This window comes from Saccharopolyspora sp. NPDC003752 (assembly GCF_053605825.1).
This window is the reverse complement of record NZ_JBSGJZ010000012.1, coordinates 1-230686: the sequence shown is the minus strand read 5'-3', so window position 1 is coordinate 230686 and position 230686 is coordinate 1. Positions and strand designations below refer to the sequence as shown.

Genomic DNA, 230686 nt, shown 5'->3' with positions numbered 1-230686 from the left:
CTGCTGCGGACCCTGCTGGATCCGGCCGCCCAGGAGCCGCGCAACGCGATGGCGCAGGGGTCGTTGGCGGCGGGGATGGCGTTCACCAATGCGATCCTCGGCGCCACCCACGCCATGAGCCACCAGGTCGGCGGGCTGCTCGACGCGCCGCACGGCGTGATCAACGGGGTCCTGCTGCCGCACGTGATCCGGTTCAACGCGGAACAGAGTCCGACTCGCTACGTGCCGCTGGCCGCCGCTGCGGGCATCGACACCGACCGCGTACCCGCGGCCGAGGTTGCCGAGGTGCTGGCCGATCGGGTCCGCGAGCTGGCCGACTCGGTGGGCGTTCCGCGGGGTTTGTCCTGCCTCGGGGTCGGCGAGCACAACGTCGCGCACCTGGCCAGGACGACGATGAAGGACGCGTGCCTGGCGACCAATCCCCGCCAGGTCACCCAGGAGGAGATCGAGTCGTTGTTCCGAAAGGCCATGTGAGGTCGAAGGTGTCCGGTGGTGGCCGCGTCCGCGCGGGGGAGACGACGCTCGGTGAGCTCACCGGGGTGCGATCGAGCAAGCGGTCGTTCTACCCCGAGTACCGGCGCTCGAACGAGCGGCTGGCCGTGGCCGTGCAGGCGCTCGACGAGATCTCCCGCGCCGTGGTGCGCTCGGCGGAGGGGCCGAGGGCGCTGGTGGAGGCGGTCGTCGTGGCCGCCGTTGAGCACTTGCAAGCCGAGTGGGTGCTGCTGGGCGTCGCCGATGGGGCGTTGCGGGGGATACGTCCGGGTTTCCTGTTCGCCCGTGACGGCGAGCTGATCGACCAGGAGCACGAGCTGCCCGCCGAGGTCCGCGAGCAGCTCGAAGTGATCCGCAAGCGGCCGTGGGAGCTCGAACCGGGTGAGGCCGGGCCGGGCTGGGTGCGCGCGCCGATGCTGCTCGACGAGGAGCCGGTCGGCGGCGTCGTGGGTCGGCCCGGTGCGGGAGTGGAAGTCACCGGGACCGACCTCGCGGTCCTGCGGGTGCTGGCCAATCAGGCCGCGGTGGCGCTGTACAACTCCTACCTGTTCCACACCGCGGCCCAGTTGAAGGGGCGCGCCGAGCAGTTGAACGAGGAAGCTTCCCGGCAGGCCAAGGACCTCGTCGAGCGCAACGCCGAACTGCAGGAGGTCCAGCGCAGGCTGACCGAGGCGATGCAGCGGCAGGTCATCGACGAGGAACGGCACCGCATAGCGCGGGAGCTGCACGACAGCGTGACCCAGGCCGTGCTCAGCGCCGGAATGACCGTGGAGGTGTGCCGGTCGGAGCTGGCGGCGATGGGCGCCGACGCGCGGCAGGTCGCCGAGCGGCTCATGGCGGCCAAGGACCTGACCCGGCAGGCGGTCTCCCAGCTGCGGTCGGCGATCTACGCGCTGCACCGGGGCGCCGACGAAGGCCCCGGCTCGCTGCCGGTGCTGCTGGAACGGCTGTCCAACGTGCACCTGCCGACCTCCGTCGACGTCGCGGTCCGGATCGAGGGCAAGCCGGTGCCGCTGCCCGGCGAGGCCGAGCACTCGCTGCTGCGGCTGACCGGCGAGGCCCTGTTCAACACCGCGACCCACTCGGGCGCGGACCGCGCATCAGTGCACCTGAAGTACGAGACGGACCGCATCGTGCTGTCGATCGCCGACGACGGCACCGGGGATCCTGCGCAGCTGCGGCGAACTCTGCGGGCGGCGCGCACCAATGACCTCAACGGGCACCACCGGGGGCTGGCGAACATGGCCGCAAGAGCCGAAGAACTCGGCGGTGAGCTCAACATCGGCAGGGCGAAGATGGGCGGGGTGCTCATCAGGCTGGAAGTGCCGATGCCGGTGGCGGAAGGGGACACCGATGTCTGAGGAAGCCAGGTGGGCGGCCGGGGGCGCGGTGAGCGCACCGCCGGGTCCGGTCCGGATCGTGATCGTCGACGACCACTCCATCGTCCGGCAGGGGCTGCGGTCGCTGCTCGAACGGGAACAGGACCTCGAAGTGGCCGGGGAGGCCTCCACCGCGGCGGAGGCGGTCGCGGTGGTCGGCCGGACGCGGCCCGCAGTGGTGCTGCTGGACCTAAAGCTGTCCTCGGGTGAGGACACCGAGGGCCTGGCCCTGTGCGAGCGGTTGACCGGGGAGCACGAGGGTCTCGGGGTCCTGGTGCTGACGACGTTCCTGGACGAGAAGCTCGTCGTCGACGCCGTGCACCGCGGTGCCCGTGGTTACGTGGTCAAGGACGTCGACACCACCGAGCTGGTCCGGGCGATCCGCGCGGTGGCCCGCAAGGAGAGCGCGTTCGACTCGCGCTCGGCCGCGGCGATGGTGCACTCGATGAACAACCGCTCCACCGCACCGGAACTGACCGAACGCGAGCTGGGTGTGCTCCGGCTGATGGCCACCGGGTCGAGCAACCGGCACGTCGGCGGCCAGCTCTACATCTCCGAGACGACGGTGAAGTTCCACGTGCGCAACATCATGCGCAAGCTCGATGTCTCCACCCGCGCGGAAGCCGTCTACGAAGCAAGCAAGCGCGGGCTCATCTGAGCGTGGATCTCGACCTGTTGCCGTGTCGATCACGATGTGGTGCCACGACCACCAGCAACGGCCCTTCCCCACAGTGCTCAAGGACCGACACGCCCATCAGGCGGAGTCGATGACGAGCCAGCCGCCGTGGTGCTCGTCGACCTCGTAGGGCAGTCCGGTGCCGGTCCCCAGCCGGTGCAGCTCGGCGATGTCGAAGGTGCGCAGGTGCCCGTAGGCGGCCGTCGGTTCGGCTTCGAATGGGACCGCGACGACGACTCGTCGCCGCGCCAACCGGATCGCCTCGGCGAGGACGGCCTCGCCGTGCTCGGGGTCGAGATGCTCCAGCAGGTGTATGACCGTCACCGTGTCGACGGCCTGGTCCGGCAGCGGCACTCGTGCGCCGTCGCAGACCAGCGCGCCCAGCGGTAGGCCCAGCTCGCGGGCGATGGTGCGCAGCAATGTGACGGTGCCGTTGGCGATGTCGGAGGCGACGACCGCGGTGCCGGGCCGCTCGGCCAGCAGCAGGGCCAGGAATCCGAAGCAGGAGCCCACGTCGAGGACCCGGCCCGGCGGTACCAGCTCCAGCACCCGCGAGTAGACCGGCACCATCGCCGAGATCGACGAGTGCGGCGCGCCGCCGGCGTCCCTGGGGAGCCGGATCCGGGCGAGGGTGTTGCGGTAGAAGGTGGACCAGGCGTCGACCGAATCATCCACAGTGGATCTGACGATGCCGGTGAAGACTCGTTCGAAGACCTCCGCCCCGGTCAGCCAGCCCGGCGCGAACAGCTCGTCGGCCAGCTTGCCCGCCACGTCGTTGTCCAGCTCGTGCGGCTCGAGGCGGTGGCTGACCAGCACCCGGTGGCCGTCGCGGTGCAGGCCGAAGTGCCGGGTGCGGGTGATCGGGATCCGGTCCGGCGTCGGGTCGTGCCGCTCGTGCACCACGACCACCGCCTCGTCGCGGTAGCAGCCGGGACTGCTGCGGGCCAGCGGATCGATCGTGGCGCTGCCGGAGAACTGCCCCGCGTCACTCATCGCCCCACCGCCTCCGAGGACATCGCATCCGATGTGCGGGCCAGGCCGGCCAGATCGCGCACCACTTCGACGCGGTCGCAGTGCTCGGCGTAGCGCGGTAGATCGCACCGGCCCAGCCCCCACGAGTAGCGGGGTTCCGGGGTGAGCCAAATGGTTTCCCGCACCCGCCGCGCCATCTCCGCGAAGGCCGCCACGTCGGGATCGTTGCCGTTGCCCCGGCCGTCGCCGAGCACCAGCAAGGTCGTCCGTCGGGTCAGGGATGAGCCGTGCTCGTCGAGGAACTCCCGCAGCGCGCCGCCGTAGTCGGAGTTGGCGTCGACGTCGAGGACCCCGCCCGCCGGCAGCCCGTCGAAGACCAGCCCGAGCGCCTTCTCCAGCGGATGTTGCTCGAACAGGTCGGTGATCTCGACTATGTCTGCGACGAAGGCGAACGTGCGCACCCGGCTGAACAGCGATTGGAGGCCGTGCACGAGATGCAGCGTGAAGCGGGCGGTGCTGCGCACCGACAGCGACACGTCGGCCAGCACCACCAGTCGCGGCTTGTCCTCGCCGCGCTTGGTGGTGACCGGCCGGAACGGAACGGCGTCGTAGCGCATGTTCCGGCGCATCGTCCGTCCGGAGTGGACCCTGCCGTGCGGGCTGGTTACCTGCTTGCTGGTGCGCGCCCCGCGCAGACTCCGGGCCAGCCTGCGCAGCGAGTCTTCCAGCTCCTGGCGCTCCCGCTCGTCGATCCGGTCGGTGACGCCTGCGGGCGAGACCGACTCGACCGACCGGTGTTCCATTTCGGTGAGCTTGCGCAGGTGTTCCTTCAGGAGCGCGGGCAGGTCCTCGAGCACCCCGGACAGCGGCTTGCGCGGCAGTTGTAGGTCGGAGTCGGCATCCGCCAGCCAGTCCAGCAGGAGCCGTTCCTCGGCGATGGTCAGATCGGTGTCGATCCGGTGCCCGGTCTGCTGGGACAACTGCCCGGGCGTGCCCGCGTTGTGCAGCCGGGTGGTCTCGAGCTGCACGCCGGCGCTGTCGCCGCGCCCCGGCGAGGACTGGTCGCGGGAGAGGACTATCTCGTCGGTGATCGACGCGAGATCGATCTTGTTGGCCTCTTGGTGCAGGTTGTACTGCTGGGCCAGGTCCTCCGGGTCGAAGAAGTCCCGCAGGTCCTTCGGGGCGTCGTGGCTGTGGCCCTCCTGCGGTGTGCTGGAGGGCTCCTCGGAGGCGGTGAAGCGTTCGAGTTCACCGGTGTCGGACAGGTCGTCGTGGGTGTGGTCAGGCCCGTCGCCGTCGGTGGATTCGACCACCCGCCGCAGGTGGAAGAAGGCGTCGAAGACGTCGTCGAACACCTCGTCGTCCCGGCGGTCCTTGATCAGCGCTATCCGCAGCGCGTCGCGCAGCACGGACCTGGACGACAGCACGCCGGGCTGCGACGCGCACCGCATGGCGTCGGTCGCCTCAGCCCCTGACACCCGCACCCCGTGCAGGCGCAGCAGGCGGACGAAGCGGTGCAAGCTCGTTTCCATACCGTCCCCTTGTGCCTCGTCAAGTAATGTTGATCTCGATATCGGCTCGTCGGATCGTTGCGTTGATCGCGGAGCCCCGGTTGGGGCGAGAGCGCCGGGCAGTCATCGAATGGTGGGGTTGTGTGTTATGCGTTTCGGGGGTTCTTTTTGCGGGCGTACATGTCTTGATCAGCTAGGTGCAGGAGTTCTTTTGGTTCAGCGGTGGGGTCTTGGGTTACGGCGATCCCGACGCTGGCCTTCAGGTTGACCTGGTGTCCGGCTGCGGTGGTCTTGGTGTTGAGGAGTTCTGCGATGCGGTCCCGTAGCGTTTCGGCTGTGGGGATGTCGTCGACGAGGCTGGCGACGACGAACTCGTCGCCGCCGAGTCGTGCCACCGTGGCACTGGGGTCCACGCCTCCCAGCAGTTGGTGGGCGGCTGCGGTCAGGAGATGGTCGCCGGCGAGGTGGCCGTAGCGGTCGTTGACTTGTTTGAGCTGGTCGAGGTCGGCGACGAGTACGGCCAGAACGCCGCTGCTACCGGCTAGTGCGGCGAGGTCGTGGTGTAGGCGGTCGGCGAGTAAGGCGCGGTTGGCCAGTCCGGTCAGCGGGTCGTGCAATGCGAGGTGGGCGAGGTGGGTATCGGTCATGCGTCCGTTGCCGATCGCCTCGTAGTGGCTGACGAGGAAGGACGGCCGGCCGTCCGGGCCGGTGACGACGCTGGATCGGATCAATACCGTGATTGGGTGTCCGTCCTTGTGCCGGTAGCGTTTTTCCGTGCTGACGGTCTTTGTGCGGCCCGCACGCAGATCGGCGAGGGCGGTGTCGCCCTGCTCTTCATCGCCAGGGTAGGTCAGGTCGGAAAAGTGCATTGCGAGAATTTCATCGCGACGGTAACCCAGCAGGTCGCATAATGTGTCGTTCACCGATGTCCAATACCCCTGCAGATCCAGCAGGGCCATCCCGATCGGCGCCGTGGCGAAGCACTGGTCCCACAGGGTTTCGCAGTTGTGGCGGGTGGTGACGTCCTCTGCCTGCAACAGGATGGAGCACGGGCGGCTGACGGTATCGTTGATGACCGAACCTGAGAGCCGCACCCAGATCGTCTGGCCGTCGGGCTTGTGGTACCACGTTTCCGCCACAGCGTGTCCGCGCGCGAGGGTGTCCCCGACAACGGCGTTCTGCAGGACCGCGTGGCCTGGACACAAGGTGTCGTGCGGGCGCGGCTGCAGTAGGTCTGCGGCTCCGCGGCCCAGTAGATTGCAGAGCGCCGGGTTGACGTACTGGGGGCTGCCCTGCACATCCAGCACCGCGGTGGGCACGGGCGCCTGATCGAAAACCGCATGCCACTCCACACCTCCCGCCCTGTCCGGCGTCGTCGGAACAGGTGCGCCTGCCCGGGCTGCCGGTAAATCGGGCAAGGTGGGGCCGTGCGCTGCGCATTGAGCCTGCGCGGTGTCATCCCAGCGGCTCTTTTCAAGCGCAAAATTCATCAAGTCTCCGGCAAGCCTGACGTGATAGTCGAACTCACGTGGCGAATGCATGGTCGGAAACTCCGTCGGGATATGAGGCGTATGACGAGGTCGGAGAATTCACGACGTTGTCCGAGGAATACCGCACCACTTCCTCCTCGATTACGGGTTTCTCGTAACGACTCGAAGGCTTCTCTCCGGAATCTCGATTACCCACGCGGGGACGCTGCCGCACACCCAAAACCGGAAACACCGCCACTTGACTTCGCCCCATAGGCTGCTCAGAAGGGAAGCTTGCGCGCGTCGGACGAACGGTTCGCACCGGAGCGCTGCAACGGGCCGCTGGTCCTCGCGCCGTAGTAGCCGTCGTCGTGCCTGCCCGGCTGGTCCATGGCGGCCCGGACCCGCTTGCCTTCGTCGTACTGGTCCACCTCCGCGCCGTCGTGCCCGTGCCCATGCCCATGCCCGTGGCCGTGCCCGTGGCCGTGCAGGCGCTCGGGCACATCGCGATTGGGGTCCCGCAGCTGGGGAATCAGTTCCCGCGCTCGGTCGAGATCCCGCTCGTACTTGAGGACGACGTTCGCCGTGTCCGCCAGCAGGGCGGGCCCCAGTTCGTCGACGCCGAGCACGGCCAGCGTGCGCGCCCAGTCGATCGTCTCCGAGATGCTGGGGGCCTTCCGCAGCGGCAGTCCGCGGATGTCGCGCACGATCTCGGCGAGTTGGGCGGCCAGGGCGTCGGGCAGCCCGGTGTTCTTGGAGCGGATGATCTCCAGCTCCCGCTGGACGTCCGGGTAGTCCAGGAAGAGGTGCAGGCACCTGCGTTTGAGTGCCGCCGACAGATCGCGGGTGTTGTTGGACGTCAGCACGACGTACGGGGGCGTCGCGGCGCGGTAGGTGCCGATCTCGGGAACCGAGACCTGGTACTCGCCGAGGCATTCCAGCAGAACGGCTTCGAGCGCCTCGTCGGCCCGGTCGACCTCGTCGATGAGCAGCACGGCGGGCTGCTCGCCGCGCACCGCGTCCAGCAGCGGCCGGCTGGCCAGGAACCGCTCGGAGAAGAAGGCGCTGTCCTGGTCGCCGATCGCGTCGACCGCGGTGTGCAGGTCGGGAGCCTCGGCGACGAGCTCACCGATCTTGTCCCGCAGCATCTGGGTGTAGAGCAGCTGCTTTCCGTAGTCCCATTCGTAGAGGGCCTTGGTCTCGTCCTGCCCCTCGTAGCACTGGAGCCGGAGCAGCCGCCTGCCGGTCGCGGTCGCCAGCGCCTTGGCCAGTTCGGTCTTGCCGACGCCGGCGGGTCCTTCGAGCAGCAGTGGTTTCTCCAGCCGGGTGCTGAGGAAAACGGTGGTCGCCAGGCGCTGGTCGGCGAGGTAGCCGCCCTCGGCGAACAGGTCCAGGACCTCCTGCACCGACTCGAACGGGGCTTCGGTGGTGTCGTGCACGGTTCCTCCGATTCTGGGTGGGGCGGCGGGCTCGCCCGCCACCCCACGCCGGGTCAGCTGAGCAGGTCGTCCAGGTCGCCGGTCATGCAGTGCTCGACGACCGGGCGGACCGTGTCGAACGTGCATTCCTTGGCGTTGCCCGGAGTGCAGGCGTCACCGAGCACGTGCCGGGTGATGGCGTCGACGTCTTCGGCGTCGCCCTTGATCTCCTTGCGTCGCTCGTAGTACTTCGTCGGCCCCTCGCCGAGCCGGTTCTTGGAGTAGGTGTCCTTCTTGACGTCGACGAAGCGCTCCGCGATGCCGACGTCGCGCAGCAGCCGGATCGCCGCAGCCAGCGCCGCGTCCGCGGCCTGCACATCGGTCATCCCATGGGTGTCGATGCCCATGGCCCTGGCGATGTCGGCGAAGCGTTTGTAGGCGACCGGCATGTTGAAGGCCCACACGCGCGGCAGCGCGATCGCGTTGTTGAGCCCGTGGTGGGTGTCGTAGAACGCGCTCACGGCGTGCGAGATCGAGTGGATGATCCCGAGACCACCGGAGTTGAACGCCTGCGCGGCGATGTACTGCGCGTACATCATGCCCTCGCGCCCGGCCAGGTCCTGGCCGTTCCACGTCGCCTCGCGCAGGTGCTGCGCGGTGAGCTTGATCGCGTGCAGCGCGTTGCCCAGCGATGGCTGGAAGTTCAGCCGCGAGACGTAGGGCTCCGAGGCGTGCGCGAGGACGTCGAAACCGCACTGCGCCGTGTAGTCGACGGGGCAGTCGTAGTACAGCACTGGATCGTCGATGGCGAGGCTCGTGACCGAGGCGTCGTCGAAGGCGACGTACTTGTGCGGGTTCTCCGGGTCGGTGGTGGTGTCGGTGATGACGTAGGCCCAGGATGTCTCCGAGCCGGTGCCCGCGGTCGTGGACACCGCGATGTGCGGCGGGTTGTTCGGGTTCTCCGACTTGTTGAAGCCCTCGAAGTCGTTGACGTTGCGGCCGTCGTGGGCCACTGACACCCGGGCTCCCTTGCAGGCGTCGTGCGAGGAACCGCCGCCGATGGAGATGAAGCTGTCGCAGCGGTTCTCCTGGTACAGCGTCACCGAGTCCATGACGTTGTAGTCCTTGGGGTTGGACTCGACCTGGTCGTAGAGCACCGGCTCCAGGCCGTGGTACTTCAGCGACTCGACGATGTTGTGCACGATGTCGGTGCCGCGCAGGCCGGAGGTCATCACCAGCGGCTTGGTGAAGCCGAGCTTGATCGCCTCCGGGCCGATCATCTCGTGCGCCCCGGGGCCCATCAGGGCCCGCGGGAACGGGTGGAACTCCTTGAGCGGGAACGGCTTGAGCAGCTCCTCGACCTTCATGCGGCGTCTCCTCTCCAGCTGACTTCCGCTCGTGACGTGGGTCACGGCGCGGATTGGTGGGGACGCTAGGCCGTCGCGCCGGCCGGCGGGTAGGCGCAGGACCGCAAACCCCCGATGTGGACACCCAAGACCGGCCGTCCAAGCAGTGCCGCACCTGTCCGATCGGACAGGTGCGGGTCAGGACAGGCGTTCGACGAAGTCGGTGGCCGCGCGTACCACCTCCGTCGGATCGCCGGTGCTACCACCGCGTCGCATTGCTCGGTGAAGTCCGCACATCGCGCACGACGCCCGCTGGCCGCTAGCGCCGCGGTTCCGGAGTGGTCCAGCCAATCTGGTGTACCCGGGCCGCCGAGGCTCCGCCAGCTTCTCTCTCCGCCCGGCGCCCGCCTGGTGCACCGAGCACAGCACCACCGTCCCGGAGTCCAGTCCGCACCTGTCCGACCGGACGGGCCGGGAAGGACCGTCAGCACGGCGAACCCGCTGGGAACCGGGGGCTAGCTTCGGTTCGACCACGGCGAGACCGCCTGGCAGAGAGGGGAAGTCGCCATGTCCGACCAGACCGCCGAGCTGCCCGAGCACGACCTCGACTCCGATGAGGTCGAGGAACTCCTCGTCGAAGAGGTGTCGATCGACGGGATGTGCGGTGTCTACTGAGCGCCGCGTCTCCGGGGGCCGATCACTGCCCCCGGAGGCGCGGGACCACCCCGCCTTCGAACCGGATGGCCCCTACGCGCTGAGCCCGAACGTGGCGCTACGCCCGGAGCCCTTCGGCGCGCTGGCCTACCACTTCGGCAACCGCCGGTTGTCGTTCCTCAAGACGCCGCTGCTGGTGACCGTGGTCCAAAGCCTGCACAAGCACCGGTCCGCGCGGGCGGCGCTGTCCGCCCACGGCGTCGCCCGGCACGAGGAGCGCGGATACCTCAGCGCGCTCGCGTCGCTGGCCCGCGCGGACATGATCGTCCGCGCCTGACCCGGGAGTTGCCCATGCCCACTGCCGCAGTCCCACCACTGGTCGAACAGTTCAAACACGGACTCGACTCGCCGATCTGCCTGACCTGGGAGTGGACCTACGCCTGCAACCTGTCCTGCGCGCACTGCTTGTCGTCATCGGGGCGCCGCGACCCCGACGAGCTGAGCACCGACGAGATCAAGCGCGTCATCGACGAGCTGGAGCGGATGCAGGTCTTCTACGTCAACGTCGGCGGCGGCGAACCGACCGTGCGCCCGGACTTCTGGGAACTGGTCGACTACGCCGTCGCCCACCACGTCGGGATCAAGTTCTCCACCAACGGTTTCCGGATCACCCTCGAGCGCGCGAGGCAGCTCGCCGCGACCGACTACGTCGACGTGCAGATCTCGCTGGACGGCGCCACCGCCGAGGTCAACGACGCGGTGCGCGGGCCAGGGTCCTACGACACCGCGATGCGGGCGATGCAGAACCTCGCCGCAGCCGGAATGCGCGGCTTCAAGATCTCCGTGGTGATGACGCGGCAGAATGTCGACCAGCTCGACGAGTTCGAGCGGATCGCCGACTTCTTCGACGCGCAGCTGCGGATCACCAGGCTGCGGCCGTCCGGGCGCGGGGCCGACGTGTGGGACGAACTGCACCCGACCGCCGAGCAGCAGATGCAGATCTACCGGTGGCTGCTCGACCACGGCGAGCGGGTGCTGACCGGGGACTCGTTCTTCCACCTCAACGCGCTGGGTTCGGATCCCCTGCCGGGCCTGAACCTGTGCGGAGCAGGCCGGGTGGTCTGCCTGATCGACCCGGTCGGCGACGTCTACGCCTGCCCTTTCGCCATCCACGACGCTTTTCTCGCCGGCAACATCCGCGAGGCCGGGTTCGGTGCGGTGTGGCGCGATTCCGCGTTGTTCCAGGATTTGCGCCGGCCGCAAACGGGCGGCGCGTGCACGTCATGTGCCGCGTACGACGCCTGCCAGGGCGGGTGCATGGCGGCGAAGTTCTTCACCGGGTTGCCGCTGGACGGCCCGGATCCGGAGTGCGTCAAGGGTCACGGCGAGGCTGCGCTGGCGGCGGTCGAGCCGGGCACCTCGCCGCGGCCGGCGCAGGACCACTCCCGGCCCAGCGCGCGCCAGCAGCAGGTCATGCTCGGGCTGCCGCCGGTCCGCCGACCGGACCGCGCCTGCGACGCGAGCCCGCTGGCGGGGCTGACATGAGCCGGTCGCTGGTCACGCCCGTCGAACTGGGCCGTCATCGGGCACCGAGCCGGGTCCTGTTCGGGCCGCACGAGACCAACCTCGGTCGCAAGCGGGCGATCTCGGACCGGCACGCGGCTTACTACGAGCGGCGTGCGCGCGGCGGCGCGGGTGTGATCGTCACCGAGATCGCCAGCGTGCACCCGTCCGATTGGCCCTACGAGCGCGCGCCGCTGGCCGCCGAGTGCGCCGAGGGGTGGGCGCGGGTGGCGCAATCCTGCCACCCGCACGGCTCGCTGGTCCTCGCCGGGCTCGGGCACGCGGGGCTACAGGGGTCGTCGGCGTTCTCCCAGGCGCCGCTGTGGGCCCCTTCCCGGTTCCCCGACCCGGCCAGCCGTGAGATGCCGATGGAGGTTGAAGAGCGCGAGATCGAAGCCCTCGTGGCCGGTTTCGGCGATGCCGCGGCGCTCGGGGTGCGCAGCGGCCTGGACGGGGTGGAGGTCAACGCCGGGCAGCATTCGCTGCTGCGGCAGTTCCACTCGGGCCTGACCAACCACCGGACCGACCGCTACGGCGAGGACGGGCTGCTGCTGACCGAAGAGGTGCTGCGCGCCGTTCGGGAACGGATCGGTGACGCGCTGCTCGGTCTCCGGTTGAGCTGCGACGAGCTGGCGCCCTGGGCGGGGGTGACACCCGAGACCGCCGCCGAGCAGGCGACGCGGTTGGCGCCGCTGGTGGACTACCTCGTCGTGGTGCGCGGATCTGTGTTCTCGGCGTCGGCGACCCGGCCCGACGGGCACACCGAACCGGGGTTCAACGTCGAACTCTGCCGCCAAGTCCGGCCGCACGGCACGCCAACGGTGCTGCAAGGCTCCGTTGTGGATCCGGATCGCGCCCAGCGGGCCCTCGACGACGGTGTGGCCGACCTGGTCGAGATGACGCGCGCGCAGATCGCCGATCCCGATCTGGTGCGCAAGGTTCGTGCGGGGGTGCCCGAGCGGGTGCGCCCGTGCGTGCTGTGCAACCAGGCGTGCATGGTGCGGGACAACCGGAATCCGGTGATCTCCTCGGTAGTCGAACCGGGGAGCGGGCACGAACCCGCCGACCTTCCACCGCTGGGCACCGATCCGGCGCCCAAGCGCGTGCTCGTCGTCGGCGGTGGGCCCGCCGGGATGGAGGCGGCGCGGATTCTGGCCGAGCGCGGCCACGCCGTGGAGTTGGCCGAGCGCCAGCAGCGCCTGGGTGGCGCCGCAAGGCTGGCGGCGATGCTTCCCGGCAGGCACCGGTTCACCGACGCGATCCGGTGGTGGGAAGGGGAACTCGACCGGCTCGGCATCGCGGTCCGCCTTGGCGCTGAGGTGGACCAGGCGCACCTCTGGAGTGCGCGGGCAGAGGGCATCGAGGTGGTGCTGACCACCGGATCGGTGCCAGGGCCGAGGAACTACGACATCCGGCCGGGCACCACCGTGCTCGACGCAGCCGATGCGCTGCTCCGCATCGACGACCTCCCGGCCGGACCCGTGTTGGTCTTGGACCCGATCGGCGACGCGGTAGGGGTGGGGCTGGCCGAGCTGCTCGCCGAACGCGGCCGGACGACCTCCCTGGTCACCCAGGACCAGGTTGCGGGCACGAAGCTGGCGATCACGGGGGACCTGGCCGACGCGAACGCGCGTCTCCAGCGCGTCGGCGTCCACCGGGAACTGCGCAGCCTGCTGCGGGAGGTCGGCGATGGTCGCGCCGTGCTGGAGGACTGCTGGACCGCCGAGCGACGCACCGTCGAGTGCGCCGTGATGATCCATTGTGGACATAGATTGCCAGAGGAGTCGCTGTACCGGCAGGGCACACCCCGGGCCGGCGACTGCGTTGCGCCGCGCACTGTCCTCGAAGCGGTGCTGGAAGGCCGTCGGACGGCCGTGCGCGTCGGCAGCATGCCCGTCATCACCGAAGCCGGTCCGCCGGCGCCCGCGAGGAGCGGCCCATGAGTGGTCAAGGACGCTACCGCTATCTGTTCTCGCCGCTGCGGATCGGTCCTGTGGTCGCGCGCAACCGCATCGTGTTCTCAGCGCACCTGACCAACTACGCCGAAGATGGGCATCCGACCGAGCAGCACGCTGCCTACTACGCGGCGCGGGCGGCGGGCGGCGCCGGGCTGGTGATCACCGAGGAGCACTCGACCCACCCGACGGACTGGCCGTACGAGAAGCTCATCCACGGTTTCCACCGGTCGGTCATCCCCGGCTACCGACGCATCACCGAGGCCGTGCACGCGCACGGGACGCCGATCTTCGCGCAAATCAACCACAACGGCGGTCAAGCCTCGTCGATGTACTCACGCCTGCCGGTGTGGGCGCCGTCGGCGGTCCCCGACCCGATGTTCCGCGAGGTGCCCAAGGCGCTGGAGAAGCACGAGATCAACGAGGTCGTCGCCGGGTACGGCACGGTCGCCGCGCACTGCGCTGAAGGCGGCTTCGACGGCGTCGAGCTCCAGTGCTCGCACTCGTCGATCGTGCGCGGATTCCTGTCCCCGGCGACGAACAAGCGCACCGACGCCTACGGCGGCAGCCTGCCCAACCGAATGAGGCTGCTGCGCGAGATCATCCACGCGGTACGCGAGTCGATCGGCCCCGACCGGGCGCTGGGGGTGCGCATCTGCGGGGACGAGCTGATCGAGGGCGGCACGACCATCGACGAAGCGGTGGAGATCGCCGCCGCAGTCGAGGCGACCGGGAAGGTCGACTACATCAACACCTCGATCGGCGTCGCCACCTCGACGCTGTACATGATCGAGGCATCGATGCACGTCCCGCCGGGATACGCGCTGTTCATCCCGAACGCGCTGCGCCGCAGGGTGAACCTGCCGGTGGTGGGCGTCGGGCGGTTCAAGGACCCGCAGCAGGCCGAGCGGGCGCTGGAGGAAGGTCACTGCGACCTCGTCGGCGTGGTGCGCGGGCAGATCGCTGACCCCGACTTCGCGGCCAAGGCGCGGGCCGGAGCGGCCACTGACATCCGCACCTGCCTGTCGTGCAACCAGGAGTGCGTGGGGCGGATGGGGTTGAACCGGTGGCTCGGCTGCATCGAGAACCCCCGTGCGGGCAAGGAATCGACCGCGTTGCCGACTCCGGCCGTCCGCGGCAGACGGGTGCTGGTGGTCGGCGGCGGTCCCGCCGGCCTGCAGGCCGCGGCCGTCGCCGCGCGGCGCGGACACCGGGTCACGGTGCTGGAGGAACAACCGCGCACCGGGGGCCAGGTATCGGTCGCGGCGAGCGTGCCGAGCCGGGCGGAATTCCTCGATGTGGTGCGGAACCTCGCTGCCGAGTGCGAGCGGCACGGGGTCGAGATCCGCACCGGGGTGCGCGCCGACGCGACGCTGATCCGGGCTGAGAGCCCCGACGTGGTCGTGCTGGCCACCGGTGCCCGTCCGCAGGCTCCGCACTGGGCTGGTGGTTGCGAACGGGTGGTGGACGTCCGCGACGTGCTGGAAGGACGGGCCGAACCCGATGGCGACGTGGTCGTCGTCGACGACCTCGGCTTCCACCAGTCGACCTCCACCGCGGAGCTGCTGGCCGAGCGCGGCTGTGCGGTCGAGCTGGTCACCGCGGGCATGGTCGTCGGGCAAGACCTGGGCATCACCCTTGACATGGAGTCGTTCAACGTCCGCGCCCACCGGCATGGGATCGCCCAGTCCACCGACCTGGTGGTGATGGGCTGCGGTCGGCAGGACGACGGGGGCGTTGTCCTGCAACTGCTGCACCACCCGACCGGCCAGATGCGCGAGCGCCGGTGCGACTGGGTCGTCTGCGCGACGCATCAGGCGCCGAACGACCAGCTGTGGCACGAACTCCGCGGCAGTCCGTTCGACGTGCACCGCGTCGGCGACTGCATCGCCCCCCGCCGAGCGCACGCCGCCGTGGTGGAGGGCCATCGAGTGGGGGTGGCGCTGTGAGCCAGCACAAGATCGCCGTGATCGTCGTGCGCGACGGCACGCTGCCGCTCGGGGCAGACGAAGCAGTGGCAGAAGCCGGAGGTACGGCCCTGGTGGTCGGCAGCGGCGCACGCGCAGCCGCCGAAGGGCTCAGCGCGGACCGCGTCGTGATCGCCGAGAGCAGCCCGGCCGAGATGGGCGGCCTCGCCGCGAGCATCGCGCCGGAGCTGGACGACCACGGGATCGTGGTGCTGCCGGCATCACCTGACGGCCGCGACCTTGCCCCGCGGCTGGCGGTGGAGCTGGACCGGCCGCTGCTGGCTTGGGCGACCCGATGCGGCGACGACGAAGTGGAACTGGCGCGCTTGGACGATCGCGTCGCACTGCGCGTCGCGGTGGACCGGCCCGTGGTCGTCACGCTCGCGCCGAATGCGCGGAGCGCCGAACCGCGACGGCAGCGTCCGCGCATCGAGCCGCGTGTCGTGCCGGAGCGGGTCCGGCACGACGCGCGGCTGGTCGAAACTCTCCCGCCCGATCCGTCCACGATGGATCTCGGTGAGGCGCCGCGGATCTTCGCCGGAGGTGCGGGATTGGTGCCACCGGGGGAGTCCGGAACCGAGGCGATGCGGCTGCTGGGCGAGGTGGCCCGAGTCCTGGGCGCCTCGGTCGGGGCGACCAGGGTCGTCACCGACGCGGGCTGGCTGGACTACTCCCGCCAGATCGGCACCACCGGGGTCGTCGTCGACCCGCGGCTCTACGTCGCGTTCGGAATTTCCGGGGCCACGCAGCACACCGGCGGGCTCGGCGACCCCGACTGCGTCGTGAGCATCAACACCGATCCGTCGTGCCCGATGACCGCCATGGCCGATCTGGGCATCGTCGCCGACGCGCCCGAGGTGCTGCGGGAACTGGCCCGCAGGCTCGGGGTGGCGGAGCAGTCGTTCGCGGGAGGGAGGCACCGTGCCGGTTGACGAGACGCAGTTCGACGCGGTGGTAGTGGGTGCGGGACCGGCTGGCTCCGCCGCGGCGCTGGAACTGGCCCGCGCGGGTCGCCGGGTCGCGCTGCTGGAACGCGGTCCGTTCCCCGGATCGAAGAACGTCTACGGCGGTGTGGTCTACGGCCGCATCCTCGACGAGGTCGCCGAGCAGTGGTGGAGCGAGGTGCCGGTGCAGCGGTGGATCACCCGCCGCAGCACGATGATGCTCACCCCGACGCAGTCGATATCGGTGGACTTCCGCAGCCAGGACTGGAGCGGGCCGCCGCACAACGGCATGACCACCTACCGCGCGGACTTCGATTCCTGGCTCGCGGGCAAGGCGGTGGGGGCGGGCGCCGAGCTGATCACCTCCACGGTGGCGACCGAACTGCTCCGCGAGGACACCGGGCGGATCGTCGGTGTCCGCACCGACCGGCCCGACGGCGATCTGCGTGCGCCGGTGGTGATCGCCTGCGATGGCGTGAACTCGTTCCTGGCCAAGAGCGCCGGCCTGCTGCCGGCGGCCGACGCCGAGCACCACACGCTCGGTGTGAAGGAGACCCTCGCGCTGCCGCGCGGCGTCCTCGAAGACCGGTTCGGCCTTGGCCCGGATGACGGACTGGACATCGAGATGGTCGGCTGCACCGGCCCGATCGCTGGCGGCGGTTTCCTCTATACCAACAAGGAAACCGTCAGCATCGGGCTCGTGCTTGCGCTGTCCGACCTGGCGAGGTCCGGCCGCAGGCCTGAGGAACTGCTCGCCGAGCTCAAGGCGCACCCATCGATAGCGCCGATGCTGCGGGGCAGTGAGCTGAAGGAGTACTCCGCGCACCTGATCCCCGAAGGTGGCTACGACCACATGCCCAGGCTGGTCACCGACGGGCTGCTGCTCGCCGGGGACGCGGCCGGGATGTGCCTGGCGGCGGGCATCTGGCTGGAGGGCGTCAACTTCGCGATCGGCTCCGGCCTGGTCGCCGGTCGAACGGCCGCACGTGCGCTCGATCGAGGGGACGTTACGGCGGCGGGGCTGGCGCAGTACCGCCAGCGGTTGGCCGACACCTTCGTCCTGGCCGACCACCGGCGCCTCCGGCGGGCGCCGGGGTTCGTGCTCTCGCCACGTGTTCAGCACGAATATCCGGGCTTGGTCTGCGACTTCCTGCAACAGCTGTTTACAGTGGACAACCCGGAACCGAAGCCCCGGCTGGGTGCATTGCTGCGCAGGACCGCGCGGCGACGGGGGATCAAGCTCACCGACCTCGCCCGCGACGCGCTGGCGGGTATGCGGGCCTTTCGATGAAGGGAAGTGACCGATGACGGGTACCGACCGCTACCCGCCGACGTCGTTCGAAGAGCGGATGGACGGCGTGGAGTTCCGGGTGTCCGAGCGGGCGCACATCACCGTCGACTCCGAGGTGTGCCGATCGTGCACGACGAAGGCGTGCGTGCACTCGTGCCCGGCCAAGCTGTTCGTGCCGACCGGCGACGGCGGAATCCTGTTCAACTACGAGCAGTGCTTCGAGTGCGGGACCTGCTACATGGTCTGCAATGAGTCGGGCGCGATCACCTGGACCTATCCCGACGGCGGTGACGGCGTCGTGTTCCGCAACGGCTGAGCGCATGCCTTCGAACTCCGCTCGCGGCGGCGGAACCTCGCGCGGCGGAAAGCGGCTTGGTCCGTTGGAAGAGTTTCTGTCGAAGACCAGCTCCGAGGAGCGACCTGATGGACATGGTTGGATCCGGCGGTCCGGTGATCGTCGCCGCGCTGAAGTGGTCTTGGCTGCGGGCGTCGGTCGACCCGCTCACCGGCTCGGTTCAGGTCGGGGTGCACGACACCGGAGTGTCGGCCGCCGACGAGGCCGCGCTGGAACACGCCTTGCGCCTGGCGGGCCGGTGGTCCGGCCGCGTCGTGGCGGTCACCTGCGGGCCACCAGAAGCCGACGCGGCGCTGCGAGCGGCACTGGCCGCCGGAGCAGCCGAGGCGCTGCGCGTCGACGCCGCGGCTCCGGATGCCTCGGCGCTGGTCGGCAACGGGCGGCAGGTGGCCAGGTCCCTGGCGGCGGCCGTGCGCCGGCGGTACGGCGTGCCTGCCCTCACGTTGTGCGGTGACCGCTCGGTCGATCGCGGAACCGGGACGGTGCCGGGGTTCCTGGCGGCGGAGTTCGGGGCGGCTCAGGCCCTGGGCGTGGTGCGCGTGGAACCCGGCGAGGTGGGCGACCTGCTGGTGCACCGCCGTCTCGACCACGGTCGGCGGGAGGTGTTGCAGGTGAACTGCCCAGCCGTGGTTTCAGTGGAAGCCGCGGGAGTTCGCTTGCGGCGGGCGTCGCTGCCGGCGGTGCTGTCGTCTCGATCCGGGGAAATCGCCGTGGTGAAGGAGTCGAGCGCCGCAACGGCGTCGCCGAGGGTGCTGGCGCAAGGTCCGCGCCGCCCGCGCACGCACGTGATCGAACCACCGGCCGGGAACCGGCCGCAGGAGCGGCTCGTCGAACTCACCGGCGCGTTCCAGGCGAGCACCTCCGCGCGCGTCGTGGGCCCGCTTCCCGCGTCAGAGGCCGTGGACGAACTGCTCGGCTACCTCCGCGAGCGCGGCTACCTGTCGGAGAGCGACGGGAGCCGGCCATGAGCCTCTTGCTCGCAGAGCAGTCGTGGCCGGACCTCAAGGGCCGCCGCCCGCTCGTCGTCGTTCCGCTCGGCTCGTGCGAGCAGCACGGGTTGCACCTCCCGGTGGACACCGACAGCTCCATCGCAACCGCGGTGGCGTGGCAGGCGGTGCGCGAACTCGGCGCGGACACCGACGTCCTGCTGGCCCCGACCCAGCCCTACACCGCAAGCGGTGAGCACGAGGGTTTCCCCGGCACCGTCTCGATCGGGTGCGAAGCAGTGCACCTGCTCCTGGTCGAACTCGGCCGCTCCCTCTCGCGGTGGTGCGGGCGGATGCTGATCGTCAACGGGCACGGCGGCAACAATGCGACGCTGGCCGAGGCCGTCGCGCAACTGCGTCGCGAGCGGCGCGACGTCGCCTGGTGGCCGTGCGCGGTCGGACGTGGAGACGCCCACGCGGGGCGGACCGAAACATCGATGCTCATGGCGCTTCGGCCGCTCGCCGTACGGGGCGACCGCGCTCGCGCGGGACGCACCGAGCCGGTCGAGGAGCTCATGGGCGAACTGGTGCGGACATCGGTTCGCGCCGTCAGTTCCAACGGCGTGCTGGGGGATCCCAGTGGGGCGTCGGCGGCCGAGGGCGAGAATCTGCTCAACGAGATGTCCACCCGGCTCAGCGCCGCCGTGCGGTCCTGGACCGTGCGGCGAGGACGCCTCGTCCGGGCACCGGCGGGGGTCATGTCATGACCGGCCGTCCGACCGCCGTGGTCACCGGCGCTGCACGTGGGATCGGCGCCGCCGTTGTGCGTCGGCTCAGCGACGACGGGTGGAACGTCTTCGCGGTCGATCTCTGCGAGGACGATCCGGCCGTGCCGTATCCGCTGGGTACCGCCGATCAGCTCCGGAGCCTGGAGAGCGGGACCGTGACGGCCGTGCCGGGCGACGTCCGCGAGCAGGGCGTCCTCGACGCCGCCGTGGAGCAAGCACTCCACCGGCACGGACGCCTGGACGCGGCGGTAGGCGCCGCAGCCGTGGTCCTGGGCGGCCAACCGCTGTGGGAGACCACCGACCAGCAGTGGAACGCGCTGTTTGCCACTGACGTGGTCGGTTTGCTGAACCTGGCCAGAGCCGCAGTTCCCGCGATGTTGGGCGCACCGGAGCCGCGTCGCGGCCGGTTCGTCGCGCTCGCCTCCGCTGCGGCGCACACCGGCTTGTGGCGCCTGGGAGCGTATTGCGCGGCCAAACACGCGGTCCTGGGACTGGTGCGAGGGCTGGCGGCCGATCTGCAGGGAACCGGGATCGGCGCGGTGGCGGTTTCCCCCGGATCCACTCGCACGGACATGCTTCGTGCCACCGCGGCTCTGTACGGACTGTCCAATATGGACGATCTGGCTAGGCATCAACTCGTCAATCGCTTGCTGGAACCGGAGGAGGTGGCGGCGGCGGTGGCGTGGGCATGTTCGCCGGAGGCGTGCGCGATCAACGGAACCGTTCTGCACGCCGACGGGGGGTTCATGGGATGAGCACCGCGCTGCCAACGGGCTTCGCCGTCGAGTTGGACAAGGCGACCAGGATCTCGCGAGACGGGAGGCTGGTGTTCGGGGGAAGCCCCGCCCGCCTGCTGCGGCTGAACCGCCGCGCGGCCGACCTGCTCGGGGGCGGGGCGTTCACCGTCCGGGACACCACCTCGGCCCGCCTCGCCCGCGTACTGCTCGACGCGGGCGTGGTCCATCCCCGCCCCGCGCGCCCACAACCGCGATCGGTCGCCATCGTGATCCCCGTGCGAGATCGGGTGGACATGCTGGCCAGGGTGTTGCGCGCGGTGCGGACCGACCCGGCGACCGCCGATGTGCCGGTGGTGGTCGTCGACGATGGGTCCCGCGATGGCGAGGCGGTGCGGGCGGTGGCGAGCGAGCACGACGCCGAGGTCGTCCGGCACGAGACCAGCCGTGGGCCGGCGGCGGCTCGCAACGCGGGCCTGCGCGCGACGGCGCAGGAATTCGTAACCTTCTGCGACTCCGACACCGTCCCGTTGTCTGGTTGGCTACCGCCGCTGCTCGCGCAGTTCGACGATCCCTGCGTCGGCCTCGTCGCGCCGAGGATCGTTGCCCTACCGGAAGAGCGGGAGACCCGTATCGGCGCATTCGAACGGACCTGCTCCCCCCTGGACCTGGGAGCCGCTGAAGCTCCTGTGATTCCGATGTCCAAAGTGGCGTACGTGCCGAGTGCGGCAATCGTCCTGCGGCGTTCGGCAGCTCCCGGTGGTTTCGCCGAAGAACTCCGGGTCGCCGAGGACGTCGACCTGTGCATGCGCCTGCACCGCGCGGGGTGGCGGCTCCGGTACGTGCCCGCCGCGCAAGTGGCCCACGACCACCGCACCGGCCTGGTGCGGTGGGTTGCTCGGCGCGCCTTCTACGGCTCGGGTGCGGCGTTGCTGGCCCGGAGGCATCCGGGCCAGGTGCCACCGATGCACGTGACGGGCTGGTCCCTGCTGGCCGTCGGATTGCTGCTGACCCGCAGGCCTGCCGCCGTCGCCGCTGCCCTGGGGCTGTCCACCGTGGCCGGAGTGCGCCTGGCCCGGCGGATGCCCGACGCCGACACCCCAGTGCGAACGGCAGGCCTGCTGACCCTGGCGGGGTTGTTCTCTACCGCGGTCCAGCTGCTGCGTGCCGGTGTCCGACATCACTGGCCCCTCGGGCTCGCGTTGGCGATCAGCAGTCGGCGGGCACGGCGATTGCTGATCCTCGGCTCTACTGTGGACGCACTGGTGGAGCGCAGCCGGAGGGGTTCGCGAGTGGACCCGGTCACCTTCGTCGCCTTGCGCAGGCTCGACGATCTCGCCTACGGGACCGGAGTCTGGTGGGGTGCGGTGAGGCAGCGCACGCCCACGCCGCTGGTCCCGAAGATCGCAGGATTCCGGTGTGGACGCTTTCGGCATCGATTCCGAGAACGATCCGAGTGTGGGCTGGCTCATTGCGGGCCCTAGGTGCGGCGGTTAGTTTCCCCGCAATACCCCAGCTCGCAGGCGATTTTTCCTGCTGTGCGAAGCGAAATCCGGGAGGTGTGCCATGCCATCGTGGCGGGTGCGCGATTTTCACGACGACGATCTGGACCAGGCGATCCACATCTGGGACCAGAGCAGGGGGGGTGGAGAGCCGGTGTTCTCCGCTGCCGAGGTGGTCTCGATCGCGCGGGCCGGTCATCCGGCGATGGTCGCAGTGGTGGAGCAGGATGTCGTGGGCATGGCAGCGGCGAAGGTGGAGGGCGAGCGGGCCTGGTTGGCGCTGTTCGCCCTCGACGCCCGGTGGCGCAACCGCGGCATCGGCAGCGCGCTGCTGACCGAGCTGGAGAAGAAGCTGCGCGGACAGGGGGTGCACCGCATCGCGAGCCTGGTCCCCGAGGGGGCCGCGGGGTTTCGGGCGATGGTCAACTCCGGCTACCGGCCGCGCACCGACCTGACCTACTTCGAGAAGGTCGAGGACCTCGACCCGGCCGACTTCGACGTGCTCGAGGAGCTCGGCGGCAGGCTGCTGCCGCCTGGGCAGTGGGACGCGCTGGCGGGCATGCAGCGTGAAAAGGACGTCATCGAACGACGGGTCGTGTTGCCGATCTCGCATTCCGCACAGGCCGAACGCCACGGCGTGCTGCCTCCGAAGGCGATCGTGCTGTTCGGGCCGCCGGGAACCGGCAAGACCAGCTTCGCCAAGGCGGTCGCCTCCCGCCTGAACTGGCCGTTCGTGGAGCTGTTCCCGTCGCGCCTGGCCGCGTCGTCCCCGGACGGGTTGGCGGCCTCGCTGCGGGCGGTGTTCGCCGAGCTGGAGGAGCTGGACGACCTGGTGCTGTTCATCGATGAGGTCGAAGAGATCGCCGGGATCCGCTCGACGCCCGCAGCCGGCCCTGCGCACGGGGTGACCAACGAACTGCTCAAGCTGATCCCTGGCTTCCGCGAACACGACCACCGCCTGCTGGTCTGCGCCACGAACTCGGTGAGCTCCCTGGACTCGGCGTTCCTGCGGCCGGGCCGGTTCGACTACATCATCCCGGTAGGCCCGCCGGACCCGCCCGCCAGGCGGGCGATCTGGTCGCGCTACCTCGGCCCGGCGCGCGACAACGTCGACCTGGACCTGCTGGTGGAGCACTCCGATCTGTTCACCCCGGCCGACATCGAGTTCGCCGCGCGCCAAGGCGCCCAGGCGGCCTTCGAGCGCGACGTGCTGCACGACGACGGCGGGCTGGCTACGACGAAGGACTACCTGCGGGCGATCTCCGACACCCGGCCGACGCTGACTGCCGGAGCCATCACCGAGTTCGAGCAGGACATCGAGGCCTACACCAGGTTGTGATCGATGTCTCTCCACAGGGGACGACGTTGTGTCGGCTTTGCTGAGCGCCGCACGAGGCTACGGGATCCCCTCCGGCCTCAAGGGTTGCTCCGCGATCGCTGCGCGGCGGGCCTACTAGCCCGTCCTTGCCCCGGAGCCCCTGCGGCCCGCTGCTATCCAGCGGCACGGGCTGGACCAGTGGCCTTGCCCGCAACCGGACACGGCGACCCGGTCCGAGTCGCAGGCTGTGGACACCTTCGGGAACACAGCCGGCGACGGCACGCAGGCTCCAGTGCCGTTACTCGGGAATGACAAACTCGAGGAGCTGCCGGCCCGGTCCGCAACGTGCGGATGTGCTGGACCAACACCTGGCGAACGACCGAGTCAGACGGATCTGGCCAGCGCGCGCCGGAACGCGGTGGCGACACTCGGCGCCAGAGTACGAACATTATCGACCGGCGACGCGGTGGCACCACGACCCGGCCGCAATCTGTTTGGGCGCGAACGCTCGGGGTGAGTCCTCGGACGCTATCATCGGCCTGTGGGCGACAAGGTGTCGAATGAGTCGACGGAGCTGCTGTCGGTGCGCGAGGAACAGCGGCGGATGACGCGTCAGCGGATCATCACCGCGGCGCGGCAGGTGTTCGAGGAGCGTGGCTACGGGCAGGCTTCGGTCGGGGATATCGCGAAGGCGGCGAAGGTCAACCGGGCGACTTTCTACCTGCACTTCACGAACAAGGCCGAGGTTTTCACCGAGGTTTACCGCACCGTTCGGGAAGAGCAGAGTGCGCAGTACTGGTCGCTGCTCGGGCGGGCGCTTGCCGAAGGTAAGGCGGCGAGTGTGCGCGAGTGGCTCGACAAGGCGCTGGTCTGGTGGGAGGACCAGGCGGCACTGCTTCCGGCCATCCACGAGGCGATGGCGAGCGACCTGGAGGTCGCGACCCGGTGGAAGGACCAGCTCGACCAGTTGGCCGGCGAGCTGGGCGAGTATCTCGCCACTATTCCCGAGGAGCGACGCGACCAGCAGCGACTGCGTGTCGAGCTGCTCATGGTGCAGCTCGACCAGCTGTGCTTCCGCGCGATCGTGCAGAAGGTCTTCGTGATCGAGAGGGAGGCGCTGCTGGATGTCGTGACCGGGCTGTGGGTCGACGCGCTCGGTCTGGCGGACTAGCACGAATGCAGTTTGATCAACACTCTGATGCTTGACTCGACATAGTGTCGTCTCTACTCTTCCCTTGAGACCTTCGCCACCCGTGCTTCGTCGCGAGTGCGCAGGTCAGGCGAGACGTACTGCAACCCTGTGCAGGACGGCTCGCTCAGTCGTCGGCGGTCGAGGTGTCACCAGGGAAGGTGCCTCAGCGCGCTGGCCTTCGCCTCCATGTCAACGACGACTCGGGAGCCCCGATGCCCTCCTCCAATCCCGGCGTGGTCCCCCCTCCTCCAGCGCTCATGCGACGCGTGACCTTGGCGGCCGCGATCGGCAACACCGTCGAGACCTACGACTACGCGGTCTACGGCTTCTTGACAGTGATGCTCTCGAAGCTGTTCTTCCCTGTCTCGCAGCCGGGGGTCGCCCTGCTCTCCGCGTTCGCGGTTTTCGGCGTCGCCTTCGTGGTACGACCGCTCGGTTCGCTGATGTTCGGCTCGATCGCGGACCGGGCCGGGCGGAAGCCCGCTCTGGTGGCGACATTGGTCCTGATGGCGGGCGCCACCGCGGCGATCGGTCTGCTGCCCTCGGCCGCTTCCATCGGAGTGTGGGCGCCGATCCTGCTCGTGGCGTGCCGGTTGCTGCAAGGGCTCGCCGCCGGTGGCGAGTACGGCACCGCGATGACGTACGCCGCCGAGTTCACGCCGCAGCGCCAACGAGGCGCGATGACGAGCCGAGTGCAGATCGGGAGTGTGGTCAGCCTGCTGCTGGCCGCGGGCATCGTTCTCCTGTTGAGCGCGACCCTTCCACCCGCGGCGATGGCGTCATGGGGCTGGCGGATCCCGTTCCTCCTGGCGCTGCCGCTCGGGCTCGTCGGCCTGTACATTCGCGCCCGGCTCGACGAGTCGCCCGAGTTCCGCGAGCTGGAGCAACGGGCTCAGGTCACGTCCTCGCCGGCCAAGGACTCGTTCACGAAACATTGGCGGCTCATCGTCCTCATCTTCGGAGTCGCCGCGTTCCAGCAAATCGGCTACTACGTCGCCTTCACCTACGCGCAGTCCTACATCATCCAGCTCGGTTTCACGCAGGCGCAGGCGACGCTGGCGACCGTCATCAGCATCGCCGTGGCGGTGGTGCTCGTCGCGATCGGAGGCCCGCTGTCGGACCGATGGGGACGGTGGCCCATGCTCCTCGGGGCTTCCGCCGGAACGTTGGTGCTCGCCTATCCGATCTTTATCGGCTTGTCCTCCGCGGCGAGCCTGGGCACGGTTATCCTGATGACCGTCTCGCTGGGCGTGCTTCCCGCGTTGTACACCTCGGTCGCACCGGCGACCTACGTCGAGGTCCTCCCGGCTCGGGTACGCGCCACGGTGTTCGCGGTTGGCTTCGCGTTGGCGGCGGCGCTGCTGGGCGGTCCTGCGCTGTACGTCAGCCAGACCCTCGTGCAGGTCACCGGTGACAGTCGAGCGCCCGCGTTGTTGCTGATGTTCGCAGCTCTGGTGAGTCTGGTTGCGGCTCTGGTCGTGCGTCGCAGGCAGCCACGGGTCCTCGCGCCGGACATCGCTGTGGCGACGGGCGAGCGGTCTCCCGAAGGCGTCTGACCTGTGTTCCTCGTCGACCTCTCCGAGGAACTCGGTGCCGTTGCGCCGCGCCTGACCTCCGAGGTGGTCGAGCAGGCTGGCACCTGCCTGCTCGATGCCCTCGCCTGTGCGTACGGCGGGCGCGACATGCCCTGGGTCACGCAGGCCAGGACGATCGCCGGCAGTGGTGACGACGTCGCGATCTGGGCGAGTGGCGGACAGCGGAGCGGTTTGGCGGATGCCGTGTTCGCCAATTCCGTTGCCTGTCACGCACTTCTGCACGAGGACACGCATGCCGAAAGCCGCGTGCATCCTGGCACCGTGGTGGTTCCGGCGGCTCTCGCGATCGGCGAGCGACTCCGGTCTCCCCTGCTCGATGTACTGCGTGCGATCGTCCTCGGCTACGAAGCGGTCGCGCAGGTCGCCGCCGCAGTGCTGACCGAGGACTTCGTGGCGCGCGGGTGGCGGGCCAGTAGCGTCTTCGGCCCATTCGGAGCCGCAGCGGCCGCTGCCCACCTGCTGGGCCTGGACGAGACGGTCACCGCGCATGCGCTCGGCATGGCGGCGAGCTCATCGGCCGGAGTGTGCCAGTGGGCGAGGGATGGGACCACGGAGGTCTTCTTCCAGAATGCGAGCGCTTGCCGCGCGGGGCTCGTTGCCGCTCTTCTGGCACGGGAAGGTGCGACGGGCTCCGCATCGGCGGTCGACGGAGTGATCGGCCTTCGTCAGGCATTCGGTGGCGTTCACGGCGGGGTCGGTGAGCCGGGGATCCGACTGGACCGGATGGCGGTCACGGCGACGTTCTTCAAGGCCCACCCTTCGTGCGCCCTCACGCAGGAAGCGATCGACGCCGCCCAGCAGCTTGCCTCCCAAGGCATCGAGCCGAACGCGGTCGTCGAGGCGACGGTGCACACCTCGGGTGCCGCGGCGCGATATCCCGGCTGCGACAACGGAAGCTCGCTGGTGACGCCGATCTCGCGCCAGATGAGCCTGCAGTTCGCGGTGGCGGCCGCTCTGGCCGATGGCGCTCTCCGGCCAGAGCGGTACTCCGGACCGCTCGATCCCGGGCTCGCGAGGCTGGCCGCGCGGACCTCCGTGGTCGTCGATCCGGTCGCCGACCGTGCCTTTCCCGCGCGCAGGGACGCGCGGGTGACGGTGCGATTCGCCGATGGCAGCACCTTCTCGGCCACCAGTCGCGACAACGTCAACCTGACCCCGGCGACGGTCGTTGAAAAGTTCCACACCTACGCGGATCCGGTGCTGGGCACCGGAGCTTCCGCCGTCGTCCGAACCGTTCGAGTGCCCGAATCCTGCCTCGACACTGCGGATTTCGTGGCCCGCCTGAGCTGAGCAAACAAGCGACATATTGTTGCTTGACTCAACACCATGCCGTATCTAATGTCGATTGCGGGCCGTGCGCCGCCCCAGGGAAGGACAATGACGTTGCGTTCCGAAGTCACGTTCCAGATCGGCTGCGACATCGGCGGAACTTTCACCGATGTAGTCGCACTGGCATCCACTGGGCAGTCCTATGTGGACAAGTCTGATACCGTCCCGGACGACCTCGCGGCCGGACTCCTTGCGGCACTGGAGAATCTCGCCGCCCGCGTGGGCATGCCGCTGGCCGACATGCTTGCGTCGACCACGCGCTTCGTCAACGGCACCACCGTGGTCACCAACGCGGTCGCTGAGCTGCGAGGCGCCACGGTCGGACTGATCACCACCCAGGGTTTCGGGGACAATCTGCTCATCGCGCGCTCGGCCCGCAATGCCCACCGGGACCACCACAAACAGCTCAATCTCCCGCAGATCGTCGCCCGGGAGCACGTGATCGAGGTATCGGAACGGATCGACTGCAAGGGACGGGTGATCGTCTCGCTGACCGAGCGACAAGCGCGCGACGCGGTCGAGGCGTTGGTGGCGGCGGGGGTGGATTCGATCGCCGTGTCCCTGTTGTGGGGCTTCGCGAATCCAGTGCACGAGGAGTTGCTCGCGTCCATCATCGAAGCCGACCACCCGGAGCTGTTCCTGAGCGTCGGGTCACGGCTGCACCCGGTGATCCGTGAGTACGAGCGGACGATGACCACGGTGCTCAACGCGTTCACCGGGATCCGGGTCGCCGAGTACACCGAACGGATCGAGCGCGAGCTCGCCGCGCGTGGGCTGCGTGAACCGGTCGCGTTCATGCAGGGCTTCGGAGGCACGCTGAGCGCGGCGGAAGCACGGCAGCGGCCGATCACGCTGATCGACTCCGGCCCGGCCGGTGGGGTGATCGGGGCGCGTGCCCTGGCCGATCGGCTCGGCCTCAAGGACATCGTGACCGCCGACATGGGCGGAACCTCGTTCGACGTCTCGGTGCTGCGCGACGCCACCCCGAACGTCACCCGGCGGGTGGTGCTGGGCGAGCGGTTCCTGACCGCGCTCTCCAAGATTGACGTGCTGCCGATCGGCACTGGCGGCGGCAGCATCGCGTGGCTGGACTCGCGCGGGGTTCCACAGGTCGGGCCGCACAGCGCGGGGGCTGAGCCAGGCCCGATCTGCTACGGCAAGGGAGGCACGCGGCCGACGGTGACCGATGCGTCCGCGGTGCTCGGGCTGTTGGACTCGGGGGCCTTCCTGGACGGTCGCCGGGCGCTCGATGTGGACAGTGCGCGCGAGACCATTGCGCGGGAGATCGGGAAACCGCTCGGGGTGGACGAGGTCCAGGCCGCCGCGGCCGTGCACCGGATGGTGGTCGCGGACATGGGCAACGCCGTTCGCGCGGTGACGGTGGAACGCGGGCATGATCCGCGCCGGTTCACGATGGTGGCCTTCGGTGGCGCACTCGGCCTGTTCGCCGCGGATATCGCCCGCTCGGTCGGTATCGGGCAGATCGTGATCCCGGCCGAGGCCGCCGCGTTCTCCGCTCGTGGCCTGCTCTCCAGTGACGATGTGCGTACCCGCGCGCGCTCGGCCATGTGGCAAGGCGGCGACGCGAGCGCGGTGCGCGCCGCACTCCAGGAGCTCGACGTGGAACTGGTCGAGGCGTTGCACGCCGCGGGCTATCCGGACGAGCGGATCGAGGTGCGTTGGGAGGGCGACTTCAAGTTCCTTGGGCAGCAATGGGAACTGCGGGTGCCGATTCCGCGGCGCGCCGACTTCGGCGAGGCGGACCTGTTCGCGATCCAGGAGGGATTTCCCGTGCGTTATGAGCAGGAGTACGGCGAAGGCACGGCCTGGGTGGGCAGTCCGGTGGTGCTGATGTCGGTGCGGGTCACCGCCACCGGCCGGGTCGACCTCATCGAGCCGACCAAACAGGAACCGGCGGCAGAGGGCGCGGTCGAGCCGGTCGGATGCCGGCGGATCCAACGCGCCGAGGGCGGGCAGACGGAGGTGGACGTCCACGACGCGCGACGGTTGACAGCCGGGGCGCGGGTAGCCGGCCCGGCGCTGCTCGAACATTCGCTGACCACCATCGCGCTGCCCGTGGGGTGGGACCTGTGCGTGGACGGCTGGGGCAACTACCTGCTGACCGACACCGAACGGGCAACTGCGGAGGAAACCGAATGACCGCCGTCAACGGGACCGGGCTCGATCCGGTGGACGTCGAAATTCTCGCCAAGGCATTGGACAACGTCGCCGCAGAGATGGGCGTGGTGATGATGCGCGCCTCGGGCAGCCCTGCCATCGCGGAGGCGGTCGACTTCTCCACCTTCATCGCGGACGCCGACGGTGACATCATCAGCTACGCCGGGTACATCACGATGTACCTGGGCGCCGCCCGCCAGGCCGTCCGCCACATCCTCGCCGCGTATCCGCGGTCGGAAATCCGGGCCGGGGACATGTTCCTCTGCAACGACCCGTTCACCACGGGTAACGCCCACGCCGTGGACGTGGGGGTGGTCCGGCCGATCTTCTTCGGCGAGCAGCTGGTGGCGTGGTGCTGGGCGGAAGCACACGTCAACGATTTCGGCGGAGCCGCTCCCGGCGGGATGGACCCCGTCGCAACCGAGGTCTACGGCGAGGCATTGCGGCTGCCCGGCGTGAAGATCATCGATCAGGGGCGTCCGGTCGACGATGTGTGGCGGATCATCGAGACGAACATCCGGGTGCCAGAGTTGGTGCTCAACGACATCCGCTGCTTCATCGCGGCCTGCCACCGCTGCGACGAGCGGCTGCAGGCGCTCATCGGGCAGTACGGCGTGGAAACCTTCCGCCGCTACGTCGAAGCCGCCAAGGATCTGGCTGAAAACGCGGTCCGGCGCAGGATCGCCGACCTTCCCAAGGGCACCTTCACCGCTGAGGAGTTCGCCGAACACAACGGTCACACCGACGAGCTGTACCCGATCCGCTGCACGCTGACGGTCAGCGAGGACGCACTGCGGTTCGACCTGACTGAGTCCGCACCACAGACCGACGGCTTCATCAACGTCAGTGCCGTGACCACATTGGGCGCGGTCGTGTCCCCGCTGCTGATCACCTTGCTGCCGGATCTGCCGATCAACCAGGGCACGCTGCGCCCGATCGAGGTCGTCACCGAACCCGGCACGATCTGCGACGCGCGGATGCCCGCACCGATGGGCGCCGGCCACATCGAGACCGGGTTCCGGATCGGGAAGGTGGTCACCAGGCTGCTCGCCGAGCTCCAAGCAGGAAGTGAGAACGCCTTCGTCCGCGAACATGTGATGGCTCCCTGGCAGGACTCGTGGAGCGCCAGCTTCTTCTACGCTCCCGACGAGAATGGCCGGCTGGTGCCGTTCCCGGACATGAACGGCGGCGGCAGCGGGGCCGGTGCGCAGGCGATCGCGGATGGCATGGACGTCAGCGGCGTTCTTGCCCAGCCGCAGAACAGCATTCCCGACATCGAGATCAACGAGCTCGTCTACCCGGTCCTGTATCTATGGCGCAAGCTCAATCCGAATTCCGGCGGGCCGGGACGCACCCGGGGCGGGGCGGGCATCGATCTGGCCTTCATGCCGTGGTACACGCCAGGCGGCCAGGAACATGTCATGGCGGCCTGTTGGCAGGTGCCGCCGTGCGGTGTCTTCGGCGGCTATCCCGGTTCTACGAGCGGTTCGGCGCTGGTGTCCGGGGCCCGGGCGGACGAGGTGCTTGACCGGGGCGAGGTCCCGCGCGGGGTGGAGGACCTCGCGGCGGAACCGGAACCCTTGCAGGGAAAGCAGTTCGGTCTTTCGGTGGGGGCTGGCGACGTGGTCGTGCTGAGAGTCGGCGGCGGCGGTGGATACGGCGACCCGCTGGAGCGTAGTCCGGAACTGGTCGCCGCGGATGTGCGTGCGGGCGTGGTCACGGCGCCGGCGGCGCTGGTTTCCTACGGCGTCGTGCTCGATTCTGCCTGCCGGCCCGACCTCGCTGCGACCGGTCAGGAGCGCGAACGCATCCGCGTGAGCCGGCGCGAGTGGCCTCGCGAAGACGGGTTGGCGGTGCGCCGTGGCTCCGCGCACGAACGGCTGACGGAACGCGGGCAGTGGTGCCAGCCGCGTGCGGGCGTCGAGCTCGCGGAGTTCGCCGACCCGGAAACAGGAACGCTGCTGCGCGCGGACGTGCTCGTGAATCCGGACTGCAACCAATGAGCCACAGCGAGAGGAATGACGTGTCTTCACCGACCGAAACCACCTTTCCGGCGGCGCTGGCAGCGCTGGCGCAGCGGTTCCCCGCTCAGGAGGCAGTGGTCGCGCCCGAGGGACGGATGACCTTCGCCGAGTTCGCGCAGCGGTGCGAGGAGCTGGCCGGCGCGTTCTCCGCCGCCGGACTGCGGTCGGGGGACCGGGTCGGGATCCTGTTGCCGAACGGGCTGCGCTGGCTGGTGACGATGATCGGCGTCCAGCGGGCCGGTCTGGTCGCGGTCCCGATCAACACCTGGTACCGCTCCGCGGAACTGGCCCATTTGGTGGGCAGCGCGCAGCTGCGTCTGGTGGTGACCGAGGAGCAGGTGTTCGGCAAGGACATGCTCGCCGAACTCTCCGCCGCTGGGCATGGCGAGGTTTTCGAGGCCGGTGCCTGCGCCGAAGGGTATCTGGGCGCGCTGTTCTGGCCGGCCACCGAGCAGTTCCCGCCCGGCATCGCGCCCGGCCCGGCCCCCGAACGGGGAGCAGGACCGGAGGACGTCGCGATGATCCTCTACACCAGCGGCAGCACGGCGCTGCCCAAGGCGGTGCCACTCGAACACGCCAAGCTGCTGCGCAATGGGCACGCGATGGGCGAGCGGATGCATATCCGGCCCGGCGACCGGCTGTGGTTCGCCATGCCGTTGTTCTTCGGGTACGGAGCCTGCAATGCACTTCCGGTGGCGCTGAGCCATGGGGTGACCTTGTGCATCGAGGAGAAGGTCGAGGGCGACGCGTCACTGGCGTTCATCGAGCGCGAGCGATGCACCGTCTCCTACGGGCTCGCCACGGCGGTACGCGCCCTGCTCGCCGCACCGAGTTTCGGCAGCAGGGACATCTCCTCGCTACGCACCGGACCGGTCGGGTTCAACGCCGAGGACAAGCGGCTGGCGATCGAAGGGCTGGGCATCACCGAGGCGTGTAGCGCCTACGGGCTCACCGAGTCGTACGGCTTCGTGACCATGACCGACGCCCACGACCCGCTGGAGGTCAAGCTGCACACCCAGGGCACCCTGCTGCCCACTCAGCACATTCGGATCGTGGACAAGGCCGGTGCCGTGTGTGCTGTCGGGGCCAGCGGCGAGATCGAGGTGCGTGGCTGCGTGATCGACGGCTACCTCGGTTCGGACGCCGTCGCCGGCACGCATTCGGCGGATGGCTGGTTCCGCACCGGTGATCTCGGTTCGATCGATTCGGACGGGCGGCTGACGTTCGGCGGCCGGTGGAAGGAAATGCTCAAGATCAAGGGCATCAACGTCGCGCCGCTGGAGATCGAGGGCATCCTCGGCGAGCACGCCGACGTCGATCAGGCCTATGTCCTCGGGCTGTCCACACCGGACGGGGATCAGGAGATGGCCTGCGTGGTGGTCCCGGACGAGCGCTGGAGCGCGGACGAAACCGAGCTGGCGCACCGGCTGCGGGATTACGTCCGGGGCCGCGCCGCCAGCTACAAGGTGCCGGCCCGGGTCGTGGTGATGTCCGCGCACGCGGTGCCGCAGACCCACACCGGCAAGGTCAGCAAGCTCAAGCTGCGCGAGATGCTGGAGGCAGCTGAATGACCCGCCCAGTGCAGGAGCGCCGCACCCCGGCGTTCGCGGAGCTGCCCACCCTTCCGGACCGGGACGAACACCATGCCTGGGACGTGTGGGGGCGGGCGGACGAGATCGGCACGCTCAACCTGATCGGACCGCCGCAGCGGCTCACCGCTGCACAGACAGTGCGCAGCGGCCAGATGATCTCGCTGACGTTGCCGTTGAACGAACCCGATCCCGGGCTGTTCGACGAGCGCGACCGCTTCCAGCACGTGGTAGAGGACACCGCAGCCGGGCACGACGACAAACTGGACGGCTTCTACCTGCAGGGTTCCTCGCAGTGGGACGGGCTGCGGCACATCAACGCCGGGCGACACGGCTATTGGGGCGGCCGGAACGAAACCGACCTCGCGACCAGCGACGTGCTGGGCGTAGACCGGTGGGCCGAGCACGGCTTCGGCGGCCGGGGCGTGCTCGTCGACGTCGCCGGTCACTTGAACGCCCAAGGCACGCCGCTCGCACCGGACGAGCCGGTGGAGATCACCGCGGCGATGCTTGAGGAGGTCGCCGCGGCGCAGGGAACCATCTTCCAGTCCGGAGACATCCTCGTGGTTCGCACTGGATGGACGGAGTGGTACCGGGAGCTGCCTGCGGCGGACCGGGCCCGGATGCGCGGGACCATTGGCAGCGGGTTCGCGTGCCCCGGTCTGGAGTCGGCGAAGGACATGGCTGGCTACCTCTGGGACCGCGAGTTCGCGGCGGTCGCGGTGGACAACGTGGGGGTCGAGGTCTTCCCGGTGAACCGCGCCAAGGGCTTCCTGCACCGGAGGCTGATCGCCTTGCAGGGCATGCCGTTGGGCGAGCTGTGGCATCTGGATCGGCTCGCACGGGCTTGTGCGGAACGCGGGAGTTACGAGTTCCTGCTCGTCTCCGGGGTGCTGCCGCTGCCGCGCGGGGTCGGCAGCCCCGCCAACGCCCACGCGATTCTCTGACGCATCGAGAAAGGACTTCCCAATCGTGATGTCAAGCCGCCGCGGTGATGGGAGGTGAACCTTGATAGCACTGTCCGTCGCGGATCATTGCCCACAGGACGTTGAGGCGTCGGCGGGCGAGCGCGAGCAGGGCTTGTTTGTGGCCCTTCCCTTCACTTCTCTTCCGCTGGTAGTACGTCTTCGAGGCAGGGCATGTCGTGATGCTGACCATGGCCGAGAGGTACATCGACCGCAGCAATCCACGGTGATAGCGGCGGGGTCTGCGCAGGTTGCCGCTGACGCGGCCGGAGTCACGGGGTTGCGGGGCCAGGCCGGCGAAGCCGGCCAGGCGGTCGGCGCTGCCGAAGGCCTCCATGTCGCCGCCGGTGGCGGCGAGGAACTCAGCGCCGAGATTGGTGCCCATACCGGGCAGGCTGCGGATCACCTCGGCGCTGGGATGCTCGCGAAACCTGGCCTCGATCAGGGCGTCGAGTTCGGCGATCTCCTCATCGAGGGCGATCACCCCCTTCGCGAGGCGGACCACCATGGTGGCGGCGAGCTTCTCGCCGGGCAGCGCGGTGTGCTGGGCGTGGGCAGCATCCACAGCTGTCTTGGCCAGGGCGGCAGCACCACGGACTTTGTGGTTGCGCAGCCAGGTTTCGATCCGTTTGGCGCCTGCGCGGCGGATCGCGGCAGGGGCCTGGTAACCGGTCAGCAGCACGATCGGGCCCTTGTTCGTCATCTGCAGCGCTCGTTCCAACGCGGGGAAGATCTCCAACAGCTGAGCCCGCAGCCGGTTGATCTGGCGAGTGCGGTCGAAGACCACGTCCACGCGCCGGGTGGTCAGGGTGCGCAGGTCGACGGCGATCTCGTCACCGGGCCGCAGCAGGCCGAGGTCGCGGCGGACGCGGGCCTGGTCGGCGATGACGAAGGCGTCCTTCGCGTCGGTCTTGCCCTCGCCTTTGTAGGTGGCCGAGGCACGGTGGACCGCGAGCCCGGTGAGGTAGGCCATCGGCTGGTCGTGGTTGAGCAGCAGGCCGATCAGCAGGGCGGCGCCTCCGCGGTTGAGGTCGACGGCCCACAGAACGTCGGTGGATATCTCCAGGACATCACCGATCAGCCCAAGCAACTCGGTCTCGTCGTTGCCGACCCGACGGGACAACAGACGCTCGCCGTCCGCGTTGATCACCACACAGTGGTGATGGGTCTTGCCGATGTCCACCCCGGCCCAGATCTCGGGCACGTTCCCTCCGCCAGCTCGTCGTCACATCGATCCCGCAGACGACCTCGCCGACGTTGTCCTACAACAGCGATCACATCGCGTATCCCAATTGGCGGTCGAGTCGTCGCTGGGGCCTGGGCGGCCAAGTCCTTTAAGCCATCCACCGGCTCCGACATGCCAGCCATACCCAGAACCCCCGGGCCCTCCGATCCTACGAATGACCAGATCAGACCCACGCCTGAAAGGTAGGACAGGACATGCCGCTAGGGCCTGTACGTCAGGTGGCGATCGTCGGGATCGGCATCACCGAGCTGTCCCGGATTTCCGAGCGCAGCGGGCTCGACCTGGCCGCAGAAGCGCTCCAATTAGGACTGGATGACTCCGGCCTCGCCGCCGGGGACGTGGACGGCCTGTTCACGAACGTCGGATACCCGCTGTCGATCGACTACGACCGGATGGCGGAAGCGTTCGGGCTGCAGGTGCGGGCGGCTGTCCAGACCTGGAGTCACGGCCGGTTCGTCGGCCCCGCGCTGCAAGCCGCGGCCCAGGCCGTGGCACTCGGCACCACGGAGGTGGCTGCCTGCCTGGCAGGCGTGTCCTTCTCCGGACTGGGAATGGTGGGCGGCGCCGGTGACGTGGAAGGGATGCGCCAGGGCGGCGGGTCGCACGGAGAGTTGCCGCACTACGGCATGACCGCTCCCGGAGCGGGTGCTGCGATGGCCTTCCGCCGGTACTGCGAACGCTATGGCGCCGACCCGGAACTGATCGCTGCGGTGCCGATGGCTATGCGCCGGCACGCCCGGCTCAACCCGAACGCGCAGATGACCAAACCACTGGAGATAGCGGACTACGAGGCCCAGCCCTACATCGTAGAACCCTTGCGCCGACCAGACTTCGCGCTGCTCAGCGATGGCGGCGCATGCCTGCTGGTGACCACTGCGGAGCGAGCGCGCGATCTGCGTCAGCCCGCAGTGATCATTTCCGGGATGCAAGGGCTCCGTGCCGGTCTGGACGAATTCATCTTCGCCCCTCCCGGACTGGGGGTGTTCACCCAGGGCGATGCACGCCGGGTCGAGAACCACCCGGTGTACGCGATGGCTGGGCTGGACGGGCCGGGCGATGTGGACTCGTTGCAGCTCTATGACGCGTTCTCGCCCAACGTGGTGTTCGTGCTGGAGCGCTTCGGCTTCACCGGCGAAGGGCAAGCCCTCGACTGGTTGCAGAACGGCCGGATCGAACTCGGTGGTGAGCTGCCGGTGAACACGGCGGGCGGTCTGCTGTCCGAGGCCCACATTTGCGGCTGGGGCCACATGGCCGAGGCTGCCCGGCAGATTCGCGGCCAGGCCGACGACCGGCAGGTACGCGGCTGCGAGGTCGTCCAGTGGGCGACTCCGTTCGGCGACTCGATTGTCTTCACGAAGGACCGGTGAGCACGATGACCACTGCCCGACCCCTTCCCGTCCGCTACCCCGAGGACGTCGAGCACCTCGACGGCGCGGCCCGCGGCGAGCTGCGCATTCCGGTGTGCGGTTCGTGCGGCCACCGGTTCTGGCCGCCGTCCCCGGTGTGTCCACGCGATTTCCGCAGGGACGTCGAGTGGGTGACCGATGCCGGGACCGGACGGGTGCACAGCTGGGTCCGGTTCCACAAGCAGTACTTCGCCGGCGACGAGGTGCCCTATGTCGTGGTGCAGGTCCGGCTGGACAGCGGCCCGAATCTGACCACCACCTGGACCGGTGCGGCCGATCCGGTGCTCGGGGAACCGGTGACGGTGTCGTTCCGCGAGGTCGGCGATTCCGTGTGGCTGCCTGAATTCCGACCGGGGGAACACGCATGACCGCCCGTGAACTGGCTGCGCGGATCGGACCGGTCGGCGTGTGGCTGTCCGTGCTGGCGGAGGTTCCCGCCGAGCAGGGCGCGAGCGCGGCCCGGGTCATCGAAGACCTCGGCTACGGTGCCTTGTGGGTCGGGGAATCCCCGGCGCACAAGGAAATCTTCACCAACGCCGCCCTGCTGCTCGGTGCTACCACGCGGCTGACCGTCGCTACCGGGGTCGCCACCATCTGGGCGCGGGACGCCATTGCCGCCGAGGCCGCGGCGCAGACCCTCGGCGAGGCCTTTCCCGGACGGTTCGTGCTCGGCCTCGGTGCCAGCCACGCCGAGGCCGGGCGCGGACACGGGCACGATCGGCCGCTGACGGCGCTGCGCGAATACCTCGACGTGCTCGATACCGACTCCTACCGGGGACCGCGGTCCGACCGGCCGGTGCCCCGGGTCCTGGCAGCGCTGCGGCTCCGGATGCAGGAACTGGCCCGCGACCGGAGCGCCGGGATGCACTCGTTCTTCGTGCCGCCCGCGCACACGGCGGCGGCCCGCGAACGTCTCGGCCCCGAGCCGTTGCTCGTTCCCGAGCAGGCCGTGATCGTCGACTCGGATGCCGGATGCGCCCGGGCGATCGCGCGTGAACACATCGCGACCCGGCTTGCGCTGCGCAACTACGTGAATCACGCGCGCGCACTGGGATTCGACGAGGACGACCTCGCTGGCGGCGGCAGCGACCGCCTGGTGGACGCGCTGGTCGCCTGGGGTGACGCGCAGCGGGTCGCGGCCCGGGTGCACGAACACCTGAACGCGGGAGCCGACCACGTCGCGATCCACCCGCTGACCCGGAGCCACGGCGTAGAACCCGTGCTGGACCAGCTCCGGACGCTTGCTCCCACGCTCGTGCCGCATGGAGGAACCACGCCGTGACCGATCGTCTTGCCGACCGCTACCGCGCGCTCGAGGGACAGTTCCAACTGACCGGCGTCCAGGCGCTGGCCCGGTTGCCGGTCGACGTCCGCCGCGCCGACCAGCGCGCGGGCTTGCGCACCGCTGCGTTCGTCTCCGGCTATGAAGGATCCCCGCTCGGTGGATACGACCTCGAGCTGGGCAAGCAAACCGAGTTGTTGGCCGAGCACGATGTGGTGTTCCGGCCAGGTGTCAACGAGGAACTGGCGGCCACCGCGGTGCAGGGCGCGCAGTTGGCTGCGGGCTCGGCGCATCGGCGCGTCGATGGGGTCACGGGCTACTGGTACGGCAAGTCGCCGGGGTTGGACCGCGCTTCAGATGCCTTGCGGCACAACAACCTGATGGGCACCCACGCGCTCGGCGGAGCACTGGCGCTGGTCGGCGACGACCCGGGTGCGAAGTCCTCGACGGTGCCCGGCAGCTCCGAGTTGCTGCTGGCCGATCTGGGCATGCCGACGCTGTACCCAGCGGATCCGCAGGAAGTGCTCGACCTCGGCCAGCATGCCGTGGCGATGTCTCGTGCGTGCGGGCTCTGGGTCGGCTTCAAGATCGCCACCAACGTCGCGGACGGCACCGGCACGGTGCGCGTGCATCCCGACCGGATCCGCCCGGTGGCACCGGATCCGGTAGTCGACGGGCGAACGTTCACCCACGAGATGACCGCGCGGATGCTGCAACCGGATCTCGGCAGGCTGGAGCGCACCCGAGACGGCGTACGCCTCGAACTCGCGCGTCGTTACGCCGCGGCCAACGGACTGAACACGATCGCCGGCGCCGAGGCCCAGATCGGGATCGTCGCTGCCGGCAGAACCTTTCACGACCTTCGCCAGGCGCTGGAGATCTTGGGCCTGGACGAGCCGGAACTGGGCCGCCGCGGAGTGCGGCTGCTGCGGCTGGCGATGGTGCATCCGCTCGACCCGGAGATCGTCACCCGGTTCGCCACTGGGCTGCGCGAAATCGTGGTGGTGGAGGAGAAACGTTCCTTCATCGAATCCGCCATCAAGGGTCTGCTTTACGGCCGTGCCGAGGCTCCGGTCGTCAGCGGCAAGCGCGGACCCGACGGCGCCGCCCTGGTACCGGCCGACGGCGAACTGGACCCGGACCGCATCGCTGAAGCGCTCGTGCCCCGGCTACGTGCGCACGGCGAGTTTCCCTCCGTCGAATCCTGGCGACCGCCGCGGCGCACCATCGCGCTCCCGCTGGCCGCCCGCACCCCGTACTTCTGCTCGGGCTGCCCGCACAACTCGTCCACGAAAACTCCGGCGGGATCGCTGGTCGGCGCCGGAATCGGATGCCACAGCCTGGTGCTGATGACGGACCAGGAACAGACCGGGGAGATCACCGGGCTGACCCAGATGGGCGGCGAGGGCACCCAGTGGGTGGGCATGTCTCCCTTCGTGCGCAAGGAACACCTCGTGCAGAACCTCGGTGACGGCACCTTCCACCACTCGGGCAGCCTGGCGGTGCGCGCGGCCGTCGCCTCCGGCGTGAACATCACCTACAAGCTGCTGTACAACTCGGCGGTCGCGATGACCGGCGGGCAGCAGCCGACCGGAGTCCTGACCATTCCCCGGGTGATCGACGCCATGCGGGCCGAGGGGGTGCGCCGGATCATCGTCACCACCGAGGACCCGGCCCGCTACCGCCGCGTCCGCCTGGGGCGCGGCGTCCGGGTGTGGCACCGCGACCGGTTGACCGAAGCGCAGGAGACGCTTGCCCGCATCCCGGGCGTGACGATGCTGATCCACGACCAGGAATGCGCGACGGAACTGCGGCGCAAACGCAAGCGCGGGCTCGCTCCGGAACCACCGCAACGGGTGGTCATCAACGAGCGGGTGTGCGAGGGCTGCGGCGACTGCGGAGAGAAGTCGAACTGCCTTTCGGTGCAGCCGGTTGACACCGAGTTCGGCCGCAAGACCCGCATCGACCAGTCCTCCTGCAACAAGGACTTTTCCTGCCTGGCAGGGGATTGCCCGTCGTTCCTCACTGTGCTGCCAGGCAAGGACGCCGGGTCCCGGCCGGTCGCCGACGCGCTCCAGGACACCCTGCCGGAGCCCGCCCGGATCGTCTCGGCCGAGCGGTTCACCGTGCGGGTGACCGGGGTCGGCGGTTCGGGAGTGGTCACGCTTTCGCAGATCCTCGCGACCGCGGCGAACATCGCCGGCCTGCCGGTTCGCTCGCTGGATCAAACCGGGCTCGCGCAGAAGGGCGGCGCGGTGGTCTCCGATGTCAAGATCGGCGCGGCGCACGCGAACAAGGCGAGCGAAGGCGAGTGCGATCTCTACCTCGGCGCCGATGTGCTCGTCGCCGCCGATCCCCGCTACCTTGCCGTCGCCGATCCGCGCCGCACCACCGCCGTGGTCTCCACGTCGAAGGTCCCGACCGGTGCGATGGTCACCGACACCAGCGTCACCTTCCCCGAGGAAGCGGCGCTGCTCGACCGGCTCCGCGAAGCGGCCGAGACCGTGACCGAGCTGGATGCCCGGGAACTGGCCGAGTTGCTGTTCGGCCAGGACCAGTACGCCAACCTCCTGCTGACCGGGGTGGCTTACCAGCGTGGTGCGCTGCCCCTTCCGGCGGAGACGATCGAGGAAGCCATCTCCCGCAACGGGGTCCACGTCGAGACCAATGTGCAGGCATTCCGCCGGGGCCGGCAGTGGGTGGCTGACCGTGCGGCGCTGGAGGCCGTGCTCAGCACGCTTCGTGGGGAACCCGAACACGAAGCTGCGCTCGAGCCGGCCACGCGCGAGCTGCTGGCCAAGGTCGGTGCTGACGACAACTCCGAACTCGCGAGGCTGCTGCGCATCCGCGTGCCCGAGTTGATCGCTTACCAGAACACCGCCTACGCGCGCCGCTACCTGGAGCACGTCGAGCGGGTGCGTCGCGCCGAGACCAGCGCGGTCCCGGGTGCAACGGTGCTGACCGAGGCCGTGGCACGGAACCTGCACAAGCTGATGGCTTACAAGGACGAGTACGAGGTCGCGCGTCTTTCCCTGGACCCGGTGCAGGAACGCCGCATCCGCGCGCGTTTCGGTGCGGACGCCCGCGTTGCGTACCGGCTGCATCCGCCGGTGCTCAAGGCGCTCGGCATGCGCGGCAAAGTCGAGCTGGGGCCCTGGTTCAAACCGGTCTTCCGCATCCTCGTCGCGGCGCGGCGGCTGCGCGGGACTCGGCTGGATCCATTCGGCCGCACCGCGATCCGCAAGCTGGAACGCGACCTGGTCGCTGAATACGAACGCGTCATCGGTGAACTGGCCGAGCGGCTAGGCCCGGAAACTCATGCGCTGGCCGTGGAAACGGCCCTCTTGCCCGACCTGGTGCGAGGCTACGAGGACGTCAAGGTCGGCACCGTCGTGGAATACCGGCGCGCACTCGCGCAGCGGCTGGCCGAGGTCCGCGCGGCGAAAGCCGGTGCGCCATGCTGAAAGAACTGCGCCGCACGCTGCCGGCCGACCGGGTGCTCACCGATCCCGATGTCCTTGCCGTGTATGCGCACGACGAGGCGGTGTGGGCGCCGCACGATATGCCGTTGGCCGTGGTGCGCGCCCACACCGCTGAGGAGATCCAGCAGACGGTGCGGGCGTGCCTGCGACACGGAATCCCGATTGTGCCGCGCGGTGCCGGCACCGGTCTCTCCGGCGGGGCGAACGCGGTGGCGGGCGGGATCGTGCTGTCCACCGAGCGGATGACTGCGATCCGCGAGATCAACACCGGCGAACGGATCGCCGTGGTCGAACCCGGCGTCGTGAACGAGACGCTGCGGGCGGCCTGTGCGGAACACGGCCTGTGGTATCCGCCGGATCCGGCGAGCGCGCCGTGGTCCACGATCGGCGGCAACGTCGCCACCAACGCCGGCGGGCTGTGCTGCGTCAAGTACGGGGTCACCCGGGACTACGTGCTCGGTCTGGAGGTCGTCACCGGCACCGGAGACCTGGTCCGGCTCGGTCGCCGAACGGCCAAGGGCGTCGCCGGATACGACCTCACCGGGCTGATGGTCGGCTCCGAGGGCACCCTCGGCGTGATCACGGAGATCACCGTGCGGCTGCGCGGGGCGCGGGCGAGCGAACGCACGGTCGCCGGTTACTTCACCAGCCTGTCCGAAGCCGGAGACGCCGTCGCGGCCATCGGTGCGTCCGGCATCGTGCCGTCGGTGTTGGAACTGATCGACCGGCACACCCTCGCCGCGGTGGACGCCTGGAAGAACATGGGCCTGTCCGCCGAAGCCGAGGCGGTGCTGCTCGGCCGCACCGACGCGCCCGGCGAGGCTGGCAAGTACGAAGCCGAGATCATGGCGGACTGCTTCGCCGTGGCGGGTGCCACGTGGACCGCTGCATCGTCCGATGCATCGGAATCCGAGGCCTTGTTCGCCGCGCGGCGGCTCGCTTATCCCGCGCTCGAACGGCTCGGCCCGGTGCTCACCGAGGACGTGTGCGTGCCGATCGCCGCGGTGCCGGAGATGCTGCGGCGGATCGAGGGGATCGGGGTTCGCCACGAGGTGCGCATCGCGAACGTCGCGCACGCCGGTGACGGGAACCTGCATCCGGTGCTGGTCGTGCCGGGTGGTGATCCGGTGGCGCGTGTGCGGGCACAGGCCGCGTTCGAAGAGATCCTGAGCGAGGCGATCGCGCTCGGCGGCACGGTGACCGGGGAACACGGCGTCGGGCTGCTCAAACGCGACGGGCTCAGCCGGGAGCTCTCGGCACCGGTGCTGGCCATGCAGGCGGCGGTCAAGCAGGCACTCGATCCGCAGGGAATCTTCAATCCAGGCAAGGTGATCGCATCATGCGCGCCGCGGTCTTGACCCGTCCGGGCGGTCCCGAGGCGGTGACGATCGCCGAGCTGGATCGCCCGGAGCCGGGCCCCGGCGAGGTGCTCGTCGAGGTCGCGGCCTGCGGGGTGTGCGGGCACGACCAGGCCGACCGTGCCGGGCTGCTGAGCATCCCGCTGCCCGCGGTGCTCGGACACGAGATCTCCGGAACTGTCGTGGCTGTCGGCCCTGACGTTGCCCGGTTCAGCGTGGGGAACCGGGTCGCCGCGAAGCAGTTCGGCACCTGCGGCCGATGCGAACCGTGCGCGAACGGTAAGGAACTGCGGTGTGCGCGACGAGCGTTTCTCTACGGCGGGTTCGCCGAATACGCCGTGCTCCCGCAGTCGGCTCTGTTGCGCGTGCCGCCTGGCGTGCACCTGGCCGAGGCCGCGGTCGTCGCCTGCGCCGTGGGCACTAGTTTGCAGGCGTTGCGCCGCATCGCGCGGGTCGAACCTGGCGAGACGGTGCTCGTCACCGGGGCCGGTGGCGGACTGGGGCTGCACGCCGTGCAGGTCGCCGCCGCGCTCGGGACCCGGGTGCTCGCGCTCACCGGTCGTCTGGACAAGACAGAGCAGCTGCAGCGATGCGGCGCCGCGTACGTGGTGACCGCGGGGGACACCGCTTGGCAGGACATCCTCGACGCGACCGAGGGGCGAGGCGCCGACGTCGTGCTGGACAACACCGGGCATCCGGCCGTGTTCAGGCAGGCTTTCCGCGGCCTCGCCCATGCGGGGCGGTATGTGCTGACCGGGCAGGTCGGCGGCGAGCCGATCCGGGTCCATCCGGCCTTCGTGTTCGCGAAGGAAGCCGTGCTGACCGGTTCTGGGTCCACGCTGCTGACCACCTTCGCCGACGCGCTGGACCTGGTTGCCGAGGGAAGGGTGCAGCCCCTGCTGACCACCTATCCCCTCGACGAGGTGGTCAGCGCCTTCACTGATCTCGACGAACGCCGGGTGACTGGGCGCGCCGTACTCGTCCCCGGTTCCCGACCTGGAGGGCACCGATGACCAGACCGTTGGCCGGCACGCACATCGTCGAATGCGCGAGTTTCGTCGCCGGCCCGACCGGCGGCATGACGCTGGCGCAGCTGGGCGCCGACGTGATCCGCATCGACCCGATCGGCGGCGGCAGCGACCACCTTCGCTGGCCAGTCGCGCCGACGGGGGAAAGCTACTACTGGGCCTCGCTGAACAAGGGCAAACGCTCGGTCGCGGTCGACCTGCGCAGCCCGGAAGGCCGCGAGCTCGTCCTCGCGCTGGCAACCGCTGCGGGACCCGATCGCGGGGTGCTGATCGACAATGTGGTCGGGCGGCCATGGCTGGCCCACGAACGGTTGGCAGCGCGCCGATCCGACGTGATCCACGTGCGCGTACAGGGTTATCCGGACGGGCGGCCCGCGGTGGACTACACCGTCAACGCCGAGGTCGGGATCCCGCAGATCACCGGCAGCGACGGCTGGGCGGCTCCGGTGAACCACGTGCTGCCGGCTTGGGACCTGGTCACCGGGCTCAGCGTCGCCACGGGGGTGCTCGCCGCGCTGAACCAGCGCGCTCGCACCGGAGCAGGTGCCTACGTCGAACTGGCCCTCTCCGATGTGGCGCTCGCCGGAGTCGCCAATCTCGGCTGGCTGTCCGAGGCCGCCGACCGGCACGGGGAACGGCCGCGGCACGGCAACCACGTCTACGGCAGTTTCGGTGTCGACTTCGCCTGCCGGGACGACGCGCGGGTGATGGTCGTGGCGCTCACTGACGGCCAGTGGCGGGCGCTGCAGTCCGCGACCGGCACTGCGGAGGTGTTCACCGCACTGGAACAGGCATTGCACGCGGATCTGCGCGATGAGGCCGAACGGTACCGCTTGCGCGAGACGATCGCGGCCGTTCTGCGGCCGTGGTTCGCCGCGCGGGCCCTCGACGAGGTGGGCAGGAAACTGGATGCCGCGCGGGTGCTCTGGGGCCGTTATCGCGGCATGGCCGCACTCGTGGCCGAGCACCGCCAACAGGTTCACGAGGTGCTCGCCGATCTGAGGCTGCCACGCGGCGGGTCCGCCATCACCGCACGTTCCCCGCTTCGGTTCTCCGGCGAGCGCGGTGCCGCTGGTGAGTGTCCGGAGCTCGGAGGGGACACCGATTCCGTACTGGCCGAGGTTCTCGGCCTCACGGCCGCCGAACTTGGCGGCCTGCACGACCGGCGGGTCATCGCCACGCCGGACAACGCGAAACACCAGTACAGGGAGCTACGTTGACTATCGCCGCAGGTTCGAGCACCGATCTGGACCGCACTCGGTTCTTCATCGACGGCGCGTGGGTGACGCCGAAGGGAGCCGAGACCCATGTGGCCCTGGAGGCGGCCACCGAGACCCCACTGGGCACTGCCGCCTTGGGTACCGACGCCGATATCGACGCTGCGGTCCGCGCTGCTCGCCGTGCCCTCGACGAGGGGTCGTGGGGCCGGACCACGGCAGCAGAACGTGCGGCGGTGATGCGCCGCTTCGCGGAGGCACTGGTCGCCCGCTCCACCGACACCGCCACACTGGTCAGCCGAGAGAACGGCATGCCGATCGCGCTGTCGAACGCCTTCAATGGGGACGCTCCGGCAGGTCTGCTGAACATGTACGCGGACCAGGTCGAGACGATGCCGCTGGAAGAGATCCGGCCGAGCCCGGCCGGATCCACGGTCGTGCGCCGTGCTCCGGTGGGCGTGGTCGGGGCGATCACGCCGTGGAACTACCCGCAGGTCCTCGCGATGATGAAGATCGCCCCGGCACTGGCCGCGGGCTGCACCGTGGTTCTCAAGCCCTCCCCGGAAACCGCGCTGGACGGCTATATCCTGGGCGATGCCGCCGCCGAGGCCGGGTTGCCGCCGGGCGTGCTCAACATCGTGCTTGCCGGGCGGGAAGCCGGCGCCGCGCTCGTCTCCCATCCGCTCGTGGACAAGATCGCGTTCACCGGGTCCACCGCGGCCGGCCGGATCATCGGCGCGGAATGCGGGCGCCTGGTCCGCCGGTGCACCCTGGAGCTGGGCGGAAAATCCGCGGCCATCGTGCTCGACGACGCAGATCTGGACACCTTCGTCGCCGGCCTGGACAACGCCTGCTTCCAGAACAATGGCCAGACCTGCACGGTCCAGTCGCGGATCCTCGCCCCGCGCTCGCGATATGCCGAGGTAGTCGAGGCGGTCGCGCAGTTCGCGCGCGAGATGGTCGTGGGCAATCCGCTCGACCCGGCCGTCACGTGCGGCCCGATGGCCAGCAAGGCGCAGCTCGACCGGGTCCTCGGCTACATCGAACTCGGGCGCGCTTCCGACGCTCGCCTGGTGACCGGGGGCGGCCGTCCCACGGACCTCTCCCGCGGCTGGTTCGTGGAGCCCACCGTGTTCGCCGACGTGGACAACCGCGAACGGATCGCGCAGGAGGAGATCTTCGGCCCCGTCGTCACCATCACTGCCTACGAGGACGACGACGAGGCGGTCGGCATCGCCAACGCCAGCGAGTACGGCCTCGGAGGTTCGGTCTGGACCACCGACGAGGATCGTGGCCTCGCGATCGCCCGCCGGGTGCGGACCGGAACGATCGGCCTCAACTACTACCTGCAGGACCTCGGCGCGCCCTTCGGTGGCATGAAAGGCAGCGGCATCGGTCGCGAACTCGGACCCGAGGCACTCGGCAACTACCTGGAGTTCCAGTCCATCTACGCCAGCGCCGACCTGCTCTGATCCGGAGCACCTCCGGGGCCGTCGCGCGCGGCCCCGGAGACCGACCGCGGAGGAGGAAACCCGTGTTCACCGCTCGCCGACTGCGCACTGCCGCACTCATCATCGCGCTGGTCCTGCCCATGGCAACCGTCACCGAAGCTGCTGCCACCACCGGATATCGGGTCCAGCGGCTGGTCGCCGGCACCACGTTGCACGCCCCGAACGGCATCACCCTCGCTCCCAACGGCGAGCTGCTCACCGCCAGCCTCGCCAGCGAAACCATCTCCGCGGTGGACCCCGGCACCGGAAAGATCCGCAGTCTGGTCGGTCCGCGTGAGGGCCGCTCCGACGATCTCGTCGTCGCCCCCTCCGGCGAGATCTTGTGGACGGACCCGCTCGCCGGCACCGTGAAGGGGCGCGCCCCCGACGGCCGGATCCGTACCGTCGCCCGCGACCTTCCCGGCGTCAACTCCATCGCGTTCGACCGGTCCGGCAAGCACTTGTACGTCGGGCAGTTGACCTTCGCCGATGCGCTCTGGGAAATCGACCCCGCGGGCCAGGCCGCGCCGCGACTCGTCGCGCGCGATCCAGGTGGGCTCAACGCCTTCGCGTTCGGGCTGGACGGGATGATCTACGCGCCTCGGGCCGAGCACGGGCAGGTGGCTCGGGTCGATCCGCGCACTGGGGCGATTTCGGTAGTCGCCACCGGATTCCGTCAGCCGGTGTCCGTCCGCTTCGATTCCCGCGACCGGCTCCATGCTCTCGACGGGGCGACTGGGCAGCTCGTCCGGATCGACCCGGCGACCGGTGCCAAGCACACCGTGGTGACGTTGCCCGCCGCTGACGACAACATGGTCATCGGCCCGGGAGATCGCGCCTATGTCAGCAATATGGCCGACAGCTCGGTCTCCGAGATCGATCTCGACACCGGAGCCGCCGCGGTGGTGACCTCGAGCCGGCTTGCTTTCCCCGCGGACGTCGCCTCCGACGGGCACACCCTCTACATCGCTGACGCAACAGCACTGCGCACCGTGGACACACACACCGGCGCGGTCGGTGAAATCCAGCGACGGCTGTCTTCCGCGTTGGAATTCCCGTCCGGCATCAGCGTCACCGCAGGATATTTCGTGCTCACGTCCGAACTGATCGGGTCCGTCCAGGTGGTCGACCGCAAGACCGGAAACGCCGTCCGCGAAGTCCACGGCCTCGACAATCCCGCGGACGCCGTGGAGCTGCCCGACGGCAGCCTCGTGATTTCCGAGCCCGCGAGGGGTCGGCTCCTCCACGTCGTCGGCGAGACAGTCCGGCCGCTCGCGGAAGACCTCGGTGCCCCAACGGGGCTCGCGGTGACCAAACGCGGGACGGTCCTGGTTGCCGACGCCGCCGGCGGTCGGCTGTTCGAGGTCGAGCCCGCATCGGGAACGGTCACCGAACGCGCCGCGGGACTCGGGGGACCGCGTGCGGTCGCGGTCCGCCCGGACGGATCGGCCATAGTGCTCGATGCCGCCGGCAGGCGCGTGCTTTCGGTGAACGGGCAGGGCACACATCAGGTGCTTGTGACCGGTCTCGATGTCGGATACCTGCGCCTGCCGCATGTCCGGTCCGGAGGGCTCGCGATCGGCCCCGACGGGACGGTCTACGTCGCCGCGGACCGGGACAACGCCGTCGATGCGATCCGGAAGACCCGCGGATGACCCGGCGCGGTTTCCGATTCGGCGTCAATCTGCTCACCCCGTCTTCGCGCGCTGAGTGGCAGGCGCGCTGCCGGGAAGCTGAGGATCTCGGCTACGACGTCATCGCGGTAGCAGATCACCTTGGCATGCCGGCGCCGTTGCCCGCCTCGTCTCGGCGGCCGAAGCCACCACACGTCCTCGTCTCGGGGTCTTCGTTCTCAACGCCGGGTTCTACAACCCGGCCTTGCTGGCCCGCGACCTCGCCGGCACGGACGCGTTGCTGGACGGACGCCTCGAGATCGCGCTCGGGACGGGTTATGTCAAAGCCGAGTTCGACACCGCCGGGATTCCCTGGCGCAGCGAGCCCGGAGCGGGTCGACCACCTCGAGCACACCGTGCTGGAGGTGCGTCGGCTGCTTGCCGATCCGTAGCACCGGCCACGACCGGTCCAACGGCCGATGCCGCCGGTGAGCGTCGCGGACAACGGAGACCGAGTATTCCGGAAAGCCGCCGCACACGCCGAGATCGTCGCCTTCAGCGGGGCCGCACCCGGGCAACGCCCCGGCATGCTCCGGTTCCTCGACCCGAAGGCGCTCACCCAACGTGTGGCACACGTGCGGCAAGCCGCGCCGCACCGGTTCGCCGAGCTGGAGCTCAACCGGCTCGTCCACGCGGTCGCGATCGACAGTGATCGCCGGGACGCAGTCAACAGGTTGTCCCGGTTCGAACACCACCTGTCCGACCGCGACCTGGCGCGGGTTCCCACCGTCCTTTCGGGACACCCCGCTGAGGTTGCGGAAAAACTTCATCAGCATCGCGAGGCAATCGGGTTCACTTACTTCACGGTGCCCGAGCCTGCGATGCGCGAATTCGCTCGTGTTATTGCCGCAGTGAGAGGTTGAGGCATGTCCCGTTTGGCGCAAACTGCCGGTTTGACCGATGTTCAGCAGGAGATCCTGTCGACGGTGCGGTCGTTCGTGGACAAGGAGATCATCCCGCACGCGCAAGCGCTGGAGCACGCGGACGAGTACCCGGCCGAGATCGTCGATGCGATGATGGAGATGGGCCTGTTCGGGCTCACCATCCCCGGGGAGTACGGCGGCCTGGGTGAGTCGCTGCTGACGTATGCGCTGGTCGTGGAGGAGATCGCGCGGGGCTGGATGAGCGTGTCCGGCGTGATCAACACGCACTTCATCGTGGCGCACATGATCTCCCGGCACGGGACGCCGGAGCAGAAGCAGCACTTCCTGCCCCGGATGGCGACCGGCGAGGTCCGCGGGTCGTTCTCGATGTCCGAGCCGGACCTGGGCTCGGACGTGGCGGCGATCAAGACCCGGGCCTGCCGGGACGGCGACGACTACGTGATCGACGGCGCGAAGACGTGGCTGACCAACGGCGGTTCCTCCAACCTGATCGCGCTGCTGGTCAGGACCGACGAAGAGCCTGCCAGCGGAGCCGACGACCAGAAATCAGGGAAAGCGCACGATCGACTCACGGCGTTCCTGGTGGAGAAGCCATCCGGGTTCGGCGAGGTCCTCCCGGGCCTCACCATTCCCGGCAAGATCGACAAGATGGGGTACAAGGGCGTGGACACCACCGAGGCGGTGTTCGACGGGTTCCGCATCGGCTCGGACAAGGTCCTCGGCGCCGCCCCGGGCAAGGGCTTCTCCTACATGATGGACGGGGTCGAGGTCGGCCGCGTCAACGTCGCCGCGCGCGCCTGCGGGATCGCGATCCGCGCGTTCGAGCTGGCGATCGACTACGCGCAGCAGCGCTCGACGTTCGGCAAGCCGATCGCGCGGCACCAGGCGATCGCGTTCAAGCTGGCGGAGATGGCGACGAAGGTCGAGGCCGCGCACCTGATGATGGTCAATGCCGCCCAGCTCAAGGACTCCGGGGCTCGCAACGACGTCGAGGCTGGCATGGCCAAGCTGATCGCGAGCGAGTACTGCGCCGAAGTCACCCAGGAAGCGTTCCGCATCCACGGCGGCTACGGCTACTCCAAGGAATACGAAATCGAACGCCTCATGCGCGAAGCACCCTTCCTCCTCATCGGTGAAGGCACCAGCGAAATCCAGAAGACCATCATCAGCCGCGGCCTCCTCCGCGAGTACGGAAGCAACCGCTGACTTGCCTGCCACGAGATCTTTTCGACCTGCGGAAGGGCATGCACGCGCGTAACAGAACCCGTGACGCGGACCGAACTGCTGCAACCGGAACCGGCGTAGGCGCTGGCCGCGCTACTCGACGTTCCGGTCCCCGATCTCGAACAGGGCCTGCCCCTGTCGTGGCACTGGATCTACCTGCTCGACCGGCCCACACAGGCGGATCTGGGGCCGGACGGGCACCCGGTCCGCAACACCGTTGTCGCGCCGCCCGGGCCGGGCCGCCGCCGGATGTGCGCCGGTGGCCGGGTGCGCACGCTCGGCCGTTGCGGTGCGGCGAACCGGCCGCCAGGCACAGCAAAGTCCGGTATCGGGAGTCCGGAACTCGTTCGGGCGCCGGGGCAGGATTTGCTTATGCTGGCTGATTTGCGGAGAGTGCATTGAGGTGATCTCAGTTGGAGGCTATGTGTAGCCGTGTTCGTGGTGGGTGAGGACGAGTGCGGCTTGGACGATGTGGCCGGGTTTGCGGGGGCTGGCGGTGATGTGCTGGAGCGTGCGCCAGCGTCCGATCAGGGAGGCGAATCCGCGTTCGCCTAGGGCGTGCAGGCTGCGGAGGAGCTGGTTGTAGGTGCGGTTGTCGGGGTCCAGTGGGCGGCCGCGTCCGGTTTTGGAGTGCTTGATGACGGTGTGGATGCCGGCGCCTTGGTAGCCGCCGTCGGCGAGGGTGGGCAGGTCGAGTTGGGGGGGCGGCCCAGTACAGCGCGCTGAGGACGTGGTGTTCGGCGGCGGTGATGTCGTGGACCGAGCCGGGTTCCACCGGTGAGACCCAGATCGGGAATCCTCGGGTGTGGTCAGTGCCTGGATGTTGCCGCCTTGGTCGCGGTGTTTGCCGGAGTACCACCGGTGGATCTCGGTGCCTGTGACGCTGGTGGTCTTCTCACCGAGCCGGTCGCAGGAGAACAGTTTCCCGTCCAGGATCACGAACATCGCGCCGTCGTTTCGGGCCTTGCGCAGGGCCTGATGCAGGTCCGGGGCCTGGTCGTCCAGGACCTCGATGACCTCGTCGATGTACCGGTAGCCGGTTGCACGGGAGATGTCGTTGTCCCGCGCCGAAGTGGGGATGGCGATGCGGTCACGGAACCACCGCAGCCCCATCACGCGCATCGTAGGTTCTCCATTTGTGTAGGTCAGGTCGATGCAGGGCGCTACCTTGACACGGTAGTTCTCAGATTCACTGTTTTGGCTGGTCAAGTGTGCGCCAACGGTGGGACGGTGCGGGTCGGGACAGGTTGCTGCACCGCCGGACGCGATGTCGCCAGTTTTGCCCGGCGTCGGTGTCTGAATGGGTGGAGCGGGAGGGAGCGGGAGGGAAATGGGAGGGTTGTAGGGGTTTGAACCGCGTTGTACTGCACTGAGCGGAAGTGAGCTGCACCGGTTTGTGCTGCGATTTCTCGTTTTCGCAGGTGAATGTCTCGTGTGGACATTTCTGGGGGTCAAGGGGTCGCAGGTTCAAATCCTGTCAGCCCGACCGCGGGAGAGCCCGCTGACACGGCACGAGAGTGCAGGTCAGCGGGCTTTTTTCGTGTCTCGATGTGGATCTTGGGTGATCGTCCTTAGGGGTGCCGTCTCGATCTTTCGGCATTTTTGGGAGGATCGGTTTAGCGGGTCTGAAATGGGGTCGCGTTCTGGGAGGCGCCGCTGTTCACCCGCGTGGGTGGTTTCGGTGTGCGCTGGACACCTGGCGCTGATCACGCGGAGATGTGGGTCTCGCCCTCGATGATCATCCACCGGGCGAGCTCGATCATCAGGTCGCTGGCCATCAGCACACTTGCCCATCGGGTGTGGTGAACGCCGGCCTTGGACAAGCTCCGCGGTTACAGGTGGGCGACCGACTGTGTCTGTGGACGGAGGTGCTCGCTAACTACACGGGTCCTGCTTCCCGATAGCGGGTGCGGCAAGGGCTTTTCGCTGTCCCGCCGGAACCCATACGGGACGCCTCGCCGGGACAGGCTGATTTGCTTTGTGAGCTTCGAGAATCTCGGCGGGTTTACGCTCGGAGCAGGTGCTATCGGATGTCCCGCCGTGTGCTCGAACAGCCTCCAGGGCACGTGTAGCGGGTGCTCGGTTTCGGGACGCGGTTACGTGCCCGCCGCCAGTCACGGTTACCTTCTGGGCCGACACCGACGTCATCCACCTGGTCGCCGGCCGCACCGTGCGGCGGATCAGCGCGGCGCGCTGATCCCAGTACAGCGCTGTCTGGAACGAGGTTGTACACCTACCGACCCAGTCGCAGACTGATGAGTTCGGCCGGGGCGGGAGTCCCGCGTGAGCGCTGATGCGTTGGGCTTCGCGGGCGAACTATTGTTGGCAAACGGGGGCTCGGCAGCAAAGAACCCAGGCCATCTGACCTGGGTTCTTGGTGGGGCTCCAGGGGTCGACCCTTAACCCGCGGATTCTGAGGCCACACTTCCGGTTGCTTACGGACGCCACCTAGTACCTACCACCACCTGCATAAATCACTATTGCAAATGATTGTTGCGATGCGTCACTTGCGGTCATATGGCGTTGTTTTGTGAGGGCAAGGTGTAGGCGCCGCATGCAAGCTAGCGACACCCACACCTGGAGGCGCTGGACGGCCTCGAATACCAAACCTTCTGATCTCGATTCCATGATCATCAGTGTTTGCCGTTGTCTGCCAACACCTTTGGTTACCTGCGCGACTCCGGCTACCGATTTCGCCTTGTCTGCCGTTATTTGCGGTCGCTTGCGGGTGATTTTTGGCAATTGGTTGGCAACTTCTCACCTGCACCCACCGGGACGACGCCAAAAGTGCACCGCACGAGGCGGTTCTCGGGGATTGCTTAACGTGGAGTGGTGACGGTGGCCGACACGAGCCGGGCCACCGAAAGGCTGGCACCGATCAAGGTCGGGAGGCATTGGGCGGGGGGTCTTCAGCGCCGCTAGAGTTGCGGGGCCTGTAACCGGATTCAAAGGACTCGGAGACCTCTCGCGGGGCGCCGAGCACTACCGCTTCCGGCGTCCTCCCACGCCATCGGTGCCGCTTCCGCAAATAGGCTGCTGCTTGCTCCTCGAACCCGCGAACCATAACGCCGACACGAAAGACGAGATCAAAGATATCGGCCTTGTCGCTTGCTTCGGCGATCGGCTCACGTACTCCCTGCCCGCACAACTCGTCAGCGATAATGTCGAAGAAGGTGACGGTATCGCCGCCTGCACGGTGCAGGTCGGTGTACAGCGAAAGGTCCACCCCCACACGAAGCAGCTCCCGCTCGGTTTGGCGCAGCCGCGCGTCGGCCTCGTTGAGCAGCTTGAAGTGGTAATCGAGACCGAATTGGCGCGCCGCTTCCGAGGCGTCCTCCGGGCCAGGTTCTGGTAGGTCGCTCAGGGTAACGAAGCTGATCCCGAATTCGAGGACGTCTTGCTGGAACTCCCGGGCAAGCGTTAACGCCCGGTGGACCGACTCGATCACCCTACGGCGTTGTGCTGCTCGCTCTTGGAGGCCATAGCCCAGCATGACACCGACGACAGTTCCGACTATGCCTAGGAGAGTTGCTACCAGCTTAGGATCCATGGCCGCCGCTCCAACGCCGACGAGCTGACACCAGCCCCAGCCGGTCTTTGGACGTCGCCTTGCTCCGGGACTGCCTCGACCCTTTCGAGGATAGGACCCCACACGCGGCGACGCTTTACGTCGGGCTACCCATGATCTGACGGGTCATGGATTCGATCAGGCGCGGCTTGTCAGCACCTTGCCCTTGCCGAAAACCGCATCCGTGCAGGTCATGCTGCGCGTCGGTACTCGTGGAGGATGCCACCGAGCCGGTCGTGTCGACGTATGTTGGGGGAATCGGGCTGCTGCGGATTGGCGACTGGCACGGGCAAGGGGCGTAGCGGGCGGGCGTTCGCGATGCCCTGGTGTGGGCGGTGGGAGTTGTAAAACTGTTCGAACTCGCGCAGGATCGCCGACTCCGGCCCGTGCCGACCGGCGGACGCGCCGCGTCTCGGGTGTGCGCTGCTCGACGAAGATACGGCGCCGACAAGCGCGCTCGCTTCGGCCCACATGGCGAACTGGCTGATGTGTGGCGATCAGCAAGAGGTGGAGTTCCTCGCCGAACGCCTCATGCACGGGCCAAGCCCGTACCCCGAACTCGACGTCCACGACGGCATGGCGGTGCTGCTCGGCAGTCCGCTGTTTGTCGCGCTGGCCGACTGACGCCGTGGAGTCCGAGCGAATCTGGCGCTGGGAGCCGGGCGAGGTCGTGCTCGGTCTGTACGAGGTGCGCGGCGTAGTGAACAGCGGCGGCATGGGCCTCGTGCACCGGGTTCGCCACCTCGGCTGGCAGACGGATCTGGCAGTGAAGACACCGCGCCCCGAGCTGGTACGCACGCCGAAAGAGCGCAGCAGCTTCGGCACATGGGTAGCGTTGGGGCTGCATCCGCACACGGTCAGCTGTGCGTACGTCCGCACGATCAACGAAATTCCCCGGGTGTTCGCGGAGTGGGTCGATGGCGGAAGCCTGGCGCAGGCTGTCAGCAGCGGAAGCCGCTAAACGTCGTAGTACAGCTCGAACTCGTACGGGTTCGGGCGCAGTCGCAGGGGGTCGATCTCGTGCTCCCGCTTGAAAGCGATCCAGGTCTCGATCACGTCCGGGGTGAAGACGTCGCCGCGCAGCAGGAAATCCTGGTCGGCCACGAGGCTTTCCAGCACCGCGTCCAGCGAGGACGGAACCTGGACGACATCGGCGGCCTCCTCCGGAGGTAGCTCGTAGAGGTCCTTGTCGATGGGTTCGGGCGGCTCGATCTTGTTCGCGACGCCGTCCAGGCCGGCGAGCATCATCGCCGCGAAGGCCAGGTACGGGTTTCCGGAGGAGTCCGGGCAGCGGAACTCGATGCGCTTGGCCTTCGGGCTGGCGCCCGTCACCGGGATGCGGATGCAGGCCGAGCGGTTGCGCTGGGAGTAGACCAGGTTCACCGGCGCCTCGAAGCCGGGCACCATGCGGTGGTACGAGTTCACCGTGGGGTTGGTGAACGCCAGCAGGCTCGGCGCGTGGTGCAGGATGCCGCCGATGTAGTGCCGTGCGAGATCGGAGAGCCCTGCGTAGCCCGTCTCGTCGTAGAACAACGGCTTTCCGTTCTTCCACAACGACTGGTGGGTGTGCATGCCGGAACCGTTGTCGCCGAACAGCGGCTTGGGCATGAACGTGGCCGTCTTGCCGTGCCGCCACGCGGTGTTCTTCACGGTGTACTTGTAGAGCTGCAGGTCGTCCGCGGCGTGCAGCAGCGTGTTGAACCTGTAGTTGATCTCGGCCTGGCCCGCGGTGCCGACCTCGTGGTGGGCCTTCTCCACGGTGAAACCCGCATCGATCAGGTTCAGCACGATCTCGTCGCGCAGGTCCGCCAGGTGGTCGGTGGGCGGGACCGGGAAGTAACCCGCCTTGTACTTGATCTTGTAACCCTGGTTGCCCCCGTCCTCGGCGCGGCCGGTGTTCCACCAGCCCTCGATGGCGTCGATCTCGTGGAACGAGGTGTTCTCCGCATTCGCGAACCGCACCGAGTCGAAGAGGTAGAACTCGGCTTCCGGCCCGAAGTAGGCCAGGTCGGCGATGCCGGAGTCGGCCAGGTACTGCTCTGCTTTGCGCGCGATGTTGCGCGGGTCGCGGCTGTAGGGCTGCAGCGTGAACGGATCGTGCACGAAGAAGTTGAGGCTCAACGTCTTCTTGGCGCGGAACGGGTCCAGTCGAGCGGTGTAGGTGTCGGGCAACAGGAGCATGTCGGACTCGTGGATCGCCTGGAATCCGCGCACCGACGACCCGTCGAAGGCGATGCCTTCGTCGAAGATCTCGGCGGCGAACGTCTTGGCGGGCACGGCGAAGTGCTGCATGATGCCGGGCAGATCGCAGAACCGGACATCGATGAACTTCACGCCCTCATCGGAGATGAACCGGAGGATCTCCTCCGGGCTGTTGAACATCGCTACCTCCGAATCTCTTGATCTGGCTTCAAGAAGCGAGCGCACGGCGCAGGAACTGCCCGGTGTAGCTGGTCTCGTCGTCGGCGACCGCTTCGGGAGTGCCCGTGGCGACCACACGACCGCCGGCCGATCCGGCCTCGGGTCCCAGGTCGATGATCCAGTCGGCGGTCTTGACCACCTCGATGTTGTGCTCGATGACGATCACCGTGTTGCCGACTTCCACCAGCCGTTGCAGCACGTCGAGCAGCTTGTGGACGTCATCGAAGTGCAGTCCCGTGGTGGGCTCGTCCAGGATGTACGCGGTGCCCCCGTTCGAACGCCGGGTGAGCTCCGTGGCCAGCTTCACCCGCTGCGCCTCGCCACCGGACAACGTCGGCGCGGGCTGCCCCAGTCGCACGTACCCCATGCCGACGTCGACCAGCGTGCGCAGGCGGCGGGCGATGCCCGGCAACGCCCCGAAGAACTCCATCGCCTGTTCGATGGGCATGTCCAGGACCTCCGCGATCGTCTTCCCCTTGTAGCGCACGTCCAGGGTTTCGCGGTTGTAGCGGGCCCCGCCGCACTGTTCGCACGGCACGTACACGTCGGGGAGGAACTGCATCTCGATCCGGATGGTTCCGGCGCCGGCACATGCTTCGCAGCGTCCGCCCCGCACGTTGAACGAGAACCGCCCCGGCCGGTAACCGCGGACCTTGGCCGTGGTGGTGGCGGCGAACAGGTTGCGGATGGGATCGAACGCCCCGGTGTAGGTGGCGGGGTTGGAACGCGGCGTGCGGCCGATCGGCGACTGGTCGACGTGGACGACCTTGTCGAGGTTGTCGATTCCGGTGATGGAGTCGTGCTTTCCCGGCACCGCGCGGGCGCCGTGCAGCTTCCGGGCCAGTCCGTTGTAGAGGATGTCGTTGACCAAAGTGGACTTCCCCGAGCCGGAAACCCCGGTCACGGCGATCATGCAGCCCAGCGGGAAGGACACGTCGATGCTGCGCAGGTTGTGCTCGCGCGCCGCGTGGACCGTCAGGACGCGCTTCAGGTCGACCGCACGTCGCACGGTCGGCACCGGGATCTTGCGGCGACCCGTCAGGTATTCGGCGGTCAGCGACTTCTGGTTGGCCAGCAAGGTGTCCAGCGGACCGCTGTGCACGATCGTCCCGCCGTGCTCACCCGCGCCGGGACCGATGTCCACGACCCAGTCGGCGGCGCGGATGGTGTCCTCGTCGTGTTCGACGACGATCAGCGTGTTTCCCAGATCCCGCAGCCGGGTCAGCGTCGCGAGCAGGCGGTGGTTGTCCCGCGGGTGCAGGCCGATCGAAGGTTCGTCCAGCACGTAGAGGACCCCGGCCAGCCCGGAGCCGATCTGCGTGGCCAAGCGGATCCGCTGGGCCTCTCCTCCGGCGAGCGTGCCCGCCGGGCGATCCAGCGACAGGTAGTCCAGCCCGACATCGAGCAGGAAACCCAGGCGCGCCTGGGTTTCCGAGAGCACCCGGCCTGCGATCGCGCGTTCGCGGCGGCCGAGGACCAGGCCGCGCAGGAATTCGGCGCAGCCCGCCACCGACAGCGCGGACACCTCGGCGATCGAGCGCTTCCCCAGCGTCTTGTGCTCCAGCGTGACGGCGAGGACTTCCGGTTTCAAGCGGGTGCCCGCGCACTCCGGGCAGGGCACTTCCCGCAGGTAACCCTCGTACCGCTGGCGCACGTAGTCCGACTCGGTCTGCTCCAAGCGGCGCTCCAGGAACGGAATCACTCCTTCGAAGCGGGCGTAGTAGGACCGCCGTCGGCCGTAGCGGTTGCGGTACTGCACGTGGATCTGGTCGTCGGAGCCGTAGAGCACCGCCTTCTGGACCCTCGCGGGCAGCCGCCGCCACGGGGTGTCCATCGAGAAGCCGCGGGCGTCGGCCAAGGAGCTCAGCAGGCGCTGGAAGTACTCGCTGGTCTGACCGCCCTGCCACGGCGCCACGACACCATCCGCCAGCGACAGCTCGGGATTCGCGATCACCAGTTCCGGGTCGATCTCGCGGTGCACCCCGATCCCGGTGCACTCCGGACATGCGCCGTACGGGGAGTTGAAGGAGAAGGACCGCGGCTCGAAGTCCTGCACGCCGATGGGGTGGCCGCGGGAACACGCGAGGTTCTGCGAGAACGACCACTGCCGGTCCCGCGACCGCGGCGGCTGGTCGACGAACTCCACGATCACGACTCCGTCCGCCAACCGCAGGGCTGCTTCCACCGACTCCGTCAAGCGCTGCCTCGCCCCCGGTTTGACCACGAGCCGGTCGATGACCACTTCGATGGAGTGCTTCTCCTGCTTCTTCAGCCTCGGCACGTCGTCGAGGTGGTGCACCTCGCCGTCCACCGACACACGCGCGTACCCCTGCGAATGCAAGCGGGCGAACAGTTCCGCGTACTCCCCTTTGCGCCCGCGCACCACCGGCGCCAGCACCTGGAACCGGGTGCGCTCGGGCAGGGCCAGCACCTGGTCGACGATCTGTTGCGGGGTCTGCCTGCTGATCCGCTCGCCGCAGACCGGGCAGTGCGGCTCGCCCACGCGGGCGTACAGCAGCCGCAGGTAGTCGTAGACCTCGGTGACGGTGCCCACCGTCGACCGCGGGTTGTGGCTGGTTGCTTTCTGATCGATCGACACCGCGGGTGAGAGGCCTTCTATGACTTCCACGTCCGGCTTGTCCATCTGGCCCAGGAACTGGCGCGCGTACGCCGACAGCGACTCCACGTATCGGCGCTGGCCTTCCGCGAAGATCGTGTCGAACGCCAGGGAGGACTTGCCGGAACCGGACAGACCCGTGAACAAGATCAAACTGTCCCGAGGCAGGTCGACACCCACGCCGCGCAAGTTGTGCTCACGCGCGCCACGCACGACCAAGCGGTCAGCCACGGCTCAAGATCCAGCCGACGTCAGGACAACACAACCAGTTTGGCATAGGACCGCGCCGTGGCGCACCGCAGCGGCAGGCCTCGGCCCTCCGGCAAAGCCCCTGGCCCACCCAGGCCTGAGTGTCCAGCTGGCTGCGCCAATCACCGTTGATCATCCTCGATGGGAAGGGTTGGCGCATACCTGATCTGCGAAGGCAGCTGGTGGCAGGTCGGGCAAGGAATTGTCGGAAGCGGCGCCAGTCGTGTGGCGACCTACCGACTCATTCACCTGCCACCGGTGTCCTGGAGATCTGCCAGTAGCCGGCGTAGCGGCCGCCGCGGCGCAGCAGTTCGTCGTGGCTGCCGTCCTCCAGGATCCGGCCGCCGTCGAGGAAGACGATGCGATCGGCGCGCTGGACGGTCCGCACCCGGTGCGCCACCATCACCACCGTCCGGCCTCGACGCCCTCGTGGACGGCCCTCTCGTTCACCGGGTCCAGCGCGGAGGTCACCTCGTCCAGCAGCACGATGGGCGCGTCCGTCAGCAGCGCTCGCGCGATCGAGATGCGCTGGCGCTCGCCACCCGACAGCAGTGCACCGCCCTCGCCGACGTTCGTCGCCCATCCGCTGGGCAGCCGCTCGATCACGTCGTCCAGTCGCGCCGCGGTCGCTGCCGCCCGAACGGCGGCGTCGTCGGCGTCGGGACGGCCGAGGCGCCCGTTCTCCTCGATGGTGCCGTCGAAGAGGTCGACGTCCTGGAAGACGATGGCGATCTGCGCGATCAACACCTCGGTGTCGGTCGCGCGCACATCGACACCGCCCACGCGCACCACGCCCGCGTCGAGGTCGTAGAACCGCGCGAGCAGCTGCAGCAATGTGCTCTTACCCGCACCCCACGGCCCGACCACGGCTAGCCGCTGCCCCGCAGGTACCGACAACGACAGGTCGTCGATCACGGTGCGGGTGCCGCGCCGGAAGGAGACGGACCCGAACTCCAGGTCGTGGTGCCAGCGGGCGCCGGTCCGCAGCACCGGTTGGGCCTGGAGTTACTCGATATCCATTCCGCTCACCGGATAGGTGCACTCTCCCACGAGATGATTCGGCTTCAGCAACCAACATCATCCCAGGTCAGAGGGCGCCTATCGCCATCTGGCCGCTCGCGGTGCCGAGACCGGGAAGGTCGTGCTCAGTCGCGGAGTTTTGCGACTACGTCGATTTCGACCAGGATGTTCATCAGGTCTGAGCCGACCGTTGTGCGCGCCGGGTACGGGGCGGTGAAGAACGACTCGTAGGCCGCGTTGAACTCGGCGAAGTCCGCCTTGAGGTTCTGCAGGTGCACCGTCGACTTCACCACGTCGTCCAGGGTGAGGCCCTGTTCGGCGAGCACAGCCTGGACGTTGCGCAGGACCTGGGCGGTCTGCTCGCCGACCGTCTCGGCCACCTCGCCCGTCTTCGGGTCCTTCGGGCCGAATCCGGCGGTGTGGAGGAAGCCGCCGGCCACGATGCCCTGGCTGTATGCACCTGCCGGTCGCGGCGCGGCGTCGGTGCGGATCTCCTGCTTGGTCATGCAGCGTTCCTTTTCTACCGATGGTCTGGAGCGAATTCTAGAAGGCGACTGCGGCGTCGTGGAACCGGCGGCGCACCGGCTCGATCCCCGCGTTCTCGCGCGAGGGGTGCACTCGGTTGGTCAGCAGCACGAAGTAGCGCCGCGTCGCCGGGTCCACCCAGATGCTCGTGCCGGTGAATCCGGTGTGCCCGAAGGAATCCGGCCCTGGCGCTTGACCGACGGGTGATACCGACGGGTCGAGCCCTTGCCAGGCCAGGCCGCGTCGAAGCGCCAGCCCGTCGGTGTGGCAAGCGGTCATGCGGGCGAAGGTGTCCGGCGACAGCAGGCCCGTCCCGTGGTCGGCGAGCGCTCGGCCCAGGCGTTCCAGATCCGACAGCGGAGCGAAAACACCGGCGTGGCCCCCGATTCCGCCGAGGACGACGGCATTCTCGTCGTGCACCTCGCCCCTGACGACCCGGCCTCGCCACGGGCACTCCTCGGTCGCGACGGCTGTTTCCCGTTGCGCGGCAGGAGGGTTGAACCCGGTTCGGGTCATGCCGATCGGGGTGCACACGAGCTCGTCCACCAGTGCGTCGAGCGGTTTGCCCGCCGCCGCTTCGGCGATCAGGCCGAGGATGATGAAACCCTGCGACGAGTACTCCACGCGCTCGCCCGGCGCAGCGCGCAGCGGCAGGTTCCGCACGGCGCGCAGCAGCGCCTCGCGGGTGGGGTTGTCCCGGTACAGCGGCACTTTTCCGGGCAGCCCGGAAGTGTGGGCGAGCAGCTGGCCGATCGTCACGGTCGCCTTGTCGCCGCCGCGGTATTCGGGGAGGTGGTCCGCGATCGTCTCCTCGATCCCGAGCGCGCCGCGCTCGGCGAGCGCCATGACCGCGAGGCCGACAACGGGCTTCGTCACCGAGGCCAGGTCCCACAGGTCCTCGCCGTTCAGTCCCGGACCGCCCCACCAGCGGGTCCCGATCCACCCCGAGTCCACCACACCGTCCGGGCTGCCGACCGACCACGCCGCCCCGGAGAACACCCGCCGGTCGCGGGCTTCCGCCAGGATCCGTGCCAGCTCGCTCAAACCCGCCCGCCCTTGATCACTCCGAGGCCAGGCGAATTTTCCGCGAGAGCAGCGGAAACCCGGCCCGCGGTGGCGCGCACGATCGGGCCGAACACCTCGATGCTGGCGTCGTCGAGCGTGAACGTCAGGCCCGACAGGCCGATCGCGCCGAACACCTGGCCATCGCGGTCCAGCACGGGCGCGGCGATGCTGCGCACGTCGAGCTCGTACTCCTCGTCCTCGACGAAGTAGCCGCTCGCGCTCGCCGATGCTTCGCGGATGGCCGCCGGATCGGTCAGGGTCCGGGGAGTGCGAGCAGGAAGAGGTTCGCCGCCGAGGATCTCCGCGACGTCGCCGTCCGGCAGCGCGGACAGGATGGCGCGTCCGACCGCCGTGCAGTACAGCGGCACCTCGCCGCCGACCCGTGAGGTCATCCGGTAGCCGTGCGCGGACTCGACCTTCTCGACGTACAGGGCCTCCGCGCCTTGGCGGACCGCGAAAAGCACGGTCTGGCCCGTCCGGCTCTGCAAATCGGCCAGGACCGGCCGGACGCACTGGATCTCCTCGCTGTCGGCGAGCGCCGCCGCGGCCATGGCGAGCAGCCGGGGGCCGACCCGGTAGGCGCCGCCTTCTGCTGCCGCGAAGCCGGCTTCGGCCATCGTCTGAAGCAGGCGGTGCACCGTCGGCTTGGTCAGGCCCGTCTGCCGCGCGATGTCGGCGAGCCGGTGCGGGCCGCCTGGTCGGACGAGCGCACCGAGCAGGTCCAGCGCCTTGTCCACGGGGCCCTTGGCGCGTTCGGGGCCGCTCGACTGAGGGTTGACCGCCTTCACCATGTCGCTTAGCTTAACACGCATTCCATCTGACGGAACGAAGGTTCGATTCAATGGAACGATTCCTTTCGGGGTGGCCCGTGCCCGGACGGCCTCTGTCGCGCCGCGACGCGTTGCGCCTCGGCGGCCGGGCCGCGTCGGCCCTGGCGGTCCCGGCGCTGCTCGCGGGGTGCGCAACCGCCACGGGCGGGGGCGGCAACGTCCTGCGCGTGGCGCAAGCGGAGGACACCACGACGCTGGACCCGCAAAAGCAGGGCGACATGGTGTCCATGAACATCCTGATCAACATGTTCGACACCCTCACGACCCGCGGGGCGGACAACCGGCTCGCACCCGGCCTCGCGCTGTCGTGGGCGGCGACGGACCACTTGACGTGGCGGTTCCACCTGCGCCCCGGCGTGACCTTCCAGAACGGCGAGCCGTGCGACGCCGCCGCCGTGAAGTACAGCATCGAGCGGGTGCTCGACCCGGGGACGCGCTCGCCGATCGTCGAATTGCGCTACGTGGAAGGGGCTTCGGTCGTCGACCCGCTGACCGTCGACCTCCACACCACCCAGCATGATCCGATCCTGCCCGCGAAGCTCTCGCTGTTCGGCGGCGTCGTCGTCCCGCCCGCCTACCTGAACCACGTCGGGGCCGAGGAGTTCGCCCGAGCGCCCATCGGCACCGGCCCCTTCCGCTTCGCCACCTGGCGGCGAGACCACGAGCTGCGCATGCGCGCCAACCCGAGCCATTGGAACGGCCCGCCGAGCCTGGCGGAGCTGGTCTTCCGGCCCGTCCCCAACCCGGCGTCGTCGTTGGCCGCGCTGCAGAGCAACGAGGTGGACCTGGTCGCCGGGCTCACCCCGGACGCCGCGCAGCAGTTGGCCGGCTACCCCGGGGTGGTGATCGACAGCAATCCGGGGATCCGCACGTCGTACCTGTCGCTCGACACCGAAGACGCGCAGTTGCGGGACCGCAGGGTCCGGCAGGCGCTCAACCACGCCATCGACGTGCCGCAGCTGATCGAAGCCGTCCTGGACGGCAAAGGCCGCGCGGTCCCGGCCATGATCCCCGATGGAGCCTTCGGGTTCGATGCGACCGTCGAGCCCTTCGCACGCGACGTCGGCCTGGCCCGCCGCCTGCTCGCCGATGCCGGGCACCCCGATGGCATCGACACGACGCTCGCCGCGTCCAACGCCGACGCCAACATCGCCGAGGCGATATCCGGGCTGCTGGCCCGAGCGGGCATCCGGGCCCGGGTGCAGCTGCACGACCCCGGCACCTACACCGCCCTGCGGACCTCGCAGAACCGGCGCGCCCTCGGCCCGATGTACCTGTCGGCGAGCACGGTCTGGACGATGGACGGCTCCAGCATGCTCCAGTCGATCGTGCGCAGCGACCGCCGGCAGAGCAGGTGGACCTCGGCCGAGGCCGACCGGCTGATCGACGCTGAGGAGTTGTCCGTGGATCCCGCCGATCGCCAGCGCGCCTTCAGCGAGCTGCAACGGCTGATCAAGCGCGAAGCGCCGTTCGTGCCCCTCTACCAGCTGGACAACATCTACGCGCGCAACAAGCGTCCACGATGGACACCGGGCACGGTCGGCTCGCTGCGCATGGATAGCGCGGAGGTCACCGATGTCTGAGCTCGCCATCAGGCGTCGCCACAGAAGTCCGCTGCGGGCGGCGGCGGCCCGCCTCGGCACCGCTTTGGGGGTACTGTGGGGCGCCGCGACCGTGTCGTTCTTCCTGGTCCGGCTCTCCGGCGACCCGGTCAAGACACTGCTGCCGCCGGACGCCACCGCCGAGCAGGAGGCCACGCTGCGCACCAGTCTCGGCCTGGACCGGCCGCTGCTGACGCAGTACCTCGACTTCCTGCGGGGGCTGCCGCGATTGGACTTCGGCACGTCGCTGTTCTACGACCAGCCGGTCCGCGAGGTGCTCTTCGAGCGGCTGCCCGCGACGCTGGAACTCGCCGCCGGAGCGCTCGCGGTGACACTGCTACTGGCCATTCCGGCCGGGATCATCGCCGCGCTGCGGCGCGGCAAGGCGAGCGACACGGGCGTCATGGCGAGTGTCCTGATCGGACAGTCGACGCCGCCGTTCTGGGTGGGCATCCTGCTGGTCCTGGTCTTCGCCGTCCAGCTGCAGGTGCTGCCGGCGTCGGGGTACGGCTCGTTCGCCCACCTGGTGCTGCCCGCGATCACGCTCGCGGTCTACTCGGTGGCGGTCGTCGCCCGGCTGCTGCGCTCCTCGCTGATCGAGGTGCTCGGCTCCGATTTCATCCGGACCGCGCGGGCCAAGGGGCTCGGGCCGGTGGGTGTGGTGTTCTCCCACGGGCTGCGCAACGCGTCCCTGCCGGTCGTGACGGTGATCGGCCTGGAAGTGGGCAGCCTGCTGGGCGGCGCGATCCTGACCGAGCAGGTGTTCTCCTGGCCCGGAATCGGGCGGCTCACGGTCGAGGCCATCGCCAACCGGGACTTCCCGCTGGTGCAGGCCACCGTGCTGTTCTTCGCCGCCACCTTCGTGCTGGTCAACCTCTTGGTCGACCTCTCATACAGCCTGCTGGACCCGAGAGTGCGGACAAGCCGATGACAGCTACCACCGTGCAAACGTCCAAGCGCGCCACGGGATTCGTGATGGCACGATCCCTGCTGCGCAACCGGCTCGCCGCCGCTGCGCTCGGCGTGCTGGCGCTCATCGTCGCCGCCGCGCTGCTGGCGCCGCTGATCGCCCCGCACGATCCCAACGCACAAGACCTGCTGGTCCGCCTCCGGCCGCCGGCGTGGCTGACCGGAGGAGACGGCGCGCACCTGCTCGGCACCGATCAGCTCGGCCGCGACGTGCTGTCGCGGGTGATCTACGGCTCGCGCGTCTCGCTGCTGGTCGGCGCGAGCGCCGCGCTGCTGGCCGGGGTAATCGGGGCGGCGGCCGGGCTCGTCGCCGGCTTCCGCGGCGGGTGGCTGGACCGGGTGCTGATGCGGGTGGCCGACGTCCAGTTGGCGTTCCCGTCGATCCTGCTGGCGCTGGCCATCGTCGGGTTCCTCGGTTCCGGGCTGTGGTACGTGATCCTCGTTCTCGGCTTCACCGGCTGGGTCGCCTACGCCCGCGTCGTCCGGTCGGAGGTGCTTTCGCTGCGGACGCGCGAATTCATCACAGAGGCGCGCGCCATCGGCGTCCGCGATCTCACGATCATGCGAAGGCACTTGCTGCCCAACGTGATGGCGCCGCTGGCCACGATCGGCACCTTGCACGTCGCCGCAGCGGTGGTCGCCGAGTCGTCGCTGAGCTACCTCGGGCTCGGCGTGCCGAAGGAGATCGTCACCTGGGGCGCGATGCTCTCCGACGGTCAGCTGTACCTGGGCACGTCCTGGTGGGTCGCGGTTTTCCCCGGGCTCGCCCTGATGCTCACCTCCCTTTCCATCAACGTCACCGGCGACGCCCTGCGCGACGTCGCGGATCCGAAGGCGTACCGCCGATGAACGCTCTCCTGGAGATCAACAACCTCTGCGTCGACTTCGCGCTGGCGAGCGAGACGGTCGCCGCCGTCCGCGACGTGAGCCTGCGGCTGGACGCGGGCGAAACCCTCGCCATGGTCGGGGAATCCGGCAGCGGCAAGAGCGTGACCGCCTCGTCGGTGCTGCGCCTCAACCCGGTTCCGCCGTGCGTCTACACCGGCGGCGAGGTCCTGCTCGACGGCCGCGACGTGCTCGCGCTGTCCGAACGCGACATGCGGCGCATCCGGGGCAACGACGTCGCCATGGTGTTCCAGGACCCGATGACCAGCCTCAACCCGCTCAAGCGGGTCGGTGAGCAGGTCGCCGAGGTCCTCCGGCGGCACCAGGGCACCGCGCGCGGCGAGTCCCGGCGGGCGGCCATCCGCGCACTGGAAGAGGTCGGCATCCCGGACCCGGAACGCCGTGCGCGGCAGTACCCGCATGAGCTCTCCGGCGGCCTCCGGCAGCGCGTGGTGATCGCGATGGCGCTGGTGGGCCGTCCGCGGCTGCTCATCGCCGACGAGCCGACGACGGCGCTGGACGTCACCGTGCAGCGTCAGATCCTCGACCTCCTGCTCGACCTGCAGGAGCGCCACGGCATGGCCGTCCTGATGATCACCCACGACCTCGGGGTGGTCGCCGAGGTCGCCGACCGCGTCGTGGTGATGAACCGCGGCGCCGTGGTGGAGACCGGGGACGTGGAGGACGTCTTCGACAACCCGGCGGAGGATTACACGCGGCAGCTGCTGCGGGCCACCCCGCGATTGGAGCTGGCATGACATTGCTGGAATTGGAGGGGATCCGCAAGGAGTTCGCCGGTGGCGTCGTCGCCGTCGACGGCGTCTCGCTGTCGGTGGCCGAAGGCGAAACCTTCGCGCTGGTCGGCGAATCCGGGTCGGGCAAGACCACGCTCATCCGCCTGCTGCTGCGCCTGGCCGAACCGACCGCGGGCAGCGTGCACTTCGACGGGCAGGACCTCGCCGAGCTGACCCCCGCGCGACTGCGCGACGTCCGACGGCAGATGCAGGTGGTCTTGCAGGACCCGTACTCGAGCATGAACCCGCGCATGCGGGTGACCGAGATCGTGGCCGAGCCGCTGGTCACCCACGATCCCGAGGCCCGCGGGCGGAAGGGGTGGGCGCGGCGGCGGGAACGCGTCGGCGACCTGCTCGAAGCGGTCGGCCTGGCCCGGGACGTCCAGGACCGGTACCCGCACGAGTTCTCCGGCGGCCAGCGGCAACGGATCTCCATTGCCCGCGCTCTCGCGTTGGAGCCGCGCGTGGTGGTGCTCGACGAACCGACGAGCGCGCTCGACGTGTCGGTGCAGGCCCAGGTCCTCGACCTGCTCGCGGACCTGCAGGATCGGCTGCACCTGACCTACGTGTTCGTGTCGCACAACCTCGCCGTGGTCCGCCAGGTCGCCGACCGGGTGGCGGTGATGCGCCACGGCCGGATCGTCGAGGTGGGCGAGGCGGAGTCGCTGTTCCGGTCGCCGCAGCACTCCTACACCCGCGAACTGCTCGACGCCGTGCCGCATCCGGATCCGCGGCTGGCCCGGCGCAGGCGTGCGACGCGCCGAGCGGAGGAGACCAGCGCTTGAACCTCGACCGCGATACCGAATCTCCGGGAGGTGGGCGATTTCGCGCGAAACCGCCGTTCTCTACGCGTGCCGAGCGGCGATTTCGCGCGAAGCCGCCGGAAAACCAGTCCGCGACCCGCGGTGCGGCGCTAGCCGTGCGACAGCACCAGGCCCGCGCCGCCGAGCAGGGCGACCTCGTCGTCGGAGGTCTCGCTCACGAGGACCTGCGGGCGTTCCCCGGTCGTCCACGTCGAGTCCACCCGCAGGCGCTGCTCGATCCGCTCCCGGAACCGCTCGCCGCCCTGCCGCGCTTCGCCGTGCAGGACGAACAGGCCCGGGGCGAACAGCTGCTGGATGTTGACCAACCCGAGCGCGAGGTTCGCCGCGTACTCGTCGATCAGAGCGGTGGCCGTCGGATCCGCGCTCTGCGCCAACGAATGCAGCGTCCCGGCGTCCCCGAGCCCGGCGGAGGCCGCTCGGGCGCGCAGCCACCGCGTGGTGGCCACGGTCTTCCAGCAGCCGTGCGCGCCGCAGGTGCACTGCTCGCCGCTCGCGGCGACCGTCATGTGCGCCCCGCTGCGACCACCGGACGGGGCGACCACCTGGCCGTCGTACAACAATCCGACGCCGAGCACGTCCCCGGTCGACACCGACGCGAACGCCTTCCTGCCCCGGCCCGGGCCGAACCACCGGTCACCGAGCACCTGCAGGCGGGCGCGGTGCTCGACGTGCACGGGAACACCGACGAGGCCGCCCACGACATCGGTGACCGGATAGCCGTGGAGCGCGGGCACGTCGTTGACCTCGATGATCGTTCCGCGGTCCGGGTCGACGAGCCCGGCCGCGGCCACGCCCACGCCCAGCGGCCGGGTGCCGCGGAAGCAGGCCTCGACGGCGCTTCCGAGCGCGGCGTCGATCTCGCCCCGGTCGGCCGTCGGGGAGTACGGCGCTTCCGCGCGCTGAAGCACGGTGCCGGAGACGTCCAGCAGCGCCGCGCGCACCCGGCCGGGCACGAGCTCCACGGCGCCCAGCGTCCGGGGTGCCGATGCCGCCGACGGTTCGGTCACCAGCCGCAATGCGGGACGGGCGTTTTCCATGACCAGACTCTGCCACGGCATTGATCCGGAGGGATAGCAGTGTTGGAACTGACGGAGTTGACCTGGCGCGAGGTGCGCGAAGCGGGCGCGACGGGGATCGCCCTGCTGCCCATCGGCTCGCAAGAGCAGCATGCCGAACACCTGCCAATGGGCACGGACACGATGCTCGTCAACGCAGCGATCGACGGCGCGGCTGAGCTGCTCGGCGACGACGGGCCGACGGTGGTGCGACTGCCGCACCTGCCGTTCGGGCACAGCCCGCACCACCTCTTCGCCGCCGCCGTCTCGCTGTCCGCGCAAACCCTCGGCGCGGTGCTGGCCGACGTGCTGGATTCGTTGGTCACCAGCGGATTCCGCCGGATCATGATCGTCAACGGGCACGGCGGCAACGAGGAGGTGATGCGGCTCGCGGTCAAGCAGTTCGCGCTGCGGGCCGATGTGTCGCTGGCCGCCTGCTCCTACTGGTCCGTGACCCCCGGCGACGACGACGGACCTGAGGCGTCGCCCGGCCACGCGGGCTGGTTCGAGACCTCCCTGATGCTGGCGGCCCGGTCGGAGCTGGTCCGCACCCCGATCCCGGCGCGGGAACGGGTCGATCCACCGCCGCTGTTCCACCGGCCGCCGCACCCGGGCCTGACCGTCGAGCGGCACGGGGAGTGGGCCAGGGTCGGCGGATCCACCGACGACGCATCTGGGGCCGACGCCGACCGCGGCCGGCAGCTGATGACCAACCGGGCCAGGGGACTGGCCGAGGCGATCCGCGCGTTCGACGCGGCGACGAGCTGAGCGAGGCAGCACCTTGAAGATCACCGATGTCGACGTGTGGGTCGTGAACCTCCCGTTGACCAGCCCGTTCACCAGTTCCTTCGAGACCAAGACGGGCGAGACCCGCACGGTGGTGCGCATACGCACCGACTCCGGGATCGAAGGCTGGGGCGAGACCATGTGGGGCCGCCCGGTCGCGGCGATCATCGCGACGATGGCCGACGGGCTCATCGGCACCAGCCCGTTCGCGCTGGAGGCCTTCCACCGCAAGCAGCACATGGTGCCGTTCTTCCACGGCTACCTGGGGTACGCGGCGATCGCCGCGATCGACGTCGCCTGCTGGGACGCGATGGGCAAGGCCACCGGTCAAGCGGTCACCGACCTGCTCGGTGGCGCGGTGCGCGAGGAGGTCCCCATCACGGCGCTGATCACCCGGGCCGATGCCGGTGGGGCGCAGGACCTCCCGCGCGCGCTCGCGGAGCACGCGGCGAAGATCGTGGCCGAGGGCGGTTTCAGCGCCGTCAAGCTCAAGGGCACCACCGATGTAGAGGGCGACGTGGCGATCATGCGCGCCCTGCGCGCGGCCCTGCCGGGGGTGAACCTGCGGGTGGACCCGAACGCGGCCTGGTCCGTGCCGGACTCGATCCGCGCCGGGATCGCACTCGAAGAGCTCGACCTGGAATACCTCGAAGACCCCTGCACGGGCATCGAGGGCATGAGCCAGGTGCGCGCGAAGGTGCGAATCCCGTTGTGCACCAACATGTGCGTCGTCCGGTTCGAGGAATTCGCCCCCGCCGTGCGGCTGAACGCGGTGGACGTCATCCACGGCGACGTCTACAAGTGGGGCGGCATCTCGGCGACCAAGGCGCTCGCCGCGCACTGCGAAACGTTCGGCCTCGGCATGAACCTGCACTCCGGCGGTGAACTCGGCATCGCCACGGCGGCGCATCTCGCCGTGGTGGCCAGCACGCCGGTCCTGTCCCGAGCGATCGACAGCATGTACTACCTGCACGCCGACGACATCGTCCAGCCCCTCAACCTGACCGAAGGGAGCCTCCGCCTCCCGGAGGGCCCGGGCCTCGGTGTCACGGTGGACATGGACAAGCTCAGCCACTACGCGGCGGTCAACGAGAGGGACGGAGACCTGACGGGCTGACCTGCGGCGCGACGCCCCGCTGATTCATCAGCGGAATCGGCAGGCGACGACTCGGCGATGATCGACGGCAGGGTGGTGCTCTCGCCGCGGTAAGGGCACGATCATCAGCCTGGCCGCGGCTGAAACGGCGTCATTGGTCGGATCGGGTGAGCTTCGTGCGCTTTCGGCCGTGTTTGCACCCCTGGGCTCGCCGCTGCCGGGCTGTGATGGCTGGTCCGACCCGCCCGGCGGCAGGATGCCCGTTCTGTCCGGCGGTGCCTGTTAGCCGACGGTGCCTGGTAATGGCCTCGGAAGGTCATCCCGTGCAAGTCGCTAGCCGAGTCCTAGGCGTATCTGAGTGGAGAGTGTTGAACCCGGTGAACGCCGTAGATGCCGCTGCCGGTGCGCTCGCCGACGCCGGCTATGAGGTCGCCGAGGTCGATGTTCCCGTGCTCGATGACGCCCTAGCGGTGTACACGGGCATGGTTCTCACCGAGTTCGCCGGGAACTGGCCCGCGATCAGCGCACTTGTCGTTCCCGACGCGTCCCGCTACATCAACTTCGACCTCGACGAACACCCTCCACTAGACCTTGAGCATCGAAGCGATGACGGGAGCCATCTACTCGAAGACCCCGATCGCCTAGTCCCCGGAAAGGAATTCGTTCACCAGCGCTCGAAGCACATGCCGCGTATGAGCTACCACCTGCCAGGAACAGCACTGCAGGCTCGGGTGAACCAGCTTCCGGTCGGGCCGGAAGCTGTCGGGGGCGTGTGCACCCTCTCCTGGGGTGCGTGCGCGAGGTGACGACGGTGTGGAGTTGAACGCCGAATTCGACGTGGAAACCGAGGTGTGACGGCTGTCGCCTGTGCATCATCCCGCGGAAACAAGGCGTGCCCTGCTGCCAACCGCTCGAAGCCGACGACCCCGGCTGTCCGTGTACCGAACGGGAAATCCAGCGGTACTACGGGGACCGGCTGACTGGCCGGTGAAGGGCTCCTGCTGCACTCGACGAGCGATTCGGCTTGGTAGCAAAAGGCTCCGCTCAGCCCGGCCACGGGACTACCCGAATGGCCAACGAGTCTGATCACCGCAGTTCAGCGGCATATTCGCCCGATCTTCCCCAGTGCTACGGCGACCCCATGTAAGCGCGGACGTCCCTGGAATTGCTTCGACACCCACAGCGCCGAGCAGCCGATGGTGGTTCGGATCGAGGACGATGAGTTGGCGGTCCTCGGTTCGGCCCGCCTTGCTGAGTGGGCGACGCTTCGGCATGGCGATAACGAGCGGTCCAAGTGCCGGCGTGAGCGTTTGACCAGGACTTGGCCGCGCGGTTTTTGGCTGACCATGGGGCCAATACCTTCGTGACAGTACGCCGCGGCTCGTTGGTTCGGCGAGTCACGAGTAGTGGTGTCGATCACGGCGCTAATGGCCGATGGCGTCGTCGCCATGTTCGTGGGTAGGGTCCCGTGCGTGGTACTTGCTGTGGGGGATGGGGAACCAGATTTGGCGGTTGTCGCACGAGCAGTCTGTGCAGATCAGCGCCCTCTCAAGGCGTTCTATGCGGCGTTCGCGCAGGCGGTGGTTTTCGCTCAGCGTCCGGAGAAGCCCGGTGTGTTCGTGACTGATGTGGGGCGCCGGGGCCGGTGGACGTTGGCGTTTTCAAGTTCGGAGCGGCTTGCTGCTCGTGCAGGTGAGTGCGACTACATGGCGATGCCGGGTGCGGACTTCTTGGAGTTGGTGCCGGCCGGTGTGGGCGTGATGGTGGATCCGGATGATGAGCATCGGTTGCCGTTGCTGCCGCGGGTTGACGATTTTTACGCGCTTGAGCGGGAGTGGAAGCGTACGGCGTCGGCGCGGCAGGCAGCCTCTCACAGGAAATGAACGACTCCTCAGGGGCGGGGTGCGGTGAGCTTGGACGGCAACGGCTTTCACGTCGAAATCGAGTTGTTGGAAACAGCGGCGAAGAACATGGATGAACTCGTTGCTGGGCAAGACAACTCGGAGTTGAGTGAGTTACCGGGCGATAGCGAGTCGTACGGACACGCTGGTCTGCAAGCGGCTTTGGCGGAGTTCTGCGACCGTTGGTCGGTCGGTTTGGACGCGTTGTGCGACCGCGCTACCCGGATGAGTTATTCGCTCGGTGAAGCCGCCAAGGCGTATCGGGAAGCTGATCAGGCTGGTGCGGATGCGCTGTCGGTTGATCCGGGGATCGATGTGGTGCAGCCGACGACGATCCCGGGGATGTCCCGATGACTTTAGAGTTGGGGCAGACCACTGAGCCAACGCTGCTGGTGCCCGGAGACCCGGCCGGGATCGAGTCGAACGCGCAGTTTATCCGGGAGCGAGCGAGCAAGGCGTCTGAGACCGGACGAGCGCTGCAACGAATCGATGCTGGCGGATGGAGCGGTGAAGCCGCTGACCTCTGGCACGAGCAGCACCAGACGGATGTTCCCCGCTGGTTCGATGGTGAGGATTCACTGAAAGCTGGGGCTACCGCACTCGAGGAGTACGCGCGCGTACTGCGGTGGGCCCAAGGCGAGGCTGCCGAGGCCGTTCGCTTGTGGGAAGAAGGGGAAGCTGCCACCCGTCAGGCGAAAGCGGACCACGAGCGAGCCGTCGCGGACGCCCAAGGTGGTGAGGTACCGCCTTTCGCCGATCCTGGCGAGGAAAGGCGGCAGGCCGCCCGGGACATGCTGCGGTTGGCTCGGCAGGAGTTGATCGGAGCGGGCGATCGTGCCGCTTCGGCGCTGAGGGAAGAGGCGGCGGTAGCTCCCCAGGATTCCCAGGCGCAGATCGATGCGAACTTCTACGGGGCTATCTGGGAAGGTTTCGCTGGCACATTCACGGGAATCGCCGACGCGTTCGCCGACCCTGCGGCGACGGTGGCGGCGATGGCGCACGCCGTCACCCATCCTGTCGAAACGCTCAAGGCGATGGTCTCGTGGGACGATTTCGCCAACGGGCGCGGTGAAGTGGGGCTGGGCAGGCTCACCGGCGAGTTCTTGGGGGGCATCGTCACCGGTGGGGTCGGCAAGGTCCTCAAGACCTTCACGAAACATCCAGATGCCCCAGAACACCGGGTTCCGGCTTCCGAGAGAACAACGACCGGCGATCCGATCGACGTCGCCACCGGTGGCATGGTGCTCGCACAGACCGATGTCGAACTCGCGGGCGTGCTGCCCTTGGTGCTGAAGCGGCTGCACATCTCGTCTTTCCGGGCAGGACAGCACTTTGGTCCAACGTGGACTTCGACGTTGGATCAGCGGTTGGAGGTGGACGAGACGAACGTGTGCTTCGTCGCCGACGACGGCACACTGTCTCTCTTTCCTCAACCGGTGCCGGGCTTGTCTGCCGTCGCGGTGACCGGACCGCAACGGAGATTGGCGAGATCCGAAGACGGCAGTTACACGATCACCGACACGGTGCAAGACAGAACGCTGCACTTCGGTTCTGCAGGCGAAATCCTGCCGTTGATCGCGATCACGGATCGCAACGGTCACCGCATTGACGTCGAGCGCGATGCCGACCGAACGCCCGTCGAGGTGCGGCATTCCGGCGGTTACCGCATCCGTGTCGAATCCGGCGACGGCCTGGTGACCGCGTTGTACCTCTGCGCAGCGGACAACGGCGACGACGTGCAGTTGATGCGTTACGTGTACGAGGATCAACGGCTCACCGAGGTGATCAACACCTCCGGTCTGCCGCTGCGCTTCACCTATGACCAGGCGGGGCGCATCACGAGTTGGACCGACCGCAACGACAAGTGGTACCGCTACACCTACGACGGCCATGGTCGGGCCGTGGCGGTGGAGGGGTCCGGTGGTTTCTTCAGCGGCACGCTGGAGTACGACCGCGAGAACCGGATCACCTACTGGACCAACTCCCAAGGCGCCCGCACCACCTACCACCTCAACGAAGCTGGTCAGACGGTCCGCGAGGTCAATGCGCAGGGCGGCGAAACTTTGTCCGAGTGGGACGAGTTCGACCGCTTGCTCTCCCGGACTGATCCGCTTGGCCGCGCGGTTCGCTACGAGTACGACGATGACCGCAACCTGGTCGCGATCACGCGCCCGGACGGCAGCCAAGCCCGGTTCGAATACAACGACCTCCGGCTTCCCACCACGATCATCGCCCCGGATGGAGCGGTGTCGCGGCGCGAGTACGACGAGCGCGGGAACCTCACCCGGGCGGTCGACCCGCTCGGAGCGGTCACCCGCTACGCCCATGACGAGCACGGCCACCTGACGAGCTTCATGGATGCGTTGGGCAGCGTGCGTCGGGTCGAGACCGATGCGGCGGGTTTGCCGGTCGTCCTGATTGATGCGATGGGCAATACCACCCGTTACGTGCGGGATGGGTTCGGCCGCGTCGTGGAGGTGGTCGATCCGCTGGGCGGCACCACGCGGTTCGGCTGGACCGTCGAGGGCAAACCGGCGTGGCGAGCCCTGCCTGACGGGGCAACGGTGCGTTGGTTGTACGACGGCGAGGGCAACCTCCGGACGTTCGTCGACGCCCTGGGGCAGGAGACCCGCACCGAGGTCACGCACTTCGACCTACCGTCGGCGGAGATCCGACCGGACGGGACGCGTCTGCAGTTCGACTACGACACCGAACTCCGCCTGACCAGCGTCACCAACGAACAAGGCCTGGTGTGGCGCTACGACTACGACGTCGTGGGCAACCTGGCGCGCGAGATCGACTTCAACGGCCGTGCGGTCACCTACCGGCACGACGCGGCCGGGCAGCTGATCGAGCGCACCAACGGCGCCGGCGAAACCACGTCGTTCGCCCGCGACGTGCTGGGCAACGTGATCGAACGTCGCAACGGATCGATGACGTCGACCTTCACCTACGACCCGCTGGGCCGCCTGGTCGAAGCGATGGACAGCGACACCCAGGTCACCTTCCACCGCGACCCGGCCGGGCGGGTCCTCGCAGAAACCATCAACGGCCGCACTGTCGCCTCGGTGTACGACCCGCTGGGCCGCAGGATCCGACGCCGCACACCCTCCGGCGCGGAAAGCGTGTGGGACTACGACCCGAACGGTCGGCCGACCGCGCTGCACACCGCCGGACGCACCCTGCGCTTCGGCTACGACCGCGCAGGTCACGAGGTTCAGCGAGAACTGGGACCCGATGTTGTCCTGGCCCAAGCCTGGAACGCCAACCACCAGCTGCTCTCTCAAACCCTCACCGGCCCATCCGACCAGCAGATCCAGAGGCGCTCGTACACCTACCGCGCCGACGGATACCTGACTGGGCTCGACGACAAGCTCGCCGGCCCGCGCACGTTCGACCTCGACCGCGCAGGCCGCGTCACCGCGGTCACCGGACCTGGCTGGACGGAACGCTACGCCTACGACACGGCAGGCAACCTCGCCCACGCCTCTTGGCCCACCAATGACGCCGAGGAACTCGGCGACCGCGAGTACAGCGGTACCCTGATCCGCCGAGCGGGCAAGGTCCGCTACGAGCACGACGCCCAAGGCCGCGTGGTGCTCCGCCAGCGAAAGCGCTTGTCCCACAAGCCGGAAACCTGGCGCTACGTCTGGGACGCCGACGACCGCCTGGTCCAAGTCCTCACCCCGGACGGCGCCCGCTGGCACTACCGCTACGACCCGCTGGGCCGCCGCGTCGCCAAACAGCGCCTCACGCCCGACGGTTCCCGCGTCCTGGAGCAGATCGAGTTCATCTGGGACGGAACGGTCCTAGCGGAACAAGCCCACACCGACGGTCTCCCCAACGGCCCCAGCCTGGCGGACGCCCGAGTCACGGTCTGGAACTACGAACCCGGAAGCTTCCGCCCCGTCACACAAGCCGAACGCTCAGCCCTCCGCAACGCTCCCCAACGCTGGATCGACGAACAGTTTCACTCGATCGTCACCGACCTCGTCGGAACCCCAACAGAACTGATCAACGACCAAGGCGCCGTAACCTGGCGCCAACGAACAACGTTGTGGGGCGCGACCACAGACCAACCCCGCACGGCGGCTTACACCCCGCTTCGCTTCCCAGGGCAGTACGCAGACCCAGAAACAGGATTCAACTACAACTTCCACCGCCACTACGACCCTGTCACAGGGCGGTATGCGACCACCGATCCGCTCGGGCTGCGTGGTGGTCTCAGGCCTCACAACTATGTGCCTAACCCGAATTATTGGTTAGACCCATTGGGGTTGAAATGCGAAGATGGAATTGGTCAAGGTGAGCCCTATCTTTATCGTGGAGTCCCGTATGGTCATCCCGGTTATGAGGATGCGCTGAACGGAAGAGCTTTGCCTTGGGGTGGGCATGCTGATCCAGGTCTTCATAATGGTGGAGATACCAGAAGTGAATTCACATCATGGACCACCGATCTGGACGGGGTCGCTCGGGATGCCGCTGGTGACGGCAATGGGCCGGGGGTTGTACTGCGCATTCCAAATGCTGATGCGCCAGGCTATACTCGTGTAGAGAGTCAGGATATCTACGGCGAGAGTGAGGTTCTTGTTCAGGGGCCCGTCAGTGGGGCGGAAGTCAGCGTCAACGGTGGCCCGTGGCGGCCTGTATATTGAGGGGGATGTTTGCCGGTAGAAGAAATAACAAGGACACGCCTGGTGGCTGCGATCGATGCGGCGATGAGGTCCGACGAGGCTGTTCGGTTGCTGCAGGATGAACTTTTGCGGCCCGGCGCCCCTGATGTATTCGCGATGTCCGTCGTTTCGAAGGCGAGCGTCCAGGAAATCTACAAGAAGCGATTCAGGCGCCCGGGATTTCGCCCGGAAAAGGTGATCGGGTGGGATCGATTGCTTTGCGATGTGGATAAATGCCGGGGTGAAACCCTGCGTTTAATCGCATTTTCTGGCCGGTATCACATGTTCAATATTTGGCTCGATGGTGACGCCAGTTCATTGGTTGCTGTTACGGTTGGGCTTCACAAAGGCAGTATGGCGAGTGAATAGTTGTGCCCGCCTGGCCAGTGCCTTGCTCTGGGTGTCCGTCCATGCCTGGCGCGTCGTAGTTGTCGAAGTCTTGCGGTCTCAGCCACTTCAGCAACCCACGCGGCACTGATCTGCTGGCGGATCTCGGCCACCTTGACACCGGTCCGGTAAACCGGCACCAGGCCTCCACCAACAAACTCCGTCCTCGGCTCATCTCCAGGTCATGGCACACCCTAGGCACGTCGAGAACGGGGGCACGGCCGGTTGGTGATCATTCGCACGAACGGCGGAGTGCTGGGCTCGTAAAACATGCGCTGGCTGAGGTGTGCGCCGGGGATGTGACGACGTTGATGATCCGGGGCGACGCGACCAACCACAGGGACACCACTACAGGGCACCCAGGCACGCGACACTGAGCGCTCCTTCGCTGAGGTCGCAGGGACAGCATGGAGGTTCGTCTCGTCGGCATCTGCTCTTTGGAACGGATTGAAGCGGACGCCGAACGCGATCACTGCACCGTCATGGAAGCACTGTCGGTCTACCGTTGGGAACGCGTGCCAGCAGCGTCACGCTGCTCAGAGCTCGATTCGTGTCTGGCAAGATCCGGCTCCGGAATCGTGGTGTGGGGAGAGGGATGTTCGAACGGTTCACTGACCGTGCGAGGCGTGCGATCCTGCTCGCGCAGGAAGACGCCAGGGCGCTGGGGCACACCTGCATCGGCACCGAGCACCTGCTGCTGGGGCTGCTCCACGAGGGGGAGGGCGTGGCGGTACAGGTGCTGCGTTCGTCGGGGATCGAGTACGAGCGCGTGCAGGGGCTGGTCCGCGAGATCTTGGGCGAGGGGGAGGAAGCACCCGGCGGGCACCTTCCTTTCGCGGATCGGGCGAAGCGGGTGATGGAGATGTCGCTTCGCGAGGCGGTGCGCTTGCGGAACAACTACATCGGCACGAAGCACCTCCTGCTCGGCCTGCTCCGGGAGGGTGAAGGCTTCGCCGCCCAGCTGCTGGTCCGGCTGGGCTTCGACCGCCAACAGGCGCTCCAGCGGATCGCAGAGGCCCTCGGTCGACCCGAAGATCCTCACATCGGGTGACTGTCCCGGGTCGGTGCGACCGGGAATTCGCTGAAACCGATCACGGATCTTCGCCGCGTTCGAGATGATGTCCGACATGGCTCGGATGACCGGATGGCAACGTGGCGCGGCGTGGACGGGCGGGGTGCTGCTCGTGGCTGGGCTGGGGGTGTTCCTGTCGTTGCTGGGGCTGGATCGGGCGAACCAGACGGCGGGCGTGCTGAGCCTATTCGTCAGCCTGGCGGGTCTTGGCGTGGCGGCTGCGGCCTACGTCGGGGACCGGAGAGTCGAGAAGCGCGCGGCGAAAGGCAACGAGGGCGGCGGGTCCGTGCGCAACGAGATCAGCGGCGGGAGCTTCCACGGCACCGTGCTCCAGGTCGGTCGGATCTCCGGGCAGGTCAAGCTTCCCGGTTCCGAGCGGGACGGACACGATCCGCCGACAGAGTCCGGGGACAGCGAATCGGAACCGCGGCGATGATGCCGGGATCACGGCGGAAGGCGGCGTTCGAGAACAAGATCACTGGGGGCGTGTTCTTCGGCACCGTGATCATGGGCGAGGAAGTCTCCCTCATGCTGCCGCCGGAGGTGCCGACCGCGCTCAGTGGTCTCCCTCCGGCCCGCGCCGGGTTCACTGGGCGGGATGCCGAGCTGGACGAGCTGGTGGCTGCGTTGACCGTCGGGAACAGACCGGCGGTGCCGGCGCAGATCACCGGGCTGCCGGGGGCGGGCAAGACCGAGCTCGCGATCCAGGCCGCGCACCGCGCTCGGGCGGAGGGCACGTTCCCGGGCGGGGTGCTCTTCGTCGACCTGCACGGTTACGACGAACACCAGCGCGTCGCCCCTGCGAGCGCGTTGGAGTCGTTGTTGCGCGCCGTCGGCATCCGGACGGAACACATTCCCCCTGCCGTCGAGGACCGAACGCGGTTGTTCCGCGACGTGCTCAGAGCTTTCGCAGAACAAGGGCACCGGCTCCTAGTCGTCGCGGACAACGCGTCGTCGGCAAAGCAGGTCGAGCCGTTGGTGCCCGGCGACGGCAGCACAGGGATGGTCGTCACGTCCCGGCACACGCTGGACGGGGCGAGACCTGGCCCGCGCATGGCGCTGTGGGAGATCGCCGAACTGCCCGAACAGTCCTGCGTCGAGTTGCTGGCAGGCGAGCTGGCCACGGCACGACGTAACGAGGACACGCGGGTGCGGGATCATCCGCGGGATGCGAGGCGGATTGCCGAGCTGTGCGGCCGGTTGCCGCTCGCCCTGCAGATCATCGCTTCACTGCTGGCCGCCGACCCGAGGCGCCCGCTGGCCGCCGTGGCAGCCGACCTGGCCGACGAGCGAAGCCGGCTGGACGAACTGCGTTACGACGACAACGCCGTGCGAGCCGCCTTCGAACTCTCGTACCGGCAACTCGACACTGACCATGCGGCGTTGTTCTCGGCGCTACCGCTGATCCCAGGACCGCATTTCTCGACGGAGGCCGCCGCCGCGCTGGCGGAGCAGCCGATCCGGGTCGCACGGCAGCGGTTGGATTCGCTGGCCCGCGCGCACCTGGTTGAGCGCGCCGAACTGTACGGCCGGTGGCGGATGCACGACCTCCTGCGCCTGTACGCGGAAGAACTCGCCGCCCAGGCGGTGGAGGACGACGTCACCGCGCGCACCCGGCAAATTGTTGCGGTCGGCCGCGTGCTGGAGTACTACCAGCGCGCGGCCGAGGACGCCAAGCAGGCCACGGAGGACTCCGAGGAGCCAGACGACGCGGTAGCGTGGTTCGGGCTGGAACGGCCGAACCTGACCGCAGCGGTCGTATCGGCACGAGAGACCGACCGCCCCGACCTCGCGAGCAAGCTCGCCGCCGCATTACGCCAATACCTCTACGAGCAGCGGTATTTCGACGATCTCGCGCAGACTTCCAGAATCGGGGCGGAGGCCGCCCGGCGCCTCGGGCAGACGACGTTGGCGGGAAACCTGCTCAGCAGTGTGGGCGTCGCGCTTCGGGAGCTGAACCGGATCGACGAAGCCGTGGCGGTAGGGGAGGAGTCTGTCCTGCTGCTCCAACGGGTCTGCGACGGCGACGACCTGGGACAGGCATACAACAGTCTCGGCGCTGCCCTGACCATGGCCGACCGAAGCCGGGAAGCCCTCGACGTGTTGCAACAAGCCTGGCACATCCATGAACGAACCGGGAACAAAGGCGCCGAAGGCCAAGCCGTCGCGAACCTGGGCAATGTGCTGTCCGGCATGCGCGAGTTCGAACTCGCGCACGAGGCGTACCTGGAAGCTAGTTCACTGCTGGCGGAAGCCGGAGATTCCCGTGGCCAAGCCACCGTGCTGGCCAACATCTGCCAATGCCTCTGGCAGCTCGACCGGCTAGACGAGGCCGCAGAGGCCGGCCGGCTCGGCGCCGACCTGCACGAGGAGCTCGGCAACGAGCACGGAGCGGGCCTCGCCCTGGCCAGCCTGGCAGACGTCCTCGGCGAAAAGGGAGAAACGCTGGAGGCAGTCGATCTGTACCGGCGAGCCATCGATCTGTTGCAGCGCACCGGTGACCAGCGACGTCTGGGCGTCGTGTGGGGCAAGCTCGGTGGACTGCTCATAGCGGAAGACAGCGACGCGGCGATCGAGCCGTGTCGGACGGCAGTCCGCATTCTCAGCGAAATCGCCGACGAGGTCGAGACGGCAGAGGTGCGGCTGTACCTTGGGCGAGCGCTTGTCCAGTCCGGTCGTTTGCCGGAAGGCGTGGAACAACTCGAACTCGCCGCTCGTGTCATTCATGAATCCGGCAATGTCCAGCTCTGCATGGCCGCGGAATTGTCGCTGGCGCAGGCATACGCATCCGCCGACCGCGCCGATGAGGCGGCAGCTGCGGCCACTCAAGCCGCGCGGCATGCGCAAGGCCTCGGCGACGAAGCCGCCGAGGCCGACGCCTGGCGGATGGTCGCGCGTACCACGCACCAAACCTCGGCCGAGGTTGCTGCAGAGGCATACGACAAGGCTGCGCCCGTGCTGGAGAAGCTCGGTCACGACCGCGAAGTGGCAGAAGACTATTACCTGTGGGGCAGTGCCCTGCACAAGCTGAACCGAACGGCGGACGCCGTGGAGAAATTCCGGCACGCTCAGCGTCTGTTGCCGGACGCCGAAGACCCGGAACTCGCCGCGCCCCTGGCGTTCAGGCTCGCCGTGGCCTTGTCTGCCGAGCAACGCCACGAGGAAGAAGTGGAGGCTTTGGAACAAGCACGGACGCTGTTCCAGACTGCGGGCGATGTCATAGCCGAGCGCGATGCTTGCGGGTGCCTGCTGATCGCGCTGTGGAAGGTGGGGCGGACCGAACAATCACGCCACCTCCACGCCGAACACCTCGAACTGTGCCGTAGAACGGACGACCTCCTTCAGGAAGCGGGATCGTGGCTCTGCATGGGGAACCTCATGTCCGGTGCAGAGATGCACGAGGAAGCGATCAACAGCTACCGGGAGGCGCAACCGCTGTCGGAGGAAGCAGATTCCTCCTGGTTGCAGGGCCTGGCGTTCCTCGGGATAGCGACGGCCTGTAACAACCTGGGAGATCACGACGGTGCGGTGGAAGCCGGAAGCCGGTCGGTTGAGCTGCTCCGGCTGGCGGAGACCCGGGAGGACGAAAGCCGCGCATGGTGGATGTTAGCAGCGGCATACGTTGCCACCGGTCAGCATTCGGCGGCGACCGAGGCACTGGAGAACGCGATCGCCGCCGGGCGGGATGCTGGATTTGCCGATGAGCGGCTGACCGAGATGCGCGAAATACTGCACGAGCTGACTGCGGAACCCGAACAGCACGACCAATGACGCCGTCCTCGTGGAGCGCCTGTCGCTGACGGGTGAATCCTGGCTCTGGCACGGTTTCCGTGATGGACCCGGGTGCCGTCCGCTCGCCACGTAGTTGATCAGGTGCTCGGTGTGCTGATCTTGGAGTGCTCGAAACCCTGTTCCCGCATCTTGCCCAGTTACGAGTAGACGGTGTGCGTGCTGCGGGACCGGTGGTGCGGATCGAGGCGAGCACGCTGGCCGGGCGCGTGGCGTGTCCTGGCTGCGGAACGCTGTCCGATCGGGTGCACAGCCGCTACCAACGGCGGTTGTCCGACACCGCGATCTCCAGCCGCGAGGTGTTGATTCGGCTGCGAGTTCGTCGGTTTTTCTGCGATAACACCGAGTGCGCCAAGAAGACCTTCGCCGAGGCCGTGCCTGAGTTGGCGGCGCGCTATGGCCGGCGCACTACGCTGCTGGAGCGGGTGTTGTGCGCGGTCGCGCTGGCGCTGGGGGTCGCCCCGGCGCCTGTCGGGTTCCAAAACTGGGCTAGTGGGGCTGATCTGCGGTTTCATGCTGCGGGTTCGTATTCGTTGATCAAACCTCCTAGGACTGATGTGCGCCTGATCCGTTCGTGGTTGAGGTTGGGGACGGGGTGGTCTGCTCGTGGAGGTTGGAGCTGGTGACCTCGGTGGGGGCGCCGACCGTTGTAATGCCGTACGTAGTGGGCCAGCACGGTGCGCAAGTGCCGTTCACCGAAGATCAGGATGCGATCGGTGACTTCGGTTCGCACGGTGAGCACGAATCGTTCGGCGAAACAGTTCGCCCGGGGAGCCCCAGGTGGAATCTTCACAACACGGATGCCGACGTCAGCCAGGACCGTATCGAACGATGCCGTGAACTGACCGGCTCGATCGCGGACCAGGAACGCGAACTCGGCGGTGCGGTCGGCGGGGTCTATCAGGAGATTCCGGGCCTGGTGCGTGGTCCAGGGTCCGTCCGGATTCGTGGTCGTGCCGAGGATGTGCACGAAGCGGTTGTTTACTTCCAGCGCGAACAGGACGTAGATCCGTTTCAGTGTGACTGCGCAGTCGACGTGAAAGAAGTCCACGGCCAGCATGGTTGAGGCTTGCGTACGGAGGAACTGCCGCCACGCTGTCTCGGAGTGCCGCGAGGGTGCTGGCGGTATCTGTCGTTGCTTGAGGATTCTGCGGGTCGTCGAAGCGCCGACGCGGTGGCCGAGTTTGAGGAGTTCGCCCTGGATTCGCTGGTAAACCAAGATGTTGTTCTCTGTGGCCATCCGGACCATCAGTGCGGCGATGTTGTCGTCGATGGGTGGGCGCCCGGACCGGTGCGGGAAGGTCCACTTCTTTGCGACCAGTCGACGGTGCCAGCGCAGGACCGTGCCTGGGGTGACCAGCCGGTGCCGGCGCAGTGCCGTCGGTAACAGCCGGATGAGAGCGGAAAAGAACGCGCGGTCGGCCCAGTCCAGGCGCGGTTTGGGGGTCGTTCTGCGCAGCACGGCGACCTCGTGGAGCAGGACCAGCAACTCCACGTCTTTCACTGCGGACGATCGGCCGAGCAACACCAGCCGGCCCACAAGCCGGATGAAGATCAGGTGGAGCAGGCGCAACGACACGGCACACGATCATTCCTCACGAGGTGAGAAGAGTCGATCACCGCAGGTCACGAGCGCGGCCGACTCCTGGAACCCGACAGGATGTCTCCGACCAGTCCGTGTAGGTGATGAGGCGAGGTGGGAGCGGCGCGATGGGCGGGTATGGCCGTGGGGCGGTAGTGCTTCGGTTCACCCCACGGCCTGCTCACGTGACCCGCCTACCGAGAGATGTGCAGGCTCTCGGCGACGCGCCGATATCCGATCCGCTGGTAGATGCGTTCTTCTGCGCTGCCAGCTGCCATCAGGAACGGCGTGTTGATGCCGACCGTTGGACAGGCGCGGGTAAGCAGGCTGGTGAGCGCGGCGGCGATCCCACGTCGGCGGTACGCGGCACGCACCCCGACCGCAGCGAGTTCGCTGACCCCGCGGTGCGGTGGCGTGCACAGGCCGGCGCCAACCCCGATCCCGGTGGCGGTGTCCACAGCGAGGGCGACGAAGCCGCCCCGGTCGAGCGTGCGACGCAGCCTGGCCGCATCGTGGTCTGTGGCGTCCGGCGCACCGTATGCCTCGTTCTGCGCTTCGGCGACCAACCGCAGTTCGTCATCGGTGCTGGCCAGCACCAACTCGATCGGACTGTCTACAGTGGCCACCACGACGTCATCGGGTGCGCAGGTTAGCACCGGAAGCCGGGCCTCCACGCCGAACCCGGCGTCGAGCAAGGCGGGTTCGACCCGCGGGCACACCGTAGCGAGGTATTCCAGCCTCGGCTTGCGTCCGCGCTCGGCAAAGGCCGCGATCAGCGCGTTGATGTCGGCTGGCGTTGGTTCGGCGCCGTCATCGGGAACAGCGTAGTTGCGATAGGGACCGGCGTCGGTGGCGTCGAGGAGCAGCACGAACTGGCCGACTCGAGGCGCGCGATCACCCGCGAGCGCGCGCAGGTACGCGTGTACGTCGGAATCAAAGGATTCGAACACGGAAAAGAGACCCTTCATTGGTTGGGCAATGAAACCGCGGTGCTGGCAAACTGGCCGCTCCGCAACCCGAACCGATCAGCGGGACACGAGTGCCCAGCTGGCAGTGCGCAGCGGCCTGTCCGAGGTCGCTGGCATTGGCCTCATTCCTCCTGAGTTCGACATGACGACGGACCCGAAGGCTAATCAACCACATGAGCGCCGGTCAACCGAAATTCGATCAAAGACGTCCGCGGTGGAGTTCGCGCTGACGCGGGATCGCCGGCCTTCTGAAGTCGTTGGTCGCCGACGCGTCACAGCGACACGGGCGGCGTCACGATGCACCGACACCAGCGGCCTCGAATGCCGATAGAGCGCCGGAACGAGCTCCACCGGCAGTGACTGATTGCTGGACGAACGAATGGGGGAATCCCGTTTTCGATGTCGAGCCATCAGTGTTTGACGACCTGGTAGGTGCTATGGGTCATACCGGACTCGGATGTGGAGGTGCCGCGGTGGCGTAGCAATACGTCGCGGGGCAGCGTGCCGAAGAGTGGTTTGCCTGCTCCGAGCAGCACGGGAGCGCGGGTGATGGTGAGTTCGTCGATCAGGTCGTGCCGGAAGAACTCTTGGACGACTTGCCCGCCATCGATGTACGCGGCCTTTGCGTTGTTTTCGTTGAGCGTTTGGATCGTCTCCGCGACCGTGCGGACCAGGGAGATCCGGTCGTCGCCGGTGGTCAGGGTCTTGCTGAGTACGAGGACGTGATGGTCCGGGTAGGGCCAGAAGCCGAAGGTGAGGACCTTCTCGTAGGTTCCTCTGCCCATGACGATGTGATCCACCGAGGCCATGAATGCGTCGTACCCGGGAGGTGCGTCCGGGCCAGTGATTGCGTCGGCGTGATCAATGCCTTCGGGAGGGTTGGTCAACCATTCGATGTCCCCGTCGTGGCGGGCGATGTAGCCGTCCAGGCTGGTGGCGATGAAGACCTTGCCGTGCCAGGTTCGTGACTTGGTCATGTCCAGCTTTCCAGAAGTGTTGTGAGGGTGTGGGTGGGGTCGAAGGCGGATTCGGGGCTGGGGTATGCCGCGGCCCGCAGGAAGCCGCCGTTGAGGATGTCGATCAGCAGACTGGCAGCGATGTCGGGATCAGGGGAAGCCGGTAGATGTCCTGCGGTTTTGATGCCGTCTATCAGGCTTGAGACGTAAGCCAGTTGGCGTTCCCATCCCAACCGCAGCACGGCGCTGAGGTCGTCGTCCGCCAGGTCGCTCATGAGCATTGCCATGTGTGCAACCGCCCGGTTCCGGGTCTCGTCCGGCGAGTAGGACCGGCATGCCCAGGCGAGCAGTTCAGCCTGCGGATCATCCCCGGTCTGGACTGTGGGGGTGCTCTGAGCCCATCGGCGGCCCAGGGCGAGCATCAGGCCCTTCTTCGATCCGAAGCGCTTGATGAGGGTCGGGGGACGAACACCGGCTTGAACTGCGACATCGGCCAGGGTCCAGTGCGCTTCGCCGCGCGCGTTCAAGGCGCGCGCCACCCTGTCCAGGAGTTCGTCGTCGGTATGTTCGCGAGGCCGGGCCATGCCAGTTAGTAAACCATGGTTTCCTAACTGGCTCGCGGCCCCCCGGACTCAGGGATGCCGTGTCTCGGGACCCTCCGTCTCCTCGGCGGGGCCATCACCGGCCAACTCGCCCTGTGCAAGGACGAGATCAAAAGCACGGGCACGGCAGAAGCTGCGCAGCCGGTACCGGGCGTGGTCAAGAGAGGAAGACGGTGGCCATCCTTCTTGAGTTCTCTCCCCCGGCCCGCGCCGCTCGTGCGAAGGCGGGTGAGCCGCGGACGGGCCTAGGCCAGCACGCGGTGAATAGCGGGTGGTTGTGCCACGCTCCGCATTCCACCTGGCATTTCCCTGAAATGGCAACGAAAGTTGCCCCGTGCTCCGCGAACTCTGCAGTCTTGGACGCGACCGTCGGTGGTCGGTGGGACCAGCCGTTGCGATGCGAGGAGAACGGAACTCTTGATGACCAACACCGTGAAAGTCACTGACGCCACCTTGGACGCGGAGTTGGCGGGGGACAAGCCGACCGTGGTCAACTTCTGGGCGACCTGGTGCGGCCCGTGCCGGATGCTCGCGCCGATCCTGGAGGAGATCGCCGGGGAGAACGCGGAGAAGTTCAAGGTCGGCAAGGTGAACATCGACGAGAACCCGCGGCTGGCGATGCGCTACCAGGTCATGGGCGTGCCCACGACGATTGTGTTCCGCAACGGCGTGGAGGTCACCCGCGTGATGGGTGCCAAGCCGAAGGCGGCGTTGCTCGCCGATCTCACCCCGCACATCGGCTGACCCGAACTGCGAGCAGCGGCGCGCGAACGAACGCCGGCGCCTCCTGTCCGGGGCCGCTCCGTGGGGAGCCAGAGCTGATCGACGAGGGGGTGAGGTATGTCCTGGAGAGCTCGCAACGGGGAGGAAACGAACATAGGTATGCCGTTGCGCGGTGCCGAGTACGACCGCCCGTGCCGCGAATCATGCTGCGCCGCATGCGGGATCACGAAGGAACTCAAGGCGCGACTGGCTCGCGCATGTGGTGTGGAGCGGGCTCCTGTCTCGTTGCGCGCGCAGTTGCAGGAGAAGATCCGTGCGGCCTACCGAAGCGCTGGAGCTCTCGCTGACTGCGGGTCGCGTCGAGAAGGTCCTGCCGAGAAGTCGAGGATCGAAGGCGAGGAGTAGATCGGGCGGGTCTTGCGCCCGGCGCTACTGGCGGGTCGTGGTTCGGGGCGAAAGGCGGTGGAGTTCGACGTCGCGGAGGCGGCCGGCTGACCTACCCGGACACCGCTTCGCACCAGGGCGGATGAGGCTATCGGCAAGGACAAGGTCGAGCTACTGCGCCAGGGCGAGCTCGGGTTCGGCCTGGTACGTCGGCCGATCGAGGAAGAAGCCCTGCAAACGCGCTGCGGTCGAAGGATGCAGTTGTCGGCATGCCCGAACTCGCGTGGTTACCGTTCGCGACCAACCCGCCGCGCGAACAACTCGCACTCGCGACGACAGCGGTCGGCACCTGGCCAGCGCTGCTGGAGGCTGCGGCCGAGCTCGCCAGCCGGCCCCTCGCGGCATGACCGGCCGAAGGCCCGCCGGCGTCGGTCAGGGCCGACGTCGGCGGGTGTGCGGATGACGGGTATCGGCGCATCACGCCCTTGGGTTGAACGGGTCGGTGATGGTGTTGCCGGTGTCGATCCAGACGGTCTTGACCTCGGTGTACTCCTCGATGGCGTGGAAGCCGTTCTCCCTGCCGATCCCGCTCTCCTTGAATCCGCCGAAGGGCGCGACGTAGTTCGTCTTGCGATAGTTGTTCACCCAGACGCTCCCGGCTCGCAGCCGCCGGACCATGCGGTGGGCGCGGGCGACGTCGCGGGTCCACACGCCAGCGGCGAGCCCGAACGACGTATCGTTGGCGATCCGGACGGCATCGTCCTCGTCGCGGAACCTGATCACCACGGCCACCGGCCCGAACACCTCCTCGCGGGCGATGCGCATGTCGTTGGTGACATCAGTGAAGACGGTGGGCCGGACGAAGAGCCCCTTGCTCAGCGAGGGATCGTCGGGACGCCCGCCACCGGTGACCAAGCGCGCGCCGTCGGCCTTGGCGACCTCGATGTAGTTCAGCACCTTGTCGTACTGGGCCTGGCAGGCGACTGTACCCATCTCGGTCTCCGGATCGAGCGGGTCACCGAGCTTGATCTGCACGGTCTTCTCGACCAGCGCTGTGGTGAACTCGTCGTAGATGTCGTCATGGACGAGGACGCGCGACCCCGCCATGCAGGTCTGCCCGGTCGCGGCGAAGATCCCAGCGATCACGCCGTTGACGGCGCCTGCGAGGTCGGCGTCGGGGAAGACGATGTTGGGGGACTTGCCGCCCAGTTCCAGCGACACGCGAGCGAGCCGCTCGGCGGCGGAAACCGCGATCCTCTTGCCGACGGCGGTCGAACCGGTGAAGGCGATCTTGTCGATGCCGCGGTGCTCGGCCAGGGCCGCACCCGTCAGGCCGGCGCCGGTCACCACGTTGACCACGCCGTCCGGGAAGCCGGCTTCCTGGACGAGGCGGGCGAGGACCAAAGTGGACACCGGGGTGATCTCCGACGGCTTGATCACGATGGTGTTCCCGGCGGCCAGCGCGGGGCAGAGCTTCCACAGCAGCAACGCCAGCGGGCTGTTCCACGGGGTGATCGCCGCGACCACGCCGATCGGTTCGCGCACCGTGAAGACCTGCATGTTGGGCACGCTGCTGGCGAGGGTCTCGCCGAGGGGGCTTTCGGCGACCCCGGCGAAGAAGTAGCAGTGGTTGGCCAGCGCCTTCGTCTGGCCCGCTACCTCCCGGATGAGCTTGCCGTTCTCCAGCACCTGGATGCGGGCGAGCTCGTCGGCGTTCTCCTTGATGAGGTCGCCGAACTTGCGCAGCAGCGTCGCGCGCTGCAGTGGTGTCGCCCGGGACCACGGTCCTTCTTCGAAGGCGCGCCGGGCGGCGGTCACGGCGTCGTCGACGTCCTCGGCGGTGGCTGCCGGAACCTGCGCCCAAGCGTTGCCGTCGAAGGGGTTGACCGATGCGAACGTGGCGCAGTCAGAGGCTTCGCGCCACTTCCCGTCGATCAACATCGAGTAGTTCTCGGTGGCCATGTTGGTGTTTCTCCCAAATTTTCTCGTCAGGCGGAAGTGGGCAGAGCGGGTTCGGCGGCGGGTTCCGCCGCAGGTTTCCGTTGCGAGGTGCCGACAACGGCGAGGGCCGAGATGATGGCGGACGCGATGGTCAGCAGCGCGAGCGGCCACCAGCGGGTGCCGTCGCCCACCACGGCTTCGGCGATGAACGGCGTCGGAGCGCTGAAGATCAAAGCCGCCAGGGCATTGCTCAGCGCGGTGCCGCTGTAGCGGACGCGGGTGTCGAATTGGTCGGCGATGACGCTCGACACCACGGAGTAGATCGTGGCGTGGGCGCCGAGCATCATCGCGGTGATCACGACGCCGGTCGCGAAGGCGTGGCCGCCATCCATGAGCCAGAAGAACGGGAACGCCGCTGCGGCGGTGAACGCGACGCCCCCGAACAGGACGGCGCGAGCCCCGATCCGGTCGCTCAGCGCCGCCACCGCGGGCAGCATCAGGAGGTCGACGACCGCGGCGATCATGACGAGCAGCAGTGCGGTGTTGCGCGACATCCCGAGCGCGGTCGTCGCGTAGGTCAGGAAGTACACCGAGATGATGTAGAAGACGACGTTCACCGACGCTTGCAGGCCGATGCTGACCGCGAGGCCCCGCAGGGCGTGGGCGAAGACCTCGCCGATGGGCAGCCGCGCCGTTTCCCCGGCCGACTTCAGCTCCTTGAACTGCTCGGGTTCAGTGACGCCGAGCCGGATCACGAGCCCGACGGCGACGAGGACGAAACCCGCGAGGAACGGGATGCGCCAGCCCCAGCTGAGCAGCTGGTCGTCGGGAAGTGCCGAGACGGCTGACATCACAGCGGTGGCGAGGACCAGGCCGAGCGGGCTGCCCATCTGCGGAGCGGAGCCGTAGAGGCGTCGGCGGGACGTGGGCGCGTGCTCGACCGACATCAGGACCGCGCCGCCCCATTCGCCGCCCACGGCCAGCCCCTGCAGCAGGCGCAGCACGACGAGCAGGACGGGCGCCCAGACACCGATCGTGTTGTAGCCGGGCAGCACGCCGATCATCCCGGTCGATGCGCCCATGATGCCGAGGGTGGCGATCAGGGTGGTCTTCCGGCCGAGTTTGTCGCCGAGGTGCCCGAACACCGCCGCGCCGACGGGCCGGGCGATGAACGCGACGCCGAGGGTGGCGAACGAGGCCAGCCGACCGCTGTGCGCATCGACCGACGGGAAGAACAGGTCGCCGAACACGAGTGCCGCGGCGAGCCCGTAGATGAAGAAGTCGAACCATTCAATCGTGGTGCCGACGAGGCTGGCGGTGGCAGCGCGCCGGGACATCCGTCCGGCGGCCCGCGCTGGTCGTGTCATGGCCGGCTTCCCTCCGGGCAGGCCGTCGCGATCGGGGCGGAGGAGCGCGACGCAGCGGCGTTGCCGGCGATGCGGCCGAACACGAGGGCGCGCAGGACGGAGGTAGCTCCGGGGTACTTGCCGTGGTAGATGCCGGCGACCTCGCCGACGGCGTACAGGCCGGGAATCGGTTCGCCGCCGCGGCCGATCACTTGGGCGTGCTCGTCGGTCTTCAAGCCACCGAAGGTGAAGGTGATGGCGCAGGTGACGGGCCAGGCCACGTATGGCGGTTCGTCGATCGGGCGTGCCCAGTTGGACTTCGGCGGTTCGAGATCGGTCGTCGAAACCCGGTCGAGGGTGGTGACATCGAGCGGGCCCGGCCGGGCAGCGGCGTTGTACTCGTCGACCGTGGCGACGAACTGCGCGGCGTCGATGCCGAGACGGTCGGCCAGTTCCGGCAGCGTCTGCGCGGTCTCCGGTTCACGGTCGGTGAGTACCGCGCGGGCGATGTCCTGGCGCACGAGCTTCTGGTCGGCAATGAGGTAGGCGAACTGGTCGGCGTCGCTCCAGATCCGGTATGCGACGGATTCGAACGTGTTGTCCGGTGTGTCGGCGCCTTCGTCGACGAACCGTTTCCCGCGGTGGTCGACCAGGATTCCGTACGGGTAGACCATGACCAGTGCTTCGGCCGAGCGGGTGCGCGGGTCGACCGGCTCGCCGTGGAACCGGTCGAACTGGCCGTCGGTCGCGGCACCGGCGCGGATGCCCATCTCGATGCCTTCGCCCCGGTTGGCGCGCCCGCCGGGTGCGATGGGGGAGAGCTCGTGGCCGCGCTCGCCGAGATACCGGTCGAGGAGTTCGGCGCTGCCTTCGAAACCGCCGCAGGCGAGGACGACCGTGGTCGCTTCCCAGCGCGTCCCGTCCGTCGCGATGACGCCGACGACGGCGCCGCTGTTGTCCTGGACGAGGTCCTGGGCGGTCGCCTCGTACTCGATGGTGCCGCCGAGGGCTTCGACGCGTGCGGCGAGGGTTTCCACGATCGCCGCGCCACCTCCGGCGGGCATCAGCCGCGGGCCTTTCGAGGTCAGGAAGTAGGTGATGTCTGACTTGGTGGCGACCCCGTTCTCGTTGAGCCACGTCATGGTCGGCCGCGCGAGTTCGGCGAGCCGGCCGATGATGGCGGAGTCGGTCCTGCCGTCGCTCAGTTCGAGCATCCGGGAGGAGAAGTCCGCCGCCGGGGTGCCGTCCTCTTCGAGCCGGAAGAACGAGCCGGTCCATGCCGTGTTGCCGCCACGTTGGGCCTTCGACGTGCGTTCGAGCACGACTACCCGGCCGCCAGGGAAGGACTGCAGGAACTGGACCGCGGTGGCGAGCCCACCGGCCCCGCACCCGACCACGACCAGGTCTGCCTGTTGTCGATCCACGAAACTCCCTTTCTCCATCGCACCATTGAGCGGTTAACGAGTTCCGCTGAGCAGTCCGATCGGCTGCACAAAGAGCGAAACATGGGACAACGCCTGCGTCAACCCATCATGTGGTTTACATAAACCGCATAATGGTCTAGCTTGACGGCATGGTTGAGACTGGCACCGCTTCCACGCGGGTCGACGGAGGCGTGCGGAGCATCGCGCGGGCCGTCGAGGTGTTGGAGCTTTTCGACGTGGCACATCCGATCCGGCAGCTGCGCGAGCTGGTCGCGCTGACCGGGTTGCCGAAGACGACGGTGGTGCGGCTGCTGGCGACGCTCGAATCGCTCGGGCTGATCGTCGACCGGGGCGATTCCTCCTACGGGCCCGGGCCGGGTTTCCTGCGCTGGGTCAAGCTCGCGGACTCCCTCTGGGAGGTTGGTGCCGAGGCGCGGCAGATCATGTCCGGCCTGATCGACGACTGCGGGGAGACTGTCAACGTCTACATCCGGCAGGGCCTGAACCGGATCGCGATCGCCCAGGTAGAAGGAACGGCCACGGTCCGCAGCGTCGTCGAGGTAGGAGTGCCCTACCCGCTGGCCACGGGGGCCGCGGCCAAGATCCTGCTCGGCGGGGTGCCGGAGGAGGTGTTGCGCGATCTCGTCGCCCAGCGTTCCGACCTGCAGCTGAAGCCGCTGCGCCGCGAGGTCGCAAGCATCCGGGAAGCGGGCTACGCGGTGACCCACGGCGAACGCGAACTGGGTGCGTCCGCTGTAGCGGCACCGATCGTCGCCGCGGACGGCCGGGTGATCGCGGCGTTGTCCATGAGCGGGCCGACCTCGCGGTTCACCGCGGACCGGGTCGGTCGCTACGTCGACGCCGTGACCGCCGCAGCCCGCGAGATCAGCAACGCCGGCCTCGGCCCCGTGGAGGTGTTCCTATGACCACCGACCTGCTCGAAGGCGTGCGTGTGCTCGACCTCACCAACGTGCTGGCTGGGCCGTTCGCCGGTTACCAGCTTGCGTTGATGGGCGCCGATGTGATCAAGGTCGAGACCCCGGGAACGGGGGACCTCGCCCGGCAGCTCGGCGCGGACCCGGAGCTGTCCGCCGAGCACATCGGGGTGTCCTTCCTGGCGCAGAACTCAGGAAAGCGCTCCATCACCGTGAATCTCAAGACAGCGGGCGGTAAGGAGGTGTTCGCCAAACTCGTGGCGAACGCGGACGTGCTGCTGGAAAACTTCCGGCCCGGCGTCCTGGAGCGGCTCGGGTTCGGCTGGAACAGGTTGCGCGAGATCAACCGCAGGCTGGTCTACTGCGCCGTTTCCGGATTCGGGTCGACGGGACCGATGCGCGACAGGCCCGCGTACGACCAGGTCATCCAGGGACTTGCCGGCATCATGAGCGTGACCGGGACGAAGGAGACCGCGCCGCTGCGCGTCGGCTTCCCGGTGTGCGACAGCTTCGGCGGGCTGGCCGCGGCGTTCGCCGTCTCATCGGCCCTGATCCGCCAACGCCGCACGGGTGAAGGCGCCTTCCTCGACACCTCGATGCTCGACGCCGCGCTCACGTCGATGGGATGGGTGGTCTCCGACCACCTGATCGCCGGGCGGGAACCGGCGCCGATGGCCAACGAGAACATCACCGCCGCACCGTCCGGGACGTTCGACACCGCTGACGGCGCGCTCAACATCGCGGCGAACAAGCAGGAGCAGTACGAAACCCTTTGCCGGGTCCTGGATCGCGATGAGTTGATCTCCGATCCGCGCTTCGTCACCCGCGAGGACCGCAAGCGCAACCGAGACGTCCTGCGCACGGAGCTGGAGACGTCGCTGAAGTTGCGAACAGCGGTGGAGTGGAACGAGATCCTGCTCGGGACCGGAGTCCCCGCCGCGCCGGTGTTTTCCGTGCCGGAGGCGTTGGCCTGCGACCAGGTTTCGCACCGCGAGCTCGTCACCGCGATCGCCTCCCCAGCGGCCAGCGGCGGTGAGGTGCGGGTGCTCGGCTCACCGACCTGGGTGGATGGTTCCCGGGTCTCCCCGGGCTCGCGGCCGCCGAAGCTGGGCGAGCACACCGACGAGATCCTGGGTGAACTCGGCTTCGGGGACGTCGAGGTCACCCGACTGCGGGAGGAGAAGGCGGTATGAGTTCCGCGCGAGAGGCGGCCATCCGCACGACCTCGACCCGCGACGTCACCGACTGGTGGTCCACGGCCGTCTCCGACATCGAACCCGGGGTCATCCGGCTGCGTGGCTACCCAGTTCAGGACCTGATCGGCACCACCGGATTCGCGGCGATGATCTGGCTGATGGTCCGCGGTGAACTCCCCAGCGAGGCGCAAGCCGCCCTCCTGGAGAAGGCGCTCGTCGCCGCGGTGGACCACGGCCCCCAGGCGCCGTCGATCGCCGCGGCCCGGATGGCCGCCACCTGCGGCGTCGGGTTGCACGGTGCGATGTCGACCGGCGTCGGGCTGCTCGGCGACGTGCACGGGGGAGCAGGACAGCAGTGCATGGAGGTGCTCGCGGAGATCCGCGAGATGTCGGAACAGGACGGTCTCGAATCCGCGGTCACCCGGAAGCTGGCGCAGTTCCGGGCGCAACGTCGGCACGTGCCCGGCTTCGGCCACCGGTTCCACCCCCGGGACCCGCGGCGCGACCCGCTCCTGCGAGCGGTCGCGGAGCAGGTCACCGCCGGCACCGTCGAGGGACGCCACCTGGCGATCGCAGAGGAACTGGAACGGCAGTTGGCAGTGGGCCGCGCCAAGCCGGTGCCGATGAACATCGATGGCGTGACGGCGGTCGTCTACGTCGAGCTCGGATTCTCACCAGAGCTGGGGCGTGGCCTGTTCATCCTGTCCCGGTCGGTCGGGATCCTGGCCCACGCCTGGGAGGAGACCATGTCCGGGCGCCGGATCAAGGGGCCGATCCCGCCCCCGCTGCTGCCGACATATGTCGGCGCTGACGAGCGCCCGGTGCGACGGCCATGAAACTCGATTCGTTCCACGCGGTGCGCTCGTTGCAGGGCGCAACCGGCTTCGTCAGCTTGCAAGCGGCGGAGGAAGCGGGGGCGGGGCCGCTCGGCCGCCTCCCCTACGCCAGCCGTGTCCTGGTGGAGAACGTGCTGCGGCACGAGAACGGCCGAACCGTGACGGCCGATCACGTGCGCGCACTGGCCAACCGCGACACATCAGCGTCGATTCCCTTCCTACCGGAACGGGTTCTGCTGCAGGACGCGTCGGGCATCCCCGTGCTGGCGGACATGATCACGCTGCAGGAACGCGCCGCCGAACTGGGCCTGGATCCGGCTCTCGTCGCACCCCGCCGTCGCATGGATCTCGTCGTGGACCACGCGTTGGAGCTCGACGTCGCCGGCACGGTGGAGGCGGCCGAGCTGAACCTCAACCACGAGTACGACCGCCACGCGGACCGATACCGGTTCCTGCGCTGGGCGCAGACGCGGTTCCCGAACCTGCGGGTCGTTCCGCCCGGCATCGGAATCTGCCACCAACTCAACCTGGAAGTGCTGGCGGACGTGGTCACCGGCCGCGGCTCGCTGGCCCGGTTCGATTCCGTCGTCGGCACCGACAGCCACACGACGATGATCAACGCGTTGTCAGTGCCCGGCTGGGGTGTCGGGGGAATCGAGGCCACCGCGGTCGCGCTCGGCGAGCCGATCCTGATCCGGGTGCCCGCGGTCGTCGGGGTGCGGCTGACCGGTGCGCTGCGGCCGGGAGTCCTGGCGACGGACCTGGCCCTCACGCTCGCCGCCACGTTGCGGGCGCACGGGGTGGTTCAGCGGATCATCGAGTTCCACGGCCCGGGCTTGGCCGGGCTACCGGTGCCCGACCGCGCCACCGTGGCGAACATGGCGCCCGAGTACGGCGCGACTATGGCGTACTTTCCCGCCGACGCCCGCACCCTGGCGTACCTCGCCCGCACCGGGCGTCCGGTCGATCCGGTTCGCGACTACCTCGCAGCGCAAGGCATGTTGTACGACTCCGAGCCGGACTACGACGACGTGCTGGAGCTGGACCTGAGCGAGGTGGAACGGACGATGGCGGGCCCTTCGCGTCCACATCAGACACTCCGTCCCGCTGACCTCTCGTCGGGCTCTTCCCGCGAGGAGGGGCTCTCCGATGGGGCCGTGGTGATCGCAGCCATCACCAGCTGCACCAACACCTCGAATCCGCGTGCAATGGCGGCCGGCGGACTGCTGGCCCGAAATGCCGTAGCACGCGGACTCGCCACTGCCCCGTGGACGAAGACTTCGCTGACACCCGGCTCGCAGGCGACCGCCGAACTGTTGCGAACCAGCGGTTTGCAGTCCGCACTCGACGAACTCGGCTTTCAGGTAGCGGGTTTCGGTTGCGGGACCTGCATGGGCAATTCCGGTCCGCTGCCCGGCGAGGTGGCGCGGCAGATCCGCCACCGCGGCCTGAGCGTTTCCGCCGTGCTGTCGGGCAACCGGAACTTCCCGGGCCGCATCCACCCCGACGTCACCGACGCGTACCTCGCCTCGCCGCCCCTCGTCGTCGCCTACGCCATCGCCGGGCGAACCACGATCGACCTCGACCGCGAATCGCTCGGGACCGACAATGCGGGTGAACCCGTTCTGCTGCAGGACATCTGGCCCACCGACGAGGAGATCGACGCTGTCGTCGGCGCTGCCGGAGAGCCAGCGCTGGGCGCATCGCTGCCCGTGACCACCGGGCGGTGGGAACAACTGCCGCACCCCTGCAGTGAAAGCTACGCCTGGGAAGCCGAAACCGGCATGATCCGCCGGCCCCCGTTCGCCGACGCCGACGTGAGTGGGCCGATGCGAGAGGGGAACATCGTCGGTGCCCGGCCGCTGCTCGTCCTCGGCGACGACATCACCACCGACCACATCTCCCCGGTGTCGCGCATCCTGCCCGATTCGGCTGCGGGGAAGTGGCTCACCGAACGCGGTGTGCCGCCGGGTGCACTTGGCAGCTTCAGCGCCAGGCGGCTCAACCACGACGTGATGCTCCGCGGCGGTTTCGCGAACCCCCGGCTCCGCAACAAGCTGGTGGAGGGCCGCGGCGGTGGCTGGACCCGTCTGCTACCCGACGGCGAGGTGATGCCCGTCCACGTGGCGGCCGCTGCCTACGAGCGGCGCGGCACTCCCGTGGTCGTAGTCGCCGGCCGGTCCTACGGTGCCGGTTCAGCCCGCGACTGGGCCGCGAAGGTGACCCGGCTGCTCGGGGTTCAAGCGGTGCTCGCGGCCAGCTTCGAACGCATTCATCGCACGAACCTCGTCGCGCTGGGCGTGCTTCCTGTCGAATGCCCGTCGCTGAGCGGATTCGAAGTGGACGGCGCCGAGGAGTTCGACGTCCTCGGCCTGGAACCCGGTCCGCTCGTCAATGCGGCGCTGACCGTGGTCATCCGGCGGGGCGGGCGGAGAGTGTTCGAGGAGGCCGCGCTCGCTCGTGTCGACACCGAGACCGAAGAGGAGTGGATGCGCGCCGGCGGCGTGCTGTCCCGGCTGCTCACGGCCCCCGGCGGGTAGTAGCTGACCAGTCGGCATGACGGCGCTGTTGGCCTATTCCAGGGCGCTCAGGGGCGCACGCGAATGACGGTCTTGCCCTTGCGCCGCTCGGTCGGGTTGAGCGCAGGGACGGCGTCGTCGAGGGTCGCGACGGTTCCGATGTGCGTGCGAAGGCGCCCGTCCCGAACCCGGTCGACGATCTCCACCAGCTGACTCGGAACGGACTCGACGACGAAGTCGACCGCGAGGCCGTCGACAGGGCGAGCCTCAGCAGGCCCGACCACCGACACCAGCGTCCCGCCAGGCCGGATGATGCTCGCCGAGCGCCTTTGGATGTCACCGCCGATGACATCGAAGACCAGGTCGACCCCGCCGATGCCTTCGAGATCGTCGTCGTCGAGGTCGAGGAACTCGTTCGCGCCGAAGTCGAGCGCCGCCTGGCGGTCCGCCGCCCGGCCGGTACCGATGACGTAGGCGCCGAACTCCCGGGCGAGCTGCGTCACCACAGATCCGACCGCGCCGGCGGCGCCGTGTGCGAGGACGCTCTGCCCCGCCTGAAGACGACCGTGCTGGAACAGGCCTTGCCATGCGGTCAGGCCGGAGATCGGCAGGCTCGCACCCACCGTGAAGTCGACGTTTCCCGGCAGCGGCGCAAGGTTGCGCGCCTCCACGGCCGTGTACTCGGCCAGGGTTCCATCGCGGTGCCAGTCCGTGATCCCGAACACCCGCTGTCCCAGCGAGAGTCCCGTCGTGCCGTAGCCGAGGGAGGTGACCACTCCGGCGAACTCGTGGCCGATGATCGCCTGGGCTCGATCGTGACCGGAGCGATCGACCCACGTCGAGGGCCACTCCCACTCTGCGGGGACGAAGCCCGACGCTTGGACTTCAACGACGACGTCGTTGATCGCCGGCGTCGGCTCAGGCCGCTCCGCGAGTGTGATCCCGGCTGCTTCCGCGGCCTGATCCGTCGCGACGATTGCCTTCATCGGTACCTCCGGGTGTCTACCAGCCGCTCCATCTTCTGATCTTTCGCCACGAGCGGCGACTTCCGCCGTCGGCCCTGGGACAAGTTCAGAATCATGCCTTCGACATCGGCACCGACCGTGGCTGGCTGAAGCTCGCCAGGTAGAGGGACCGCCGGGGTACAGGAGAAACCTGTGAAGTGGCCGGGTAGTGCCTGGTCAGGCGTCGTTGGGGTGTTGGTAAGGAAGCTGTCACCAGCCGCAAACGAGTACGGCTCCTTGGCCGCGGTACGCCGTGCGAGCAGGCCCAGCCAGACCACCATTTCCATCGTGACGCCGCGAGGACTCTGCGAGCCCGGGGTCGCCCTCGTTCCGGCAGGCGAAGGCGTCCACATTGGCCCCGCTTCGGCGACGTGCTCGGCGCCGGTCAGCTCGAAGATCTGCTCCTTCGTGAGACCGGAGTAGGCGGGGTCCTCCGCGATCAGGTACTCGGCCGTGAACCCGTCCTCTCAGGGCCGGACCCTGCATCTCGCTCGGCATGGCCTGCCACGCCTCGTCGTCGCTGAAGTCGCTGCGGACCATTCGGGGCGGATGAGCGATTCGTTGCCGGTGGCGGCGATGCGCGATGATGCCGTGAGCCGCGTACGAGGCGGGTGCTGATCACGATCGCAGGCGAGTCACTCCGCCGTCACGTACTCGGTGAACATGTCGCGGATCAGCCGGACCGACGCGGGCCCACCGGGGTTGAAAAGCACGTCCACCTGGTACTCCTGGAGCAGATCGCTCAGCTCCACCGCGGTGACCTCGGCACGCCAGCCGTCGGCGTGCACCCGGAACCGCTGCGCGGGCGCGGTGGACACCAGCAGCGACGGCACGTCATCCGGGGACGGCGCGATGACGGGGCGCCCATCGGCGTCGAGGGCCACGTCGAACACGCTCTCCTTCAGCACAGCGAACAACCCATCCGAGTCCACCTCGCCGCGCGCCAGGAGCTGGAGCGTCGCGTCCACTGGGTCGGTCGGCGACCCCGGCAGTGACGGCCGGTAGTCGGGGTTCGCGCGGAACCTCCCGACCGTGCCGTCCGCAGCCACCAGCCAACCACCGACGACCACCTGGAGCGGCGGGGCCTGGACCGCCCGCTCGGCCGCGCCGGTGGGCGTCTCGCCCTCCGCATCGCCGGCGACGTCTTCCCGCGCACTCGCCGCGTTCTCGGAGCCATCCGCGGGCTGCGCCTGCCAGGCAGGGTCGATCAGGAACACCAACCGATCCTCGCCGGCGGGCTGGTCATCAGGCCGGTCATTTCCTGGCGCCGTCATGTCGAATCCTTCCCGTCGAAAACCCTCGTCGAAACACTCTTCCACGACACCGCCCGTGAGGTCCACAAGAGACATTGACCAGCGAAAGCCGGTAAATCACAGGGCAAACCGGTTCGACGTGCTGGACAGTACGGGTCACGCCCTCACGCGCCCCCAGTGCCGATCTGACTCTGATCGCCACGACCAAGCCTCACCCGCGGTACAGGCACCTCCGCGACCGGATCCCGGAAACCAGGGTTCCCGACGCACCGCTAGTTCGGGCGCCCCGGTCAACTGAGCACGTGGACCGCCGCCCCACGGTGAATAACAACGTCCGCGACTTCCTCGATGGCGAGGAGGCGCACTGCGCGCTGACCGAACAGCAGCGGTCTAACTACTGCCCCGAAGCCCGACAGAGACCCAGCTGCAGGAATGATCCGGACGCCCTGGCGCAGCCTGCAGAGATCAGAACCCTCTGCCCCGCCCACGGTAGCGGACACCCGCGCACGATCGCCGACCCGGGTTCCTGGTCTGTCAGATCGGGAATGAATTCCCGCACTCCGAGGGCAATCCGGACCACCAGCTGTGGAGAGGGTGGCTCAGTCGACCTACCCTGGACGCCTACACGGCGTTCACCCACTCGCAGCGTTCCAACGGTCTCAACCGGCGCGATGCCGAAGCAGTAATTGATCAACTATTCCCTCGGGCATGCCGATCATTCAAGGAGGCAGACATGACTGTCATCGGCCATGGAATTATCGCCCCCGACCACCCACATCGTTTCACCGACGCCCTTGACCGGGTGTTCTTCCACATGGGTTCGGCCCTCGACGACGTTCAGGCGCGCAAGATCGCCGCCTACCTGGCTGACGGAAGACACTTGCCCGCGGCGGAAGCAATGGCCTCCATCGCAGCAGCCAAGCAGCGAACAATGTCAAGCGAAGACTGCAGCATCCTCCGCACGGTGGTTGAAGCATACAACGGCGATCTAACCCAAATCAGACGCATGGAATCACAGGTCGCCACCGGCACCCCGCCATCACGGTCAAAGCCCCATCTCCTCCGCCTGGCTTGACTCCTAGCCAGGCACGATGCAACGGAACCCCAGCCACAACACTTCAAAAACAGCTTTAGTGGTACAAAAGGCTCACGCCGGGAGTGACCAGTGAAATATCGCTCCGGGAAGCTACGGGGCGGGTGGCATTCCAATATCGGTTACCTGCCCGTCCGATCTCGGAAAGTCTCGGCGGGGCAACGTGGTTCTTCGGCAGAAGGTGCGGGATGGGTGAGCAGGACCAGGCGCGGCACGAGCTGTTGCTCCGGTGCGCGCCGGTGCTTCCCGACGACGTGGTGTGGCAGACGCGGCGCTGGCTGGCCGCCGGGCAGTGGTCGCACGCGGCGCGGTTGATCGCCCAAGTCTCCCTGGAACGAAACGAGCCGTTGCCGGCGGATTCCCGCGAGGTCCTGCTCCGCGGCGTGGACCCGGCCACCGCCGAGCTGGTCGCCTCGCTCGAAGACGCCGTGGACATGCCGGTGCTGCTGTGGGAGTTCCGCGCCGACGCAGACGACTTCTCGGTGGCGTGCGCGGACATCGTCGGCAAGTACCTGGATTCGCAGCCAGGGAAGCACACCGCGTGGCAGGCATGGCGCCTCCCCGAAAGCGGGGAGATGCGCGCCGCCCGGCTGGTGCACCTGGTGGAAACCCAAGCGGGGGCGGAGCCGCACGTACTGGCGGCGGAACTCGCGGACCGGCTGTGGGACGCGGGGCTGGCCAGCCCGCAGGTCGAGGTGTTCCGGCCGGAGAGCCGGCTGGACTTCCACTACCACGCGACGGCGTTGGTGGAGGGCCGGGAGATCCACTCGTTCGGCCCGCCGCCAACGATCGAGCTGGCCCGCTTCGACGAGGAGAGCGTGGAGCGCGAACCGGCCGGCCCGGACCGCGACGCGCAGATCGCCTACCTCAACTCGGGCGAACCGCTGACGGACGACGACACCCTGGTGCCGGATCTGCTGGCGGACGACGAAGAACCGGTCGTCCCGATCACGCTGCGCACCGACGGCGCCTGGATCTGGTCCGACCTGACGACGTTCTACCTGGAGAAGCACGGCATCGCGCTACCACCGGACCTGCGCACCCACATCGCGGAAGAGGGCCCGACGGCCCGCATCCCGACCCGCAGGGAATGGGTGGCGATGGTCGAGCTCGAAAACGCCACGCAGCCCGACCCGGGGGCATCCCGAGCGCGTAGCGCAGCGCGTGCCTGAGCTGGGGCGATTCGAAGGTGAGCGTGGTGCGGATCCGCCTGCGGGCCACCGCGGCCCGGATTCGGCTGGGCAGACCGACCGGGGTCCGATCGCCGTCGCGCATCGACGATCGCACGTCGTCAATTGCGTCCCACAGCCGGTGGCCGACTCCGCGACGGCGCCGTCCACGGAGACTACGCGCGAGGTTCACCAGATCCGTCCATTCTGGACGAGTCTGGTGAACCTCGGCGGCCATTGCGCTTGTTCGTGCGCGGCAGGCAGAAGGTCTCCGGTCGCGAGATGACCGTGCAGTGCGTCCGCGGGCGGTCAGGTATCGCAGCACGGCCGAAGGAACCCCTAGCCGCATGGTATTTCGTGGCGGGGCGCGCCGTCACGAGGCGATCGGCCTCGCGTCGAGTGGGCTCAGGAATGCGTTGCCGGCAACCCGTTCTGTCCGCTGGTGTTCCATCGCGCGCTTGAGGTTGCGCAGCGCGTGGTGCAGGCGCGACTTGACGGTGCCGACCGGAATGCCGAGCGTACCCGCCGCGCCCGAGGCCGTGCGGTCGGCGAAGTAAACCGCGTAGAGCACCGACCGGTGCGCGGGAACCAGCTTGTTCACCATGCCCGCGACGAACATCGCGTCGATCACGTCGTCGGAGTGATCGGTGTTGTGGTCGTACGACGTTTCCGCGGCCGCCTCGTCCACCTCAGCGGGGCGCGCACGCCGGGCCCGGATCCGGTCGATCGCGATGTTGTGGGCGACCCGGGTCAGCCAGCCCCACACCGTGCCGCGTTCGGGCGTGAACTGGTCGGCGTACTGCCAGGCGCGCAGCATCGTTTCCTGCACGACGTCTTCGGCGTGGTGCTGGTCGGAGAGGATTTGCGTGACGTACGACAACAGTCTCGGGTAGTAGTCGTCGTACAGATTCTTCAGCGTGGTCTCCGCATCGTCGGCGGTCGCGCGGCGCGGGGCGGTTTCGTCGCTCGCCCGGTCGCACGCGATTTCGTTCGGAACAGCTCGGAGTCTGGTCATGAGTCCGTCTTCATTCGATCTTCTGCCCCTGATCCGGCTGGAAAGTCCTGGTGAAGGAGTGGCGCGGAGCTAATGCGGGGACTGCTGGATTTGGGAACGATCCTGCTGGATTCGCGCGTACGTGAAATCGGGGAGATCACGTATATTTTCGGTTTTCCGCGCGATTTTCGATGTCGAACAGGCGGCGTTGCCGTGCCGGTGGCCGCCAATCCGTCCGAAAAATGTTCTTGTTCAACATTCGCGAGCCCGGCGGCCGGGTCGTCGGCGGCGGGTTGATTTCGGTGAATTCCGGGTAAATATCCTGCCAAGATATGAAACCGGATCCCGGTGATTCATTTGGATGCCAATTCGTTGCCGTCGAGGGAAGCGTTCGTGGCATTGCGCATGGCGATGACGGCGACCTCGACCCGCGAGCGGACGCCGAGCTTGGCCAGGATGTGGGAGACGTGCACCTCGATGGTCCGGCGGGAGGAGAACAACGTCGCCGCGATGTCGGGATTGGCCAGCCCATCGGCGACGAGCCGGGCGACCTTCCGCTCGGTCGGGGTGAGCGAATCCCAGCCGGTGGTAGCGCGTGGCCGACGGCCGCGCGCCCGGCGCACGCCGTGCGGACGCAGGCGGGCATCTGCGCGGCGGAGGTCCCAGCTCGCGCCCAGTTCGGTGTAGATCTCGACGGCCCGCGCGTACTCGGCTCGGGCGGCCGATATCTGGCCACGTTCTGCCAGCAACACGGCAAGGTCTTCCAACGCCTGGGCGTGCCTGGGCGGCTGGTTGATCGTGCGGTAGAGCTCGGCCGCGGCCCGCACTGCCGCCGGTTCCCGGTCGAGCAGGCCCCGGCAGTGCTGTGCGGCAGCCACGATGTTCGGCACCGCCCCGACCGCGGCGTCGTCTTCGCACGCCTGCGCGGCGCGGGTTCCGGCGGCGGTGTCGCCCGTGCTCATCGCGAGCCGCACCAGCAGCGGCAGCCAGAGGTAGCGGGTGCCGAACCGCTCGCCGCGCAACAGCACCTCGGTCAGCAGCGCCACCGCCCGTTGCGGGGCGTTCTCCATCTCGGCCTGCATTCCTCTGCCGAGCAACAGGAATTCGGCGCCCTCCAGGGATTCCGGTCCGGGGTCGTCGACGCCGGCGAGCTTGCGCCCTAAGGTCTCCGCATCCTCGCGGTGCCCGGCGATGAGCGCGGAAAGGCCGTGCAGCCATCGGCGGTTCTGCCGGGGCATCCGGTCGGCCAGCTCCACGACGGCGTCCAGCTCGGCGACGGCGTCGTCCCAGCGGCCGGTGGTGTAGTAGTGGTTGGCCGCCGACAGCCGGACCGAAGCCAACTGCGTCGGTGTCGCGGCGCGTTCGGCGATGGCCAGCATTTCGTGCAGTGCGATCTCGGCCTCCTCGGCCCGGCCCAGCCCGAACAGCAGGACCATCCGGTTTCCCAGCACCAGCAGCCGCAGATCGGTGTTCTCGGGCGCATCGCCGAGCTCGGCGCGGGCCTGGTCGTAGCAGTCCACGGCGCCGGCGAGGTCGCACTGCCGGGCCAGAGCCGCGGCCCGGACGTGCAGGGCGAGCCCGAGCGCGAAGCCGTCGTGGATCGGGCGAGCTTCCGAAAGAGCCTGCTCCACGGCGGAATTCGCGCTCTCGAACTCGCCGCGTACGAGCATCACCTGGCCGAGCATGGCGTGCATGCGGGCGAGCCACGGCCGCTCGAACCCGGGGGTGCGCAGCGCGCGCTCCACCACCTCCGCAGCCTGTTCGTCGAGGCCGCGAACGGCCAGCGACCACGCGAGGTACCAGCTCATCTCCGAAGCCAGGCACCGGTCGCGGGTTTCGGACAGCACCCGTTCGCACAGGGCCTGCGCCTGTTCGGGCCGGCCGAGTACGACCAGGGTGCGAGCCTTGGCCGCTTGCAGCGCTCCGCGCCGGGCGTCGCCGGTCGGCAACAGGCTGAGCGCGGTGCTCAAGAGCTCGGTTGCGCTCTCCGGGGCCCGGTAGGCCAGCATCCGGCCGTTGTGCGCCAGCCAGTCCAGGAACCCGTCGTCGAGTTCGGTGTCGTCGATCGCCAGCGAGGCACGCAGCTGCTCGCCGACGCGTTCGATCGGTGCGCCCGACTCGGCCAGGGCGCGCGCGGCCTGGTTGTGCAGAGCGATCCGGAGGGCGGTCGGTGTCGTCTCGCAGAGCGCGTGGCGGATCAGTCCGTGCTGGAACGCGAGCCGGGAGCCGGACTCGACCAGCAACCCCGCGGCCAGCGCCTCTTCCATAGCGCCCGCCAGGGCCACCACGGGACGCTCGGAAACCTTGCGGAGGTCTGTGACGGAGAAGGTTTGGCCGAGCAGCGCCGCCATGCGCAGCAGGCCGATGGTGTCGGTGTTGACGAAGCTCAACCGCGACGTGAGGGACTCCGCGAGGGAGCGCGGCAGCGGGGGTTCAGCGACCTCCGCAGGCAGGTCGGCGACCCGGCCGCCGTCCCGCTTGGCGACGTGGCCTTCGCGGCTCAGGGAATCGACCAGCTCACGCACGTAGAGCGGGTTGCCCCCGGCGCGTTCCAGTGTGCGGCGCATCGCCGGGCCGATTTCAGCGGTGCCGGTCAGATGGCCCGCCAGCCGCGTGACGGCCTCCGAATCCAGCGGTGGTAGCGGGATCAGGGTGGCCCCCGCGCGACACTCCTGCTGCAGCGATCCGAGATCGATCCGCGACCGCAACGGCCTGGCGGCGGCGACCATCAGCAGCGGCAGCTCGTCGACAAGGCGGTTGAGCTGGTGCCACACCAGCATGCTGGCCTCGTCGGCCCAGTGGATGTCGTCGATGACCATGACTACCGGGGTTTCGGCGCAAGCGTGCTCGACGATGCCGACCAGCCGCTCGACGACCGCGGGCAGCGGATCGACGCGGTCCAGCTGATCGTCGGCGTGCAGCCGGGAGCAGATGTCGCGGTAGGTGGCGTCGGCGGCCCGCGCGTTGATGTCGAGGCAATCCAGCGCCACCCGCAGCGGGAATCGGTGGGCGAGCCGATCGGCGGACGAGTGGAACACCTGGCAGCCGAGCCGCTCGGCCTCGTCGGTGAGCCTGGACAGCAGCGCTGTCTTGCCGATACCGGACCCGCCTTCGAGCCAGACCGTGCTGCCGCGCTTGGCCGCGACGTCACCGACCAGCTCGCGAAGCCGCTGCAGTTCGGCCTCCCGGCCGAAGATCTCCGGCGCTGCACGTCCCGACGCCATCACCACTGCCCCTGTCGATCTCCCGGGTCGGCGCCTGGTGGGGGAACCAGACGCGGCGAGCACCGGACCTGCCCGGGCGGGAGGTCGTCCGGACGCGACAAGGTTGGGTCGGCCGGTTGACGGGGGTCAACGAATCGTCTTGAGTCAAGGCACTTTTGGGAAGGGAAGGCGGCACCCTTCCGGCAACGGCCCATTCGCGCGGTCCACATGCTCCCTTCGGGCGTTGGGTGGAGTCACGCGCCGGCGGCACCGCCACCTCTCGGGGCCCGGTGCGTTCACCCCTTCTCGGACGGGGACCACGCCGAGCGCCATCCCCGCCGGCGGGCGCGCTGGGCCAGCGCCGCCGCGATCGCGCCGAGCAGCGCCGCGCCCCCCACGACGCCGGTCACCAAAAGTGCCACGGTGACCGGAAGCGGATCGTCCGCCGGAGCCGGCGTGAGCCGCAGCCGCGGTGCCTGGGCGGGCATCGCCCGGTCTCCCGATTCCGCGGGCAGCACCGTCGTGACCGCGGCGAGGGGGGCGACCACGCCGAAGCCGCGTTGCGGGTCGGGCAGCGCCGTCGACGGGTGGTCGGCGGTCGTCTCCAGCCGGTGGCGGACCTGGGCGGCGGTGAGGCCCGGGTAGTAGTCGCGCACCAGCGCTGCAGCACCTGCGACGAACCCGACCGCGATGCCGCCGCCCGTGGCGGTGACGTTCCCCGAGCCGCGCGGCGCGATGCTCACGACTTGGCTGCCAGGCGCTACGAGCGTTGGGCGGGCCGCTGAGTCGGCCGCGGACCCGTTCTCGCCGACGCCCACGACAGGCAGGGATTCCGGGAAGCCGGCCGGGTACGGGACCGCCTCCTCGTCGACGTCCACATCGGATGCGGCGACGACCAGGACGTCCCGGGATCCGGCATACGTCACGGCCGCCCGCAGGTCCGGCGTCGCGGCGGGGGTGGCCACCGAGATCGCGATCACCCGTGCGCCGGAGTCGGCGGCGAGCCGGATGCCGGCGGCCAGCTTGCCCGGGTCGACCTTCGACGGATCGTTGGTCACCCGGACCGGGAAGATCCGGGCTCCCGGCGCGACCCCGGTGAACCCGGTTCCGGGCAGCTGCCGGGCCGCGATCACCCCGGCGACGAAGGTGTCGCGGCCGGAGCAGTCGTCATCGGCAGCGCCGCCACCGGTCAGGTCCGCACCGCGCAGAACCGCGCCGGCCAGCGCGGGGCTTGCGGCGCTCACCCCGGTGCCCACGACCGCGACCTGCACCGAGTCACCCCGGGTCAAGCCCCACACCCGGTCCGGCGCGAGCCGCTGCAGCGCCCACCCGCGGGCCTCGCTCACCTCGTCGGCGGGCGCCGCGCACTGCTGTTCCGCGGCCAGCGGCGGCGCGATCCCGGTGAACCCGGCCCACGCGAGCACCGTCACCGCTGCCGCGGCGTTGCCCCTCATGCCCGGCTCCCGGCCTCGGCCGCCGCACCGCGAGGTTCCAGCCAGCCGGTCTGCATCAGCGTCGCGTTCCGGCGGGTCACCAGGTGCGCGCGTCCGGCTGGCAACTGCTGCGGGCGCATTCCGTTGAGCAGTGGCATTTCCGTCGGTGGGCAGGACAGCGCCAGGTCCGGCGTGTTGGACTCCTGCATGCGCCGCACCACCGAGTCCATCGACAGCCGGGCCGAACCGGCCGCGCTGCGGGTCAGGATGACGTGCAGCCCGATGTCGGCGGCCTGCGGGAGCAGGTCCAGCAGCGAGTCCAGCGGTCCACCCATGCCGGAGGCCAGCAGGTCGTAGTCGTCGACGAAGATGAACACCTCCGGCCCCGACCACCAGTCGCGCCGCTGCAGCTGCTGCGGCGTGATGTCCGCGCCGGGCAGGCGCTCCCGGAGTTCCGCGGCGGCCTTGCCGATCAGCTCCTCCGCGGCCGAGGCGGAGAAGGCGAAACCGCGGCGGTAGGAGTCGGGCACCGCGTCCAGCAGCACCCGGCGCGAATCGACCAGGATCAGCTCCGCCTCGCCGGGCGCGTACTGCTTCGGGATCGCGTCGGCGATCAGCCGCAGCACCGCGGTCTTCCCGCTGGCGGTGTCGCCGAGCACCGTGAGGTGCGGCTGCTGGTTGAAGTCGTGCCAGACGGGCTGCAGGTCCGACTCGCCCAGGCCCAGCGCCACCCGCAGCCGCCCCTGCGGGGCGGGCAACTCGGCGGCGGGCAGGACGGCAGGAAGCATCCGCACCCCGGGCGCGCGCGGGCCGTCCCAGTTGTCGGCGACCGCATCGCCGAGCGAGCGCGCGCCCTGGGCGAGGTCGTCGACCCGGCGCCGGCCGTCGATGCGCGGGATCGCGCCGAGGAAGTGCAGCTTGTCCATGGTCAGGCCGCGCCCCGGGTTGCGGGGCACCCCGGCCGCCGCGCGCATGTCGATCACCGAGTCGATCGAGTCGCCCAGCCGCAGCTCCAGCCGGGTGCCGAGCTGGTCGCGCAGTCCGCTGTGGATGTCCGCCCACCGGTTGGTGGTCAGCATGAGGTGCACGCCGTAGGTGAGACCGCGCGAGGCCAGCTGCCGGATCGTGTGGTCGTGCTGCTCGAAGTCGGCGCGCAGCGTGCCCCAGTTGTCCACGACCAGGAAGACGTCGCCGAAGGGGTCCTCGGTGATCTTGCCCTGGCGGCGCATCGACCGGTACTCGGCCATGCTTTCCACGCCGTAGCGGGAGAACAGCTGCTCCCGCTGGGCCAGGACGCCCTGCACCTCTGCCACGGTGCGGCTGACGCGCTCGGCGTCCATCCGCCCGGCGATGCCGCCGACGTGAGGCAGCTCGGTGAGCGTCTGCAGCGTTCCGCCACCGAAGTCCAAGCAGTAGAACTGGACCTCCGACGGCGTGTGGGTGAGGGCGAGCCCGGCGATCAGCGTCCGGAGCAGCGTGCTCTTGCCGGACTGGGGCCCGCCCGCGATGCCGACGTGCCCGCCGACGCCCGAAAGATCCGCCACGTACAGGTCGCGGGCCTGCTCGAACGGTTTGTCGATCACGCCGACCGGCACGGCCAGGTTGCCGCGGCCACGCCAGCCGGCCGAGGTCAGGCCGGAATCGGGGTCGGGGACCAGTGGCGGGAGGAGCTCGTCCAACGTGGGCGGTTCGGTCAGCGGTGGCAGCCACACCTGGTGCGCGGGCGGTCCCTGGTCGCGCAGCCGGCTGACCGCGACCTGAAGCAACGTCTCGGTGTTCTCCTCGGCGACCGCGGTGTCCTCGACCACCGGCATCGCCGGCTCCTCCTCGCGGACCTCGGGCAGCCGCTCGGCCCCGAACGGCACCACCTGCCGGGAGATCTCGGCCTGGCGCTGCTCGGCGGTGCGCCGCTTGAACGGGGCGGAGACGTAGGCCGCCTTGAACCGCGACAGCGTGGCGACGTCGGAGCGCAGGTAGCCGTTGCCCGGTGCGCTGGGCAGCTGGTAGGCGTCGGGAACGCCGATCACCGAGCGGCTTTCCATGGCCGAGAAGGTGCGCAGGCCGATGCGGTAGGAGAGGTGGCTCTCCAGCTTGTGCATGCGGCCGTCGTCGATGCGCTGGCTGGCCAGCAGCAGGTGCACGCCGAGGGAGCGGCCGAGCCGCCCGATCATCACGAACAGCTCGGAGAAGTCCGGGTGGGAGGCGAGCAGCTCGCTGAACTCGTCGACCACCAGGAACAGGCTCGGCAACGGGGCCAGCGGCGCGCCTGCGGCGCGGGCCTTCTCGTAGTCCAGCAGCGAGCTGTAGTTCCCAGCGCTGCGCAGCAGTTCCTGGCGCCGCACCATCTCGCCCTGCAGGGCGTCCTGCATGCGCGTGACCAGTGGCGCCTCATCGGCCAGGTTGGTGATCACCGCCGAGGTGTGCGGCAGGCCGTCCAGGCCCAGGAACGTCGCGCCACCCTTGAAGTCCACCAGCACGAAGTTGAGGATCTCCGAGGAGTGCGTGATCGCCAGCGCGACCACGAGGGTGCGCAGCAGTTCGCTCTTGCCGGAACCGGTGGCGCCGATCAGCAGGCCGTGCGGGCCCATGCCGCCCTGCGCGGATTCTTTGATGTCCAGCTCGATCCTGGTGCCGTTCTCGGCGATCCCGATCGGCACCCGCAGCCGGTCCGACGCCGACATGCGGGCCCAGACCTTCGCCGCGTCGAGCTGGTCCATCTCGCCGACTTCCAGCAGCGCGCCGAGGTCGAAGTCGGTGACCATCGGCTCGACGATGTCGTTGGTGGCGCTGAGCCGGAAGGGCGCGAGGGTGCGGGCGAGTGCTTCGGCCTTGCGGACGGACAGGCCGTCCGGGCGGCCCAGCTCGGTGCGGACTTCGGCGCCCGAGCGGTTGAGCCGGATCATCTCCAGCCGGTCCCCGGCGATCTCCAGTCGGAGGGTCGTGCGCTGGGCAGGTCCCGCCATGTCCAGGTTGAGCACCGTGGCGTTGCGGTAGCCGGCGCCGGCCAGGCGGGACTCGGTGGGCGCGGTGACGCCGTCGAGGACGATCACCACGAACGGTTCGTCCCTGGTCGGGCTCGCGCCGGCCTCGAACCGGCCGCGATCGTTGAGCTCGGCGCCCAGCAACACCTCCAGCGCCGCGATCGAATCGGTGAGCATGCGAACCTGGCCGGCGCCGTCCTGCTCGCTGCCGTGCTGGGCGTGCGGCAGCCACTTCACCCAGTCCCATTCCTCCGCCCGGTCGGGGCTCGCACACACCGCGACGCGCAGATCGTCGGGGGAGTGGAAGGTGACCAGCTGGGCGATCATCGCGCGGGTCAGCTCGCGCGCGGCTTCGCCGTCGCCGCGCATCTGCACCTGCGCGAATCCGCGCAGGAACAACGCGGTCGGCAGATCGTCCACTGTGGTGTATGCGCGGATGAAGCGGCGAAGTGCGCGTGCCGACAGCGGTTCCAGGTCCTCCACAGGCTTGGACTGCACCGGGGTGATCTGCATGGCCAGCCGCTGCCCGGACAGCCCGATGCGGATCTCGGCGAAGTCGGCGTGCGAAACGCGACGCTCCCACAAGCGCGCGCTCATCGCCACCGACCACAACCCCGCCGGGTCGGGATGCCGCCAGGCCAGTGCCTTGCGCTGCTCGGCGGCCACCGTGCGCACCTGCTTGCGGACCTGCCCGAGATAGCGCATGTAGTCGCGGCGTTCGCCGCGCAGCCGCCGCTTGCGCTCGCCGACGGACCGGCCGAGCTGCCCGAAACCCATGGCCAGCATGCTCACCGCCATGAGCGCGACCACGACGATGCCGATGCCACCGCGGTCGCCCATGAACATCAGCATCATGGCGCCCGAGCCCAGCGCCATCGGCAGGTAGAGCAGCATTCCGCCGATTCCGCCACTGACCTGCTCGGGTATGACGGGAGGCTCCTGCAGCGATAGTTCCCCACCGGGCGTCTCCGGTGGATTCTGCCGCGCCGGTCGCCGAAATGGCGTCACACTCAAAGCGATCAGTCCTTCCTCACCTACACCCTCGTAATCCATACGGCTGCGGGATGCCGGTCGGGTCTGTCAGATCCGCGAAGAAAAGTGAACCCTCCGGGCGGCGCGGTCCGTGAAGAATGGTTGAACTCGCCGGGCAGCGCCGTCCGTATTAGGAACATGACGGGAACGACTGCTCAGCCTGCGCTCGCCGCGGGCGAGGTGTGTCGGTTGACGATCCAAGGACCGACGTCGCGAGTGGAATTGGCCGTTCCGGTGCACATCCCGATCGCCGATCTGCTGCCGACGTTCTTGGAGCATCTCGGTTCTGGACTGGGCACCGCCGGGCTGGAGCACGACGGATGGGTCCTGCAACGGCTCGGCGAGCCCGCGTTGCAGGAGGACCTCGGGACTGCCGCGCTCGGCCTCTACGACGGCGACATCCTCTATCTGCGGCCACGCAACGATCAGCTCCCGCCGGCGGATTTCGACGACCTGGCCGACGGTGTCGCCACCGGGATCAGCAGCAACCGCCGGGACACCTGGCGGCCGGAGTCCACCAGGCGGATGTTCACCTGGCTGCTGGGCTCCGCGCTGGTCCTGGCTCTGCTGCTGACGCCGACGGTGGGCACCGGCAGCTGGGTCGCGATCGCCGCGGGCTGCTCCTCCATCGTCCTGCTGGTCAGCGCCGTCCTCGCCTCCCGGGCGCTGGGTGAGCGGACCATCGCGCTCGTGCTGCTCGCGGCGGCGGTGGCCTTCGCGGCAGAAGCCGGCTGGGCGCTGCCCGCGCTCGGCCGGCCGTTGTTCGAATCCCCGGGACTGCTCACGGCTCCGAGCCTGACCTCGGCGGGAGTGTGCACGGCGGCGGCGATCCTGGGCCGGTTCGCGGTGGGCGGCGGTTTCAGCGCCGGGTACCTGGCCGCGGCCCTCGCTGCCGTGCTGGCCGCGGCGGTGGGGCTGCTGACGATGACCGGGGTGCTCACCGTCGGGGGCGCGGCGGCGATCGTGCTCGCCGTGACCCTGCTGCTCGGCACTCGGGTGCCGAGGCTGTCGGTCTGGCTGGCGGGATTGCAGGTGCCGCCGCTGCCCACCTCGGCCGAGCAGTTCCAGAAGGGCATCGATCCGGAGCCGGGGCGCGAGATCATGGCGCGCACCGCGCAGGCGGACCAGAACGTCACGGAGCTGTGCCGCGGGCTCGGCGTCGTGGTGATCGGCTGCCTGGCAGTGCTGGCGTGCACGCCCGGCTGGGCGTCGCCGACGCTGGCCACGGTCGCATCTTTCCTGCTGCTGCTGCACTCCCGCGAATTTTCGAGCGCCAGGCAGCGGGTCGCCGTGCTGGTGCCGGGGATCTTCGGGCTGGCGATGGTCGTCGCCGCGATGTGCCTGCTGGTCCCGCCGCTGTGGCGGATCGCCGTCGTGAACGGCCTGATCGTCGTGGCCGGGCTGCTGCTGGTGGCGGCCCGGCGGATGCCCGGCCGGCTGTTGCTGCCGCACTGGGGCCGCGCCGGCGACTGGGCTCACATGACGCTGGCCATCCTCGTCGTGCCGCTCGTGCTGGCCGCGCTCGACCTCTACGACGTGGTGCGGGCCGCGTGGTCGTCGTGATCCCGGGCAGCGAGGAAGGAGGACGCCGTGCACTCCCGGAGTGACCAGGTCCAGGCGCATTCGTTCATGACCGCGCGCGTGGTTTCCGCTTTGGTCAGCGCGGAACCGGACGCGCCCAGCCCGCCGCTGCGCCGGACGCCGCTGGGCTTCGTGATCGGGCTGATGGTCGCGATCCTGATCGTCGCCGGGTTCGCGGTGTACGGGATCCTCAAGCCGGGCGGCGCCACCGCGTGGACCCAGCCGGGCAAGCTGATCGTCGAGAACGAGACCGGCGGCCAGTACGTCCTGGCCGACGGAATCCTGCGTCCCGTGCAGAACTTCGCGTCCGCCAAGCTGTTGCTGGGCGAGAAGATGACGGTGGCCCGGACGCCGAGCTCGTCGCTGGCCGGGGTGCCGCGCGGCACCCCGATCGGCATCGTCGGCGCACCGGACGCGCTGCCCGCGAACACGCCGGGCCGCGACCTCTCGTGGCTGACGTGCGCGACGTCGACGCGCGACGCGTCCGGCGCATCGCACCCCGTGCTGAAGGTGACCGTCGGCGGGGCCGCCGACGTGGTCGCGGCCGACGAAGACCAGGCCGTGCTGGTGCGTTCGGCCGGCGGTGGTGAATACCTGGTGTGGCGGGGCACGCGGATGCGGCTGGCCGCACCCTGGGTCGCGGCCGTGCTCGGATACGACGGCCTGAAGGCATTGCCCGTCCGGGACTCCTGGATCAACGCGATCCCCGCGGGCCCGGATCTGGCGCCGGTCCCGGTCGCGGGGCTGGGCTCGCCCGGCCCGGTGCTCGGGGGTCAGCCGACCAAGGTCGGCCAGGTGTTCCAGGTGGACGTGGTGGGCCGCCGGCCCGCCTTCTACCTCCTCACCGGCTCCGGGCTCATGCAGGTCAACCAGACCGCCGCCGCCTTGGCGCTGGGCAATCCCGGCGTGGCGACCGGGGGGAAGGCGCGCGAGCTCGCCCCGGCGGCGATGGCCGCCGTCGCCGCGGTCGCGTCGCCCGACACCATGGCGAACCTGCCGGACGAGCCGCCGGCGCTGATGGCGTTCGAGGACGGCCAGGGCCCGTGCGTGCTGGCCGAGCCCGGCGCAGGAGATGTCCGGACGACGCTGGTGAAGGCCACAGTGGACAACGGCGTCGTCGTCGGCGGTCCGGGGCTGGTGCGCGACGAATTCACCGCCGACCGCATCGAGGTCAAGCCCGGCGCGGGCATGCTCGCCCGCACGCTGCCCGCACCCGGCACGCCGGGCATGGGGCTCTACCTGGTGACCGATGCCGGTGCGAAGTTCCCGGTGCCGAACGAGAAAGCGGCGACCGCGCTCGGTTACCGGGTTTCCGACGCCGTTGCGCTCCCGGCGGAGCTGCTCTCGCTGCTGCCGACCGGGCCGGTGCTATCGCCGGAGAACGCAGCAGGTGGTGGTGCCCCACCGGCACCATGATCCGCCGCCGACCAGCGGTCGGCGTCCGAAGAGGCAGTCAACTCCCACACATGACGAGGAGAAACCGATGACGGTACCCGGCGGTCAGTACGGCCTTGATGAGGCGCAGCTGAGCCAGATCATCAACGCGACCAACACGGCGTTGACGAACATGAAGTCCCTGAACACCCAGGTGCAGGCGCAGGCCCTGGCACTCGGCGACGCCAACCAGTCCGAATCGGGCCGGCTCCTGGTCAGCAAGTTCGAGACCTGGTCGACCGACTTCAACAACATCCAGAACCAGCTCGGCTCGCTCAACACCAACGTTCAGGGCCTGCTCAAGGTGGGCCGTTCGGCCCAGGAGCAGGCGAACGAAGTGGTCAACGGCAGCCAGTTCTAGCCACTATCCCGAGTCCCGACGAAACGGAGGAACCCATGACCCAATTCAGGGTGAAGCACGGCCCCTACGAGGAAGCCAACGCCAAGCTCAGCGGCGCGGTCTCGCAGATGGGCGCGATCCTCAGAGACCTCAACGGCGTTCTCAAGAACATGGAGACGGCGACGCAGGGCAAGGCGCTCCCGCTGTGGGAGGAGCGCCAGAAGAGCTGGAACGCGTCCTACACGGACATGAACACGCGGCTGAGCAGCGGCCAGACCTCGTCGATGCACGCCGCGGAGGTGTTCCAGGCAGGCGACGACCAAGGCGCCCGCATCATCGCCAGCTGATCAGGACGGCTGCGGTGCGGGGCTCGGCGACCGGCGAACTCCGCACCGCAACCGCCCGCCGGATCGGCGTTCCAGGAAAGGAAGATCATGGCCGATGAGACGACAGTAACCTTCGACAGCGGCGCCTACCGGCAGCTCAACGTCTTCGTGGACGGCAAGGACGTGGAGGTGCGCGAGAAGTTCCTGAAGGCGTCCAGCGGGATCAGGCTGGACCCGGAGCTCGGCAACCGGGTGAAGGTCGGCAATCCCTCGTGGATCGCGGTCCAGAACTTCAACAACTCCCTGAAGGAGCTCGGCGCGTCCGGCGAGCAGATGAACCGGAACTTCGCCAAGGACTGGCACACCTTCAGCAAGGCGTTGGTCAAGGCGCAGCGGGTCTTCGAAGAAACCGATGACCTGGCCAGCTACGAGGCGTCCAAGTTTAACGCGGAATTCCCGGAGTTCGGCACCGGAGGCGGCGGGACCGGCGGGACCGGCGCCCCTCCGCCCACCGCCTGAGCGACGACGACCTGTCCCGGGGTGTTGTGGCGGGGCGAATTTCCCGCCACAACAACCACTTCAACCACCGGCCAATCTGACGGCGCGACAGCCGAGGAAGCAGGAGGCGCCCCATGCCCGAAGACCAGAAGACGGATCTGTCGGGACCGACCAGCGAGTGGACCTTCCACCAGGCGCTGTTCGCCCTCACCGGGAAGGGCACCGACCTGCGGTCGAAGATTGCCGGCGTGCAGTGGTTCCAGATCGCCGGCGGCGGCAGCTCCGGCGGCAACACCACTCCGGACGACTCGGCCGGCGCGGGCGGGGAAGCCGCCAAATCCAACGACGGCAAGGAGTTGAAGGAGAACGCCTCCAACCGCGCGGACCCGAACGTCGACCTGTACTACCAGGCGTTCGCCCGCATCTACTACCAGGTCAACGACAACGACGGCGCCAAGGCCGCCTGGGAGCAGAGCCTCCAGGAGGTCAAGACCGTCGTCGACAACCTGCTGTCGCAGAAGAGCGGCCTGCTCGACCTGGGGACGCTGCTGGAGGCGGAGACCCTGATCCGGTCCTACGAGCAGTGGCTGAGCGAGTCGGGGCAGGACTTCCGGTCCTGGGCGACCAAGCTCGATTCCACGGACTCCGGGTTCAGCGGGAAGGCCGCGTCGGTCATCCAGCGGCGAATGGCCCAGAACGCCGACAGGCTGGAAGGCCTGCACGATCAGCTCACCCTGGACCGGGGAGTGGCGGTTTCCCAAGCGCTGAAGGAGCTCAGGGAGACGATCGTGCAGACCATCACGGCTCTCACGAACGCCTACCAGACCTTCTGGGCCAACTCGCTCTACCTGCCGAACAACATGATCGTCGAGTACGAGAAACGGATCTGGGAGTTCTTGACGAAGGACAAAGGTCTTGTCATCGGCGATCAGAGCACCTACAAGATGAACGGCAAGACCCCGGACGAGATGATCTCGTACATCACGCAGTCCCTGGCCGAGTTCACCGCCAACGTCAACAACGTGCCCATCCAGGGCAACCTCACCACCGCCGCGCCGTGGAACGCGATGAACCGGGCCATCTTCGCGGCCGTGGACACCAACCTCAAGGCGCTGGACCTGGCGGCCTCCACGGCGATGAAGACCCTGGAGGACAAGTTCAACTACACGAGGTCGGCGATCCAGAAGCTGGAGATGCCCGAGGCGGTCCCGCCGCGCACCGACCCGAACCCGCCGACCGGAAATCCCGGTGGCACCGGCCCGGGCGGGGATCCCGGTGCGAACAACCCGTTCGGCGATTCCGGCGCCAACGACCCGACCGGAAACCCCGGCGGCGACTCCGGCACCAACAACCCGTTCGGCGACTCCGGCACGAACAACCCGCTCGGTGACTCCGGTGGGAAGAATCCGTTCGGCGACCCGAACTCCTCCACCAACGGGCCCGGCGGCGGGGACGGCGGCGGCAAGTTCGGAAACGGCACCGGCGGCGCCCCCGACGGGGTCGCGCCACCGCCGATCGTGCCCCCAGGTCTGCCGGGCGGGAACTCCGGCACCGGCGGCGGCAACAAGGACAAGGGGACGCCGCCGGCGGTTGGCTTGCCGGGCCATGACAAGACACCTCTCCCAGCACAAGACGGCATCGACGCCGGCTTCGACGGGGTCAAAACCCCGGCCGGCACCGGCTTCGACCCGGGCATCGGCATCGGGTCCGGCGGATCCTCGGCCGGGAGTGGTGCCGACTTCGATTCGATCACCAAACCCGAGGGCTTCGCTCCCTCCGGCTTCGGTGACGGCAGCACCTCGCGGGGCGGCGGGTCCAGCCCCTTCGGCGGAAGCGGAACGGGTGGCCTCGGGTTCGGGCTCGGCGGCGGGACGCCGGGGGCGTTGCCGCCGGTGCCGCCGAACATGCTCCAGATGAACGGGCCCATGGGTGCCGGCTCCACCGGCATGGGCGGCATGCCGTTCATGCCCGGAATGATGGGCGGCATGGGCGGCCAGGGCAATGGAGACCGGGAACGGGAGCGCCAGACCTGGTTGTCCGAGGACGAAGACGTGTGGGGCACCGACACCGACGCCTGCCGGGACGTGATCGGCCGTCCCGACGAAGCCGACTACGAGCTCGACGAGCAGGTCGTCGCCGGTCCCGTTCGGCCCCCGCGCCAGCCGGCCCGCACGCCCGCGGAGCAGGAGCAGACCGCGCAGGAGGCGACCGCGTCCGGACAGGCGTGATCGGGAACATCCACTGAGGACGATCGGGAAGGAGCTCGTTGTGTCATCTCCGCTGTTCAACGAGATGGAAGCGGCAATGGCGGAACTTCGCGCCCAGCAGGCCAAGATCCGCGAGGCCCAGGAGCAGGCCCAGAAGGAAACCACCTCGGCCACCAGCAAGGACCGGATGATCACCGTCACGGTGGATCACCAGCAGCGGGTGACGGCCGTGAAGTTCGACGGCACCCGCTACCGCAGCCTGGCACCGGCCGAGCTGGCCAACCGCATCGTCGAGCTCGTCCGGGAAGCCCAGGAGGGCTCGGCCGGGAAAGCGCTGGCGATGTTCTCCCAGCTCGCGCCGACCGGCTTCGGTTCGGGAATCGCCGATGTGCTGGGCGGAGATTTCGACCTGGACCGCATGTTCGACGAGGCGGTGCGTCAGGCGAGCGAGATGGACGATCTCCTGCCCGATGAGCGGAAGGGCGGTGAGGGACATGGCTGAGGGAGACGATTTCGCCGCCGATGTCGAGGCGTTGCGAAAGGGGGGTGTCGACCTCTCGCACCTCGCCGAGCTCGCCCGGTCCATCCACTCCGACCTCAGCCTGCAGTGCGTGAACCTGGTGATCGGCGGCAGCGACGACATCAGCAAGGAGCTCAGGTCCAAGTACAAGCCCAGTGAGAAGGACGGGCTCGAATTCCTCCGCATGCTGGGCATGTCGCTCGATTCGGATGGCGAGGCAGTCGTCGACACCTCGAAGGTGTTCGACGACGCCAACACCAACGCAACCGACGGAGTGAAATCGCACGGCAGGAAGTAGCCGTCAATGGCGATCATGGTGCCCGAAGCGGTCGGGAACCTCTTCCTGGTCCTGACCGGCGAGAAGTGGCCGCAGATCAACGAGGACCAGATGCTGGTCCTCGCGCAGGCGTGGCGCAACGCGTCCGGACGGATGCGCAACGACCTCCGTCCGGAGGTCGTTCGCGCCGTCGCCAAGATCCGCAGCGAGTTCCGCGGGAAGGCCGCGATGCGGTTCGCCGACCGGATGGCACCACTGGTCGAGTCGCCCGGCTACCTCGACGACGTGATGCAGGGATTCGACGACACGGCGAACTTCCTCCAGCAGATGTCGGTCCAGACCGAGTACGTCAAGCTCGTCACGATCCTCTCGCTGATCGAGCTGCTCGTCGAGATGGCCTGGGCGATCGCCATGGCGGGGCCGACCTTCGGCGGCAGCATGGCCTGGCTCGCGGCCCGGTTCGCGATCGTCCGGTTCCTGCTGAAGCGGCTCTGGGGCCGGCTGCTCCTGCGCATCCTCCAGGCCCAGCTCTTCGGCATCGCCTTCCAGGTGGCGATCGACGCGGTGGCGCAGGGCATCCAGATGGCCAAGGGCAGCCGGCACCAGTGGGACACCAAGGCCACCGTGCAGGCGGTCGGTGTCGGCGCCATGGGTGGCTTGCTCTCGCTGCCGCTGTCCGCGCTGGGCGGACTGCTGGGCAACATGCTGAGCAAAGGCCTCGTCAAGGTGCTCGGCAACGACATCGACAAGAAGATCCTCAGGGCCGCGGCGGAGTCGGCGGCGAAGAAGTACGCCGCCGAACTGCCGAAGCTCCCGCCGCTGGCCAAGCTGGCGGCCCAGATCACCGACCACATGGAAACCCACGTCGGCCGCGACCTCGGCGCGCACGGCGTGGGAAAGTACGCCGGCATGTCGCTGAAGGGCATGTGGGCGCACAAGTTCGGCGAGGGCCTCGCCGAAGTCATCGAGGAGGGCCTGCACGAGTTCCTCACCGAGGGCGTCTACAGCGCGGCGATCGGCCAGGGCTTCCAGGCCAACGGGTTCTCGTTCACCGCAGGCATGAGCGCCGGGCTGTCCTCGAACCTGGGGAGCGTCATCGGCGCCGGGATCCACGGGAACCTCAAGCCGCCGCAGGGCGAAAACCCCTTCCTGGCCGAGAAGAACGGGCCGGCCGGAGGCGGGACGACCGGAGGGCCGGGGGGCGACGCGTCGTCGATCGGGTCGGGATCCGGCGCCGGCGGGAGCACGACGCCCGGTGCCGGTAGTGCACCGGGAACCGGGCCGGGATCGAACCCGCCGGCATCCACGCCCGAGTCGTCGGTCCCGGCAGGCGGAAACAACGGGAACACGAACCCCGGCAACACCAATCCCGCCACCGGACAACAGGTTTCGTCCTCCGCCGGGGGAAACTCGACGTCGTCGTCGCCGGTATCCGCCGGTGCGCACAACGGCAACCCCTCCCAGGCCTCGGCTTCGACGAACACCGGTTCGACGAACACGAACGCGTCGGCCTCGGCGAGCAACTCGCAGGCCGGACCGTCCGGTTCGAATGCGAACCAGACCACCACCGGTTTCGAGCCGCAGTCCGACGTCGCAGGGCAGTCGCAAAGCCAGTCGCAGGACCACGGTCCCGGTGACACGTCGCCGACCGGGCAAGACCAGGGAGCCGGCTCCACGGCTCACTCGGAGTCCACTTCGGACGACCCATCTACGGTCAGTGGTGGCTCGGCACAACAACTTCCGGTCAGCTCCCAGGCTGGTGCCGGTGCCGTTGCCCAGCAACAGCCGGGAGCGACAGGAACGGCTCCGCAATCCGGCAGCACGCCGTCCACGACTGCCGCTGGCGGTTCGTCCACTTCGGGCGCCGGAAACGCGAACGCGGGTTCCAACCCGTCGTCGACCACGCCGGCCGGTGCGTCTGCGCAGTCCTCGACGCAGCCCGCGCAGAGCGGACAGGCGAAGCAGCAGGACGCGACCGCCTCCTCGTCGGCGACCGGCAAGACCGGGTCGGCCCGGCCTGCGGACGTCCAGGTGACCGCGACGACGAAGGCCCCGTCGGCCCCGGTGCCGCAGACGACCCAGGCCCCCGAGAAAACCGAAGCGGTGGCCCACGCGGGCTCGCCCGTGACGAAGTCCAAGACGAACCAGGAAAGCCCGCAGCACGCGCAGGCCGAATCCCAACGGCCGGTGGACGAGCTACCCGGTACGGCGGCGTCCGTGGACGCCCTCGATCTGGTGCTGGACGACGTCGGTCGGGAGACGCAGTCGCCCGACCGAGAGAGCCTCGCCGAGTCCGGCTACGAGTCCGGGCCGGAAGACCGAAGCAGTCGTGACACATCTGCCGACGCGTCCTTGATCACCGCGTACGAAGATTCCCGTGCGCGCCTGCGGGAGAAGGTCGCCAAAGCTCGTAACAGCCTTGCCAAGCTCGGCGAGGACGAACACCGCAAGGTCACCGCCAATGCCCGGTCGATCACCAATGGCGAGAGCGACTGGCCGATGTACATCGGCGAGCCCACCGGCGAGCAAGCCGCGCGGTTGGAATTGCTCAACGACATCGCCGCTCTCGTCGCGCACAGTCTGCACAGTGACGGCGACGAGGGTGCCGCGCGTCAACTCGCGCATGATCTTGCGGTCCAACACGGTGTTCGACGGACTCGCGGTTTGCTAGGCGGGACACCGTCTGATCCCGAGGTGGCCGACGAGCAGCAGGCCGTGGCCGGCCCGTCGAACTGGGCTGGTTCGTACGACTCGGCCGCGTGGCCGGGCGAGTTCGAGTTCGCCGCGAACCGGGCGTCGATCGCACGGGAGCTGGGCGTACCCGCTGGGCAACTGACCAGGCTGGCCACCGAGCCGGAAGTTCAACGGGCGGTCCGGGAGAGGGTGGCCGCGGGCCTGGACCGCAGGGACGCGTGGACGGACGTGCTTCGTTCCCGGCTGGTCGACTCCACCCTGTCGGACAGAGGCGTTCCGGAGAACCTCACCGGACCCGACCGCTCCCTCACCGGCCTCGCCACGTGGGTCATGAACTCCGGCCAGCCCTCCACGAATACCGCAGAAGACGCTGATGCTCCCCACGAAGGCTCCGCGTCGTCGGACGGCGCGTCGGTGCACGCCGAGGCGCCGCCGCAGGACGCGGCAGAGCCGAGCAGCGAACCGGCCGTCGAAGCCGACGCACCGGCGGGGCCGACCGATGCGGCGTCGCAGGTGCCGAACCAGGCCCTTGCCGGTGTCGACCCTCAGAAGCTGGAACTGCTTCGCGGCACTCCTGGCTTCGACGAAGCGACATTGACCGCGTTGGTGCAGGCGTTCGCGTCGGATGACCGGTTCGGCGCCGATGATCTCGCCGATCTGAATCTGTTCACCGGCAGCCTGCAGCCGTACCTCAAGAAGTCGGGTATCGAGAACGCCGAGCAGCTTCGGCACGTCGACATCGAAGCGCTGTCCAACCTCGGTGGCGTGCTGGATTCGGCCGTCAACTGGATGTCGGGTTGGCAGGACCCCGCGACGGCAGCGAGGCGGGTCGTCGAGGGATTCACCGCGACGGAAGCCGACAGCGACTTCTACCAGAGTCGTTGGAGCCAGGACCAGCTCACGGGCGTGGTTCTTGAGGCGATGCCGTTCCTGTTCGAGCACAACATGTTCCACCTCCTGGATGGTGATGGTCCAGCCAGGGTGGAAGCCCTGGCGGCACACCAAGCGGCCTCCGGCGTCCTGAACTCGGAGGGTTTCCTCAACTCCCTACCACGGTCCCCGCATCGCCAGGCCGCGAGGATGCTGCTCGAAGCGTTGGCCAACAACGGCTTGCGCAGGTTCCCGACGGCTCCGGCGAGCGTGCCGGTCGTCCGTGCGACCAGTTCGATGGACTGGTTGGCCTTCGCGAGGCCCGGCAGGGAGATGGTCCTGCCTGACGCGGTCTTCGCGTCGTCGAACGACGCTGCCGGCACGGCGGTGTTCCGGCCTCCGGCCGGCGCGGGGTGGAGTTCGGCCCGGCTCCTGCCGGACGGCGGGATCGGCTTCCCCGCAGGCACCCGGTTCCGGGTGATTTCGAACGACGACGATGGAACCGTGCTCGAGGAGGTCGCCACCGAGAGTCGGGCGAACGTTCCGGAAACGTCGCAGCACTCGCCTGGCCAGGACCATGCGCAACAGCTGGACGGCGCGGCGAGCCCGGTGGTGCAATCCGTGGACGACCCGTTCGCCCTGCCCGACACCGTGCTCAACGACGGCACGGAGGTGCACGTCGACGCGACCACGTTCACCTCTCAACATGGAGAGCCGATCTTCCGCGGCGACGTGCAGGTCGGCTACTTCTTGCGCGCCGGCAATGGAAATCAGGTGCTGCTCGTCGACCGGCTGGGTGCGGCCCACCTCGGCACCTGGCGCGGCGAGATCCGTGGGCGTGCGATGCTCGTCTTCCAGCACTGGGGGGAGAACGGGAACTACTACTTCCAGCGCCTGGCATACGTCACGGCGACGCGCCAGGTCGATCTGGTCTACGGCGACGTCCAGGTCTTCGACCCGGGGACTCGCGTGGTGGCAAGCGGATTCCCCGGCCCTGCCCGGTCTGGTATCACGCTGGACGAGAACCGCCCCCGGCGCGTTGGCAATGTGCACCTGTCCTATGCGACCTGGGAGCTGTGGAGTCCGCCGGGCCTGCGGAACGGGCAGATCGTGCAGTACAGCTCGGACGGGCGGTGGCTCCGCACCGCCAGGCCGGACGGCACGGTCGAGATCGTCGCGGTCGGTGTCCGAGAAGACATCAGCGTCAAGGGCGAGGTATTCGGCGACGAGTACTTCTGGTCTGGACCGGACAGGCTGGTCCGCACGCGGATCGGGGAAATGCACCCGGTCGATCCCGGCATCACCGGATTCTCGGGGCACCCGTGGACGGGCAACCAGCCGCCGGCCGCGGTCGATCCCGTCGCTGTCGAGGATGTCGTGCCGCGGCCGCTGGTGATCGACGAGCCGATGTTCGTGTACCGCATCGACAAGCGTTCGCCCGACCAGGTCCTCAGCGACAAGCGGGATCCCGGCAGCGGCGGAGAGGGCTGGCGACCGGGTTTCTCGCCGTTGAACCCGGGGAACAGGGCAGCGGACGGCCACAACGTCTCGCTGGTGGAGTTCGTGGAGAAGAACACGAGCTCGATGTTCGTGAGCACGACGCGCAGCTCGTACTACCGCCAGCAGGGCGGGGCGCCGTGGCAGTACTGGATGTTCGCGCCGGGCGGGATCTCGGTGAACCACACGCTCGGCCCCGCGACGACGATGCACCGCGAACGGGAGATCGCCTTTGCCGGTGGTATCGGAGAACAGTTCATCATCGGCGTCAGGTACGTAGGGGACGCCGAGGTAAGCGCTGGCGGCGTGACGTACCAGCCGGGCGATTTCGTGTTGAACTCGAACGCTTTCGCCGGGCTGCCGGACTACCCGTCGAAGGCAGCCGCGGAGCTGATCGCGGCGGAAGTCCAGAGCTACATCCAGCAGCGCACGTTGGACGGGGAGACCAGCGTCGTCGACCAGGCGTGGCTGGCGTCGTTCAACGAACCGATCGAGCGTGCGCTGAGAAGCGGAAGCACAACGGAATTCAACCTGGTGCTGGCGCAGCTGCGGGCGGCGATCGCTGGCAACGTCAGCGCCGCAGCCGATCCTTCACCGCGGTCCGACTCGGGCGAGACCGACGACGACACGTCGCCGAGCTCACCGGTGGGCACGCCAGATGAGACCGGTACCCAGTCGCCGGAAGCCGACTTCCCTGCCGAGGCGTCGGCGATCCCCGGGTATGAACGGTCCAGAGCTGGTTTGGCGCACGAGGTCGACTCCGCCCGCGAGCGGCTCGGCAAGTTGGCCGAGGGCAAGTTCGACGAGCTCACCACCCGGGCTCGGCAGATCACCGTCGGTGCGACCGGCTGGCCGCTCTACATCGGCGAGCCCACGCCCGTGCAGGCCGCTCGGATGGCGTTGATCAACGACATCGTCGTTCTGGTCACCGACAGCCTGCACACGAGTGGCGAGCACGCCGCCACCAGCCGAGCCCGCGCTCTTGCTGCCGAGCATGGCCTCCAGGGCCACCACGGTCTTCCCGGCGGGACGAAGTCCGACACCGAGGTGTTGGAGCTGGCTCCCATGGGATCGAGCAGTGCGGCAGCTGCCGCGGCCGAGACGCAGGTCGTGGTGGACGATGAGGCATCGCACAAGACCGAGCCGGAGGCCATCGACCACGGCGTCGACGCGCTGTTGCCCGCCGAACTCGTGCGCGACGGCGTGGTTTCGCAGCAGTCGCGGTTGTTGCCCAGCGCAGGTGTGTGGTCGCCGACCGGGGACGGCGATCAGCTGGTCGGCAGCATCCTGGCGGACCTGGGGCTGACATCCGAGCAGCAGGCCGAGCTGCGGGAGCAGTTGGCCGACTACGCGCGTGCCCGGGGCGAGGCCGGGCTGTTGCAGACGCTGTCCAACGGCAGGACGTTCGAGGTCACGACCGCTGAGGGGCCCAAGAGCCTGTTCCTGCGGTTCGACCGGACCGAGGTCACGCCGGTGGAACTCGACCAGGCAACCCTGCAGAGCACGCCGGTTCAGCGCAGCAAGCAGGAGACCGCACCACGGCAGCACTCCAGCAGCGGTCTCTCCCGTTCTGGCGGGTTCGCGGCGATCGCCGGTCTCTTCCGCGTGGCGTCGAGCGCGCCCCTGCTCCACCTGCGGGTCCTTCCGTTCGTCAGCGCGAGCGGCAGGCGGTCCAGCACGTCGGCGGACAAGCGCTGGGCGGTGCGCGAGCACACCGCCAAGCTGGGCGCGCGCGACGAGGTCTTCGACGTGAAGTTCCAGGTGCGTTGGCAGCTGGGGGACCGGTCTGGGAGCGCCCGTTTCGATCCGGCGGTTCGGCTCGCCTATCCCGCCACGATGTTGGCGCAGACCGGCGCCGTCCTGGACCTGCCGCTGCCCCAGACCGTGTCCACGTCGGGGGAATCAGGTGCCGAGGCCGCCACCGAGCGACAACTGCCGTCGCTGCCGCACGAGGTCCAGCAGCTGATCGCCAACGTCGAGACCTACACCAAGGTCGGCGGTCTGCAGCGCAACATCCTGGACAGCCTGCCGGAATGGGTTCGCAAGCACACCGGGCTGAGCCGTGACATCTCCGCCAGCGTCGACGCGGCGCTGCTGGAGGAGGAGACCGCCGAGGGCCTGGTGAACGGCGTCGGTATCACCCACCGAGCGGTCAACCCGAAACTGCTGTCCCGGCCAGGCCGAGGTTGGTCCAACGTGCCCGAGGTCAGCGTGCTCGTCGAGTCGAAGCTGAAGGGCTTCGAGCGTGTCGGCGATGTTCGCGAGGATGTGGGCACCGGCGAGATCTGGCGGACGACGAAGAGCAGCAGGCTCGCCAAGAACATGAGCTCCAGCGCCGAGGGCGGGCTGCGGGCGCGTTGGCTTCCGCAGATCGGAACCGGGAGCGTGGACGGGAACAAGGGAATTCCCGTGCGCGTCGGCCCGGAGGCGCAGGTCTCGGCCAAGTCCAAGCGGCAGGAAGGCTACGAGGAAAGCGCCGGCGGCAGCAAGAAGGACAAGTCGATCGAGCACGAAGGTGCCCAGCGGTATCGGCTCGACGTGTCGCTCGCCGCCGAGATCACCGCGCGCCAAGGCGGACGGAACCAGCCCGAAGCGGTGCAGGTGGAGCCGAGCGACGGTGCCGTTTACGTGTGGGTCCGCCGCAGCGACATGACCGCGTTCGAGTCCGCGCTGAATCACGCGCTGGATGCGGAGAACCCGCCGCTGGTGCCCTTCCGCCCGCGCGAGGGCAGCCTGGACGCCGCAGTGCGGGACCAGGCGAAGGCCGTTCTCGACGGCGATGGCATGTTCACGTCCCTGGACCGGATGCGGGGCGAAGTGGAACTCCGCGACGCCGCCCGGGAACACGTCCGCGAGCGGCTGATCGCCGCCGGTGTCGATCTGTCCGCAGTGGACTGGGCCAATGTGGACAAGCAGCTCGGCGGCTTGGCTCCGCATCGGCTGCTGAACAGCCTCGACGCGATCTCGGGCCGCGACCCCCGGCCGTACCGGTTCGTGGTCGGGGCCGGTGGCCGGACGTTCACCTTCGAGGTCGAGGCCGAACTCGGCGACGTGACGGCTCATCACCAGTTGGCCAACGACGTGAGCTTCAGCGCGACCCGGTCGCGCAGCACCGGCTGGCAGACCCGCCTCAGCGGCGCCTTCGGCCGGGGCGCGCGGGCGAGTTTCTGGGCCCGCACGACCGCACGGGCCACCGGTTACGGCGCGAGCACCTATCTCGGCGGGGTCGTCGGCGTGGGTGGCCGGCGCGAGAACAGCGCCTCCGACGGGTCCGGGGTGAACGCCGACTCCGGGATGCGGTTGAAGTACTCCGGTAAGGCGGATCTGGTCTCCCGAGCGGTCGACTTCAAGTTGGGCGTCACCGAGACCGGGCCGAAGTCCTGGAGCGATGCCCTGCCCGATGCGCTGCTGCGCCGGCTGCGGGAGGGCAAGCCACCACCTGCCGAGTTCACGGTGCAGGCCGAGGTCCAGTACCGGATCGCGCGATTCCTGCTCGACGGAGCGGGATCCGAGCAGTGGCGGCCCGCGGAGCCGGTCCAAGCCGACGGACGCGCGTTCGGCGAGGACGCCTCGGTGGACATGCGGGACGCGGCGGTCGTGTCGGTCGCGGATGTTTTCGAGGAGGTCAACAAGGCGTTCCGGGAAGCGCAGGTCTCGGCTGCTCGCTCGGCCAAGGACGGGCGGTACGAGCGCGCGCGGCTGCGAGCGGTCAATGCGTTCGACAGCGTGGTCGACGCGGTGACCGGCCTTCCCAGCAAGATCGGTGGTCGCAGCGCGGCCGAGCGTGACGGTGCCCCGGCCGGAGATGGCGGCCAGGCGCCGGCTCGGCGCGACCACGGACCGAAGTTCGTCATGGACCTGGACGCGGAGTGGTGGCAGACCCGCCTGGCGGGGATGTTCCACGGCACCCAGGTCCTGGACCGAGGCGGCCGCAAGGGCACCCTGTTCGACCGGATGCAACGCGGCGGCATCGAAATGCGGGTGCACAACGAGCGCCGGCTGGGCACGGTCGAGGGCCATGCGGAGTGGGAGAACACCACCACGTCCGGATCCTCGGTATCGCACGGTCCTGGCAGGGGCGTCTCGGGCGAGGCCACGGCCCAGTTCCTCTACGGCGTCGGGGACGCGTCGCTCGGTGTCGGTGCGCAGTCATCGTCGGGGCACGACGACTCCCTCACCGCGTCGACGAAGGTGAGCACCTCCAGGAAGACGAACCTGGCGCTGTACACCGGGGATCTGGTGGTGCGGGTCCGGGCTGACGCGTGGCAGCAGTTCCTGGGGCAGCCGAACCGGAAGTGGGCCGTGATCAGCCCGTACCCGAACGGCGCCAGCAGCGAGTTCGTCGAGCTGGTCATCCGGGACGGCGTGCGGTACGTCCGCCCGGACACGGGTCCCGCCGGGACGCGGGACAGCGCCGGCCCACCGGTGTCGAGCGAGCGACTCCCCGACGACCTGTCGCTGGTGACCGACCTGGGGCAAGGGCTGGACAAGAACGTCGCGGTGACCGGCTTCACCGTCGACCAGCAGCGCACCCCCGGCTCGCAGCGGCTGTCCGACCGGGCCATCCAGGCGCTCGCGCACGCCGCTCCGGAGCTGTTCCCCGGCTGGGATCCGCGATCCGGCGAGCCCGCACCGCTGTTCGACGCCACCCGGATGTTGCGGCAGCTCGACAGCGAGGCGAACCTCCGCCAGGTGCTCAACGGCGGGTGGCGCCGAAACCTGTTCCGCGCCCAGTGGTTCGGCACGAACTACTACACCTTCACCGTCCGAGCCAAGCAGGCCCCGGGGCCGGTCGAACGCCTCCACCAGCAGGGCGGTGGCGCGACCTCCGGCTATGTGGAGGTCACCGGCTCACGCGGCGTCGGCCAGAGCAGCTCCCGCAGCGCGGGAGCGGCATTCGGCTTCAGCACGACGCCGGAGGTCCCCGGTTCGGGCACCCGTCTGCCGGACGACATGGCGCAGATACCGGGCGCATGGGGGGCGACGTCCACCGAAGGTGGCATCGCGCAGTCCAACGAGACCAGCGACTACCGGCAGGACCGCACCGAGATGGGCCAACAGGCGTCGGTGCGGGCTCCCGTGGAGCTGGAGTTCGTGGTGCACAAGCACAAGGTGCCGCCGCTGCTGCTGTCCACGATCACCGAAGGCGGGTTCGGGCCGTCCACCTATCTGAACCCAGGTCGGCGCGAGATCACCATTCCGCCGGAGCTCAAGACCGTGCGCGGGACGGTCGATCTGACCACGCCGGAGCACCTGCTCCAGCAGGACCTCGAGAGCACCGGTTCGGGCACCCGGATCGAGATCACGACAGCTGCGCGCGCCACGCGGTCGTTCCAGCTCGCCAAGGCACGCCACGACGAGCAGCTGGTCACCGGCGTTGTGGAGGCCATCGCAGCGGCCGGGAGCAATCCCGGCTCGGTGCGCCGCTGGTTCGGGCCCGGCACGCCCAACCGGGCGAAGCTGGAGGAGCTGTTCTCGCCGGAAATGCTGGTGGCCAATCTGGGCAACGGTCGGCAGCTGCTCGGCGAGGACGGTTACACGACCGAGTTCCAGATCCAGGACCGCTTCCTGTCGACCGACTACAAGGTGCGGATCCGTCCCCGGCTGACCGATCCGCGTTTCCAGCACGAATGGACCGCGAGCGCGCACCGGGAAGCGCACGGCCAGAATCGGTCCGAGAGCAACGCGGAGGTCCACGACCGCAGCGGCAACATGGGTATGGGCTTCGGGGTCCTCAGCGGCGATGCCTCCGCCTACGGAAGCCCCGAGGCCGGGATGGGGCATGGCGACTCCACGTCCAGGGGCATGTCCAACACCACGCAGCGGGAGCACTACACCGAGACCGGGGAAGTGACGTGGCGCCGCTACAGCGCGAGCACGAAGTTCGACGTGCTGATCAGCTCCAAGCGGCATTTCTCCTCCGAGTGGACGGAGCACCGGCTGGTAGGTGAGAACGCGCTGGCCGGCCCGAAGGTGGAGTTCGACGTCAGGCAGGAGGAGGCGGCGCCCTTCGACGCTGCCACCAGGCCCAACGATGCGGATGTCTCGGGCCAGGAGGTTGTGTTGGAGGTCGACGAGGCAGTTGAGCGGCACGATCCGCAGCCGGCGGAACTGCTGCGGGACGGGGTGATCTCGCAGCATTCGCGCCTGTTGCCCAGCGAAGGCGTCTGGTCGGGAACCCGCAACGATCACGGGGTCGATCACGACCTGATCGAGAACCTCGTCGCCAACTTGCCCGTGGACCAGGCGCAGCTGCAGGAGTTGCGGGAGCAGCTGACCGCGTACGGACGGCTGCGTGGCGAGGCGGGTCTGCTGCAGGCGCTCTCCGGCGGCAGGACGTTCCGCATCACGACGCCCGATGGGCTCAGGGACGCCGTGCTGCGGTTGGAGCGGACGGGTGTCCGGCCGGTGCAGCTGAGCGCCGAAGAGCTGCAAGCGTTGCCCACGGGGAGCACGAAGCTGGAGACGAGCCCGAGGGAGCTGTCCAGCCGGACGCTCACCCGCAAGGCCAACGTTGCCGCCGTCTCCGGCTTCCTCGGCGACCTGATCAAGGACGTAGCGGCCGTCACGCTCAACCTGCGGGCGCTGCTCTACATCGGTGCGGGCGATGGCCGCTCCACCACGACGAGCGGCAAGCGCTGGGTGGTGCGGGAGCGCACTGCGAAGCTCGGCTCGCAGAACCAGGTGTTCGACGTGAACTTCCAGCTGCGCTGGCAGCTGGGCGACCAGTCGCAGACCATCGCGTTCGGCCCGATGGTGCGCCTGGCGTACCCGAAATCGCTGCTCGAAACGCCGGCCGCGACAGCCGAAGGAGCCGGGCGCTTCTCGTCCCCCGACCCGGTCCCGATGCCGGTCGAGGCCCAGCAGCTGATCGCGAACGTGGACACCTACGCCAACGTCGGTGACCTGCAGCACCGGATCATGACCAGCCTGCCGGACTGGGTGCGGCAGGACTCCACGCTGAACGGCAACCTCTCCACCAGCATCGATGCCACCGCGCTGGTCGAGGAGACCGCCGAAGGCCTGGTGCACGGCATCGACATCACCAAGCGGACGGTCTTCCCGGACGCCCTCACCCGACCCGGCTCGGACTGGTCGAAGCACCCCGAGGTCAAGGTGCGGATCAGGCCGCAGCTGAAGGGCTTCGAACGGGTCGGCGACGGATCCGTCGACATCGCGACCGGCGAGATCTGGCGCGCCTCCAACGAGGACCAGCTGGTCAAGAGCACGGTTTCCGGCAACGAGTTCGGGGTCCGGCTGAGGCTGCTCGCCGACCCGCCCAAGTCGGAAGCGGACGGGAAGCAGCCGTCGCCGCAGGTCGGTCCGCTGGTGCAGGCCGGGATCGCCGCCACGCGCGAGGACTCCTACGCGATCCGGTCGGGGGCCACGACCAAGGACAAGTCGGTCGAGCAGGAGGGTGCGCGGCGGTACCGGCTCGATCTGTCCTTCGCCGCGGAGTACCGCGCGCGTCCCGGGGCCCGCGGTATGTCGGATCCGGTGGCGGTGCCGCGCACCGGCGGGGCCGTGTACGTCTGGGTCCGCGAGGCGGATGCCGACGAGTTCGAGGCGGTGCTGAAGCACGCCCTGGACCCGGAGAACCAGCTGCGGGCCGGGCTGAGCGGGCCGCGCGGGCGCGACGTGAGCGGTGCGGAGCGGCAGCGGACGCAGGCCGTCCTCGACGGCGATGGCATGTTCACGTCGCTGGTCAAGTTGCGCGGGGCATCCCAGCTCCTCGCGGAGGCCGGCCGGCACGTCCGCACGCGTCTCGCGAACGCCGGCATCGACGAGACCACAGTGGACTGGGCGGAGGTGGACCGGCAGCTCGGTGCCGGACTCGGCCCGCACGCGCTGGAGAGCCGGTTCGATGCGATCAAGGGCCGGGCGGCCCAGCCGTACCGCGTCGAGGTCAAGGTCGGCGGCCGCACGTTCGCCTTCGAGGTCAACGGCGTCCTGGGCGAGGTGACGCACCGCCAGGGCCTGGACAAGGACGCGAGCTTCCACGCGACGCGGCTGCGCAACACGGGGTGGCGGGGCGGCTTGAAGGGTGCGTTCGGCTGGAACGCGCAGGTGGCCGCCGGGCTGCGCAGGAAGGTCCGGGATGACGGGTACGGCGCGAAGGTCTACGTCGGAGGAGTCGTAGGCGGAGGCGCTCGGGGCGACCGGTCGGTCTCCAGCGGATTCGGGGTGTCGGCCACCACCGGGTCCAGGCTGAAGTACTCCGGGAAGGCGGACCTGGTCTCCCGCGCGGTCACGCTCGAGATGAAGGTCACCGAGACCCGCGACCGCAGCCTGTGGCGCGGCTTGTCGCGCTCGGTGGGCGGATTCGGGCCGACGCGGATCGTGTTCCCCGCCCACGCCGAGTACCGCGTCGCGCGGTTCTTGCTCGACGGGACCGGCGACGGTGGCTGGAGTCCGGGCCTGCCGCAGCGGCAGGACGTGCACAACTTCGACGAGGCCCACCGGGTGGGCATGCGGGACTCGGCGGTCGTGTCGGTCGCCGACGGCTACCAGGCGGTCAACGAAGCGTTCCGCGAAGCGCAGATCTCGGCCGCGCTGGCGGCCAAGGACGGCAGGTACGAACGCGGCCGGGTGCGGGTGGTCGACGCGTTCGACGCGGTGAAGCACGCCGTGACCGGAGGTTTCGGCAAGGTGCGGGCGGCGATCCTGCCTGCCACCGCAGCGAACGAGGCATCCGAGCAGCAGGATGCGCCCGCCCGCGAGCGCAGCCACGATCCGAAGTTCGTGATGGACCTCGACCCGGAGTGGTGGCGGACCCGGGTGGCGGGGATGTTCCGCGGGATCCAGGTCCTGGACGAGGGCGGCCGGGAAGGAACCTTCTTCGACCGGATGCAGCGCGGCGGCTTCGAGATGCGCGTGTACAACGAGCGCGCGCTCGGTCCCGTCACGGGCGACGCGCGGTGGGAGAACGTCACCAAGTCCGAGGTGTCGGTGTCGCACGGGCGCGGCTCCGGCCTTTCGGGTGAGCTGAGCGGACAGGTCCTCGTCGGCGCTGGTGATGCCAGGCTCGGCTTCGCCGCACGGCTTTCAGACAGCGACGAGGATTCGCTGACCGGCGCGACGAAGACCGCCGCGTCGCGCAAGACGAACCTGACGATGTACTCCGCGGACCTGGTGGTGCGGGTCCGGGCGGATGCGTGGCAGCACTTCCTGGGCCAGCCGAACCGCAAGTGGGAGGCGATCAGTCCGTACCCGAACGGCACGAGCAGTCGGTTCATCGATGTCGTCATCCGTGATGGCGTGCGGTACGTCCGGTCCGACACGGGTGCCGCAGGCACGCATCCGCACACCGGTGCGCCGGTGTCCAGCGAGCGACTCCCGGATGACCTGCCGCTGCTGACCGATCTGGGCCGCGGCCTGGACAAGGGCGTCACGGTGACCGGCTTCAACCCCGATCCGCGACAGGCAGGCCACGGCACGCTGTCGGAGTGGGCTGCCCGCGCGGTGGCGCACGCGGTGCCTGAGCTCTTCCCCGGTTGGACGCCGGAATCCGGCGAACCCGCCCCGCTCAGCGACGTCATGGAGGCGCTGCTGCAGCTGGACGACGAGGCGAGCATCCGCCAGATACTCAACGGAGGCTGGGACGAGACGGTCCACCGTGGACAGTGGTTCGGCAAGAACCACTACACCATCAGCGTTCGTGCCAAGCAGGCTCCCGGAGCGGCTGAACACCTCCAGTACGGCGAAGCCGGGGCATCGGGCTACTCCGAGGCCACCGGTACCCGGGCGCTGGGAGCCGGCAGCTCCCGCGGGGTCGGGTTGGGCGCCGGCGTCTCCGTCGGGTCCGTCGTTCCGGGCAAGACCAGCAGCCTGCAGGAGAACCAGGCGTTGCTTCCAGGCGCGTCGCTGGGCTGGTCGAAGGACGAGGGCATCCGGCAGTCCACCGAGACCGGCACCTACCGGCAGGACCGGCTGGAGTCCGATGCCCGGGCGGCGGTGCGGGCTCCGGTCGAGCTGGAGATCACCGTTCACAAGCACAAGGTGCCGCCGCTGCTGCTGTCCACCATCACGGAGGGCCGGGCCGGGTCGTACGCCTACCGCCACCCGGACCGGCGCGCGGTCGGCATCCCGCCGAACCTCAGCAGGCTGTCCGGCTCGGTCGAACTGGCAGTTCCCGAATTCCTGCTGCGCCAGCGGCCCGACACCAGCGAAGCCGGCACGCGGCGCGACATCACCGAGACCGCCCGCACCACCCCGTCGCTGCAACTGGCAAAGGTGCTCCGCGACGACCGGCTGACGACGAGCCTGGTGGAGGCCATCGGCGCGGCCCGGGGCAACGAGGACCTCGTGCGCCGCTGGTTCGGGCCGGGTACCCACAACCGCGCCAAGATCGATGCGCTCTTCTCCCCGGACAGCCTGATGGGCAACCTGGGCTTCCGGCGGCGGATGCTCAGCGAGGCCGGCTACACGACCGAGCTCCTCGTCACGGACCGGTTCATGTCCGCCAGATACGAAGTGCAGGTGCGCGCCCGGCTGACGGACCCGAGGTTCCGGGAGGCGTGGACCGGGAAGGTCCACCAGACCAAGGACGGCGAGAACCGCACCGAAGCCAACAGCGACACCCACGACCGGGGCGGCAATGCCGGATTGGGCATCGCGCAGCTGGACCAGGCGGCGCACAGCTACTCGGGGCCCGACAGCGCGGGCCAGTTCGGCGATGCCACCTCCCAGGGCATGTCGAACACGACGACACTGGAGAACTCCACCAAGACCAAGAACGTCACCTGGCGCCGCTACAGCGCGGTCCCGGAGTACGACATCGTCATCCGATCCAAGCTGAGCTTCCTGCCCGACTGGTCGGAACACCGCCTGGAAGGCGCGAACGCGCTGGTCGGGCCGCCGGTCGAGTTCGACGTGAGGTCGTCCGAGTCGCAACCCTTCGAGAACCCCGTCGTCGGCGACCCGCCCCGCTCACAGGCTCCGTGGCTGCCGGCATCGGTCACCGACGGCGCTGCTTTCGTCTCCCTGCCGGCGGACGAACCGGTTTCAGCGGCCAGTGTGTGGAACAGGGGCGTCGACCGCGCACAGCGCATCGTGCTGCTCGCCACCGAGGTGCCTCGGAATCAGCCGCTCAATTTCACCGAGACGACGCCCTCGAAGCTCGCGCTAGAGCTGGGCAAGGACGTCGTGGCACTGGCCGAAAGAGGTGAGGGGCGCACGCAGTGGCGGATGTCCCCCGCTGACGGGTCACGCCCCCGGCGGGTGGATGTGGTGCTCACCCTGCCCGAGATACCGGAACACGACTCGAATGCCGAGTCGGCCCGCGAACCGGTTCCCGGTTCAGCCACGCTTTCCGATTTTGTTCAGGAAAGCGAGTGGTGGCGGTTCTACATCAACCGCAGGGATCACTCGGAAGCGATCGGGAAGTTCCCGGCCGACCCGGGAATCCTGTACGACGAGGACAGGTCCCCCGGTTTCCAGACGGCCATGCTCGCCGCGTACCGGGACGTGCTCGGGACGATCGAGGGGGTACAGAAGAGAGTCGACGCCGCGGAATTCCAGCGGATGCACGGATTGGTGACCGCCAACTTCAACGCGGACCTCCGGTGGTCCGGCAAGGGCGTCACGAATCACCCGCTGGGCGACCGGGACGTCAGCGAGGACATCCTGGCGGAGGAGATCGCCGGTCGCCCGCTGGTCTACGACATGGCCCGCCACGACTGGAGCACGGGGACGGACCGCAAGCCGATCACGATCATCGACCGGAGTTCGTTCGGCAATCCGGCCCTGGCGACCAACTACGGCCCGGACGAAGCGCCGATCCTGGTGGACGCGGTGTTCGACCGGTACTACGCCGAGGTGGCCGAGGCCGGGGGCGACGCCGATTCGAAGCTGGCCGCGATCGCGCGGGCGGTTCGCGCCCTGCACGTCCTGCACCCGTTCACCGACGGGAACACCCGGCTGGCCGTCCAGTTGCTGCTGCCGAAGCTCATGCTGGAGCAGGGGCTCGAACCGGTGGTGCCCAGCAGCGAGGTCCGGCTGTTCTCGGGTGGCTACTCGGTGGCCGAGATCGTCGAAGCGCTGAAGGACGAGGTGTTCGCCAGCGAGCTCAGCGGTGCGCGAGCGGCGCTCGACACCGCGGTGGCAGCCGGCGACGAAGGCGTGCTGGAGGCCGCTCTGGAGCGGCTCACCAATGCGACCATCGCATCCACCAGCAGGCAAAGCCTGAACGCCACCGGTGCCGAAAGAGCACTCCAGAAGGCGCTCCAGGACATGTACGCCGCGTGGGAGCGCGGCGCCCCGCAAACCGAAATCGGAGCCCTTGACGCCGCCGTCGCCGAGTTGGCCGTCTTCGTCGGGTACGAGAAGTCCCACGAGAAGTTGAAGGAAGCGGTCGAAGCCGCCCGTGAGAATCTCGGGAAACTATCGACCGACCGCCATACCGAGATCATCGCTCGCGCCACCGAGATCACCAGGCGCGAAACCCAGTGGCCCACCCACATCGGCCAGCCCACCGGTGAGGAAGCAGCGCGGATGGCGCTGATCGACGACATCACCGTTCTCGTCGCCGAAAGTCTGCGCGTTGACGGTGACGAGGACGCCCGCGAGCTCGCTCGTGACCTGGCGCGTGAACACCGCGTCCACCGGGCCCATGGCCTGCCCGATGGAACACCGCTCACCTCCGAGGAGACGGAGGCGGACGGCGCCGGTCCATCCAACTGGGCCGCTCCGCTGGGTCCGAGTGCGCGGACCGGCTCGTCGGGACAACAGCAGGTCGACGCGGCCCAGGGCGCCGAGCAAGCGCCGCAGTTCGAGTTCGCCGACATCCAGGCTTCGGTCGCGCAGGAGTTGGGTGTCTTCGCGGACCGGCTCACCGAGCTGTCGCAGGATCCAGAAGTCCAGCAGGCGGTGGACACGATGGTGGCCGCCGGTCTGGCCCCGCGAGACGCGTGGATGAAGGCGCTCGGGGCCCGGCTCACCGATCCGGACCTGTCGGAGATGGGTGTCCCGCAGGAGTTCAGCGGCCCGGATCGATCCCTCGCGGGTCTGGCGAAGTGGTTCGCGGAATCGCTGCCCGCGAACCTTCCGGAGTCGACCGAACCCGATTCGGACGGTGCCACCGACGAATCCGTGCTGCCGCAGGACAACGCCGATGCCGAGGCGGTGGGCGCGTCCAGCGATGCGGTGTCGGAGGTTTCAGAGCAGGGTGCAATCGAGGATGACAACCTCGTCGAGGAACTGCAGCAGAGGTCGACCGACGCGGAAGAGGGGTCCTCGTCGGCTAGGGGCGATGAGGCCCTAGCAGAGTTGAAGGCACGGGCCGCGGCTGCCCGCAGGAAACCCGGCAAGCTCCTGAAGGAGGACTACGCCCAACTCATCGCCCAAGCCGTGAGTATCACCAGTGGTGTCAGCCAGTCACCCCTGGTGATCGGCGAGCCCACCACCGAACAACGCGCGCAGAAAGAGTTGATCGACGACATCACCATCCTCGTCGCCGAAAGGCTGCGCGCGGACGGCGATGTGGCCGCCGCCAGGCAACTCGCGCGTGATCTCGCCACCGAGCACCACGTCCAACGCACCAATGGCCTTGGCGGCGGAGCATCATCGGACTCCGCGATGACGGAAGCGTTCGAGCAGGACGCGGGTGGTCCATCCGGCTTGGCTGGACCGGTGGAGCACCTTCAAGCGGTCGCGCACGACGCCGTTCTCACGGCTGCGATCGAGCAGGCCGTGCAGGCCGGTGCGGACACGGAGAGTGCGCGGCGAATGGCGATCGCGAACCGCCTCGACGGTACCGGGTTGTGCATCGAGGACCTCGCCTGGTTCGCGGGTCTCGGCGATCCCCTCACTGGCGCAGATCTCGTGCGGTTCGGTGACTGGCTGCACGCTGAGGGGATTTCGCCGGATCAGTTGCGAGCTCAGGGCTCGGCGGCTGGGCGTGATGCGGTGGTCCGCTGGCGGTTCGGGCTGACGGCGGCCGAGTTGGCGGAGATGCGGAACGCGGGCTTCGTTCCGGAGGTCGTCGTCGCTTCAGCGCAGAACATGGCGCTGGCCGACAGCGAGCTGCCTGCATTGGTGCGCTACCTCGGGACGAACTTGCGATTGGCGGAGTTCGAAGCGGAGCTGGCCCGGGTCAGCGGTGAAACCGGTTTGCCGCGGCGTGATCTGCTTCAAGTCGCTCTTCGGCTTTCGGTGCCGCTGTCGCTGCTGGTACCGGCAGCCCCCCTCATCGCCCGGATGCGTGACAACGGTGAGAGCGCGGACTTCGTCAGCGCCCAGATCCTGGGTCGGCTGCAGGAGATGGGGCTGGCCCTAACGGGTTTGTCGCTGTTCAACCGGCAGTGGTTCGATCAGGCCGGCCAAAGTTTGCGGATGTCGTTGGCCAACGCCGGTTTCTCGGCGCTGCACATCCCGCAACTGGTGCGGCTGGGCCTACGGCCGGCCGACCTGGGCATCGCCGCTCTGATCGACCGGATCGGTCACCTCGTGCAGGTGGAGAATTCCGGGCCGAACGATCTGACCGAGGCTGTTTTCGGGCCGGGGTGGCGTCAGCACGTGCCCGATGGCAGCGATTGGTTCGAGCTCCCGGCGGCGCTGGACGTGCTGCGGGTACTCGGCATTGGCGCCGGGTCTGCGCAGGCGGCCGAATTGCTGCGGTGGTTCGCCGAAATCGAACAAGTGCCGCGGGACATCACCGGCCTCGCCGCGCGGTGGGATGTCCCGCTCCAGAGCGTGATCCAGCTGAGCTACGGTCTGAGGCTCCGGCCCGAGCTGCTGGAATCGTTCTTTCCGGAGCTCCGGTCGTTCGCGCAGTTCGGGAACCAGGTTTTCGCGACCTTGCAGAGCACCCTGAACGGCCACCAGCTGACCGGCGCCTCGCAGCGCAACCGGTTCCTGGCGGCGGCGCGGCAACATGGCCTGGAACGCCACGACTGGGAGGGTTTCCGCAACTACCTCGCCGACCATGGCTCGTTCGTCGATGGTGCACCTCTGGATCGCTGGAGCGCCGAACCGGAAGCGGACCGCCGGCTGCTGGTCGCGCAATGGCGCGAGCACGACATGCGTCAGCGGCGCGAAGAGGTCGCGGACAGCCTGGACATCGAGGTCGCCGAGATCGACGTGCTGTCGGTCGGGGCGGACGCCTATCTGATCGAGGGAGTGCTCGCCGCCGTCGGCATGATCCCGAGCGACCTGGCGGTGTTCAACGGCCTGACCACCGGAATCGGAGTGGGCAGGCTCCGCGCGTTCGTCGAGCGACTGCAGACCGCGGCGCCGGGGATGGAGGTAGGCGGCCTGATGGCCGTCCTGGCCGAACTGTCCAGCATGGACGAAGATGGCTCCCCTGCACCGCGAGAGGCCGCAGACCAGGAGACCATCGCGAGAATGCAGGCGGTCTGGGCCGGGTTGACTCCGCAGCAGCTCGGCGCGTTCGTCGAGCTGCTCGGGGACTACGGCCTGCGCCTCGCTGAGTTCGGCGAATCCTCCGGGTGGGACCTGGCCGAGTCCGAGGGCGATGCGCTCGGACGACATATCGCGTGGTTGCGCGACAGAGGATTGACCCTCAGTGACTTGATGGGCTGGATGTCGAGCCTGACGGTGCCGTTCAGGCTGAGAGCAGGCGAACTCGGCGATTTCGTCCAGTACGTGGACGGGTACGGGTCGCTGGCCGAGTTGCGGGAAGATCCGGAGCGGGCGCGCGAGGTGGCGGCCCGCTGGCTCGCCGATCTCGGGCCCGACGACGAGGTTCCAGGCGGACTGAACGTCGTCGAAGTCGTCGAGGAGATACACCGGCATGGCGTCGAACCTGCGGACTTCCCGCTCGTGGTGGAGCTCTTCCAGCAGAACCCGGATCCGGCGCTGCGGTGGGAGGCGATCAGCGAGCTCGCCGAACGGTGGCACATCTCCGAACGGATGGCGCTGCTCCTGAGCGAGATACCGCATGTGCAGCGCGTCGAACTGGACCTGTCGTGGCTCGACGAGCGCACCTCGCGGCGGGAACACGTCGTCGGCGTCATCTCGGACTGGGTGAACTTCGCGGAACTGGAAGACGACGAGCTGTCCTGGTTCTCCGGAACCGGTGTCGTGAACATCTCCGAGCTGGCCGACTTCCGGGAATTCCTGGACGCGGGCACGAACACGCTGGACGATCTGCGCGCGGACCCCGCGCTTCGCGCCGAGGTGATCCAGGACTGGGACACCCGCCGAACGGCACCGATCTCGTCGGAGGAGGACAACCAGCTCTGGGCGGAGGGATTCGCGGGCACCGAGTGGTTCCGGCCCGAGCGCGACATCCCCAGGCTGAATCGACTGATGCGGATCGACCCGGCGCAGATCGACGCCGTACCGCACGCCGTCTTGGTCGAGGTGAGCAGGGCCCTCGGTCGGGTTCCGGTGGAAATCCCGGCGCTCGCACGCATGCGGGGCATCGACCCCACATTGCTCCTGCGCAGCGTGCACGGGCTGCGGGAGCTGCGCCTGGAGCCGGTTCGCCTCGTCAACCTGTTCACCGACGACCTGCGGGTGATGGGGGGCCTGGTCGGGGCACGAAACCAGGCCCTCGACCTGCTGGTGTCGCAGTTCGTGGCTCGCGTGGAGGCCGTGCTCGGCACCGTGGGTCTGCGGCACGAGGCGGAGCTCTCCGCCCTGACCGACTTCATGCAGGGCGTGCGTGGGCTCGAACGCACCCGCGGCGTGGTGGGGCTGGACCGGCTGCACCTCGTCATGACCGAGTTCGAGAGCTCGATTCCCGCCCTGTTGGCGGGATCCGAGCAGATGCAGCAAGTGGCGCGGCTCATCTTCGCCCAGATGAGCCGCCTCGCCGGTGACGCGCTGCGCACCGACCTGAGGGATTTCCACGAGTACTTGCTCAACGCGGACATCGACGATGACCTGACTCGAACGGATCCGGCGGACGTCGAAGAACAACTCGGCAGGTTCGTCGAGGAGCATCCAGCGGAGAACTCCTTCCTGCCACCCAGATACCCCGAGCCCAACCCACCGCCGTACGACCTGCCGACCGGGGATGGCCAGACGCCATCGCAGGCGCCGGAGGAACCGCCGGCCGGGGATGGCCAGACATCGCAGGCGCCGGAGGAACCGCCGGCGTTCGTGGAATCCGACCCGGAGCACACGTTGCAACCGGTGGACGACCCGGTGTCCGACGAGCTTCGCCGGCTGGGCGAAATGGTGGGAGTCGACGGGCGGCAACTGGTCCCGTTCATCCGTGCACTGCACGGCGCCGGCGAAGCGGAGATCAGGCAGTTGGGTGCTGATCTGCGCAACTTCGCCCTCGTCATGGGCGCATTCAGTCAGCAGCAGCGCAACACCCTGTTCGGTGCCATCGATGAGGCCACGGCGTCGGGCGAGGCGAGGCGGACGCCGCTGCGCATGGTGAACGCGCTGTTGAGCCGTGATCCCGGCGACCTGGGGGAGCTCTACGCCGAGCACGACTGGTTCGGGGCGGTCGAGCGACTCGAACACGCGGATGCCATGCAATATCCGGACCTGGAAACCGCCGACGTTTCCGACTATCCGTCCGATCCGCCGACCGCTGCGGCTTTCCGCAGCGACCTGCATGACCTGCTCGAGATGCACCTGAGGCAACGGGGCTTCAACGTGGTCCGTGGTCCGCAGCTCGACGAATCGGTCCCGATCGAGAACTCGCCGATCGCCCGGTTCGCACGCTTGCAGCACCGGCTGGGCACGGAGTCCACCCATGCGCTGCGGGCCTACATCGAGAACACCCGGTTGATCCCGGATGGCCTGGTCGGGTTGGCTGATGCGGTCGGGCTCCCGCAAGATCACGGGTCGCTGCTGTTCAGCGCGGCCGAACAGCTGGGTGTCGATCTCATCGCGTTGCCGTTGTTCGAGGCGGAGATCGGTGAACTCGTGCAGCGCAGGATCGCGCCCGAGGAATGGGCGCGGCAGGTCCGGTTCCAGCTGCGGAAGGCAGGGTTGGCCGACCACGGGTTGCTGAACCTGTTGGCCGGCAGGTTGCAGCCTGGCATGGTGCAGCTGCGCGACCTTGGCGAGCTCAACGCCTACCTCGGTACTCGGGGTATGTCGCTGGTGGATCTCATCAACCAGAGCCCGGATTCGGTGAGCGGAAGGGTAGAGAGCTGGCGGTTGAGCCGGCTCGGTCTGCGGCCCGCTACCTTCGGTGACGATTACCGGCGGATGATCCAGGGCTGGGGTGGGTTGGTCCAGGTGACGCGCTTGCTCGACGGCCACGGTGTGGGCGTTCAGCACCGGCCGGTGCTGCTGGCGTTCCTGGCGGAGCAGCAAGCCGCATCGGTTCCGTGGGCGAGTACCCCGGCGGAATTCTTCGCCAGGGTGCACAGCGAGAACCTTTCCGCGGGCAACGTCCTGCAAGCATGGGTCGAGCAGCGTCGCGTCCCGCTGGGGCTGTCCGCCGAGCGGTTCCGCGAGCTTGCGGCCACCGGCCGCTTCTGGCCCACTGCGCTCGCCGAGTTGGTCGAGCGCGTGCGCAACGATGGGCTGGATGCGACGAATCTGGTCGCCCTGGCGACCTTCACGCTCCTCGATCCACGAGAACCATCGGCTTGGTCGGGCCTCGGCGACCTCCTGCACAGGTTCCAGGCGTGGTCGGCCGCCCTGTCCGCAGGGCAGGAACTGCAAGTGTCCGGGCCCCCGACGCCGTTGGACGTTCACGCCGTCACGAGCCACTGGGGACACCACGGCATCCTCGATGCCTACATCGCGCGGCAGGAAAGCTCGCTCGGCTGGCCTGCCTCCGCGAGCGACCTCGCCGCGTTCACGACGCTGGAGGCGATCTCCTGGGGCTGGATGCAGCAGCCGGATCGCCACTCCGGCTCGTACCACGAGCGCCAGCAGGCGGCGATCGTCACCGGGGTGGCGACCTACGGCCTGTTCGCGTTCCCGCAGTACCAAGGCGGTGAGGTGCAGACCTGGCACGCGGTGCGGCAGGCCCCCGCGCCGGTGGTGGGCACGATCGTCTCGGCGGGCGAGTTCGTCTTCGCCGAATCCGCGCCGCGCGAGGCCAGGGCGGGCGCAGAGGTGGTCGTCTACCGCCCAGCCCCGGGGCAACCGTGGTCCAGCGCCGCCCGGCAGCTGCGCACGGACGGCATCAACTCGGTGGTCGGGTTTTCGCCGAATGCGGTGTTCCGCGTGGCTTCGGTCGAGGCGACCGACCTCATCGGCGTGGACGGTCACCCGGTCACGCGCATCGTCTACGAAGAACTTCCGCCGCACCCGCACCCGTTCTCCGATGGCCAGGACGCCCCGCCTGCCAAGCGTGCCCGGACGCAGCAGGACCTGGAAGACGATCCGGGCAGCGCCCGTCGCGACAACGGTGGCCGCCTGCGCGGAGGATCCCGCAGGGTGCCGGGTGGGCAGGACGAGGGCGAGGCGTCATCGGTGCGCGACACCGAATCCGTGCTGGAACGCGCGGCACGGGTGACGCCTCGGGCCGAGTGGGGGCTGCGGTTCGCGGAGCTGCTCGCATGGCTGGAAAAGGGCAAGTGGAACGCCGATGCGCAGCCGTCCGAGGAAGCGCTGGCGATCGCCCGGGAGGCGGGTGTTCAGCCACCGCTGAGTCTCGACGTCACCGAAGGCGACCGGCGCCGGTTCCGCGAGCACCTGGAACTGATCGCGCAGGTGCTGAGGCAGGACGGCCGGGCGAAGGCGTTCGAGTTCGCCCGCGGCCTGGTGGAGTACACGGAGTTCTACCCCGGTCGCGTCGGCCTGCCCGGTGGAACACCGCCTGCTTTCGAAGTGGGCGGTGCGCAAGCGGCTGGTCCGTCGGGCTCGGCAGTGGAGCTCGGGTCTCCGGAGTCCGTTGCGCGGGAGTTGGGTGTCCTCCCGGACCGGCTGACCGGGCTGACGTCGGATCCGGACGTTCTGCGCGAGGTGGAGGAGAGGGTGTCCGCGGGCCTGGACCTGCGGGATGCGTGGACGAGCGTGCTCCGTTCCAGGCTCGTCGATCCCGGCCTGTCCGGCTTGGGCATCCCGCAGGAGCTCGACCGGTCGCTCACCGGTCTCGCGCAGTGGGTCGTGAGTCCGGGCCTCGCGGAGCCGATCAACGGCTCCGTACAACAAGAAGAGATCGCTGAATCGGAAGACTCCACCGATGACTCGCTCGAAGGCCAGGACGGCAGCATCGGCGACGCGATCGGGAGTTTTGCCGCCGGTGAGGATCCAGACTTCGAGCACGTGACGGACTGGTCGTTGATCAGGGAGGTCGGATTGAGCTGGGAGGAGGCGAAGGCGAAGTACCTGAACGAGGGCGACGGCGGACGGGAGAAGATGAAACAGCTGGTCGAGTACCGCAAGAGGTACGTCGACGGTCTTCTCGACGAAATCCTCCGCGACTTCCCCGGAGTGACCCGCAACGCCGTCGGCAGCACCGATCTCACCTCCGACTACGACGTGACTGTCACAGGGCCGGGCGACACACGGGTGGTCGAGGAGTTCAACAGGCGTTTTCGCGCTGCATGGGGCAGGGAATCGGCGACCGTCTTCGACACCAACATCTACGTCAACGCTTTCCTGCCCGAGAAGGGCACCCGGCGTCTGCCGATGACGGCCGTCTCGCTGGAGGGGCGTCAGAAGCTGGCCCGGGACCAGGACGTCGCCGCGCTCTCCAAGGTGAACTTGTACATGACCGAATCCGAGTGGGACGGCTATTTGGAGGAGCTTCATGAACTGATCACGGCGACCGAATCCGGCGTGGACCACGCAGAGATCCTGCGGCGTCGGGAAATCTGGGAAGAAGCCTGGCGGCGCCACGATGCCGCCGCCGAGCTGAACAGGCAGTCGGAAGCCAGCCGGGAGCGGACGAGATCCCTCCTGCGGAGCGACAGCGAGACCTCGGAAGAGTCCGGACAACACCAGGATGCCTCCGTCGAACAGGGTGGGCGACCGGAGGCCCGCCGGGAGCCGCCAAGGCATGCCGTGCCGGAGGACAGCGAAATCCGGATCAAGAACCTGCTTTATCCGCAGCAGATGGCAGAGGCGCGGAAGATCGAGTCGAAGTACGACGCGCGACGCAGGATGAGTCTGCAGACCGAGGTCGCCTCCACGCTGGATCGGCTTGCGCAGAGCGCACAAAGGCTCATCAGCTCTGCTCTCACACATGCGGCGGAGGCATACCACTCGGTGGGCGCCCTCAGCGACATCGTCGCCAACCAGCAGGCGGGTGGCTCCCTGGAGCTGACGGACAACCAGTACCTGCAGTCGATGAACGAGCAGTTCGGCGACTTCCTCAAGGATCTGAAGCATTACCAGGGTAGGGACGGCGTCGCGTTCTACCGGTCCTCGAAGTACCTCAACCGCCTGATTTCCGCGGCCGAGGGCGTTCTTGGTGCTAGCCGGAGCAATCCCGGCGAAGTCTACGAAGTGGCCCAGGACGCGAGGCTGAGTGCGGGCACGCGGCGCTTGCTGGGTCAACTGCGCGATCTGACCAATGCGGACACCGGGCTGCTTGCCATCCGCAAGGGGAAGACGCCGCCCTACGACGGGATGTCGGACCACGAACGCAGCCTTGCGGCAGCCGACCTGGTGCGGGAGGTCTTGAACGGGATCGACACCGCAGCGGCGCTCCAGGCGAGGGTGACAACGCTCGCGGCCGAAGTCAACGCGGCGGTCCGGCCTGTCACCCACTCTTCGTCGGAGCTGACGATTCGATCGCGTCGCGGCAGCCAGGGTTCCGCATCGTCGTTCGGAATCGGTGCGGGGTCGCGTCGCAGCAGTGTGTGGTCGACGTCGTCGGCCGGATCTGGTGCGGGGCTGCGTCGCAATAGTGTGTGGTCGACGTCGTCGGTCGGGTTTGCTGCGGGGTTGCGCCGCAACAGTGTGTGGTCGACGTCGTCGTTCGGGTTCGATGCGGGGTCGCGTCGCAGCAGCGCGTCGTCGTCGTCATCCTCGTTCGGGCTAGGTGTGCGGTCGCGCCGCAGCAGCCTCATGTCTTCGTTGTGGCCCGGACTGGGTGCTGGGCCGCTGGCGGAAGTTCCGATCGCCGAGTTGAGCGAAGATTCGGAAGGACATGACGACGAGCTCGCCGGTGACGAGATGCACGAGCATTCCGATGCGGCGGAGGAAGCTGCGGGGCGGAACGGGGAGAACCTGTTCGATGGCCAAGAGGAGGGAACGCAGGGGGCGTCGGGGATGGCCGCGCGGCGGGCTGCGTGGGAGGCGAAGCTCGCCGAGCATTCGGAATGGCTGAAGCGGGGCAAGGGGCGTGCGGAGGTTTCCCGCGCAACACGCGAGATCGCGGAAGGCGCCGGCGTGCGGCTGCCGGCGGCTACCGAATCTGATGCGGTCAACCAGCAGCGGCGGCAGGCGTACGACGAGCATCTCGCGTTGATCGAGCGCGTGCTGGATCTGGAAGGTGAGCGGCAGGCGCAGGAGTTCGCCGAGTTCCTGGCGGCGAAGTTCGCGGACGACTACACCGCTGAAGCCGGGGAACAGGGGCTCGGTGACCGGTTCCTGCCAAGCGAACACCCTTTTGGCGGGGGCTGGAACCCGGTGACCGCTGTGGAGGATGGCGAATCGACTGCCGCGCATTCCGAGGACGGGGTGGAGCGTCGCGCGGAGGAGCTGGTGGATGCCGAGGTTCGGGCATATGTGGAGCAGCGCCGTGCGAGGGGCGCGGTGTACATCGTGGACCAGTCGCAGCTGGGATGGTTCCGCGAGCGCCTTGCGGAGGCGTTGGCCGGCCGCGACGTCGAGAACGTGGACCGGCTCGTTGCGGAACTGCGGGAGGCCCTGCGAGGGAAGCGTGCTACCGAGGGCGCTGGTCTCCTCGGTGGCGTGCCGTCGTCTGATGGGTTTGACGGCCTGGCTCGGCTGATGCTCGAAGATCTCGATGTTTTGCCTCCGGCGGAGGTTAGGTGGGGGCCGGCGGTGCGGTGGCCATGGGGCGGCGTTGTTCGGTTCAGCGCTGATGGGGTGTTCGCGGAACTGGTGAATCCGGATGGGGATTCGAGAGTTCTGAACATGGACGGTGGCGTGGTGTCCGCTGACCGGTATGGCCTGGAGACTGCCCATGAGCTGTTCACGCAAGCCGTGCAGCACGTCGGTGGTGACGCGCGGTCTCAGGCGGGGTTCGACAGGCTGGTCAACGTGATGTTCGGTCCCGGCAGGGAATTTGAGTTGCCGCCGGGGGCCGAGTGGACGCCGACGATGCCGACCTCGCTGGACGATGGGGCCGTTGGTGTTGTCCGTTTCAGCACTGATGGGCTGTTCGCGGAGCAATTGAACGTGCATGGGAACCGTCGAGTGGTGAACATGGCGACCGGTGGCGTGGTGTTTTCCCATCAGCATGACCCGGAGCTGACTCGTGAGTTGTTCGTGCAGGCCGGACTGGACGGTGTTGGCGGCATCGCTGCCTGGTGTTCTGTCAGGTGGTGCAGAACAGGGCTTTGTTCCGGTGCCTGACGATGTCGAGTTGGTGACTTCGTCTGGTGGAGGGTGGGATGACGCTGCTGGCTCCGGGTTCGTTGCTGACGATGTCGAGTTGATGGATGGTGTGGTTGAAGGGAATCTCGCACCGCCTGGTGCTGATCCCGTGGGGATGGACGTGGTGCACGCCGATCCGTCTGGTGCTGTTGCGGCCCTGCCGACCGCGGCTGGTTCGTCGGCTTCGTGGGTGGCGTCGGCGAGTTGGGCGGCCTGGGAGGAGAAATTTGCGGGGTACTTGAGGTGGCTCGAGCGGGGCAAGGGGCGTGCCGAGGCCCCCCGGGAGGTAATGGAGATCGCGGAGGGTGCCGGTGTCCGGTTGCCTGTGGATGTGGAAGCCGAGGAGGTTCCTCTGTTGCGGCGGAAGCAGTTCGGCAGACACCTGGCATTGATCGGCCATGTGCTGGAGCAAGAGGGCGAAGGGCAGGCGCGGGAGTTCGCTCAGTGGCTGGTGGCGCATTTCCCGGAGTTCTACGCCGCCGGGTTGTCCGAGCAAGTCGGAACCTATGAATCCAGTGCGAATGCCGAGGCGCTGGTGGATATCGCTGGCGGTGAGGCGGAACAGGGCGACTATCAACCGGTGGGTCCTGTTTCGATGTTAGGCGATGTTGCGGCGCTGCCGACGACGGATGGTTTGTCGGCTTCGTGGGTGGAGTCGGCGAGTTGGTCTGATCTGGAGAGCGCGTCGGTTGGCGAGTTGCGCCGCGCGGGGGAGAATCCTGGATTCAGGGAGGTTCTTGGCCGCAGGTTGAATGAACTCTATCGAAGTAGGAATCCGCAGGATCAGGTGACTCTTGCTCGAGTGCTCAAGGCGCTTAACAAGGGTGGCGCGTACACGCAGGCGGATTTGTCGCAGATGGTCGGATGCTCGCCGACTTCGATTCATAGGATTATCGGGAAGGCTGAGGCTGAAGCCACGAGTTCCAATGGCGAAACCGGGGGCGCCCCGCCGCCGCAGGAGCTCGGTTCGTCCTCGGGCGCTCCGCAGACTGGTGACAGCGGAGTGCTCGCGGCGTCGCTCGATGCTGAACCGGTGAGTCCTGGTTCGGCTGCGAGTGAGCCGACTGGAGACGTGGCGACCCCGCAAACCGAGATTCACCCGTTGGAACTTCGGGTGGGGGAGGCTGATTGGTCTGAGTTTAGGGATTCGCCTGAGGGGCGGCGTGATGTGTTGGGGAACCGCACTAGCCGGGCGGTTCTTGCCCGCAGACTTCTGCAGGAGAGTGAGACGAATACCCGACGTGCCTTGGCCGGTATGAGCGGTTTTCCGATTGCCACGATCCACAGGCTGATCGGAGAGGTCAAGCCTGTCGATCCTGCCGGAGCGGCTGGGATTGTGCATGATTTGGTTTTCCGGGTGGGGGAGGCTGATTGGTCTGAGTTTAGGGATTCGCCTGAGGGGCGGCGTGATGTGTTGGGGAACCGCACTAGTCGGGCGATCCTTGCTCGCAGGCTACAGCAGGAAAACCAAATGCTTGTCCAAGGAGACTTGGCGCGCATGAGCGGTTTCGGGTCGGCGCAGATCAGTATCCTGATTGCGGAGGCTGGGTCCGCCGGAGCGGTTGGGATTGTGCATGATTTGGTTTTCCGGGTGGGGGAGGCTGATTGGTCTGAGTTTAGGGATTCGCCTGAGGGGCGGCGTGATGTGTTGGGGAACCGCACTAGTCGGGCGATCCTTGCTCGCAGGCTCCAGCGGGAGCGCCAAACGCTTTCCCAGAGCGTCCTTTCTGGCATGAGTGGTTTCCCGCAGACCACGATCAATGACCTGGTTAATGAGGTCAGGCCTGTCGATCCTGCCCGAGGGTCCGGGGTTGTGCATGATTTGGTCTTCCGGGTGGGGGAGGCTGATTGGTCTGAGTTCAGGGATTCGCCTGAGGGGCGGCGTGATGTGTTGGCGAACCGCACTAGCCGGGCGATCCTTGCTCGCAGACTTCTGCAGGAGCGCCAATCGCACTCCCAAGGGAAGTTGGCGCGCATGAGCGGTTTCTCGCAGTCCACGATCAGCAACTTGACTCGGGAGTTCGCCGAGGATCGGTGATCGGCTGCTCGAGAGCGGTGAGAGGCACGTTCTTCGGACTGAGTGGTACCGGTGCTGGTGATAACGGCGACGGGCCGAGAGGGTTCGTGCCGTCGGCACGGAGTTGGGTGATCGTGGTCTCGCCGGTTGTTCGCGGCCGCTGGGCGAATGCGACCTGCACCGGTGGGGGCAAAAGCGTGATCACGCGGATGGCGTGATCAGCACCTAGACAGCGAGGGTCTCCTACGCCACGTGCTTCTCCCAACCCGTACGCGGCCCGTTCCCGGCAGGGCGTCGCATGGACCCGGGCCGACTAGTCGGTCTCGTCGCGGTGCGGCGCCCCGTTCTCGTGGTGGATTGAACCGGTGGTGGTTCGGGAGCCGTAGAGGTTGGTGGGTGGGCCGGAAGGAGGAGGCGTCTATGGGCGCGTTGGTCGTCGAACGGAACGGTGCGGGCGTTGTGGTGCGCTCTGCGGACACGCAGGTGGCTGGGGCGGGACCGGCCGCCAGGCATGCGGCCGACGACAGTCGTGCCCGCGTTTTCGTCGATCACACCGCGCTCAACGCCTTCGGCCGGCTCGAGAACCAGGTGCTGGCCGATCTCCAGGCGCAGTTGCGCCCCGGTGACTCCGGCCCGATGCCGGGAATTCGGCTGCTGGTCGGCCGCTCCGGTCTGGCCGGACCCGACGGACAGGCCCCGTTGGCCGCGCGCCTTTCTGAGCGGCTGAACGTCGAGGTCGTGGCCCCGGACGGGAACCTCCTCATGCTGCCCGGCGGGGAGCTGTTCTCGGTCGGCGAGGCTACCGGCTGGGTCGGTTTCCGGCCGGGCAAGCACAAGACCCACACCGGCCCGCGCCATCCCATCCCCTCCTGGCAGGATCCGCTGTCCGAGACGCTGCGCCGTCGCGCCGCCGATCCCCGCATCAGCATCACCTCGATCCCCGCCGGGCTGTGGGTCCGGGCCGCCGGCGCGGGCGTGCGACCGATGTCCGACATGGCTTACGGCGTGCCGGTGTCCGGCGCCCGGCTCGCCATCGTGGTGGGGGCTCCCGGTGAGGAACAGCCCAGCCTGGAGGCGCTCGCGGGGCTGGTCGCGGCCCTGCCCGGCAAGTTGCGCCAGACGCTCGGGCTGATCTGCTACGGCCCCGAACCGGACCCGGCCCGGCCGCTGGCGCAGCGGCTCGCCGACCTGCTCGCCATCCCGGTCCACTGCTGCCACGCCGTGCCGCAGTACCGCCCGGACGGCGCGAAGACGTGGAAGTCGCTGGACGCGGCCGGGCAACGGGCCTGGCTGCCGTTCGTCCTTGAGAGCCTGCACCGGCCGGGCGTTCCGCCGCTCCCGCGCAATTGGGTCCAGCCCGTGGCAGGAATGGTCGGCGCGGGCGTCGGCGCGTACTGGTTGCAGGACGGCTGGTTGGTCGACGTGCTGCCGTCCGGGCTGCTGGTGCGGCCCGTGCGCACCCCAGTAGATCCGGTCGCCGCGCGCCTGGCGCCCGACCCGGAAGCGGTGAACCTGGTCGTCACCGCGGCGGCGGGCGCGCCGTCCGGCCGGGTGCTGACGACGGTCGAGCGCATGGTTCGGCTGCTGCCCGCGGAAACCCGCGCACGGCTGCGGCTGGTCGCCACCCCGCACGCCGCGCCGGGCTATCTCGCCGGGCTCGGCCGCGAGTTGGGCCTCGGGGTGCACGTGCTCACCGCGTCGGGCCCCGGCCCGGCGGTCATCCCAGCCGCCTCGGTCACCGGCGGCGAGGTGCACCCGTGGGACTCATCGGCCACCGAGGTGCTGCCGGTCGTGACTGATCGGCCGGTGGCTTCGGCTTCTGCTATTCCTCCCGACTCGGCAGCGATCGTCCCCCCTGCGGTCGCTGCCGGACCCACCGCGGCAGCGATCAGCCCCCGTCTGGTCGCTGCCGAACCCGCCCCGGCAGCGATCAGCCCCCCTCCGGTTGCTGCCGGACCTGGCCCGGCAGCGATCGGAACCCTTCCCCCGCCGGTCGCTGCCGGGCCCGCCCCCGAACCCCCGGAGCATCCTGACGTCCGGTACCGGCCGTCGGCGCACGTCGTGGTCGATGCCGACGGCCGGATGCGGCCGATAGGAAATGAGTGGCGCGAAAGCGGTGCTGGCGCCACGCGGGATCCTGCGGGCGAGCCGGAGTTGGCGGACGCGGGCAATGCGCCGGCCGAGGATGACCCCGCTGTCCCGCCCGTGCCCGCCCCTCCGGCGACCGAGCCGGCAGCAGGCGGGGGACCGGCCGCACTGCCCGCCACGACCGCCTCGGTGCAGGTGCCGATCTTCGCATCGGCGGTGACCCCGGGCATGGTGGCGAAATCCGCCGAGCCACCGGCGAATCTCGCCACGGAGACGCCCGAGCAGGCCACGGCCGTCTCGGAACCGTCCGAACCGGCGGCCGCCAAGACCGCCGCCGCGTCGGCGAGCCCCGCCGCAAGCGCAGGGCAGGCACCGGGCGGAAGTCCGCGCCGGCCCCTCGCCGACCAGGGACATTCCGCGATCGAGCACGAACGATCCCGCCGACAGGAACCTGCGCTCGCCGAGTACCGGCCGGCTGCGGCCGCTCCGGCGTCGCCCATCGCTGTGACGCCGACGTCCACCGCTGCCGACATTTATGCGACGTTGGCGCCGAAAACCGCCGCGCCGGGGCCCGTCGAGGCCGAGCCCGCCGCCACACCGGAGCCCGCTGCCGCCACGCCGAGCCCGGCTGCCGCCGCTGCGGACCTCGCAGTTGCTCCGGAACCAGCTCCTGCCCCGGAACCTGCCGACGCCGCCGCGCAAGTTGCCGACCCAGCCCCGGAACCTACCGACGCCGCCGCGCAAGTTGCCGACCCCGCGCCGGATCCTGGCGTCGCCGCAGCGGAACAGGCCGCCGTGGCCGAGGCGCAACGCGAGGCCGGGCCAGCTCGCCCGCTCATGCTGGCCGACCACGTCGGCACGGATGTGGAACGCCAGCAGTTCCGGAAGTCGCTGGGCTGGCGCTACGACGCGGCGACCAGAGCGGTGTCGCGGCTGCTGGCCGAGCGACCCGGGCTGCGCGGTGGGGGGCCGGTCGACGACGCGATGATGACGGAACTCGCTGCCATCCGCGTGTTCGCGACGTCGGACCAGGCCGACGTGGTCGAGGCGATCCGCACCGGCGACGCGGCGGCCCACTTCCCGTACATCTCCTGCCTGGTCGGTGGCCTGCGCCGGCTTCCGTCGCTGCAGGGCGTCGTGGTCCGCGGTGGCCCGGACATCCCAGCCGCAGCAGGGGATTACGTCGTCGGCGCCGAGCTGTTCGAGCCTGCGCCGATGGCGGGCGCATCCGACCCGACCGCGGCCGTTCCGGGTGCGGTCGAGGTGCTGATCTGGTCGGTCACCGCGCGGCGGCTCGGCGGGCTCACCGAGGAAGCGGACGTCGCGGACGCCATGTTCCTGCCCGCGACGGTGTTCCGGGTGCTCGCGGTGGACGTCGACGCCGAATGCCCCCGGGTGTTGCTGGCCGAGGCGGGGAAACAGCGTTCGGTGGAGGCGCAGCGACGCCACGACGACCGGATCCTGGCCCGGCTGACCGAGGCGGCGAAGTTGCGCGACGGCCTGTCGGCGGCCGGGTTCTCCGATGCGGACAGGTCGCGGTTCGCCTTCTTGCCAGGAGAACCGTCCACGCCCTTCGAAGTCCCGGAACCGGGGAGCGCCCGGTGAGCGTCGAGCGGTCGGAGGTGCATCGTCTGCTGCTGCATCTCGCCGGGAGCATCCCCGACGACGAGCTGGCGGGCTTGCGGACCTGCCTCGCCGACGACGAACTGGACGAGATCGCCGACGTGCTGGTGGCGGGCGGATTCGCACTGATCGAACGAGACCGGGAGCTGCTCGTCGAGCTGGCCGCCGAGCACGGAGTCGACCCGGAGCCGTTGGCGCGCGCCCCGAGACCGGAGAAACCCGCGGCATGGCGGTTCGCTGCGGATACCACAGTGGACAGTCCTGCCGGGGACGCTGCGGCGGTCCGGGCCGCGGACGGCGTTGGCGGCCTGCGGGCCCTGTGGCGGGCCATTCGGCTCCCGAAGGACATCGATGCACCCGCCCGGGCCGCGGGCGATGTGGTCTACCTGGGCGAGGCCGCTGCGGACGCCGACGTCGTCGAGCTGACCGCCGAGATCCAGCACCGCCTGGCCGAGGCCGGGCAGACGCCGCGGGTCGAGGTGTTCGCGGAAGGTGCGGAGCTGACCGGTTACCACGAGGCTGCCCTGGCGGTCGCCGAGCTGGCCTGGACCGATGGGCCACCGCGAGCACATCTCGCGCGGGTCTTCGACGGCACCGACCCGGCGGGCACCCCGTTCTTCCGGCCCGATCACCAGCGGCTGGAGCAGGCGGAGCGGGATCGGCTGCTGGCCTACCTGCGGGCCGGGCCGGTGGTGCTCGCCACCGACGGCCGGATGGGCGACGTGCTCGACCCGGGCCGGGGCGACGTGGTCGCGTTGAACTTCCGGTCCGACGGCACCTGGATCTGGAACGACGCGGTCTGCTACTACCTCGACCGGCACCGGCTGGCGCCCGACCCCGAGCTGATCGCGCACGTGGCCGCCGCCGGGCCGCCGCCATCCGGGCTGAGCAGGCTCGACTTGCATTGCGTGCGAGATGCGTTGTCCTCACCCGCGAACGAAGAATGACTGGGGCGAAGATGAGCCACACCAGGACGATGCTCTCGGTCTCCGCATCGGACCCGGATTCCTTCCGCACCATCGGCGACGCGGTGGCGGCGGCGTCCAGCGGCGACGTGATCTCGATCCAGCCAGGCACCTACGCCGAGTCGGTCGAGCTGAGCCAGGACGTGACGCTGTCCGCCGCCGGCGCACCCGGCGGTGTCCGCATCGAGTCCAGCGGCGATCCGGCGATCGTGATGACCGCGGAAAGCGCCGTCCTGTCGGGCATCACTATTGTCCATAGTGGATCTCAGGCCTCGGCGATCGACGTGCCTTCGGGACGTCTGCGGCTGGAGGAGTGCCGGGTCGAGGCGTCCTCCGCCGCCGCGCTCTACGTGCACGGGCAGGCCGAGGCCAGCGCCAACGGCACGGAGTTCAGCAACCCCGCCGGGGCAGGTGTGATCGCGGTCGACGGCGCCGAGGGACGGTTCGGCGGGTGCAAGTTCAGCGGGTTCAAGGCCGCCGCCGTGGTGATCCGCACCGGCGCCAACCCGCAGTTCGTCGACTGCACGATCAGCGACACCGAGGGCAGCGCCGTCCTGGCCGCCGAGCGCGCGCGGGGAGAGGTGCGTGATTGCCGGATCGCGCGGGCCGGAAATCCCGCCGTGGTCGTCGAGGGCCGCAGCGCGTTGCGGCTCACCGGCACCACGATCGCCGAAGCGGCCGGCGCGGGCCTGCTGATCGCGTCGGGGTCGGAGCCGCTGGTCGAGAACTGCCTCGTCGAAGCCCCCGCGGCGCAGGGCTTGGTGCTGATGCAGCAGGCCGCGCCCGAGGTGCGGGGCCTCCGCATCCGGCAGCCCGCCGGATATGGCTTGCACGTGCTGGAAGGTTCCGGCGGCACCTTCACCGAATGCTCGGTAGCGGAATCCGGCGACGCCGGGGTGTGGATCTCCGGCTCCTCGCCGTCTTTCGCAGAATTGCTGGTGGACGGCTCCGGCGCCGCGGCGGTGGTGGTGACCGAGAACAGCAGCGCGTCCTTCCGCGACCTGAGCGTGCAGCGGGCCGGTGGATCCGCGATCGAGATCCGGTCCGCTGCGGCTTCCATCGCCGGTGGCATCGTGGCGAAACCGGCCGCCGACGGGATGCTGCTGTCCGGGAAGGCGAGCCTGGAGGCCGAAGACGTCGTGGTGTCCGGTGCGGGCGGCGCCGGGATCAGAGTCACCGAGCAGGGGTCCGCGGACCTGAGCAGCGTCACCATCTCGGGCAGCGGCGAGTCGAACGTGCTGGTGTCGGGGAGCCAGGCGGTGCTGCGCGGCTGCGAACTCGCCTCGGCGGGGCAGCGTGGCCTGCTGGCCGCCGGCACCTCGTCGGTGGCGCTGGAGCAGACCAGGATCCGGGACTGCGACGGTTCCGGCCTGGAGTGGGCCGAGGGATCTTCCGGGGTGCTGGACAGCTGCGAGATCTTCGGCAACGGCGGTGACGGCCTCACGGTCGGATCCACCGAGTCCATCACCATCCGCAACTGCATCACGCGCGAGAACCGCGGCGCCGGCATCCAGGTTCTCGTCCGGCGCGACAACCTGCGGGTCAGCGGCATCACCAGCAGGGAGAACGGTGATCCGGAAAGCGATTCGTCCGCCGACGGCGCCGACCTCACCGTCGATTCGCAGCGGTTCGGCAGCTCGCGGAAGCCCACAACCCCACCGCCGAGCCAGCAGAAGGCGGAACCGGGCTCCGAACCGCCGGTCAAGCGCAGGACAGAGGGACGGCTCGGCGATCTGCTCGGCGAGCTGGACGCGCTGGTCGGGCTCACCGACGTCAAGCGCGAGGTGGAGGTGCTGACCCGGCTGGAGCAGATGGCCGAGAAGCGGGCGGCGGTCGGCCTGCCGATGCCGCCGATGAGCAGGCACCTGGTGTTCGCCGGAGCCCCCGGTACCGGCAAGACCACGGTCGCCCGGCTCTACGGCAAGATCCTGGCTGAGCTGGGGGTCCTGCGCACCGGGCAGCTGATCGAGGTGGGGCGCGCCGACCTGGTCGCCAGCATCGTCGGTGGCACGGCGCTGAAGACGAGCGAGTGCTTCGAGAAGGCCCTCGGCGGAGTTCTTTTCATCGACGAGGCCTACACCCTGTCGGCGTCCGGCGGCAGTGGCCCGGACTTCGGGCAGGAGGCGGTCGACACCCTGGTGAAGCTGATGGAGGACCACCGCGACGACGTCGTGGTGATCGTCGCCGGCTACACCCTAGAGATGCGCAAGTTCCTGGCCACCAACCCGGGGCTCGGTTCCCGGTTCTCCCGCACCATCGAGTTCGCCGACTACTCCTCGGCGGAGCTGGTCACCATCGTCGAGGGCATGTGCCGGGCCAACGACTACCGCCTCGAATTCGAGACGAAGGAGGCGGTGCTGTCCTACTTCGACAAACTGCCGCGCGACGAGTCCTTCGGCAACGGGCGAACCGCCCGGAAGGTCTTCGAGGAGATGATCGGCCGCCAGGCGTACCGGCTGGCCGACGACCCCGACCTCAACCCCGTCGCGATGACCCGGCTGCTCCCGGAGGACATCGGCGCGCTGCCCGGCAGCGGTGTCGGGGCCGGCGCGGCGAACGCCGACCTGGCCAAGGTGGACATCCTGCTGAACAAGCTGCACCAGATGGTGGGGCTCGGCGACGTCAAGCAGGAGGTCGGCAACATGGTCGACCTGCTCGCATCCGCCCGGCAGCGCCAGGCCGCAGGGCTGCCGGTGCCGTCGCTGAGCAGGCACCTGATCTTCGGTGGCCCGCCCGGCACGGGAAAGACGACCATCGCCCGGCTCTACGGCGAAATCCTCGCCGCGCTGGGAATCCTGGCCCGCGGCCAGGTCGTCGAGGTCGGCCGCGCGGATCTGGTGGGCGAGTACATCGGCCACACGGCGCACCGGACGACCGAGGCGTTCGACCGGGCGCGCGGCGGCGTCCTGTTCATCGACGAGGCCTACACGCTGTCGGTGAAGCGATCCACCGGCGGGGACTTCGGGCAGGAGGCGATCGACACCCTGGTGAAGCTGATGGAGGACCACCGCGACGAGGTCGTGGTCGTCGCGGCCGGGTACGAGGAGCAGATGGAGGAGTTCCTGGCGGCCAACCCCGGCCTGTCCTCCCGGTTCTCCCAGCGGGTCAGGTTCGCCGACTACACCAACGACGAGCTGGTCACCATCGTCACCCAGCACGCCGCGTCAGCAGGCTACGAGTGCACCGGACCGACGGTCGCGGCGCTGCGCTCGCACTTCGTGGCCGCGCAGCGCGGCCCGTCGTTCGGCAACGGCCGGTATGCGCGACAGGTGATGGACGCGGCGGTGACCAGGCACGCCAAGCGGCTGCGGCTGACCGCTTCGCCGACGCTGGAAGACCTCTGCCTGCTGCTGCCGGAGGACGTGCCCGCCGCGGGCGAGGTCGCCAGCGCGTGACGGCTTCGATCTGCTGAAACACCCGGTGGAACGGTTCGTTTCCTGTTGCCGGGCAGGGTATCCGGAGATACGCGTGGAAATTTTCCGGAAGCCTGCCCGGCAGTCCGTGCGGCAGTGGACCAGCGACGAGGAGGTGCCGATGCGGCGAGTGCAGGTGGTCGTGCGGGCGGCGGATCCGGGTGTCCAGGTCGGTCTCACACGGTGCCTGGAGTCGCAGCCGGAGGTCCTCGTGGTCTCCGCCGATCTCGTCCACCGGGTCGACGTCGTGGTCGTAGCCGGGGATCAGGTCACCGTCGAGGACCTGCGCGGCCTGTATGAGTCGGCGAGCCGCTTCGCCGCGCCGACCGTGCTGGTGACCAACGAGCTTGCCGAGTCCGACCTGCTCACGGTGGTGGGGTGCCGGGTGGTCGCGGTGCTGCCTCAGACGGTCACCGGGACCAGGCTGGCCACCAGCGTGCTTGCGGCGGCACATGGCGGGGGAGTGATGCCGCCGAACCTGCTGGGCGTATTGCTCAGGCACGTGCGGCAGATGGCCGGCCCGCGTGTGTCCGCGACGTCCGTGTTCACCCCGCGCGAGATCGACGTGCTGCGGCTGTTGGCCGATGGCTGGGGCACCTCGGCGATCGCGGCTGAACTCGGCTATTCCGAGCACACCGTGAAGGGCGTGCTCAACTCGATGATGAGCCGGCTGAAGCTGCGCAACCGGTCGCACGCCGTCGCCTACGCCCTGCGCGCCGGGATGATCTGATCCGGTCGGCGTGGCCGATCTGGCAAGAATTCACGTTGGTTCCGGGCGATCAGGGCGTGCTCGAAGTTCACCGGCGGGTGCCGGCCCCGAGACCGGGCTTGCGGTCGAGATGGCCGAGCCCCGTGATCGCCCAGGTGTCCACCGTGGAGCTGCTCCTCCGAGGCTGGGGCGTCAGCCCTCCGCCTGCTCGGGGCGGTGCTTGCTGGCGATTACGGCCAGTTCCACCCGGGATCGGCAGCTGAGCTTGGCCAGCATGCTGGAGATGTGGGACTGGACCGTCCGGCGGGACACCGTCAGCCTGCTCGCGATGTCCGGATTGGACAAACCTTCGGCTACCAGCAGCGCGACGCGAACTTCCGTTGGAGTCAACGAGTCCCAACCGGTGGTCGGCCGGTTCGCCGACCGCCGGTGGCGGCGCAGGCCCGAACTCCGCGCCCACGCCTCGATGCGGCGCAGATCCCAGCGCGCATCGAGTTCTTGGAAGGCGCTGACCGCTTTCTCGAACGCTGCCGACGCGTCGGCCTTGGCATCCGCCGCCGAGGCGGCGTGCGCCGCGAGTTCCCAAGCCTGCCCGGCCAGCAGCGGACGGCCTCCGTCCTGGAAATCGCGCGCTCCCGCCGTCAGCAGCTCCGGATCGCCTGTCGCGCCGCCGCGCAGCACGGCCACCAGGCCGCTTTTCACCGGCGTCGGGCACCGCCGCTGCCGATCCCGCGCGGGCGGCACCAACTCGTCGAGCACCTCGCGGTCACCCGCGATGATCGCGACCCGGGCCAGGTCGACCCAAGTGTGGTGGACCAGCGCGGCCTGGCCACGTACGTCGGTCGCCTGCCTGGTGTGGGCGAGGTGCAGGGCCAGCGCGGTCTCCGGATCGCCTGCCCGCTCCGCTTCCAGCGCCAGCGCCCACCGGTAAAGGTACTCGTAATAGTGGGCCGGGCCGACCACTTCGGGGAAGCGCAGCGGTGCGAGCGTTTCGTCCCGGTGGATCCGGATCAGCGCCTCCTGCATGCCCAGCGCAGCCCGCTGGCCGAACGGATCTGCCGGCTCGTGGCCGGCCTGGATCTCCGCGAGCCCGTCCTCCCAGCGGCCCTGTTCGTAGGCGATTCGCGCGGAGATGGCGGAGTACCACGGCAAGGCCGGACTACCGCAGGCCTCGGAGGCGGGCAGCCCCTCGCGCAGGCATTGCTCGGCCGCGTCCAGCCGGTCCAGCTCCAGCAGGCAGTTCGCTTGCAGCAGCTGAATTCCCAAGTCGTCGGTGTCCGGGCCGAAATCCTGATCGCCCCAAGTCGAGCGGGCCGCGGTCACGAGCGCGAGGGCGCCCGCCGGATCGCCGGTCTCCAGTTTCCTGGAGCCGAGCAGGTGCTGCCCCGCCGCCATGGCGTAGGAATCACCGGTCTGCTCGCCGAGCCGCAGGGCGGCCTCGGCGTTGTGCGTCCAGCCTTCGACGCTTCCCAGGACGTAGTAGTACTGCGCGAGCACCGCGCGCATCCTGGCGAGTTCGTCGGGGTCGAGCGGACCCGCGGAGATGGTGTCCTCGATCGCTTCGGTCGCGCCGCGCGCGTTTCCTTGCAGCAGGCAGCCGCGGGCGATCGACCAGCGTAGCTGGACGGTGAGGCCGGGAGTGCGGTTCTGGGCCAACGCCGCGCGGGCCGCGGCCTCGGCATCGGCGCCGTGCCCAGCCCACTGCAGCGCGACCACGTGCAGGAAGCGCAGCATGTCGGCCCGGGCGCTGGTCGCGCCGAGCTGTTCCAGCGCCATGGTGAGGAGTTCGATCGCGGTCTCAGCGGAGCGCCAGATCAGGGTGATCGCGCTTTCGATCAGCCAGTCGATGGAAGCGGAATCCAGCGTGCCGCCTGCCAGCAGGTACTGGGCCACCCGGTGGGCCGGGGCCCCGGCCTTCGCCAGCGCGCGACCGGCCTCCAACAACATCGGCTGCCGCAGCGTCGCCGGCAGCGCCGCCATCATCGCCTGGCGGATCAGATCGTGCCGGAAGGCGATCCGGTCACCGTCATCGACCAGCAACCCGGTGTCGACGGCGTCGTGAACCAGGTTCCACAGCTCGAGGGGGGAGTGCCCGGAGACCGCCGAAAGCTCCTGGATCGGCACCCGGCCGCCGAGCACCGCCATCATGCGCAGGACATCGCGGGAGCGCGACGGCAGGAAATCGAGCTTGCGGTGCACGGCCTCGGTGAAGGAGGGCGGTGCGGCACCGGAGGCCCAACCGCCGGTTTCGGTGAGTGACGACACCAGTTCCTCGATGTAGAACGGGTTCCCGGCAGCGCCGGCCACCAGTTCCAGCACGGCCTCGGTGGCGGGCTCGGCCAGGATGCGTTCGGTGAGTTCCGCCGCTGTCCCGGGCAAAAGCGGCTCCAACCGCATCGTAAGCGCGCCGTCGCTGGTCAGCCCGTGCAACAACCGACCCAGTTCGGGGCCGACCGGGACGGGGCGATGAGCGCAAACCAGCAGCACCGGCAGCTGTCTGAGCAGCTGGGCGATGCGGTGCACCACCACCAGGCTCGCCGAATCGGCCCAGTGCATGTCGTCCAGCAGCAACGCGACGGGTTGCCGGGCCGCCTGCTTCTCGATCAGCTCGACCGCGGACTCGGTGACCACGTACTCCCAGCGCGCGGCACCGGGGATCCGGCCCTGGCGCTCACCGGCGGACAGCAGCTCAGCCAGGTCGGCCAGTTCGGGAACCGGCCGGATGCGGTCGATGCCGAGATAGCCGGTCAACGCGGCGAACGGGATATCGGACTCCATCGCCTCCGGGCTGCCGTGCAGGACCAAGAAGCCACGTCGTCGGCACTCGTCTGCGGCGTGCTGCAGCAACGTCGACTTGCCGATGCCGGGTTCGCCGCACAACTGCGCGGCGCTTCCGTTGCCGTCGGCCACCGCCTTGATCAAATTGTGCAATGCGCGAATTTCGTTATCGCGACCGAGTATCACCGCATTGGTCGGAGCCACCGCGGTACCTTACCCGAACTATTCGGCAAACCGGTCGACCGGCCGAGACCGGCAGGTCAAGCAACGTGCCGACGAGCCGCTTTTCGACGTCGGCCGCCGTTACTCGCGCTGTTCACCGGTGTTCTGCGTCGCGGCCAGGACAGCGATCTCGACCCGTGAGCGAAGATCGAGTTTGCGCAGAATGTTGGAGACGTGCGTCTGCACAGTCCGCGGCGAGATGTAGAGGCGCGCGGCGATCTCCGTGTTCCCGAGTCCCTTGACCACCAACGCCGCGATGCGCTGCTCGCTCGGCGTCAGCGCCGACCAGCCGGTCATCGGGCGATCGGCTCCGCGCCGCTTGCTTCGCGCGCGCCGGACGCTGAGCGGCCGCAGCCGGCCGTCGGCGCGGTCGATGTCCCAGACGGCACCTACGCGCCGATACGCGTTGATGGCCTGGCCGAGTGCGTCGGAGGCGGCGGTCACGTCGCCGCGCTGGGCCAGCACCACCGCGGTCTGCTCCATCGCATAGCCGTGCAACAACGTGTGCTCACCGGCCCGGAACGCATCGGCGGCGGCCTGCAGGCACTCGGTGGAGCCTTCGGCCGTGCCTTGGACGAGATCCCGGGTGCCGGTCGTCCACGGTGTCGGAGTCGCCGCCGCGAGCCGTTCGGCATTGCCTCGTACCTGGTCTACGAGGTCGGGCTGCGCGGCATCGTGGGCGAGCCGCACGAAGTCCGGGTAGAGGTGGTGCGTCAACGCGCGATTCGCCCAGCCGCGTTGCGCGAAGGCCGCAGAACACGCCTCGATCGCACCGTCGCGGTCGTTGCCGCGCTCCAGCACCAGCGCGCGCGCCCAGCTGCGCAGCCAATCGTAGTACGGTGAAACGCCCTTCTGGAAAGGGATTTCGGGAGGCATCACAGGGACTGGGGTGTCGCGGTGCACCGCGACCAACGCTTCTACGCACCGCAGTGCCGGCCCCAATCCCAGATGGTCCGCTTTGGACAGCCCGGCGGCAGCCTCGGTCAGCGAGTCGTCCCACCTGCCCTGCGCGAAGCGCACCTGGGCGCGCACGAGGCGGTACCAGCTCTGGTGGGCGCTCCCGTGCTGCTCGGTGAACCGCAGCCCGACCGCCAGGGTCTCCTCCGCTTCGGCCAGGCGGTCGAGTTCCTGGAGGGCCATGCCCTCGGTTATCCGAGCGCCCAGCGTCAGGTCGGCTTTGGACTCCTGGCCGCCCCACGCTGCCAGCGATCGGCGGCTCAGCCGCCAAGCCTCCTCGAACCGGGCTTCGATGAACCGCACCGAGCTGAGCACGACGCTCCCGCTGGCCAATGCGTAGGCGTCCTGGACGGTTCCACCGATGCGGATCGCTCGCAGCGAGTGCGCCTCGGCGCTCTCGGTGTCCCCGAGCATGACGGACGATTGCGCGATCAGGCCGTTGAACCGGGCCTGTTCCGCCGGGGACAACGCCACGGTGGCGAGGGCGTGCTGCGCATTGGCCACTGCGGCCTCCAGCTGGCCCGCGCGAGCGTACGCCTGGGTGAGCAGCCACCACAGCGGCCCGGTCAACTCCGGCTCCCGGTTGGTGCGAAGCGCATGCTTCGCGCTCTTCTGCGCTTGTTCCGCTCGGCCCGACCGCAACAGCGCCCTGGTGCGCTGGAAGCGCAGCGAACTCCCGATCGGCTCCACCGAGCCGACCTGACGGGCCGCCGCGTCCAGCAGATCGGTCGCCTCTTCCGGGGCGCGGGTGATCAGGTCGTCGGCGCAATCCTGCAACCATCGGATGGCGACGTTGTTCAGCGATCCGCCGGCGGCGAGGTGCGGGGCGACCCGCTCGGCCGGCAGGCCCGCGGTCGCCAGCCGCTCGCCGACGTGCGAGTGCAGCGCCTTCCGGACCCCGGTGGGCAGGTCTTCGAGCAACGCTTCGCGGATCAGGTCGTGCCGGAAATCCAGGCGCCCCGCGCTCTCCTGGAGCAGGCCGACCGCCACGGCGTCCTGGACCAGACCGGACAGTTCCAGCATCGGCCGGTCGGTGACGGCCGCGAGCTCGGCCCCGGTGAACGAGCCGCTGAGCACGGCGGCCATGCGGAGCACGTCCTTGGCTGCGTTGGAGACGACGTCCAGCCGTTGGAAGATCGCGCTGTTGAGGGATCGCGGCAACCTCGACCAGGCGGTGTCGTCGGTGAGCTCGGCGACCCCGGAGGACAGCGTCACCATCTGGTCCCGGTCCAGCGTCGCGGCCACTTCGTGGAGGCAGAACGGGTTCCCGCCCACGGAAGCGATCACGGGCGTCAGCGTGGCGCCCAGTGGCCCGCCGACCAGCCGCTCCACCAATCGGTGCGCCGCGTCCGTGTCCAGTTCGCGCAACGCGATGGTCTTGGCGTCTCGGGACTGCAGGCTCGCCAGCAGCCGGGTGAGGTCCTCACCGCAAGGCAACGGGCGCCGCGCGCAGACCAGCAGCAGCGGCAGGTCCGCGGCCAACGCGCTGAGCCGGTGCAAGACGATCTTGGTCGCGGGATCGCTCCATTGGATGTCGTCGATCAGCAACGCCACTGGAGTCTTGGCGCACCACTGCTGAACGGCGTCGAGAATCGCGGCGGTCACCAAGCGGTTCAGCTCGGCCGCCGTCGGCGTTTCGGCGCCGCGCGCGGGGCTCAGGAGACGCGCGACCGATTCGACCTCCGCCGGGCGGTCCTCGGCATCCAGACGCAGGCAGGAGCCCACCGCCGCGAAGTGCAGCCGGTGTTCCAACTGCTCGGCCGCGCCGCGGAGCACCCGGAATCCGGCCAGCTCGCAGAGCCCGGCGATCACGTCGAGCAGACAGGTCTTGCCTATGCCGGGAGGCCCCTCGACGAGAATCGTCCGGCCATGCCCCGCCAGCACCCGGTGCATTTCCGCGCGCACGGCATCGAGCTCGGTTTCACGCCCCACGAGGTTCGTCATTGCGGCGCCCCCTGGCTCTCGATCTGCGGCCGAGGACCTCGGACCGAGAGTAGATGTTAGGGGGCGTGTCGGTGGAATATACCGGTGGACGTTGCTTCGACCGGCCTGATCAGGGTGCTAAATTTCCTGCTCAGCAGTGCTCAGATCACGCCGGCGCGCAGTGCGATCGCGACGGCTTGCGTCCGGTTCGAGGCGTGCACCTTGTCGATGACTCTTCGCACGACGTTCTTCACGGTCCGGTCGGAGTAGTTGAGCTTCGTCGCGATCTCGTCGGTCAGGAGTCCGTCGGCCAGTAGCCGGAGGACGTCGAGCTCCCGGTCGTCCAGGCCGGTGACGCCGAGCCCCAGCGGCTGGAGAGTCTTGTGCTGCAGCCGCTTGACCTGCCGGAGCAGTTCTCCCTGCAGTGCGGTCGAGAGGATCGCCTGGTCGGCGTTCGCCGCCGTGACCGCGTTCACCAGTTGCACGGGCGTCGTCCCGGTTCTGGGAAGCACGCCGACGACCCCGTACTCGATGGCTACCAGGATGTTCCGGGCGTCGAAGTCGTCGGTCAGCAGGAGAACCCGGACCGACTTGCTCTTCTGCATGGCCCGCAGGTACGTCATGGTGTCCCGGCCGACCCGGTCGACGGCGACGATCAGCACGTCGGAAGGGGCGAGCTGACTGGCGGGCACGAATTGGATCTGCGGATGACTGCGCAGGCAGGCGGTCACGCCGTGCATGGTGATCGGATCGTCGTCTGTGCGAATCGCGACGCGTAGCCGGTCCACGGGCCACCTCCGATTGGAGTCGGGAACTGGGCTGAATGTGCCTGGCCACCCGCCGGTTCACATCCGCTGGCTGGCCGGGAAACTTCCGCCCACCGGCAACCGGGAGGTCGGTGCGCGGGCGGCGAAATGGGATGAAATGCGTAAAAAACCCAAGATTTGCGGGACCGGAACCGGCGCCGGCGGGGCGGCCGGTTTTTCATCCGCCGACTGGCGGAGAAACTCGTCCGGCCCCGGTGCGACCGCACGATCCGCCGGAGCGCCGTTGGCCGAGCCGCATTGCGACGAACGACTCGACTCGCAGGATCGTCCCAGGTCATCGACCGAGGTGCGGCGAAGAAGTCACGGCCCGAAGGGTTTCGATGATTCGCGAGCCGAATCGTCATCCGCGCCGATGCGGTCGTTGATCCGGCGCAGCGCTGCCGCAGCGCGGTGTAGGACAGCGACCGAAACCGACGACGGCAAGTCAGCCACAGCGGCTCGTCCGGTTCGGGTCGATGTCCCTCCTCGGCGGGCTCGCCGAAGCGTTGCTGGCCGACCTCCGCCGTCGTTCGGTCCCAAATATCCCCACAGGGACGGTCGGGAAAGTCAGGGAATCTCCCGGATGCTGCTGCCGTAGAGGAGCGCCAGGGTGGAAGCATGATCGTCTCGGGCTGCTGCGGTCCGCGTGTCGCGCCTGAGCGTTCTGATACTCATCGAGTCAGGAGACAGTCCCGATGCCATCACCAGCTGAACAGCTCGCATCTGCCCTCGCGGCGACCCTGGAGGACTACTCGCGCTCCTCTCGGCCTCGCCCATTCCCTGTGGACGGATGGCACGCCGGTGCGCGATTCGGGGCCACCGCGGCATGGGGAAGGATTGCGGCCTACAACGACTCCGGAGCTGAGGGCGTCTGCATCCTGCAGGATGGTCAGGGTGTATGGTTGAACGTCCAACCCGATGGTCATAGCCGGGATTTCGCCCAGCGTCCGTATTCGATCTGGGAATGGATGCCGTCCTACAACGGTCAGCCCACGTGGCTGATAGGAGCACTTGCCCCTGAAGCCGCTCGACTGGAACTGGTCAGCGAGGACGGCACGGTCGTCGAAGCCGATGTCGTGGACCAGACCTTTGCTGTGGAGAAAGACGTGGACATGGTATGCCTGCGCCACGCGAAAGAAAGGCTAGAGGCTGCTGAGCCCGATTCCGAGGAAGGTCGGGCCGAGTTCAACAAGCTGATGTCGGATTCGCGAACGGAGATGTCGAAGGTCAGGGTCCGGGTCTACGACAGCGCCGAAGTGCTCCTCTACCACGGGCCATCGATCGACCCCGGGACCGAATAGCAACCAAGCCGCGTGCCCACGATGAAATCGGCACACTCGACGCCAGAGCGTTCCGCTGCCTACCGTCGTCGACGTCGGGGCGGGGACGCGGATCGGCCCGACCGTGTCCTTGTACCGCTGGATGACCTGGTGCTGCGGTTTCTGGGTTTTCGCTGGTCAGTGTCTCTTGTGGACATGTCTGGGGGCCAAGGGGTCGCAGGTTCAAATCCTGTCAGCCCGACCGCGGGAGAGTCCGCTGACATGGCACGTAAGTGCATTTCAGCGGGCTTTTTCGTGCCCCGGAGTGGATCTTCAGTGATCATCCCGATGGGTGCCGTCTCGATTTTTCGGCATTTTCGGGAGGATTTTGGGAGGATCGGTTTCTAGGGTGCGAAATGGGGTCGCGTTGTGGGAGGCGCCGCGGTTCATCCAGGTGGGTGGTTTTCGGTGGGCGCTGGATGCTTGGCGCTGATCACGCGGAGATGTGGGTCTGGCCCTCGATGATCATCGACCGGGTGAGCTGGATCATCAGGTTGTTGGCCATAGGTACACCTCCATCGGGTGTGGTGGCGCCGGCTGTGGACAAGCTCCGCGGTTCCAGGTTGGCGAAGATCGCGTCGAAGGCGGCGGTGAACTTCGCGTCGCGGTCGCGGATGAGGTGCGTAAATGTGGCCGCACGGTCGCCGAGCTGCCACGGCAGCTGCCGGGCGTGCTGAGTGGCCCAGGCGGCGGTGGGGTGGGCGGTGACGCCGAGGATGTGAACGGTGCGGGTGCGGACCTCCATGACGAACAGGGCGTATAGCCGCTGCAGCCTGATGGTGTCGATGTGAAAGAAGCCAGTGGCGAGAAGACCGTTTGCCTGGGCTTTGAGGAACGTGGTCCATTCGCGGCGCGCCGTCTGTCTCGTGTTCTGCTCGGCCCGTTTTCCGGCAGGCGCAGGCCGGGTTGCAATGCCTCCTGGAGGGCGCCCCCAGGAGGCAGCAGGAGCTCAGGTCACGGTCGAGCGGTGCGTGTAGCGGTCGTCGCGCCACGCCTCGGACACCAGTACCTCGCGCAGGACCTGCACCGCGTCCCACACGTCGACGAAACGTAGGTATAGGGGCGTGAAACCGAAGCGAATCAGGTCCGGTGCCCGGAAGTCGCCGATGACGCCGCGGTCGATCAGCGCCTGCATCACCGGGTAGCTCCCGTCGTGGCGCAGTGCGATCTGGCTGCCCCGCTGCTCGACCCGGAGCGGCGAGGCGATGCTCAAACCGAGGCCCGCGCATTCGCGTTCCACCAGGTCGACGAACAGGTTCGTCAATGCCTCGCTTTTCGCGCGCACCTGCGCGAGGTCGGCTCGTTCCCAGATGTCCAGGCTGGCCTCGAGCGGAGCGTAGGACAGCAGTTGCGGCGTGCCACTGCGGAACCGGCTGATGCCGGGCGCCGGTTCGTAGTCGGTGGTGAACGCGAAGGGGTCGGCGTGCCCGTGCCAGCCGGAAAGGGGCTGGTGCGCCTCGTTCTGGTGCCGGGTGGCGACGAACGCGAAAGCCGGTGAGCCCGGACCACCGTTGAGGTACTTGTAGGTGCAGCCGACCGCGAAGTCGGCGGCGCAGTCGTTGAGGCGCACCGGGAGCGCGCCCGCGCTGTGGCAGAGGTCCCACACGACCAGCGCCCCGTGGTGGTGCACCTGCGCGGTCACCGCGGCCATGTCGTGCATCAGCCCGGTCCGGTAATCGACGTGGCTGAGCACCACGACCGCTACGTCCTCGTCGAGCACGTCGTCCAGTCCCGGCCCACCGGGGGAGATCAGCCGCCGCTCGTAGCCCTCCAGCAGGCCGGCGGCACCTTCCATCACGTACAGGTCTGTCGGGAAGGCCGCCGATTCGGCGACTACGACCTTGCGCCCCGGCCGCATCCGCAGCGCGGCGTTGAACACCTTGAACAGGTTGATCGATGTCGAGTCGCACACGACGACCTCACCGCGGCCCGCACCGATCAGCGGGGCGAGCCGGTCGCCCAGCGCGGTCGGCTTGTCGAACCAGCCCGCGGTGTTCCAGCTGCGGATCAGGCCCTCGCCCCATTCGTCGTCGACCATCACCAGCACCCGGGACCGGGCGGCCCGGGGAGGCGCGCCGAGGGAGTTCCCGTCGAGGTAGATCACCCCGTCGGGGAGGACGAACTCGTCGCGGAGGGTGTTGAGCGGGTCCGCCGCGTCGAGCTGCGCGCAGTCGTCGCGTGTCGTGGGAGTGGTCACGGATTTCCTTCCTGCGTCGAAATTCGGGGTCAGAGCACCATCAGGTCGTGGCCGACCACGACCTCGCCGTCGAAGCCCTGGGTCGCGTGCTTGTGCCAGATCTCGTCCGGGAGGTCCGTGTCGGTGGGCACGAAGTGGGAGAGCACCAGGGTTTTCACCCCGGCTTGCTGCGCCAACCGGCCGACGTCGTCGACGCTGGTATGGCTGTCGAGCAGATGTTTGCGGAGCGTGGTCGCGTTGAACCGGGCCGCCATGTCGTTTACCGCCGGGACGTACATGACCTCGTGCACGAGCACGTCGGCAGCGCGGGCCAGTCGTACCAGGTTCTCCGACGGGGCGGTGTCGCCGGAGATGACGATGGAGCGGTCGGTGGTGTCGAAGCGGTAGGCCAGCGCCGTCCGGATCGGCGGGTGGTGCACCAATGCCGCGGTGACGCGCACGTTCTCGTCCTCGTGGACGACGCCTTCCGCGGTGATCTCGTGCGGCACGACGAGATCGTCCAATGTGGGCAGGCCTTCGTCGGCGATGCGGGTGTCGATGTCGAACCGGTTCATGGCGAAGAAGTGTTCGGTCATCCGCGCGAGGGGCGGTGGGCCGTAGGTGTCGACTGGACGCTCCAGGTTGGACGCCCACGCCAGCAGGAACAGGTTGCCGTAGTCGGCGTTGTGGTCGGAGTGGTGGTGGGTGATGTGCACCGTCCGCAGGGAGTTCAGCGGTACGCCGGCGTGCACCATCTGCCGGGCCACGCCGTTGCCGCAGTCGACGACGTAGCTCGCGCCGTTGACGACGACGGCCTGCGCCGGTGCGCTACGCGTCCGCTTCGGCGCGGGCCCGCCCGCGGTGCCCAGTAGGATCAGTTCGGTGCTCATGTGCCCTCCGTCGAGTTTTCGATGAGTGGGATCAAGCCGTTGCGGTGGCGGGTGCCGATTCGCGCCTCTCGCACGCTGCGGCCAATGCGTTGACGTAGCGGCGTCTGACAAACCACAGCAGGACCCCGAGCGCGAGCCATGCCCCCAGGGACAGCGCCACTGGCGCGGTCAGCTGCGCGACCAGCAGGTAGGTCTGGAAGCCGAGGATGCAGATGCCGAGCACCACGACCACCAGGTGCACGCCGCGACGCATCTTGAACGGGGCGGCGGCGTGCAGGTCCGGGTGGCGGGTGCGCAGTCGCCACGACGAGATGAGCATGATCGCCAGGGTTGGCCCGGCCGCGGCTGATGCGGCCTTGGCGATGGTGGCGACGCTCAGCCCGCTGAGCACCGGCACCGTGCCGATCAGGTACAGCACCAGGAGCAGCCAGTGCGGCGTGCCGAAGCGTTCGTTCACCGCGGCGAGGCGTCGCGGGAGCCAGCCCGCGTCGGCAGCCGCCAGCAGGGGTTTGGTCGCCGCCAGCAGCAAGGCGTTGATGTGCCCGACCACCGACATCACGGCGCCGCCGATGATGAAGAACGCGAAGCCGCTCGGTGCCAGCAGGTGTTCGGCGACCGCGGACATCGGCTTTCCCGCCACGTCGGGGATCGGCAGCACGCCCACCGATGGAACCGCCATCAGCACGTAAAGCACGCCTGCGATCGCGGTGCCGCCGATGACCGACAGCGGGATGTCGCGGCCGGGGTGCTTCATCTCCCTGCCGAGCTCCGCCACGTAGGTGCCGCCCGTGGTGGCGAAGGTGAGCAGCGCGACGGCGGTGACCAGCTCGCCGACGCCGTTCGGCGCGACGTCACCGATGACTTCCCAATGCACCTGGGGAATCCCGGTGAAGCTGTAGAGCAGGAACGCGGCGAGCATGACGAAGGCCAGCACGATGCCCAGCCGGTTGGAGAAAGTGGCGCCGAACAGGTTCGTCAGGAAGAACACCGTCATCACGGTGAAGGCCAGCGGGCGCACCGGAACAGTGGGGAGCAACGCATTGACGTAGCTCGCCGCGGCCAGCGCCATCAGGCTGAGCTGCAGCGTTTCGATGATGGACAGCCACATCGTGGTGAAACCCGTCGACGGCGAGATCAGCCGGGCAGCGTAGCTGTAGCGGCCGCCGATGACGGGCATGGCGCTGCCGAGCGCGGCCACCGGCAGTGAGTACACGATCACTGCCAAGGTGGCCAGAACGTAGGCGAGGGGCGCACCACCACCGGTGAGGGCGATCGCGGTGCCGGTCAGGGCGACGACCCCGCCACCGACGATCTGGTGGAAGGAAACCCCCAACGCTTGGGGCAGCGTGATGTTGCGCTTGAGGTTTCTCGCCGTGCTGGTCGGTGGGGAAGTCATCGGCGCCTCGCTGTTCTATCGCTGAGGAGGGAGCGTGTCGGAATCGACTGGTTGTGGCATGGACAACGGTCGATCGAGGTGCGCTCCAGCGTCGCTGCGCTCGACCGGGCGGGAAACGTGCTGCGCGACGAAGATGTGCGCCGCGACTTGGTGCACTTGAACGTGATTTCCCAGAATTCGGGAACTGATGAGGGGCTACGGTATCCGGGTGACCGCTGGAACGAACAGCGTGCGGCGGCTCGACCACCTCGTGGCGCGCCTCGGCGCGTCCCTGGTGTCGGTCGCCGCGGCGCCGGGTCGTGGCTTCGCCGAGGTGCAGTCCATGATCATCCACGACCCGCACGACGCCGACGACTGGCCGGCCGGGGCGCTGCTGTGCGCTGTCGGCACCAGGGATTCGGTGAAGCTGGCCGATCTGGTCCGGCGCGCTGCGGAACGGGAGGCCGCCGGTGTCGTGGTGAAGGCTCCCGCCGGTGTCGACCAGGCGGTCCGCGACGCCGTTTCAGCCGGTGGGGTCGCGCTGGTGGAACTGGCCCGCGAGGCGTCGTGGGCGCACCTGTCCGACTCGGTGCGGGCCCTGCTCGCGGCCGACCGGCTCACCCCGGGTGACACGCAGCTGGGCGGGCTCGCGGCCGGGGACCTGTTCGCGGTCGCCGATGCGGTCAGCGCCCTGCTCGATGCGGCGGTGACGCTGGAGGACCGCTCGTCGCAGGTGCTGGCTTGGTCGGCGCGACAGGATGACGCGGACGAGATCAGGATCACGGGCATCGTGGGCCGCCAGGCACCGCGGTGGCTCACGCAGTCATTGGCCGCCCGCGGTGTCTTCCGCCGGCTGGACGCCAGCCGCGAACCGATCTACGTGGAGCCGGTTTCGCCGGGCACGCTGCCGCGGATGGCGATGGCGGTGCGCGCTGGTGCGGAAGTCCTCGGTTACCTCTGGGTGGCGGTGCACGAGCCGTTCTCGGCGAAGCGCTGCCAGGAGTTCCTGGAGATCTCCAAGATCGTGGCGATCCACCTGCTGCAGTACCGGACGCGGCTCGACAGCCAGGGCACGCTGCGTGCTGAGCTCGCGTCCAACGTACTGCACGGCGGTGATCAGGCGGCCGACGCCGCTGCGCGGCTGGGCATCGCGATGAGCAAGCTGAGCGTGCTGGCCGTGCAGGTGGTGCGCGGCGACTTGGATGCCGACGATGTCGCGTCGCGCCGCGTTGCGGACTCGTTCGCGGTCCACTTGGCCGCGGTCCACCCGCGGGCCGTCAGCACGGTGATCGGTGAGGTCGTTTACGTCCTGCTGCCATGGCCGATGGCGATGGCGGTGGCCGAGGCGCGGTCGCGTTCGGTGCAGCTCGCGCGGGAGTTCGCGGACCGCACCGCCGAACGCAGCGGGGCGGTGATCGCCGTCGGTGGGGTCGCCGACGACCTGAACCAGGTGGTGCCCGCGCGAGCGGAGGCCGAGCAGGTGCTGCGGGTGCAGCGCGCCCGACCGGAGGTCCCGTCGGTGGCCACCTTCGCCGAAGTGCAGTCGATGTCGTTGTTGCTGAGGCTGTCGGACCTCCTGCGGGCCGACGGCCGGCGACTGGTGGGTCCGGTCGAGGTGTTGCTGCGGCACGACGCCGCGCAGCGCACGCAGTTCGCCGAGTCGTTGTGGGCGTACCTCGACGAGTTCGGCGACACCAACGCCGCAGCGTCCCGCATGCATGTGCACGCAAACACGTTCCGCTACCGATTGCGGAGGATCTGCGAGATCAGCGGCTTGGACCTAGCCGATCCGGATGCGCGTTTCCAGGCCGAGCTGCACCTGCGGTTGGTGGACCTCGCGGAACGCCGGGAACAGGCCTGATGGATCATCCTTCGCATTGTCGCGCGGCCAGATCCTGATGCGGGGTGCTGGCAGGCTCCCGGGTGGCCAGCGCCAGAATGGCGTCGAGGGGCCCTGTTCGTCGTTCGTCCAGTCGCCCAGGCGCGCCTGGCGGATGCGCGGCACGACGCCGTGATCCGCATCGATCACGCAGTAACGGTCGCCGACCACCACTGCGGTGGCGATGCCGCTGCGATTCGAGCCGTTTCACCACGGTGGCCACCAGCGGTGCTGACCAATACCCATCCAAGCGCTGCCAATGCCCCTACGACAGGCGCCCGCCCCGAGGCATAGCCGCGTGCGGGTCTAGTGGCGGCCACCCATACCCGCTCGGCATATGTCTCGCGCGAAGAGGTATTGGCGTGGGTCTGGTCACGTGACGACGATGAGCCCATGACCGCGAGACGAACCGTCATCAGGGGCGGACCCCTCATCACCGTGGATGAACAGGCATCTGACACCATCGCAGTGCTCGACGCCCTGGGCATTGACACCCCAGCCGACCGAGCGGGAGTACGAGGCCGCCCAAGAACAGTTTTCCACGAAGAACACCCGTGGTTCACACACCGGAACCTGGGCGGCGAAACGCATTTCTCCCTGGCTTCCCCGGCCCGCGCGGCGGAGATCCGCGCGCTACGACTGGCCACTGAGGACTGATCCGTGTCCGATCCGAACATCGACGCCGCCTACAACGTCCGCAACACGGTCCCGCCCGAGGAGTTCGACCGCGTGCTCGCCGAGTACCGGAGCAGCTCGCAGACGGCGGTCCACGGGCTGCCGGGTGTCACCGGTGTCCGCTACGACGAGCTCAGCGGACAGGAACTCGACATCTGGGGAGTCGGAGGGCGCCCGCGGCCGGTGTTCGTCGTCGTCCACGGTGGGTACTGGCGGATGCTGTCCCGCCACGGACACAGCGTTCATGGCGGGTGCTCTCGCCAATGCCGGTGTCGCGACGGTCAGCATCGACTACGGGCTGGCGCCGGAAACACCGTTGGAGGAGATCGTGCGCCAGGTCCGCGCTGCCATCGCGCACGTTTACCGCCACGGGCACCGGTATGGAGTGGATCCGGATCGGATCACGGTTGGTGGCAGTTCGGCAGGCGGTCATCTGGTCGCCTGCACGATGCTGCACGGCTGGCAGGCGGAGTTCGGCCTGCCCCGTGACGTGGTGAAGGCGGCGTTGCCGATCAGCGGGCTGTTCGACCTGCGCCCGCTGGTCACCTCGTTCGCCAATGAATGGCTCGGCCTCGACGCCGCCCGGGCCGCTGGGCTGAGTCCGCTGCTGCACGCGCAGCGGCCCGGCCCGCAGGCGACCATCGCTGTCGCCGAGCACGACGGGGCGGGATTCCTGGGCCAGAGCGCGCAGTTCCACCAGCGCTGGTCCGAGCATTCGCCGAGCGAGCTGTTCGTGGTGCCCGGCCGGAACCACTACGACGTCTTCCTCGAACTGGCAGACCAGGACTCGGCCCTCACCGCGAAGCTTCTCGGCCTGATCGAACGAACCGCGGAGCGTTCGCCCGAGATGGACGGCCGGGCAGGCTGAGCGAAACCGCAAGGCTCGCGGCACCAGGACGGATGAGGTTATCGGCAAGGTAACCCTCGCAGCGCTGTGGAATGCGTTGTGCTGAGGTGCGCAAATGTGGCGGCACGGTCGCCGAGCTGCCAGAACAGCTGCCGGGCGTGTTGAGTGGCCCAGGCGGCGGTGGGGTGGGCGGTGATGTCGAGGAGGTGCGGAAACGCTCAATGTCTCTTGCGATCGATTCTGCCACTTGGCTTTCCGGCTCCGGCACTGGGTTTGGTTTTCGTCCAAGCGGCCAGGCAGGAGAAAACGGCGGTCATCAAGCCAACAAACTGGGTGGCGAGCCCGATCCACATCGGCACCGCGCCAAAAGCGTTCAGCTGGAGTTGAGCATCTGCCTCGGTGGCCACCGGATGTACCGGTGCACGGCCCTGCCCCGGTCGCCCCATGCCTTCCGTGCCTGTTACGCCCCCTCCGCCGGGGGCGGTTTCCGTGATTTCAGGCGTGGGGGTACCCGTATTGGTGGTCGTGTCCTCGGTGGTGCCACTCGTCGTTTCCGACGGTCCCTCGGTGGTGTCGCTCGTCGTTTCCATCGTGCTCTCGGGCGGGGAGGTTGGCTCTTGCTGACCTGGCGGTGGCACGGGCACCACTGGTTCTGAAGTGATGACGCTGGCTCCAGCAGTGGTGAGGACGAACCCCACGAACAGCACACCAAGCCCGAGCATCAACGATGACGCTTGGATAGTCAGCACAGCCGGAAAGCCCCCAGTCGACCTGTACCCCATGCGACAACCCTACGAGCCGAGCTGAGCCGAATCAGTGGTCTCCAGCGCGAAACCACCTCTACGTGTGCACAAAGAAGTGGGCGTTGCACGGTCCGCTGCGCGGTCGGATCTTCTCGTCGTCCTAGGGGATTGTGTCAGTCAAGGAGGCGTGGTCGGGCCGCGTTCCAGGAGGATATGAGCTGCACGAACTGGAGGGCGAGGAGCAGGATCAGGGGTGCTGTCCACCCGTTGCTGCTGCTGTGGACGGCGCCGATGGCAGCGGGCCCGAGGGCTGCGAGTAGGTAGCCGATGGATTGCGCCATGCCGGACAGCGCCGCGGCTTGGCCGTGGTGGTGGGTGCGGATCCCGAAGATCGCGAGCGCGAAGACGATCATGCCGCCGGTGCTGAGGCCGAGGAGGATGCTCCAGATCAGGGCCAGGTTCGGGAGCAGCAGCATGCCGCTGATGCCGACGATGTTGCTCGGGACGAGGACGGCGATCAGGCCGCGCTGGTCGTGGTGCCATTTCTGGATGATGGCGGCGGTGATCAGGTTTCCGGCGATTCCGGAGAACTGCAGGATGCTCAGGTGCAAGCCGGCGGTGGCCGCGGTGATGCCGTTGGCCGCTTCGATCGCAGGCCACCAGGTGATGATGGTGTAGAAGAGGGCGCTTTGCGCGGCCATGGAGATGGTGATCATCCAAGCTAGGCCGGATCGCCACGGGGAGCGGTACTGCTCGGGGTGCTGGTCGAGCGCGGGAGCGACGCTGTGGCGGGGCATGGTGGCGCGGCGTAGCTGTGGGCTGAACACTGCGAAGGCGATCAGTGCGAGGCCTGCCCAGACCCCGAACGAGATCCGCCAACCGGCGTCGGTGACTCCTGCGAGTGGGACGGCGAGACCTGATGCGAACGCCGCGAACGCGGACTGCGTAGCGGAGTAGGCACCGGTGACTCTGCCGCCGTCATGCGGGAAGTCGCGTTTGATCAGCGCGGGTAGGAGAACGTTGGCGATCGCCAATGCGAATCCGAGGGCCGCGGTTCCGAGCCACAGGGCGGGCAGCCATGGGACGGAGCGGAAGATGATGCCCGCAGCGAGGATGATCAGTGCGCCACCGAGGGTTCGTTCGAGGCCCAGTCTGGCGGCCAGCGGCGCCGCGGCTGGGGAGAAGATCGCGAAGCAGAGCAGCGGAAGGCTGATCAGTGCCGATGCCAGGACTGGTGGCAGTCCGAGATCGTCGCGGACGGTTTCGAGGAGTGGGCCGACGACCGTGATGCCGGCGCGGAGGTTCGCGCCGATGAGCAGGAGTCCTATTAGTACTAGTCCCGTTCGCAGCGGGCGAGCCGTCGAGGCACGGCGCCGCGCGAGCCGGTCAGGTGTGCCGGTGAGGTTCATCTTCGATTGCCTTCATGAGGGGCGACAACAAATGCGCAGCCCGGCGGCCGCGTGAACGGGCTTGCCGACTTCGCGCGGTGAAGAACCGGGAATGGAACGCGGGTGGAGGCTGTGTTCCCTTGCGTGCCGGCCGGTCAAGCGCAGCCATCCGGTCGTTACCGGTCGGGCTGTATCCGAGAGGCGGCCGCAACCCGCGTCCGTGTAAATGTATGACAGCTGCACGAAGGAGGCAAGTTGACCTGAATCACGGCGGCTCCTGCTTGCTTCGGGAGGGAGTGACTCCCGTCAGCGGTCTGCCTGGGCGCGCAGGAATGCTTCTCGGGCGTGCAGGAGCAGGCGAGCGGCTGCTTCCGCTGCTGCGTCTGCGTCGCGCAGTTCCAGCGCTGCCAGGAGGGCGTGGTGTTCGTCCTCGTCCTCCCACTCGCCGACGAGGAACTTCCGGTGCTCGCGCTCGGTGAGCCCTTCCGGGGCGTAGGTTGCGGCGCGGTCCAGGCTCTGATGCATCTCGGCGAGCAGCGGGTTTCCGGTCGCGGTGACCAGGGCGTCGTGGAACTGGAGATCTCGTTCGAGGCGGGCTTTGAGGTCCGGTGCGGCGTCCCGGGAGGCCAGGATCTTGGCCAATGCTGCGAGCTCTTCTCGGGTTGCGCGGGTCGCGGCCAGTCGGGCGGCGTGAATTTCCAGCGCTTCCCTCAGCTCGAACACGTCGTCGACCGTTTTCGGGGAAACCCGGCGTTGCAGCACGGCGTCGAGTTCGCTCGACGCCCGAACGTAGGTGCCGTCGCCGGGGCGAGCCTCCAGCAGCCCGGCGTGGATCAGGCCTCGCAGTGCTTCGCGAACAGTGGCGCGGCTGGCGCCGAATGTCTCCACGAGGGCATGCTCGCCCGGCAGCCGCATCCCGACCGGCCACTCGCCGGACGTGATTCGCGTCCGTACTTGCTCGCCGATCTGGACTGACATCGGAACGTTGCGCACCGCAGGCTGGAACGACGACATGCGCCAACTGTATGACATCTACAGGAGGCGAAGCGTTTGGCTCGACTCGCCCCGCTGGCCTGTCGCCGTGAGTTCCTGCTGAAGGTGAAGCCGACTGCCCCCGTCGGCCAGCAGCGGTCAGTTGAAAGAAAACTGTATACTATTTTGGCTGGTGTGGCGTGGGAAGGAGGCGTACGTGTCAGGTCGTTCTGCGATGGCGCAGCCGAACCAGACGCCCGGGACGATCACCGACTTCGTCGCCGAGCAGCTTCGCAACCGGATCGTGCTCGGGGTGCTGAGGCCGGGGCGGAAAGTGCCGGTTTACGAGTTGGCGGATGAGTTGGGGGTCAGCCGGGTTCCGCTGCGCGAGGCGGTCCGGCAGCTCGAGGCGGAGTCGCTTGTGGACAATCTGCCGAGGCGGGGGACCGTGGTGCGCGAGCTGAGCGTGCGCGACCTGCGGGATTCGTTCGCGATCTTGCAAGCGGTCGAGCCCGTCGCTGCGCACCGGGCCGCGGAATCCGGCGATCCGACGATCCTGCGGGACATGGAGTACTGGCTCGGTCAGATGCAGGAACTCACCGACCGGCGGGTGCCGGAGGTGTCGGAGGAGATGCTGCACGCGCACCGCGCGTTCCACTTCGCGCTGTTCCGCGCGGCTGGAGAAGGGGTCTTGCACCGGCATCTGTGCATGCTGTGGAACACCTGCGAGCGGTACGTGATGAACAGCCTGCCGAATTCCGAGCGGCAGGCGGCAGCGGCGGTCGAACACGCGGAGCTGGTGAAGCGGATCCGGGCCGGCGACCTCGACGGCATCGACGAGGTCCTGCGCGGGCACTTGGAAGCCAGCCTCACCAGCTCACTGCGTTACCTGGAGGACAGCGGCGTCGCCGCCGATTCCTAGGCCAGCGCGGCCCCAGCCCCGCGCACCGCTGGCTGGAGGCCGATCGCGCGCAGCAGTTCGCGTGTTGTCGACGTGGCCGCGGTGAGCACCGGCAGTCCGACCTTCCGTTCGACCGGGTCGACCGCCGGCAGCGAGGGCATCTGCACGCACGCGGAGAGGACCAGGCCCTCGGCGCGGCTGAGGTCCAGCCGTTCGACGTGCCCGGGCAGGTCTGCGGGGTCGAGGTTGCCGACGGCGATGTTGTTCGGGACTCCGAGGCTCACCGAGTCGACGACCTCCACGTCGTAGGCGCCGAGGTACCGGATGACCATGTCGGTCAGCTCGGGCAGGTAGGGGGTCACGATCGCGACCCGGGACAGCCCGAGTTCGAGGATCGTTCGGACGAGCGCACCCGCGCTGCTCACCACCGGCGCCGGGCTGTTGTTGCCGGCCGTGACCTCGGCCAGGTGGGGTTCAACGCGTTCGTGGGCGCGCGGCCCCTCGGCCATCAGTGCGATCAGGCAGGCGTAACCGATCGCGGCGACGTGCGCGTCGGCCAGCTCCGCGGCGCAGCGGTCGCCTTCCCCGACCATCCGGTGCAGGGACTCCGGGTCGACGGTGTGCAGCACGGCGCGGCTGGAGTGGGTGGTGAACCGCTCACCGCTGGTCGCGGCATGGCGGGCGAGCAGTTCGGGGATTTCGGTTTCCATCGTTGTGTTGGAACTGGGCACGATGAGGCCGAGGCGGTGCGGGGACATCTTCGCTCCTTCGGATAGAACTGGCCGGAGTAGGCTCAGCTGACTGGGAGGTGCGGCATGGCCAACCGCGAGCAGGTCGCGGATTCGGGATCTTCAGCCGTCCAGCGGGCGTACGCGGAGATCGTCGATCGAATGGCCTCCGGCGAGCTGGCTCCGGGCAGCTGGCTGCGCGAGGGCGCGCTGGCCGACTCCATGGGAATCAGCCGCACACCCGTGCGCGAAGCGCTGAACAAGCTCAGCTCGGAAGGTCTGGTTCGGCTGGAGCGCAACCGCGGTGCGCAGGTTGTGGCCTGGACGCATCAGCAGATCACCGAGATCTTCGGCGTACGCGCGCTCGTCGAGGGCTACGTGGCTGCTCTCGCGGCGCAGAAGGTCGACGAGGAGACCCTCGGCAAGCTCGAGGACAACCTCGCCGAGTACGAGCAGACGATCAAGGCGGGCGGATCAGGTGCTTTGCAGCGGGCCGCCGCGTTGAACAACGAGTTCCACGCGATGATCCTGGACGCCACCGAGAACGACAGCCTGGTGTTCCTGCTCTCCGGTGTGATGGGGCTGCCGTTGGTGCGCCGGACCTTCCTCCGGTACACCGAACGGGACTTGGCGCGCAGTGTCGAGCACCACCGGGAACTCGTGGAAGCGTTCCGGCGCCGCGATTCCGAGACCGCCGAGATGATCATGAAGGTGCACATCAGGACGGCTCAACACGCCGTGCTGCAGCACGAGGACCTCGAAGCCGGCTGATCAGCGCAGTGAGGATCGCGCCGAGAAGGAACGCCGCGACGGTCGGCGCGTAGCGCTTGGCGACGGGGATGAGCAGCGACAGCGCGTCGAGTCCGGCGTCATCCTGTGCCTGAGGTTGCACTGGTGCCTTGCGGGTGGTCGTTTCGGCGGTGTGCGTTGCGCCGTCGGCGGACAGCAGGGTCTCGAGGTTCGTGGCGAACTGACCGATCAGGCGCGTACCGATGTCGGCCATGGCGTTCCGCCCGAATTGCGCGACCTTGCCGGTGACCTGGAGTTCGGTGCGCACCCGCACCTCGGTCTTGTCCGGCCCCGCGCTGTGCAGCTCGACGGTGACGATCGCGCCGGCGGCTCCCTTGCCGCTGTCCTCCTTGCCCTGGGCGTCGAGCACCATGCGGTGGTTGGTGGAATCGAGCTCGCGGAAGTGCGCGGTGCCCTGGTAGGACACCTTGATCGGCCCCACCTTGACCGTCACGGCGCCTGCGTACTCGCCGTTGTCACCCGGCTGGACGGTCGCGCCCGGCAAACAGGGGGCGATCCGCGGAACGTCGGTGAGCAGGGTCCACGCCTCGTCGAGCGCGGCGGGGACGATGAAGTCGTTGGTGAATTGCACAGCTTTCTCCTCAATTCGCGGATGTGTGGGTTTCGGCTTCGATGCCCTCGCCGATGGCGGACTGCACTGCGCGGACGATGCCGTTGTATCCGGTGCAGCGGCAGATGTTGCCGGACATCCCGACGCACACCTGGTTCCTGGAAAGTTCTTCGCGGCGGCGCACCAGGTCGAAGGCGGACAGCAGCATCCCCGGAGTGCAGAAGCCGCACTGCAGTGCGCCTTCCCGGGAGAAGCACGCTCGGAGCCGGTCGGCGTCGGGACCGGTCAGTCCCTCGACGGTGATGACCTCAGATCCGTCGCATGCTGCGGCGAGGGTGAGGCAGGCCCGGGTGGGCAGTTCGTCGACCAGGACGGTGCACGCACCGCACACGCCCTGTTCGCATCCGAGGTGCGTGCCGGTGAGGCCCAGGTGGTCGCGGAGCAGGTCGGCCAGCGAGGTGCGCGCCGGAACGGCGACCTCGACGTCCCGCCCGTTGACGGTGAGCCGAATCGTGTTGTCAGGCATGGGTTTCCTCCCGTTCTGCGGCGCGCAGTGCCCGTTGCACCGTTACGGCGTGCAGTTGCAGCGCGTGTCCTTCGCAGTCGGTGTCGGCGGCGACCGCCTCGACGAGCTCGGCGAGCGGGATGTCAGCGGCCGGTCGGGTGTGCACAGCGGTTTCGGTGGTGCCGAGCCGCACCGGCGTGTCGCGGGCCGCGCCGAGCCACAGCTCGCTACCGGTCGGACGGCGGAGCACAACGGCCATGGATTCGGCGAACTCGCCCGGTTTGCGAGCGGTTTTGTGCAAGGCCCAGCGCACGTCGGAGGAGAAGGCGGGCACTTCTACCGAGGTGATCAGCTCATCCGGTTCCAGGGCAGTGGTGAAGAATCCGAACAGCAGTTTCCGGACCGGAATCCGGCGGGTGCCCCGGACCGACGCCGCGGTCACCACGGCGTCCACTGCGGACATGACGGTCGGCCATTCGGCACTGGAGTCGGCGTGCGCGAGGCTTCCGCCCAGCGTGCCACGCGTCCTGATGGCCCGATAGCCGATGCCGCCGGCCGCATGCGCGAGCAGACCGCCCGTGACATCGGGAACGAGTCCGTCCTCCACCATCATGTGCGTCGTGGCCGCACCGTAGTGCCCGGCGGATCCGGTGACTTCGGATCCGCGGAGCTCGGGGATGCCGGTGATGTCGACCAGATGGCTCGGCTCCGCCAGGCGGAGGTTCATGATCGGCAGCAAGCTCTGCCCGCCCGCGATGACCTTGGCACCGTCGCCGAGCTCGTGCAGCAACCGCACGGCATCGGCCACCGCCACCGGCTTGTGGTATTGGAATTCGGCGGGCTTCATCGGGCCACCCCCGCGGGCTGTGCGGCCGAGGCGTGCTGCAGCGCGTTCCACACCCGCGCGGGTGTTATCGGGGTTTCGCCGATCCGGACGTTGAATTCGCGCAGTGCATCTGTGATGGCGTTGCCGATCGCGGCAGGTGGGGCGATCGCACCGCCCTCACCGGCTCCCTTCATGCCGAAGGCGGTGTAGGGCGACGGCGTCTCCAGGTGGCCGATCTTGATCTCCGGGACTTCGGTGGCGCCGGGCAGCAGGTAGTCCAGGAAGCTGGTGGACTTCGGCTGTCCGTCGGCGTCGTACACCAGCTCTTCGAGCAGCGCGGTGCCGATGCCTTGGGCGATGCCGCCGATGATCTGGCCCTCGACGATCTGCGGGTTCACCACGGTTCCGCAGTCCTCGACGATGGCGTAGTCGAGCAGCCGGACGTCGCCGGTGTCCAGGTCGACCTCCGCCACGACGGCGTGCGTGGCGTAGGTGAACGCGCCGGTCTGCACTTCCGGCCGGTAGTAGTAGGTGGCCTCGAGACCAGCTTCGACACCTGGTACGTGGTCCGGGGTGAACAAGAACTCCTTGGCCAGTTCGGCGAGGCCCACCGAGCCGCGCGAGCCGTGCACTGCGCCGTCGCGAAGCTCCAGCTGCTCGGCCGGTTCGTCGAGCAGCACCGAGCCGATGCGCAGCACCTTCTCGGCGAGCGCGCGGGCTGCGCCGAGTGTCGCGCCACCCGACATGACCATTGACCGGGACGCGAATGTGCCGTCGCCGCGCGGGGTCAGCGCAGTGTCGCCGTGCACGACCGTCACCCGTGCGGGATGCACGTCGAAGACCTCGCTGACCACCTGCGCGAGCGTCGTCTCCGAGCCTTGGCCGTGGCTCTTGATCCCCACTGACAGGGTGAGGCTGCCGGTGGCGTCCATCGCCAGCCGGGCGCCCTCGGTGCCGATGGTGATGGCCAAGCCTCGCGAGGCCCATTCGATGCAGCCGTGTGCGGTCTGCTCGGTGAACGAGCCGTAACCGATCCCGATGCGCCACCGCGACGTCGGATCCATTGCGCGCTGCTTGGCCCGCCACTCGTCATGTCCGATGAGGACGGTCGCCTGGCGGACCGCCTCCTCGTAGTCACCGCTGTCGTAGACCTTGTTCGTCACCGACGTGTAGGGCATGTCCGCGGGGCGGACCATGTTGGTGACGCGCATCTGCCAGGGTTCGATGCCGAGTTCGTGGGCGAGGTCGTCGAGGGTGCGCTCGATCGCGAAGCATGCCCCGGGCCGGGCGACGCCGCGGTACGGGCCGGATGGCGTCTTGTTGCTGGCGACGCTGCGGGTGCGGAACCGGTAGTTGCGCAGCCGGTACGGGCCGGGGATCATCGCGGCGGCCATGGTGGCGTCCATCGTCGCGGTCCACGGGTGGACCGAGTAGGCGCCGCCGTCGACCACGATGTCGGCCTCGACGCCGAGCAGCGTGCCGTCCGCGGCGGCGTGCGCGGTGATCCGGTAGTGGTGGTCGCGGGACTGGGTGGACGAGACCATCGACTCCCAGCGGTCCTCCACCCAGCGGACCGGGTGGTCCAGCCGCAGAGCGATCGCGGCGAGGGTGATCTCCTCCGGGTAGACCGAGCACTTCGCGCCGAACCCACCACCCATGTCCGGCGCGATCACCCGCACCCGCCTTGCCTCCATGCCCAACTGGAGGGCGATCATGTCGCGGATCATGTGCGGGGTCTGCGTCGACGACCACACGACGAGCTGGTCGGCGGCGCGGTCGAAGTAGGCGATCACGCCCCGGGTCTCCAGCGGTACCACGGTCTGGCGGCGCATGGTGTATTCGCGGGTGATCGACACGGCGGCGTCCCGGGTGGCCGAGTCGATGTCGCCGGCCTCGCCGGAGGTGGTGGCGAAGATGTTGTCCGGCCAGTCGTCGTGCACCAGGCTCCCGGCGGCTAGCGCCGCGTGGTGGTCCGCGACCGCGGGCAGCGGCTCGATGTCAACGGTCACCGTGGCGGCGAGGTCTTCGGCCTCGGCGCGGGTGCCGGCAATCGCCAGCGCCACGGGCTCGCCGACGTAGCGCACCTTGCCGAACGCCAGATTGGGCATCGGAGCGGCCCGGAAACCATCCAGTGTGGACGTCGCAGTCAGCGGATCGGCCAACGGGGCGAGATCCTCGGCAGTCCACACCGAGCCGGACGGCGCCCCCTCGGGGGCGGTCACCGAGGACAGTCGGCCGTGGGCGACCTGGCTGCGAACGAAGGCGACCTCGCGCAGGCCCGGCATGGCCAGGTCTGCGACAAAGGACCCGCGTCCGGACAGGTGACGTTCGTCTTCCCGGCGGGGCGTTCTCGCTCCGACCCCGTGCCGTCGTGGTGCCGTTCGCATGGTTTCTCCTTGCCTGCTGCGGTTTCGGCGGCTCATCCGGCCAGCCACCCCCCGTCGACCGGGATGGAGGTCCCGGTGGTGTGCCGGGCGGACCCCGAGCACAGGTGGGCGACCAGGTCGGCGATCTCCTCCGGCGCGACGAGTTCCTTGATCGCGGCTCCACCGAGCATCACGTCGGTGAGGATCTGGTCGGGTGTCGTGCCGTGGATGTCGGCCTGCCGCTGCGCGAGTTCGTGCGTGAGCGGTGTTTCCACCCAGGCCGGGCTGATGCAGTTCGAGGTCACGCCGTTCTCGGCGCCTTCCAACGCGATCGTCTTGGACAGGCCCTCCACGGCGTGCTTCGCGGCGACGTAGGCGGCCTTGCGGCGGTCGCCGCGCACCCCCCGGATCGACGTGATGTGCACGAACCGGCCCCAGCGCCGCGCATACATCCCGGGCAGCGTCGCGCGTGCGATGCGGAATGGAGCCTCGACCATGACGTCGAGCAGCCGGGTGAACTCCTTGCGCGGGAACTCGTGGAGCAGCGCCAGGTGCTGGATCCCGGCGTTGTTCACCACGACGTCGACCTCGCAGCCGACCAGTGCCTCCTCAACGGCCGCTAGGTCGGCGAGGTCGACGATCACAGCCTGACCGCCGATGTCGATGGCGACCTCGCGCGCGGCTTCCGCGTTGTTGTCGAGGACGAGCACATGTGCGCCGTCCTGGGCGAGTCGGTGGGCGCAGCTGGCGCCGATCCCGCTCGCGGCCCCGGTCACCAAGGCCGTCCGGCCGGCGAGTGTCATCGCGTCCTCCTCGGAGCAGATGAAGAATTGTATGCAACTTCCCTTGGCTGGCCAAGCTGTGCGGAGATTCGGATCGAGCCCTCGCGGTCGACTGCCGGTCTGCCCATGGGGCCTTGATTGTCGGCTATGTCGACTTACTGGCGGGTAACTCGCCTTCTTCTGCTTGACATCCGAGCCGAAGCGCCGCACGATCGGAATATAGAATTCTATCTGCTGCCGCCGCAAGTGCTGGCTTCTGCTTGTTCCCCGTCTCGCACTGACGAGAAGTTGTATACGACTTACGTCTTCCATGGAAGGAGTGAACGTGTCGGCCAGCGCTGTCGAGCTCTACCGCGAACGCGGCATCGGAGCCGCCCAACGCCCGATCCGGCGACCCGCCCTGATCGTCGTCGACTTCACCCTCGGGTTCACCGATCGAAGCTGTGCTCTCGGTTGTGATGCAGACGAAGCGGTCGAGGAGACCGCGCGGCTGCTCGCGGCTGCCCGAGCGGTCGGGGTTCCCCGGGTGTTCACCAAGATCGAATACGACGAGGCGGCGGAGGCGATCGCCGAGCCCTTCCTGGAGAAGATCCCCGCGTTGCGGGAGTGCGCGGTCGGTAGCCGCTGGTCGCAGCTCGACGAGCGGGTGGCTCCGGAGGCCGGCGAGCCGGTCCTGCGGAAGCTGTTCGCTTCCGGGTTCTTCGGCACCGATCTGGCGGCATTCCTCGCCGGGCAGCGGTGCGATGGCGTGATCGTTACCGGTGCCACGACGTCGGGGTGCGTGCGCGCCACGGTCGTGGACGCGATGCAGCACGGCTACCGCGTGCTGGTGCCGCGCACGGCCGTAGTCGACCGGGCGGTCGAGCCCCACGAGGCGGCGTTGTTCGACATCCAGGCCAAGTACGGAGAAGTCACCGCCGCGGCTGCGGCGGAGGCGGTCATCCGCGGCGCTGATCAGGAGGTTCGGGCATGACACGTCAACTTCAGTCCTCCCCCACCGCACCCCAGGGGACCGTGATGCAAACCAACCACAAGAAACCGCGAAACGCGGGATTCGAGCCGGACGCAACCACCACTGCAAATCGCGGAGAGGCGGACGAGACATGACCACCAGCAGAGCGGTCGTACTGCACGGGAAGCGGCAGCTGACCATCGAAGAGCTGCCGCTGCCGCGGATCGGGGCCGATGACGGACTGCTGAAGGTGGAGGCTACCGGGGTCTGCGGCACCGACATGGCCGCCTACCACGGGGTCAATCCGCTGTACGAGCTGCCGTGCGTGCTCGGACATGAGCTCGTCGGGACGATCGTCGACATCGGACCGCAGGCCGCCGCGCGCTGGGGCGTCGAGGCAGGGGACAGGATCGTCGTCGAGGAGTACCTGCCCTGCGGCACCTGCCGGTCCTGTCTGGCCGGTTCGTACCAGATGTGCCGAGTGCCGCGCTACGGCGGCAAGTCCATCCACAGCGGATCCGGGCTGTACGGCGGTTACAGCGACTTTCTCCACCTGCACCCGCAGGCCATCGTGCACAAGGTCGCCGCCGACGTGCCGGCAGAGCTCGTGCAGCTGTACATCCCGATCTCCAACGGCCTGGACTGGGTCGCCGGCGTAGGCGGGCTGCGGCCGGGCGGCACCGTTGTGATCGTCGGGCCGGGGCCGCACGGGCTGGCGTGCGTGATCGGCGCCAAGGAGGCCGGTGCGGGAACGGTGATCGTGATCGGCCAGGAGGCCGACGCCACCAGACTCGAGGTGGCCAAGGCCCTCGGCGCCGACCACACGCTGACGACCGACGCCATCGAGCAGGTCACCGAGCTGACCGGGGGAGCGCTGGCCGACACCGTCATCAACGCGGCGGACTCGGCCGCCGCGCTTGACACCGCGATGGCCGTGGCCGGGAACCGGGCGACCGTGGTGCAGGTCGGGCTGGCCAAGGGCGGCGGCGGATCGGCGGAAACCGTGGTGGACGCCATGATCCGGAAGGTGCTCACGCTGCGCGCCGTGCGAGGCCGTCCGAGCAGCCTCGTCCCGCCGGCCCTGCGGCTCATCGAGTCGGGCCGTTACCCGCTGGAGCGGATGTGCACCGGCCGGTTCCCGATCGAACGCACCGAGGAAGCACTGGCCGGCCTCGCCGACCCGACGGCGATCCGGTCTTGCGTCATCCCAGATCTGTCCGAGTACGGGAGGAACGAATGACAACAGCGGAACGGGCCGAGGAGCCGCTCATCACCGACGACTGGCGGGTGAGCAGCCGGATCTATCGTGACCCGACGATCTTCGCCCGCGAGCTCAGCCGGGTCTTCGGCCGGGCTTGGGTGTTCGTGGCGCACGAGAGCGAGATTCCCACCGGCGGCGACTACAAGACCGCCTACATCGGGCGGCAGCCGTTGATCGTGAACCGTTCGGCTGACGATGGCGCGATCAACGTGATGTTCAACCGCTGTCGCCATCGCGGTTCGGCGGTGTGCCAGCGCGAGTTCGGGAACGCCAACTTCTTCCGGTGCGCTTACCACGGCTGGACCTACAACTCTGCCGGCGAGTTGGTCGGCGTGCCCTTCGACGACGGCTACGGGCCGGGCTTCGACAAGGCCGCGATGGGGCTGGTGCACGTCCCGCGTGCCGAGTCCTACCGCGGATTCGTCTTCGCCAGCCTGGATCCGGGCATCGAGCCGCTCGCCGACTACCTCGGCAACGCGCGCCGCTACCTGGACTTCATCGCCGACATCGGTGTCTCCGGTCCGGAACTGGTCTCGCACGCGCACAAGCTCGTCTACCGCGGGAACTGGAAGCTGCAGATCGAGAACACCATCGACCCGTACCACTTCTCCTTCACGCACAAGAGCTGGCTGGACATCCTCAAGGACCGCACTGGACAGAGCAGCCCGTGGGTGAAGAACGTCCGCACCAACCCCGACTGGCGCGGTATCGACCTGGGCGGCGGGCACGCCGTGCACGAGTACGGTCGCTTGGAACAGGCTGGTGAGAACGCGCACGCGATCGGCATCGGCGAGCTGATCCCGTTCAACCTCAACATCTTCCCCAGCCTGGCGTTCGTCGGTGCGCACCTGCGGCTGGTGGTGCCGCGCTCGGTCGACGAGACCTGGGTGTACCTCTACCCGCTGCTGCCCAAGGACGCCGATGAACACGCCCGCGACCGGATCCTGCGAGACCACGAAATCTTCTACGGGCCGGCCGGATTCGGCTCGACTGACGACATCGAGGTCGGCTTCGACCGGGTGATGCGGGGCATCGAAGGCTCGGCCAGCCCGGCCGACTGGACGCTGATGAGCCGCGGCCTGGACCGCGAGGTGGTCGACGAAGCGGCCGGGATCCGCATCGGCCGCTCGTCGGACGAGGTCCCGCAGCGCGCTTACTTGCGGCGATGGCTCGGATTGATGGAGGACGGCGATGAGTGAGATCGAAGGCTTCCTCCACGCGGAGGCGGCGTTGCTGGACGCCCGCGACTTCCCCGGCTGGCTGAAGCTGTTCGCCCCGGACGGGATCTACTGGATCCCGGCCATCGCCGACGACATCGACCCGCGCCGCGAAGTGTCCATCGTCTACGACAACATGCAGCACCTCGCTGAGCGCGTCTGGCGGCTGGACAGCGGCCTGGCCTACGCGCAGGAACCCACATCCCGCACTGCGCACCTCGTTGGCAACATCCGCATCATCGCCGACGATGGCGATGAGCTCGACGTGGCATCGTCCTTCCTGGTCGCCGAGTACCGCGCCGGGGTGCAGCACGTTCATGCGGGGCAGTACCGCCACCGGCTGCGCCGGGCGGGCGGGGAACTGCAGATCGTCCGGAAGAAGGTCGAGCTGATCAACAACGACGGACAGCTCGGCAACCTCAGCTTGCTGCTTTAGCAGCGAGTTCGCCCACCCCACGCACGGCTCGTACTGCCGTGCCTTCTCGGAGCGGCAGTACGAGCATGCTGCTCCGGCGGTTGCGCTGCGCGCCCTCCGCGCCGCGCGTGTGTATCGGCACCCCTAGAAAGGAAACGACACGATGCTCATCAGTCGACGAAACGGGAACCTGGTGCTGGTCGACCAGAACGAACACGGTCGGCTGGCTGGAGACCTGACCCTCCGTTGGGGCAACGCCGACTTCGAGGCACCGACCCGCCGCGAGCAGGTCAGCATCGGCACCGCCCGACACGATGACGGCTGGCGGGAAGCCGACGCCGAGCCGCTGTTCAACGCCGCAGCCCAGCGCCCCCTGCACTTCCTGGAGATCCCGCTGGAGGACCACCTGCCGCTCTACCAGCGGGGCGTCGACCGGATCTACGACGAGGACGCCTACGCCGGGCTGCTGGTCAGCATGCACTGGACCGGGCTGTACCGGAACCGCTGGGGCATGCAGGACGGCGGCGTGGGCATCAAACCGACCGCCACACCGCTGGACGAGATCCGCGAGAAGCACGTCGCCGAGGAGGAACGACGCTGGGCGGAGACCAAGAAGGAGCTCACCGCGGACGGCATCCGCAGCGACTTCGAAGCCCGCCTGTGGTACCACTACGACCTGCTGCAGGTGTGGGACCTGTTCTCGCTGTACGTCTCGCTGGCCGACATCGCGCCGGCCGACACCCCTGCCGTCCCGCTGGCCACCACGCTCAAGAGCATCGACCAACAGCCCGGACCGCGGACCATCCAGCTCGCTCCGACCCGGGTGGCGGGGAAGCGTGCGGATCTGGTGCTGACCCCGGTCAAGCCTGGTGTGGTCACCGTCGACCCGTTCCCGTTCGACGCCGAGATCACCGTGTCGCTGGCGGCTCGGTCGATCGCCGACCGCGCCTACACCAGCCAGGACGACGTCGACGAAGCGCTGGCGGCCGCCGAGAAGGTGACGTTGGAATGCCGGTTCACGAAGGCCTGACCAGCAGCGAGGGGATGCCGCTGGAGGACATCCTCGCCGCGCTCGAACCCGACCCCGACCGGCTCGTCGTCCGCAACGAATTCGCGATCGTCGGAATCAGCGTGCGCCAGCAGGACTCCGGTCGGCCACGGCTGCGCATCGAGGACCTGCGCACCCGTCAAACCGTCGAGCTCGACGCACTCGAACTCGAATCGCTGGCCTGGGCCAGGCACCACGACCTGCGCCCACTGCTGGACCCCAGCCGGACCCGGTGGGCCGGCGGGCAAGACGACTAGGGAGGAAGACATGTCCACGGCAGCCGTGGCGCAGAAGTGGATCTGCGTGTCGTGCGGGGACATCTACGACCCCGCAGAAGGGGATCCCGAGGGCGGCATCCCGCCGGGCACCGCGTTCGAAGACATCCCCGACGACTGGGTGTGCCCGGTCTGCGGGGCCCGCAAGAGCGACTTCGAACCCTACGACGGAGACTGACATGACCGAGTCCGATGTAGACGTTCTGCTCGTCGGCGGTGGAGTGGCCTCTGCCGCCGCGGCGGCAGAACTGCGCAAGCAGGGCTTCGACGGCTCGATCACCCTGGTGACGCGCGAGCTCCTAGGCCCGTACCACCGGCCGCCGATCACCAAGGCGCTGCTCGGGCCGGATGCCGACGCCCACGACATCGCCGTGCACCCCGCAAGCTGGTGGGAGGACAACCACGTCGGGCTTCTGACACGCTCCGCAGTGGTGTCACTGGATACCGCAGGACGGACCGCGACCCTGGCGAACAAGTCCGTGCTGCACTACCAGCGTGCCCTGCTCGCCACCGGCGCGATGGTGCGACGGCTCAACGTTGACGGGGCCGCGCTGGACGGGATCCACTACCTTCGGGCACCGGGCAACGCGCAAAAACTGCGCTCCCACGCCGCGCAGGCCAAGCGAGCCGTGCTGGTCGGAGGATCGTTCATCGCCACCGAGGTCGCCGCGTCGCTGACCGCGTTCGGGGTGCACTGCACGATGGTGATGCCAGAACGGGCACCGCTGGAGACCGCCTTCGGCGCCACCGTGGCCGACCACGTCAGCGGCCTGCTGCGCAGCCGCGGGGTCGAGCTGGTCGGTGGCGAGCAGGTCGCTGCCTTCTCCGGCGAAGGCCGGGTAGATGGCGTGCGAACTGTTTCCGGTCGGCACATCCCGGCAGATCTGGTCGTTGTGGGGATCGGCGCCGTGCCGGACACCAAGCTGGCGAAAGCCGCGGGATTGACGATCGGCCCCACCGGCGGAATCGCCTGCGACGCAACGCTTCGGACCAGCGCCGAGCACGTCTACGCCGCAGGCGACGCGTGCGAGTACGACAGCACGGTGCACCGGCGCCGGCTACGCCTCGAACACGAAGAGCACGCCATCGCACAGGGGATCACCGCCGCTCGCAACATGCTCGGAGCCGCCGTCGAACACCGTGAGATCCCGTACTTCTGGACCGACCTGGCTGACCTGGCGCGGCTGGAGTACGTCGGCCCAGCCGACGAGTGGGACTCCGAACGAGTCGCAGGATCGGTCGGCAGCGGGGACTTCACGGTCTGGTACCTGCAGGACGATCGGGTGGTGGCGGCGCTGACCTCGGGCCGCGAACAAGATCTGGACCTGGCTCGTCAGCTGATCGCGACCGGCCTGCCGGACGTGGCGGGAGAGTAGCCGGTCTGAGCAACGACACCGACGGCGGGCGGGCCTCGGACGATCCCGGGGCCCGCCCGCACGAGGGGAATCACCACAACTAACAAGACCACCTTCCGAATCACGGTGCCTTCCCGAGAGGAGCGCCCACAATGGATCACGCCTCAACACCCGTGCGCACGGAGAGACCACCGGGCGGCAAGCCGGCTCCGATGCCGGTGCCCGCCAAGCGCGCGGCCCGCGCTGCGTTCTTCGGTTTCGCGGTCGACTACTTCGACATCTACCTGCCCGTGGTGGCGCTGGCCCCGGCGATCCACTACTTCCAGCCGGAGGACATCTCAGCCACGCTGGAAATCACCCTGTTCTACCTGACCTTCGCCGTGACGCTCATCGGCCGCCCGATCGGCTCGATCCTCTTCGGCCACCTCAGCGACAAGATCGGCCGACGCCGATCCACCCTGATCGCCGTAGCCGGATTCACCGTCGCTACCTTTCTGATGGCACTGCTACCCGGATACCGGGCTTGGGGCTACGGCGCGCTGTTCTCCCTCATGTTCCTGAGGCTCGTCGGCGGCATATTCATGGGCGGCGAATACACCAGCGCCAACCCGCTGGCCATGGAAGCTTGCCCCAAGCCCCGGCGCGGGCTGGTCGGGGCGTTCATCGCATCCGCCTACCCGGTGGGCTACATCGCGATCTCGGTGGTCACCCTACCGCTGCTGGCATTGCTCCCACATGACGACCTCAACTCCCCCTACGTCCAGTGGGGGTGGCGAATCCCGTTCCTCATCGGCGGCGCCCTGGGCGTCCTCTTCTTCATCTACTTCTACCGCTCCATCGAGGAATCCGAGGTGTGGAAGGCGGAGGCGAAGTCCGCGGGTGCGCAGGTGTCGAAGCCTCCGCTGCGGCAATTGTTCGCAGGCGACAACGCGCGGCGGCTCGTCCAGGCGCTGTTGTTGATGAGCGGACTGTGGTTCGCCGTCCAGTCGATCATCACTCCGGTCACGGGACTGCTGATCTCGCAGCTCAAGCAGGACGCCAACGCAGTGACCCTCGCGCTGTTGCTCGCCAACGTCGCGCTGTTCGCCGGCTATCTGGTGTACGGGCATCTCGGACAGCGCTTCGGCAGGCGCCGCGTGCTGATGCTGACCGGGGCCGGCACCGCAACCGTCGCGGCCATCACGTTCTTCACGATGGTGAGCCTGCTCCAGGGCGGGGGGAACTTCACGCTCGCGATGGTGATCTACACGCTTGGCCTGGTTGTTGCGGTCGGGCCGTACGGGGTGGCGACCGTCTATCTCCTGGAAGCGTTCCCGACGAACGTGCGCGCCTCCGGCTATGGATTCGCCTACAGCGTGTCGCTCATCATCCCGTCGTTCTACAGCGTTTACATGGTAGGGCTGTCCACGGTGCTGCCCTACGCCTACACGCCGGTGGTGCTGATCGTACTCAGCGGCGTGCTGACCTGGATCGGCGCGAAGCTCGGCCCGGAAACCAAGGACGTCGAGTTCGCTCCGGCACGAACCTGACTGAACGGCCGGGGTGGTCTCCGAACCATCCCGGCCGAAGGCCACGGGCCGATCAGGACGTCGACGGCGCGAACGTCGAGCGGTACGCGAAGAGGCCGACGCTGCCTCCAGTGTGGAGGAAGACAACGTTCTCCTCCGGTGTGAATCGCCCCTCCGCGATGTTGCCGAGCAACCCCGCGAATGCCTTTCCGGAGTACACCGGGTCCAGCAGGATGCCCTCGGTGGTGGCCAGCAACCGGACCGCCTCCACCATCCCATCCGTCGGCACTCCGTAGCCGCCGCCCACCCACCGATCGTCGACCAGCACGGCGTCTTCGGGGAGATGGATGTCCGCACCGCACTTCGCGGCAGTGTCCTGCGCGAGCTGATGCACCAGGGAGCGCTGCAGATCTTCATTCCGTGAAACGCAGACACCCAGCACCTTGGCGTCGTGGCGGAGCAGTCTGAGGCCGGCGACCAATCCTGCCTGGGTGCCGGCGCTGCCCGTGGCGTGCACAACCCAGTCGATCGGGATCTGGGCCGCGTCGAGCTCCTCGGCGCAGGCGACGTAGCCAAGCGCCCCGGTCGGGTTGGACCCGCCGACAGGAATGACGAACGGGCGCCGACCCTCGCCCCGCAATCGCTCCGCCAGTTCTTCCATCGCAGCCTGCATATCAGTGCCGGCCGGAAGACGGTCCACGATCTGGGCCCCGAGGATTTCGTCGAGCAGCACGTTGCCTGATCGCTCGTAATCCTCGTCACTTTCCTGCCGGCACTCCAGCAACAGGCTGCAGCGCATTCCCGCCAGGACCGCCGCGGCCGCGGTCTGCCGCGCGTGGTTCGACTGGAGGGCGCCCTGGGTGATAAGCGTGTCGGCGCCCTGTTGAAGCGCCTCGCCCACCAGGAATTCCAACTTCCGCGTTTTGTTACCGCCGGTGGCCAGCCCCGTGCAGTCGTCCCGCTTGATCCACAGCGACGGAACGCTGCGATACGTGTCGCGCAGCCGGTCGGTCAGCCGTGTCAATGGCTCCAGCGGCGTCGGGAAGTGCCCCAACGGATACCGCGGATAACGCGCCAGCGCAACCATCATACCCTTCCCCCGATCAGCATTATTGAGCTTTTTTCACCTTGGCTGGTGGCCCTGGATACCTGCTGAAAGCCACCCTTGACACTACGCCGACGATGTCCGGCGCAGGCACCGCTGCGCGGCCGGTGATCCCAACGCCGGACACCTTGCGATCGTGCGTACCGATCAAGATATGTCTCGGTGTGCAAAAAACCTTGGACGACCGGCATTCAATCCTAGGCAGTGCTTTCCGTCGCGGTGTTCATCTTCTCCGCCTGGATAACCCTGGACAAGAACGACCGAGTCCGTTCGTGCCGAGGACTGCCCAGAACCTCGTGCGGTGGGCCCTCCTCGACGACGACGCCGCCGTCCATGAAGACGACGCGGTCAGCGACGTCGCGTGCGAAGCCCATCTCGTGCGTCACGACCATCATCGTCATCCCGTCGTCGGCGAGGCCGCGCATCACCCGCAGCACCTCGCCGACGAGTTCGGGGTCGAGTGCGCTGGTCGGTTCGTCGAACAACATCAGCTCTGGCCCCATGGCGAGCGCCCTCGCGATGGCGACTCGCTGCTGCTGGCCGCCGGACAGTTGTGCGGGATGGCTGAGTTCCTTTTCCGCCAGGCCGACCCGGGCCAGGTTCTCCCGAGCGATGCGAACCGATTCGGCCTCCCCGCGCTTGAGCACCTTGCGCTGGGCGATGGTCAGGTTCTTCAGCACGTTCAGGTGCGGGAAGAGGTTGAACTGCTGGTACACCATGCCGATCCGGCGGCGAACCCGGTCGATGTCCACGTCGGGATCGGTGATGTCGACGCCGCCGACGAGAACCCGCCCGCTGCTCGGCCGCTCCAGCAGGTTGGCACAGCGCAGCAGCGTGGACTTGCCTGAACCGGAGGGCCCGATGACGCACACCACCTCCCCAGGCGTGATGCTGAAGTCAATGCCGCGCAACACGTCCAGGGAACCGAAGGATTTGTGCAGACGCTGAATCTCGATCGCGGCGGTCATGTCGGCGTCCCTGCCTCTTCCGATGCTGGTTGTCCGGGTCGGTCCTGCTGGCTTGGTCACGGAGGACATCGGCGTCACCTGGCCGTCGCGTGCCGGGCTTCGAGGCGGCGCACCACGTAGCCGAGCGGGATGGTGATCAGCAGGTAGCACAGGCCTGCTACGAAGATCGGTGTCGTGTTCGCCTGCTGGCTGGCCAGGTCGCGCCCGAACTTGGTGAGTTCCCGCTGTCCTAGCGTGACGCCGAGGAAGAGCACGAGTGAGGAGTCCTTGAACAGCAGGACGAGTTCGTTCGTCAGTGGCGGCACGATGATCCGGAATGCCTGGGGCAGCACGATCGTGCGCATCGCCATACCGTGCGACATGCCCAGGGTGCGGGAGGCTTCCAGCTGTCCGGGTGGGACGGCTTGGATGCCGGCCCGGATGGTTTCAGCCATGTATGCGGCGGAGACCAGTCCGAGGGCGCAGGCGACCTGACCGTATGCGCCACCGGGGAAGGTGAGTCCGGGGAAGGCCAGGGGTACGCCGACCCCGACGAAGATGAAGATGAGCAGGGCGGGCAGTCCGCGGAACAGTTCGATGTAGGCCATTGCGACCCATCGGTACGGTCCGACCGAGGACAGCCGCATCAATGCGATCAGTAGACCCAGCACGAGGCCTACGGCGAATCCGGCGACCGTGTAGGTGATCGTGTTGAGCAGGGCCACCGTGATCAGGTCCGGGAAGAGTTGCAGCGCTACGGACGGTTCCAGGAACTGCTGACCAAGCCGTTGCCAGTCCGCGAGGACACCGACGAGGACCAGGGCCACGACGAATACCGCGTACTGCGCGTTGCGGACCAGCAGCCGCCTGCGGCGTGGTGACCGCCAGCGATGCGCGCCAGGCAGAGGTTGCGGTGACTCGGGGGCCACTTCCGGGGCCTGGGTACTCATGGTCCCTCCACTCCGGCCGGCATCGGCCCGATCCACTGCTCGTAGAACTTCTTGTAGGTCCCGTCCTGCTTCGCCTGCTGGATCGCCTTGTTGATCATCTGCAGCAGTTGCGGGTTTCCGTCCTTCTGCACGGCGAAGCCGTAGCGTTCGCCGGTTTCCAGGTTGGCCGCGAGCTGGAACTTCTCGGCGTTCGCCGGGTCCTTGAGCCAGTTCTGCACTACCGGGTAGTCCTGGATCACCGCGTCGACCTGGCCGGTGCGCAGGCCGTTCAGCTCTGCGTCGGAGCTTTCGAAGGACTGCGAGTCCACATCGTGGCCGTGTGCGTATTCCTCGCCGGTGGTCGAGGACTGCGAACCCAGCTTGAGGTGGTGGGCCTTGATGTCGTCGATCGAGGTTGCCGCGACGCCCTTGCGGACCAGTAGCGCCTGCGTGGCGTTGAAGTAGGGATCCGAGAAGTCCAGGTTCTTCTTGCGCGCGTCGATGATCGTCATGCCCGCCGCCGCGATGTCGCACACCCCTGCGTTGAGGTCGGCGCCGGTCTTGATGGTCTCGAAGGGCTTGTCGACGATGACCTGCTGGACGCCGAGCTGCCCGGCGACGAGATCGATCATCGCCACGTCGAACCCGACGACCTTGTTGTCCTCTTCGAACTGGAACGGCGGGTAGGGCAGATGGGTGCACGTGGTGAGCTGGCCCGCCTTGACCAGCTTGACGCCGTTGGCGGTGGTGATACCAGCATTACCGGATGCGCATGCGGGCACTAGCAGGGTGAGCGCGGTGACGAGCGTGGCCAGGGCCATGCGAGAGGTCGGTCTACGAGATGGATTCATCAAGTCGCCTCGTGTTCTCAGGGAGCGCGAACCGCTCCTGACCGGTATACGGCGAAAGAGATGCGGCGGCGGGAGGGATCGGCGCCGCCTATCGGTACGAGTGGGTTGCGCAACGATCGCCCAGGATCCCGATCGAAGTCCAGACATGACTTATTTACACCTCCCAAAGAAATGCTTATAGTTCGGAGATGTTCGACTCGAGGCATGTATGGGTGTTCGACGAGGTCGTGCGCACCGGCTCCTTCGCCGCGGCGGCAAGGAATCTCGGTTACACGCAGCCGGCGATCAGTCAGCAGATGAAGGGACTTGAGCGCTCGGTGGGCACACCGCTGTTCGTGCGGGCGGGCCGAGGGCTTCGGCTCACCGAGGCCGGCGAGGTCCTCGCGCGCCACGCCGAAGGCATCCTCGAATCGATCTCCTCCGCGCAGAACCAGATGACCGCGATCACCCGCTTGAAGGCCGGCCGCATCCGGATCTGTGCGTTCCCCAGCGCGAGTGCGACGCTGATCCCGCCGACCGTGGCGTCGATCAAGGCTCGGCATCCTGGAATCCGGATCGAGCTGCTGGAGGGCGAGCCACCGGCGTCGGTCGACGCCTTGCGGCGCGGCGACTGCGACATCGCCCTGGCGTTCACCTACGAGGCCGCGAGCGAGCAACCCGACCCGGACGAGCTGTTCACGCTCGAACTGCTCGACGACCCGCTGATCGTCCTGCTGCCGCGGAGCCATCCGCTGGCCCGGCGGCGATCGGTCGAGCTGGCCCAGCTCGCCGAGGAACGCTGGATCGCCGGTTGCGTGCGCTGCCGGAGCCACTTCGTCCAGTCCTGCGCGGCGGCCGGTTTCGAACCGGATATCGACTTCACCACCGACGACAACCTCGCCGTGCAGAGTCTGGTGGCCGCCGGGTTGGGCATCGCCGTGATGCCGAGCATGGTGCAGTCGTTCATCCGTCACCCGAAGATCGTCAGCCGGCCGGTGATCCCTGCGGACTCCCGGACCGTTGCGGCGTACACGCTGGCTGGTCACCAGAATGTCCCGGTCACCAGGCTGATGCTGGAGGCGTTGCAGCAAGCCGCCGATGGGATGCGCGGGGATGGGTGAACGCTTGGACACGGCTCGTGTCGTTCGCCATCCATAAGCGATAGCCGCTACGACGGCAAGAATCTCGAAGTAGACCGCATGGGTCGTCGCCCGGCAGGCTCATGCCCATGACACAGCTGCACGGGTTCGAAACCCTCGCGATCCACGCCGGACAGGAACCGGACTCGGGCACCGGCGCGGTGGTTCCGCCGATCTACCAGACCTCGACCTACAAGCAGGACGGTGTGGGGGCGCTGCGCGGCGGTTACGAATACAGCCGGGCGGCCAACCCGACGCGTTCCGCGCTTGAGGAATGCCTTGCGGCGCTGGAAAACGGTACGCATGCCAGCGCATTCGCCAGTGGGCTGGCGGCCGAGGACGCCGTGGTCCGTGCGGTGTGCGCGCCGGGAGACCACGTGATCATCCCGGACGACGCCTACGGCGGATCGCTCCGCCTGTTCACCCGGGTGCTCGCCCGCTGGGGCCTGACCACGACCCCGGCCCCGCTGGCCGATCTCGCCGCCGTCCGCGCGGCTATCCGCCCGGAAACCCGGCTGATCTGGTGCGAGACACCGACAAACCCACTGCTGGGCATCACCGACATCGCCGGCCTGGCGAGCATCGCCGCGGACGCGAACGCGCTCCTCGCCGTGGACAACACCTTCGCTTCGCCGTACCTGCAGCAGCCGCTCACCCTCGGCGCGGACATCGTCGTGCACTCCACCACCAAGTACATCGGAGGCCACTCCGACGTGGTGGGCGGCGCCGTGATCGTCCAGGACGCCGAGCTGGCCGAGCGCATCCACTTCCACCAGTTCGCCGCCGGGGCCATCGCCGGGCCCTTCGACTCGTGGCTGACCCTCCGTGGCGTGAAGACCCTGGGCGTGCGGATGGACCGCCACTGCGACAACGCCGAGCGGATCGCCGCGGCGCTCGACACGCACCCCGCCGTGCACGAGGTCCTCTATCCGGGCCTGCCCAGCCACGATGGCCACGACCTCGCCCGCAAACAGATGCGGCGGTTCGGCGGCATGATCTCCTTCCGGCTGGCCGGTGGCGAGCAGGCGGCACTCGCCGTCTGCAACAAGACGCGGATTTTCACCCTCGCCGAATCGCTGGGCGGTGTTGAGTCGCTGATCGAGCACCCGGCGCGGATGACGCATGCCTCCGCTGCAGGCACCCCGCTCGAGGTGCCCGGCGATCTCGTCCGGATTTCGGTGGGGATCGAGAACGTCGATGACCTGATCACCGACCTGCTCGACGGCCTCGACTGACGTTCCTCGTTCGCCTCGGCGCAGCCCCTCGTTACGTCCATCGCACCTGTTGATCGGAGTCCACATGAGCCCCGCCCCTATCGCGCACCGCACGCCGCTTCTCGCCGAACTCGTCTCCGCGGTGCGCGACGTCGTGTGTCTCGAACGGCCACCCGCCGAGTCGGCGCGACTCGTGGCCAGACAGCTCGAACCCTTCCTGTCACGACCGAATCTGCTACCGGCCGAGTACCGCGCGGGCGACCCGGAGCGGTACCGACAGCACATCGTGCACGCCGAGCCGGACGGCAGCTTCTCCGTCGTAGCACTGGTCTGGCAACCCGGACAGCAGACCCCCATCCACGATCACGTCGCCTGGTGCGTCACCGGCGTCTACGAGGGCGCGGAGACCGAGCGGCGATACGAACTGCGAGGGGAGGGCACCACCGCCCGTCTCGTCCCGGCCGCCGACGTCGTCAACGGACCCGGCACCGCATGCGGCTTCGCCCCGCCCGGCGATATCCACCTGGTGCGCAACGCCGAGGAGACGACGGTGATCTCGGTCCACGTTTACGGCGCCGACATCAGCAAGCTGGGCACGAGCGTGCGCCGGTTGTACGACCTTCCCGTGGCGGAGAGCTGATCCGACGCCCCGGCGAATCGGGCACCGCCGCCCGGTCGAACTCCACCACACCCGCATTTTCCCTTGGATTCCAGGAGAACCCGTGGTTTCGCGCTCAGCGACCCTCGCCCTCAACGACGCGATCAGCGCGCGTCGCGCGGCGGGCGAGGACATCATCCACCTCGGCTTCGGTGAAGCCGGTCTGCCCGTACTCCCCGAAGCAGCCGCCGCGCTGGCGAAGGGAGCCGGTGAGAACTCCTACACGCCCGTCGCCGGGACGGTCCGGGCTCGCGAATCCGTCGCCGGATACCTCTCGCGCGGGGGTCTGCCCACCGCCGCCGATCAGATCCTGCTCGCCCCGGGCAGCAAACCACTGCTGTATGCCGCACTGGCCGCGCTGCCCGGCGACGTCGTGTTGGCCGCCCCGTCATGGGTCACCTATGCGGCGCAGATCCGGCTGACCGGCAAACGCGCGATCCCAGTGCCGATCCCGGCCGCCGCTGGCGGTGTCCCCGATCCCGACCTGCTCGAGCCCGCGCTCACCACCGCCCGCGTCGGCGGCGCCGATCCGCGGATCATGATCCTCACCCTCCCGGACAACCCCACCGGAACCGTGGCGAGCGCCGAGCTGATCCGCCGCATCTGCGAGCTCGCCGACCGGCATGACCTGACCATCATCAGCGACGAGATCTACCGCGACCTCGCCTATGACCCCACCACGACGCACAGCCCGGCGACGCTGGTACCGGACCGGACAATCGTCACCGGCGGCCTGAGCAAGACCATGTCGCTCGGCGGCTGGCGCGTCGGTTACCTGCGCACCCCACCTGGACCGACCGGACAGCGCATCGCTGATCGGATCGCCGGAATCGGTAGCGAGCTGTGGTCCTGCCTCGCCGGTCCCATGCAGGCGGCGGCCGCCTACATCTATGACGCACCACCCGCTGTCACCGGGCACATCGCCGAAAGCCGACGGCTGCACGCGGCGGTGGCCCGCGCGATTCATGCGGTGTTCACGAAGGCGGGTGCCGCCTGCCGGGAGCCGCAGGCCGCCTTCTACCTGTATCCCGACCTCGAAGCCCTGCGCCCCGTGCTGGCGGCCCGCAGCATCGAGACGGGAGTCGCGCTCGCTGATCACCTCCTCGACGAACACGGCATCGGCGTGCTCGCCGGCGAACACTTCGGTGACGCACCGGAGAGCCTGCGCTTCCGGGTAGCGACGAGTCTCCTCTACGGGCGAACCACCGAGCAGCGCTGGACAGCACTGCACAGCGACGATCCGGTGTCGCTGCCGTGGATCTCAGGCGCCCTGGACCGGTTGGCAGGCGCCCTCAAAACGCTCGGCGCCCACCGCTGATCCGCCTCAGGTCTCAACGGCGAACACCGCACAATGACAGGAGAGCCAGATATGACGAAACAAACCGACCAGAGCCCCATTCGTGTCTATGGTCGCCCGGGCTGCCCTGACACCCAGCTTGCACTGCGCGTCCTCGATGACATGGGACGCACATACGAGTGGATCGACCTTGACCAGGATTCCGGGCGGTGGGACGAGGCCCTCGCCGCAAACGGCAACGTCCGCAAGGTTCCGACGGTGGTCTTCCACGGCGGGAGCGTCCTCGTCGAGCCAGACGAGAGGACCTTGCGCTCCGTCCGTTGACCCGTCGATCAGGTGCAGGCACCGGCAGGAATTCGGGCGGGGACCTCGATGTGATCGGCGTTTGAGGCCCCCGCGCTGGCGGACCCGCGGGCTGACGGGCGAGCACCTCTGAAGGCCGGCATCCGATTGAGCGAATTGGTAACCAATGAGCGCACGGCCGGTAATGGGCACGCCGGGTTCGGCTGGCGGCCCGAGGAAACGGACCAGTCGCGCGAGACCGGCACCCGGCCTCGGGCCGACCCAACCGGGCGAGGGCAAGAAGCACAACGCCGCGCTGATCTGCCTCGTCGATAGGGTGTTCGCGTGAAACAGGACGAACGGCTCCGCCACGCCTCGTCGTTCGGGGTGGCGGCGACCGCGTACGCCGCGCACCGCCCGGACTATGCGCAGGCCGCGGTGCGCTGGGCGCTCGACGAGCCGGCGCCCGGCTTGCGGGTGCTCGACCTCGGTGCCGGAACCGGCAAGCTCACCGCCACGCTGGTTGCGGTGGGCGCCGACGTCACCGCGGTCGAGCCCGACCCGGCGATGCTGACCGAGCTGCGTCGCGCACTGCCGGATGTCCGTGCACTGCCGGGGAGCGCCGAGGCGATACCGTTGCCGGCTGCGTCCGTCGATGCTGTGCTGGCCGGCAACGCTATGCACTGGTTCGACATGGCCGTCGCGGGACCCGAGATCGCCAGGGTACTGGTGCCGGGCGGCATCCTGGCCGGCCTGTGGAACGTCATGGACGACCGGGTCGACTGGGTTGCCGGGCTGGCGCGGGTCAGCGGGAGCGCGGCCATCGGCCCGCGTGACACGCCCACCAGTTGGCGCGTCGAGACGGCCGACGCACACCTGCCCAAGACGGGCGGGGCCGCCCGGTTCGGCTCGCCGGAGCAGGCCGAGTTCCCGCACGGGCAGCGCCGCACCGCCGACTCTCTCGTTGCGACACTGGCAACGCGGGCGGGGATGCTGGTCATGCCGGAACAGGAACAAGAGATCACGCTCGGCCGGATCCGCGCTTTCCTTGCGGGCAAACCGGAGACTGCGGACGGTGAGTTCACCCTCCCGATGCTGACCTGCGTGCTGCGCGTCCGGCGGCTGTGAAAGGCTCGCGGCGGACGCCGTGAACCCCACTACGGGTGACCTGGATCGTCAGCCTGCCCGCGTGGAGCGGGTGCGTTTGCTCGGCCATGGCGCCAACCGCTCGCATATCGAGGAGCATGTTTCCCGCGCGACGCTGCCCTCCCAGGACCACGGCCGCCCGTCACGTGCCGGTGGCGCGGTCCCGTGCTGTTTTCCGGGCGTCTACGGACGGTGGTGCCCGTGGGGTACCGCCCGCAGGAGCGTTACTCGCGCCGTCCCACCATTGGGCACGCTGTACGTCCGTTGCTCGCCCTGTCTGGCCCCGGACAGGGCGGCCCCGAGGGGTGACTCGGGCGAGTAGACCGCAAGCCCGTCGAGGTCGGCTCCATCACGCGTACCGAGCAGGAACGTTTCGGTCTCGCCGTCGTCGAAGCGGACGGTGAGGACCATGCCGGGCTCGGCGACCCCGTCGTCCGGTGGTGCTTCACCGACCACCGCGTTGTACAGCAACCCCTGGATCTCGCGGATGCGGGCGCGCCGACGCCCCTCATCCACGAACTCGCTGTCGACCGTGCCATCGCCACGTTCAGAACCAGCGGAGCGGTGGGCGAGCAGTTCTCCGAGCTCGTCCCGCAACCGGTCGTAAGCATCCTGGGTCAACCAGCGGCGTTGAGTAGTGGTCATGGTATTCCTCTGTGTCGATCGATTGGTTTGGTCGCGGATCGCTCACCGCCGAAATGCCTTCGGCGGTGAGAGAGGTGGCGGTGGCTTGCCCGAGCGAGGCCGGTGTTGATCAGGGATGTCCCGGGTGCGTGGCGGCGCGTGCATCGCAGCCCGTGTCCGCTTCGTTGATCAACGTTCCGCGACGCGGATGAAGCCGGAACATGTCTCGGTGCGGTAGCGCGTGCAGGCGCGCAGTGCCGGAGCCGGCGGTCTGTTCAGGGCTTGCTGATCTTGGTGGTACGCAGACTGCGAATTACCGAAGAGCCGCGGTGCTGTATTAGCCGAGAGGGGCGGTCACCGCCGGTTGCGCGCCTGTTCGGACCAGTTGGTCGCATGGTTGGCCGGGCGTGCGCCGGTCACGAACGCGATCCGCGGACCGCGACGGGCGTCTTCGATATCGCCGACCATGACCAGCCCTCCCGTGATTCGACGCAACCGCTCCATGCCGAGGATGGCCGAGGCTTGGGCCGTGCCCATTGTCGTGAGCGAACAAATATCCGATCGATCTTGTCTGTTTTCTCCACTCGTCAGAGCCGGGGGATGTGCTCTTCGCACGCCTTGCGCACCCCGCAACGCTGGAGAGGACCCAGGCATCAGCTCGAGCGCTGGGAACTGCGCCGCATGTGGCTCCGGCCCCGGGCCGCACAGCGGGCTTGGCTCAGGGCTTGCGGGAGATGGCGCCGTACATGGCGATGTCGGCCTCCGGGACGGCGAGGCCGGCGTCGGAGTCCGGGCGCCACTTGTGCATCTGGACGATCCCGGGTTCGACCAGTTCGAGGCCGTCGAAGAATCGGGCGGCCTGGGCCCGGGAGCGCCAGCGCAGGGTCTCGCCGTGCTCGTGGTAGGTCCGGCGGACCTCCGCCAGCATCTCCGGGGCGAAGTCGTCGGTGGCGATCGTGGCGGCCAGGTAGCTGCCGGAGGGCAGCACGTCGATGATCCGCCGCACGACGTCCAGTGCCTCGTCGTCGTCTTCGATGAAGTGCACGACCGCGATGAGCATCAGCCCGATCGGCCGGCTCGGGTCCAAGGTCTCGCGGAACTCCTGGGAGGCCAGGATCGTGTCCGGGTCGCGCAGGTCGGCGTCCACGTAAGCAGTGCAGCCCTGCTTGGTGCTGGACATCAGCGCGCGGGCGTGCACGAGCACGATGGGGTCGTTGTCGGTGTAGACGACGCGGGCCTCCGGCCGCACCTCCTGCACGACCTCGTGCAAGTTCGGTGAGGTGGGAATGCCGGTACCGATGTCCAGGAACTGGTCGATGCCGCACTCGGTGGCCAGGTAGCGGCCGGCGCGGTGCATGAATTCGCGGTTGGCGCGCATGTGCACTGGAAGCGCGGGCCAGACCTGCTTGGTGGCCTCCGCGGCAGCCCGGTCGACGGCGTAGTTGTCCTTGCCGCCCAGGATGTAGTCGTAGATCCGCGCGCCGTGCGCCCGGTCGGTCCGCAGGTCGACGCTGGCGTGCCGAATCTCGTCGCTCATCGTGTTCCTCCCGATCGCAACCTCTGTGCTTCCAGCGATCAACATCGTCGTCCACGGATCCGATGGAGAGCTGTGCCTGCCCGAGAAGCAACTCTACCGGCGCGGTCTTTCACTCGTCGCAGCCTGTGATCAGGCAATGCGACGGCGGCGCTTGTCCCTGGAAGCTCGACTGCGAGAACTGCGAGAAGTGCGGTTTTCGATACGCCGGCGATATCCGCCCGCTCCTACGATTGAGCGCATGCGTGTGCTGGTTGTCGAGGATGAGCCCTACATGGCCGAGGCCATCCGCGATGGACTGCGCCTGGAAGCGATCGCGGCCGACATCGCCGGAGACGGCGACACCGCTCTGGAGATGCTGAGTATCAACGCCTACGACATCGCCGTCCTCGACCGCGACATCCCCGGGCCCTCCGGCGACGAGGTTGCCGAACGCATCGTCGCTTCAGGCAGCGGCATGCCGATCCTGATGCTCACCGCTGCGGACCGGCTGGACGACAAGGCTTCCGGGTTCGAGCTCGGTGCCGATGACTACCTCACCAAGCCGTTCGAGCTGCAAGAACTCGTGCTCCGCCTCAGAGCCCTCGACCGCAGGCGTGCCCACAGCAGGCCGCCAGTGCGGGAGCTCGCCGGCCTGCGGCTGGACCCGTTCCGCCGCGAGGTCTACCGGGACGGCCGGTACGTCGCGCTCACCCGGAAGCAGTTCGCGGTGCTCGAAGTCCTCGTGGCCGCCGAAGGCGGTGTCATCAGCGCCGAAGAGCTCCTGGAACGGGCTTGGGATGAGAATGCCGACCCGTTCACCAACGCCGTGCGCATCACGGTATCCGCACTGCGCAAGCGGCTCGGCGAACCCTGGCTGATCGCCACGGTGCCTGGCGTCGGCTACCGCATCGACACGGGACCGGACGCCGGGAGCGAGGGAGGCGAATGTGGATAGGGCGCCGGGGTTGAGCGTTCGTCTCAAGCTCACCTTCAGCTATGCCGGCTTCCTCATGCTGGCCGGCGCCGTGCTGCTCGGGGCGTTTGCGGGGTTCCTGGGCGACTACCGGGAGAGGGCACAGGACGCCGGCGAGGTTGTGATCGCGCCTTCGGGCACCGAGCTACTGCGTGACTTCGCGCCGGCGGCCGCCGGCGCGATTGTGTTCCTCCTGGTGTTCGGTCTCGCCGGAGGGTGGATCCTCGCTGGGCGGATGCTGGCCCCGCTGACCCGCCTCGCCGATGCTACGCGTACGGCTGCGAGGGGTTCGCTCTCTCACCGGATCGAGTTGGAGGGGCGCCAGGACGAGTTCCGGGAGCTCGCTGACGCCTTCGACGGCATGCTCGCGCGGCTCGAAGCGCATGTCGCCGAACAGCAGCGCTTCGCAGCCAACGCTTCCCACGAGCTGCGTACTCCTCTTGCGATCACGCAGACCCTGCTCGACGTCGCTCGCAACGATCCGAACCGGGAAAGCAGCGAGCTCGATGAACGCCTCCGCGTCGTCAACGCCCGAGCGATCGACCTCACCGAAGCACTGCTGCTGCTCAGCCGCACTGACCAGCGCTCCTTTTCCCGAGGTGACGTCGACTTGTCGCTCATCGCGGAAGAAGCCACCGAAACACTCCTCCCGCTTGCCGAGAAGCACGGCGTCGTCATTGAAACCTCCGGGGACATCACCCCGGCCATCGGGTCCCATGCGCTCCTGCTGCAGTTGACCACGAACCTCCTGCACAACGCAATCGTCCACAACCTGCCCGAATGCGGCACCGTTCAGGTCAGCACCGCTGCCGGTCCCGAGGACGCCGTGCTCACGGTCGAGAACACCGGCGACAAGCTCAGCCCGCACGTGGTCTCCACCCTCACCGAACCGTTCCAGCGCGGCACCGATCGCGTCCGCAGCGACCACGTAGGTGCCGGCCTCGGTCTGGCGATCGCCAAGAGCATCACCCAAGCGCACGACGGAACGCTCTCGCTCAGCCCGCGCGCCGGCGGCGGGCTCTGCGTCACGGTACGACTACCCGCGACGGCTCGGCAGGTCACGTAGGAAGCGGCACGAGATCCCAGCTTCGCCGGCGTACCCGCGAACACATGCGCGTCGGCGAAGTTCATCGCGGGCTCGATGTGCCCTGCCGAATGGCCACCAGCGACGACGACGCGCGGTGGCGGCTCGCCTGGCATCACGATGTCCCCCTGATCAAGATTCCCCGGTTCGCGTGAAACCGCTCGAATGCATGCACGGGTAGTGATGCGGAGTCTGAATTGTGGGAGTAGCCCGACGGATTGTGGAACCGCACTACACCGTCATCGACCGCGTAGACCAGCACGAGGTGGCCTCCACGTTGGGGCTCGTGGGTGTTCGGGTCGCGAATCTCAGGTGATACGGACGCGATCATGACCTGTCCGGGTCGCACCTCTCGGCTGGATACGTGGATGGGCGTGTGCTCGACCAGTTCGCAGTGAAATCCGAACTGCGAGCTGACCCAGGCCATGAACGGCCGGTAGATGAGTCCTCGGACCTTTCCGGAGGGCTCCACCACGTAGCAGCCCCAGTCGAGGGCCAGCGCGAGGAGTTCGCCCATCGGCAGCCGGATGTCGGTCCATCCCCGGAGCAGCGACTGCAGGCACGCCAGACCGCAGACCTTGCGGGACCAGAACAGGTATTCCTCGCTTGAGCGGTATCCGTCGGAGGCCCAGTCGTGCAGTCGCGATGGATCGGTGCCACCCAAGAAGACCTCCAGCCCCGATAGGCCGGTGCGCCGCATGACGACCTCGTCGTTGCGTTCCAGATGTCCCCACTGCGAGATGCAATGGAGACTCCGATCACGTGATGGGAAAGTCGAAGTAGACATCAGGATGGGGCTCGTTCCTCAGCGTGTAGTGCCACCATTCGCAGTCGTACCGATCGAATCCGCAGTCCTCCATGATGGAACGGAGATGCTCGCGGTTCTGGGCCTCGGTCGGCGTGATTCCCCGGGCTCGATGACGTGAGATCGGGTCCATGAGGTCGTGGTCGCCACCCATGGGAGCAAGCTCACCGGTGGCGAGGTGGTAGAGGGTCAGGTCGACGGCGCTGCCCCTGCTGTGGCCCGACTTCGCGGCCACATATCCGTTCTCGAACATCTGGGGCCGGTCGATGTTCGGGTAGTGCCGCAGTTTGGTCCGGCCATCCTCGGGCTGTTCCGACCAGCGCAGGAAGCAGTCGACGGCGCGTTGGGGGCGATACCCGTCCCAGAGAAGCAGCCCGAAGCCGAGGGAGGCCGCCTTCTCGCGTGCTTGCTCCAGGGCCGCGCACAGGGACCGGGTGCCGACGATGCGATTCGCGAGATAGCCGTCCACGGGCTTGCCGGTGAAGTTGTCCCAGGTGGCGTACTTGGCATCCCAGCGGACGCCCGGCACCCAATCGTCAACGTAGACGAAGTCGTCGTTCATCGCTTCTTCCCGTGCAGCGTCATCGAGATGAGCCGGTCGATCAGATCGGACAGCGGCACCCCTGCGGCGGCCATCATCCGCGGGTAGCGGCTGTAAGACGTCATGCCGGGCATGGTGTTGACCTCGTTGAGGACCACCCGCCCGTCGTCGGTGAGGAACATGTCGACGCGGGCAAGTCCCTTGCAGCCCAGGGTGCGGTAGATGGTCTTGGCGGTCTTTTGGACGAGCCGGCGCGATTCGTCGGAGATGTCGGCGGGAACGATGAAGGTCGAGTTCTCCGATCCGGTCTCGGGTGAGTCCTCCTGGTGGATTCTGAAGAATCCGTGCGAGAGGTCGACGCGGTCCACCTCGCCCACGATCAGGCCGTGCAGTTCCCCGAGGACCGCGCAGCCGATCTCGCCGCCGGCCACCGCCTCCTCGATCAGAACCCTCGAGTCGTACTGTCGCGCTGCGCTCAGCGCGTTCGGCAACTCGTCTTCGCCGGTGACTTTGCTGACGCCGAACGATGAACCTGATCGAGCCGGCTTCACGAAGACGGGATAGGGGAGACGGTCGGGGTCGACCTCCTCGTTCTCCGCGACGACCCAGAAGTTCGGCGTGGCGATTCCTGCGCTCTTGGCGACGGTGTAAGCCAGGGACTTGTCCATGCACACGGCCGAGCTCTGGATGTCGCAGCCGACGTAGGGGATGCCGGAGAGGTCCAACAAGCCCTGGATCGCGCCGTCCTCGCCGAGCTTGCCGTGAAGCACGGGAAAGACGACGTCGAGGCGTCTCGCCTCATAGCCCTCCTGCCCCATGACCAGCAGGCCGTGCACACTTCGGGCGGGTGACAGCATGGCTGGACGAGCGCTGCCATTCTCCCAGTCCGCGCCAGGGCCGTCACAGAGCTTCCAATCGCCGCCCGTGGTGATGCCGATCCAGAACGGTTCGTACTTCTCGGTGTCGAGGTTCCTGGCGACCTCTTGCGCCGATTTGACGGAGACGGGATGCTCTTCGGACGCGCCACCGAAGATGATTCCGACCTTCAACCTGCTCATTTTGTTCTCCCGCTCTCGAAGTTCAGGCAGTTGATGAGGCTGTTCTCGACGGTGTCTTTCAGGGCGTGGTCCGTGTAATAGGCGGAGTGCGGGCTGATCAGCACATTCGGCAGGCGCTGCAGCCGCACCAAGGCCTCGTTCTCGATATGCCTGTTCCGGCAGTCGGCGTAGAAGATGCCTTCCTCGCCTTCGAGGACATCCAGCGCCGCACCGCCCAACCTGCCGCTCTCCAACGCCGACAGGAGAGCCTCGGTATCGAGCAGCGGGCCGCGCCCCGTGTTGACGACGTACGCGCCGGGCTTCATCCGCTCGATGCGATGACGATCGAGGAGATGATGGGTGTCCGCGGTGAGCGGGGTATGGAGCGTGACGATGTCGCTCTGCTCGATCAGTTCGTCGAGCGGTACGTAGTCGACCGAGGCTTGATGCCGGCTGTCGTGAGCCAGCACGCGGCAGCCGAAGCCTCGCAGCCGGTCGATAACCGCTGTGCCGATGCGGCCTGTTCCGATCACCCCGACGGTCAGGTCCCGCAGCTCCTTGCCGCGAGTGTCGCTCAGCCGGTAGTCATGAGCGTCGGTGCGGCGGATGGTGGATTTCGCGTGGCGCACGGCCATCAGCATCAACATCAACGTGCAGTCGGCCACGCTGTCCGGTGAGTAGGCGACGTTGCCCACCGAGATGCCGACGCGCTCGGCGTACTCCAGGTCGATGTGGTTGTAGCCGATGCTTCTGGTGGAGATGTATTCCACCCCGGCCTTGCTGAGCGCCAGAAGCGTGGGATTGGTGATCTGAGTCTTGTGGTTCACGCTGATGCATCGGTTGCCACGTGCCAGTTCAGCGTTGTTCTCGCAGACGGCGGCCTCCGTGGTGGTGGGCGACAATCCGAGGCGTGGCCCTATCTCCTGGAACAAGGCGGCTTCGTCCTGGCCGCATCCGAAGACCGCGAGTCCTGTCGTCGGGATGGACGAGGGAGATGGCTCGGCCATCGTTCGGGCGCGACGGTCCGTGGTCGCTTCGCCGTAGATCAGACCCAATTCGCTGGAGGCCATGTCCCAAGTCAAGACAGCGCCGTGTTGTCAGCACGTATGCGATTTTCGATACGCGGACGATATGCCGCCCCGGGCTGCCGGGTCACGCGAGCGCAGCGGCGGCGATCTCGTCGAGGCGCGCCGCGCGGGAAGCCTTGACGAGCACCGCACAGCAACCATCCTATGTGGAAACATTAGGCTTTCCGGCGCGCAGGAACGAGGGCCCGGATTCATCCCGCAACGGGCACGAAACCGGGCGCTGCCCTCGCAGTCAGTGATTCGCGGCCCGCAGGGCGTCAACAGTGTCGAGCTCGCGCTCGAAGGCGGTGCGGGCGAGCGCGGTGCGATTGGGGCGATCGAGCTTGATGAGCAACGACTCGACGTGGCTTCGTACCGTGCGGACCGCGATGCCCAGCGCCTGGGAGATCCGTTCGTTGGACCATCCCCGGGCGACCAGGCCGACCACGTCGAGTTCACGGCTGGTGAGGCAACCGAACGCCGCAACTCGGCCGAACCGGACGAGAACCGCGCCGGGGTGGCGCACCGCTCGGACGTGCCACCAGGTGCCGTCGGCGGCACGGTGGTGAAAGCCGACGTGGCCCGCCGCACTGGCGACGGCGGATCGCACGGCGAGGTGAAGTTCGGCACTGGTGAGCGGCACGTCTCCAAGTTCTCCGGCCCGGACCTCGACCAGGTCGTGCGTGATCCGGAGGACCACGTCGGCCACGGTGTCACCGGCTTCGGCGCCGGGGTCGATGAGCCCGGCGAGATCGTGCGACAGCATCATCAGCGCCAGCCGTGACTCGTCGTCGAGCGGTGTGGCGTGTGTCGAGCTCATCGCGACGAAGCCCGGAATCGCTGCACCGGTAGCCGACGGCGCCAACGGCAGGGTCATCCCTTCGCGAAACCGGTTGGGCAGTATCGCTTCTCGGTACGTACGGGTCTCGCGGAGGTCGAACGGCACGTCCACGAATCGCAGGGGAGTGCCCCGTCGCACCGCGAGCCGGTGGACCGGGCACGTCCGGCTGTACGTCGTCGTGATGTAGGCGAGGGTCTCCGCCGTGTAGCCGAGGTTGACGAGGGCGGTGTGCGTGGTGCCACCGGCACGCGGAAGTCCGCAGGCGACCAGCGCGACGCAGTCGAAACCGAGCTTGTCACGCACGGCGCGGAGGGGGACCTCGATGGGTAGGTCACCGCGGCTTGCGGCGCGGATCTCCCCGGCGAGCTGAGCCCACCACCGTACGTCCGCGGCCATTCCGAACCTCCGTTACCGGTCGGATCCTGACGGCGGACACACGGCGGTGTCAAGCGCGGGAAACGTGTTGTAGAGCGATATCGGCACTCGATCGACGTCGGACTCGACGCGGTCGTGTCCCTGCTCGACGAGCCTGCCTCCTGCCCGGTGCCCGCGGCCGGAAGCACATCCGAGGCGCGGGGGGAACGGCTCTTCGGCCGATGTACGGCACCTCACAGCCTCGTAGCTTTCCGGGGGCTTGGCCGGTCGACGAGCCACACCCGGCACGGCAGAGGGAGAGCTTGATGCACATCGACGAATACACCGCCCTCGACGCGACGGCCCTGGCCGCGGTCATCGCATCCGGGGAGATCAGCGCCGACGAGGTCACCGCACTGGCGACTGCAGCTATCGACCGGGTGGACGAGGAAGTGAACGCGGTCGCCGAAGGACCCTTCGACCGTCCGCTCGACTACGCCGCCGACGGCCGGTTCGCCGGCGTTCCGTTCGCGATCAAGGACATCGTCTGCCACGCGGCAGGGGTGCCGACGCGCATGGGGACGCGCCTGCTCGGCGAGGGTTTCGTGCCTCCGGCGGACACGCATCTGATGGCACGCTTCCGTGCGGCCGGCCTGGCGACGCTGGCCGTGACGACGACCCCGGAGTTGGGGTTCAACGGCAACTCCGAGGCACTGGCCTACGGTTCGACGCGCAATCCGTGGAACCCCGCCCACAGCGCCGGCGGGTCCAGCGGCGGCGCGGCGGTGCTCGTCGCCGCGGGGGCGATCCCGATCGCGCACGCCAACGACGGCGGCGGATCCATCCGGGTGCCCGCCGCCTGCAACGGACTGGTCGGGCTGAAGCCCGGCCGAGGTCGGGTGCCCGTGGGGCCGGACTCGGCCGAGGCGCTCTACGGGATGGGCGCCGAGCTCGCGGTGACCCGCACGGTCCGGGACACCGCCGCACTGCTCGACGAGGTGGCCGTGAGCTATCCGGGTGATCCGTACGTCATCGCCCCGCCCGCGCGCCCATGGGTCGAGGAGGTGGGCGCCGACCCGGGGCGGCTGCGGATCGCCGTGCACACCGAGTCCTGGGCGGGCAGCTACGTGGACCCGGAGGTGGCCGGGGCGGTCGATGCCGTCGCCAGGGTGCTCGAAGCGGCAGGGCACGACGTCGAACGCCGGACGCCGGACATCGAGTGGGAGTCGTTCCTGAACGCGAACCACGTTCTGTGGTCGTCCTTCCTGGCCGGATCCGTCGCCAGGATCGAGGCATTGACCGGCGCAACGGCCGGCCCGGAGAACCTCGAACGCACCACGTGGGCCTGCGTCGAATACGGCCGCACGGTCAGCGGGATCGACCTCGGCAACGCCCTGGCGGCTGTCAACACCGTCTCACGCGAGGTCGGCCGGTTCTTCACGGAGTACGACCTCCTGCTGACGCCCACCATGAACACCCCCGCACCGCTGCTGGGCCACCTCGACGCGAACGCGGACCTCAGCGCGTTCGAGTGGACCACGCGGATCTTCGACGCCTGCTCCTTCACCCCGCTGTTCAACCAGACCGGCACTCCCGCGATCAGCCTGCCGCTCGCCCAGTCCGCGCAGGGTCTGCCCATCGGTGTCCAGCTGGCCGGTCCGGCCTGTTCGGAAGCAATGCTGTTGCGGGTCGCCGCCCAGCTGGAGGACGCGATGCCGTGGGCGGACCGGCGTCCCGCCGTCCACGCGGCCACCCTCATGTCCCCCGCCACGTAGGCACCCGATCACCAAATCACCGGCAACACCCCCTACTCCTGCGAGAGACGAGCATCCCGACACGCTGTCGGGTTGCGTGGAGGACGCTATGACGAACACACCCGATCTGATCATCGTCAATGCCAACGTGTTCACCGGCGATGCGGCGGGAACCACGGCCGAGGCATTCGCCGTCGCCGGCGGCGTGTTCACCGCCGTCGGAAGCTCCGAGGAAATCATGCGCCTGGCCGGCCCGGAAACGGCCGTCCTCGACGCGGGCTGCAAGATGCTCATGCCGGGAATCTGCGACGTCCACATCCATCTCGGCCTGGGTGGGGCGGCCGCGGCGTGGGAGCTGCAGATTCCGCCGCACTACGGACCCGACGAGATCTGCGAAGCGATCGCGGCATGGGCGGCGGAACTGGGACCGGACGAGTGGATCGTCGGCGGGATCGTCGGTTCGTTGACGATGGAGAAGCTCGCGAACGTCGACATGCTCGCCAAACTCGACGAGGCGGCCGGCGGGCGTCCCGTGGTGCTCAAGGACGACACGATGCACAACAGGTGGGTCAACAGCGCCACACTCGAGGCGATGGGAGTCGAGGACGACTCCCCCGATCCCGAGGACGGTACGTGTGTTCGCGACGAAGCGGGCCGCCTCACCGGCGTCCTGTGGGAACAGGCGTCCCGGCTGGCGGAAGAGGCGTTCGTCGCGAGCATCAAGAACCCGGAGGAGCGGTACCGCGGCACGTTCGCGACCGCCGCGAAGCTGTGCAACCAGTACGGGGTCACTACCGTCTGCGAAGCCGCGACGATGGAGCCCGCACTGCGCACGCTGTCGAAGCTGGAGGCCGAGGGTGAACTCACCCTCCGGGTCATGGCATCCACAGTGGCGCGACCGCTGCTCGCGGAACCCGGAATCACCGGCAAGGAGCTGCTCTCGGTATCCGAGCAGTTCGGTTCCGAACTGCTCCACGTGGGATTCGTCAAAGTGTTCCTCGACGGCGTTCCCATGACGCGGACCGCCTCGATGCTGGATCCCTACCTCCCGCTCGGGTGCAACCACGGGCAGAGTTCCGGGGAATGCCTGTACGACCTGGACGGGCTCGTCGAGGAACTCGAGGAAGCGGTCTCCGCGGGACGCGGGGTGAAGATCCACGCGGCCGGGGACGGGTCGACGAGGATGGCTCTGGACGCGATCGCGATCATGCGCCAGCGGCACGGATCGCGGCCGATCTTCCACATCGCGCACAATCTCTTCATCGACCAGTCCGACGTGCAGAGGTTCGGCGAGCTGGGCGTCGTCGCGGACGCGTCGCCGTACCTGTGGTACCCGAGCATCATCCAGGACAGCCTGGCGACCTGCGTATCGGCCGAGACCATGAAGAAATCCTGGCCGCTGAGGGACCTCGTGGATTCCGGAGCCACTGTCGCGGCCGGTTCCGATTGGCCGGTCGCCCTTCCTGTTCCGCACCCCTGGACCGGGATCGAAACGATGGTCACCCGTGAGGCGCCGGGAGGAAGCGAGGAGGCGGTCAATCCCGAGCAGCGGCTCACCCTCCGTGAAGCGCTGATCAGCTTCACCCGGCACGCGGCCGAAGCGATGGGTCTCGGTGAGCGCGTTGGCAGCATCGAAGTGGGGAAGTCCGCGGATTTCATCCTCCTCTCCCAGAACCTGTTCGACATCGACCCCCGCAGGATCCACGAGACGGACGTGCTGGCGACCTACCTGCGCGGCACGCAGGTCTACGACGCGAACTCGTGACCGGTCCCCGACCGCTCGCCCCACGGACCCGGGCGATCGACACTGGCCGGTGCGGCGATCGGACCTCCGGGATCGGCGAGTCGCCGGGCCGCGAAGCCTCGCTGCGAGCCCATCGGTTCCGCGGTGCACGGCCGGACTCATCCCGATATGCCTCGGCCAAGCGGCCTTCAATCCCTCCACGGCCACCCGGAGGCGCCTTGAGCCGGCCACCTGCCGGCCTCGGGTGGGCGAATGTCGTTTGTTTGGTGGTGGGCGGCGCTGGGTAGGGCAGCGGCTGTGAACAACATGTGGAACCTGATGGAGCGTGCCAGATGAGCGTGTCATGGCAGCCCGTCCATTCGGGCGGGACCGCGACGACCTCCAGCGTGGTGGAGGTGCGGGCTGCGGCTCGGCCTGGCTCGTTGACGGTGATGCGAGTGGTGGCCGCCGATATCGCGATGCGTGCGGATTTCGACGTGGACGCGATCGCCGATGTCCGTTTGGCGGTGGAGGAGGCCTGTGCGTCGCTGGTCAAGCTCGCGGCTCCGGAAGAACCGTTGGTGTGCCGATTCCGCACTGATGACTGCCGGATGGCGGTCACCGCCGAGGTGACCAGCGCACATCCGGTCGGGCCGAGCACCGCAACGTTGAGTTGGCGGGTGCTCACCGCGCTTGCGGACTCGGTGACCAGCGAGGTCTTGCGGCCTGCGCATTGCAGGCCGCTCGTGCGCATCGAGATGACCAAGGAGGTGGACACCGGGTGAGCGGCACCAAGCCCGAGGCCGGCCGAGGTGAGTACGACGCGCTGTTCCCGCTATTCATCAAAATGTCCACATTGGACAAAAATGATCCGGGATACGCTGCGGTGCGCGACGAGTTGGTTACCGGTCACCTGCCGGTCGCCGAGCACATCGCTCAGAGGTTTCGTCAGCGAGGCGAGTCCTACGAAGATCTCGTCCAGGTTGCCACCGTCGGTCTGATCCATGCCGTCGACCGATTCGACCCCGGCCGCGGGATCAGCTTCCTCTCCTTCGCGGTGCCCACGATCACCGGCGAGGTACGACGGCACTTCCGCGACACCGGGTGGTCGGTGCGCATGCCGCGCAGGCTGCAGGAACTGCACCTGGCTGTCTCGGGCGGGATATCCGCGTTGACCCAGGAGCTGGGGCGGGCCCCGACGCCCAGCGAGTTGGCCCGCCATCTCGACCTCGGTCTCGATGAGGTCCTTGAAGGCCTGGAAGCCGGTAATGCCTACCGCAGTTCCTCGCTGGACGAGCTGATCACCGACGACATCCCGCTGGCCGATGCCGTGGGCGTCGACGACGAGGAACTCGCCGAGGTCGACGACCGCGAAACGCTACGTCCATTGCTGGCCCAGCTCCCCGAGCGCGAGAGGCGCATCCTGCTCATGCGATTTTTCAAGGGCATGACCCAAACCCAGATCGCGCAGCAGATCGGCATCTCGCAGATGCACGTCTCCAGGCTTCTTGCCGGCACCTTGGCCCGACTGCGTCGACAGGCCATCCCGGCCGAACCCGTCGATGCCGCGCCGGCCACCAGGGCTGCGAGCGCCTGACCGCGAGCCCCGGTGGAGGACTCGGCGTCCGCAAGCAGCGGCGACGCCGTCGTCATGGCTCGTTCCCCGAAGCGCGGACTCAAGTAGGGGCAGCCTGACTGCCGATGGGACAGGTATGGGACACGGCAGGCAACCCCGCGGGACGGTGCCGGATCCGGAACTGCTGGCGCAGGTCCGCAACCTGGCGGAGGTGGCGGCCGGTCTCGCTCCGGCCGCGGCCGCAGCCGCGTTCGAGGTGCTGCTGGACGTTCACGGAAGGGCGGACGTCGAGGCCGCCGTGCGCCAGGTGGCCGGCCTCGATCGCGCCGATCTGGCCGCGTCGGCCGGTGAGGTGGTGGAGGGCTGCGTCGTGGCCAGCACGGACGTTTCCCGTGCCTCCGCTGCCCCTGGTCAGAGGCGCGTAGGCCGGTGAGCCCGCATGCGGGGTCGAAGCGAAGATCGCGACCTTCGTTCTGGTTATTCCTGCTGTGGCTTCCGGGCCCACGAGCTGACCGATGATCGGTTCCCGCAGCGGGGTCGAGCCAAGTGGGTGCTGGGCTACTGGCTGTCGTCGCCGCGGCGCGTCCGGTGCTGGTCTTGGGCTTGCTTGCGGGCTCGTTCCTGCTGGACCGCCCGGGCTTGTTCCGGGCTGGCGGTGCCTTCTGCCACGGAGACTTCAGCGTCGATCAGGCGCTGTTCTCGCTCGTCGGCTCGATCAGCTCTGAGTTGTTCGTCGGGATCTGGGCGGTCGGTGCGCATCGGGTGTTCCCGGTGGCCGTCAGGTGGACCCGGTTCGACGAGATACTCACGGCTCGCCTTCTCCTAGTGGGTGGAAACGACGTTCCTCTCTTGACTTTCCCGTTCGGGAAGTTGTGAAACTCGTGCCGAACGTGAGCTCCGGCCAGCCAACCCGCCACCTCGATCTCGACCTGGGCCTGGCGGCCAGCAACGCATACCGCACTTCCTCGCGGCCGAAAAATCACTTATCCACAGTGGATGGATGTGGTCGACACGCACATACCGGGGTGGCGTGCCAGCCTGGGTGGCATGGTGCGATTCGGATGCACGCTGTTGACCGAGCAGTCCGGTCCTCGGGAACTGGTTGCGCATTCCGCGGCGGCTGAGCGTGCGGGCTTCGACTTCGAGGTGATCAGCGACCACTACTTCCCCTGGCTGGACGAGCAGGGGCATTCGCCGTACGCCTGGAGCGTTCTCGGGGCGATCACGCAGGCTACCGAGCGGGTCGAATTGATGACCTTCGTGACCGCGCCGATCATCCGCTACCACCCGGCGGTCGTCGCGCAGAAGAGCGCCACCGTCGGGTTGTTGTCCGACAACCGGTTCACGCTCGGCGTCGGCGCGGGGGAGAACCTCAACGAGCACATCGTCGGCCGCGGCTGGCCACCGGCCAACGTGCGGCACGAGATGCTCGCCGAGGCGCTGCACATCATCGGCGCGCTCTTCGACGGCGGTTACGTCAACCACGCCGGTGCGCACTACCGGGTCGATTCGGCCAAGTTGTGGGACCTGCCGTCGCAGCGGGTTCCGGTGGCCACCGCGATCTCGGGGACGCAGTCGATCCAGCAGTTCGCGCCGCTGTCCGATGCGATGATCGCCGTCGAACCGAGCAGCCGGCTGTGCCAGGAATGGGATTCCGCCGCACCGAACGGAGCGTCCCGCAAGATCGGGCAGATCCCGGTCGCGTGGGGACCTGACCGCGATGCCGCCGCCGCGCGCGCCTGGGAGCAGTTCCGCTGGTTCGCCGGGGGGTGGAAGGTCAACGCCGAGCTGCCCGGCCCGGCCGCGTTCGCCGCCGCCACCCAGTTCGTGCGCCCCGAGGACATCACGGCCAGCATCCCGTGCGGTCCCGAGGTCGCTCCGATCGTCGAGTCCGCGGCGGCTTTCTGGGAGGCCGGCTTCACCGACATCGCGCTGGTCCAGATCGACGTCGATGCCGACCCGTCCGGGTTCTTCGACTTCGCACAGCGCCAACTCCTCCCCGCGCTGCGTGCAGCCGCGCCTTGAGCACCGGCACGATTCGACCATCCTCATGGGACACGTCAACCTCGTCTCGTGTGTAGGGATTGGCGCTCGTGGTTGCCGGGTATCCTGTGCGGACAACGCATTCGGCCCGGGCGCCGAAGCCGGTGTCGGCAGCTCGTGCCCGGGCGATCGCGTGCCCGATCGCCACCTGCACCACTGGGCCGGTCACCGCGATCGCGGCCGTGGTGGCGATGACCAGCACGGCGCTTAGCGACACCCCGGAATCCAACGCCACCGCGACGCCGATCACCGGTGCTCCCAGCGATGTCACGGGCGCCAACAAGTGCAGACGCGACAGCGGCTCGCGCACGAATGCGGCGGCGATCGAGAACATCACCACGACCGCGACGCCGAGGATGAGCAGCGCCTGGCTGAGCAGTCCCATCATCGCCTCCTGAGCAGGCGGGCGCCGCCAATCAGGTTCTCCGACATGACCGCGGTGCTGGTCCTCATCGCCTTGGTCTTGCTCGCCGTGGGCGGTACTGCGGTCGTGCTGGCCGGCGACCCGGACCGCCAGGCGATCACTGGCCTACTCCACGATCGCCCACATGGGGTTGTTCCTGGCGGCCCTGTCCGCGGTCCTGGCCACGGCCGGTGTGCTGCTGTTCGTTGTCGCGCACGCGGGGATCAAGGCGATGTTGTTCCTGATAGTCGGCGTGCTGCTGGACCAGCACGGCACGGTCGACGAAGCCGAGCTGCACGGACTTGTGCCGGTCTTCCCCGATGTCGCGGGCGCATTTGCCCTCGCCGCCGGGCAAGTGCGCAACGGTGCCGCTTACTCCGCACAGGTGCTCGGTGATGGCGGGAGCGCCGTGATCCCGGTCGTGGCACCACATTGGACCGCTACCGGGATCGGGCTGTCGTTGCTGTCGACAGGATTGGCGGTCGCCCTCGCCGCACTGGCGGTTCGTCCGCCGCCCATTCCTCGCGTGCTCGGGCCGATTTCGCGGCGCTGCATCGACGTCCTGCACGAGGTGCACTCCGGACACGTCGGCGACTACGTCGCCTGGCTCCTGCTCGGCGTCACGGTCCTCGCTGCGCTCGTCCTGCTCGGCTGAGCACATCGACGCGAGGTGTGGGAGAGGGCGAAGCGGGGTAGTTCAACGAAGACGACTCCCGGGGGACGCCGAGCCGCCCGGCGGCTCCGGTGCGGGCGGAGCGGCCGTTCAGTGGGGTGCACGAGGCAGGAGAAGCCGTTCGACGGTCTACCTGGAGGCCCGGATCCTGCGCTTCCGGTGCAGCAGTGAGCCGTTGATGCGGGTGGGGGCTTGGTATGGAGGCGACCGACGGACGGCGTGATCGGCCCGGGAGCCGTGGTGGCGAGCCGAAAGCGACCATTGTGGACGAACGGCAGGCCAGGCGGGCCGTCGCCGCGGCCGCCGTCGGCAACACCGTGGAGTGGTTCGACTTCGGCGTCTACAGCTACATCGCCGTCGTCATCAGCCAGGTCTTCTTCCCGCCCACCAGCTCGACCGCGCAACTGCTGTCCACCTTCGCCACGTTCGCGGTGGCGTTCCTGGTCCGGCCGCTGGGCGGGTTCTTCTTCGGGCCGCTCGGCGACCGCATCGGCCGCCGGAAGGTGCTGGCCACCACCATGGTCACGATGGCGTTGGGGACGCTGGCGATCGGGCTGATCCCGAGCTACGCCACGATCGGGGTCTGGGCGCCGGTGCTGCTGCTGGTGGCCCGGCTCGTGCAGGGCTTCTCCACCGGCGGCGAGTACGGCGGCGCGGCCACCTTCGTGTCGGAGTACTCGCCGGACCGGCGGCGCGGGTTCATGGCCAGCTGGCTGGAATTCGGCACGATGACCGGCTATTCGCTGGGCGCCGCGCTCGTCACGGTGCTCACCGTCACGATGACCCCGCAGGACCTCACGACCTGGGGGTGGCGGATCCCGTTCCTGGTGGCCGGCCCGCTCGGGATCATCGGGCTGTACCTGCGCTTCCGGCTGGAGGAGACGCCCGCGTACCGTACGACCTCCGGCGACGAGCAGCCGCAGGCGGCGGCGACCTGGCGCAGCCTGCGCACCATCTTCGGCAGCCACTGGCGGTCGATGCTGAAGTGCATCGGGCTGGTGCTGGTGTTCAACGTGACCAACTACCTGCTCACCGCCTACATGCCCACCTACCTCTCGGCCGTGCTCGGCTTTCAGCACACCAGCTCGCTGGCCCTGGTGCTGGTGGCGATGGTGCTGGTGATGGGCCTGATCGTGGCGCTGGGCCGGTTCTCCGACCGCATCGGCCGGCTGCCCATCGCCGGGTTCGGCAGCGTCGCGCTGATCGTGCTGTCGTTCCCGGCGTTCCTGCTGATCGGCCAGGGCAGCGTGGCGGCGGTGCTGGGCGGCCTGCTGATCATCGGCCTGACGCTGATCTGCTTCAGCAGCACGATGCCTTCGACGCTGCCGGCGCTGTTCCCGACCGAGATCCGCTACGGCGCCGTGTCGGTCGGGTTCAACATCTCGGTCGCGCTGTTCGGCGGCACCACGCCGCTGGTCGCCGAAGCGCTCGTCGCGGCTACCGGCATGAAGGTGGTTCCGGCGTTCCTGCTCGTCGCGGCCGGAGCGGTGGGCCTGGTCGCGGTGCTCTCCACGCGCGAACCCGCGGGCCGCGCACTCCCCGGGGAACGGCCCGCCGCGACCGACCGCGCGGAGGCGCAGCAGCGCGTCGAGGAAGAGCGCGACCAGGAGTGAGGTTGGACGCTGTGGCTGATCAGGCAGACAGCGGCGGCACATCCGCCGGCTGCTCTGCCCGTTGGGTGCGATCGAGGCGTCAGATCGTCCCTGCCTCCCGCAGCGGGCCCTGATTCGTCGCCTGTGCGGGGGCAGCGTATGCAGAGCCCTGAGGTGGGGTAGCCCCTGGAGATGGAGCAGGAGCTCACGGACATCGGAGGCACTGTGCTGGCCTCGTGGCACGTTGCCGGCGAATCGCCACCAGCTGTGTGCCTTCATGGAGCTGGGGTGTCCAGCAGGGAGATGCTCCCCCTCCTGTCAGCACTGCACGGCAAGCGTGCGGCGTGGTCGGTGGACCTGCCAGGCTACGGGGCTAGCGAGCCCGTACGCGCGCCGATTGAGATCGGTGTGCTCGCCGACGCTCTTGTCCTGTTCCTCGACACCACTTTCGCTTCTCCTGTCCACCTGCTGGGTTGTTCCTCGGGATGCCAGGTCGCCGTTGATCTGGCCGTGCGATATCCCGAACACGTTCGCGGCTTGGTGCTGGTAGGCCCCACGGTCGATGCCCGGGCTCGGTCGTTCCCGCGTCAGCTCTGGCGTTGGGTGCGCAACGGCGTCCACGAGCCGCGTGGACTGGGAGCCCTGGTCCGCCGTGACTACCGGGACGCCGGGCCACGGCGGGTAGCAGCAGCGTTTCGGGCAGCCCTGTGCGATCCGATCGAGGACAAGCTGCCGAAGGTTCAACAGCCAACGTTGGTCGTGCGCGGCGAGTACGACAGGATGGTTCCGAACGACTGGGCGGAGGAAGTCACCCGCCTGCTTCCCCAGGGGAGGCTGCGGACCTGGCCAGGAGCCGCTCACATGGTTCCCTTCGCCGACCCGTCCGGTCTGGCCGACGCACTCGATGAATTCGTCTCGGAGGTGCAGCGGTGAAGCCTGGGCGAGCAGTGGCCTCTTTCGACTCGACCACGGGTCTCCTTCGAGGGCTGTCCCGCTACCTCGCCGGTAGCGATGCGCCGTTGCTCGGCCAGCTGCCGGGTGCTCTCGAACCGGTGATGAGTGCTCTGATGGTAGGCGTCAACCGGATGCCGCACGGGCTGGCTGATCGCGTGTACGCCTTGAGCGGCATTTCGGAGGCGATACCGCAGCGGCGGCTGAGCGAGGTGAGCTCTGATGCCCTGGCCGAGTGGATCGCCGAGCACTACCCCAAGCGCCAGTACCCGGTCATCTTCCTTGGATCCTCCAACGGAGCTGCGGTACATCTGGCTGCCGCGCTCGGTGCTCCGTGGCTTCCGCAAACGGTCTTGCTTCCGGTGCGCAGGAGTGGGGTCGACCGAGACGCGCCCCGTGCGGAAATGGCGGCCGGCCGTGAAGCGGGGCGGCAACTGCTCGATGCGAATCCCCACCTGGGGCTGCACCACATGCACGACCCCAACCAGGACCGGCTCATGATCACCGGCATGTCCTACTTCCGCGTGAAGTGGCTGCGACTACCGGACGCGTACCGGCGCTTCATTCGCGAACGGCTAGCACCCGGCGGAGTGGTCGTCAGCGTCGAGTGCGGCCTGCAGTGGCCGGCAACCGAAGTCGGAGAACGCCACCACTTCCAGTTCGGTGCCCTCGGCGGCGCCACCGAAGAGGAGTACCACCGCGGCGGCCCACGGGTCGCGGACTTGCTCCGGCGTTACGGTGCCGTCCGTCGTCGCTGGGATCCGCCTCCGTGGGACACCTACCTACCCGAAGCCGAGTGGGGCTTCGAAGAGTCCTGGCTCGCGGACGTTGAAGATGTGGCAGCAGGATCGCTGCGCCGGGTGCGTTTCGATCACCCCGAGCGGATGAGCCCGGTGGTCGCCGAGGTGTACCGCGCCTGGTACGACCAGAACGGGATACCTACCGAGCGGCTGTTGTTCGACTGCTTCCTCCTGGTCGAGCCGTGGTGGACGGTGCGAACGGGATCAATACCGTTCTGGCTCGCTTTCAACTCGGAGAACTCGCTCAGCGCAGCGCACTCCTACTTGGACCGAACAGGGGCCCCCGACGAAATTCGCCTGATGCTCTTCTCCCACGGGACCGAGTCGATCGGGCTCGCACCGATCGACAGCTGGGAGAAGCTGACCGCGCGCGCCCGCAAAGTCGGCGCACTGGTCGGAGTGGACCGCGAGGCGTTTCCCAGGGATTTCGCGGTGTTCGCCCGAGCCCACCGCGAGCTCGCACGGACGCGACACCTGTACCCGATCCCCGCCCCGATGCCGTGGGAACACGCTGAAGCGCTGATGCGCCGGCACGTCGACCACACCTTCTCCGTCGAGCCGTAGCTCCGCGCCTTCGTCCAGCCACCCGGGCTGATCTCGCACCGTGCCGGTGCTGCCGTTTTCGGGTTGCCCTCCGCGCATCGAGGGTCAGCCACCCGAGCTTCACGCTGATTCGCGTGCGGGAAGCTTTCCACAGAAAGGGCGCTACCGGTCGTCCCATTCCCGGCGTTCCCGGTGGAAGGCCGGGCGCTGAGCGGCGCGTCAAGCATGATCCGGCCGGGAACGGGGAACGCCTGTAGCTGTTGCGAAGGAGGAGAGATGGCCCCGCATGAGCTTCCCCTCATCGATTACGACAGCGTACCGGTCGGCTCCCTGCAGCACCGGATCCGGTCGTTGGACGGCGAGCAGATCCAGCAGCTGCTGGACTACGAGCGCGTGCACAACAACCGGGTTCAAGTGGTGGAGGTGCTGGAAAACCGGTTGCAGGAGTTGCGGGAGGGCGCGACGCCGTCGGGCGGGACGCAGGAGGCGCAGCCGGTGGAGACCGAGGACACCCCCGGGGGCTCCCCGGTCGAGCCCAGCGGCTCGCCGGAGCCGATGCACCCGCCGCGGCACGGCATCGGCGGGCTTCCCGGCAAGCCCAAGGCGGATCGCCCGCGGAAGCAGTGAGCCCCGCCGCAGACCGGCCCGGCTCCCTCGCGCTATTCGCGAACAGCCACCGCGGTTCAGGTTCGGCGAGAAGCCAGCAGCGGGATCACGCCGCCGGCGAGCACGGCTTCGACCTGTTGGGGCGAGAGCCGGTGGCGCACTCGGAAGGACCGGTTGCGCGTGGTGTTGCGCACGGTGATCTCGTCGCCGGCCGGTAGCGCGTTGCGCAAGTCGTCGAGGCGGAGCACGTCGTCGACCCCGACGTCCGCGTAGTCGCCGGGATCGGTGAACTCCAGCGGCACGATGCCGAAGTTGGCCAGGTTCTGCCAGTGGATTCGCGCGAAGGACTTCGCGATCACGACTCGCAGGCCGAGGTAGCGGGGCGTGATCGCGGCGTGTTCTCGCGATGAACCCTGGCCGTAGTTCTGTCCCGCGATCACGATGTGGCCGTCGGGGTGCTCCCGCGCGCGGCGGGGGTACGCGGTGTCGAGTCGCGCGAACGTGTGCTCGGCGAGCGCCGGGATGTTCGAGCGCAGCGGCAAGGCGCTGGCACCCGCCGGGGAGATCTCGTCCGTCGAGACGTTGTCGCCCGCTTTGAGCAGGACCGGTGCCGTCAACTCGTCGGGCAGCGGCGGGAATTCCGGTAGCGCCGAGATGTTGGTTCCCTTGATCAGCTCCACTGCCTCCGCTTGTTCCCGGGGGAGGGGTGGCACGAGCATTGCGGTGTTGACCGAAGCCTTCTCCGGAAGCTTGAGCTCCGGGTAGCTCTGGCCGAGGTCGCGGGGGTCGGTGATCACGCCGGTGAGCGCCGACGAAGCCGCCGTTTCGGGGGAGCACAACCACACCGAGTCCTCGCGCGTACCTGATCGGCCCGGGAAGTTCCGCGGGAACGTGCGCAGCGAGTTCGTGCCCACCGCGGGCGCCTGCCCCATGCCGATGCAGCCCATGCAGCCGGACTGGTGGATGCGCGCCCCGGCCGCTATCAGGTCGAACGTGGCGCCCGTGCGGGTCATGTCTTCGAGGATCTCCCGGGAGGTGGGGTTGATGTCGAAGCTGACCGAGTGGTCGGTCTGGCGGCCGCGGACGATCGCGGCGGCGATGGCGAAATCCCGCAAACCGGGATTGGCGGACGAGCCGATGACGACCTGGCTCACTTCGGTGCCGGCGACCTCGCGCACGGGCACCACGTTGTCCGGCGAGGAGGGCCGGGCGATCAGCGGCTCCAGATCGCTCAGGTCGATGTGCTCCTCGACGTCGTAGGCGGCGTCGGTGTCTGCGGCCAGGGGTGTGAAGTCGTCTTCGCGGCCTTCTGCGCGCAGGAAGGCCCGGACCGCCGAGTCGGCGGGGAACACCGTGGTGGTGGCGCCGAGTTCGGCGCCCATGTTGGCGATGACGTGCCGGTCCATCGCGGAGAGTCCGGCCAGCCCGGGGCCGTGGTACTCGATGATGCGGTTGACGCCGCCGGCGACCCCGTGCCGGCGCAACATCTCCAGGATCACGTCCTTCGCCGATACCCATGGCGGCAGTTCCCCGGTCAGCCGTACGCCCCAGACCTCGGGCATCCGGATCCGCAGCGGCTCGCCGGCGATCGCCAATGCCACTTCCAGGCCCCCGACGCCGATGGCGAGCATCCCCATCGAACCGGCAGCGCAGGTGTGGGAGTCGGAGCCGACCATCGCCTTCCCCGGCACACCGAAGCGCTGCATGTGCGTGGGGTGCGAAACTCCGTTGCCGGGCTTGGAGAACCAGAGGCCGTAGCGCCGGCTGGCGGACCGGAGGAACTCGTGGTCCTCGGCGTTCTTCTCGTCCGCCTGCAGCAGGTTGTGATCCACGTACTGCACGCTGACCTCGGTGCGGGCGCGCGTCAGACCGAGAGCTTCGAGTTCCTGCATGACCAGCGTGCCCGTGGCGTCCTGGGTCAACGTCTGGTCGACGGCGATCGCCACGTTCGATCCCGGCGACAGATCGCCGTCGACCAGGTGCGAGGCGATGAGCTTCTGGGCGAGGTTGCGGCCCACTCGACGACTCCCTTCCACCACGGATGGGCCCGAACTACCCGGCGCGTCGATCTGCAAAACACGGCTGCGAACTGCGCTTTCACCCTCAGTTTGCGGTCTGCCTTCCATGGGCAGCCCGGTAGTGCGTTTCCGGAGCGGACGATCGATGGTGAGGGCTTCGCGATGGCGGAATTGCCGAAGACAGCACGAGCGCAGCAGCAGCGCCCTCCAGGAACCACGCAGGCGATGCGGCCGCATCCCAGGGATGAGATGCGGGATTACGTCGGCGCGCACCACCTGATCGGCAAGCGCGCCCTCATCACCGGCGGTGATTCGGGGATCGGGCGCGCGGTGGCGATCGCGTTCGCGAAGGAAGGCGCGGATGTCGCGATCTCGTACCTCGACGAGATGGAGGACGAGGATGCCGAGCGCACGGCCGAACTCGTGCGGGAACAGGGCCGGTCCTGCTACCTCCACCGGGGCGACGTCGGCAGCGAGCGGTACTGCAACGAACTGGTCGAGGACGTCGTCGCGCAGCTGGGCGGGCTGGACGTGCTGGTGAACCACGCGGGAACGCAAGCGCCGCAGGACGATCTGACCGAGATCAGCAACGACCAGTTCGACAGGACCTTCAAGGTCAACGTCTACGCGATCTTCTGGTTGTGCAAGGCCGCGTTGAAGCATCTGCCGGACGGCGCGGCGATCATCAACACCGGCTCGGTGAACGGGCTGCGCGGGAACAAGGACCTGATGGACTACTCGGCGTCGAAGGGCGCCGTCCACGTGTTCACGCAGTCGCTCGCGCAGTCGCTGGTCGGCCGGCGCATCCGCGTCAACTGCGTGGCCCCCGGACCGGTGTGGACTCCGCTCATCCCGGCGACGCTGACCGAGGACAAGGTGGAGGGATTCGGCGAGCAGACCCCGATGGGGCGCATGGCCCATCCCGACGAGATCGCGCCGTCGTACGTCTTCTTCGCATCAGAGCGGCTTTCGAGCTACTACACCGGTGAAGTGCTGGCACCCGTCGGCGGCGAGACCCACCCCGGGTGACGCCGAACGGATCGACCACATCGGAGGTGCGCGTGAAGGCGCTCACTTGGCAGGGACCGCGCGATGTCCGGGTGACCGACGTGCCGGACCCGCGGCTGGAAGCCGCGACCGACGCGATCATCGCGGTGACCACCACCGGCATCTGCGGCTCCGACCTGCACCTGTACGAACTGCTCGGGCCGTTCCTGGAGCCGGGTGACGTGCTCGGGCACGAAGCCATGGGCATCGTCCAGGAGACGGGCTCCGAAGTCACCCACATCAAGCCCGGCGACCGCGTCGTGATCCCGTTCAACATCTCCTGCGGGCGCTGCTGGATGTGCCGCCGCGGGCTGTACGCCCAGTGCGAGACGACGCAGGTGCGCGAGCACGGCAGCGGTGCGGCGCTGTTCGGGTACACCAAGCTCTACGGCAGCGTGCCGGGCGGGCAGGCGGAGCTGTTGCGCGTGCCCCAGGCGCAGTTCGGCCCGATCAAGGTGCCCGACGGCCCACCGGACGAGCAGTTCGTCTACCTCTCGGACGTGCTGCCGACCGCATGGCAGGCGGTCGAGTACGCGGCCGTCCCGGAAGGGGGATCGGTCGTCGTGTTCGGCCTCGGCCCTATCGGGCAGATGAGCGCGCGGATCGCCGCCTTCAGGGGCGCCCGGGTGATCGGGGTGGACCTCGAACCGGACCGGCTGGAGATGGCCCTGCGGTACGGGATCGAGGTCATCGACGCCCGCGCGCACGACGACGTGCCTTCCGCGGTCCGCGCCATGACGGAGGGGCGCGGCGCGGATTCCGCCATCGACGCCGTGGGCATGGAGGCGCACGGTTCGCCCGGTGCGGAGTTCCTGCAGAAGCTGGTCAGCGCCCTTCCGGGCGCGGTCGCGGAGCCGATGATGACCAAGGCGGGCGTGGACAGGCTCACGGTCCTGCACCAGTGCATCGACGCGGTCCGGCGTGGCGGGACGATCTCGGTCAGCGGCGTCTACGCGGGCACCGCCGACCCGCTGCCGATGCTGGTGATGTTCGACAAGGGCGTGCGGGTGAGCATGGGGCAGGCCCATGTGAAGCGGTGGATCGGTGATCTGATGCCGCTGGTCCGGGACGAGGCGGACCCGCTCGGGGTGCGCGACCTCGCGACGCACCGGCTGCCGTTGGACGAGGCCCCGCACGGCTACGACATCTTCCAGCGGAAGGAGGATGGCGCGGTGAAGGTCCTGCTGCGCCCCGGCGATTAGATCAGGGCTGCTCGTCGAGGGCGAACGGCAGCAATTCCTTGCAGCGGTCGAACTTCTCGGTGAGTTCGTGGCGTTCGGTGTCGGACGCGATCGGCCGCCGGCTGCGGCCCGCCAACCGGTCACGACCCGCATAGCCGTCTCGCTCCGCGATCACCGGCTCGCGCGCCCGCCCGGGCGTACGGCATCGTCGTGTCTTCCGCGGACCTACCTGCTCGCCGTCCTGAGCAACCGCTACTACCTCCGGTGACTTCTCGCCGCCGCGAAGCAGAAGACGGCGAAGGCGACGAACCCGAAGGCGATCAGGCCCAGCGCCACCTTGCCGAGGGGGTAGCCGGACAGCAGGTGCAGAGCCAGATCCAGGCCTCCGGAGCGCCGGGGATCGCTGGACACGGCGGCAGCCGCGAAGAGGAACCCGATGCAGGCGTACGCAACGCCCTTCGCCACCCAGCCGACGACCCCGCACCGATTGACCCATGCCCGGGTTCTCGCCGAGAGCGGACGCAGGTTCAGGTCCTCCTCGAAACTGCGGATCACGCCGCGCCGGATGGTCGCGACGGCGACCACGAGCACCACCACGGCGACCACACCGACGACGAGCCGGCCGGCTGGCAGCACGAGGAGGTCGGCGGTCAGGCGTTGCTGCTGCGCGTTGCTCGTGCCGGCTCGGCCGCCGATGGACTGCCGTGCCGCGAGGACGCCGAGCCCGAGCGAAAGCACCGCGCGTCCAAGCGCCCCCGACTTCCGGGCCACGCGGGTGGCGCGGCTCGGCACCCAGCCGAATCCGATCGCCGCCATGATCAGCTGCGAGATGCCGAACGCGATCAAGCCGACCGCCAGGACCGCGAGAAGCAGGAAGCCGACGGGTTGCTGTGCGATCTTGCCGATCGCACCCTGCGGAGCCGGTTGCTCGTTCGGATCGCCGAGGGCTACTTCCACCGCGAGCCAGGCAATGATGATGTGGAGGAACCCGTAGCAAGACCAGCCCAGCACGCCCATCACGCGCACTGGAGCGCTCAGCTCGGACTGAAGTGCCCGACGGGCGAGACCGGCCACGGCGCCAACCCTAGGCTCGCCGGTACGGTCCCGCGACCGCCGCCGGGCACGTCGCCGGCTGGACTAGGCCGTTTGATTCCCAAGTCCCGGTGTTCGAGGAGTTCCCGCTCCTGCTGACCTGGGACGAAATGACCGGATAGGCTCTGCGGATCGACATCGACGGCCGTGGCCGGAAGGTGTTCTTCGTGTCGTTCGCGGGTAGCCGACGTGGTGGAAACCCTGTGAGGGGGTGCGAACGATGCCGCAGCAGACCTGGAACAAGAAGCAAGAGCGGCAGTACGAGCACATCAAGGAACAGGCTCAGGAACGCGGGTCGAGTGCCGGACGTGCGAAGGAGATCGCTGCGCGGACCGTGAACAAGGACCGGGCGCAGCAGGGGCAGGCACGGCAGCAGAGCAAGACGTCGACTCAGGACATGTCACCGCAGCGGCGAGGCGGGAAGCGGTCGGGCAAGCGGCAAGGTCCCGGTGGCCGGACCAAGCAGCAGCTGTACGACGACGCCCGCCGCCAGAACATCAAGGGCCGCTCGAAGATGACCAAGGAACAGCTGGAACGGGCGCTCAGCCGCAGCTGACCCAGGAAGTGGGGGCTTGTCCGCAGGAGGGCGCGGCACGGACGGCCGATCAGGTTTCGAGTGTCGAATTGCCGCGCCATCGCACCCAGCTCCATCTGGTGGGACCGCTCGCTCCCTCCCTACGATTTCTTGCCCGAGCGGTGATCATTGGGCTTCTCACCCTCCCGATGGCCCCAGCGACATGCATCGTCTGGCCGGTGCATGACGTCCTGCCGCAATTTCAATGGAAATCGGGCCTTCGATTTCCATTGAAATTGCGGCAGACCCGGTTCTCAGGAGGGGATCCGCTCGGGCTCGTGGTTTCGGGTCCGCTGGAGGTCTGTCCGTTCGTGAGCGTCTCGGGGAGTGGGGAGCTCTACCGGCCGCGTCGTCGTGGACACGATGCGGCGCGTGGCCACGGCACCGGCTTCCTCTGCCAGCACGGTACAGAACGCAGCCGCATATGCCTGCGGCGCGGCCATTGGCGCCACGTGATGGACATCTCGCCCTTTCAGCTCCAATGCGGCAGTGCGCCTCCAGCGGTTCACAGCGGACTCGGGGGTCACTCCTCGCTCGGTCCGCCCCCGGCGCAACTGGTGCAGAGCGCGTGCTGTTGCCGGTCCAAGCCGGTCCTCTTGCCGCGGAAGGTGAAGTGCGACTTGTCGTCGGCGCCTTCGCCGTCCCAGCCCTCGACGTCCACGATCACGATCTGACCCGGCTGGATCTCGCCGA

General features: G+C 68.5%; 172 protein-coding genes and 2 pseudogenes (1 of these 174 cut by a window edge). 113 read left to right on the top strand and 61 right to left on the bottom strand.

Features of this window, described 5'->3' with window-relative positions; all coding sequences use genetic code 11:
* The 3 genes in view from ACWEV3_RS18305 to ACWEV3_RS18295 are tightly spaced (at most 8 nt apart) and all read left to right on the top strand, a layout consistent with a single transcriptional unit that may run on beyond the window.
* A protein-coding gene (locus tag ACWEV3_RS18305) for an iron-containing alcohol dehydrogenase (protein ID WP_452615005.1) crosses the window boundary here: on the top strand, positions 1-474 show its end. Its footprint begins 753 nt before the window's first position; only the last 474 of its 1227 coding nucleotides appear in the window; the start codon falls outside the window, past its left edge; it ends in the stop codon at positions 472-474.
* A gap of 8 nt (positions 475-482) precedes the next feature.
* Positions 483-1853: a MadS family sensor histidine kinase gene (locus ACWEV3_RS18300; RefSeq protein WP_452615004.1), complete on the top strand. Its 1371-nt coding sequence runs from the start codon at positions 483-485 to the stop codon at positions 1851-1853.
* Complete coding sequence (locus ACWEV3_RS18295; RefSeq protein ID WP_452615003.1) at positions 1846-2529, top strand: MadR family response regulator transcription factor; 684 nt, start codon at positions 1846-1848, stop codon at positions 2527-2529. Before ACWEV3_RS18300 ends, ACWEV3_RS18295 begins: the two co-directional genes overlap by 8 nt.
* A gap of 96 nt (positions 2530-2625) precedes the next feature.
* Here the strand turns inward: ACWEV3_RS18295 and mftM are convergent, their stop codons facing one another.
* The 5 genes from mftM to mdo all read right to left on the bottom strand — a co-directional run bounded on the left by mftM (position 2626) and on the right by mdo (position 9284).
* The gene (gene mftM / locus ACWEV3_RS18290; protein ID WP_452615002.1) at positions 2626-3540 is read right to left on the bottom strand and encodes a mycofactocin oligosaccharide methyltransferase MftM; all 915 of its coding nucleotides are present in this window, start codon (positions 3538-3540) and stop codon (positions 2626-2628) included.
* Positions 3537-5051, bottom strand: coding sequence for a VWA domain-containing protein (locus tag ACWEV3_RS18285; protein ID WP_452615001.1), 1515 nt, complete (start codon positions 5049-5051; stop codon positions 3537-3539). The genes mftM and ACWEV3_RS18285 overlap by 4 nt, the downstream gene beginning before the upstream one ends.
* A gap of 125 nt (positions 5052-5176) precedes the next feature.
* Positions 5177-6571 (bottom strand): diguanylate cyclase domain-containing protein, encoded by a 1395-nt coding sequence (locus tag ACWEV3_RS18280; RefSeq protein WP_452615000.1) that lies wholly within the window; start codon positions 6569-6571, stop codon positions 5177-5179.
* 209 nt (positions 6572-6780) lie between these two features.
* Positions 6781-7938, bottom strand: a complete 1158-nt coding sequence (locus ACWEV3_RS18275; RefSeq protein ID WP_452614999.1) for an AAA family ATPase — start codon at positions 7936-7938, stop codon at positions 6781-6783.
* 53 nt (positions 7939-7991) lie between these two features.
* Positions 7992-9284: an NDMA-dependent methanol dehydrogenase gene (gene mdo, locus ACWEV3_RS18270; protein ID WP_132493451.1), complete on the bottom strand. Its 1293-nt coding sequence runs from the start codon at positions 9282-9284 to the stop codon at positions 7992-7994.
* Positions 9285-9830: 546 nt separating this feature from the next.
* Between mdo and mftA the strand changes: the two genes are divergently transcribed.
* The 20 genes from mftA to ACWEV3_RS18170 all read left to right on the top strand — a co-directional run bounded on the left by mftA (position 9831) and on the right by ACWEV3_RS18170 (position 34114).
* On the top strand, positions 9831-9938 hold the full coding sequence (gene mftA, locus ACWEV3_RS18265) for a mycofactocin precursor MftA (RefSeq protein ID WP_093278581.1): 108 nt from the start codon (positions 9831-9833) through the stop codon (positions 9936-9938).
* Positions 9928-10254 carry a mycofactocin biosynthesis chaperone MftB gene (gene mftB, locus ACWEV3_RS18260; RefSeq protein ID WP_452614998.1) on the top strand — a complete coding sequence of 109 codons (327 nt, stop codon included), beginning with the start codon at positions 9928-9930 and terminating at the stop codon, positions 10252-10254. The genes mftA and mftB overlap by 11 nt, the downstream gene beginning before the upstream one ends.
* 14 nt (positions 10255-10268) lie before the next feature.
* Complete coding sequence (gene mftC / locus ACWEV3_RS18255; RefSeq protein ID WP_452614997.1) at positions 10269-11462, top strand: mycofactocin radical SAM maturase; 1194 nt, start codon at positions 10269-10271, stop codon at positions 11460-11462.
* Entirely contained in the window at positions 11459-13423 is a 1965-nt protein-coding gene (locus ACWEV3_RS18250) for a mycofactocin system FadH/OYE family oxidoreductase 1 (RefSeq protein ID WP_452614996.1), read from the top strand. The genes mftC and ACWEV3_RS18250 overlap by 4 nt, the downstream gene beginning before the upstream one ends.
* Entirely contained in the window at positions 13420-15384 is a 1965-nt protein-coding gene (locus ACWEV3_RS18245; protein WP_452614995.1) for a mycofactocin system FadH/OYE family oxidoreductase 2, read from the top strand. The genes ACWEV3_RS18250 and ACWEV3_RS18245 overlap by 4 nt, the downstream gene beginning before the upstream one ends.
* Positions 15381-16334, top strand: coding sequence for a mycofactocin-associated electron transfer flavoprotein alpha subunit (locus ACWEV3_RS18240; protein WP_452614994.1), 954 nt, complete (start codon positions 15381-15383; stop codon positions 16332-16334). Before ACWEV3_RS18245 ends, ACWEV3_RS18240 begins: the two co-directional genes overlap by 4 nt.
* On the top strand, positions 16324-17637 hold the full coding sequence (locus ACWEV3_RS18235) for an FAD-dependent oxidoreductase (RefSeq protein ID WP_452614993.1): 1314 nt from the start codon (positions 16324-16326) through the stop codon (positions 17635-17637). Before ACWEV3_RS18240 ends, ACWEV3_RS18235 begins: the two co-directional genes overlap by 11 nt.
* Positions 17638-17650: 13 nt before the next feature.
* Positions 17651-17953, top strand: a complete 303-nt coding sequence (locus ACWEV3_RS18230) for a ferredoxin family protein (protein WP_363908188.1) — start codon at positions 17651-17653, stop codon at positions 17951-17953.
* A 107-nt stretch (positions 17954-18060) separates the two neighbouring features.
* Positions 18061-18960, top strand: coding sequence for a mycofactocin-associated electron transfer flavoprotein beta subunit (locus ACWEV3_RS18225; protein ID WP_452614992.1), 900 nt, complete (start codon positions 18061-18063; stop codon positions 18958-18960).
* Positions 18957-19685, top strand: coding sequence for a mycofactocin biosynthesis peptidyl-dipeptidase MftE (gene mftE, locus ACWEV3_RS18220; RefSeq protein WP_132493443.1), 729 nt, complete (start codon positions 18957-18959; stop codon positions 19683-19685). The genes ACWEV3_RS18225 and mftE overlap by 4 nt, the downstream gene beginning before the upstream one ends.
* Positions 19682-20461, top strand: a complete 780-nt coding sequence (locus tag ACWEV3_RS18215; RefSeq protein WP_452614991.1) for a mycofactocin-coupled SDR family oxidoreductase — start codon at positions 19682-19684, stop codon at positions 20459-20461. The genes mftE and ACWEV3_RS18215 overlap by 4 nt, the downstream gene beginning before the upstream one ends.
* Positions 20458-21924 carry a mycofactocin biosynthesis glycosyltransferase MftF gene (gene mftF, locus ACWEV3_RS18210; RefSeq protein ID WP_452614990.1) on the top strand — a complete coding sequence of 489 codons (1467 nt, stop codon included), beginning with the start codon at positions 20458-20460 and terminating at the stop codon, positions 21922-21924. Before ACWEV3_RS18215 ends, mftF begins: the two co-directional genes overlap by 4 nt.
* 82 nt (positions 21925-22006) lie before the next feature.
* Positions 22007-23281, top strand: a complete 1275-nt coding sequence (locus tag ACWEV3_RS18205; RefSeq protein WP_452614989.1) for an ATP-binding protein — start codon at positions 22007-22009, stop codon at positions 23279-23281.
* A gap of 520 nt (positions 23282-23801) precedes the next feature.
* On the top strand, positions 23802-24431 hold the full coding sequence (locus tag ACWEV3_RS18200) for a TetR/AcrR family transcriptional regulator (RefSeq protein ID WP_452614988.1): 630 nt from the start codon (positions 23802-23804) through the stop codon (positions 24429-24431).
* A 287-nt stretch (positions 24432-24718) separates the two neighbouring features.
* A complete protein-coding gene (locus ACWEV3_RS18195) occupies positions 24719-26008 on the top strand; it encodes an MFS transporter (RefSeq protein ID WP_452614987.1) in 1290 nt (429 codons plus the stop codon).
* Positions 26009-26011: 3 nt separating this feature from the next.
* Positions 26012-27337 carry an MmgE/PrpD family protein gene (locus tag ACWEV3_RS18190; protein ID WP_452614986.1) on the top strand — a complete coding sequence of 442 codons (1326 nt, stop codon included), beginning with the start codon at positions 26012-26014 and terminating at the stop codon, positions 27335-27337.
* 87 nt (positions 27338-27424) lie between these two features.
* Positions 27425-29536 (top strand): hydantoinase/oxoprolinase family protein, encoded by a 2112-nt coding sequence (locus tag ACWEV3_RS18185; RefSeq protein WP_452614985.1) that lies wholly within the window; start codon positions 27425-27427, stop codon positions 29534-29536.
* On the top strand, positions 29533-31557 hold the full coding sequence (locus ACWEV3_RS18180) for a hydantoinase B/oxoprolinase family protein (protein WP_452614984.1): 2025 nt from the start codon (positions 29533-29535) through the stop codon (positions 31555-31557). The genes ACWEV3_RS18185 and ACWEV3_RS18180 overlap by 4 nt, the downstream gene beginning before the upstream one ends.
* A 20-nt stretch (positions 31558-31577) precedes the next feature.
* Positions 31578-33149, top strand: coding sequence for a class I adenylate-forming enzyme family protein (locus tag ACWEV3_RS18175; protein ID WP_452614983.1), 1572 nt, complete (start codon positions 31578-31580; stop codon positions 33147-33149).
* Entirely contained in the window at positions 33146-34114 is a 969-nt protein-coding gene (locus ACWEV3_RS18170; protein WP_452614982.1) for a cyclase family protein, read from the top strand. The genes ACWEV3_RS18175 and ACWEV3_RS18170 overlap by 4 nt, the downstream gene beginning before the upstream one ends.
* Positions 34115-34145: 31 nt before the next feature.
* Here the strand turns inward: ACWEV3_RS18170 and ACWEV3_RS18165 are convergent, their stop codons facing one another.
* On the bottom strand, positions 34146-35336 hold the full coding sequence (locus ACWEV3_RS18165; protein ID WP_452614981.1) for an IS110 family transposase: 1191 nt from the start codon (positions 35334-35336) through the stop codon (positions 34146-34148).
* Positions 35337-35596: 260 nt separating this feature from the next.
* On the opposite strand from ACWEV3_RS18165, the gene ACWEV3_RS18160 reads away from it, so the two are divergent.
* From ACWEV3_RS18160 to ACWEV3_RS18105, 12 genes and pseudogenes are all read left to right on the top strand, one after another.
* On the top strand, positions 35597-36745 hold the full coding sequence (locus ACWEV3_RS18160) for a thiolase family protein (RefSeq protein ID WP_452614980.1): 1149 nt from the start codon (positions 35597-35599) through the stop codon (positions 36743-36745).
* A 5-nt stretch (positions 36746-36750) separates the two neighbouring features.
* Entirely contained in the window at positions 36751-37152 is a 402-nt protein-coding gene (locus ACWEV3_RS18155) for a Zn-ribbon domain-containing OB-fold protein (RefSeq protein ID WP_452614979.1), read from the top strand.
* A complete protein-coding gene (locus ACWEV3_RS18150) occupies positions 37149-38066 on the top strand; it encodes a TIGR03620 family F420-dependent LLM class oxidoreductase (RefSeq protein ID WP_452614978.1) in 918 nt (305 codons plus the stop codon). Before ACWEV3_RS18155 ends, ACWEV3_RS18150 begins: the two co-directional genes overlap by 4 nt.
* Positions 38063-41530, top strand: a complete 3468-nt coding sequence (locus ACWEV3_RS18145; RefSeq protein ID WP_452614977.1) for an indolepyruvate ferredoxin oxidoreductase family protein — start codon at positions 38063-38065, stop codon at positions 41528-41530. Before ACWEV3_RS18150 ends, ACWEV3_RS18145 begins: the two co-directional genes overlap by 4 nt.
* Positions 41524-42906, top strand: coding sequence for an FAD-binding oxidoreductase (locus tag ACWEV3_RS18140; RefSeq protein WP_452614976.1), 1383 nt, complete (start codon positions 41524-41526; stop codon positions 42904-42906). The genes ACWEV3_RS18145 and ACWEV3_RS18140 overlap by 7 nt, the downstream gene beginning before the upstream one ends.
* Entirely contained in the window at positions 42888-43919 is a 1032-nt protein-coding gene (locus ACWEV3_RS18135; protein WP_452614975.1) for an alcohol dehydrogenase catalytic domain-containing protein, read from the top strand. The genes ACWEV3_RS18140 and ACWEV3_RS18135 overlap by 19 nt, the downstream gene beginning before the upstream one ends.
* Positions 43916-45154: a CoA transferase gene (locus ACWEV3_RS18130; RefSeq protein WP_452614974.1), complete on the top strand. Its 1239-nt coding sequence runs from the start codon at positions 43916-43918 to the stop codon at positions 45152-45154. The genes ACWEV3_RS18135 and ACWEV3_RS18130 overlap by 4 nt, the downstream gene beginning before the upstream one ends.
* Entirely contained in the window at positions 45151-46623 is a 1473-nt protein-coding gene (locus ACWEV3_RS18125; protein WP_452614973.1) for an aldehyde dehydrogenase, read from the top strand. The genes ACWEV3_RS18130 and ACWEV3_RS18125 overlap by 4 nt, the downstream gene beginning before the upstream one ends.
* A gap of 62 nt (positions 46624-46685) precedes the next feature.
* On the top strand, positions 46686-48296 hold the full coding sequence (locus ACWEV3_RS18120) for an outer membrane protein assembly factor BamB family protein (protein ID WP_452614972.1): 1611 nt from the start codon (positions 46686-46688) through the stop codon (positions 48294-48296).
* Between the two features lie 205 nt (positions 48297-48501).
* Positions 48502-48576: pseudogene (locus ACWEV3_RS18115) on the top strand (hypothetical protein); the annotation flags it as partial.
* Positions 48577-48742: 166 nt separating this feature from the next.
* A complete protein-coding gene (locus ACWEV3_RS18110) occupies positions 48743-49177 on the top strand; it encodes a hypothetical protein (RefSeq protein ID WP_452614971.1) in 435 nt (144 codons plus the stop codon).
* 3 nt (positions 49178-49180) lie between these two features.
* Positions 49181-50404 carry an acyl-CoA dehydrogenase family protein gene (locus ACWEV3_RS18105; RefSeq protein WP_452614970.1) on the top strand — a complete coding sequence of 408 codons (1224 nt, stop codon included), beginning with the start codon at positions 49181-49183 and terminating at the stop codon, positions 50402-50404.
* A gap of 438 nt (positions 50405-50842) precedes the next feature.
* Here the strand turns inward: ACWEV3_RS18105 and ACWEV3_RS18100 are convergent, their stop codons facing one another.
* On the bottom strand, positions 50843-51535 hold the full coding sequence (locus tag ACWEV3_RS18100; protein WP_452614969.1) for a transposase family protein: 693 nt from the start codon (positions 51533-51535) through the stop codon (positions 50843-50845).
* A gap of 1765 nt (positions 51536-53300) precedes the next feature.
* Complete coding sequence (locus tag ACWEV3_RS18095; protein ID WP_452614968.1) at positions 53301-53870, bottom strand: hypothetical protein; 570 nt, start codon at positions 53868-53870, stop codon at positions 53301-53303.
* Between the two features lie 489 nt (positions 53871-54359).
* Between ACWEV3_RS18095 and ACWEV3_RS18090 the strand changes: the two genes are divergently transcribed.
* Together ACWEV3_RS18090 and ACWEV3_RS18085 are read left to right on the top strand one after the other, a co-directional pair.
* Entirely contained in the window at positions 54360-54614 is a 255-nt protein-coding gene (locus ACWEV3_RS18090) for a DUF7019 family protein (protein WP_452615016.1), read from the top strand.
* Between the two features lie 4 nt (positions 54615-54618).
* A complete protein-coding gene (locus tag ACWEV3_RS18085; RefSeq protein ID WP_452614967.1) occupies positions 54619-54951 on the top strand; it encodes a hypothetical protein in 333 nt (110 codons plus the stop codon).
* Here ACWEV3_RS18085 and glnA read toward each other — a convergent pair.
* The 7 genes from glnA to ACWEV3_RS18050 all read right to left on the bottom strand — a co-directional run bounded on the left by glnA (position 54948) and on the right by ACWEV3_RS18050 (position 62678).
* Positions 54948-56372 carry a type I glutamate--ammonia ligase gene (gene glnA, locus ACWEV3_RS18080; protein ID WP_452614966.1) on the bottom strand — a complete coding sequence of 475 codons (1425 nt, stop codon included), beginning with the start codon at positions 56370-56372 and terminating at the stop codon, positions 54948-54950. The two genes, ACWEV3_RS18085 and glnA, sit on opposite strands and share 4 nt — an antisense overlap.
* A gap of 28 nt (positions 56373-56400) precedes the next feature.
* Positions 56401-59259 carry an excinuclease ABC subunit UvrA gene (gene uvrA / locus ACWEV3_RS18075; RefSeq protein WP_452614965.1) on the bottom strand — a complete coding sequence of 953 codons (2859 nt, stop codon included), beginning with the start codon at positions 59257-59259 and terminating at the stop codon, positions 56401-56403.
* 259 nt (positions 59260-59518) lie between these two features.
* The gene (locus tag ACWEV3_RS18070; protein WP_452614964.1) at positions 59519-59665 is read right to left on the bottom strand and encodes a hypothetical protein; all 147 of its coding nucleotides are present in this window, start codon (positions 59663-59665) and stop codon (positions 59519-59521) included.
* Between the two features lie 14 nt (positions 59666-59679).
* Entirely contained in the window at positions 59680-60267 is a 588-nt protein-coding gene (locus ACWEV3_RS18065) for an ATP-binding cassette domain-containing protein (protein ID WP_452614963.1), read from the bottom strand.
* Between the two features lie 155 nt (positions 60268-60422).
* On the bottom strand, positions 60423-60803 hold the full coding sequence (locus ACWEV3_RS18060) for a RidA family protein (protein WP_452614962.1): 381 nt from the start codon (positions 60801-60803) through the stop codon (positions 60423-60425).
* A gap of 37 nt (positions 60804-60840) precedes the next feature.
* Positions 60841-61866 (bottom strand): serine hydrolase domain-containing protein, encoded by a 1026-nt coding sequence (locus ACWEV3_RS18055; RefSeq protein ID WP_452614961.1) that lies wholly within the window; start codon positions 61864-61866, stop codon positions 60841-60843.
* Positions 61863-62678 (bottom strand): IclR family transcriptional regulator, encoded by an 816-nt coding sequence (locus tag ACWEV3_RS18050; protein WP_452614960.1) that lies wholly within the window; start codon positions 62676-62678, stop codon positions 61863-61865. Before ACWEV3_RS18050 ends, ACWEV3_RS18055 begins: the two co-directional genes overlap by 4 nt.
* Positions 62679-62755: 77 nt before the next feature.
* On the opposite strand from ACWEV3_RS18050, the gene ACWEV3_RS18045 reads away from it, so the two are divergent.
* Genes ACWEV3_RS18045 through ACWEV3_RS18025 form a run of 5 tightly spaced genes read left to right on the top strand, consistent with a single transcriptional unit; the run spans position 62756 to position 67751 of the window.
* Positions 62756-64300, top strand: coding sequence for an ABC transporter substrate-binding protein (locus tag ACWEV3_RS18045; RefSeq protein ID WP_452614959.1), 1545 nt, complete (start codon positions 62756-62758; stop codon positions 64298-64300).
* On the top strand, positions 64293-65249 hold the full coding sequence (locus ACWEV3_RS18040; protein ID WP_452614958.1) for an ABC transporter permease: 957 nt from the start codon (positions 64293-64295) through the stop codon (positions 65247-65249). The genes ACWEV3_RS18045 and ACWEV3_RS18040 overlap by 8 nt, the downstream gene beginning before the upstream one ends.
* A gap of 44 nt (positions 65250-65293) precedes the next feature.
* Positions 65294-66136 carry an ABC transporter permease gene (locus tag ACWEV3_RS18035; RefSeq protein ID WP_452614957.1) on the top strand — a complete coding sequence of 281 codons (843 nt, stop codon included), beginning with the start codon at positions 65294-65296 and terminating at the stop codon, positions 66134-66136.
* A complete protein-coding gene (locus tag ACWEV3_RS18030; RefSeq protein ID WP_452614956.1) occupies positions 66133-66930 on the top strand; it encodes an ATP-binding cassette domain-containing protein in 798 nt (265 codons plus the stop codon). Before ACWEV3_RS18035 ends, ACWEV3_RS18030 begins: the two co-directional genes overlap by 4 nt.
* Complete coding sequence (locus ACWEV3_RS18025; RefSeq protein WP_452614955.1) at positions 66927-67751, top strand: ATP-binding cassette domain-containing protein; 825 nt, start codon at positions 66927-66929, stop codon at positions 67749-67751. The genes ACWEV3_RS18030 and ACWEV3_RS18025 overlap by 4 nt, the downstream gene beginning before the upstream one ends.
* A 128-nt stretch (positions 67752-67879) precedes the next feature.
* On the opposite strand, the gene ACWEV3_RS18020 is transcribed toward ACWEV3_RS18025, so the two are convergent.
* On the bottom strand, positions 67880-68827 hold the full coding sequence (locus tag ACWEV3_RS18020; protein WP_452614954.1) for an ROK family protein: 948 nt from the start codon (positions 68825-68827) through the stop codon (positions 67880-67882).
* Between the two features lie 39 nt (positions 68828-68866).
* On the opposite strand from ACWEV3_RS18020, the gene ACWEV3_RS18015 reads away from it, so the two are divergent.
* The 11 genes and pseudogenes from ACWEV3_RS18015 to ACWEV3_RS17965 all read left to right on the top strand — a co-directional run bounded on the left by ACWEV3_RS18015 (position 68867) and on the right by ACWEV3_RS17965 (position 83175).
* Positions 68867-69613, top strand: a complete 747-nt coding sequence (locus ACWEV3_RS18015) for a creatininase family protein (protein ID WP_452614953.1) — start codon at positions 68867-68869, stop codon at positions 69611-69613.
* 13 nt (positions 69614-69626) lie between these two features.
* Positions 69627-70748 (top strand): mandelate racemase/muconate lactonizing enzyme family protein, encoded by a 1122-nt coding sequence (locus ACWEV3_RS18010; RefSeq protein WP_452614952.1) that lies wholly within the window; start codon positions 69627-69629, stop codon positions 70746-70748.
* A gap of 347 nt (positions 70749-71095) precedes the next feature.
* Positions 71096-71533, top strand: coding sequence for a hypothetical protein (locus tag ACWEV3_RS18005; protein ID WP_452614951.1), 438 nt, complete (start codon positions 71096-71098; stop codon positions 71531-71533).
* Between the two features lie 603 nt (positions 71534-72136).
* Positions 72137-72610 (top strand): SseB family protein, encoded by a 474-nt coding sequence (locus tag ACWEV3_RS18000; protein WP_452614950.1) that lies wholly within the window; start codon positions 72137-72139, stop codon positions 72608-72610.
* 30 nt (positions 72611-72640) lie between these two features.
* Positions 72641-72982, top strand: a complete 342-nt coding sequence (locus ACWEV3_RS17995; protein ID WP_452614949.1) for a hypothetical protein — start codon at positions 72641-72643, stop codon at positions 72980-72982.
* A complete protein-coding gene (locus ACWEV3_RS17990) occupies positions 72979-77283 on the top strand; it encodes a putative T7SS-secreted protein (RefSeq protein ID WP_452614948.1) in 4305 nt (1434 codons plus the stop codon). Before ACWEV3_RS17995 ends, ACWEV3_RS17990 begins: the two co-directional genes overlap by 4 nt.
* Positions 77284-77325: 42 nt before the next feature.
* Positions 77326-77670 (top strand): hypothetical protein, encoded by a 345-nt coding sequence (locus ACWEV3_RS17985; RefSeq protein ID WP_452614947.1) that lies wholly within the window; start codon positions 77326-77328, stop codon positions 77668-77670.
* A 613-nt stretch (positions 77671-78283) separates the two neighbouring features.
* Positions 78284-78715 (top strand): annotated as a pseudogene (locus tag ACWEV3_RS17980) (Clp protease N-terminal domain-containing protein); the annotation flags it as partial.
* 100 nt (positions 78716-78815) lie between these two features.
* Positions 78816-79196 (top strand): hypothetical protein, encoded by a 381-nt coding sequence (locus ACWEV3_RS17975; RefSeq protein WP_452614946.1) that lies wholly within the window; start codon positions 78816-78818, stop codon positions 79194-79196.
* A 50-nt stretch (positions 79197-79246) separates the two neighbouring features.
* Entirely contained in the window at positions 79247-82531 is a 3285-nt protein-coding gene (locus ACWEV3_RS17970; protein ID WP_452614945.1) for a tetratricopeptide repeat protein, read from the top strand.
* A gap of 125 nt (positions 82532-82656) precedes the next feature.
* Positions 82657-83175: a transposase family protein gene (locus ACWEV3_RS17965; protein WP_452614944.1), complete on the top strand. Its 519-nt coding sequence runs from the start codon at positions 82657-82659 to the stop codon at positions 83173-83175.
* Here the strand turns inward: ACWEV3_RS17965 and ACWEV3_RS17960 are convergent.
* The 4 genes from ACWEV3_RS17960 to ACWEV3_RS17945 all read right to left on the bottom strand — a co-directional run bounded on the left by ACWEV3_RS17960 (position 83061) and on the right by ACWEV3_RS17945 (position 86639).
* Positions 83061-84128 (bottom strand): integrase core domain-containing protein, encoded by a 1068-nt coding sequence (locus ACWEV3_RS17960; RefSeq protein ID WP_452614943.1) that lies wholly within the window; start codon positions 84126-84128, stop codon positions 83061-83063. The genes ACWEV3_RS17965 and ACWEV3_RS17960 overlap by 115 nt on opposite strands.
* A 197-nt stretch (positions 84129-84325) precedes the next feature.
* Positions 84326-85099, bottom strand: a complete 774-nt coding sequence (locus ACWEV3_RS17955) for a GNAT family N-acetyltransferase (protein ID WP_452614942.1) — start codon at positions 85097-85099, stop codon at positions 84326-84328.
* A gap of 410 nt (positions 85100-85509) precedes the next feature.
* Positions 85510-86076, bottom strand: a complete 567-nt coding sequence (locus tag ACWEV3_RS17950; protein ID WP_452614941.1) for a dihydrofolate reductase family protein — start codon at positions 86074-86076, stop codon at positions 85510-85512.
* Positions 86073-86639, bottom strand: coding sequence for a TetR/AcrR family transcriptional regulator (locus tag ACWEV3_RS17945; RefSeq protein WP_452614940.1), 567 nt, complete (start codon positions 86637-86639; stop codon positions 86073-86075). Before ACWEV3_RS17945 ends, ACWEV3_RS17950 begins: the two co-directional genes overlap by 4 nt.
* 438 nt (positions 86640-87077) lie before the next feature.
* Here ACWEV3_RS17945 and trxA point away from each other — a divergent pair, with 438 nt between their 5' ends.
* Together trxA and ACWEV3_RS17935 are read left to right on the top strand one after the other, a co-directional pair.
* On the top strand, positions 87078-87401 hold the full coding sequence (gene trxA, locus ACWEV3_RS17940; protein ID WP_452614939.1) for a thioredoxin: 324 nt from the start codon (positions 87078-87080) through the stop codon (positions 87399-87401).
* Positions 87402-88033: 632 nt separating this feature from the next.
* Complete coding sequence (locus ACWEV3_RS17935) at positions 88034-88171, top strand: hypothetical protein (protein ID WP_452614938.1); 138 nt, start codon at positions 88034-88036, stop codon at positions 88169-88171.
* Positions 88172-88241: 70 nt separating this feature from the next.
* Here the strand turns inward: ACWEV3_RS17935 and ACWEV3_RS17930 are convergent, their stop codons facing one another.
* Genes ACWEV3_RS17930 through ACWEV3_RS17920 form a run of 3 tightly spaced genes read right to left on the bottom strand, consistent with a single transcriptional unit; the run spans position 88242 to position 92475 of the window.
* On the bottom strand, positions 88242-89726 hold the full coding sequence (locus tag ACWEV3_RS17930; protein WP_452614937.1) for an aldehyde dehydrogenase: 1485 nt from the start codon (positions 89724-89726) through the stop codon (positions 88242-88244).
* A gap of 26 nt (positions 89727-89752) precedes the next feature.
* Positions 89753-91072: an MFS transporter gene (locus ACWEV3_RS17925; protein WP_452614936.1), complete on the bottom strand. Its 1320-nt coding sequence runs from the start codon at positions 91070-91072 to the stop codon at positions 89753-89755.
* Positions 91069-92475, bottom strand: a complete 1407-nt coding sequence (locus ACWEV3_RS17920; RefSeq protein WP_452614935.1) for an FAD-binding protein — start codon at positions 92473-92475, stop codon at positions 91069-91071. Before ACWEV3_RS17920 ends, ACWEV3_RS17925 begins: the two co-directional genes overlap by 4 nt.
* Positions 92476-92624: 149 nt before the next feature.
* Between ACWEV3_RS17920 and ACWEV3_RS17915 the strand changes: the two genes are divergently transcribed.
* The 4 genes from ACWEV3_RS17915 to acnA are packed head-to-tail and all read left to right on the top strand — an operon-like array spanning position 92625 to position 97982.
* Entirely contained in the window at positions 92625-93401 is a 777-nt protein-coding gene (locus tag ACWEV3_RS17915; protein ID WP_452614934.1) for an IclR family transcriptional regulator, read from the top strand.
* A complete protein-coding gene (locus ACWEV3_RS17910; protein WP_452614933.1) occupies positions 93398-94603 on the top strand; it encodes a CaiB/BaiF CoA transferase family protein in 1206 nt (401 codons plus the stop codon). The genes ACWEV3_RS17915 and ACWEV3_RS17910 overlap by 4 nt, the downstream gene beginning before the upstream one ends.
* Complete coding sequence (locus ACWEV3_RS17905; protein ID WP_452614932.1) at positions 94600-95442, top strand: citryl-CoA lyase; 843 nt, start codon at positions 94600-94602, stop codon at positions 95440-95442. The genes ACWEV3_RS17910 and ACWEV3_RS17905 overlap by 4 nt, the downstream gene beginning before the upstream one ends.
* Complete coding sequence (gene acnA / locus ACWEV3_RS17900; RefSeq protein WP_452614931.1) at positions 95439-97982, top strand: aconitate hydratase AcnA; 2544 nt, start codon at positions 95439-95441, stop codon at positions 97980-97982. The genes ACWEV3_RS17905 and acnA overlap by 4 nt, the downstream gene beginning before the upstream one ends.
* 47 nt (positions 97983-98029) lie before the next feature.
* Here the strand turns inward: acnA and ACWEV3_RS17895 are convergent, their stop codons facing one another.
* Positions 98030-98947 (bottom strand): NADP-dependent oxidoreductase, encoded by a 918-nt coding sequence (locus tag ACWEV3_RS17895; RefSeq protein ID WP_452614930.1) that lies wholly within the window; start codon positions 98945-98947, stop codon positions 98030-98032.
* A 653-nt stretch (positions 98948-99600) separates the two neighbouring features.
* Positions 99601-100239 carry a type VII secretion system-associated protein gene (locus ACWEV3_RS17890; RefSeq protein WP_452614929.1) on the bottom strand — a complete coding sequence of 213 codons (639 nt, stop codon included), beginning with the start codon at positions 100237-100239 and terminating at the stop codon, positions 99601-99603.
* A 712-nt stretch (positions 100240-100951) separates the two neighbouring features.
* Here ACWEV3_RS17890 and ACWEV3_RS17885 point away from each other — a divergent pair.
* Positions 100952-101293, top strand: a complete 342-nt coding sequence (locus ACWEV3_RS17885) for a hypothetical protein (RefSeq protein ID WP_452614928.1) — start codon at positions 100952-100954, stop codon at positions 101291-101293.
* A gap of 206 nt (positions 101294-101499) precedes the next feature.
* On the top strand, positions 101500-102483 hold the full coding sequence (locus ACWEV3_RS17880) for a hypothetical protein (RefSeq protein ID WP_452614927.1): 984 nt from the start codon (positions 101500-101502) through the stop codon (positions 102481-102483).
* Positions 102484-102853: 370 nt separating this feature from the next.
* Here ACWEV3_RS17880 and ACWEV3_RS17875 read toward each other — a convergent pair whose 3' ends face one another.
* Positions 102854-103495 (bottom strand): sigma-70 family RNA polymerase sigma factor, encoded by a 642-nt coding sequence (locus ACWEV3_RS17875; protein ID WP_452614926.1) that lies wholly within the window; start codon positions 103493-103495, stop codon positions 102854-102856.
* A 72-nt stretch (positions 103496-103567) separates the two neighbouring features.
* On the opposite strand from ACWEV3_RS17875, the gene ACWEV3_RS17870 reads away from it, so the two are divergent.
* On the top strand, positions 103568-103771 hold the full coding sequence (locus ACWEV3_RS17870) for a hypothetical protein (RefSeq protein ID WP_452614925.1): 204 nt from the start codon (positions 103568-103570) through the stop codon (positions 103769-103771).
* Positions 103772-103827: 56 nt separating this feature from the next.
* Here ACWEV3_RS17870 and ACWEV3_RS17865 read toward each other — a convergent pair whose 3' ends face one another.
* The 3 genes from ACWEV3_RS17865 to eccCa all read right to left on the bottom strand — a co-directional run bounded on the left by ACWEV3_RS17865 (position 103828) and on the right by eccCa (position 112144).
* The gene (locus ACWEV3_RS17865) at positions 103828-106698 is read right to left on the bottom strand and encodes a helix-turn-helix transcriptional regulator (RefSeq protein WP_452614924.1); all 2871 of its coding nucleotides are present in this window, start codon (positions 106696-106698) and stop codon (positions 103828-103830) included.
* A gap of 275 nt (positions 106699-106973) precedes the next feature.
* Positions 106974-108131 carry a S8 family serine peptidase gene (locus ACWEV3_RS17860; RefSeq protein WP_452614923.1) on the bottom strand — a complete coding sequence of 386 codons (1158 nt, stop codon included), beginning with the start codon at positions 108129-108131 and terminating at the stop codon, positions 106974-106976.
* On the bottom strand, positions 108128-112144 hold the full coding sequence (gene eccCa / locus ACWEV3_RS17855; protein ID WP_452614922.1) for a type VII secretion protein EccCa: 4017 nt from the start codon (positions 112142-112144) through the stop codon (positions 108128-108130). Before eccCa ends, ACWEV3_RS17860 begins: the two co-directional genes overlap by 4 nt.
* 159 nt (positions 112145-112303) lie before the next feature.
* Between eccCa and eccD the strand changes: the two genes are divergently transcribed.
* The 14 genes from eccD (at position 112304) to ACWEV3_RS17785 (ending at position 158600) form a co-directional block, all read left to right on the top strand.
* Positions 112304-113686, top strand: a complete 1383-nt coding sequence (eccD, locus tag ACWEV3_RS17850) for a type VII secretion integral membrane protein EccD (RefSeq protein ID WP_452615015.1) — start codon at positions 112304-112306, stop codon at positions 113684-113686.
* A 27-nt stretch (positions 113687-113713) separates the two neighbouring features.
* Positions 113714-115120, top strand: coding sequence for a type VII secretion protein EccB (gene eccB / locus ACWEV3_RS17845; RefSeq protein ID WP_452614921.1), 1407 nt, complete (start codon positions 113714-113716; stop codon positions 115118-115120).
* Between the two features lie 67 nt (positions 115121-115187).
* Positions 115188-115499, top strand: a complete 312-nt coding sequence (locus ACWEV3_RS17840; protein ID WP_452614920.1) for a hypothetical protein — start codon at positions 115188-115190, stop codon at positions 115497-115499.
* 35 nt (positions 115500-115534) lie between these two features.
* Positions 115535-115825: a WXG100 family type VII secretion target gene (locus ACWEV3_RS17835; protein WP_452614919.1), complete on the top strand. Its 291-nt coding sequence runs from the start codon at positions 115535-115537 to the stop codon at positions 115823-115825.
* Positions 115826-115912: 87 nt separating this feature from the next.
* Positions 115913-116323 carry a hypothetical protein gene (locus ACWEV3_RS17830; RefSeq protein WP_452614918.1) on the top strand — a complete coding sequence of 137 codons (411 nt, stop codon included), beginning with the start codon at positions 115913-115915 and terminating at the stop codon, positions 116321-116323.
* 113 nt (positions 116324-116436) lie between these two features.
* Positions 116437-118530, top strand: coding sequence for a hypothetical protein (locus tag ACWEV3_RS17825; protein ID WP_452614917.1), 2094 nt, complete (start codon positions 116437-116439; stop codon positions 118528-118530).
* Positions 118531-118570: 40 nt separating this feature from the next.
* Positions 118571-119011, top strand: a complete 441-nt coding sequence (locus ACWEV3_RS17820; protein WP_452614916.1) for a YbaB/EbfC family nucleoid-associated protein — start codon at positions 118571-118573, stop codon at positions 119009-119011.
* Complete coding sequence (locus tag ACWEV3_RS17815) at positions 119004-119327, top strand: hypothetical protein (RefSeq protein WP_452614915.1); 324 nt, start codon at positions 119004-119006, stop codon at positions 119325-119327. The genes ACWEV3_RS17820 and ACWEV3_RS17815 overlap by 8 nt, the downstream gene beginning before the upstream one ends.
* 6 nt (positions 119328-119333) lie before the next feature.
* Positions 119334-147743, top strand: a complete 28410-nt coding sequence (locus tag ACWEV3_RS17810; protein ID WP_452614914.1) for a scabin-related ADP-ribosyltransferase — start codon at positions 119334-119336, stop codon at positions 147741-147743.
* Positions 147676-149802: a hypothetical protein gene (locus ACWEV3_RS17805; protein WP_452614913.1), complete on the top strand. Its 2127-nt coding sequence runs from the start codon at positions 147676-147678 to the stop codon at positions 149800-149802. Before ACWEV3_RS17810 ends, ACWEV3_RS17805 begins: the two co-directional genes overlap by 68 nt.
* A 399-nt stretch (positions 149803-150201) precedes the next feature.
* Positions 150202-153474: a hypothetical protein gene (locus ACWEV3_RS17800; protein ID WP_452614912.1), complete on the top strand. Its 3273-nt coding sequence runs from the start codon at positions 150202-150204 to the stop codon at positions 153472-153474.
* A complete protein-coding gene (locus tag ACWEV3_RS17795) occupies positions 153471-154439 on the top strand; it encodes a hypothetical protein (protein ID WP_452614911.1) in 969 nt (322 codons plus the stop codon). Before ACWEV3_RS17800 ends, ACWEV3_RS17795 begins: the two co-directional genes overlap by 4 nt.
* 11 nt (positions 154440-154450) lie before the next feature.
* Positions 154451-157852: a right-handed parallel beta-helix repeat-containing protein gene (locus ACWEV3_RS17790; RefSeq protein WP_452614910.1), complete on the top strand. Its 3402-nt coding sequence runs from the start codon at positions 154451-154453 to the stop codon at positions 157850-157852.
* A gap of 139 nt (positions 157853-157991) precedes the next feature.
* Positions 157992-158600 carry a response regulator transcription factor gene (locus ACWEV3_RS17785; RefSeq protein WP_452614909.1) on the top strand — a complete coding sequence of 203 codons (609 nt, stop codon included), beginning with the start codon at positions 157992-157994 and terminating at the stop codon, positions 158598-158600.
* A gap of 171 nt (positions 158601-158771) precedes the next feature.
* On the opposite strand, the gene ACWEV3_RS17780 is transcribed toward ACWEV3_RS17785, so the two are convergent.
* The 3 genes from ACWEV3_RS17780 to ACWEV3_RS17770 form a co-directional block, all read right to left on the bottom strand.
* Entirely contained in the window at positions 158772-161543 is a 2772-nt protein-coding gene (locus ACWEV3_RS17780; protein ID WP_452615014.1) for a helix-turn-helix transcriptional regulator, read from the bottom strand.
* 117 nt (positions 161544-161660) lie between these two features.
* Positions 161661-164480: a helix-turn-helix transcriptional regulator gene (locus tag ACWEV3_RS17775; protein WP_452614908.1), complete on the bottom strand. Its 2820-nt coding sequence runs from the start codon at positions 164478-164480 to the stop codon at positions 161661-161663.
* A gap of 140 nt (positions 164481-164620) precedes the next feature.
* Positions 164621-165247, bottom strand: coding sequence for a LuxR C-terminal-related transcriptional regulator (locus tag ACWEV3_RS17770; protein WP_452614907.1), 627 nt, complete (start codon positions 165245-165247; stop codon positions 164621-164623).
* Positions 165248-166167: 920 nt separating this feature from the next.
* On the opposite strand from ACWEV3_RS17770, the gene ACWEV3_RS17765 reads away from it, so the two are divergent.
* The gene (locus ACWEV3_RS17765) at positions 166168-166566 is read left to right on the top strand and encodes a hypothetical protein (RefSeq protein WP_452614906.1); all 399 of its coding nucleotides are present in this window, start codon (positions 166168-166170) and stop codon (positions 166564-166566) included.
* 451 nt (positions 166567-167017) lie between these two features.
* Here ACWEV3_RS17765 and ACWEV3_RS17760 read toward each other — a convergent pair whose 3' ends face one another.
* From ACWEV3_RS17760 to ACWEV3_RS17745, 4 genes are all read right to left on the bottom strand, one after another.
* Positions 167018-167329: a hypothetical protein gene (locus tag ACWEV3_RS17760; protein WP_452614905.1), complete on the bottom strand. Its 312-nt coding sequence runs from the start codon at positions 167327-167329 to the stop codon at positions 167018-167020.
* Positions 167330-167533: 204 nt separating this feature from the next.
* Positions 167534-168781 carry a kynureninase gene (gene kynU, locus ACWEV3_RS17755; RefSeq protein ID WP_452614904.1) on the bottom strand — a complete coding sequence of 416 codons (1248 nt, stop codon included), beginning with the start codon at positions 168779-168781 and terminating at the stop codon, positions 167534-167536.
* A gap of 29 nt (positions 168782-168810) precedes the next feature.
* On the bottom strand, positions 168811-169650 hold the full coding sequence (locus tag ACWEV3_RS17750) for an MBL fold metallo-hydrolase (RefSeq protein ID WP_452614903.1): 840 nt from the start codon (positions 169648-169650) through the stop codon (positions 168811-168813).
* A 31-nt stretch (positions 169651-169681) separates the two neighbouring features.
* Positions 169682-171046 carry an APC family permease gene (locus tag ACWEV3_RS17745; protein WP_452614902.1) on the bottom strand — a complete coding sequence of 455 codons (1365 nt, stop codon included), beginning with the start codon at positions 171044-171046 and terminating at the stop codon, positions 169682-169684.
* A gap of 208 nt (positions 171047-171254) precedes the next feature.
* On the opposite strand from ACWEV3_RS17745, the gene ACWEV3_RS17740 reads away from it, so the two are divergent.
* Both ACWEV3_RS17740 and ACWEV3_RS17735 read left to right on the top strand, forming a co-directional pair.
* The gene (locus ACWEV3_RS17740; protein WP_452614901.1) at positions 171255-172886 is read left to right on the top strand and encodes a PucR family transcriptional regulator; all 1632 of its coding nucleotides are present in this window, start codon (positions 171255-171257) and stop codon (positions 172884-172886) included.
* 460 nt (positions 172887-173346) lie between these two features.
* Positions 173347-174447, top strand: a complete 1101-nt coding sequence (locus ACWEV3_RS17735) for an alpha/beta hydrolase (RefSeq protein ID WP_452614900.1) — start codon at positions 173347-173349, stop codon at positions 174445-174447.
* 197 nt (positions 174448-174644) lie between these two features.
* On the opposite strand, the gene ACWEV3_RS17730 is transcribed toward ACWEV3_RS17735, so the two are convergent.
* The 3 genes from ACWEV3_RS17730 to ACWEV3_RS17720 form a co-directional block, all read right to left on the bottom strand.
* Positions 174645-175148, bottom strand: coding sequence for a hypothetical protein (locus ACWEV3_RS17730; protein ID WP_452614899.1), 504 nt, complete (start codon positions 175146-175148; stop codon positions 174645-174647).
* 194 nt (positions 175149-175342) lie between these two features.
* Entirely contained in the window at positions 175343-176578 is a 1236-nt protein-coding gene (locus ACWEV3_RS17725) for a CynX/NimT family MFS transporter (protein WP_452614898.1), read from the bottom strand.
* 285 nt (positions 176579-176863) lie between these two features.
* Complete coding sequence (locus tag ACWEV3_RS17720) at positions 176864-177571, bottom strand: FadR/GntR family transcriptional regulator (protein WP_452614897.1); 708 nt, start codon at positions 177569-177571, stop codon at positions 176864-176866.
* 175 nt (positions 177572-177746) lie between these two features.
* Between ACWEV3_RS17720 and ACWEV3_RS17715 the strand changes: the two genes are divergently transcribed.
* Positions 177747-178451: a GntR family transcriptional regulator gene (locus ACWEV3_RS17715; RefSeq protein ID WP_452614896.1), complete on the top strand. Its 705-nt coding sequence runs from the start codon at positions 177747-177749 to the stop codon at positions 178449-178451.
* Here ACWEV3_RS17715 and ACWEV3_RS17710 read toward each other — a convergent pair.
* Positions 178448-179188, bottom strand: a complete 741-nt coding sequence (locus ACWEV3_RS17710) for a maleate cis-trans isomerase family protein (RefSeq protein WP_452614895.1) — start codon at positions 179186-179188, stop codon at positions 178448-178450. The genes ACWEV3_RS17715 and ACWEV3_RS17710 overlap by 4 nt on opposite strands.
* A 57-nt stretch (positions 179189-179245) precedes the next feature.
* Here ACWEV3_RS17710 and ACWEV3_RS17705 point away from each other — a divergent pair, with 57 nt between their 5' ends.
* Positions 179246-179929: a GntR family transcriptional regulator gene (locus ACWEV3_RS17705; RefSeq protein ID WP_452614894.1), complete on the top strand. Its 684-nt coding sequence runs from the start codon at positions 179246-179248 to the stop codon at positions 179927-179929.
* Here the strand turns inward: ACWEV3_RS17705 and ACWEV3_RS17700 are convergent.
* Genes ACWEV3_RS17700 through ACWEV3_RS17680 form a run of 5 tightly spaced genes read right to left on the bottom strand, consistent with a single transcriptional unit; the run spans position 179877 to position 185018 of the window.
* Complete coding sequence (locus ACWEV3_RS17700; RefSeq protein ID WP_452614893.1) at positions 179877-180539, bottom strand: SRPBCC family protein; 663 nt, start codon at positions 180537-180539, stop codon at positions 179877-179879. The two genes, ACWEV3_RS17705 and ACWEV3_RS17700, sit on opposite strands and share 53 nt — an antisense overlap.
* Before the next feature lie 10 nt (positions 180540-180549).
* Positions 180550-181044 carry a (2Fe-2S)-binding protein gene (locus tag ACWEV3_RS17695; RefSeq protein WP_452614892.1) on the bottom strand — a complete coding sequence of 165 codons (495 nt, stop codon included), beginning with the start codon at positions 181042-181044 and terminating at the stop codon, positions 180550-180552.
* A complete protein-coding gene (locus ACWEV3_RS17690; protein ID WP_452614891.1) occupies positions 181037-181870 on the bottom strand; it encodes an FAD binding domain-containing protein in 834 nt (277 codons plus the stop codon). The genes ACWEV3_RS17695 and ACWEV3_RS17690 overlap by 8 nt, the downstream gene beginning before the upstream one ends.
* Entirely contained in the window at positions 181867-184236 is a 2370-nt protein-coding gene (locus ACWEV3_RS17685) for a xanthine dehydrogenase family protein molybdopterin-binding subunit (protein ID WP_452614890.1), read from the bottom strand. Before ACWEV3_RS17685 ends, ACWEV3_RS17690 begins: the two co-directional genes overlap by 4 nt.
* A 32-nt stretch (positions 184237-184268) precedes the next feature.
* Positions 184269-185018: an SDR family oxidoreductase gene (locus ACWEV3_RS17680; RefSeq protein ID WP_452614889.1), complete on the bottom strand. Its 750-nt coding sequence runs from the start codon at positions 185016-185018 to the stop codon at positions 184269-184271.
* Between the two features lie 304 nt (positions 185019-185322).
* On the opposite strand from ACWEV3_RS17680, the gene ACWEV3_RS17675 reads away from it, so the two are divergent.
* The 9 genes from ACWEV3_RS17675 (at position 185323) to ACWEV3_RS17635 (ending at position 193049) form a co-directional block, all read left to right on the top strand.
* A complete protein-coding gene (locus ACWEV3_RS17675; RefSeq protein ID WP_452614888.1) occupies positions 185323-185970 on the top strand; it encodes an isochorismatase family protein in 648 nt (215 codons plus the stop codon).
* A gap of 130 nt (positions 185971-186100) precedes the next feature.
* Entirely contained in the window at positions 186101-187189 is a 1089-nt protein-coding gene (locus ACWEV3_RS17670) for a zinc-dependent alcohol dehydrogenase (protein WP_452614887.1), read from the top strand.
* Positions 187186-188409 carry an aromatic ring-hydroxylating oxygenase subunit alpha gene (locus tag ACWEV3_RS17665; protein WP_452614886.1) on the top strand — a complete coding sequence of 408 codons (1224 nt, stop codon included), beginning with the start codon at positions 187186-187188 and terminating at the stop codon, positions 188407-188409. The genes ACWEV3_RS17670 and ACWEV3_RS17665 overlap by 4 nt, the downstream gene beginning before the upstream one ends.
* The gene (locus ACWEV3_RS17660) at positions 188402-188863 is read left to right on the top strand and encodes an aromatic-ring-hydroxylating dioxygenase subunit beta (protein WP_452614885.1); all 462 of its coding nucleotides are present in this window, start codon (positions 188402-188404) and stop codon (positions 188861-188863) included. The genes ACWEV3_RS17665 and ACWEV3_RS17660 overlap by 8 nt, the downstream gene beginning before the upstream one ends.
* Before the next feature lie 142 nt (positions 188864-189005).
* A complete protein-coding gene (locus ACWEV3_RS17655) occupies positions 189006-189872 on the top strand; it encodes a DUF3891 family protein (protein WP_452614884.1) in 867 nt (288 codons plus the stop codon).
* Positions 189851-190147, top strand: a complete 297-nt coding sequence (locus tag ACWEV3_RS17650) for a hypothetical protein (RefSeq protein WP_452614883.1) — start codon at positions 189851-189853, stop codon at positions 190145-190147. Before ACWEV3_RS17655 ends, ACWEV3_RS17650 begins: the two co-directional genes overlap by 22 nt.
* A 10-nt stretch (positions 190148-190157) precedes the next feature.
* Positions 190158-190343, top strand: coding sequence for a rubredoxin (rd, locus tag ACWEV3_RS17645; protein ID WP_358504421.1), 186 nt, complete (start codon positions 190158-190160; stop codon positions 190341-190343).
* Between the two features lies 1 nt (position 190344).
* Positions 190345-191541, top strand: coding sequence for an NAD(P)/FAD-dependent oxidoreductase (locus ACWEV3_RS17640; protein WP_452614882.1), 1197 nt, complete (start codon positions 190345-190347; stop codon positions 191539-191541).
* 131 nt (positions 191542-191672) lie between these two features.
* Positions 191673-193049: an MFS transporter gene (locus ACWEV3_RS17635; protein ID WP_452614881.1), complete on the top strand. Its 1377-nt coding sequence runs from the start codon at positions 191673-191675 to the stop codon at positions 193047-193049.
* 52 nt (positions 193050-193101) lie between these two features.
* On the opposite strand, the gene ACWEV3_RS17630 is transcribed toward ACWEV3_RS17635, so the two are convergent.
* The 4 genes from ACWEV3_RS17630 to ACWEV3_RS17615 form a co-directional block, all read right to left on the bottom strand.
* Positions 193102-194118 carry a D-cysteine desulfhydrase gene (locus ACWEV3_RS17630; protein ID WP_452614880.1) on the bottom strand — a complete coding sequence of 339 codons (1017 nt, stop codon included), beginning with the start codon at positions 194116-194118 and terminating at the stop codon, positions 193102-193104.
* Positions 194119-194330: 212 nt separating this feature from the next.
* Positions 194331-195101 carry an amino acid ABC transporter ATP-binding protein gene (locus tag ACWEV3_RS17625; RefSeq protein ID WP_452614879.1) on the bottom strand — a complete coding sequence of 257 codons (771 nt, stop codon included), beginning with the start codon at positions 195099-195101 and terminating at the stop codon, positions 194331-194333.
* A gap of 74 nt (positions 195102-195175) precedes the next feature.
* Positions 195176-196030 (bottom strand): amino acid ABC transporter permease, encoded by an 855-nt coding sequence (locus ACWEV3_RS17620; protein WP_452614878.1) that lies wholly within the window; start codon positions 196028-196030, stop codon positions 195176-195178.
* Positions 196027-196830, bottom strand: coding sequence for an ABC transporter substrate-binding protein (locus tag ACWEV3_RS17615; protein WP_452614877.1), 804 nt, complete (start codon positions 196828-196830; stop codon positions 196027-196029). Before ACWEV3_RS17615 ends, ACWEV3_RS17620 begins: the two co-directional genes overlap by 4 nt.
* A 218-nt stretch (positions 196831-197048) precedes the next feature.
* Between ACWEV3_RS17615 and ACWEV3_RS17610 the strand changes: the two genes are divergently transcribed.
* From ACWEV3_RS17610 to ACWEV3_RS17585, 6 genes are all read left to right on the top strand, one after another.
* Positions 197049-197960 carry a LysR family transcriptional regulator gene (locus ACWEV3_RS17610; protein WP_452614876.1) on the top strand — a complete coding sequence of 304 codons (912 nt, stop codon included), beginning with the start codon at positions 197049-197051 and terminating at the stop codon, positions 197958-197960.
* Between the two features lie 107 nt (positions 197961-198067).
* On the top strand, positions 198068-199213 hold the full coding sequence (locus tag ACWEV3_RS17605) for a cystathionine gamma-synthase (RefSeq protein WP_452614875.1): 1146 nt from the start codon (positions 198068-198070) through the stop codon (positions 199211-199213).
* 64 nt (positions 199214-199277) lie between these two features.
* Positions 199278-199832, top strand: a complete 555-nt coding sequence (locus ACWEV3_RS17600) for a cysteine dioxygenase (protein WP_452614874.1) — start codon at positions 199278-199280, stop codon at positions 199830-199832.
* Positions 199833-199914: 82 nt separating this feature from the next.
* Positions 199915-201168: a pyridoxal phosphate-dependent aminotransferase gene (locus ACWEV3_RS17595; protein WP_452614873.1), complete on the top strand. Its 1254-nt coding sequence runs from the start codon at positions 199915-199917 to the stop codon at positions 201166-201168.
* A gap of 51 nt (positions 201169-201219) precedes the next feature.
* Positions 201220-201471, top strand: a complete 252-nt coding sequence (locus ACWEV3_RS17590; RefSeq protein ID WP_452614872.1) for a glutaredoxin domain-containing protein — start codon at positions 201220-201222, stop codon at positions 201469-201471.
* A 303-nt stretch (positions 201472-201774) separates the two neighbouring features.
* Complete coding sequence (locus tag ACWEV3_RS17585; protein WP_452614871.1) at positions 201775-202557, top strand: class I SAM-dependent methyltransferase; 783 nt, start codon at positions 201775-201777, stop codon at positions 202555-202557.
* A gap of 201 nt (positions 202558-202758) precedes the next feature.
* On the opposite strand, the gene ACWEV3_RS17580 is transcribed toward ACWEV3_RS17585, so the two are convergent.
* From ACWEV3_RS17580 to ACWEV3_RS17570, 3 genes are all read right to left on the bottom strand, one after another.
* A complete protein-coding gene (locus tag ACWEV3_RS17580) occupies positions 202759-203220 on the bottom strand; it encodes a GreA/GreB family elongation factor (protein WP_452614870.1) in 462 nt (153 codons plus the stop codon).
* Positions 203221-203553: 333 nt separating this feature from the next.
* On the bottom strand, positions 203554-203736 hold the full coding sequence (locus ACWEV3_RS17575) for a hypothetical protein (protein WP_452614869.1): 183 nt from the start codon (positions 203734-203736) through the stop codon (positions 203554-203556).
* A 181-nt stretch (positions 203737-203917) separates the two neighbouring features.
* A complete protein-coding gene (locus ACWEV3_RS17570; protein WP_452614868.1) occupies positions 203918-204736 on the bottom strand; it encodes an SAM-dependent methyltransferase in 819 nt (272 codons plus the stop codon).
* A gap of 238 nt (positions 204737-204974) precedes the next feature.
* Here ACWEV3_RS17570 and ACWEV3_RS17565 point away from each other — a divergent pair, with 238 nt between their 5' ends.
* Complete coding sequence (locus tag ACWEV3_RS17565; protein WP_452614867.1) at positions 204975-205670, top strand: response regulator transcription factor; 696 nt, start codon at positions 204975-204977, stop codon at positions 205668-205670.
* A complete protein-coding gene (locus tag ACWEV3_RS17560; protein ID WP_452614866.1) occupies positions 205663-206754 on the top strand; it encodes a sensor histidine kinase in 1092 nt (363 codons plus the stop codon). The genes ACWEV3_RS17565 and ACWEV3_RS17560 overlap by 8 nt, the downstream gene beginning before the upstream one ends.
* A 133-nt stretch (positions 206755-206887) precedes the next feature.
* Here the strand turns inward: ACWEV3_RS17560 and ACWEV3_RS17555 are convergent, their stop codons facing one another.
* The 5 genes from ACWEV3_RS17555 to ACWEV3_RS17535 form a co-directional block, all read right to left on the bottom strand.
* A complete protein-coding gene (locus tag ACWEV3_RS17555; RefSeq protein WP_452614865.1) occupies positions 206888-207472 on the bottom strand; it encodes a hypothetical protein in 585 nt (194 codons plus the stop codon).
* Between the two features lie 58 nt (positions 207473-207530).
* Entirely contained in the window at positions 207531-208139 is a 609-nt protein-coding gene (gene vanX / locus ACWEV3_RS17550; protein ID WP_452614864.1) for a D-Ala-D-Ala dipeptidase VanX, read from the bottom strand.
* Complete coding sequence (vanA, locus tag ACWEV3_RS17545; RefSeq protein WP_452614863.1) at positions 208136-209176, bottom strand: D-alanine--(R)-lactate ligase; 1041 nt, start codon at positions 209174-209176, stop codon at positions 208136-208138. Before vanA ends, vanX begins: the two co-directional genes overlap by 4 nt.
* On the bottom strand, positions 209173-210162 hold the full coding sequence (vanH, locus tag ACWEV3_RS17540; protein ID WP_452615013.1) for a D-lactate dehydrogenase VanH: 990 nt from the start codon (positions 210160-210162) through the stop codon (positions 209173-209175). Before vanH ends, vanA begins: the two co-directional genes overlap by 4 nt.
* A 313-nt stretch (positions 210163-210475) precedes the next feature.
* Entirely contained in the window at positions 210476-211459 is a 984-nt protein-coding gene (locus ACWEV3_RS17535; RefSeq protein ID WP_452614862.1) for a response regulator transcription factor, read from the bottom strand.
* Between the two features lie 284 nt (positions 211460-211743).
* Between ACWEV3_RS17535 and ACWEV3_RS17530 the strand changes: the two genes are divergently transcribed.
* The 7 genes from ACWEV3_RS17530 (at position 211744) to ACWEV3_RS17500 (ending at position 218495) form a co-directional block, all read left to right on the top strand.
* Entirely contained in the window at positions 211744-213192 is a 1449-nt protein-coding gene (locus ACWEV3_RS17530; RefSeq protein WP_452614861.1) for an amidase, read from the top strand.
* Between the two features lie 88 nt (positions 213193-213280).
* On the top strand, positions 213281-214936 hold the full coding sequence (locus ACWEV3_RS17525) for an amidohydrolase (protein WP_452614860.1): 1656 nt from the start codon (positions 213281-213283) through the stop codon (positions 214934-214936).
* Positions 214937-215247: 311 nt separating this feature from the next.
* Positions 215248-215679: an ATP-binding protein gene (locus ACWEV3_RS17520; RefSeq protein WP_452614859.1), complete on the top strand. Its 432-nt coding sequence runs from the start codon at positions 215248-215250 to the stop codon at positions 215677-215679.
* Positions 215676-216491, top strand: a complete 816-nt coding sequence (locus ACWEV3_RS17515) for an RNA polymerase sigma factor SigF (protein ID WP_452614858.1) — start codon at positions 215676-215678, stop codon at positions 216489-216491. The genes ACWEV3_RS17520 and ACWEV3_RS17515 overlap by 4 nt, the downstream gene beginning before the upstream one ends.
* A gap of 145 nt (positions 216492-216636) precedes the next feature.
* Positions 216637-216903: a hypothetical protein gene (locus ACWEV3_RS17510; protein WP_452614857.1), complete on the top strand. Its 267-nt coding sequence runs from the start codon at positions 216637-216639 to the stop codon at positions 216901-216903.
* Positions 216904-217058: 155 nt separating this feature from the next.
* A complete protein-coding gene (locus ACWEV3_RS17505; protein WP_452614856.1) occupies positions 217059-217346 on the top strand; it encodes a hypothetical protein in 288 nt (95 codons plus the stop codon).
* A gap of 174 nt (positions 217347-217520) precedes the next feature.
* Positions 217521-218495: a TIGR03557 family F420-dependent LLM class oxidoreductase gene (locus ACWEV3_RS17500; RefSeq protein WP_452615012.1), complete on the top strand. Its 975-nt coding sequence runs from the start codon at positions 217521-217523 to the stop codon at positions 218493-218495.
* Here ACWEV3_RS17500 and ACWEV3_RS17495 read toward each other — a convergent pair.
* On the bottom strand, positions 218389-218847 hold the full coding sequence (locus ACWEV3_RS17495; RefSeq protein ID WP_452615011.1) for a monovalent cation/H(+) antiporter subunit G: 459 nt from the start codon (positions 218845-218847) through the stop codon (positions 218389-218391). The two genes, ACWEV3_RS17500 and ACWEV3_RS17495, sit on opposite strands and share 107 nt — an antisense overlap.
* 148 nt (positions 218848-218995) lie before the next feature.
* On the opposite strand from ACWEV3_RS17495, the gene ACWEV3_RS17490 reads away from it, so the two are divergent.
* The 5 genes from ACWEV3_RS17490 (at position 218996) to ACWEV3_RS17470 (ending at position 224102) form a co-directional block, all read left to right on the top strand.
* Complete coding sequence (locus tag ACWEV3_RS17490; RefSeq protein WP_452615010.1) at positions 218996-219571, top strand: proton-conducting transporter transmembrane domain-containing protein; 576 nt, start codon at positions 218996-218998, stop codon at positions 219569-219571.
* 215 nt (positions 219572-219786) lie between these two features.
* On the top strand, positions 219787-221202 hold the full coding sequence (locus tag ACWEV3_RS17485; RefSeq protein ID WP_452614855.1) for an MFS transporter: 1416 nt from the start codon (positions 219787-219789) through the stop codon (positions 221200-221202).
* 171 nt (positions 221203-221373) lie between these two features.
* Entirely contained in the window at positions 221374-222114 is a 741-nt protein-coding gene (locus ACWEV3_RS17480) for an alpha/beta fold hydrolase (protein ID WP_452614854.1), read from the top strand.
* Positions 222111-223496 (top strand): hypothetical protein, encoded by a 1386-nt coding sequence (locus ACWEV3_RS17475; protein ID WP_452614853.1) that lies wholly within the window; start codon positions 222111-222113, stop codon positions 223494-223496. Before ACWEV3_RS17480 ends, ACWEV3_RS17475 begins: the two co-directional genes overlap by 4 nt.
* A gap of 255 nt (positions 223497-223751) precedes the next feature.
* A complete protein-coding gene (locus ACWEV3_RS17470; RefSeq protein ID WP_452614852.1) occupies positions 223752-224102 on the top strand; it encodes a hypothetical protein in 351 nt (116 codons plus the stop codon).
* A 56-nt stretch (positions 224103-224158) separates the two neighbouring features.
* Here ACWEV3_RS17470 and ACWEV3_RS17465 read toward each other — a convergent pair whose 3' ends face one another.
* Entirely contained in the window at positions 224159-226099 is a 1941-nt protein-coding gene (locus ACWEV3_RS17465; protein WP_452614851.1) for an aconitate hydratase, read from the bottom strand.
* 162 nt (positions 226100-226261) lie between these two features.
* Here ACWEV3_RS17465 and ACWEV3_RS17460 point away from each other — a divergent pair, with 162 nt between their 5' ends.
* Together ACWEV3_RS17460 and ACWEV3_RS17455 are read left to right on the top strand one after the other, a co-directional pair.
* Positions 226262-227128 (top strand): SDR family oxidoreductase, encoded by an 867-nt coding sequence (locus ACWEV3_RS17460; RefSeq protein ID WP_452614850.1) that lies wholly within the window; start codon positions 226262-226264, stop codon positions 227126-227128.
* 32 nt (positions 227129-227160) lie between these two features.
* Positions 227161-228348, top strand: coding sequence for a zinc-dependent alcohol dehydrogenase (locus ACWEV3_RS17455; protein ID WP_452614849.1), 1188 nt, complete (start codon positions 227161-227163; stop codon positions 228346-228348).
* Between the two features lies 1 nt (position 228349).
* Here ACWEV3_RS17455 and ACWEV3_RS17450 read toward each other — a convergent pair whose 3' ends face one another.
* Positions 228350-228502 (bottom strand): hypothetical protein, encoded by a 153-nt coding sequence (locus ACWEV3_RS17450; protein ID WP_452614848.1) that lies wholly within the window; start codon positions 228500-228502, stop codon positions 228350-228352.
* 80 nt (positions 228503-228582) lie between these two features.
* Complete coding sequence (locus ACWEV3_RS17445; RefSeq protein WP_452614847.1) at positions 228583-229401, bottom strand: DUF1206 domain-containing protein; 819 nt, start codon at positions 229399-229401, stop codon at positions 228583-228585.
* Between the two features lie 238 nt (positions 229402-229639).
* On the opposite strand from ACWEV3_RS17445, the gene ACWEV3_RS17440 reads away from it, so the two are divergent.
* The gene (locus ACWEV3_RS17440) at positions 229640-229975 is read left to right on the top strand and encodes a plasmid stabilization protein (protein ID WP_358504853.1); all 336 of its coding nucleotides are present in this window, start codon (positions 229640-229642) and stop codon (positions 229973-229975) included.
* Positions 229976-230686: the final 711 nt, after the last annotated feature.

What these genes read in the sequence shown, in the direction of transcription:
- ACWEV3_RS17555 (WP_452614865.1), bottom strand. Translation starts at nt 207,472, where the DNA reads ATGCGGCGCACCGGCCTATCGGGGCTGGAGGTCTTCTTGGGTGGCACC.
- mftF (WP_452614990.1), top strand. Translation starts at nt 20,458, where the DNA reads ATGAGCACCGCGCTGCCAACGGGCTTCGCCGTCGAGTTGGACAAGGCG.
- ACWEV3_RS17690 (WP_452614891.1), bottom strand. Translation starts at nt 181,870, where the DNA reads ATGAAGCCCGCCGAATTCCAATACCACAAGCCGGTGGCGGTGGCCGAT.
- ACWEV3_RS17530 (WP_452614861.1), top strand. Translation starts at nt 211,744, where the DNA reads ATGCACATCGACGAATACACCGCCCTCGACGCGACGGCCCTGGCCGCG.
- ACWEV3_RS17525 (WP_452614860.1), top strand. Translation starts at nt 213,281, where the DNA reads ATGACGAACACACCCGATCTGATCATCGTCAATGCCAACGTGTTCACC.
- ACWEV3_RS18030 (WP_452614956.1), top strand. Translation starts at nt 66,133, where the DNA reads ATGAACGCTCTCCTGGAGATCAACAACCTCTGCGTCGACTTCGCGCTG.
- ACWEV3_RS17860 (WP_452614923.1), bottom strand. Translation starts at nt 108,131, where the DNA reads ATGAGGGGCAACGCCGCGGCAGCGGTGACGGTGCTCGCGTGGGCCGGG.
- ACWEV3_RS17625 (WP_452614879.1), bottom strand. Translation starts at nt 195,101, where the DNA reads ATGACCGCCGCGATCGAGATTCAGCGTCTGCACAAATCCTTCGGTTCC.
- ACWEV3_RS18215 (WP_452614991.1), top strand. Translation starts at nt 19,682, where the DNA reads ATGACCGGCCGTCCGACCGCCGTGGTCACCGGCGCTGCACGTGGGATC.
- ACWEV3_RS18155 (WP_452614979.1), top strand. Translation starts at nt 36,751, where the DNA reads ATGACCACTGCCCGACCCCTTCCCGTCCGCTACCCCGAGGACGTCGAG.
- vanH (WP_452615013.1), bottom strand. Translation starts at nt 210,162, where the DNA reads ATGGCCGAGCCATCTCCCTCGTCCATCCCGACGACAGGACTCGCGGTC.
- ACWEV3_RS17830 (WP_452614918.1), top strand. Translation starts at nt 115,913, where the DNA reads ATGGCCGATGAGACGACAGTAACCTTCGACAGCGGCGCCTACCGGCAG.
- ACWEV3_RS17720 (WP_452614897.1), bottom strand. Translation starts at nt 177,571, where the DNA reads ATGTCGTCGTTCCAGCCTGCGGTGCGCAACGTTCCGATGTCAGTCCAG.
- ACWEV3_RS17520 (WP_452614859.1), top strand. Translation starts at nt 215,248, where the DNA reads ATGAGCGTGTCATGGCAGCCCGTCCATTCGGGCGGGACCGCGACGACC.
- acnA (WP_452614931.1), top strand. Translation starts at nt 95,439, where the DNA reads ATGAAACTCGATTCGTTCCACGCGGTGCGCTCGTTGCAGGGCGCAACC.
- ACWEV3_RS18100 (WP_452614969.1), bottom strand. Translation starts at nt 51,535, where the DNA reads ATGGGGCTGCGGTGGTTCCGTGACCGCATCGCCATCCCCACTTCGGCG.
- ACWEV3_RS17620 (WP_452614878.1), bottom strand. Translation starts at nt 196,030, where the DNA reads ATGAGTACCCAGGCCCCGGAAGTGGCCCCCGAGTCACCGCAACCTCTG.
- ACWEV3_RS17825 (WP_452614917.1), top strand. Translation starts at nt 116,437, where the DNA reads ATGCCCGAAGACCAGAAGACGGATCTGTCGGGACCGACCAGCGAGTGG.
- ACWEV3_RS17835 (WP_452614919.1), top strand. Translation starts at nt 115,535, where the DNA reads ATGACCCAATTCAGGGTGAAGCACGGCCCCTACGAGGAAGCCAACGCC.
- mftC (WP_452614997.1), top strand. Translation starts at nt 10,269, where the DNA reads ATGCCCACTGCCGCAGTCCCACCACTGGTCGAACAGTTCAAACACGGA.
- ACWEV3_RS17655 (WP_452614884.1), top strand. Translation starts at nt 189,006, where the DNA reads ATGCTCATCAGTCGACGAAACGGGAACCTGGTGCTGGTCGACCAGAAC.
- ACWEV3_RS17695 (WP_452614892.1), bottom strand. Translation starts at nt 181,044, where the DNA reads ATGCCTGACAACACGATTCGGCTCACCGTCAACGGGCGGGACGTCGAG.
- ACWEV3_RS17730 (WP_452614899.1), bottom strand. Translation starts at nt 175,148, where the DNA reads ATGCTCGGGCTTGGTGTGCTGTTCGTGGGGTTCGTCCTCACCACTGCT.
- ACWEV3_RS17635 (WP_452614881.1), top strand. Translation starts at nt 191,673, where the DNA reads ATGGATCACGCCTCAACACCCGTGCGCACGGAGAGACCACCGGGCGGC.
- ACWEV3_RS17610 (WP_452614876.1), top strand. Translation starts at nt 197,049, where the DNA reads ATGTTCGACTCGAGGCATGTATGGGTGTTCGACGAGGTCGTGCGCACC.
- mftA (WP_093278581.1), top strand. Translation starts at nt 9,831, where the DNA reads ATGTCCGACCAGACCGCCGAGCTGCCCGAGCACGACCTCGACTCCGAT.
- ACWEV3_RS17480 (WP_452614854.1), top strand. Translation starts at nt 221,374, where the DNA reads ATGGAGCAGGAGCTCACGGACATCGGAGGCACTGTGCTGGCCTCGTGG.
- ACWEV3_RS17750 (WP_452614903.1), bottom strand. Translation starts at nt 169,650, where the DNA reads ATGAGCACCGAACTGATCCTACTGGGCACCGCGGGCGGGCCCGCGCCG.
- ACWEV3_RS17810 (WP_452614914.1), top strand. Translation starts at nt 119,334, where the DNA reads ATGGCGATCATGGTGCCCGAAGCGGTCGGGAACCTCTTCCTGGTCCTG.
- glnA (WP_452614966.1), bottom strand. Translation starts at nt 56,372, where the DNA reads ATGTTCAACAGCCCGGAGGAGATCCTCCGGTTCATCTCCGATGAGGGC.
- ACWEV3_RS18185 (WP_452614985.1), top strand. Translation starts at nt 27,425, where the DNA reads ATGACGTTGCGTTCCGAAGTCACGTTCCAGATCGGCTGCGACATCGGC.
- ACWEV3_RS17930 (WP_452614937.1), bottom strand. Translation starts at nt 89,726, where the DNA reads ATGGCCACCGAGAACTACTCGATGTTGATCGACGGGAAGTGGCGCGAA.
- ACWEV3_RS17745 (WP_452614902.1), bottom strand. Translation starts at nt 171,046, where the DNA reads ATGACTTCCCCACCGACCAGCACGGCGAGAAACCTCAAGCGCAACATC.
- ACWEV3_RS17775 (WP_452614908.1), bottom strand. Translation starts at nt 164,480, where the DNA reads ATGACGAACCTCGTGGGGCGTGAAACCGAGCTCGATGCCGTGCGCGCG.
- ACWEV3_RS17680 (WP_452614889.1), bottom strand. Translation starts at nt 185,018, where the DNA reads ATGACACTCGCCGGCCGGACGGCCTTGGTGACCGGGGCCGCGAGCGGG.
- eccCa (WP_452614922.1), bottom strand. Translation starts at nt 112,144, where the DNA reads ATGGATTACGAGGGTGTAGGTGAGGAAGGACTGATCGCTTTGAGTGTG.
- ACWEV3_RS17710 (WP_452614895.1), bottom strand. Translation starts at nt 179,188, where the DNA reads ATGTCCCCGCACCGCCTCGGCCTCATCGTGCCCAGTTCCAACACAACG.
- ACWEV3_RS17485 (WP_452614855.1), top strand. Translation starts at nt 219,787, where the DNA reads ATGGAGGCGACCGACGGACGGCGTGATCGGCCCGGGAGCCGTGGTGGC.
- ACWEV3_RS17570 (WP_452614868.1), bottom strand. Translation starts at nt 204,736, where the DNA reads ATGAGCGACGAGATTCGGCACGCCAGCGTCGACCTGCGGACCGACCGG.
- ACWEV3_RS18140 (WP_452614976.1), top strand. Translation starts at nt 41,524, where the DNA reads ATGCTGAAAGAACTGCGCCGCACGCTGCCGGCCGACCGGGTGCTCACC.
- ACWEV3_RS17910 (WP_452614933.1), top strand. Translation starts at nt 93,398, where the DNA reads ATGACCACCGACCTGCTCGAAGGCGTGCGTGTGCTCGACCTCACCAAC.
- ACWEV3_RS18280 (WP_452615000.1), bottom strand. Translation starts at nt 6,571, where the DNA reads ATGCATTCGCCACGTGAGTTCGACTATCACGTCAGGCTTGCCGGAGAC.
- mdo (WP_132493451.1), bottom strand. Translation starts at nt 9,284, where the DNA reads ATGAAGGTCGAGGAGCTGCTCAAGCCGTTCCCGCTCAAGGAGTTCCAC.
- ACWEV3_RS17890 (WP_452614929.1), bottom strand. Translation starts at nt 100,239, where the DNA reads ATGACGGCGCCAGGAAATGACCGGCCTGATGACCAGCCCGCCGGCGAG.
- ACWEV3_RS17705 (WP_452614894.1), top strand. Translation starts at nt 179,246, where the DNA reads ATGGCCAACCGCGAGCAGGTCGCGGATTCGGGATCTTCAGCCGTCCAG.
- ACWEV3_RS17685 (WP_452614890.1), bottom strand. Translation starts at nt 184,236, where the DNA reads ATGCGAACGGCACCACGACGGCACGGGGTCGGAGCGAGAACGCCCCGC.
- ACWEV3_RS17600 (WP_452614874.1), top strand. Translation starts at nt 199,278, where the DNA reads ATGAGCCCCGCCCCTATCGCGCACCGCACGCCGCTTCTCGCCGAACTC.
- mftE (WP_132493443.1), top strand. Translation starts at nt 18,957, where the DNA reads ATGAGCCTCTTGCTCGCAGAGCAGTCGTGGCCGGACCTCAAGGGCCGC.
- rd (WP_358504421.1), top strand. Translation starts at nt 190,158, where the DNA reads ATGTCCACGGCAGCCGTGGCGCAGAAGTGGATCTGCGTGTCGTGCGGG.
- ACWEV3_RS18135 (WP_452614975.1), top strand. Translation starts at nt 42,888, where the DNA reads ATGCGCGCCGCGGTCTTGACCCGTCCGGGCGGTCCCGAGGCGGTGACG.
- ACWEV3_RS18295 (WP_452615003.1), top strand. Translation starts at nt 1,846, where the DNA reads ATGTCTGAGGAAGCCAGGTGGGCGGCCGGGGGCGCGGTGAGCGCACCG.
- ACWEV3_RS17885 (WP_452614928.1), top strand. Translation starts at nt 100,952, where the DNA reads ATGACTGTCATCGGCCATGGAATTATCGCCCCCGACCACCCACATCGT.
- ACWEV3_RS17840 (WP_452614920.1), top strand. Translation starts at nt 115,188, where the DNA reads ATGACGGTACCCGGCGGTCAGTACGGCCTTGATGAGGCGCAGCTGAGC.
- ACWEV3_RS17630 (WP_452614880.1), bottom strand. Translation starts at nt 194,118, where the DNA reads ATGATGGTTGCGCTGGCGCGTTATCCGCGGTATCCGTTGGGGCACTTC.
- ACWEV3_RS17615 (WP_452614877.1), bottom strand. Translation starts at nt 196,830, where the DNA reads ATGGCCCTGGCCACGCTCGTCACCGCGCTCACCCTGCTAGTGCCCGCA.
- ACWEV3_RS18225 (WP_452614992.1), top strand. Translation starts at nt 18,061, where the DNA reads ATGGACATGGTTGGATCCGGCGGTCCGGTGATCGTCGCCGCGCTGAAG.
- ACWEV3_RS17735 (WP_452614900.1), top strand. Translation starts at nt 173,347, where the DNA reads ATGAACAGGCATCTGACACCATCGCAGTGCTCGACGCCCTGGGCATTG.
- ACWEV3_RS18040 (WP_452614958.1), top strand. Translation starts at nt 64,293, where the DNA reads ATGTCTGAGCTCGCCATCAGGCGTCGCCACAGAAGTCCGCTGCGGGCG.
- ACWEV3_RS18250 (WP_452614996.1), top strand. Translation starts at nt 11,459, where the DNA reads ATGAGCCGGTCGCTGGTCACGCCCGTCGAACTGGGCCGTCATCGGGCA.
- ACWEV3_RS17440 (WP_358504853.1), top strand. Translation starts at nt 229,640, where the DNA reads ATGCCGCAGCAGACCTGGAACAAGAAGCAAGAGCGGCAGTACGAGCAC.
- ACWEV3_RS18245 (WP_452614995.1), top strand. Translation starts at nt 13,420, where the DNA reads ATGAGTGGTCAAGGACGCTACCGCTATCTGTTCTCGCCGCTGCGGATC.
- ACWEV3_RS17875 (WP_452614926.1), bottom strand. Translation starts at nt 103,495, where the DNA reads ATGACCAGACTCCGAGCTGTTCCGAACGAAATCGCGTGCGACCGGGCG.
- ACWEV3_RS17660 (WP_452614885.1), top strand. Translation starts at nt 188,402, where the DNA reads ATGAGTGAGATCGAAGGCTTCCTCCACGCGGAGGCGGCGTTGCTGGAC.
- ACWEV3_RS17865 (WP_452614924.1), bottom strand. Translation starts at nt 106,698, where the DNA reads ATGGCGTCGGGACGTGCAGCGCCGGAGATCTTCGGCCGGGAGGCCGAA.
- ACWEV3_RS18060 (WP_452614962.1), bottom strand. Translation starts at nt 60,803, where the DNA reads ATGACCAAGCAGGAGATCCGCACCGACGCCGCGCCGCGACCGGCAGGT.
- ACWEV3_RS18285 (WP_452615001.1), bottom strand. Translation starts at nt 5,051, where the DNA reads ATGGAAACGAGCTTGCACCGCTTCGTCCGCCTGCTGCGCCTGCACGGG.
- ACWEV3_RS17605 (WP_452614875.1), top strand. Translation starts at nt 198,068, where the DNA reads ATGACACAGCTGCACGGGTTCGAAACCCTCGCGATCCACGCCGGACAG.
- ACWEV3_RS18180 (WP_452614984.1), top strand. Translation starts at nt 29,533, where the DNA reads ATGACCGCCGTCAACGGGACCGGGCTCGATCCGGTGGACGTCGAAATT.
- ACWEV3_RS18105 (WP_452614970.1), top strand. Translation starts at nt 49,181, where the DNA reads ATGTCCCGTTTGGCGCAAACTGCCGGTTTGACCGATGTTCAGCAGGAG.
- ACWEV3_RS17565 (WP_452614867.1), top strand. Translation starts at nt 204,975, where the DNA reads ATGCGTGTGCTGGTTGTCGAGGATGAGCCCTACATGGCCGAGGCCATC.
- ACWEV3_RS17895 (WP_452614930.1), bottom strand. Translation starts at nt 98,947, where the DNA reads ATGAAGGCAATCGTCGCGACGGATCAGGCCGCGGAAGCAGCCGGGATC.
- ACWEV3_RS18020 (WP_452614954.1), bottom strand. Translation starts at nt 68,827, where the DNA reads ATGGAAAACGCCCGTCCCGCATTGCGGCTGGTGACCGAACCGTCGGCG.
- ACWEV3_RS18050 (WP_452614960.1), bottom strand. Translation starts at nt 62,678, where the DNA reads ATGGTGAAGGCGGTCAACCCTCAGTCGAGCGGCCCCGAACGCGCCAAG.
- ACWEV3_RS17990 (WP_452614948.1), top strand. Translation starts at nt 72,979, where the DNA reads ATGACTTTAGAGTTGGGGCAGACCACTGAGCCAACGCTGCTGGTGCCC.
- ACWEV3_RS17945 (WP_452614940.1), bottom strand. Translation starts at nt 86,639, where the DNA reads ATGGCCCGGCCTCGCGAACATACCGACGACGAACTCCTGGACAGGGTG.
- ACWEV3_RS18205 (WP_452614989.1), top strand. Translation starts at nt 22,007, where the DNA reads ATGCCATCGTGGCGGGTGCGCGATTTTCACGACGACGATCTGGACCAG.
- ACWEV3_RS17495 (WP_452615011.1), bottom strand. Translation starts at nt 218,847, where the DNA reads ATGTTCTCGATCGCCGCCGCATTCGTGCGCGAGCCGCTGTCGCGTCTG.
- ACWEV3_RS17760 (WP_452614905.1), bottom strand. Translation starts at nt 167,329, where the DNA reads ATGGAGGTCCGCACCCGCACCGTTCACATCCTCGGCGTCACCGCCCAC.
- mftM (WP_452615002.1), bottom strand. Translation starts at nt 3,540, where the DNA reads ATGAGTGACGCGGGGCAGTTCTCCGGCAGCGCCACGATCGATCCGCTG.
- ACWEV3_RS17785 (WP_452614909.1), top strand. Translation starts at nt 157,992, where the DNA reads ATGCGGCGAGTGCAGGTGGTCGTGCGGGCGGCGGATCCGGGTGTCCAG.
- ACWEV3_RS18150 (WP_452614978.1), top strand. Translation starts at nt 37,149, where the DNA reads ATGACCGCCCGTGAACTGGCTGCGCGGATCGGACCGGTCGGCGTGTGG.
- ACWEV3_RS17535 (WP_452614862.1), bottom strand. Translation starts at nt 211,459, where the DNA reads ATGGCCGCGGACGTACGGTGGTGGGCTCAGCTCGCCGGGGAGATCCGC.
- ACWEV3_RS17815 (WP_452614915.1), top strand. Translation starts at nt 119,004, where the DNA reads ATGGCTGAGGGAGACGATTTCGCCGCCGATGTCGAGGCGTTGCGAAAG.
- ACWEV3_RS18025 (WP_452614955.1), top strand. Translation starts at nt 66,927, where the DNA reads ATGACATTGCTGGAATTGGAGGGGATCCGCAAGGAGTTCGCCGGTGGC.
- ACWEV3_RS17880 (WP_452614927.1), top strand. Translation starts at nt 101,500, where the DNA reads ATGGGTGAGCAGGACCAGGCGCGGCACGAGCTGTTGCTCCGGTGCGCG.
- ACWEV3_RS18230 (WP_363908188.1), top strand. Translation starts at nt 17,651, where the DNA reads ATGACGGGTACCGACCGCTACCCGCCGACGTCGTTCGAAGAGCGGATG.
- vanA (WP_452614863.1), bottom strand. Translation starts at nt 209,176, where the DNA reads ATGAGCAGGTTGAAGGTCGGAATCATCTTCGGTGGCGCGTCCGAAGAG.
- vanX (WP_452614864.1), bottom strand. Translation starts at nt 208,139, where the DNA reads ATGAACGACGACTTCGTCTACGTTGACGATTGGGTGCCGGGCGTCCGC.
- ACWEV3_RS17925 (WP_452614936.1), bottom strand. Translation starts at nt 91,072, where the DNA reads ATGACACGACCAGCGCGGGCCGCCGGACGGATGTCCCGGCGCGCTGCC.
- ACWEV3_RS17800 (WP_452614912.1), top strand. Translation starts at nt 150,202, where the DNA reads ATGGGCGCGTTGGTCGTCGAACGGAACGGTGCGGGCGTTGTGGTGCGC.
- ACWEV3_RS17725 (WP_452614898.1), bottom strand. Translation starts at nt 176,578, where the DNA reads ATGAACCTCACCGGCACACCTGACCGGCTCGCGCGGCGCCGTGCCTCG.
- ACWEV3_RS18035 (WP_452614957.1), top strand. Translation starts at nt 65,294, where the DNA reads ATGGCACGATCCCTGCTGCGCAACCGGCTCGCCGCCGCTGCGCTCGGC.
- ACWEV3_RS17670 (WP_452614887.1), top strand. Translation starts at nt 186,101, where the DNA reads ATGACCACCAGCAGAGCGGTCGTACTGCACGGGAAGCGGCAGCTGACC.
- ACWEV3_RS17935 (WP_452614938.1), top strand. Translation starts at nt 88,034, where the DNA reads ATGCCCGAACTCGCGTGGTTACCGTTCGCGACCAACCCGCCGCGCGAA.
- ACWEV3_RS17790 (WP_452614910.1), top strand. Translation starts at nt 154,451, where the DNA reads ATGAGCCACACCAGGACGATGCTCTCGGTCTCCGCATCGGACCCGGAT.
- ACWEV3_RS17470 (WP_452614852.1), top strand. Translation starts at nt 223,752, where the DNA reads ATGGCCCCGCATGAGCTTCCCCTCATCGATTACGACAGCGTACCGGTC.
- ACWEV3_RS17955 (WP_452614942.1), bottom strand. Translation starts at nt 85,099, where the DNA reads ATGAAGGGTCTCTTTTCCGTGTTCGAATCCTTTGATTCCGACGTACAC.
- ACWEV3_RS17650 (WP_452614883.1), top strand. Translation starts at nt 189,851, where the DNA reads ATGCCGGTTCACGAAGGCCTGACCAGCAGCGAGGGGATGCCGCTGGAG.
- ACWEV3_RS17460 (WP_452614850.1), top strand. Translation starts at nt 226,262, where the DNA reads ATGGCGGAATTGCCGAAGACAGCACGAGCGCAGCAGCAGCGCCCTCCA.
- ACWEV3_RS17665 (WP_452614886.1), top strand. Translation starts at nt 187,186, where the DNA reads ATGACAACAGCGGAACGGGCCGAGGAGCCGCTCATCACCGACGACTGG.
- ACWEV3_RS17590 (WP_452614872.1), top strand. Translation starts at nt 201,220, where the DNA reads ATGACGAAACAAACCGACCAGAGCCCCATTCGTGTCTATGGTCGCCCG.
- ACWEV3_RS17575 (WP_452614869.1), bottom strand. Translation starts at nt 203,736, where the DNA reads ATGGGCACGGCCCAAGCCTCGGCCATCCTCGGCATGGAGCGGTTGCGT.
- ACWEV3_RS18170 (WP_452614982.1), top strand. Translation starts at nt 33,146, where the DNA reads ATGACCCGCCCAGTGCAGGAGCGCCGCACCCCGGCGTTCGCGGAGCTG.
- ACWEV3_RS17975 (WP_452614946.1), top strand. Translation starts at nt 78,816, where the DNA reads ATGGCTCGGATGACCGGATGGCAACGTGGCGCGGCGTGGACGGGCGGG.
- ACWEV3_RS17950 (WP_452614941.1), bottom strand. Translation starts at nt 86,076, where the DNA reads ATGACCAAGTCACGAACCTGGCACGGCAAGGTCTTCATCGCCACCAGC.
- ACWEV3_RS17640 (WP_452614882.1), top strand. Translation starts at nt 190,345, where the DNA reads ATGACCGAGTCCGATGTAGACGTTCTGCTCGTCGGCGGTGGAGTGGCC.
- ACWEV3_RS17905 (WP_452614932.1), top strand. Translation starts at nt 94,600, where the DNA reads ATGAGTTCCGCGCGAGAGGCGGCCATCCGCACGACCTCGACCCGCGAC.
- trxA (WP_452614939.1), top strand. Translation starts at nt 87,078, where the DNA reads ATGACCAACACCGTGAAAGTCACTGACGCCACCTTGGACGCGGAGTTG.
- ACWEV3_RS17870 (WP_452614925.1), top strand. Translation starts at nt 103,568, where the DNA reads ATGCGGGGACTGCTGGATTTGGGAACGATCCTGCTGGATTCGCGCGTA.
- ACWEV3_RS17915 (WP_452614934.1), top strand. Translation starts at nt 92,625, where the DNA reads ATGGTTGAGACTGGCACCGCTTCCACGCGGGTCGACGGAGGCGTGCGG.
- ACWEV3_RS18130 (WP_452614974.1), top strand. Translation starts at nt 43,916, where the DNA reads ATGACCAGACCGTTGGCCGGCACGCACATCGTCGAATGCGCGAGTTTC.
- ACWEV3_RS17580 (WP_452614870.1), bottom strand. Translation starts at nt 203,220, where the DNA reads ATGACCACTACTCAACGCCGCTGGTTGACCCAGGATGCTTACGACCGG.